Source organism: Pseudomonas sp. LBUM1668 (genome assembly GCF_059695715.1).
The window spans coordinates 3,725,588-3,951,721 of the sequence record NZ_CP166787.1; the positions used below are offsets into that span (position 1 = coordinate 3,725,588).

A 226,134-nucleotide genomic window follows, 5' to 3' on the forward strand; every position below is an offset into this window, starting at 1 on the left:
TCGCTTTTATGAAGAACAAGGCCTGCTAAGCCCCGAGCGTCGCGGCCAGGAACGCATCTATTCGCCCCGCGACAAAGTCAGCCTGAAGCTGATCCTGCGCGGCAAGCGCATCGGTTTCTCGCTGGCCGAATGCCGCGAACTGATCGAACTCTACGACCCGTCCAGCGGTAACACCAAACAACTCAACAGCATGCTGGCGAAAATCAGCGAGCGCCGGGAACAGCTGGAGCAGCAGTTGCTGGATATCGAACAGATGAAGCTGGAACTCGATACCGCCGAAGAACGCTGCGTGCAGGCGCTGGAGCAGACGCTCAAGAGCCAGCAAGTCACGCAATAATCAGCCATCACTCATTTCCTGTGGGAGCGGGCTTGCCCGCGATTAGGCCGGAACATCCAGCATTAATGTTGACTGACCCGACGCCATCGCGGGCAAGCCCGCTCCCACAGGGTTCTCCACGAACTCAAAATGTAAGCAGGTCAACGCCATGTCCCTCCCCTCCCAAGTACGCCTGATCGAAGTCGGCCCGCGCGATGGCCTGCAGAACGAAGCCCAGCCCATCAGCGTGGCTGACAAGGTGCACCTGGTCGACGCCTTAAGCGCCGCGGGTCTTGGCTATATAGAAGTCGGCAGTTTCGTCTCACCGAAATGGGTGCCGCAGATGGCCGGGTCCGCCGAGGTGTTCGCGCAGATCCAGCGCAAACCCGGCGTGACCTACGGTGCACTGGCGCCGAACCTGCGTGGTTTTGAAGACGCGGTCGCGGCTGGGGTCAAGGAGGTCGCGGTGTTCGCCGCTGCATCCGAAGCGTTCTCGCAGCGCAACATCAACTGTTCGATCAGTGAAAGCCTGGCGCGGTTTACGCCGATCATGGAGGCGGCGAAACAGCATGGCGTTACCGTGCGCGGTTACGTTTCCTGTGTGCTCGGTTGCCCTTACGAGGGCACGGTCGCGCCGGAGCAAGTGGCCATGGTTGCGCGCGAGTTGTACGCGATGGGCTGTTATGAAGTGTCGCTCGGCGACACCATCGGCACCGGCACCGCAGGCGCGACTCGTCGCCTGTTTGAAGTGGTTTCGGCGCAGGTGCCAAGAGAAAAACTCGCCGGACACTTCCACGACACCTATGGCCAGGCAATGGCCAACATCTACGCCAGTCTGCTCGAAGGCATCGCGGTGTTCGACAGCTCTATCGCCGGCCTCGGCGGGTGCCCGTACGCCAAAGGTGCAAGCGGTAACGTCGCCACCGAAGACGTGGTTTACCTGCTCAACGGTCTGGGGATCGACAGCGGAATCGACTTGGACGCCTTGATTGCCGCGGGCCAGCAAATCAGCGCGGTGCTCGGTCGCCCAAGCGGCTCGCGCGTGGCCAAGGCCCGTAACGCACAGTGAGGTCAACGGTGTTACCGCTGCGTGCAGAATGTGGGCGCAAGCGAGTAACACGGAAACAAATTGTCTGGCTTTGGCCGGGCAGCAAAACCGGAAAAAACATCAAGCTGTTGATTTATAAGGGTTTTTAAAAGTTGGCACGCGTTCTGCTATCTCTATGGCATAACAAGAATAAAAAGCAGCAAACCAATAAAAATAAGACGTAACGACTCTGACATAACAAAAACAACACGGCAGAGACGCAGCTAACAGATTTTTTTGGAGAAGGTGTGCTTTTCAGGGTGCTCTCAGGAGTGACCCGCAACCGGGCAGAGAACAATAAAACTACCTTCAGGTAGCTCCCGAATCGGTTGGATCGTTTAACGAGAAAGCAGATCAGCGCTCAAAAAAATACGTTTGCTCTTGACCCCGGATGGGGGTCGCCAAAAACAGCGGTAAAGGGCCACGGTTGCCAAAAACAACAACAGACCGACCCTCAATAATAAAAAAGAGCACGCGACGACAAAATTAAAGGGGAGCCTCGGCTCCCCTTTGTGCTTTCTGCGATTCCCGAATACCCCCCAATCCCTGTGGGAGCTGGCTTGCCAGCGATTGCGGTAGATCATTCAACGTTGATGCTGGCTGACCTGACGCCATCGCTGGCAAGCCAGCTCCCACAGTGATTGTGGTTAGGGCTCAATTGTTTTCAGCTCCTCGATACTGATCTCACGCATCCTGAACTTCTGGATCTTGCCGGTCACCGTCATCGGAAACTCTTCTACAAACTTGAAATGCCGCGGCGTCTTGAAGTGCGCGATGCGCTCCTTGCACCAGGTTTGCAGCTCCAGTTCGGAAGCATTGTGGCCGGGATGAAATTTGATCCAGGCAACGATCTCCTCACCGTACCGAGAACACGGAATGCCGATCACCTGCACGTCCGCCACGGCCGGATGGGTGAAGAAGAACTCCTCCAGCTCACGCGGATAAACATTCTCGCCACCGCGAATGATCATGTCCTTGTTACGTCCGGCGATGTTCACGTAGCCATCGCCATTCATGCTCGCCAGATCGCCGGTGTGCATCCAGCCGGCCTCATCGATGGCCTCGGCGGTGGCCTGCGGATTGCTCCAGTAGCCGAGCATCACACTGTAACCACGGGTGCAAAGTTCGCCGATGGTGCCGCGCGGCACCAGGTTGCCGGCCTCGTCGATGATCTTGCTTTCAAGTTGCGGTTGGGTGCGGCCGACCGTGGTTACACGCAGTTCCAGTTCATCCGTCGGCCCGGTCTGTAGCGAAACGGGGCTGGTTTCGGTCATGCCGTAGGCGATCTGCACTTCACTCATGTGCATCTCGCTGATGACCCGGCGCATGACTTCAATCGGGCAGGTGGCGCCGGCCATGATGCCGGTGCGCAGGCTAGAGAGATCGAATTCGCCGCGCTGCGGCTGATCGAGCATGGCGATGAACATCGTTGGCACGCCGTAGAGCCCGGTGGCTTTTTCCTCGGCGACGGTTTGCAGAGTCAACAACGGATCGAACGCGTCGCTGGGGTAAATCATCGTGCTGCCGTGAGTGATACAACCGAGATTGCCCATGACCATGCCGAAGCAGTGATACAGCGGCACCGGGATCACCAGTCGGTCACGCGGCGTCAGGCCGATGCTTTCTCCGACCATGTAACCGTTATTGAGAATGTTGTAGTGACTGAGGGTCGCGCCCTTGGGGAAACCGGTGGTACCGGAGGTGTACTGGATGTTGACGGGTTGATCGAAGTGCAGGCTGTCGCTGCGCTCATGCAGTTGTTGCGCGGCGATGCTCGCGGCCATATCGGCCAGTTGCGACCACGGCAGGAAACCCGACGGCGGTTGTGCGTCGAGGCTGATCACGCCGCGCAGGTCCGGCAAACGCTCGCTTTGCAATTGGCCGATGGATTGCTCCGCCAGTTCCGGCAGCAGTCCCTGCAACATGTCGTGATAGTTGGAGGTCTTGAATGCTCCGGCACAGACCAGCCAGTTGCAGCCCGACTGCTTGAGGACATATTCAAGTTCGGAGCTGCGGTAGGCCGGGTTGATGTTGACCAGGATCACCCCGATCTTCGCGGTGGCGAATTGGGTGATGCACCACTGCGCGCAATTCGGCGCCCAGATGCCGAGTCGATCACCTGACTGCAATCCCAACGCCAGCAAGGCTCTGGCATGCAGATCCACCGCGTCCGCGAGCTGTCGCCAGGAGTAGCGCAGCTGCTGATGGCGCACCACCAACGCCTCGCCGTCCGGGTATTGCGCGACGGTCTGGTCGAACTTCTGCCCGATGGTCATCGCCAGCAAGGCTTTGTCTTGGGATCCGCGGGTGTAACTGCGCTGCGGATTTGCACTGGGTTGATCCATGACGACCCCTATTGTCTTTATTAGTGGGTTTGCCGGATTGCACTTTTTGTGGGAGCCAACTGTGGCGAGGGGATTTATCCCCGTTGGGTGGCGAAGCCGCCCCTGCATACCTCCAGACAAATCAGATTTACAGATTTCACGACTGCTTCGCAGCCGAACGGGGATAAATCCCCTCGCCACAAAAGCTCGCTCCCACATGGGGCAGTCCGTTTTCAATCTTGAACGGCCTCTACTCTCGCCTAAGTTGACGTTAACGTAAAGTGTGATTGACAGCCACTCATCGCAGGCTTACGTTAACGTCAAGGTGAGAGCTGAACCGCCGCCCTCCCCACCCTACAAAAAAGCCAAAAGGTGACCCATGAGCTACCCATCCCTGAACTTCGCCCTCGGTGAAACCATCGACATGCTGCGCGATCAGGTTCAGTCCTTCGTCGCTAAAGAGATCGCCCCACGCGCGGCGCAAATCGACAGCGATAACCTGTTCCCCGCCGACATGTGGGGCAAATTCGGTGACATGGGCCTGCTCGGTATCACCGTGCCGGAAGAGTACGGCGGCGCTGGCCTTGGGTATCTGGCGCACGTCGTGGCGATGGAAGAAATAAGCCGTGGCTCGGCCTCGGTGGCGTTGTCCTACGGCGCGCACTCCAATCTCTGCGTCAACCAGATCAACCGCAACGGCAACCACGAACAGAAAACCAAATACCTGCCGAAGCTGATCAGCGGCGAGCACGTCGGCGCGCTGGCGATGAGCGAGCCGAACGCCGGTTCTGACGTGGTTTCAATGAAACTTCGCGCCGACAAACGTGGCGACCGCTACGTCCTCAACGGCAGCAAAACCTGGATCACCAACGGCCCCGACGCCAACACCTATGTGATCTACGCCAAGACCGATCTGGAAAAAGGCGCCCACGGCATCACTGCATTTATTGTCGAGCGCGACTGGAAAGGCTTCAGCCGCAGCAACAAGTTCGACAAGCTCGGCATGCGCGGCTCCAACACTTGCGAGCTGTTCTTCGATGACGTCGAAGTGCCGGAAGAGAACATCCTCGGCGTGCTTAACGGCGGCGTGAAAGTGCTGATGAGCGGCCTCGATTACGAACGCGTCGTGCTGTCCGGCGGCCCGACCGGGATCATGCAGTCGTGCATGGATCTGATCGTCCCGTACATCCACGACCGCAAGCAGTTCGGCCAGAGCATCGGCGAGTTTCAGCTGATCCAGGGCAAAGTCGCCGACATGTACACCCAACTCAACGCCAGCCGCGCCTACCTCTACGCGGTGGCCCAGGCCTGCGAGCGCGGTGAAACCACGCGCAAGGACGCTGCCGGCGTAATCCTTTACACAGCCGAACGTGCCACGCAGATGGCCCTCGACGCGATCCAGATTCTCGGCGGTAACGGTTACATCAACGAATTCCCCGCCGGTCGTCTGCTGCGTGACGCCAAGCTGTACGAAATCGGTGCCGGCACCAGTGAGATCCGTCGCATGTTGATCGGTCGTGAACTGTTCAACGAAACGAAATGAATTTCGTCAGCGGCAAGCTGCGAGCGTCAAGCGGCAAGAGACATGCGCTCTCGCCTCAACTTGCAGCTCGTAGCTTGAAACTTGAAGCTGCTACGGAGTAGCCCATGATTCTGCACACTCAGCTCAATCCTCGTTCAGCGGAATTCGCCGCCAACAGCGCAGCGATGCTCAAACAGGTCGACGCCCTGCACACCCTGCTCGCGCAAGTCGCACAGGGTGGCGGCGCGAAAGCACAGGAACGCCACACCTCGCGAGGCAAACTGCTGCCGCGTGAACGCATCAACCGCCTGCTCGATCCGGGCTCGCCGTTTCTGGAAATCAGCCAGTTGGCCGCCCACGCTGTCTATGGCGAAGACGTTCCGGCTGCAGGCGTGATCGCCGGGATCGGCCGGGTTGAAGGCGTCGAATGCATGATCGTCGCCAACGATGCGACGGTGAAAGGCGGCTCGTACTATCCGCTGACCGTGAAGAAACACCTGCGCGCGCAAACCATCGCCCAGCAAAACCGCTTGCCGTGCATTTATCTGGTGGATTCGGGTGGTGCCAATCTGCCGCGTCAGGACGAAGTGTTCCCGGATCGCGAACACTTCGGGCGGATCTTCTTTAACCAGGCCAACATGAGCGCGATGGGCATTCCACAGATCGCCGTGGTCATGGGTTCGTGCACCGCGGGCGGCGCTTATGTACCGGCGATGGCCGATGAAGCGATCATGGTGCGCAACCAGGCAACGATTTTCCTCGCCGGCCCGCCGCTGGTGAAAGCCGCGACCGGGGAAGTGGTCAGCGCCGAGGATCTCGGCGGCGCCGATGTGCACTGCAAGATTTCCGGGGTGGCCGACCATTACGCCGAAAGCGACGAACACGCCCTCGCCCTTGCCCGCCGCAGCGTCGCCAACCTTAACTGGCGCAAGCTCGGCGAAGTGCAACAACGCGCGCCGATTGCCCCGCTCTACGCAAGCGACGAGTTGTACGGTGTGGTCTCGGCCGATGCCAAGCAGCCGTTCGATGTCCGCGAAGTGATTGCGCGACTGGTCGATGGCTCGGTGTTCGATGAATTCAAAGCACTGTTCGGCACTACGCTGGTGTGCGGTTTCGCCCATCTGCACGGCTACCCGATCGCCATCCTCGCCAACAACGGCATCCTCTTCGCCGAAGCTGCGCAGAAAGGCGCGCACTTCATCGAACTGGCTTGCCAGCGCGGTATTCCACTGCTGTTTCTGCAAAACATCACCGGCTTCATGGTCGGCCAGAAATACGAGTCCGGCGGTATCGCCAAGCACGGAGCAAAACTGGTGACCGCAGTGGCGTGCGCCAAGGTGCCGAAATTTACCGTGATCATCGGCGGCAGCTTTGGCGCGGGTAACTATGGCATGTGCGGTCGCGCCTACGATCCGCGCTTCCTGTGGATGTGGCCGAACGCGCGCATTGGCGTGATGGGCGCCGAACAAGCGGCGGGCGTGCTGGTACAGGTCAAGCGTGAACAGGCCGAACGCAGCGGCCAGGCGTTCAGCGCCGAGCAGGAAGCCGAGATAAAGCAGCCGATTCTCGACCAGTACGAAGAACAGGGTCACCCCTACTATTCCAGCGCACGGCTGTGGGACGACGGCGTCATCGATCCGGCGCAGACCCGCGATGTATTGGCCCTGGCCTTGTCCGCGTCGTTGAACGCGCCTATCGAACCGAGCCGCTTCGGCGTGTTCCGGATGTGATCGGGAGAATCTCATGAGCGATTTCAACACCCTCGAACTGCACAGCGATCCACGCGGTTTTGCGACTCTTTGGCTCAACCGTGCAGAGAAGAACAACGCCTTCAACGCCGAAATGATCCGCGAGCTGATCCTCGCCCTCGACAAGGTTGCCAGCGACGCCAGCCTGCGTTTCCTGCTGGTGCGCGGGCGCGGCAAGCACTTTAGCGCCGGCGCCGATCTGGCGTGGATGCAGCAATCGGCCGAACTCGATTATCACACCAACCTCGACGACGCTCGGGAACTGGCGGAGTTGATGTACAACCTGGCCAAACTGAGAATTCCTACCCTGGCCGTGGTGCAAGGCGCGGCGTTCGGTGGCGCGCTGGGTCTGATCAGTTGCTGTGACATGGCGATTGGTGCCGATGATGCGCAGTTCTGCCTGTCGGAAGTGCGTATCGGCCTGGCGCCAGCGGTGATCAGTCCGTTTGTGGTGCAGGCCATTGGCGAGCGCGCAGCACGCCGCTATGCCCTGACCGCCGAGCGTTTTGGTGGACAACGTGCGCGGGAAATCGGCTTGTTGTCCGAGAGCTATCCCAACGCAGAGCTTGAGCAACAGGTCGAGCAATGGATCGATAATCTGCTGCTCAACAGCCCTGCTGCCATGCGCGCCAGCAAGGATCTGTTGCGTGAAGTCGGCAACGGTGCGCTGACTCCAGCCCTGCGCCGCTACACCGAAAACGCCATCGCCCGCATCCGCGTCAGCCCTGAAGGCCAGGAAGGCTTGCGCGCCTTTTTGCAAAAACGTCCGCCGAACTGGCAAGCCGCAACCACCACCAAGGAGCCGCGTTGATGAGCGCACCTGTTCTCACCACCCTGCTGGTGGCCAATCGTGGCGAAATCGCTTGCCGGGTCATGCGCACCGCCAAGGCCCTGGGCCTGACCACCGTCGCGGTGCACAGCGCCACCGACCGTGATGCGCGACACAGCCGTGAAGCAGATATCCGCGTAGATCTGGGCGGCAGCAAAGCGGCCGACAGTTATCTGCAAATCGACAAACTGATCGCAGCGGCCAAGGCCAGCGGCGCACAGGCGATTCATCCGGGTTATGGTTTTCTTTCCGAGAACGCCGGATTCGCTCGCGCCGTCGAAGCCGCCGGTTTGATCTTCCTCGGGCCGCCCGCCTCGGCCATCGACGCCATGGGCAGCAAATCCGCCGCCAAAGCGCTGATGGAAACGGCTGGCGTGCCGCTGGTGCCGGGTTATCACGGCGAAGCGCAAGACCTCGACACCTTCCGCGATGCCTGCGAACGCATCGGTTATCCGGTGCTGCTCAAAGCCACTGCTGGCGGTGGCGGCAAAGGCATGAAAGTCGTCGAGGAGGTCAGCCAACTGGCCGAAGCCCTCGCCTCCGCTCAACGTGAAGCGCAATCGTCGTTCGGCGATTCGCGGATGCTGGTGGAGAAATACCTGCTCAAGCCACGTCATGTGGAAATCCAGGTATTTGCCGATCAGCACGGCAACTGCCTTTACCTCAATGAACGTGATTGCTCGATCCAGCGCCGCCATCAGAAAGTCGTCGAAGAGGCGCCGGCACCGGGCCTTACGCCAGAGCTGCGCCGCGCGATGGGTGAAGCCGCTGTGCGTTCGGCGCAGGCGATCGGCTACGTTGGCGCGGGCACCGTGGAATTCCTGCTCGATGCTCGCGGCGAATTCTTCTTTATGGAGATGAACACACGGCTGCAGGTTGAGCACCCTGTGACCGAGGCCATTACCGGCCTGGATCTGGTGGCGTGGCAGATCCGCGTTGCGCGTGGTGAAGCGTTGCCGATCACTCAGGAGCAAGTGCCGCTCAATGGCCATGCCATTGAAGTTCGGTTATATGCCGAAGATCCGTCGAATGACTTCCTGCCGGCTGCCGGGAGTCTGGCGTTGTATCGCGAATCCGCTGACGGCCCAGGGCGGCGGGTGGACAGCGGCGTCACGGAGGGTGACGAGATTTCGCCGTTCTACGACCCGATGCTCGGCAAGCTCATTGCCTGGGGCGAGGATCGTGAGCAGGCGCGCCTACGGCTGTTGAGCATGCTCGATGAGTTTGCGATTGGCGGGTTGAAAACCAATATCAATTTTCTCCGGCGGATCATCGCTCACCCCGCGTTCGCGGCGGCGGAACTGGATACCGGGTTTATTCCGCGTTATCAGGAGCAACTGCTGCCGGCTCCGGCCGAGTTGAGTGATGCGTTCTGGAATGTGGCGGCGCAGGCGTTTGCACAGAGCCTGCCGAGCATTGCGCGGGCTGATGACCCGAGTTCGCCGTGGGCTCGCAATAGCGGTTTGCGCGCGGGTCTGCCGCCGGAAATCACCCTGCACTTGAGTTGCGAGGGTCAGGATCGCGCGTTGACGTTGAGTACAGGTAGCAACGCGAAACTGATGGGTGAAGCGCTGATTGTCGAGCACGACGGCGTGCGTCGTGACTTACGCGCTATCCGTCAGGGCGATTCGCTGTATCTGCAGTGGGAAGGCGAGTTGCGGCGTGTCGAGTCGTACGACCCGATCAGCGCTGTCGAAGCCAGCCACAGTCATCAAGGCGGACTGACTGCGCCAATGAACGGCAGCATCGTCCGGGTTCTGGTCGAAGCAGGTCAATCGGTCGAGGCGGGTGCGCAACTGGTGGTGCTGGAAGCCATGAAAATGGAACACAGCATCCGCGCACCACACGCCGGCGTGATCAAGGCGCTGTATTGCCAGGAAGGCGAAATGGTTGGCGAAGGCAGCGCTTTGGTTGAATTGGAAGCTGTATGAAATGAAGATCGATCCTACGCTTGGCGAGGATCGATCTGATTAGAATCGCGCCGTTGCCTGAACCACTACGCCGATAATTCGACACTCATCGGTAAACAGTGCTTTCGGCCATGTCGGATTGAGCGGTACCAGGTAGCGCTGGCCGCCCTCTTCGTCGAGTTTGCGAAAAATCGCCTCATCGCTTTCCGGCCGCTGGGCGATCACCAGTTTGCCAGGCACTGCCTCCACTTCCGGATCCACCAGAATCAGCATGCCTTCAGCAATGCTTGTGCCACTGGGTGCGGTCATCGAATCACCCGTCACCTTCAGCCAGAACGCAGCACCTCGGGCGTGATAATCCGTCAGTTCGAAGCGTTGTTTGTCTGTCGGCACATACGTGGGCTGCCCGCTTTCGCGCACTTCGCACGGTGCTCGCCAGTCGCTGACCGGGTAACGGAAGTACGGGTTGTACTTCTGCGCCAACGGCATCTCATCATCCGGCGCCTCTTGCGGCTCGCGGATCAGCAGCACCACTTCCAGATAATCCATGCCCAGCGCTTGCAGCACGCGATTCATTTCAGTGATGCCCGGTTCCCTACGTTTGTTCAGCCAATGACCGATCCCTCCCTGGGACATACCGACGCGCTCTCCGAGCACTGTTTGAGTGATTTTGAGTTCACTCATCTTGGCCTTGACCAACTCAATCCATTTATCCATGTGCAGCACCTTACGCGGACGCCTTCAGCGCGGCAAAACACAAATTGTAGTATTTAATTATTAGTGACAACTACATTTCGTACTATTCTGAAAGCACGGATTTTCAATTGAACAAGGAGCGGTCGTCATCATGAATATCAGCAGCAAAGACTTGCCCGATCTGCAAATGGACACCACGTTCACCTCGCCACAAGGCAACGCCGCGGCACAACGAGCACTGGACTATTACTTGAAACCAGCTGTGTCAGAGCCCGAGGTCGATGAGCGTTTCTTCGATGTGAGGCGCCATCTCAGCGGCGAAGAAGCCCTGGTCCACGCCTCGGATCTGCTGCGATGCGCGGCAGCCACCGCGTTCAAGGCAGCAGAAAACCTGCAGGGCGCGAGCCGTGACCTGGCATTTTCGGTGGTGCACATGGTGGATATGGCGCGGGCGATGGTCGACCACTCGCTCGATGGCGAAGAAACCTGAGGGCGAGAAAGGAAAGAATTTTCCAATCGCGCAGATGAAAACATTTGACTTGCAAATGATAATGATTATTATTGCATGCAGCTGGTCGCGAGATCAGTCGATGGACCAGAGACCTTAGGTCGGTCTTCTGGCCTATCTCCTCATCAGGCTAATCACGGTTTTTGACCCGGCTTTTTGCCGGGTCTTTTTTTGCCCGTTTTTCGGGCTTATGGCTTCAGGCTAATGAAGTCTTTGGATGCTGCAAATTCGATGGCGCGGATAATATCAAAAGAATATCGATTGGCAAGACAAGCCCGGCTGCATTGGGGAAAACTAACAGCAGATAGCACTTGAGAATCAATCGCATACACTCTAAGCTGCATCCGCGTCATGGAGGACGCCCCCGCCTCCACCCCACAATTCCCCTCGGTTTCACGCCTGTCTTGTGTGTAAAGTAACGGCCATAAAAATCATATTCAGGAACCGATTATGACCGTGGCCAAATCTTCGTTCGACATCAGCGCCAACTTCGACAGCGGCAATATCCAAGTCATCGATATCAGTAATCCGCTCAACCCGGTTCTGGCCATCCGCCCGGACACCCGCAGCGCGCATTTCCAGTGGTTTCACTTCAAGGCCAGCGGCTTGCATGTCGGCCAGGAGCACTGGTTTCGCCTGAACAACGCCAGCCAATCCACTTACAGCAAAGGCTGGCCAGGCTATCAGGCAGTGGCCTCCTACGATCACGTCAACTGGTTCCGTGTGCCGACGATATTCGAAGGCGACTGCCTGCGCTTCTCCCTTGAAGCCACCCAGACCCACGCCTGGTTCGCCTACTTCGAACCCTACAGCCGTGGCCGTCACGACTGGCTGATCGAGCAGGCCCTGACCAAAGCCGGCACCGAACTGCTGGCTACCGGCAAGAGCGTCGAAGGCCGCGACATTCAATTGCTGCGCAAAGGCACAGGTGCCGAAGGCCAGCGCAAAGTCTGGATCATCGCCCAGCAACACCCGGGCGAACACATGGCCGAATGGTTCATGGAAGGCGTGATCGAGCGCCTGGAAAGACACGATGATCCGGTCATGAAAAAATTGCTCGCCAGCGCCGATCTTTATCTGGTTCCAAACATGAACCCGGACGGCGCTTTCCATGGTCACCTGCGCACCAATGCCATGGGCCAGGACTTGAACCGCGCCTGGCAGAACGCCACTCAGGAGGTCAGCCCTGAAGTGCTTTTCGTGCAGCAGCAAATGGAAAAATACGGTGTCGATCTGTTTCTCGACGCCCATGGCGATGAAACCATCCCGCACGTATTTACCGCCGGTTGTGAAGGCAATCCGGGCTACACACCGCGCATCGAGAAGCTCGAAGAGCACTTCCGCAGCCACTTGAAGCACACCACCAAAGACTTCCAGACCAAGTACGGCTACACCCGCGACGAACCGGGCCAAGCCAACATGACCCTGGCGTGCAACAGCGTCGGCCAGAAGTACGATTGCCTGTCGCTGACCCTGGAAATGCCGTTCAAGGATCACGACGACCATCCAGATCCACACACCGGCTGGTCGGGCAAACGCTCCAGGCAATTGGGCAAAGACGTGCTGACCACTATTGCCGACATGGTCGACACCCTGCGTTGATCCCCCGCTCCCGGTAATCCGCAAAAGATCGCAGCCTGTCTGCGATCTTTTGTTTTGTGCCATACACAGCCTTGCTCGATCAGGTTGCAAAACGAAACCAGATTACCTACTGTGGATTCTGGTTTTAATTTGCAACCTAAAAGGGAATCCGGGCATGAAACCTCATTCACTCAACAACAGCGTGGTGCTGCTCTTTGCCGTTGCCTGTGGTCTGGCCGTGGGCAATGTGTATTACGCGCAACCGCTGCTCGACGCCATGGCCGAAGCCTTCGCCATGTCGCCGGCAACCATAGGCATCGTGATTACCCTGACTCAGGTCGGTTACGGCGTAGGTCTGATACTACTAGTGCCGCTTGGCGATTTGCTCAACCGACGACGATTGATCGTCGCGCAGACGCTATTGTCGGCCGCAGCGTTGTTGATGATCGCAGTGGCACCCAGCAACCTGTGGCTGTTGATCGGCATGACCTTGACCGGCCTGCTCGCCGTGGTGACGCAAGTGTTAGTGGCTTATGCTGCGACGCTGGCGATCCCGGCACAGCGCGGGCGTGTGGTTGGCGTGGTCACCAGCGGCATCGTGGTCGGCATATTGCTGGCGCGTACGGTCGCAGGCGCAATGGCCGATCTGGCTGGGTGGCGGGCAATTTATCTGCTGTCGGCGGGGCTGACGTTGTTGATGGCTTTGCTGCTGTTTCGTGTGCTGCCCAAAGATGAAAACCCACAACCGACGACAACCTATAGCGCCTTGATCATCTCGGTATTCAGTCTGTTCAGAGAAGAGCCGGTACTGCGTCAGCGCGCAATGCTGGCCCTGCTTACCTTCGCCAGCGCCATGGTGCTGTGGACGCCGATGGTGCTGCCGCTAGCCGCCCCGCCGCTGTCGCTTTCCCACAGCGAAATCGGATTGTTCGGACTCGCCGGGGCCGCAGGCGCGCTGGCCGCCGCCCGTGCCGGGCATTTGGCTGATCGCGGTCTTGGCCAGTGGGTCAGCGGTTTATCGCTGTTGTTGATGCTCGGCTCGTGGCTGCCGATCGCCCTCACTCAATCCTCGCTGTGGGCGTTGCTGCTCGGTGTGATCACCCTGGATCTGGGCTTGCAAGCCGTGCACGTCACCAGCCAAAGCATGATTTACAGCGTGCGCCCGGAAGCACAAAGCCGCCTCACCGCCGGTTACATGTTGTTCTATTCGATCGGCAGCGCACTGGGCTCAATCGGCTCGACCGCCATGTATGCGTGGGCCGGATGGATCGGTGTGTGCTGGCTGGGCGCGGGCATCAATGCCATTGCGCTGGCGTACTGGTACCTGACTTTGAGAAGTGGCGCATCTTCACAATGCGCCACTCAGACCGGCTAACGACGATCACGCCCGCGCAACATGCTGTCGAGCACCTCGTCGCGGCGCACCCAGCCATGGAACAGCGCCGCCGCCAGGTGCAGCAGCACCGTCAGAAACAACAGATACGCAAGATACCCATGGGCCTTGCGCAGCAGCGAAAACAACTGCGCATCGGCCGGCACAATTGCCGGTAACTGCAGCGAGCTGCTGAGCATCACCGGCTCGCCCGACGCACTGATCATCGCCCAACCCAGCAAAGGCAACACCAGCATCAGCGCATACAGCAATACATGCGAAGCCTTGGCCGCCATCACCTGCCAATCCGGCAAGTCGGCCGGCAGCGGTGGTTGCCGGGTGGAAAATCGCACCAGCAGACGCACGATCACCAGCGCCAGAATTGCAATACCCAATGGCTTGTGCAGATGGATCAGCCATTCATGGCGCTCGGAAACCGAAGTGACCATGCCGGCGCCAATAAACAGCATGGCGATAATCATCAGCGCCATCAGCCAATGCAGCAGCCGCGCCAGCAGCGCGAAATGGGTCGGTTGAGCGCTCATGGGCGAGCCTCCTGTTTGGCGGCGGGCAACTGGCTGACTTCGCTGGTGCGTCGCAGGTAGGAATCGGCGTAACCAGCGGAGCGAGCCGCGAGCAACGGATCGTCGGAACCTTGAATGCCGGCCGGCAGCACCAACGGATCGTAGTTGATGTCACGGCACTCACCGCTCAGTTGCGGTTGGGTTCGCTCCAGCACCAAGGTGCCGGCGTTCAAAACCTTGCGCCCCTCGGGCCAGGTTTTGCTGGCGTCGTTCACCGGGTCATCGGCATTGGCCAAGGTAATGTTCAACTGAAAACGCAAAGGCGCGGAGGCCAAACGTCGCACCAGGTCTTTCTCCAGAAAATCCCCACCCTCAGGCGCGGTGGCACCCGCAGCGTCCTGCGCCAGGGGTTTCATGCTCCAGCGCACAGCCTGTTTTTTGCCGCTGGCGTCCACCAGATAGAACGCGTTAACACTGTTATAGGTTTCAGTGGCGTAACTGGCGGACGGCTTGGCGGTCTTCACCCAAGTCAGAAACGGCACGGCTTCCGGGTGCGCTGCAAAAAATGCGGGCACCTTGGTCGGATCCGGTTTGCCGGTGGCCGGATCCGGCGACTGCGCCTGCTGCAACTGATAGAACGCCTCAGGCGTGCCAACCGGGAACACCGGCATGCTGTTCATCCCGGTGCGCCATTGCTGACCATTGGCCTGAGTGAATCGCAGCGCCAGGCTGCGGATCGGCACGCTGCTGTCCGGTGCATAAGGATTGCCCGCCGGCAGCGCAAATCGCCCGACCACTGGCGTACGCGGGTCGTTGAACACCTGCGCGGTGGAAAACACTCGCGCCTCGCCACTGCTCTCGAAATGCCCGATCACGCACACGCCTTTGGCGTGATTACGGCGAAATCCGGGATGCACGCCGTTGTTCTTTTCCAGCAAATCGACCAGCGCTTTGGGCGTCAGACGTTGTGGGTCAAAGGTGCCATGAACGTAGGCAAACGCCCCGGCCACGGCGGCGACTACCACGGCAATGGCGCCAAGGCGGAATATCAGGCTCGCGGCACTCAATGGCGGGCGCTGCGGCCCGCCGGGTGGTGCAGCGTTGGGAGAGCTGCGATCTACCATGAAAGACTCCAGGGCCATCGGCCATAGGGAAAGGTGCTATGAGACGTACGCCTCGTAGGATTATTCCCTTTGAACTGTAGTTTCTTTCAGGTCACTGCGTTTGCTGATGCGTTGAGCACGTTAAATCTGCTCAAAACGTGGTTTGCGCTTCTCCAAAAATGCCTGGATGCCTTCCGCATCATTGTCCAGGCCTCGCAGGGAATCGTGGAGTTCACCCATCATTTGGTGACTCAAGGCATTGCGGGCTCGTGGGCGATTGAGCCGGCTCAGCACAAGTCGTCCGAGTCTTTCGATCGATATGTTCATGTTCGTTGCCTTCCCTGGATTAAGTAACACTAAGAAAAATATCGACGCGGTGTCAGGAATCCCAGATAGCGCCGTAGGCAGGGATACCCCTGGCCTCCATTTCCTCGACCACGCGTTCCGTCAATGTCTGATTGGATATGCAAATCACTGCCTCCGCGCCGAACGACTGCAGCGCGCAATACGCCAACTTCACCAGGTCGGGTTTGCCTGAAACATCGGTGTCCCAGATCAATGCATCGGGCTGCGCCGCGAGAATTTCGTCCACCAGTGCATCGCCATAAGTGGCTCTGGGACTTCGGGTCGACCAGATCAAGCGTATGGGTATTTGTTTGGCCAACAAGTGCGGCAACACCGGGCCAATCCCGCTGCCGGTGGCGATATACACCACTGCTTTGAACAACGTTTCAATGTGCGCCACCCCTGCGGTGGTAATGCCTTTGACCCAGACGTGGGTCGGCGCCTGCTCAATGAAGTCGCCCGTCCAGTCACCCGCCCGGGAAATGATCAGTCGGAAACCTTCCTCCCCCGGAGTAGGAATATTGGCGAACGAATGCCATTCCCACAGTGGGTTGCGACTGATAGCGGTGGCTGAGCCGGCAAACGGTGTGTCGTGATCGAACTGGACTATCACCGCGTGTGAGGAAAGTGGCACCACACTGACAGGGACTTGGCGCAACCGCAGCCACGGCAAGGTAATGCTGAATGTCACCAGCAACAGCATCCAGAACGAGGCAGATTGCGAGAGGACATCCGTTAGCGCAGCCGTAGGATGTTGATCCCTGACAAACACCAGTGTCATCGCCCAGAACATCGCGAGAGCGGCCCAACCGGCGAAGCGGTGGGTGCGTTCGAACGCATTGTGAAAACGCGCGCGAATGATCGGTAGCGCCATGATCGCCACCAGTAAAAGCAGCCCGAGCAAGCCACCGCTCAGCCCGATCAAGGTCAACGAAACGCCGCCCGGCCCTTCGAATTGCAGCCAGATCATCGAGCCGAACAACAGCGCAAACCACACAATGGCTGCCATCGCGCCACCACTGTGCAGACCACCAAAATGGTAGACCTTGGCCAATGACCGGCGAATCGCCAGCGGCCAGGACGTCGGCGCCCGGGTCGCCAGCCAGAACAAGCCATTGATGACGTACTGCTGACGAATCAGTATCGCCATCGACAAGTTCGCGACGACCAACCCAGACAGAGTTTGCAAAGCGACGCCTGAAGTCGTCCACCACTGCCCGGTTTTCAAACCGTAAACCAACGCGGCAATGTTGCCGGCGAACACCAGCAACACCAGACGGTTGTAATGCGAGAACATCGGCAGCGTTCCCAAACGCCGCCACAATGCGCGCCGGGCCGGTAACACGAACGTCGAATCCGTGCCGTTCATGCCTGCACCTGCTGCTCGGCGCGAGCGTGTTGTGCCTGATGCGCCACGGCCCACTCAAGCAACAAACGCTTGTCGACCTTGCCTCGGGAGGTCAGCGGAATTTGATCCACAGCAAGAATCAACGATGGCACGCAATAATAAGCCAAGCGCTCTTCGCAACGTTTGCGCGCAACTTCAACGTCTGTGACGGCGGGATAGACGAAGGCCACCAGATGGCGACTGTCGAGCTTGAGGGTAACTGCTCGCTCACAGTTCGGCACGGACTCCAGTGCCGCTGACACCGAGTCAAGTTCCACCCGAAAACCCCTGACCTTGACCTGATCATCGACACGCCCCAGGTGTTCGAGCTCACCGTCCGCCGTCCAGCGTCCCAGGTCCCGAGTGCGGAACATCAAACGTCCCTGCCCCAGAAACGGATCGGGCCGATAGCGTTCGTTGGTCAGTTGCGGATTTCCCAGATAACCGGCGGTCACGCAGTCACCGCCCGCCCACATCTCACCCTGCTCGCCCGGAGCGCAGAGCTGTCCGGCGTCGTCGAGTACATAAACGGTGTTGTTGGGCGTTGGCTTGCCGATCGTCAACGCACCCGCGCCGCGATAGTGCTGCATGGTATTGACGATGGTGGTCTCGGTCGGCCCACAGGCATTATAAAAAGTGCAAAACGCCGCCCAGCGATCTGCCAGCGGTTGTGGGCAGGGCTCGCCAGCCAGAGCAACCACTTTTACCTGTCTGCAACGAGCAGGATCGAGCGTAGCGAGAATCGACGGCGTCGCAATCAGCACGTCACAGCGCTCGGCGGTTTGCGCGATGTCTTTGCCCCGGATCAACAGCGTCGCTCCGTTGGCCAGACAACCCAGTACTTCCCAGGCCGCCATATCAAAAGCGATGTTGAGGATCTGGCCAACCTTCAGGCCCGGTCGCATACCCAGATTGCCGGGCTCGGTCAGCAAAATATTGCACACATTACGTTGCGTCACGCGAACGCCATTGGGCAGTCCGGTGGTGCCCGAGGTGAACAGGATAAAGCACAGTGAGTCCGGCGATGACGTCGCGCCACACCTATTCAAGTCGTCGCTGGCAACGCTCGCCACCTGAATGAATTCATCCAGGTGGATGCACTGTTGATCCGTTGTCAGAGGAATCGCCCGCGCCAGTTCGGACAGTGTCAGTACGACCCGAACCTGAGCGACGGCCATGATATGACTCAGCTGCGCAGCGGGGGTGATGCCGATGTGCTGAGGAATATAGGCCGCCCCGGTTTTCAGCACGGCCAGCATGCCCACCAGCATCGGGATCGAACGCTCGACAAACAGCGCCACATGATCGCCCGGGCCCACACCCTGCTTGAGCAATGTCGTGGCGAGTCGATTGGCCTGGCGGTTCAACTCGCCGTAAGTGATGGACTGGCTTTGATATTCGGCCGCGATTGCTTCAGGCCGGCTGGCTGCTTGAAGTTCGATTGCACGATGGATCAATGTAGCGTGAGGCTTGACGCTCGGACCGCAGCCGAAGTGTTGCCATGGGTTGGGCTCAACAAACGGATTCGGCTTCGCGTTCGATGTCGACCGGTTATTCATCGCAAATGCTTGCATGGGACTTCCCTTTCCTTTTCTCAACGATTTATTTTTCACGTACGGCTCCGCACCCGTGGGTTGCGCCGGTAGCCGAACGTGATTGGCAAATGGGTTGAGCAGGGAAAGTGGAATCCATTACACGGCTTACAAATCGCAGCGAACTATCCTACGAAGAAGGGATAAAAATTTTCAAACCGGTGGATGGAATAACCATCCTTGAGGGACGTCTTTCTTCTCAACATCGCCTTTCGGCAAAGAGCAGCCCCTCGCCATGAACGAGCTAGACGAACAACTGCGTGAACTGATCCCCCGGTTACGGCGCTTTGCCGTGTCGTTGACGCGCAACAGCAGCAGCGCCGACGATCTGGTGCAGGCTTGCCTTGAGCGGGCCCTGTCGAGTTGGGGCGGCAAGCGCGCTGACGGGGATCTGCGTGCCTGGCTGTTTTCGATCCTCTACCGGCAGTTTCTCGATGCCCATCGCCGCTCCCGCCGTTATGCGCGGATGCTCGAGTTTTTCACCGGTCGCGACGATGCCGAACCGTCGACCGAGCGCACCGTGATCGCCCAATCGACCCTGCAAGCGTTCGACCGACTGCCCAGCGAACAGCGCGCGCTGCTGCTGATGGTCTCGGTTGAGGGCCTTTCCTATAAAGAGGTCGCCGAGATTCTCGACGCCCCGATCGGCACCGTGATGTCACGCCTGTCCCGCGCCCGCCAGGCTTTGCGCCAACTCAGCGACGGCGAAATCATCAGTCCTTCTTTGCGGATACTCAAATGATCAGCATGCCTCCCAGCGAGCGCGACCTGCACGCCTACGTCGACCACCAACTCAGCGACGCCGACCGGCGCTTGCTGGAAACCTGGCTCGGCAACCATCCAGACCAGGCCGCTCAGGTGCGCGCCTGGCAACAGGACGCCCAGCAACTGCGTGCGGCACTGAGCGGCGCCTTGCAGCAACCGGCCAATCCAGCGCTTGATCCGACGATGATTCGTCAGCGCCGCCAGCGTCAGTCACGCCGCCATCTGGCCAGCGCAGCGGTGTTGCTGATCGCGGTGAGCGTCGGTGGTTTCAGCGGTTGGCAGGCACGGGAAATGACCTTGGTGCGCGCCTCCGTGTTACCCATGACCGACGCCTTGCAAGCGTATCGGTTGATTGCCCAGCAAGGCATGCTGCCCGCGGATTACAAGGTCGAGGGTGCTGGCGACATGCAGCGCTGGCTCGACCGCTATTTCACTCGGGTCGGTCGCTTGCCAGATTTGGCGGCGGCGGGGTTTGAACCGGTCAGCGGACGCTTGCTGAGTACCGATGAAGGGCCGGCGGCGATGGTGATGTATGAGGATGCGAGTGGGCACAAGGTCAGTTTTTATGTGCGACCGCCTGGGCCAAAAAACACCTTCTTGCCCAGGGGCAGTCGCAGTGATGGGGATTTGCAGGCGGACTACTGGTCAGGCGGTGGTTACAACTATGCGATGGTCAGTCCGGTCGATACACCGGCCGCGCCACTGCTCAAGCAATCGCTGCAATTCTGAAAATCAACGCGGATTCCAATCTGGAATCAGCCTGCCGGCGATTGGGTGCGCCGCTTATTATCAGGTTGTACACGCCGCACAATTGTTCACTGACCGCCCACTCTCGAGCGGCTGTGCTGGAAGGCTCGTTCCGCGACTGGTTAAACTATGCCGCCGCGCCGGCTCGACGAAATACGGAGTGACCGCCAGTGCCCGCCCAACCACCGAAACGATCGCGACTGACCCAGCGCTGGCCGGTGCTGCGCCGTTTGTTCGGCAAAGGCAGGCCCGCCAACGCCGGCCATGACGCCAACGCCCGGTTGATCCGCGATTACTTCCGGGACAAGGCCAACGGCCAGGGTTACACCCTCAGCCACAGTCAGCTGCGCGTGATCGACTGCATGGCGCAGCAGGCCAGTCTGCTGTTCGGCGCAACAGCGCAAACCCCACCGAGTCTGTATCTGTACGGCAGCGTGGGGCGCGGCAAGAGTTGGCTGCTGGACGGCTTTTTTCAGGCACTGCCCATTGCGCAGAAACGTCGCCTGCACTTCCATGAATTCTTTGCGCAACTGCATCAGGGCATGTTCGACCATCGCCATCAGGACGATGCCCTCGCCACCACGCTCGATGCACTGCTGCTGGACTGTCGGGTAGTGTGTTTCGACGAGTTTCATGTGCATGACATTGGCGACGCGATGCTCATCACCCGACTGTTCAAGGCGCTGTTCAAACGGCGGATTCTGCTGTTGGTGACCTCCAACTATCCGCCCGAAGGCTTGCTGCCCAATCCGCTGTACCACGCCCGGTTCAAACCAGTGATCGAGCTGATCAACTCGCGCATGCAGGTCATGGAAGTCGGCGGCCCTCACGACTACCGCAGTCAGATGCGCAGCCATGCGCATCAGGTGTTCACTCAGGGCCTCTACGTGTGGCCAGCCACGCCCGCTCAGCGTGAGGCGCTGAACCTGCCGACAGAGGATGCGCCAGCCATTTCATTAACCGTTGGCTCAAGGGCGTTTCGCGCACGTTTTTGCGAGGACCGCCGCGTCGGCTTCACCTTCGCTGACCTGTGTGAACAGCCGACGGCCGTCATGGACTATCTGCAATTGTGCCGCCGCTTCGACCACTGGATCATCGACGGACTGCCGGAACTGGACGAATGCTCGATTGCCGCGCAGCAGCGGTTCATCAACTTGATCGACGTGCTCTACGACCAGGACAAACACCTGACGTTGCTCGGTCGATTGCCTCTGGGCGAAAGCCTGGCGGGTCAGGTTACCGATCTGGCCCGGACCCGCAGCCGGTTGGGGCAGTTGCAGGAAGAACACAGCACGGACAGCTCCCACAGGGACTGAGTTTACTGAGCGCCCCCTGTAGGAGCTGCCGCAGGCTGCGATCTCTTGATCTGTTTATTAACAACCAAAATCAAAAGCTCACAGCCTTCGGCAGCTCCTACAGTTGAAATGTGCGAACGCCCGGAGCGAAGGTACCCGAGCCACAGCGAGGGCCGAACGTCAGGGCGCAACCCCAAGAGGCCATTACCGCAGCACCGGATATGTACCCAATCAGCAAAAACACCATCAACAGAGCGGACGCCTTCGCGAGCAAGCTCGCTCCCACAATTGAACGGAGCAAACCTGCAAAACACTCGTCGGCTGAAAAATAGCTATCGCCAGCAGGCTGGCTCCCACAGGGTTTTGTAGCGTTTTCAAGATCCGAGAAAATTTCAAACAACAGCTTTGCCGCTATCATGTCGCCCATTCCCAGCGACCCCCTTATTGCGAATTCCCATATGCACACCCTTGCTCAATTGCGCGCCGGCGAATTGTCGGGCATCACGCGGCTGGACCTGTCCTGCGGCCTGACCGAGTTCCCGGCAGAAATCTTCGATCTGGCCGACACCCTGGAAGTCCTCAATCTCAGCGGCAACGCCTTGAGCTGCCTGCCGGATGACCTGCATCGCCTGACTCGATTGCGCGTGCTGTTCTGCTCCGACAACCAGTTCACCGCACTGCCCGCCTGCCTTGGCCAATGCGCGGCGCTGACGATGATCGGCTTCAAGGCCAACCGCATCGCCGACGTACCTGGCGCTGCCCTGCCACCGCTGCTGCGCTGGCTGATCCTGACGGACAACTGCATCGAAACACTGCCGAGCGAACTGGGTGAACGTCCACACCTGCAAAAACTCATGCTGGCGGGCAATCGCCTGCAATCGTTGCCGTCTTCGCTGAGTCATTGCCACCGGCTGGAACTGCTGCGCATCGCCGCCAACCAGTTGACCGAGTTGCCACACTGGCTACTGACGTTGCCGAGCCTGACGTGGCTGGCCTACGCCGGCAATCCGCTGGAAACCGAAGCCGACGCCGCGGCTCTTGAAGCGACACCGCAGATCGACTGGTCGGCGCTGCGTCTGGAGCAACAACTGGGCGAAGGCGCCTCCGGGGTGATTTCCCGGGCGATCTGGCAACGCGCCGATGGTGCGGTGACGCCGGTTGCGGTGAAGTTGTACAAAGGCGAAATGACCAGCGATGGCTCACCGCTGCACGAAATGAACGCCTGCATCACGGCTGGGCTGCACCAGAATCTGATTCGAATTGAAGGTCGCATCCACGGCCATCCCGACGGCCAGCAAGGTTTGGTCATGCAACTGATCGATCCGAGCTTTGCCAACCTGGCTGGATTGCCGAGCCTGGCGTCCTGCTCGCGGGATGTCTACGCCGAGGATTGCCGCTTCAGCGCACAGGTTGCACTGCGCATTGCCATGGGCGTTGCGTCGGCGGCTGAGCATCTGCATCAGCAAGGCATCACCCATGGCGATCTCTATGGACACAACATTCTGTTGAACGATCAGGGTGACTGTTTACTCGGGGATTTCGGCGCAGCGTCGTTTCATGCCACCACCGACAGCATGGAAACGCGCGCGCTGCAGCGCATTGAAGTACGGGCGTTCGGGGTCTTGCTGGGGGAATTGCTGGCGCGGATCGACTCGGGACTGAGTGATGAGCGACGTCAGGTGCTTGAAGCGCTGGAGCGGCGATGCTGTCAGCCCGATGTGCTTGGGCGGCCGGGGTTCAGTGAAGTGATTGAGGTATTGCAAAAGCCGTGACCGCGGCGCGATCAATCGCGGGCAAGCCCGCTCCCACAGGGTTTGCGGCGATCACGGAATTAGTGCACGACGCCATACCTGTGGGAGCGGGCTTGCCCGCGATGGCGGCTCTACTGAATAAACAGATCAGCCAGCCAGACCGACGAACATATCCTGCACGTCATCATGGTTGTCGAGGCCTTCGAGGAACGCTTCAACCTCAGCCATCTGCTCATCGCTCAAACCGCTGACCGGGTTTTTCGGCTGGTAGCCAAGCTTGGCCGACAGCACGGTGAAGCCTTGTTCCGGCAGGGCTTTCTGCACCGCGTCGAGGTCGGTCGGATCGGTGATGAACAGGGTCGCGCCCTCTTCACCCGGCTCGAAATCCTGGGCACCGGCTTCGATGGCGGCCATTTCCGGATCGGCGTCCGGAGTGTCTGCCGATGCTTCGATCATGCCGACGTGGTTGAAGTCCCAGGCCACCGAACCGGAAGCGCCCAATTGGCCCTTGCGGAATGCCACGCGGATTTCCGCCACGGTGCGGTTGATGTTGTCGGTGACGCACTCGACAATCAACGGCACCTGGTGCGGGGCGAAACCTTCGTAGGTCACGCGGTGGTATTGCACGGTTTCGCCCAGCAGGCCCGCGCCTTTCTTGATTGCGCGGTCGAGGGTTTCTTTCGGCATCGAGGCTTTCTTGGCCTGTTCGACCACCAGACGCAGGTGCGCGTTGGTCGCGGTATCGGCACCGTTGCGCGCAGCAATGGTGATTTCTTTCACCAGTTTGCCGAAGATCTTGCCCTTGGCATTGGATGCCGCTTCTTTGTGTTTAACCTTCCACTGTGCGCCCATTACTCACTCTCTTGATCTGTGGCGCCGAGACATCTATTGGCCGACGCGTGGCGCCAAGTTTATACGGCCTAAAGTCGGCAATCGACCAAAAAAAATCCAATGTGGAATCGACATCTTCACCAGAGCTTGTAGGGCGATTCTGAAAACACCCTTTGACATGACCATTCCGCGCCACGGTTTCGTACCCTCTGAGGCCCGTATTGCCTGACAGAGCCTGTTCGAATGCTCAATGACAAGGAAAGTCCGTTTACCCTCACCCTGACCGACAGTGGGTTATGCCTGCCGGTGGTGCGTTTCAATGGCGAGGAAGCGCTCAACCAACCCTACCGTTTCGACATCGAACTGATCGGCCTGGCCCCCGCCGTGACGCCGGGCACGCTGGTGCAGCAACCGGTATTTCTGCGTCTGGACGACCATCACGGCATTCACGGCATGATCGACAGTGCCAGCTGCGAACATCGCGGGGCGCACCGCATCGGCTATCGACTGATCGTGGTGCCGGCGCTGCAACGGATGGCGCAGCCGTGTAAACGGAGGGTGTTCGTGCAACTGAGCGTGCCGCAGATTCTTGAACAGTTGCTCGCTGAAAACGCCCTGCCGGCCGACAGCTTCCGAATTGAAATGACCGTGGGTCAGTATCCGGCGCGGCCGTTCTGCGTGCAGTTCGAGGAAAGCGATCTGGCGCTGCTGCACAGGCTTTGCGAAGAAGAAGGCATTCACTATCACTTCGAGCACAGCACGGAGGGGCACGTTGTCGTGTTCGCCGATGACAGCCTGAGTCTGCCGCAAGAACCGGCATTGGTGCCGTTTATGGAGGATGAGCAAGCGTCCTCGCCCTGTGTCCGTTCGCTGTACCAGCACCACCACGCCGCGCCCATCCCCACTCTGCACGCCGTGCGCAATCGAGGGCTCCAGACGGCCGATGGGGATGCGGCCAATCAGCCCCCGTCAAAACCGTCGCTGCCGGTGCCTTCGCCGCAGCAACGCCACAGTGAACAACGCAGTCGTCGCCATCTTGAACGACAACGTTGCCAACATCGTTCAATCAATGGCCGCAGTGACTGCGTCGGTTTGCTCAGCGGGCACTTGTTGCAAGTGACGGAACATCCCATCAGCCAGTTCAACGAACAATGGCGGATCACTACCCTGCGCCATCACGGGCAACACCCGTCGATTCTCGACCCGGCACCGACGGTGCACCGTTACTACAACGATTTCACTGCCCAACCGTGGTCAACCGACTTTCGCCCGCCACTGCAGCAACCGCGCCCGAGCATTGCGGGCTATCACCTGGCGCAAGTGCTGGGAACACCGGGGCAAGCTGCGCGGCTCGACGCGCAAGGGCGGATTGCCGTCAGGCTGTGGCCATCACAATCGCAATCGCCACCAGTCGCCGACACCGACGCCATCTGGCTACCCATCGCCATGACCCGGGCCAACGGCCGAATCGCACCTTATGATTTGCCCAGCGTCGGCAGTGAAGTGTGGGTGAGTTTTCTCGACAGCGATCCAGACCGGCCGATCCTGTGCCTGGGCACCACCCGCAACCCCACACCCCGCGAAACACCGTCCGCGACTGACAGCAGTCTGTTGCTCGACTGGTTGCTGAATCGCGCCAGCCCATGACTTCAGCCATGCCTATACCTTGTAACTGCAGCCCATGATTTGACCCTGTGAGATCCCTTGTGGTGAGGGGATTTATCCCCGTTGGGCTGCGAAGCGGCCCCAGTCCAGACAGCCTACGTTTGACTGACGCACCGCATCGAATGGCTTTGGGGCTGCTTCGCAGCCCAACGGGGATAAATCCCCTCGCCACAAAATCAGTCACCGACCATTGGATCTGATTAACTCAGCCCTTGTCAGCCTTGCCCGCCGCCGCGGCGAATTTCGCCAGGCGTACGTCCAGATGCCGGGGCCGGTGGCCATGGTCTTCGGCGCGCTCCTTGCGGCGGATGGCGTTACGCACCATCAACGATCCCAGGTAGCGGATTGGCTCCGGCGGAAAATACCCCAGCGGCCCGTTGACCAGCGGCGAGCGCGTCCATGGGTTATCCAGCCCCTGCACCAGCGACGCAAGTATCTGCCCGCCCATGTGACACGGGCCGACGCCGCTGCCGGAATAACCGAAACCGTAAAACACATTGCCGCTGCTGCTCATCTGACCGAAGAACGGCAAACCGGTGACCGAGCGATCTGACGGGCCGTTCCAGGTCGCGTCGACTTTCACGTCAGCAAACGCCGGGAAAAAATCGTCAAGGCTGCGCTTGAGCAGGCCCGCGTAGGGCGACGGCTGATCGAACACCGGCAACATCCGCCCGCCAAAGGCGAAGGTGTTACCACCCTTGCCGAGCATGATCCGGCCGTCCGGGGTGTTGTGGTAGTAGTGCACGAAAATCCGCGAATCGAGCACGGTGACGCCGCTGGTCAAGCCGATTTCCTGCAACAGATCCGGACGCGGTTCGGTGATCAGCATGTCGCTGGAAACAATCGCCACACTGCGTTCGAATTGCGGGAAGGCGCGGGCCATCCACGCGTTCATCGCCAACACCACGCGGTCTGCCTGCACATTGCTGTTGGCCGTGCGAATGCGTGCTGGACGGCCCTCCTCCAAACCGGTCATTGCCGTGTTTTCGTGAATTTTCACGCCCAACTCCAGTGCTACACGGCGCAACCCGCGCACCAGTTTGCCGGGTTGCACACTGGCTGCTGCCGGAGAAAACCAGCCCTCCAGATGCTTGCTGGAACCGGCCATGCGCTGCACATCAGCCACCGGACGCTGAGTGAACGAGTTGATCCCGTTGCGCTCAAGCGCAGCGATTACCGCGTCAGTCGAACCGACCTGCGCACGGTTGGTCGCGGTATAGAGCGTGCCATCGAGCCGGTAGTCGGCATTGACGCCGTACTGCTCGCAGAACTCGCCGATCGCATGAATGCTGCGTTCGGATTCCTTGACCAGACGCACCGCTTCCTCGACGCCGAACAGGCGTTCCAGGGTGAAGTATTTGGCCGACCACGACAGCGCACACCCGCCGTTACGCCCACTGGCGCCAGCGCCGCAGATGTCGGCTTCGATCAGCAGCACATCGAGTTCGGGGTTTTGTTGCTTGAGCATGATCGCCGTCCACAACCCGGTGTAACCACCGCCGACGATGCACACGTCGGTGCGCACCTCGCCCTGCAGCGGCGGGCAGGTTTCGGAGGTGTCGGCCTGCAGGGCCTGCTCCAGCCAGAACGGTCTCATGGGGTTTCTCCAGTCAGTTGGCCACGGCACAGCCTGCCGCGAACACCGCAGCAGGCCGCGAGGCAAAGGGTTTTCAGTTACGTAGAGGTTTGATCGTCAAGGGGCAGTTGGGGATGGACGCGCGCGGTTCCATGAACCCGACCGGACGGCTGTTCCAGTGCGGAATCAACACCAGCGCCGAAAACAGTGCGCAACCGGCGAAGACGATGAACACTGTCACCGTGTCGAAGTAGCCCGGCAGCAAGCCGCCAAGCACGGCGCCGACCGAGCCGCAGCCGTTGACGAATCCGGCAGCGGTGGCCCCGGCCTTGGCCTTGCCGAAATCGATGGCGGCCGCGCCGCTGATCATCGAGTCGGGTCCGTACAGGGTCAGGCCCATGACAAACAGCAATGCGACCACGATCAAAACACTGCCCGTTTGCAAGGCAGCCATGAACAACGCCAGCGTCACGGTCAGCGCCAGCAGACTGATCACACAGGCTGGCATGCGCCGAGCGCCGAACAATTTGTCCGAAGCCAGCCCGATCAGGATCGGCCCGAGCAACCCGGCCAGTTCGAACGAGGTGGGGATGATCGCAGCACCGACCTTGCCGACGCTGGGCATCTGTTCAAAGACGATCACCGGGCCCCACAGCAGGATCGCGTAACGCGCCGGTTTCAACATGAAATACGCCAGGCCCAATACCAGCACCGTGCGATTACGCAGAATTTCCTTCAACGGCTCCCAAACGCTGAGCTTGCTGTTGGCTTCGGTCTCTTCGGCGCTTAACACAGGCTCCGGTTCCACCGCCGGCAGGCCGACATCTTCCGGTTTGTCGCGCTGGAAGATAAAGAACAACACCGCCACCACCGCCACCACTGCGGCACTGGAAAAAAACGCCGCGTGCCAACTGCCGATCAGCGTGTAGGCCCACCAACCGGCGAACGGTGACGCCACCAGCCCACCAAATGCGTAGCAGGAACTCCACAAGCCGAGCACTCGCCCGCGCTGCTTGGACGGGAAGAAACTGCCGAGGTTTTTACACAAACCCGACCATCCCGTGGACTGCGCCAACCCTTGAATCAACATGCAAGTGGCGAAGATTGGCAGCGTGGCGAAACTGCCCATCACCAGCGCCGCCGCCGCAGAAATCAGCAAGCCTCCGAACACCACAACCCTTGGGCCGAAGCGGTCAGCGAGCATGCCCCAGGTGAATTGGCCGATGGCGTAGGCGGCCAGATAGATGGCATCGAGGTTGGCCATGGTCATTTTGTCGAGCATGAAATTCGGGTCTTCGCCGATGCCCAGTTTGGCCACCGAAAACGCTTTGCGAGTGAAATAGAAAGCGGCGTACGCAAGCCAGGTAATCGCAAAAATCTGCATGCGCCAACGCGCAATGGTGCCGATGTGCTTGTTCATTGTGGTTCTGACCTCAGGGTGTGAGTGTGCCGGCAGAATCGTTAAGTAAACGCCTGTGTTTTTTATTGTTGAGCACTGCGATATCACCCCATCCCTTATGGCGATACCGGTCAGATGAGTCCTGCTGTTGCACGCACAGGCTCATGGCCAGCGCCGCTGTTCCATCGAGCAGTCGGCGCTGGCGTGAGCCGATCAAAGCAATTACTGTTTAATAAATAAAATCGATTTATCGTATTTCACACATAAGCTCAGCTTTTAACTGGAGCCGCCATGTCAATTTCCCACGCCCAACTCAAAGCGTTCCACGCCGTGGCCGTGCATGGAAGCTTCACCAAAGCCGCTCAGCGCCTTTTCCTCACGCAACCGGCGATTTCCGACCAGGTGCGCAAACTCGAAGAACGCTTTGGGGTTTTGCTGTTTCATCGCAATAAACGCTCGGTACGCCTGACCGATCTGGGCGAGCGCTTGCTGGCGATCACCCAGCGCCTGTTTGTGATTGAAGCGGAAGCGCAGGAGTTATTGCAGGAATCCCAGGCCTTGCAGACCGGCAGCCTGATTCTGGCGGTGGATGCGCCGGTGCATGTGCTGCCGCAGATCGCGCGGTTCTGCGAGCGCTTTCCAGGCATCAACGTGAAAATCGAGACCGGTAACACCGATGAATCGTTGTTTCGCCTGTTCAACTATCAGGCCGATCTGGCGCTGCTGGGGCGTGATGTCAGCGATGAGCGCTTGCTGTGCGTACCGCTGCGCAACGATCCGATGGTGGCGTTTGTTTCGCGCAATCACCCGTGGGCGGAGCGCGAGTCGATCTGCCTGGCGGACCTGGATGACACGCCGCTGGTATTGCGCGAACACGGTTCGGTGACCCGGCAGACGCTGGAGGAGGAAATGGCCCGGGCGGGGTTTCGCATTCGCCCGGCGATTCAGGTCGAAGGCCGGGAAGCGGCGCGCGAGGCGGTGGTGGTGGGGATTGGTGTGGGGGTGGTCTCGGCGGCTGAATTCGGTGCCGACTCAAGGGTTTGCGCGTTGCCGATCACTGACTGCACCCGACGCTTGACCGAGACCTTGGTGTGCTTGCGCGAACAGAGTTCGCGGCGGGTGGTGGCGACCTTTCTGGATATGGTTCGCGAAAGCCTGGTGTAACCAGTGCTGGCCCCATCGCTGGCAAGCCAGCTCCCACAGGGGTTTCAGCCGTTAACAAATTGTGTGTACACCAGAGAATCCTGTGGGAGCTGGCTTGCCAGCGATGAGGGCGCCACGGTTTATCAGGCCGGCGCCAATCCAAAAAACGCCTGAATCAAACGCAACTCCCGCCGCCGCTCCATGCAACCGATCATGTGCCGATTGACCAACCCCTCCCCGACAATCGGAATTGCCACCACCCGTGGGTCGTGGCTGACTTCCACCGATGACACCACGCCAACGCCCAACTGCGCGGCGACCGCCTCGGTCACCGCCTCACGACTGTCCAGCTCCAGCAACACGCGCGGATTAATCGACGCCTGCGTGCAGGCCAGATCAAATGTGCGCCGGGTAATCGAACTCGGCTCGCGCAGCACCATGATCACCTGATCAAGTTCCTTGAGTTTCACCTCGGCGGCACGCGCAGCCCACGGATGCCCCTCTGGCACCAACGCGCAAATCCGCGATTCGCTCAGTGCTTGCAGATGCAGTCCCTTGCGCGGTTCGACTTCGGTCAGCACCGCGACGTCGGCGTGTTCCGACAATAACGCCGCCAGGGTTTCCTGAGCGTTGCCTAGACGCAGATTCACGGTGATCCCCGGATAGCGCGCACGCAAACTTGCGAGCATCGGCATCACCATGTGCGGGCCGTCCGCCGCCACTTCCAGCCGCCCGGTCAGCAACTGGCGGTTGGCCTCCAGCATGGTTTGCGCTTCTTCCGCCAAACCGAACATTGCGCGGGTGATCGCCGCCAGTTTGGTGCCCTCCTCGGTCAGTTCCACCCGTCGCGCAGTGCGTCGCAACAAAGTGATCTGGTAGTGCTCCTCCAGCGCTTTGATGTGCCCGGTCACTGCCGGCTGGCTGATGAATAACCGTGCGGCGGCTCGGGTAAAGCTGCCCTCGCGCGCCACGGCATCGAAAGCGCGCAGCTGAAACAGGTTCATGAATAACTCTCACTGATGGCTGGCATAACAACAAACAATTTGATTGATGCAACGGCAAATTGCAACTTAGGCCCCGTAGCTTCATCCCACAGCGCTATCCGAGGACACACGAATGAGTACCGCCGAACCCATCCTGCTCACTCCCGGCCCGTTGACCACTTCGGCCCGTACCCGCCAGGCGATGATGGTCGACTGGGGGTCATGGGATGACCGCTTCAATCAACTGACCGCCAGTCTCTGCGAGCAATTACTGGCGATTCTCAACGGCGCCGCGACCCACCACTGCGTGCCATTGCAAGGCAGCGGCACCTTCGCGGTCGAAGCGGCGATCGGCACGCTGGTGCCACGCGACGGCAAAATACTGGTGCTGATAAACGGCGCCTACGGCAAGCGCCTGGCAAAAATCTGCGAAGTGCTCGGCCGCTCGTTCAGCACTTTCGAAACCGCTGAAGACGAACCGACCACCGCCGACGACGTCGACCGTCTGCTGCGCGCCGACAGCGACATCACTCACGTCGCGCTGATCCACTGCGAAACCAGCACCGGCATTCTTAATCCGCTGGCGGAAATCGCTCACGTCGTCGAGCAACACGGCAAGCGCCTGATCATCGACGCCATGAGCTCCTTCGGCGCGCTGCCGGTGGATGCACAGCAAGTGCCGTTCGACGCGCTGATCGCCGCGTCCGGCAAATGCCTGGAAGGCGTGCCGGGGATGGGTTTTGTCTTCGCACGCAAAGAGTCATTGGCAGCAGCCGCCGGCAATTCGCACTCGCTGGCGATGGACCTGTTCGACCAGCACGCCTACATGATGAAGACCGGGCAATGGCGCTTCACCCCGCCGACCCACGTGGTCGCGGCGCTGCACGAAGCCCTGCTGCAATACAACGAAGAAGGTGGCCTGCCGGCGCGGCATGCGCGCTACGCCGCCAACTGCCAGGCGCTGATGGATGAGATGGGCAAACTCGGTTTGCGCAGCTTTCTGCCAGCAGCGATTCAGGCGCCGATCATCGCGACGTTCCACGCGCCGAATGACCCGCGTTATCAGTTCAAGGACTTCTACGAACGGGTCAAGGCCAAGGGCTACATCCTCTATCCCGGCAAACTGACTCAGGTCGAAACCTTCCGCGTCGGCTGCATCGGTCATGTCAGCCCGGACCAAATGCGCGAAGCGGTCGCAGCGGTGGGCGAAGTGCTGCGCGAGATGGAAGTCCTCGAAATCTGAACCCGCCACGAATCCCCTGTAGGAGCGAGCCTGCTCGCGATGAGGCCCTGCCAGCCAACGCAGATGCTGAATGAATAACCACCATCGCGAGCAGGCTCACTCCTACATTTTGAATTGCATTGCCAACATAGGATTTTCAACATCATGAATTACGCAAACCCAACCAAGCTGCAAGCCGCCATCCTCGACTGGGCCGGCACCGTGGTCGACTTCGGTTCCTTCGCCCCGACGCAGATCTTCGTCGAAGCCTTCGCCGAATTCGACGTTCAGGTTTCCATCGAAGAAGCTCGCGGCCCGATGGGCATGGGCAAGTGGGATCACATCCGCACCCTGTGCGATCAGCCGCAGGTGGCCGAGCGTTACCGCAAAGCGTTCGGCCGCACGCCGACCGACGATGACGTTACCGCCATCTACGAGCGCTTCATGCCGCTGCAAATCGAGAAAATCGCTGAACACTCGGCGCTGATTCCCGGTGCGCTGGACACCATCGCCAACCTGCGCCAGCAAGGCATCAAGATCGGTTCCTGCTCCGGCTACCCGAAACAGGTGATGGATAAAGTCGTCGAACTGGCCGCCACCAACGGCTACATCGCCGACCACGTGGTCGCCACCGACGAAGTGCCGAACGGCCGCCCTTGGCCAGCACAGGCATTGGCCAACGTCATCGCACTGGGCATCGACGACGTCGGCGCCTGCGTGAAGATCGACGATACCGTGCCGGGCATCCTTGAAGGTCGCCGGGCCGGCATGTGGACCGTGGCGCTGATCTGCTCGGGCAACGCGCTGGGCCTGGACTACGAGGGTTACCGTGCCTTGGCCAGCGATGAACTGGCCAGCGAACGCGAGCGCATCCACGCCCTGTTCGCAGGATCGCGCCCACACTACATGATCGACACCATCAGCGATCTACCGGAAGTTATTGCCGACATCAACAAGCGTCTGGCCAACGGTGAAATGCCGCAATCCTGCTAACTTTCAATAAAAAAACACCGCCGACTGGAAAGCCAGTAGGCGGTGTTTCTGTTTTTACTGATTGAGAGATGGACAAATATTCGCCCACACAAGTTAGACAACCGCAAACTTATCCGGCAATAAGATTACCTTGCGCATCGTAGGCGAGGCCGTCTGGATATCGGGTACTGCCGTCAGGAAGTTGCTCCGTTCCATCTTCCCAAACTATGCGCCCATCAGGGTATTGGATCGTATTATCCGACCAGATAATCCGGCCATCGGGAAACTCGACACGACCGTCCTGATGATGAATAACGCCATCCGGGCCCTTGAGAGAGTTTTTACCCGCATCGATCAGACTGCCATCCGGAAGGGACGCAGAGCCATCAGTATTGAGGATTCCGCCCAGACTGATAATAAGTGTCGCCAGAGCAACCGGATCAATATTGAAGTTGATGGTCGGCCACGGCATGGGTGGCCTTTTCGTTGCAACAGGTCGGCCAGTACCGTTGGGAGTTTTAGGTTTGGGTGGCGAAACGGGCCTGGCTGGTAAAACGGGCTTGACCGGTGGTTTAACTGGCAAAACAGACTTAACCGGTTTTACGATGGGTTTGACGGGAGGCTTGACTGGTAAAACAGACTTGATGGGGGGCTTAACCGGCAATACAGGTTTGGACGACACTGGTCTGACGACTGGTTTTGGCTTGAGAACAGGTCGTTTGCCCATAGCCTTTTTAACAACATAAGCATTTTTATTTTTATTAGAGAACATAAATAATCCAATTAAAAAATTAAACAACATTAATACCCCCAAGCCACTAGTTGCAGCCGAGGACTTACCCACACACTAAACAGCACAACACAACCCGGCAACCCAAAGTCAAATACAGAATATAAACAACAAGCCGTTACACCAATATTAATTATTCAAAGCCACACTACAAAAACAATTAACACCCCTTTAATACAGTCACTCCACGCAACGTCATTGAATACTTACAGGTCGCGCCAACGCATTAAAAAAACTTCGACCATTCAGAGCAAAAACACGCCATCGGGTTTACAGTTAACGCATGCCGTCGTCCAAGAACGGCACGTCTTAACCCTGATCTGTGAGGAAACACCGGATGCCGTGGACAAGTTCCGAATCTCGCTACAGCACCGTGTCGGTCGTGCTGCATTGGCTGATGCTGGTGTTGTTGATATTGGTGTACGCCAGCATGGAATTGCGCGGCTTCTTCCCCAAAGGCAGCGGCGGACGCACGCTCATTCGTGAAGTGCATTACATGCTCGGTCTGACCGTGTTCGTGCTGGTGTGGTTTCGACTACTGGCCCGAAGCGTCGGCGCGGCACCGAAAATCTTCCCGGCCTCGCCCCAGTGGCAAACGCTGTTGGCGCGGCTGATGCACTGGGCGCTGTACCTGTTCATGATCAGCATGCCGATTCTCGGCTGGTTGATCACCAGTGCCGAGGGGCATCAGGTGATGTTCTATGGCTTCGATCTGCCGCTGTTGGTGGGTGAAGACAAAGCCTTCGCCAAGCAGGTGGAGTATTGGCACGTGCTGATCAGCACCGTCGGTTACTGGCTCATCGGGCTGCATGCGCTGGCGGGGCTTTATCACCACTATGTGGTGAAGGACAACACGCTGTTGCGGATGATGCCCAAGCGCGGGTGATCCCGTCTCAGGCACTGCAAGAACCCTGTGGCGAGGGGATTTATCCCCGTTGGGCTGCGAAGCAGACCCAAAACCTCAAGACGCGCTGAATCAGGTTTAACTCAGTTGCAGATATGGGGGGCTGCTTCGCAGCCCATCGGGGATAAATCCCCTCGCCACAAATAAGTCCCTTGGTCCCAGTAGATCTCCATTCCACATTAAATCCCCTGGCCACAGTAGATATCCATTCCGCACTTAATCTCCTGGCCACAGAAAAACTCCTTGGCCTCAGGTAGATCCCCTGCCACAAAAGCTCAGCTCCCTACAGAATGAGTGTTGAACCCCCGCCGCCCTTGCAATCCGCCTGTATGCACGAAAATCAAGCGCGTGCCGGCGGCGAATTTACCCGCCTCGACCTGCTGCTTGAGCGCCAGCAAGGCCTTGCCGGTGTACAGCGGCTCCAACGGTACGCCGCAGTCCAGCTCGGTCTGTGCAATGAACGCCAGCAATGCCGAATCAACCTTGGCAAAGCCGCCGCGACTGGCATCGATCAGCTCATAGTCAGCCCAGCCGGATCCCTGCAGGATCGACTCCACTTGCGCCGCCACGCCGTGATCCTCAGGCACCGCCAACGCGCCGTAAAGCGGATGTGCCCCCGCCTCGGCGAGTACCAGCCCGGCCAAGGTCGTCCCGGTCCCGCAGGCCAGCCACCAACCGTGATAATCGCGCCAACCCAAACGGCTCAATTGCGCATCGACCTGCGTTTTGATCGCGGCACAACCCAGCGCCCCGACTAATCCGCCACCGCCCTCCGGCACCGCATACAAATTTGGATACTGCGCTCGCCACGGCTCCCAGAACCCCGGTTCATGTCGCGCCCTATAACCGCCGTAACCCAGCCAATGCAGGTGCATGCCGTACGCTTGCAGATCGACGACGGTTGGCGTTTCCTGCGGATGACCGCGCAGCAGCCCGACCGTTTGAAACCCCAGACGCTTCCCCGCCGCCGCCAGCGCATGCAAATGATTGGAGTGCGCGCCGCCGAGACTGATGATGCCTTCGGCACCGTTGCGATCGGCGGCTTTCAGATGTTCAACGAGTTTGAACCACTTGTTGCCGCTGATCAGCGGGTCGATTTGATCGAGGCGTAAAATGGCGACCTCGACGCAGGCAGCGGTGAGCCAGTCGAGTTGCAGGAGTTCAAGAGGAGCTTGCGCAGGCAAAAACATAAGCACCGCATGACCTGAAAAAGATCACAGTCTACCAGCCACCGAAATCCCTGTAGGAGCTGCCGCAGGCTGCGATCTTTTGATCTTGTTCTTGAAAAACGAAGATCAAAAGATCGCAGCCTGCGGCAGCTCCTACAGGGGGTTTGTTCGTGTTCGTAACCGCAATCAGTTGATCAGAGTTCCGGTTGCGCGGCCATGATCAGGCGGAAACCAGATCACCCTGCACGTTGTAGCGCAGACCGTCCGAATACTTGATCGCCCCGTCTGCCAGTTGCTCGGTACCATCAGCCCAGACAATACGTCCATCGGGATATTCGACGGTGTTATCCGGCCAGACGATGCGCCCATCCGGATGCCCCACCCTGCCGTCGACGTACTGAACAATGCCGTCCGGGCGCATCACCGCGGTCTGCTGCGCATTGACCAGACTGTTATCGATCAGCCAGACGGAGCCATCGGGATAGGTGTGGGAGGTAAAGTTTTCAAGCAGTTTCTTCAGCGCCAACGGGTCATCGTTGATGTTCAGCGGTGGCCAGTCTTTGGTTGCCCATGTACCCGGTGGACACACTATGAGTCCTGGCAATACCGGGCCATTGCCGCTCCCACCGGGAACTTTGATAAGCGGCTTGGGTGGCCGCGGTGAAATGACTCGGGCCTTGGGCTCACCCCTGACCGGAGGCTTGGTCCGTATCCCTGTAGCATTCGGGGCGGAAGGCTTGGCCCGAACCCCGGGAACATTCGGGGCGGGAACAGGTGACTTGGCCATGACCTTGCGAACGACGTTGACGTTTTTGAGCGTATGGATAGCCATTTATAAATCCTTTTATTCAGGCATGTAATTGATTGGGCCACTGAGCATTGATAGACCTCCAGTACTCACGGCACACCCACCATAGCCATCGGCCCCATACCGCTCAATTGTTTAGCCAATACAGAATATGAACAATATCTGCTTACCATTCTGCTGATTCAGATCGCGGACAATCTGCTAGCGAATGGGACTTATCGACTTTTCATACATACCTGCCAGGCAAAAAAATCCCCTGTAGGAGCTGCCGCAGGCTGCGATCTTTTGATCTTGAAAAACGAAGATCAAAAGATCGCAGCCTGCGGCAGCTCCTACAGGGGTTATCCGTTACCGGTGGCCGTTGATCAGAGTTCAGCTGCCAGACGCGATCCCTGATTTATCGCACGCTTGGCATCCAGCTCCGCCGCCACATCAGCACCGCCGATCAGGTGCACGTTCTGCCCGGCCGCCACCAGGCCATCGTGCAGCTCACGCAGAGGGTCCTGCCCCGCGCAGATCACGATGTTGTCCACCGCCAGCAACTGCGGCTCGCCGGTTTCGCCGATGCGGATGTGCAGGCCTTCGTCGTCGATGCTCAGGTATTCAACACTGTTGAGCATTTGCACCTGCTTGTTCTTCAGCCCGGTACGGTGAATCCAGCCAGTGGTTTTGCCCAAACCGTCGCCAACCTTGGTTTTCTTGCGCTGCAACAGGAACACTTCGCGAGCCGGCGCGTGCGGCGCAGGTTTGATCCCGGCCACGCCGCCACGCGCTTCGAGGTGGGCGTCGATGCCCCACTCCTTCCAGAACGCCGCGCGATCCTGACTGGTGGCAATGCCTTCGTGAACGAGGAATTCCGAGACGTCGAAACCGATGCCCCCCGCACCAATCACCGCCACGCGTTTGCCGACCGGTTTGCGCTCGAGAATGACGTCGAGATAGCTCAGCACCTTGGCATTTTCAACGCCCGGAATCGCCGGAGTGCGCGGCGCAATACCCGTGGCGAGGATGATTTCGTCGTATCCGCCATCAACCAGTTTCGCGACGTCGACGCGAGTGTTCAGGCACACCTCAACGTTAGTCGTTTGCAGCTTGCGCTTGAAGTAGCGCAGGGTCTCGAAAAACTCTTCTTTGCCCGGCACACGCTTGGCGATGTTGAACTGGCCACCAATTTCGCTGGCGGAATCGAACAACGTTACCTGATGGCCACGCTCGGCAGCGACGGTTGCGGCGGACAACCCGGCAGGGCCGGCACCGACCACGGCGATTTTCTTGATCTGTTGCACCGGCAGATAGTTGAGCTCGGTTTCGTGGCAGGCACGCGGGTTGACCAGGCAACTGGTGAGTTTGCCGCCGAAGGTGTGGTCGAGGCAGGCCTGGTTGCAGCCGATGCAGGTGTTGATCTCGTCAGCGCGACCTTCGGCAGCCTTGTTGACGAAGTCCGGATCGGCAAGAAACGGCCGCGCCATCGAGACCATGTCGGCATCGCCTTCGGCGAGAATCTGCTCGGCGATTTCCGGGGTGTTGATGCGGTTGGTGGTGATCAGCGGAATGCTCACCGAGCCGCGCAGCTTGGCCGTAACCTTGCTGAATGCCGCACGCGGCACCTTGGTGGCGATGGTCGGAATACGCGCTTCGTGCCAGCCGATGCCGGTGTTGATGATGGTCGCACCGGCCTGCTCGATGGCTTTGGCGAGGATGACGATCTCGTCCCAGGTGCTGCCGCCTTCGACCAGATCAAGCATCGACAGACGGAAGATGATGATGAAGTTCGGGCCGACCGCCTCTCGTACGCGGCGTACGATTTCCACTGGCAGACGCATACGGTTTTCGTAGCTGCCGCCCCAACGGTCGGTGCGATGGTTAGTGTGCGCGGCGAGGAACTGGTTAATGAAATAACCTTCCGAACCCATGATTTCCACGCCGTCGTACTCGGCGGTTTGCGCCAGCACCGAACAGGTGACGAAATCGCTGATCTGCTTCTCGATGCCTTCCTCGTCCAGCTCTTTTGGCTTGAACGGGTTGATCGGCGCCTGAATCGCGCTCGGCGCGACCTGTTTAGGGCTGTAGGCATAGCGACCGGCGTGGAGGATCTGCATGCAGATCTTGCCACCCGCCTCGTGCACCGCGCGGGTCACGATGCGGTGTTTGAGCGCTTCTTCCTCGGTAGTCAGTTTGGCCGCACCGGAATACACACCGCCCTCGTCGTTCGGGCCGATCCCGCCAGTCACCATCAGGCCGACACCGCCACGGGCGCGTTCGGCAAAGTACGCGGCCATGCGCTCAAAGCCACCCGGTTTTTCTTCAAGGCCGGTGTGCATCGAGCCCATCAGGGTGCGGTTGCGCAGCGTGGTGAATCCCAGGTCCAGCGGGGCCAACAGGTGCGGGTAATGAGCGGTGGTCATCGGTAACTCCACAACGAGCAATCACGGAAAAAGTGCGGGAGCTCTGCGTCCCCCGTCATTCTTGTTCGACAGACTAAGAGTCGCATCGCTGTCACTCAATGACCGTAACTGACAAGTTAATGATCTAAATGCGCAGCGCCCCTTGGCAAGCCAGACCATGCGCCCTACCCTAGTCGCCATACCCTGTACCCGGTCGTTGTTGGTTTTCATGCGCAAACTTTTGTACCTGTTTTTTTCCATGGCCCTCGTTGCCGTCCTTACCACCTACGCCATGTGGGCGGCAGACCGGCCGGCGGGGCATTACCTGTCGGACCTGCGCATCAAACTGGCGGTCGATCAGGGCACGCCCGCCGACCGAGGCAATCTGCTGGGCATCCAGCCGGAACTGTTCCCCACCGACTACCAAAGCCCCGCGCGCCTGCGCCGCAAACTCGCGGCGTACTTGCAGCAAGCGCAGGATCAAGGCTTGTTGAATGACAAGACCGTGGTGGTGTTGCCGGAACATGTCGGCACCTGGTTGATGATCAGCGGCGAAAAAGACGAGCTCTATCAAGCCCCCACCCTCGCCGAGGCGATGAATTGGCTGGCGGCGAGCAATCCGTTGTTGTTCGCCCGTGCCTGGCTCAGCGCCAAGGGCAAAGACCGTCTCGACGATGCCCACCTGCGCATGAAATCGCGCAGCATGGCCAAGGATTACCAGGCACTGTTCGGCGGTTTGGCCAAGGAGTTCCACGTGACGCTGGTGGCCGGCTCAATCGTTTTGCCCGAGCCGAGCATCCGTGACGGCCAGCTCAAACCCGGCAGCGGTGCGCTGTACAACAGCAGCGTGGTCTTCGGTCGCGACGGTGCACCGCTCGGACAGCCGCAGCGGCAGCTGCACCCGGTGTTCAGCCAGCGTGATGTCATCCAGGCCAATGAAAAAATCATCAACGTTGTCGACACACCGGCCGGGCGTCTGGGCGTACTGATCGGCAGCGACAGTTGGTATCCGGATAACTACCGCAAACTCGACGAGCAAAATGCCCAGCTGGTCGCCGTGCCGGCGCAGGTATTCGGTCATGGTGCATGGAATCAGCCGTGGCGTGGCTATAAGAGTTCGAGTACACCCGGCTCAGTCAGTCTCAAGCCGGGTGAAGTCAGCGAAGGCCAGGCCTGGCATCGCCTGACCTTGACCGCGCAACCGCCCAGCAGCCATGCAGTCGCCGGCATGAGTGTGTTTCTGCGCGGGCAGTTCTGGGATAAATCAGGCGCAGGCCAAAGCTTCCTCAACAGCAACGGCCAGCAGTTTGCCGACGGTGACGCCCGTGGCGCACGTATGCTGAATATCTGGTTGTAAGCGATGAAGCCGCTGCCGATGCGCCTTGGGGATCTGTCGGTAGGTTTCGTCCATAGCCTCGCCGATGCGGTGCGCAGTCACGGCGCCGACCCACAGCCGTTGCTCGAACAATACGCACTGGATGCGGCTAGATTGGCCGAGGCCGGGGCACGACTGTCGATTCCGCGCTACATGCGCTTGGGGCATGGCGCGATTCAATTGACCGGGGACCCGGCGCTCGGCCTGCGCATGGGTCAGCTCAGTCGTTTGAGCCAGGCGGGATTGGCTGGCGTCACCGCATCGCAGGCGCCTACCGTACGTGAGGCCGCCCGTTGCCTGATCCGTTTCGAACCGTTGTACGGTTCCAATTACCGCGGTCAGTCGAGCTTCCACGAGGACGCGAACGGTGCATGGCTGCGCTTCTATTCGATCAGCCCGTACAACGCCTATAACCGTTTCGTGGTGGATTCGATCATCGCCGGCTGGCTGTATCAGCTATCCAGTGTCAGCCGCGAACCGCTGCGGGCTGAACGCATTGAAATCGAATTCGACGCACCCGACTATCGCGACGCTTACGCTGCATTGGGTGATTGCCCGATCCAGTTCGGCGCCGAGCGCAACCAGTTGCGCCTGAACCTGGCCAGCCTCGCCCTGCGCAACCCCGAGCATTGCCCGAGCACTTGGCGGCATCTGCTGCAACTGTGTGAAAGAGAGCTGGAGCAACTGACCCGCACACGCAGCCTGCGCGAGCGCATCACGCAACTGCTTGGGCCGTTATTGAATGGTGGCCGGGAACCCGACCTGGAAGAAGTGGCGGCACGCCTGAAGCTGCCGACCTGGACTTTGCGGCGCAAACTGACCGAGGAAGGCACGCAGTTTCGCGCAATCCTCAATGACACTCGCCGTGATTTGGCAATGACCTACATCCGCGATACGGAACTGGCGTTCGGCGAAATCGCTTACCTGCTCGGCTTTGCCTCAGCCGAAGCATTCCAGCGAGCGTTCAAACGCTGGAGCGGCCAGACGCCCGGCGAATTCCGCCGCAGTCATCGCAAAACAGCCTGAGACGTTAAAGCTCGGTGGCGTCTTCCGCAGGCTCCGGCGAATCCAGTTCGTAGGCCTGGTATTCGAGCAGTTCTTCCTGATAGTCATCCATCGCGTAATCCCCCTGCTGCTCTGTTGAATGGGCCTGAGCAAATGCCCAGTGCCTCGAGCATAACGTGCGCGTGTGAAGGAAAAGTGAAGCTTCGCCTTCATGAATAAAACGTAGCAGGCGGTCAGGAATTTATCGCGGAATTTTGTCTGGGGGAATGTAACGAGATGTTCCTCTGTGGGAATGCCGGAGGCTACGATCGTTGATCACTTTTAAGATCAAAAGATCGCGGCCTTCGGCAGCTCCTACAGGGGGCCGAACAGCGGCGTGGGTTATTGGCCGGATGCTGGCATTGCCGGAATCGGCTCGGACGGCGGCGGAATGTCCGTCGGATTGGCCGGTGGCGTGATGGTTTCGGTAGCCGGCGCAGGTTCTGCACTCGGCGTCGGAGCAATCGGGGTCGACTCCGCTGGCGGCGCTACGGGCTCGGAACTGACCGGTGCCGGTTCAGCGGGCGCAGGCGCGGTCACGGCCGGCTCAGGTGCTGGAACAGCCGCTGGAGCGGGCTCTGCGGCTGGTGTCAGGCTCGCGGGGGCCGCTTTCGGTTCAGGCACGCCCAGATCGGTCTTCGGCTTCTCCTCGATATGTGCAGCTTTCTTGGTTTCTGCCGGCAGAAACTGTTCGACCAGAGTAAAGAAGCGCTCATAGAACTTCTGCGCCGTCACCGTCTCGCTTGCGACCTTGACCATCGAATCGTCTGACGAGCCAATCGGCATCGAAACCGAGCCCAACACGCCGACACCAAGACTGGCCGAGTTGTTGGTCTTCTTCAGCGCATAACGATCCTGCAAGGCATTGGCGAACATCGTCGCGTGATGGCCAGCACTGCCGTCATCGGCGCAGACCACATTGAAGCTGATCTCCATGTGCGTATCGCCGGTTTGCTGAAAACTCTTGTGGCCACTGATCAGTTTCGAGTCGCTGCTGGTAATGATGTAGCCCTGGCTCAACAACGCACGACGCGCCGCTTCGCAACTGACGACGTCAGTCACCGGGTAATTACGCGAAAACGTACCGGAGTCATCGAAATTCTCGTGCTCATACATCGGCTTGTCTTTCGCACAGCCGGCAACAACGGTCAACAACAGCGCCAACCCGACAACACGCAGGGGAGTGGAAATCAACATTAAACATCCTGAGGGAAAACAGTCCGGGGCGTATTGTGCAACAGAACGCGCCCCCGCGGCGTATGGATTAGTGTCTTAAAACAGTTACAAGCCTATCGACCGCAGATTGCGGAAAAAGGTCGCGTCGATAATTCGGTGAGCAAAACCCAGCAAATGCATCGCCTGCCAACCCGCCATCGCTGGCAAGCCAGCTCCCACAAGGACCATGAGCCTTCAGTTAGAAATTGGTCTCTGTCAGGCTTGCTCCCACAGTTTTAAAGTGTGCACCACCAACGCGGCAAAGCCGCCCCACTCAACACAATGAGCGTTAGCTCGAGTGCAGCTCTTGAGCTTGATCTGGAAGCCCGTCGGCAGGCTGAGCAGAGGGATTCATCCGGGGAGAACATCGAAAGGAGGTGCAGCGAAGCAAACCGGAATCGATGCCCCGGATGAACCCGGAGCGAAGGTACCCCGAGCCCCAGCGAGCGGGCCGAACGTCAGGGCACAGACCTTTTGGTTACTTTTGGGGCGTTTGCCAAAAGTGACCCGCCGTAAGGGCGGAACCCTAATCCGCCACCCCAAAAAAAACGGATATTCACCCAACACCCAAGAGCATGGTCGGCCCAAAGGCCGCCAAGACCAAAAAGCGAACACCAAAAAAAAGCCCCGGCTGATCAGGCCGGGGCTTCTTGTACTACAGCTCAACCCACCATCAGAACTTCTTGATGTCAGCCTGGCTTTCCAACTGCTTGCGATACGCCGCAAAGTCCTGCTGACCTTCACGCGAAGCAAGGAAGCGACGGTACTGAACCTTCTCTTCCTCAGTCGGCGCTGCCGCTTCGTTCACGCCATTGAGGCGCACGATCATCAAACTGCCGTCCGGCAACGTCACACTGGTGAATGTCGGCTTGTCCTTGGCAGCCGGTTTCGGCATGCGGAACAGTGCTTGCAGCACCGCCGGTTCAACACCTTCCTGACCACGGGTGGCCGCTTCGGTGGTTTTCCAGCTCTGACCGTCAACCGCTTTGTCCAGAGGAGCCTTGCCATCGCGCAGATCAGCAATCAGCTTCTCGGCCTTGGTCTTGGCTGCAGCGCTGGCATGCTCTTTGGTCAACTGAGCGCGGATGGCCGCATTCACGCTTTCCAGAGGCAGTTGCGCAGGCTTCAAGTGTTCCTTGGCACGCAGCACGATCACAGTGTCCGGATCCAGTTCGATGGCGGTGCTGTTGGCACTCTCATCGAGCACTTCGGTACTGAATGCAGCAGTGACCACGGCACGGTTTGCCGCAATCCCTTCGCCACCTTCACGGCCGAATGGCTTGGAGGTGTGAACGGTCAGCTTCAGATCTGCTGCTGGCTGAGCCAGGTCAGAAGCTTCAAACGCGGAGTCTTCCAGTTGCTTGGTCGCCTCGACGAAACGCTGCTCGACTTGCGCCGCTTTCAAATCGCGGGTCAGCTTGTCTTTCAGGCTGGCCAGGGACGGCACTTCAGGTGCTTCAACACCCAGCAGCTTGATCAGGTGGAAACCGAAGTCGGTGCGAACCGGCTCGGAAACCTGATCTTTAGCCAGCGAGTACAGCGTTTTTTCGAAGGCTGGGTCATAGACGCCAGGACCCGCATAACCGAGGTCACCGCCATTGTTGGCCGAACCCGGATCCTGCGAGAACTCTTTGGCCAGCGCTTCGAATTTCTCGCCTTTGTCCAGACGCGCCTGGACTTCTTCGATTTTGGCTTTGGCTTGAGCTTCGGTGGTCTTGTCGTTCACTTCGATCAGGATGTGAGCCGCGCGACGCTGCTCCGACAGGTTGGCAATCTCTTTCTGATACGCCGCCTGCAGGTCTTCATCCTTGACAGTGACCTGATCGAAGAACGAGGCCTTCTTCAGCTCCAGGTAATCGATGACCACTTGATCCGGGGTCATGAACTCCTTGACGTGTTCGTCGTAGTAAGCCTTGACCTCATCATCGGTCAGCTTGACTGCAGCCGGATCGGCCTTGACGTTCAGGGTTGCGAAGTCACGGGTCTGTTTTTCCAGACGGGCGAAAGCCAGCACTTCGGCATCGGTCACAAAACCGCTGCCCGCCACACCGGCGCGCAGTTGGCCGATCAGCATTTCCTGAGCCAGCATCTGGCGGAACTGCATACGGCTGTAACCCAGTTGACGGATCACCTGGTCGAAACGCTCGGAGCTGAACTTGCCGTCAACCTGAAATTCAGGCGTCAGCAGGATCACCTGATCCAGGGCACCTTCGGAAAAAGCAAATTTCGCTTCGTCCGCACCTTGCAGCAGCAGCTTGCGGTCGATCAGACCCTTGAGAGCCGATTCGCGCAGCATTTTCTCATCGAGCAACGAAGCGTCGAAATCCTTGCCCAGCTGTTGCATCAGCTGACGGCGTTGCATGTCAACAGCCTGGCTGAGCTCGTTCTGGCTGATGTCTTCACCGTTGACCGTGGCTGCATTCTGGCTGTTGGTCGTAGCCTGGAAAATGGCCTCGATACCCGTGAACGCCATCAATACAACGATGATCCCGATAATAGTCTTGGCAATCCAGCCTTGTGAATTGTCCCTGATATTCTGCAGCATGCGTCCCCCAGAAACGGTTGAATTTCAATATTTAGGCAACCGTGGAGCGTGGGTAAAATCCGGATAGAAGAAAGGCGCATCCGAGGATGCGCCTTCTCGTAACTGGCGGAGCGGACAGGGCTCGAACCCTCGATCCCGGCGTTACAGGCGGCTGTTTCAGCGACCTGCTCTACCGCTCCGCTGCCAAGTCAGGCTTGACCCCGACCCGGATGGGTAAAAACTTGAAAACTTAGTTAACCGCTTCTTTCAGTGCTTTACCGGCTTTGAAACCTGGTTTTTTAGCAGCAGCGATTTGCAGCGTCTTGCCGGTCTGTGGGTTACGACCAACGCGAGCTGGACGATCAGTCACGGAGAAAGTACCGAAACCAACCAGAACAACGGAGTCGCCAGCCTTGAGAGCGCCAGTGACGGATTCGATTACAGCGTCCAGCGCACGGCCAGCAGCAGCTTTCGGGATATCAGCGGATGCAGCGATAGCATCAATCAGTTCCGACTTGTTCACTCTAAGTCCCCTTATATCTATTTTGAGATGATTCTAAGTTTTTTTGGTGAAAGCAAAAACGAGTGCTGAATGGCCTACAAACACTTAAGAGCCGCTTTATAACAAGGGCTCTAAAAAGCTGTCAAGGAAGCCACCCAGTCAAAAACGATTAATGCGTGCTAATTCTTTCCTTAGAGTCAGACTCACGTTTTTCATCCTTGGCAACTATCTCCGGAGCCACATCCGGCAAGGGCTCCGGCGCGTATTGCAGCGCAATTTGCAGGACCTCGTCAATCCATTTAACGGGTTTAATCTGCAGATCCTGCTTGATATTGTCAGGAATCTCCTTCAGATCGCGCACGTTCTCTTCCGGAATAATCACAATCTTGATTCCGCCGCGGTGTGCCGCCAGCAGTTTTTCCTTCAGACCGCCGATTGCCAGTACCTGACCACGCAATGTGATTTCACCAGTCATGGCGACATCAGCGCGCACCGGAATGCCGGTCAGTGCAGACACCAATGCCGTGCACATGCCCACACCAGCGCTAGGGCCATCCTTCGGGGTCGCCCCTTCCGGCATGTGAATGTGCGTATCGCGCTTCTCGTGGAAGTCCAGAGGAATACCCAGGCTCTTGGCACGACTGCGCACAACGGTCAGGGCAGCAGTGATCGATTCGACCATTACATCGCCCAGCGAACCCGTCTTGATCAATTGACCTTTGCCCGGCACGACAGCGGCTTCGATGGTCAGCAATTCACCACCAACCTGAGTCCAGGCAAGGCCGGTGACTTGACCAATCTGATCCTGTTGCTCGGCCAGACCATAGCGGAATTTACGCACGCCGAGGAAGTGCTCCAGCAGCTCAGCTGTCACTTTCACCGAGAAGCGTTTTTCCATCGCATGCTCTTTCACCGCCTTGCGGCAGACCTTGGCGATCTGACGTTCAAGGCCACGCACACCGGCTTCACGGGTGTAGTAACGAATGATGTCGCGGATTGCTTCGGCGTCGAACTCCAGTTCGCCTTTCTTCAGACCGTTAGCGGTGATCTGCTTAGGCGACAGGTATTTGACCGCGATGTTGATCTTCTCGTCTTCGGTGTAGCCCGGCAGACGGATGACTTCCATCCGGTCAAGCAGCGCCGGCGGGATGTTCATCGAGTTCGAGGTGCACAGGAACATCACGTCCGAGAGGTCGTAATCGACTTCCAGATAGTGATCGTTGAAGTTGTGGTTTTGCTCAGGATCGAGCACTTCCAGCAACGCCGACGCCGGATCGCCACGCATGTCGCTGCCCATTTTGTCGATTTCATCGAGCAGGAACAGCGGGTTACGGACGCCCACTTTTGTCATCTTTTGAATCAATCTTCCCGGCATCGAACCGATGTAAGTCCGGCGGTGACCGCGAATTTCGGCTTCATCACGCACGCCACCCAAGGCCATGCGCACGAATTTGCGGTTGGTGGCGTGAGCAATCGACTCCGCCAGCGAAGTTTTACCCACGCCCGGAGGACCGACCAGGCACAACACCGGGCCACGGATTTTCTTCACGCGTTTTTGCACGGCGAGGTATTCAAGGATACGTTCCTTGACCTCTTCGAGGCCGTAGTGATCGGCATCGAGGATATCTTCTGCGCGAGCCAGGTCCAGACGCACCTTGCTCTGCGCCTTCCACGGCACCTGCACCAGCCAGTCGATGTACGAGCGCACCACGGTGGCCTCAGCGGACATCGGCGACATTTGCTTGAGCTTGTTCAGCTCGGCAGTGGCTTTGGCCAACGCGTCCTTCGGCAGGCCTGCAGCGTCGATACGCTTTTTCAGGTCTTCGATTTCGTTGTGGCCTTCATCGCTGTCACCAAGTTCTTTCTGAATGGCCTTCATCTGCTCGTTCAGGTAGTACTCGCGCTGACTGCGCTCCATCTGCTTTTTAACGCGACCACGAATGCGTTTTTCAACTTGCAGCAGATCAATCTCGGCGTCCAGCAACGCAAGAACGTGCTCGACCCGCGCCGACAAATCGACGATTTCGAGAATTTCCTGCTTCTGCTCGATCTTCAGCGCCATATGTGCAGCCATGGTGTCGACCAGGCGACCCGGCTCATCGATGCTGTTGAGCGAAGACAGGACTTCAGCAGGGACTTTTTTGCCCAGCTGTACATATTGTTCGAACTGCGACAGCAGCGTGCGCACGAACACTTCGGATTCGCGCTCGACAGCTTCGACTTCTTCGATCAGCGAGACTTCGGCACGGCAGTGCCCGTCGACTTCACTGAAGCGTTCAACGGTACCGCGCTGCTCACCTTCGACCAGCACCTTGACGGTGCCGTCAGGCAGCTTGAGCAGTTGCAGAACGGTAGCGATGGTACCTACGCGATAGAGAGCGTCTTCACCGGGATCATCATCAGCCGGGTTTCTCTGGGCCAGCAACAGAATCTGCTTGTCGCCCGTCATCGCAGCTTCGAGGGCTTCGATGGATTTCTCGCGCCCCACGAACAGCGGGATAACCATGTGCGGATAAACCACGACATCACGCAATGGCAGGAGAGGCAATTCGATGGTTGTCTTCATGATTTCGCCTCTACGGCGGCCATATGGCCGTAATCAGATGGAATTAAGCTTGAAACCAAGATGGGGGCTGCCTTGAAAAAAAACAAGCGCAAAGCGGATGTAAAAAACGACATAAAAAAAAAGAGGCCCGAAGGCCCCTCCTTTATTCCGGCAGAGAGGACGCTTATGCGTCCGGCGCTGCCTTGGCAGTCGGCTCACTGTTCTCATAGATATACAGTGGCTTGGACTTGCCTTCGATCACACTTTCATCGATCACGACTTTGCTCACCTCGGACTGCGAGGGGATTTCATACATCGTGTCGAGCAGCACACCTTCGAGAATCGAACGCAGGCCACGGGCACCGGTTTTACGCTCCAGGGCACGCTTAGCGACCGATTTCAGTGCGTCGGCACGGAATTCCAGATCGACGCCTTCCATCTCGAACAGCTTGGCATACTGTTTGGTCAGGGCATTTTTCGGCTCGGTGAGGATCTGCATCAGCGCAGCCTCATCCAGCTCGTCCAGCGTCGCGAGGACCGGCAGACGACCGACGAACTCCGGGATCAGACCGAACTTGACCAGATCGTCAGGCTCGACTTCACGCAGGGATTCACCGACTTTCTTGCCTTCTTCCTTGCTGCGCACTTCTGCGTTGAAACCGATGCCACCCTTGGTGGAGCGGTTCTGGATGACCTTCTCGAGACCCGAGAACGCACCACCGCAGATGAACAGGATGTTACGGGTGTCGACCTGCAGGAATTCCTGCTGCGGATGCTTGCGGCCACCTTGCGGCGGTACGGAAGCGACCGTGCCTTCGATCAACTTGAGCAAGGCCTGCTGCACGCCTTCACCGGAAACGTCCCGGGTGATCGACGGGTTGTCGGACTTGCGGGAAATCTTGTCGATTTCGTCGATATAGACAATACCCATCTGGGCTTTCTCTACGTCGTAATCGCACTTCTGCAGCAGTTTCTGAATGATGTTCTCGACGTCTTCCCCCACGTAACCGGCCTCGGTGAGGGTGGTGGCGTCGGCGATGGTGAACGGAACGTTCAGCAAGCGGGCCAGTGTTTCGGCCAGCAGGGTTTTACCGGAGCCTGTCGGGCCGATCAGCAGGATGTTGCTCTTGCCGAGTTCGACGTCGTCAGCCTTTTTGTCACGCTGGTTAAGGCGCTTGTAGTGGTTGTACACCGCTACGGCCAGAACCTTTTTTGCACGCTCCTGACCAATGACGTACTGGTCAAGGATGCCGCTGATTTCTTTAGGCGAAGGCAATTTATGCGCGCTGCTTTCGGCCTGGGCTTCCTGCACCTCCTCACGGATGATGTCATTGCACAGGTCGACGCACTCGTCGCAGATAAAGACCGAGGGGCCGGCAATCAATTTGCGCACTTCATGCTGGCTTTTGCCACAGAAGGAGCAATAGAGCAGCTTGCCGTTGTCCTCGCCGTTGCGGGTGTCAGTCATTCGTTCGATCCAAATCCGATAGGCTTGCAACACAAGATGAAGGCTATTGCGGGCTTTTTCAAGCCCGCCGCTGATCAGACCAGCCGACCAAGCCTATTTTGAGCTGCTTATTTTTACGCTGGGCGCTGGTTGATCACTTCGTCGATCAAGCCATATGCCTTCGCAGCTTCTGCACTCATGAAGTTATCGCGGTTGGTATCGCGCTCGATTTCTTCCAGAGTGTGACCGCTGTGCTTGGCCATCAACGTGTTCAGACGTTCGCGAATGAAGAGGATTTCCTTGGCATGGATTTCGATATCCGATGCCTGGCCCTGGAAACCGCCCAGTGGCTGGTGAATCATCACACGCGAGTTCGGCAGGCAGAAACGCTTGCCTGGAGCACCTGCGGTCAGCAGGAACGCGCCCATGCTGCAGGCCTGGCCGATGCAAGTGGTCGATACGTTGGGTTTGATGAACTGCATGGTGTCGTAGATCGACATGCCCGCTGTCACCGAACCGCCCGGGGAGTTGATATAGAGATGGATGTCCTTGTCCGGGTTTTCCGCTTCAAGGAACAGCAGTTGCGCGCAAATCAGGTTGGCCATGTAGTCCTCTACCGGACCAACCAGAAAGATCACTCGCTCCTTGAGCAGGCGCGAGTAGATGTCATAGGCGCGTTCGCCACGAGCAGATTGCTCGACAACCATCGGAACCAGGCCACCTGCGGCCTGGATATCAGAGTTCTGCTGAATATACGAATTACGGAACATGCTCTGCAGTCACTCCCAAATAGTTATGTCTTGAATACGCATAAGCCAGCTCGAGAGCTGGCTTATGTGAGCACTTCTTAACGCAAAAACAATCAGTCGGCTGTTGGAGCTTCTACCGGCTTGACCGCTTCTTCGTAAGAGACCGATTTGTCGGTCACGCTAGCTTTCTGCAGAACAGTATCCACAACTTGCTCTTCCAGCACAACCGAACGAACTTCGTTCAGTTGCTGGTCGTTCTTGTAGTACCAGGACACAACCTGCTCAGGCTCTTGGTAGGCCGAAGCCATTTCCTGAATCATTTCACGTACGCGGGCTTCGTCAGGCTTGAGGTCGAACTGCTTGACCACTTCAGCCACGATCAGACCCAGCACGACGCGGCGCTTGGCTTGCTCTTCGAACAGCTCGGCCGGCAGTTGGTCAGGCTTGATGTTGCCACCGAACTGCTGAACAGCCTGCACGCGCAGACGGTCAACTTCGTTGGACAGCAGAGCCTTTGGCACTTCGATCGGGTTGGTGGCCAGCAGACCGTCCATTACCTGATTCTTGACCTTGGATTTGATCGCCTGACGCAGTTCACGCTCCATGTTCTTGCGAACTTCGGTGCGGAAACCGTCGATGCCGCTTTCCTTGATACCGAATTGAGCGAAGAATTCTTCGTTCAGCTCAGGCAGCTTTGGCTCGGAAACAGTGTTTACAGTAACGGTGAACTCGGCGGTTTTGCCGGCCAGGTCCAGGTTCTGATAGTCCTCAGGGAAGGTCAGGTTCAGAACGCGCTCTTCGCCCGCTTTAGCACCAACCAGGCCATCTTCGAAGCCCGGGATCATGCGGCCGGAACCCAGTACCAGCTGAGTGCCCTTGGCGGAACCGCCAGCAAACACTTCGCCGTCAACCTTGCCAACGAAATCGATGTTCAGCTGGTCTTCGTTCTGGGCAGCACGATCGGCCACTTCAAAACGGGTGTTCTGCTTGCGCAGGATGTCGAGCATTTTGTCCAGGTCAGCGTCAGCCACGTCAGCGCTCAGGCGCTCGACAGTGATGCCTTCGAAACCGGCAACGGTGAACTCAGGGAACACTTCGAATACGGCAACGTATTCCAGATCCTTGCCAGCTTCAAGCGACTTAGGCTCGATTGCAGGCGAACCAGCCGGGTTCAGCTTCTGCTCAACCACAGCTTCGTAGAAGGAGGATTGGATGACGTCACCAACAGCTTCCTGACGAGCATCAGCACCGAAACGGCGCTTGATTTCGCTCATTGGCACTTTGCCTGGACGGAAGCCAGCAATCTTGGCCTTTTGGGCAGTCTGCTGCAGACGCTTGTTGACCTGGCTCTCAATACGCTCAGCCGGCACGGTGACGCTCATGCGGCGCTCAAGAGCAGTAGTATTTTCAACAGAAACTTGCATGGATATTCCTCGTTGCACAGACGTTAGCCGGCCGTTTCCGACCCCAGAATCAAGGGCATGCATTCTAGTGGGTCAAACTCAAGAAGTCACCCTACTGAAAACGGGTAAAAAAACAGCAGGCAATTTATAGGAGCCGATGCACGGATGCGTCGCGCCCCCGAGGCGAATACAACCAATCACGCCAGGGCTCTGCGCCGACCTCTTCTATATATAGAAGCGGTGAACAATCATTCCCTGACGGCCGACCTTGCAAGCAAGCTCGACGAGCAACACAGAATCATCGAGCAATATAAATTCGACGAAGCGCCCTGCCCTTGCGACTCGAAACCGGCAATCGCCGACTTTTCAAATCGCTAAAACAAAAAAGGCGCCAGACTGTTAAATCTGGCGCCTTTCGAAATATGGGGTGGACGATGGGGATCGAACCCACGACAACGGGAGTCACAATCCCGTGCTCTACCAACTGAGCTACGCCCACCATATTGCGTAACAAAAAAGCCAAACAACTTCTTTGTTGAACCTCACCAGCCCAAAGGCATGAATGAAGCTTTAATTGGTGCGGATGAAGAGACTCGAACTCTTACGCCTTGCGGCGCTGGAACCTAAATCCAGTGTGTCTACCAATTCCACCACATCCGCGGATGAAGCTTTTGAAACAAAAACGCCAGACCGTTAAATCTGGCGCTTTTCGAAATATGGGGTGGACGATGGGGATCGAACCCACGACAACGGGAGTCACAATCCCGTGCTCTACCAACTGAGCTACGCCCACCATATCGCGTTACTTGTGCCAAAGCTGCCTAATGGCGCACCCGGCAGGACTCGAACCTGCGACCATCCGCTTAGAAGGCGGATGCTCTATCCAGCTGAGCTACGGGCGCCTTATTAATCTGTACTCTTAAAGGACTACAAACTAAGTGCTTTCCAGTGCCACGGAACGTTGATCCCGCTTTACCTTCTTAACCAGTGCTAGGCTGTGCCCGACAAGTGCGACGAATAGTATAGAGCGCTCCAAAGGTCGTCAAATCCTTTTTGAAAAAAATTCATTTAATTAAAGGAGTTAGGGGAATTTGCTGACCAAGCGCCTTTGCCCTCACCGCCCGACATGCGAGAATGCGTTCTCATTTTTTCCCCTCTCGATGGTTAATCACGCGCAATGACTGCACAACTAATCGACGGCAAATCGATCGCCGCCAGCCTGCGCCAGCAGATCGCCAAACGAGTTGCCGAGCGTCGCCAGCAAGGCCTGCGCACTCCCGGCCTCGCGGTGATCCTGGTCGGCAGCGATCCTGCCTCTCAGGTTTATGTCTCGCACAAGCGTAAAGACTGTGAAGAGGTCGGCTTCCTCTCGCAAGCCTACGACCTGCCCTCTGACACCACTCAGCAAGCGCTGACCGATCTGGTCGACCGTCTTAACGACGATCCGGCCATCGACGGCATTCTGCTTCAGCTGCCGCTGCCCGAGCATCTGGACGCTTCCAAACTGCTGGAGCGTATCCGCCCGGACAAAGACGTAGACGGTTTCCACCCTTATAACGTCGGTCGTCTGGCACAGCGCATCCCGCTGCTGCGCCCATGCACGCCAAAAGGCATCATTACCTTGCTGGAAAGCACCGGTGCTGATCTTTATGGCATGGATGCGGTGGTTGTCGGCGCCTCCAATATTGTGGGTCGCCCGATGGCGATGGAACTGCTGCTGGCCGGTTGCACCGTGACCGTGACACACCGCTTCACCAAGGATCTGGCCGGCCATGTTGGCCGTGCCGATCTGGTGGTCGTGGCGGCCGGCAAGCCGGGCCTGGTCAAGGGCGAGTGGATCAAGGAAGGCGCGATCGTGATCGACGTCGGCATCAACCGTCAGGACGACGGCAAACTGGTCGGTGACGTTGTCTACGAAACCGCCCTGCCCCGCGCCGGCTGGATCACTCCAGTGCCGGGTGGCGTCGGCCCGATGACTCGCGCCTGCCTGCTGGAAAACACCCTCTACGCGGCAGAAACCCTGCACGCGTAAGTCGGTTTTTTCGCAGTATTCAAACCCCGCCTCGTGCGGGGTTTTTCATGCGTGAGAAAAAACACTAACCGTTCGCCGGAAACCCCTCTTTTTACAGGTCTTTTCACGAGATTTTCAGGTCATCCAAACAACCATCGACAGATCTTCAGCCATACTCCTAGAATGCGACGCTTTGAAGAAATAACCCGTTACAAACTAACGGAATATCCAACTTTTATGAGTTCGCCCGCGTGAAAATTCGTCTTTCGATTCTGAGCCTGTTTTTTGCATTTACAGGCACATTCATCACGCCAACGATCAACGCTGCGGAAACCACCGCTGCCCCACGTGACGCTTCGACACTGAAGATCGCTTCCGGCAGCGCACTGCTCATGGATATGCAGACCAACAAGGTCATCTACTCCAGCAATCCTGACGTGATCGTGCCGATCGCTTCCGTCAGTAAGCTGATGACTGGACTGGTAGTGGTTGAAGCCCGACAGAACATGGACGAATGGATCAATGTCGATATCAGCAGCACGCCGGAAATGCGCGGCGTGTTCTCCCGAGTCAAACTGAAGAGTGAACTGCCGCGCCGCGAGATGCTGCTGATTGCCCTGATGTCTTCGGAAAACCGCGCTGCTGCAAGCCTGGCGCATCATTACCCGGGTGGTTACGCAGCGTTTATCGCGGCGATGAATGCCAAGGCAAAAGCACTGGGCATGACCAGCACTCACTTTGTCGAGCCGACCGGTCTGTCGCCGCGCAACGTATCCACCGCGCGTGACTTGAGCAAATTGCTGATAGCGGCGCACAAGCAACCGCTGCTTGTTCAGTTGACCACCACCAAGGAAAAAACCGTAGCGTTCCGCAAACCCAACTACACCCTGGGTTTTCGTAACACCGACCATTTGGTGAACAAGGACAACTGGAACATCAAGATTACCAAGACCGGCTTCACCAATCAGGCCGGGCATTGTCTGGTGCTGGTGACAAGCATGGGCAATCGCCAGGTGGCGCTGGTGATTCTTGATGCATTCGGCAAATACACGCATTTTGCCGATGCCAGCCGCATCCGCAGCTGGGTCGAGACGGGCAAGAGCGCCAGCGTTCCAGCGGTGGCTCAACAATACAAGGCCGATAAAAACCTCAAGAGCCGCCAGAGTGGCGTGGTCGAAGCCTCCAAGTAAAATGTATAAAAACAAAAAGCCCCGAATCTTCGGGGCTTTTTTCATCTGGGCGCGTCAGTCGTTAGGCAGCGGCATCTTGTCATCGTCAGGAATGCCATCTCCCCTGCTCGGATCCGGTGCCAGCCCAGGCGCCACCAAGGGCCGGGCCATTGGATCGCGCATCGGACTGTCCGGATCGAGCACCGGATCAACGCCCTCCTCAGGCGTCGTCGGCACGCTGTCGGGCTTTTGGTCATCGAAGCTTGAATCGGTACTCATACGCACCTCACATCAAGGTTTCAGATCGGCTAAGGGATCGTAGGGTTTGGCCGGTTTCTTTTCTTCTTCACCGGGCTCCACATCCAGCGGTGCCTTGGCGGGACCTACAGGATCAACTTGTGGATCGGCGACATCCGGCGAATCCGGATCAAACCCCAGGTCATCGCCTGAGGAATGCTCGGAAGAATGCGGGCCTTGCGGGGATCGAGAATCTGTCATGTCGCCTCCTTGTTCACCCGTGAACAACGGGTTGTCATCTTCAGAGGCCTGCCGGGCGCAGTCGTGCCCGGCAGATGACGAACGGAGACTCAGTGCGCGACCAGAGCCTTACGCGCTTGCGCCGCTTCGGGTTCCTGACCGGCCTGGGACAACTCGTCGGCAGCCTTGAGCCAGCGCTGGCGATCCACGTCCGCAGGAATCTGCGCGGGTTTCTGGATCAGGATCGCCCAGCCGCCTGACTTCTCGAAAGCAGCCTCAAAGGCGCTGAAGCTCATCAACTCGCGACGGTTCATGCCCGCGCGCAGCAGCACCTTCTGTTTATTGCGGTCGTAGCCGGAAAGGATGGCGTAACGCGGCTCAGCCCAGAATGCCGAACCTTCGCTGAACCGCACCATTACCGGAAAACCTGCAGCAACCTGAGTCAACAAAGCGGGCAAGCTCTTGTCCAGCGGATAGACAACCATGCCGTATTCCCGGGCCAGATTCTGGATGTTCTGTTGCAGCTTGTCCTCGGCACCCGGCAGGTGCAGCGGTTTTTCCAACAACCCCGGCGTGATCACGATGCCTTGCTGCGACAACAGACTGGCCAACACCTGCGGGCCGCTTTGATTGGCCTCGCCCCGATAGAAGGTGCCGCTAAGCTCGACCCGCTCCGGCAGTCGCTTGACCTGCGGCGCGACACTGCCCGCGCACCCGACCATCACGGCCGCGCATCCGGCCACCAGCAGCGCCGCACGAATTCGAGAAAATACCTGCACCTTTGTCACTCTCTGTTCAGACGCCGGTCGTCGTGTTCCGGCAAGGTCAAGGATCATAGGACGCCGCAAGGCTGCGGTATAGCCTTAAAGCGCAGACACGTCGATTGCATAGAGCGAACTGATTGGTCATCACCGACCTTTGGTCAATAGCTTGAAACACCCCAGTGACTAGACTGTCACTGAGACAGAGCGAACTGAAAAAGTGGGCGCCCGATGCAGGGCAAAGAGGAGGCACTGATGAGCCTGACCATGACCATCGTAATGTTGATTGCCGGCTGGCTGGCTGTGGCCACCGCCATGCTTTGGGGAGTGCTGCGAATTGCGCGGCGTCATCATCATCCTGTCCAAACCACGCTGGTGGAAAAGGCAGAAGAGCAACGCGTACGCCACGCGACAGTGCATTAAAAGCTAAAAGCCCCCTCACCCTAGCCCTCTCCCTGGGGGAGAGAGCTAGGGTGAGGGGCCTGCTCGAATAGACACCACAAGTCTTCAGTCGAAAAAAAACCGCCTGAACTCTCAGAGTTCAAGCGGCCTTTTGTCTTTCAGCTATTACGCCTGCACAGCCAGCTTCTTCTGCCTGGCACGACGCGACAACATGTTCAGCACTTCAATCCCGGCCGAGAACGCCATGGCCGCATACACATAACCTTTCGGTACATGGGCGCCGAAGCCTTCGGCGATCAGCGTCATGCCGATCATGATCAGGAAGCCCAGAGCCAGCATCACCACCGTCGGGTTGTCGTTGATGAACTTGGCCAGTGGATCAGCCGCCAGCAACATCACCAGCACCGACACAACAACCGCGATGATCATGATCGGCAAGTGCTCGGTCATGCCGACCGCAGTGATGATGCTGTCGATCGAGAACACCATATCGAGCAACAGGATCTGGCCGATCGCGGCAGCGAAGCCCAGCGTGACAGTCGAGGTGGCCGACTTCGGGTCTTCCGGCGCCGGGTCCATGCTGTGATGGATCTCGGTTGTGGCTTTCCAGACCAGGAACAGACCACCGGCAATCAGGATCATGTCCTTCCAGGAGAAGGCCTGGCCAAGGATTTCAATCACAGGCTCAGTCAACTGCACGATGAACGCGATGGTGCTCAACAGCGCCAGACGCAGAATCAACGCCATACCGATACCAATACGCCGCGCTTTCTGGCGATGCTGCTCAGGCAACTTGTTGGTCAGAATCGAAATGAAGATCAGGTTATCGATGCCGAGCACGATTTCCATCACGACCAGTGTGGCCAAGGCAACCCAGGCGGTGGGGCTGGCGGCGAGTTCTAACAGATATTCCATGGGTCAGTCCTGACTCTGTGTAAGACGATTTAGATGGTCTTGGAGGAAGATTCGGAAGTTTCCGAGTCTTTTTCCGATGGTTCTTTTTTCTCGATCAGCCCGCCAGTGGCGTCGCTGAGTGCTTGCTCGGCAGCTTTGTGGGTGTCGTCGATGGCTTGCTTGGCGCTTTCGGCCGCTTTGCCCATCAACTGCTGAGCGCTTTTCTCGGCCTGATCGCAGCCGGTCAAAACCAGTAAAGACGTAAACATCAAAACAGGGAATGTGTATTTCATGAGGCTTCCTTCGAATAAACAGTCAGGGTCACAGACCGACCCTCAATGGCTGGGCATTCTAGGGAGCCAAACACTTCAGGAAAATTCGTATTTTTAGCGGCTATACTTCGGTTTTTACGAACCCAAACATCACTAATGCAGGAGCTGCCGAAGGCTGCGATCTTTTGATCTTGTTTTTACACAGCAACATCAAAAGATCGCAGCCTTCGGCAGCTCCTACAGGGGAAGCGAGTCGATGCTCAATTACCGTCAACTGCATTATTTCTGGGTGGTCGCCAAGACCGGCAGCATCGTGCGTGCCTGCGAGCAGCTGAACCTGACGCCACAAACCATCAGCGGGCAGATTTCGCTGCTCGAGCAAACGTATGGCATTGAATTGTTCAGACGGGTTGGCCGGCAACTGGAGCTCACCGAAGCCGGACGTCAGGCCCTGCCTTTCGCCGAGCAGATGTTTCAACTGGGCGGCGAACTAGAACTGATGCTGCGCGCCCAGCCCAATGAGCAGCAGATCCTGTTCCGCGTGGGCGTCGCCGATGTGGTGCCCAAGTCCATCGTCTATCGCCTGATCGCGCCGACCATGGAGCTGAACGAACCGCTGCGCATTACCTGCCGCGAAGACAAACTCGAGCGATTGCTGGCGGATCTGGCGATCCAGCGCCTGGATCTGGTGATTTCCGACAGCCCGATGCCGTCGCACCTCGACATCAAGGGCTACAGCCAGAAACTCGGTGAATGCGGGATCAGTTTCTTCGCGACCGCCGAACTGGCTGCGCGTTACGGTCAGGATTTTCCGCGCAGTCTGCACGGCGCACCGCTGTTGATTCCCGGACCGGAAACCGTGGTGCGCAGTCGATTGCAGCGCTGGTTTGCCGAGCAGCAGATCCAGCCGCAAATCGTCGGCGAGTTCGATGACAGTGCCTTGATGCAGGCATTCGGCCAATCCGGCAGCGGGATTTTTATCGGCCCCAGCGTGATTGCCGAGGAAGTGAAGCGCCAGTACGGCGTTCAGTTGATCGGCCAGACCGACGCGGTGACCGAGTCGTTCTATGCCATATCCGTGGAGCGCAAGGTCAAGCACCCCGGCATCGTTGCGATTACCGAAGGTGCCCGACGCGAGCTGTTTACCGCGTTATGAAGCCTCGGCGCAGACGTCGCGCGGCTTGAGCGTCATGAGCACCATGGCGAGGAACACCGACAGCAGAATGAACCCTGCGGCAGCAAACCCGAGGAAGCCCAGGCCCGCGCTGTCGATGACCCGGCCGCCAACCATCGCACCCAGACCGATCCCCAGGTTGGCCCCGGCGATGTTCAGCGATGCTGCGAAGGCCGGCGCTTCCGGCGCGGCTTTCATCAGGCGCACATGGCTGACCAGGAACAATGCCGCCTGGGTCACGCCCCAGATCCCCATGGCCACCGTCAAACCCAGCGGCGAATGAATGTTCGGCACCAGCGACACCATGCCGGCAATCATGAACGCGCAGAACAACACCGACGCCCCCAACGGATGGCGGTCCACTGCACGACCACCCAACGAGTTGCCGATCAAGCCGACCGCGCCGAAGCCCATCAGGCACCAGCCGACCACTGTGCCGTTGAAACCGGCGAGGCGCTCAAGGATGTCGGCCAGATAGGTGTAAACGGTGAACATGCCGCTGAACACCAGAATCGACAGCACGACGTGGCCGATCATCAGCGGGCTGCGCAAGATCTTGAACTGCGAGCTGAAGCTGACCTGATGCTGGTGCAGATCGGTTTTCGGCAGATACACAAACAGCAGCAATGCCTTGGCAAAGGCGATCACCGCCAGAATGCCAAACGCGCTGCGCCAGCCGAACGCATCGGATATCAAGGTGCCGACCGGAATGCCGAACACCGTGGCGCAGACAATGCCGAAGCCGATCTTGGCGATGGCGCGACCGGCAAAGTCCGGGCCGACGATGTCCACCGCCGTTTCACTGGCCAGCGCCCAGAACACCGGCAGCCCCAGCGCCGGAATCAAACGGGCAATTGCCATCACCCAGATGTTCGGCGCAAATGCCGCCACCGTATTGGCCAGACCAAACATGATCAGGATGCTGATAAACAGCTTGCGCCGTTCGAAACGAGCGAAATACGCGGTCAAGAATGGGCCGAACATCGCCACGGTAAAAGCGAATAGAGTCACCAGCAGACCGGCCTGCGGGATGGTGACTTCGAGGTCTCGGGCAATCGCCGGCAGCAGGCCGACGATAACGAATTCCGTGGTCAGCACCGTGAATCCGGCGGCGGACAACAGAAGGATGGGCAACAGCATGGGAAACTCCAACGAAACGACGACACCAGCGATGACCGGAAGGCCCGCTGGCAGAACTTGAAAATGAGGATGCGCAATCTTAACAGAGTGTGCCCGGGCTGACTTGCACAAACCTGTCTATCTTGCTGACAGATCGGGTGGCAGATCGTCACATGCCTGAAGGATAAGGCCTACGCTGTGATAAAGTCCGCGCCCTGAAAAACGTACACCTGTTCAGCGGCCTGTTTAAGGACGTTGAATTTGCGTCAACACTTTCGCTGCGTGGTGATGGTCTGCCCTGGTTTTGCCACCGCCTCACGCAACCTTGTACCCAATAAAAAAACAGAGATGCCGTCATGACCGCTTCATCCCCTTCTCTAATGCAACGCTTGAAAAACCTGAGCCTGGTCACGCAGATCGTGATCGGCCTGATTGCCGGTATCGCCTTGGCGATGTTCGCGCCGGAAGCGGCGAAGTCGACGGCCTTTATCGGCAAGGTTTTCGTTTCGGCATTGAAAGCCGTGGCGCCGATTCTGGTGTTCGTGCTGGTCATGGCGTCGATCGCCAACCACAAGCACGGCCAGGAAACCCACATCCGTCCGATTCTGTTCCTTTACCTGCTGGGCACGTTCGCAGCGGCGGTGGTTGCAGTGGTCGCGAGCATGGCGTTCCCGTCGAATCTGGTACTGGCCACCGAGAACGTTGCGGTAACGGCGCCGGGCGGTATCGGTGAAGTACTGCAAAGCCTGCTGCTGAGCGTGGTGGATAACCCGGTCAGCGCGCTGATGAACGCCAACTTCATCGGCATTCTGGCCTGGGCGATCGGCATGGGCATCGCGATTCGTCATGCCGGCGATACTACCCGCGAAGTGCTGGGTGATCTGTCCAACGGCGTCACCGTTATCGTGCGCGTGGTGATTCGCTTCGCCCCGCTGGGGATCTTCGGGCTGGTGGCATCGACGCTGGCAACGTCCGGTTTCGGCGCGCTGCTCGGATATGCGCACCTGCTGGCGGTGCTGCTGGGCTGCATGCTGTTCGTGGCGCTGGTGATGAATCCGCTGATCGTGTTCTGGAAACTGCGTCGCAACCCGTATCCGCTGACCCTCAAGTGCCTGCGCGAAAGCGGCATCACTGCATTCTTCACTCGCAGTTCGGCGGCGAACATTCCGGTCAACCTGGAGTTGAGCAAGCGTCTGGGCCTGCACGAAGACACGTACTCGGTATCGATCCCACTGGGTGCGACGATCAACATGGCCGGCGCGGCGATTACCATCACCGTGCTGACTTTGGCCGCGGTGCACACGCTGGGCATCGCCGTGGATATTCCGACGGCGATCCTGCTCAGTGTCGTCGCCGCGATCTGCGCCTGCGGCGCCTCGGGTGTGGCCGGTGGCTCGCTGTTGCTGATCCCGCTGGCGTGCAGCCTGTTCGGTATTCCAAGCGAGATCGCCATGCAGGTGGTTGCAGTCGGTTTCATTATTGGCGTGCTGCAGGATTCCGCCGAGACCGCGCTGAACTCCTCCACCGACGTGCTGTTTACCGCAGCGGCGTGCCTGGGTGAGGAAGAGAAAGCTCGACGCACCGCGTAACCCCTGTAGGAGTGAGCCTGCTCGCGATTGCGGTGTGTCCTCCAAAGATAATGTGGCTGACACGACCCTATCGCGAGCAGGCTCACTCCTACAAAAAGCATTAAAAAGCCCGCCAAGGCGCAAACCTTGGCGGGCTTTTTTGTTGCCGAGTGTTTTAGAACGCGCCCATGTAATCGCGTTTGCCCACTTCAACACCGTTATGACGCAGCAAGGCGTAAGTGGTGGTGACGTGGAAGAAGAATTGCGGCAGACCGTAGGTCAGCAGGTAAGACTGGCCACTGAAGCGCTTCTCTTTCGGCGTGCCCGGACGGGTGACGATTTCGATACCTTCCTTGCCATCGATCTGCTCAGGCTTGATCTCGCCGATGAAGGCCAGCACCTTGGCGATCAAGGCTTGCAGTTCGGCGAAGGTGGTTTCGCTATCGTCGTATTTCGGGATTTCGACTTCAGCCAGACGCGCCGAAACACCTTTGGCGAAGTCCACGGCAATCTGCACCTGACGGGTCAGCGGGAACATGTCCGGGAACAGGCGCGCTTGCAGGAAGGCGTTCGGGTCGATGTTTTTCTCGGTGGCGTGGGCTTCAGCCTTTTTCAGGACATCGCTCAGGGCGTTGAGCATTTGTTGAAAAACCGGGACGGATGCGGCGTACAGGGAAATGGTCATGGCAGTCTCATGTAGTGGCTGGGTGGAACATGGGGGCGATTATAGCCATGCTTGATGACCACACGGCTTGCCTTTTGTTTGGCAAGGATTACGCTAGGCGCCTTCGACTGCTGAGGGAACGCGCGATGACCACCGAACCAGAATCCACCTTCGACGAACCACGGCTTAACGCCACGGAAATCCGTATCCTCGGTTCGTTGATCGAGAAACAGGCGACCAGCCCGGAAACCTACCCGTTGACCCTCAACGCACTGGTCACCGCCTGCAATCAGAAAACCAGCCGTGAACCGGTGATGAACCTGACCCAGGGCCAGGTTGGCCAGAGCCTGCGCGCCCTCGAAGGTCGCGGTTTTGCCAAGCTGGTCATGGGCAGTCGTGCCGACCGCTGGGAGCACAAGGTCGACAAGGCGCTGGAACTGGTGCCGGCGCAAGTGATTCTGACGGGGCTGCTGTTTCTGCGCGGCCCGCAAACCATCAACGAACTGCTGACCCGCAGCGGGCGCATGCATGATTTCGAAGATGCCGAGCAGGTGCTGCATCAACTGGAGCGCCTGATTGCTCGCGGGCTGGCGGTATTGATTCCACGTCAGTCCGGGCAGCGCGAAGATCGTTACACCCATGCGCTGGGTGATCCGGCAGATATCGAGGTCATTCTGGCGGCGCGACACAATCCTCAGGAACGCGGCGCGGGTGGCGGTGTTTCGGTGGAGCGGATCGAAGAGCTGGAGGCGCGGATTGCGGCGCTGGAGGAGCGCCTGGCGCGCCTCGAGTAAATACCACCGAACCGTTGTAGGAGTGAGCCTGCTCGCGATAGCGATTTGTCCGGAAAACAGCTTTCGAATGTGCCACCGCTATCGCGAGCAGGCTCACTCCTACAAGGATCTATGCACTACTCGCCATCCCAGTAATCCACCCCATCCGCCTGGCGCGCCACGGCGACAAAGCCTGACGCATTGCCTTCAGCATCCACCGCAAAGTTGTCCATCACCGCATATTTGTTCGAATCCGGGTATTCGCAAATATCCGGCTGCTGCTGGGTGCTGACTGCCAGATAACGCAGTTCGCCCGCGCTGGTATTGATGATCTGGTGCGCCATCTCCGGGCCGCCCGCTGGGCAGGCAATCACATCACCTTCCCGGATCGGGAATCGCTCGGCGCCAAGACGCACCTCGCCCTCCCCGGCCACCACGTAGAACATTTCCTCATTGACCCGATGGCTGTGAAACGGGCTGCCGCGCATGCCCGGTGGCAGTGCATACAGGCGATAGCCGAGTTTCTGTGCACCGAGTTGCAGGCCTATCCGCGCTGAGCGTTGCTGGTAACGTGCGGCGGTTTCGCCTTCAGGGGAAAGGGCTTCGGGCAGCGGTTCGAGTTCGACCTGATGCAGATTGAGAATGCGCGGGGGCATGCTGACCTCGGTTTTTGTGGGTGGTGGGCAAGTCTGTGCTTGCTGGCCAAGCAGTATAGGCAACCCGATACACCGCAGTGACTTCATCGCTGGCAAGCCAGCTCCCACAGGGATCTCCGGTAAACACAATACCTGCGTATCACCAAGACCCAATGTGGGAGCTGGCTTGCCAGCGATGGGGCCAGCTCACTCACCGCATGACTTTCAGCTACGCGCAAACTCCACCGCCGCCTGAAACTGCTCTTCAGTCGGCCGGACGCCCGTATAAAGCACAAACTGCTCCAGCGCCTGGATCGCAATCACCTCCAGCCCGGTAATCACTCGTTTGCCTTCAGCCCGTCCGCGCACGATCAGCGGCGTTTCCGATGGAATCGCCACCACATCAAACACAGTCTCCGCCGCTTTGATCACCTCAGGCTCAAACGCCAGCTGCCCTGCTTCCGGGCCACCGTCCATCCCGACCGGAGTGACGTTGATCAGCATCTGCGGCCGTTCATCACCCAGCTCTGCCTGCCAGCGATAACCCAGCGAGTCCGCGAGTGCACGCCCGGCGCGTTCGTTACGGGCGACGATCAAGCCGTTTTTGTAACCACCATCGCGCAGGGCACTGGCCACAGCCTTGGCCATGCCGCCGCTGCCGCGCAGGGCGAAGGTCGATGCCTTGAGCACCGCGTGGGTTTCCAGCAATTGTGCGATGGCGATGTAGTCAGTGTTGTAAGCCTTGAGATGGCCATTGGTGTTGACGATGGTATTGATCGACTGAATCGCCGCTGCCGACGCATCCAGTTCATCGACCAGCGCAATACTGGCCTCCTTGAACGGCATCGACACACCGCAGCCGCGAATGCTCAGCGCACGAATCCCGCTGACCGCGCCGGTCAGATCCTTGCTGGCGAAGGCTTTGTAATAGAAATTCAGGCCCAACTGCTCATATAAGTGGTTATGAAAACGCAGACCGAAATTACCAGGCCGTGCGGACAGGGACATGCACAACTGGGTGTCTTTGTTCGGGTTCATCTGCATGAAACTTCTCCTTCAAACGCACTTTCGGATGGACGGGATTAGCCAGCCCATCGGGTTCTGTTCGATCATATTGGCGGGTCTGTACGCGATGGCGTTACCGCTGAGCGCCCGGTAAAGAAAACGGTACAGACCTTACACAAAATTTACCCGGCGGCTGTGCTGAATTTCAAAAAAACGCTGTCTTAGAAGTATCCCCGCGACGACTGCGGGCCTGGTTCAGGCCCTGCCGCCGGGTCGAAGAACCGAGGAATTATCATGATTCGTAAACTCCCCATTATGGCCCTGTTGATTGGCGCACTCGCGGTCACAGGACAGGCAGATGCCGGTGGTGGCCATGGCTGGCAAGGCCCTGCGGTGTTTGGCGCGATCGTCGGCTCGGCCATCATCGGCTCGGCGCTGATCAATCAGGATCGGCCGGTGTATGTCCAGCAACAGCCGGTTTACGTTCAGCCCCAACCGGTTTACGTGCAACAGCCGCCCCCACCGGTTTATTACCAACCGGCCCCGGTGTATGTGCAGCAACCGGTGTATATCCAACAGGCGCCCGTCTATTACGGCCCGCCTCGCGGTTATTACGGTCGGCCACAGGGTTATTACGACCGGCCACACGGTTACTACGGTGGCCCACGCTGGTAACCGAAATACAGAGCCCCGCTTTAATAGCGGGGCTTTTTTGTGACCGTCGGTCGGCCAGCGTCTGAAAAAATCTCGCCAAGGTCGCTGTGAGGACAGTTTCAACAGCTAAAGTCGGCATGATGGATTTGACCGTTGGGGTTAAAACATACAACGGTCATTTAATTGTCATGACGGAACCGCAAGCTGAATCTGTCCGTAAACAACAGGTTGATAACAACAAGGACGACTCCATGCCAACACAAAATCCGCACCGCATCGTCGGCTTGTGCACCTCCAGCAAGGTGTACAGCGCGCTGACCGAGCTCAAGCACCTGGAAGGCCACCGCTGCGCCAAGTTTCTTTCGCTGCTGGCCGAGAACCTTGTGCACAAAGGCCTGCTCAATGAGCGCGAAGTGATGCACATGCTTGATCAAGTGGTCGATTGAAACAGCCCTCACTGTTATCAATGACCACTATCGAAAGCGTTGATTGTCCCTGAGAACGCCGAGTCCCTAAGGTAGCGCCATCGATTGATGGAGGTCCTTGTCATGGCTCAGGTTCAAATCATGTCCGTTGTTGGCAGCGCCGTTCCCGCCTCACTCAGAGAGCTGGGATTGCTCGCCTGTTGGTATCTGATGCGTGACGGCGAGCCGATCAGCGGCCCGCTCACGTCCTTGCCGGCAGCGCAGGCACTGTCGCAACAGGTCGCCGGCGCGCGGTTTCATGTTTAAGGCAACTGCACCTTGGGTTTGGTTTCGATAAACAGCGCCCAGCTGGACATGAACAGCGCGGCAATCAAAGGTCCGATCACAAACCCGTTCAAGCCGAACACTGCCAGGCCACCGAGGGTCGAGATCAGAATCATGTAGTCGGGCATCCGCGTGTCCTTGCCCACCAGAATCGGCCGCAGCACGTTATCCACCAGACCGATCACAAAGATGCCGAACAACCCCAGCACGACGCCCTGCCAGATCATCCCGCTGAGCAGGAAGTAGAGCGCCACCGGCGCCCAGACAATCCCCGCCCCCACCGCTGGCAACAGCGACAGAAACGCCATCAATACCGCCCACAGCAACGCGCTGGGGATATCGAGAAACCAGAAAATCGCCCCGCCCAAAGCCCCTTGAGTGATCGCGACCACCAGGTTGCCCTTGACCGTCGCCCGCACCACGCGGTTGAACTTCAGCTGCAATCGACGCTTGTGGCTCTCCTCCAGCGGCACGGCGGTACGCACCTTGCGCGCCAGTTCGGCGCCGTCGCGCAAAAAGAAGAACAACAGATAGAGCATGATGAAAAAACTCACCACGAATTCGAATGTGCCCTGACCAAAACTGAAGGCCTGACTCGCCAGCACCTGGCTGCCCTGCATCGCCGACTTGACGATTTTCTCGCGCAACCCATTCAGCTCACCCATGCCGAAACGGTCCAGCAGGTTCTGGAAATACGGCGGCAAGCTCTGTTTGAACTGCGCCAGATACGCCGCGATGTCCAGCTCGCCGCTTTCGATATTCTTGTAGACCGACGCGCCTTCCTGCACCAGCAATAAGCTGATGATGATCACCGGCAGAATCGCGATCACCAGACAGATGCTCAACGTGCACAGCGACGTCAGGTTGCGCTCCCAGCCGAATTTCATCTGCAATTTGCGCTGCATCGGTGCGAACAGAATGCCGAGGATCACCGCCCAGAACACCGCGCCATAGAACGGCAACAGAATCCAGATGAAGGCCACCGTCACCAGTAACAGCAACACCGTCAGCGATTTGAATTGAATACTTTTTTGGTTCATGTCCAGTCCATGTCAGTCAGGCGCCATGCACGCCAGCCCAACTTAGTCAGCCGCCGCCCGCGCGAGTGCCATCTTTATTCAAGGAGCATAGATCCAGATCAATAAGCCCAGCGGACAACCGCACTACCCTGCCGCGCTTTTGCGAGCGCTGCCGCCATGACTCCCACCTCCACTCCCGCCGCCCCCGAACTGCTCGCCCCCGCCGGCACCCTGAAAAACATGCGTTACGCCTTCGCCTATGGTGCCGATGCGGTCTATGCCGGCCAGCCGCGCTACAGCCTGCGGGTGCGCAACAATGAATTCGATCACGCCAATCTGGCACTGGGTATTCGTGAAGCTCAGGCGCAGGGCAAGCGCTTCTACGTGGTCGTCAACATCGCGCCGCACAACGCCAAGTTGAAAACGTTTCTCAAGGACCTGGCGCCGGTCATCGAGATGGCGCCGGACGCACTGATCATGTCCGACCCGGGGCTGATCATGCTGGTGCGCCGGCATTTCCCGCAGATGCCGATCCACCTTTCCGTGCAGGCCAACACGGTGAATTGGGCGAGCGTCGAGTTCTGGCAGCAACAGGGTTTGAGCCGGATCATCCTGTCCCGCGAACTGTCGCTGGAAGAAATCGGCGAAATCCGCGAGCAGGTGCCGGGCATGGAGCTGGAGGTGTTCGTTCACGGCGCGCTGTGCATGGCTTATTCCGGACGTTGCCTGCTCTCCGGTTACATGAACAAACGTGATGCCAATCAGGGCACCTGCACCAACGCCTGCCGCTGGAAATACTCGGCGCAGGAGGCCACCGAGAATCAGCTTGGCGAGATCGTCCAGACCTTCCAGCCCGAGCCAACCCTGGGCCTCGGCGCGCCGACCGATCAGGTGTTTCTGCTGCAGGAAGCCAATCGCCCTGACGAATTGATGCCCGCCTTCGAGGATGAGCACGGCACCTACATCATGAACGCCAAGGACCTGCGCGCGGTACAGCACGTCGAGCGCCTGACCCGCATGGGCGTGCATTCACTGAAGATCGAGGGCCGGACCAAATCGCACTTTTACTGCGCGCGCACCACACAGGTGTATCGCCGGGCGATTGATGATGCGGTGGCCGGGCGCGAGTTCGATCGCAGCCTGATGAACGATCTGGAGTCACTGGCCCAGCGCGGCTACACCGAGGGTTTCCTGCGTCGTCATGTACACGACGAGTATCAGAATTATCTGCATGGCAGCTCGGTGTCGGAGCGTCAGCAGTTTGTCGGAGAGCTGACCGGTGAACGGCGTGACGGGTTGGCCGAGGTCAAGGTGAAGAATCGGTTTGCGCTGGGTGATCATCTGGAATTGATGACGCCCGGCGGCAACTTTCATTTCGATCTGCATGAATTGAAGAATCTGAAGGGTGAAGCGATCGAAGTGGCGCCTGGTGATGGGCATACGGTGTATGTGCCGATTCCGGACGGGGTGGATTTGCGCTTTGGGTTGTTGATGCGCGACCTCAAGCCAAACTAACCAGCTCCATCATCCACACGAACCCGTGTAGGAGCTGCCGAAGGCTGCGATCTTTTGACTTGGATTTAAAAAAGCAAAATCAAAAGATCGCAGCCTTCGGCAGCTCCTACAGGGTGATGTGTTCGGAGCATAAAGGACGGCTGGGTCAGGTGAATTCTTCACGCAACATCGCCACAAACGCCTCGCGCGCCGGGTGCACCCCGGCGTTTTCATGCCAATAAAACAGATTGTCGATGGCCGTCAGTTCGGGGAACTCATAGCCCACACACCCCGCGCCTTTGGCGTATTGCTCGAACACCCCTTTGGGCACCAAAGCCACGCCCGCTCCCGCACTGACGCACCCGACAATGGCCCCGTAACTGGCCAGGCTGACAATCGGCAACGCCTGCCCCTGACGCAATAACCAATGCTCCAGCGCCGCCCGATACGGACAGCCTTGCGGCCACATGAACACGGTTTTGTCCTGCAGATCATCGATGCCGCGCACCGGCCCGAACGACGTCGAGGCAATCAGCAGCAACTCTTCGCGATACATCGGTGTGCGTTTCAGATGCGAGCGCTCAACATCCACCGCGACAATCGCGCCGTCGAGGCGATGGCTCAGCGTGTCGTCGAGCAACTGGCCCCAGGAGCCGGTGGTGAGTTCCAGCGCGACCTGCGGAAAACGCTTGTGAAACTTTGCCAGCAGCCGTGGCAAACGCCCGGTGGCCGACGATTCGATGGCGCCGATGCGCAACGGCCCGGATGGCTCGGCCGAAGGATCAACTGCGCGTTTGGCCTCCGCCGTCAGCGCCAGAATTTTCTGCGCATAGGCAAGAAACGTCTGCCCTGCCGGGCTGATCCGCAACCCACGCCCCTCACGCAGAAACAGTGCAACGCCCAACTCCGCCTCCAGCGCCTTGATCCGCGCGGTGATGTTCGACGGCACGCAGAACAGTTTTTCCGCCGCCCGGGCGATGCTGCCCTCCTCGGCCACGGTCTTGAACATACGGATTTGTGCCAGCTCCATATTCATCACTCTGAGTGAACATTCAGCGCAGTATAAGTCAGTTGTGGCGAATGATTGGACCCCCGGATACTTGGCGCATCATGCCTACTGGTGCTCGATCATGCCGCCCCCTTCTTCGCTGAAAATCTTACTGGCCATGGCGTTTGTCGTCGGCTGCTGGGCGTATTCGCCAACCGGAATCCACATCGGCCTGCAGGCCTACGATCCCGGGCATCTGGCGTTACTGCGGTTTCTGTTGGCATCGTTGTTCATGGCGGTGATTGCCGCGTTCAAAGGTATTCAGCTTCCCCGCGCGAGGGATGTACCGCTGCTGTTCGCCTTGGGTTTCTTTGCGGTCAGCCTGCACCACGTCGCGCTGAACATCGGCCAGCAAAGCGTCAGCGCCGGGGCGTCGAGCGTGCTGGCGCAATCGAGTCCGCTGTTCAGCACGCTGCTGGCGCGTTTTGTGTTCAAGGATCAGGTCAGTGTCTGGCGTTGGGGCTGCGTGTTGCTGGGTTTGGTCGGCGTGGCGATTGTGGTCAGCGGTGATCGTGGAGTGGGCGAGATCGACGCGCATGGCTTGCTGATCTTGCTGGCGGCGGTTTCCTGGAGCATTTATTTCGCCCTGCAAAAGCATCACGCCCGGCGCTATGACGGCTTGAGTCTGACGTGCTACGCGGTGTGGTCGGGGACGTTGCTGTTGCTGATTTACCTGCCAGGGTTGAGCGACGCGGTGATGAAAGCGCCGCTGCGGGTGCAATGGGCGGTGTTGGCGCTGGGGGTGTTTCCCAGTGCCCTGGCCTATCTGGCGTGGGGGTTTGTGCTCAGGCATGTGGATTTGAGTCGGGCGACCATGACCCTGTACCTGATTCCGCCGACGGCGATGGGGATTGCGTCGGTGGGGCTGGGCGAACGGCCGACCCTGTTGATGCTGGTGGGCTCGGCGGTGGTGTTGGTGAGTGTGCTGGCGTTGAATCTGGAGCGGCGGTTTTGGGTGGGGCGGACTGCTGGGGTTTGATCGTTGATATCTACTGATGCTGCCGCCGCCATCGCTGGCAAGCCAGCTCCCACATTGAATGCATTCTCCGGGGAGATCCTTTGTGGCTGCCGCCGCCATCGCTGGCAAGCCAGCTCCCACAGGTTATGCGGGTGTGCAGCAGAACCTTTGTACAATCCCGAACCCTGTGGGAGCTGGCTTGCCAGCGATGGGGCAAGCACAGACATCACATCAATCAGAGCCAGATCCACTCAGCGCCGATCATCCGACAACGGCGTCGGCTCATCCGCCGGCGGCATGTCTTCATCTGCTGGCGGATCCTTCCAGTCTTCCGGCCGATCGGCGTCACTCAACGGATCGCGCCCCGGAGTCATCCCTGGCGGTGCATCGTGATCGCCCAGTGACGGCTCATCGGTGCCGGGCACCGGAAGGGTTGGGTCGGTGGGAAGAACTCCCCCCTGAAACAGCAAGTCGTTAGCCATGACGCACCTCACCAAGGAGGTCCGGAAAACCCGGGCCGTGCAATTTGGAAGCGGCCCCGTGAGCGACGTGCCATCGAACAGACCAACGGCGCTCAACCCTGTGCGAGGAACCGGTCGCGACTGTTGGTCAGATGCAGCCACATGGCTGCCCGCGCTGCATCCGGATCCTGGCGCTTGATCGCATTCAGAATCGCCTCGTGCTCCAGATTGGCCAGTTGCCCCAGCTTGCTCAAGTCCGCCGCCCCGCGCTCGACTGCATTGACGCGCGCGCGCGGAATCATCGCATTGCCCAAGTGCTGCATGATCTCGCTGAAGCAGACGTTGCCGGTGGCCTCGGCGATCAGCAGATGAAAGCGCCGGTCGGCCTCGACGCAACTGTCGTTGTTGGCCAACAGACGTTGATAGTCATCCAGCGCTTGGCGCATCTGCAGCACTTGCTGCTCGCTACGGCGTTGCGCTGCCAAAGCGGCGGCTTGCGTCTCCAGGCCCATGCGCAATTCAAGGATGCTGCGCACCCCGAGCGCGGTGTCGACGTTCAGCCGCAACCCCTGCTCCGGCGCCCGCTCGATCACGAACGTGCCGATGCCATGCCGCGTCTCGACCAGCCCCGACGCCTGCAATTTGGAAATCGCCTCGCGCACCACCGTGCGGCTGACCCCGTGCTCCTGAACGATGGAATTCTCCGACGGCAATTTGTCGCCGGGCGACATCTGCCCGAGCAGGATGCTCTGGGTGAGCTTCTCCACCAGGTCATGGGCCAGGTTGTGCGCACGTTTGCGCGCGGGGGCGTCGAGGTCTTCTTGCATGGTTGGTTCCGGTGAACGGGGCTTGCGGATCGTAGCACTGCGGGGATGGGTGACAAGGTTGATTTTACTCCTCCGACCTCCACCAACTTGTATGACAACACTCGATATAGGTGAAAAATCCAGTTCGCGACTCAGCACTTTCTCAGAAAAAAAACGCTACGAATCTCAAAAATACATGTCCGCAGAACAAACAAAACCCAACAAACACGGACACCTCAACCGAAAAAAGTATAAAAAACCTGCATCACCAAAGAATTTAGTCAGTCCTTCCCACTTGTAGGACAAAAAAACCTAGTTGTATGATGTCTATCAACAACGCAGCACCCAGCCCTACCCCGCATAAAAATAATCAGTGGGAGAAAACCTAGTGAAAACCTCCGTCTCCGGGATGAACGAGGGCGTTGATGCAACGCTGGCGTCCGCCATCTCGAAAGTGAAACGCCACGTCCTGCCGCTCTTCGTGATCATGTTCATCGTCAATTACATTGACCGGGTGAACATCGGTTTCGTCCGTACCCACATGGAACATGACCTGGGCATTGGCGCCGCCGCTTACGGCTTCGGCGCCGGTCTGTTCTTCATCGGTTATGCCCTGTTCGAAGTCCCCTCCAATATGCTCTTGCAGAAAGTCGGCGCGCGCATCTGGCTGACCCGAATCATGTTCACCTGGGGCGTGGTAGCTACCTGCATGGCGTTCATCCAGAACGAAACCCACTTCTACATTCTGCGTTTCCTGCTTGGCGTCGCCGAAGCCGGGTTCTTTCCCGGGGTGATCTACTACTTCACCCGCTGGCTGCCCGGCGCCGAACGCGGCAAGGCCATTGCGATCTTCCTCAGCGGCTCAGCTATTGCGTCCCTGATCTCCGGCCCGCTGTCCGGCCTGCTCCTGCAAATCAACGGGCTGGGCATGCACGGCTGGCAATGGATGTACTTTATTGAAGGGATGTTTTCGGTGTGCCTGTGCGTGTTCGTCTGGTTCTGGCTCGACGCCAAACCTCACGATGCGAAATGGCTGAGCCGCGCCGAACAGGACGCACTCGTCACGGCCATCGACGACGAACAGAAGGCCCGCGAAGCCGCCACACCGATCCGGCCATCAATGGGCAAACTGCTCAAGGATCGGCAGATCCTCCTGTTCTGCCTGATCTACTTTTTCATCCAGTTGACGATCTACGCCGCGACCTTCTGGCTGCCGAGCATCATCAAGAAAATGGGCGACCTCAGCGACGTGCAGGTCGGGTTGTTCAACTCGATTCCGTGGTTGCTGTCGATTGTCGGCATGTACGCCTTCGCCTCCCTGTCCACCAAATGGAAACACCAGCAGGCATGGGTCGCCACCGCCCTGTTGATCGCTGCAGCGGGGATGTTCATGTCCACCACTGGCGGGCCGATCTTCGCCTTCGTCGCGATCTGCTTTGCGGCGCTGGGTTTCAAGTCGGCTTCGTCGCTGTTCTGGCCGATACCGCAGGCGTATCTGGATGCGCGAATTGCCGCCGCCGTGATCGCGCTGATCAACTCGGTGGGCAACCTTGGCGGTTTCGTTGCGCCGACCACTTTCGGTCTGCTCGAAGAACACACCGGCTCGATTCAGGGTGGCCTCTACGGCTTGGCCGCTACCTCGATCATTGCCGCGATCATCGTCTTCTTCGCCCGCACCAAGCCGAAGCCGGCTGCGGATATTGCTATAGCTGAAACTGCGCCGAAACACGCCTGATTCTGAAAGATACGAAAAGGATAAAAACAATGAACGCACACGACACCGCCAAAGCCCCGATCATCACTGACATGCAGGTCATTCCGGTGGCCGGACACGACGGCATGCTGCTTAATCTGAGCGGCGCCCACGGGCCATTTTTCACCCGCAACATCGTCATTCTCAAGGACAACGCCGGCCACACCGGTGTCGGTGAAGTACCCGGTGGCGAGCGCATTCGCCAGACGCTGGAAGACGCTCGCAGCCTGGTCATCGGCAGCCCGATCGGCACGTATCAAAAGATGCTCAATCAAGTCCGCCAAACCTTTGCCGACCGCGATGCCGGCGGCCGCGGCCTGCAAACCTTCGACCTGCGCATCACTATTCACGCGGTCACCGGCCTCGAAGCCGCGCTGCTCGACTTGCTCGGTCAACACCTCGACGTGCCGGTCGCGGCGCTGCTCGGCGAAGGCCAGCAACGCGATGAAGTGAAGATGCTTGGCTACCTGTTTTACGTCGGCGATCAGCGCGAAACCGACCTCGCCTACCGCAGCGAACCGGACGCCGACAACGACTGGTTCCGCGTGCGTCACGAGAAGGCCATGACCGCCGAAGCCGTGGTGCGCCTCGCCGAAGCGGCCCACGCGAAATACGGCTTCAAGGATTTCAAGCTCAAGGGCGGCGTGCTCAGTGGCGACGCGGAAATCGAAGCGGTCACGGCGCTGGCCGAACGCTTCCCGCAGGCGCGCATCACCCTCGACCCGAACGGCGCCTGGTCACTCAAGGAAGCGATTCGTTTGTGCCGCGACCAGCATCAGGTTCTGGCGTATGCGGAAGATCCGTGCGGTGCGGAAAACGGTTATTCGGGCCGCGAAGTCATGGCTGAGTTTCGCCGCGCCACCGGCCTGAAAACCGCCACCAACATGATCGCCACCGACTGGCGCGAAATGGGGCATGCGATCCAGTTGCAATCGGTGGACATCCCGCTGGCCGACCCGCACTTCTGGACCATGCAGGGTTCCGTGCGCGTGGCGCAGATGTGCCATGAGTGGGGGCTGACCTGGGGCTCGCATTCCAACAACCACTTCGATATTTCGTTGGCCATGTTCACCCACGTTGCGGCGGCGGCACCGGGTGAAATCACCGCCATCGACACCCACTGGATCTGGCAGGACGGCCAGCGCCTGACCAAGGCACCGCTGCAAATCGTCGACGGTTGCGTGCAGGTGCCGAAGACCTCGGGGCTGGGTGTGGAGCTGGATATGGATCAAGTCGCCAAGGCTCACGAACTGTACAAAGGCATGGGCCTGGGCGCACGGGATGACAGCGTGGCGATGCAGTTTCTGATTCCGGGCTGGAAGTTCGATAACAAGCGGCCGTGTCTGGTGCGCTGATTTCCGAAAACAACACTGATCCCCTGTAGGAGCTGCCGAAGGCTGCGATCTTTTGATCTTGTCTTTTAAGATCAAAAGATCGCAGCCTTCGGCAGCTCCTACAGGAGGTTGTGCCAGCTTCAGAGCTGTAGCAACCAGTTTTTAAACGCATTCATCGCCGTCGTCTCCGGCCGCGACTGCAACCGCGTCAGCCAGTAACTCCCGGTCGTGATCTCGACCGCGAACGGCTGGCGAATCGCATCCGCCGCCAGTTGCCGGGCAAACATCAGCGGCGGGGCCAGCGCCACGCCACTGCCCTGTAACGCCGCTTCCATCATCGCCAGCGACGAGTCGAACATGATGCTTTGCGGTGGCGCTGCCTGTGTCGCCAGACCCGCCGCCTGAAACCACGCCGGCCATTCATCGGTGCGATAGGACCGCAGCAACGTCTGCTGCAACAGATCGCCCGGCGTGTGCAATTGCCGGGCGATCTCCGGCACGCACAGCACTGATAGCGGCGCATCGAGCACGCGCATCGCCTCGATACCGTGCCAGGCCCCGGCACCAAAACGGATCGCGTAATCCAGCCCTTCGGCGGCAACGTCCACGCGATTGTTGTTTGTCGACAGCCGTAAATCTATGAGCGGATGTTTCGTCCGGAAGTCCGCAAGCCTCGGCAACAGCCAACCCACGGCGAACGTGCCAACCGCGCCGACGGTCAACATCTCGCGATACTGTCCACCGGCAAGGCGTTCGAGGATCTGCGCGATGTGGTCAAACGAAGTGCTCAACACCGGCAGCAACGTTTCGCCTTCACTGGTCAGCATCAGCCCGCGGGGCAGGCGTTTGAACAGTGTTACGTTGAGCTGCGCTTCGAGGCTTTTGACCTGATGACTGACCGCTGCCTGGGTCACGCACAGCTCCACGGCAGCTCGAGTGAAACTCAAGTGACGCGCCGACGCTTCGAAAGCGCGCAGTGCGTTGAGCGGCAATTGTGGTCGAATCATGCCCTGTCCCAAATTTTTCTAATGGCTAGTCCGAGATTTCGTCGTTTGTCGATTCACGTCGGACTGCCTAAATTGTCGGCGCTGATCAGCCGTCCATTACAAAAATCGCCCGCAGTATAGCGGGACACCATCATCAACACTCATGGAGAGTGGTTCATATATGTCATCCATCAACCCGACCAAAGCCTTTTCCTACGGTGCATTTAGCCTGATCTTTGGTGCCGCCACTTGCCTGGGCGCTCCGCAAACCGATGAGCAACTGCAAGCGCTGGTCAAGGCCGCCGTCACGCCGGTGATGCAGCAACAGAACATTTCTGGCCTGGCCGTTGCACTGACCATCAACGGCCAGCCGCATTACTTTAACTACGGCGTCGCCAACAAGGACTCCGGGCAGAAGATCAGCGAAAACACCCTGTTCGAAATCGGCTCGGTGAGCAAAACCTTCACCGCCACACTGGCCGGTTACGCGCAGGCCTCGGGCCAACTGGACCTGTCGACCAAGGCCAGCACGCTCTGGCCGGAGTTAAAAGGCAGCGCCTTCGACAACATCAGCGTGCTGCAACTGGGCACCTACAGCGCGGGCGGTTTGCCGTTGCAATTTCCCGCTGACGCGGATTCGGCGGACAAGATGCTCGGCTATTACCTGCAGTGGAAACCCGCGTATCCGCCGGGCAGCCATCGCCTGTATTCCAACCCCAGCCTCGGTTTGTTCGGCTATCTGACGGCCAAAAGCCTCGGCCAACCCTTTGCTCAGGCGATGACTGAAACCCTGTTGCCGAAACTGGGCCTCAAGCACACCTTCATTGAAGTGCCCGCCTCCGAAGCGAAGCTCTACGCGCAGGGGTACGACAAGAATGACAAACCGGTTCGCGTCAGCCCCGGCGCACTGGACGCCGAAGCCTACGGCATCAAGACCAGTGCGGCGGATCTGCTGCGTTACGTCGAGGCCAACCTCAAGCCTGCGAACCTTGAACAGCCGCTGCAAAAAGCCATCGCCGCGACCCACACCGGTTACTACACCGTCGGCGATATGACTCAGGGTCTGGGATGGGAGCGCTACTCCTACCCGATCAGCCTGGACAAGCTGCAAGCCGGCAACTCGACGCCGATGGCGATGGAGCCGCACACGGTCAAATGGCTGAACCCGCCACAGCCTGAACCGGCCAATGTGCTTTACAACAAAACCGGCGCAACCGGCGGTTTCGGTGCGTACGTGGCGTTCGTGCCATCGAAGGATATTGGCATCGTGATTCTGGCGAATAAGAATTATCCGAATGCGGAACGGGTGAAGATTGCGCATGAGATTTTTGGTGGGTTGACCGATTAAAGATCAAAAGATCGCAGCCTTCGGCAGCTCCTACATTGACCGAGTGAAAACCCGATCCTGTAGGCGCTGCCGCAGGCTGCGATCTTTTTTCGTGAAGAGACTGTCTGTGGTCAGGGAATGATCTGTGGCGAGGGGATTTATCCCCGTTGGGCTGCGAAGCGGCCCCAGTCCAGACAGCCAAGGTTTGTCTGAAACAGACAAATCCCCCAAACTCCGGCATGCCCTCTCAACACAGCTAAATCCCTGACCACAGGGTTTTAAACGGGCAAAAAAATGGGCGACTTGCAAAGGTCGCCCATTTTTTGGATTCAGATCCCGCCATCAATCATTCGGCATTTCTGGCGGCTTGGTCGGTTTGGCGGGTTTGCTCGGCTTGGCGCCTTTCGCACCTTTGGCCGGTTCAGGTTCGGCAGCGGCAGGGGTCTGGGCTGCTGCGGCGGCAGCCGCTTCTTTCTCGGCCATGGGCATGGCGTCGATGGTGTCGAAGATTTTCTTCAGGTCGACGGCCTTCGCGTCATCCCCCGAGGCGGTGAGTTTGGTCTCGCCGTCCTTGCCCACCAGGAACACTTTCGGATAAGCCCCGGCGCCCAGTTTCAGCGAGCGCAGAAGAGCCATGGTGTCTTGCTGGCCCATGTCCTTGCCGTCGAGCTGACCCGACATATTGAGGATGGTGTAAACCTTGATGTTGCGATCGGCGACGCCTTTTTTGTTGGCGGGGTCCTCCAGCGACTTTTTCAGGCTTACCCACACCGGGTCGACAGTGCTTTGCGCGATCACGATCAGCGGTCGGGCGCGGCCTCTGTCCCCGGCAATCGGCGAATCGTTGTCAGCGGCGAACAGGGGGCCGGCAACTGCCAGCAAGAGTGTCAGGGTCAGTGACCTGATGAGCATGCGCATCTCCTTTTGATATCCACGCTCTAATGATTGCGCATCACGGCGATTGTTCCGGGGTATCCGGCAAATATCTGTCGCCCTGCCAGAAGCTTAGGTCAGGCCCGACATTGCGCAACTGCACAAACGCGATTGCCACGCCAATTTGATTACCGTTCAAGAGCGCATTAGGGTGGCTGTTCTGCTCACGAAATGGAGGTCACCGCGTGCACATTGATTACCTGTGCGATCACCCTGAATTGATCGAAGAACTGGCCGAACTCAACTTCAAGGAGTGGGGTAGCTTTCGTCCCGGCGACACCCTTGCTGCCCGCACCGAACGCATGCGTGCGGCGTGCGGCAAAGGTGCGATCCCCAGTGTCGTGGTTGCGATTGAAGACGGCAGGTTGCTGGGCGGCGCACTGCTGATCGACAGTGACATGAAAGTCCGCCCCGAACTCACGCCCTGGCTGGCCGGGGTTTATGTGAAGGCTGAAGAACGTGGCCGCGGGATTGCTTCGCAACTGGTCAAGCGCATTGTTGAAGAGGCTGAGGCGTTGGGCGTGCCGGAACTTTACCTGTACACCGACGCAGCACAGTCGCTGTATGCGCGGCTGGGTTGGGAGGTGGTCGAGGAGATGGTTTACGAAAATTTGCCGGTGACCGTCATGAAATACACCCTGCGGTAGCCGACGTAACAGATCTCTGTGGTGAGGCGCATTTATTTGTAGCTGATGGGATTATCTGTGGCTAAGGGCATGCGTCTGTGGATGAGGAGATTTATCTGTGGCGAGGGGATTTATCTGTGGCGAGGGGATTTATCCCCGATGGCGCGCGAAGCGCCCCCATTCAGGCAGCCAATTTTCCCTGACACACCGATTCAAATGGCCTTGGGGCCGCTTCGCAGCCCATCGGGGATAAATCCCCTCGCCACAGATAAATCCCCTCGCCACAGGAAATTCCATCACCACAGTTACAGCCAGGAAATTGGGTTTGTACTAAAAAGCCAGTTTATAGCCGATCAACACCAGCATCGTCGCCAGGCATGGTCGCAGCACTTCGTCGGAGATGCGGCCGGTCAGGTGGCTGCCGAGCCAGATGCCTGGCAACGAACCGATCAGCAAGAAGCCCAGCACGCTCCAGTCCATGTTGCCCATGCTCGCGTGGCCGAGGCCGGCGACGAGGGTCAGCGGTACGGCGTGGGCGATTTCGGTGCCGACCAGGCGACGGGTCGGCAGCAGCGGATAGAGGATGAACAGCGCCACGGTGCCGAGGGCGCCGGCGCCGATTGAAGTCAGCGCGACCATGGTGCCAAGGATCAGGCCGGTGATCACCGTCATCACGTTCAGCCGCGAACCGCTCGGGTTGTAGTTGCCGCCAGCGCGTTTGTGGGCGAATTCCAGCAAGCGTTTCTTGAAGAAGATCGCCAACGCCGTGGCAAACAACACAAAGCCCAAGGCTTGTTTGATGATGGCGTTCATCGCGTCTGGCGCGGTGTGCAGCGTGCTGAGAAACCACAAGGTCATGACCACCGCCGGCACGCTGCCGAGGGTCAGCCAACCGGTGATGGCCCAGTCGATGTTCTTGTTCCTCTTGTGAACGATGACGCCACTGGATTTGGTAATGGCCGCGTACAGCAGGTCGGTGCCGACCGCCGTTGCGGGGTTAATGCCGAACCACAGCAGGATCGGCGTCATCAACGAACCACCGCCGACACCGGTCATACCGACAATAAAACCCACCACCAGCCCGGCAATCACCAGGCCGAAATTTGCCAATTCCATTAAGACGTCCAGAAAAACGACAGGAAAAATCTGGCCCGCAGCATAGCGATTTTTCTTATAACCACATATATCGATGCGGTCTATCGTTATGCCCAATCACCACTTCCCCCTGTAGGGGCTGCCGAGGGCTGCGATCCTTTGGAGGTCGCGTTTTCTGGTTTTGGGGGATTTTGGTTGCGCTTTTTTTGTGTCTTGGCGGCCTGTGGGCCGACCAGGTCGTTGGGGGGTTCTGTGTGAATATCCGTTTTTTTGGGTGATGGCTGAGTAGGGTTCCGCCCTTACGGCGGGTCACCTTTTCCAAACGCCGAAAAGGTAACCCAAAAGGCTTTGCCCTGACGTCCGGCCCGCTCGCTAAAGCTCGGGGTTCCTTCGCTCCGGAATCCATCCGGGGCATCGATTCCGGTTTGCTTCGCTGCACCTCCTTTCGATGTCCTCCCCGGATGAATCCCTCCACTCAGCCTTCCGACGGGCTCTGAGATCAAGAGCTGCACTCGAGCTAACGCTCATTGTGTTGAGTGGTGGAAGAGCGATGCGGTCGGCTTTGGTTTTGGGTTGGGTGCGCCCCTCATCGGAACGCCGCCCGCCCAGCCCTCTCCCGAGGGAGAGGGAGCCGACTTTCTTGATTATCGAAATTTGAGTTCGACTCGGTATTTCACGACGGTGTACTTCTCCCAAACACCTCAATCAGTCCCCTCTCCCTCTGGGAGAGGGCTAGGGTGAGGGGCTCTTGATCTGGCTTTTGATCTTCTGCCCCTTCGGCAGGCCGAGCGAAGGTGTTCATCCGGGGGTTAGGCGCGCAGCGCCGTGCGGCGAAGCCGCATTCATCGAGAGGAGGTGCAGCGAAGCAAACCGTAGGCGATGCCCCCGGATGGACACCGTAGCGAGGGAACACTGAGCCTAGGCGAAGTGCCGTACGCCGGGGCAAAGCCTTTTGGGTTACCTTTTCGGCGTTTGGAAAAGGTGACTCGCCGTAAGGGCGAAACCGCCAGCGGCAACACCCGCAGCAACGGATATACCCCCAATCCCAATCCCAATCCCAATCCCAATCCGCCGTTCAGGTGCTCCACGACGAACGCAACAAGAAAGATCAAAAGATCGCAGCCTTCGGCAGCTCCTACAGAGGGGATCAGTGTTGGCGTCGTCCGGGTTTGAAGCTGTGTGTGCTGTTGATCCACACGGTTACCAGCGCAATCAGCGACAGAATCAGCAGCGCCCACGGAAACGACATCGCCCCCGCTCGATCCAGCAACAAACCACCAAACAGCCCGCCCCCGGCAATCGCCACGTTCCAGGAAGTAGTCAGCATTGCCTGCACCACATCGACATGATCGCCGGCAGAATCCGCCGCGGCCGTCAGCAACAACGTCGCCGAACCACCGAAGGACAAACCCCACACCGCCATGCAGCCGTAGATCAGCCATGGCGACGGATTCGCCAGTGCCAACACCAGCGCCGTCACGGCAAACACTGCGAGGCTGATCAGGGTCAGCCAACGCAACCAGCGATCCACCAGCAAGCCGATAATCCAGATCCCCACCAGCGAACACACGCCAAACACTAGCAGCACCAGATCGACACGCTCGGCGAGTCCGGCCTGCATCAAAAACGGTGAAACATAGGTGTAGAGAATGTTGTGCCCGAGCATCCACGTCAGCACCACCAACAACACCGGGCGCACACCCGGCAGGCGCAGGGACTGCATCAATGGCAGACGCTCGGCACTGGCCTGCCCCGGACGATCCGGCACCGCCACGACGATCCACGCCGCCAGCACCAGCGCCAGTGCCGACATTATTCCGAACGAGGCGCGCCAACCGATCAGATTGCCCAACCACGTTCCCGCCGGTGTGCCCAACGACAGCGCCACCGGCGTGCCGAGCATGGCAATCGCCAGCGCTCGCCCCTGCTGATGCACTGGCACAATTCCGCGGGCGTAACCGGCCATGATCCCCCACGACAGCCCCGCCGCCATCCCGGCGAGAAAGCGCGAGGCCAGGGTCAGGCCGTAATGGCTGGAAAACGTGGTGATGGTGTTGAACAGCAGAAACCCGCCAACCGTCATCAGCAGCACCCGGCGCCGTGGCCAGCCACGGGTGGCCACGGTCAGCGGAATCGCCGCGACAATCGAACCCAGCGCATACAGCGTTACCAGTTGCCCGGCGAGCACTTCGCTGACGTTCAGCCCGGCACTGATTTGCGGCAGCAACCCGGCGGGCAGGGTTTCAGTGAGGATGGCGATGAAACCGGTCATGGCGAAGGCCAGCAACGCGGCATAGGGCAGTTTGTCGGCGCGGGTGGCGTGGTCGACACGGCTGAAATCGGCGCTTGCGGGGTCGGTCATGACGAGTGCAGCTCCATTTGGATCGAAATTAGCGACTGATTGTATACAAGTTATCCAACCACCATTCAACCCGATACAACTGACATCCCCCTGTAGGAGCTGCCGAAGGCTGCGATCTTTTGATCTTGATCTAAAAAACCAAAATCAAAAGATCGCAGCCTGCGGCAGCTCCTACATTTATTGCGCCAGCAGCGTATCCACAGATTTATTGCACCGGGAGGAAGTTGAGGAACAGCAGACTCTGCGCGTAATTCAGTCCGATCCGCCGGTAGCGCTCATCAAGCATTTGCGTCAGCAGATCCAGGCGCGCAACGATTTTGCCGAACTCCACGGCAAAACTGAGGTTGCTGCCCTCCTCCGAGATTTCATTGGAAAACAACAGCGGCTGGCCTTCCTTGTTCTGGCGTTGCGACAGAATCCACGTGGCTTTTTCGATGTTGCGCGCCGCGTTATGCACGAACGTCGGGTTGATCGCGTCCGTCATGTAGAACTCGGTTCGATTGCCATGGGCCGTCACCAGCATGCTGCCGATGGCATAAATGAACGCACCGACGCGGTCACCACGAAACTCCGGGCTCATCGCATAGCTGAGCGCCGCAAGGTCCTTTCTGCCACCCAGCACCGGCAATGGTTGTTGCTGCTCGATAGCCAGTCGTACCTGCTTGACGGCGGCGTGAATGTTGAGGAAACCCGACTTGCGCAACTCGTCCGGGTTGCGCAGGTACAGCTTGCCCATCAACCGATAAAGACTGCCGAGGTTGTCGCGCATCGCCAGCGTGGCCATACGGTCGACGCTGGTTTGCAGAAATTCCTGCGGCTGCCCTTCCCGGATCTGGTTGATGAAACCGTTACCGTCCTGATGGCTGCAACCGCTGAACAGCAGTGACGACAAACACACCAGCAACAGGCACGGGCGACGGACAAATCGGGGGATCAGCTTGAACACTCTCGGCATGAATTCTCGAACAGGCACATTCCTGTGCGGCGGGAGTCACCGCATCCTGGCCATGGATAGAGCCGCCGATTGCGGAAAAGTGCAGTGCTGGCGGTATTTCCCGACCTTCGGCGCGAACCATCAATCTATTTAGTCCGACTTTATTTTTGCAATAAACGTTTAATCCGCTATAAATTCTCACTCGAATACTAAATAGCATGACTATTACTCAACCTCTGTAGGAGCTGCCGAAGGCTGCGATCTTTTGACCTTAAAAAACAAAGCCAAAAGATCGCAGCCTTCGGCAGCTCCTACAGGGGGGGTTACTGAAAACAACAACAAAAAGGAAGGTCAACCATGCTTCAATCCCGTCACCTGCTCTCCGGCCTCGGACTGTCCCTGATGATCGCCACTCTCTCTGCCAACGCCGCCGGCCTGAGCGCCGAACACAAGGCCTTCGGCAAAACCAACGACGGCACGCCCGTCGAGCAATACATCCTGCGCAACAGCCATGGCATGCAAGCCACGGTCATCACGTACGGCGCAACCCTGCAATCGCTGCAAGTGGCGGACAAGCACGGCAAGTTCGACGACGTCGTGCTCGGCTTCGACGATGTGCAGGGCTATCAGAAAGGCACCGCGTACTTCGGCGCGACCATTGGCCGCTTCGGCAATCGTCTGGCAGAAGGCGCTTTCGAACTCGACGGCAAACGCTATCAAGTGCCGCAGAATGACAAGTCCAACGCCTTGCACGGCGGCACTCAGGGCTTCGATAAAAAGGTCTGGAAAGCCCAGGAAACCAAGGACAAGGATTCAGTCGGCGTGACCCTGACCTATCTGTCGGTGGACGGTGAAATGGGGTTCCCCGGCAACCTCACCACCGAGGTGACTTATCGCCTCACCGACAACAACGAATTGCGCATCGACTACAAGGCCAGCACCGATAAGCCGACGGTGCTGAACCTGACCAACCACAGCTACTTCAACCTCGCCGGTGCCGGTAATGGCGACATCCTCAAGCAGGTCGCGACCTTGCATGCCAGCCATTACACGCCGGTCACCGGCAAACTGATCCCGACCGGAGAGCTGGCGCCAGTGGCCGGCACACCGATGGATTTCAGCAAACCGACCGCCATCGGCACGCACATCAAGGCTGATCATCCGCAGTTGAAATTCGCCGAGCCGAAACAGGGTGGTTTCGATTTCAACTGGGCGCTGGATGCCAAGGGTGATGCGAGCAAACTGGCCGTCGAAGTCAGCGACCCGCAGTCCGGCCGGCATCTACAGCTGTTCACCAGCGAACCGGGCGTGCAGTTCTACACCAGCAACTTCCTCGACGGCACGGTCAAGGGCAAGGCTGGCAAGGTCTACCCGCACTGGGGCGCGTTTACCCTCGAGACCCAGCACTATCCTGACTCACCGAATCAGCCGAACTTCCCCAGCACACGACTGGATCCGGGGCAGGCTTATGCGCATAGCGTGGTGTTGAAGTTTTCTGCGAAGTAACAGCTGAAGATCAACAGATCGCAGCCTGCGGCAGCTCCTACAGTTTTTTGGGTACACCGTTTGAACGGCGGTGAATCTACCCCCCTGTAGGAGCTGCCGCAGGCTGCGATCTTTTGCTTTTTGAAGCTCATGGAACCCCTGCGCTATCCTGCTGCCCACTAAGGTATCGACCGTTTCAGATAGGAGGTTTGAATGCGTACCCTTGAATTGGCTGGCGTGCAGGTTCCGGTGATTGGCCAGGGCACCTGGCGCATGGGGGAAGACCGTTCCGCCCACAAGCGCGAAGTCGCCGCACTGCGCAGCGGCATCGAACTGGGCATGACCCTGATCGACAGCGCCGAAATGTACGCCGAGGGCGGCGCCGAAAGTGTTGTCGGCGAAGCCATCGCCGGTCTGCGTGATCAGGTGTTTCTGGTCAGCAAGGTCTACCCGCACAACGCCAGCCGCAAAGGCATCCCGCAAGCTTGCGAACGCAGTCTGCGTCGGCTGGATACCGATTACATCGACCTCTATCTGCTGCATTGGCGCGGCCAGTATCCGCTGGATGAAACCGTCGAGGCTTTCGAACGCCTGCGCGAAGAGGGCAAGATCGGTCGCTGGGGTGTGTCGAATTTCGACGTCGATGATGTCGAAGAACTGGCGTCTCCCGCCTGCGCGACCAATCAGGTGCTCTACAACCTTGAAGAGCGTGGCGTCGAATTCGATCTGCTGCCGTGGTGCCAGCAACAACGCATGCCGCTGATGGCCTACTGTCCGATTGGCCAGGGCGGCGCGATGCTGGCCAACCCGGCACTGAAACAAATTGCCGCTCGTCACGGCGTCACCCCGGCACAGGTTTCGCTGGCGTGGATTCTGCGTCAGGATGGTGTCATTGCGATTCCCAAGGCTGTGCGGCCGGAACACGTGCAACTCAATGCACAAGCCGCGCAGCTGCAACTGGAGGCCGGGGATCTGGCGGCGCTGGACCAGGCGTTTCAAGCGCCACAACGCAAGCAGCGGCTGGCCATGGTCTGAGCTGACGACTGGCCGAGGTTCCGTATGAGAAGCACTGATCATAACGACCCGTTTGACCTGCAACGATTCGTCCAGGCTCAGGACCCGGTATTAGACCGGGTCCAGCGCGAACTCGAAGAAGGTCGCAAACGCAGCCACTGGATGTGGTTTGTCTTCCCACAGTTCGCAGGTCTTGGCGGCAGTGAAATGTCCCGACGCTTCGCCATCGGGTCAGCCGCAGAAACCCAGGCCTACCTCGATCACCCATTGCTCGGCGCGCGGCTGCGCACCTGCACGCAGCTTGTGCTGAATACCAATCAGCGTTTGATTGCAGAGATTTTTGGTCATCCCGATGACTTGAAATTTCACTCCTCGATGACGCTGTTCAGCCAGTTCGCCGCTGGCGACAGCCTGTTCAATCAGGCCCTCGAGCGCTACTTCCACGGCATCCTCGACGAATGGACGCTGCAACTGCTGGACTCAAAAGAGGCCCAGTTGCCCCCCGATCAGGGTTGAGAAATCATCGTCGACGAATGGCAGGATGGCGTCCGCCACCGGTTGCAGCTGCCGGGTGATGTAGTGGTCGTAATCAATGGTGGAGCGACGCACTTCCAGCGGTTCCGGGCCGGCCAAAGTGATGACATAGCTGATCCAGCCGCCATTCTGGTATTGCCGTGGACGGCCGTGCTGCGTGTTGTATTCGTCGGCCAGCCGCGCGGCGCGCACATGGGGCGGCACGTTGCGTTCGTAATCGTCGAGGGTGCGGCGCAGGCGCTTGCGATAGACCAGCCGATCATCGAATTCCCCGGCCAGGGTTTTGCGCACGTAATCGCGCACGTAATCCTGATACGGCTTGCGCTGGAAGATTCGTTCATACAATTCCTGCTGGAATTGTCGGGCCAGCAGCGACCAATCGGTACGCACGGTTTCCAGGCCTTTGTAGACCATCTCATCTGTGCCGTCAGCGCGAGTTACCAGACCGGCATAGCGTTTTTTGCTGCCCTCCTCTGCGCCGCGAATGGTCGGCATCAGGAAGCGTTTGTAGTGAATTTCGTACTGCAATTCGAGGGCACTTTCCAGCCCGTATTCTTCGCGCACATGCTCGCGCCACCAGTCATTGACGTGCTTGACCAGCGCGTTACCGATCGCCGCCGCCTCCTCCTGACCGTGGGCGCGACGCAGCCAGACAAAGGTCGAGTCGGTGTCGCCGTAGATCACCGCATGGCCCTGTTCTTCGATCAGCTTGCGCGTGCGCAGCATGATTTCGTGTCCGCGCAGGGTGATCGACGACGCCAGCCGCGTATCGAAGAAGCGGCAACCGCTTGAACCGAGCACGCCGTAGAAGGCGTTCATGATGATTTTCAAGGCTTGCGACAGCGGCGCGTTGTGCTCGCGTTTGGCGGTCTCGCGGCCCTCGGCGACTCGCGACACAATCGACGGCAGGCAATGCCGCGTGCGCGAGAACCGTGCGCCCCGAAAACCCGGCACCGAGTCCGCATCGTCCGGGTGCTGCAAGCCTTCGATCAGCCCCACCGGATCAATCAGGAATGTGCGGATGATCGACGGATAAAGACTCTTGTAGTCGAGGACCAGCACCGATTCATAGAGCCCCGGTTGCGAGTCCATGACAAACCCGCCGGGGCTGGCCTGCGGCGGATTGGTACCGAGGTTCGGCGCGACGAAACCCTGACGGTGCATCAGCGGCATATACAGGTGCGTGAACGCCGCCACCGAGCCGCCGCTGCGATCCGCCGGCAGGCCGGTGACGCTGGCGCGCTCAAGCAAAAATGTCAGCAATTCAGTCTTGGCGAAGATCCGCGTGACCAGTTCGCAGTCCTTCAGGTTGTACTTGGCCAGCGCCGGTTTGTCCTCGGCGAACATGCGGTTGATCTCGTCCATGCGCTGATACGGATTGTCGATGGCCTTGCCTTCACCGAGCAGGGTCTGGGCGACGTTTTCCAGGCTGAACGAGGGAAAGCTCCACGTCGCCGAGCGCAAGGATTCGATGCCATCGATGATCAACCGCCCCGCCGCCGAGGCGAAGTAATGATTGCGGCTGCCGTGCTCACGCCACTGCATCTCTTCACCGCCACGACCGATTTTCAGCGGCACACCGAGGCGCCGCGCGTGTTCGTGGAGGATGCGCAGATCGAATTGCACAACGTTCCAGCCGATGATCGCGTCAGGGTCGTGCAGCGCGAACCAGTCGTTGAGCTTCTTCAGGATGACCGTGCGTGAATCGCAATATTCAAGGTCGAAGTCGACGATGCTGTCATCGCCATTCGCCATGCCGAGCATATAGACCTGACGCTGGCCGCAGCCTTCCAGAGCGATGGAATACAACTCGCCGGTTTCGGTGGTCTCGATGTCCAGCGAGACCAGCCGCAGCTTCGGTCGGTACTTGGGGTCGGGTTTCAGTTGCGCGTTGAGCAATATGCCGTTGGCATCGGCTGTACCGCTGAACAATACCGGGGCGGTGATGAAACGCTCCATCAGGTAGCGCTCGGGCGGGCGCACATCTGCCTCGAAGACGTCGACGCCGGCGCGGGTGAGCGCGGTTTCCAGGCGCATCAACTGGCCGTGTTGCTGGCAATACAGGCCCAGCACCGGACGATGTTCGAAATCCAGCAGGGCCAATGGTCGCAGTTCGACGTTTTTTTCGTCGTGCAGCAGGCGTTCGGCCGCTTCACGCTGCTCGGCAGGAATAAACGCCACCGACGGCTGATGCGGCAAACGCACACGGCGCGGCCCGGCGTCGGTCGCCAGCCAGAACTCGACTTCGGTGCCGGCGGGGGTATCGCGCCAATGCCGGGTCAAGACGAAGCCCTGCTGTAAATCCACCACTGCGACCTCAGGAATTGAAACAGAGGGGCATTCTACGCGGCATTCGACCATTGGGTGGCGCGCAAAACATGGTCGGCAAAGGTGCGGCACCTGTCAGAGTTGACAGGTTACACACCTTGCCAGAGTTGCTAGATTTGCCTTTGCCTCCATGCGATGCATTGCGTCGAAGGAAATGAGAAATGGATCTCTCCGTTCATCGCCGAACCCCGTCAGTCAGCGTGAACGACGGCCGGGGTCTTCCTGTTCGTCAGATCGCCTATTGGCGAAACGTGCCAGGGGCGGCCGTACAGTCGTTGATCACCCGGACACGTCACGACGACGCAGGCAGAGCGATAGAGCATTGGGATCCACGACTGTTCGCAACAGCGCCAAAAGCCAATTTGATGACCATTCATGACATGGCAGGCCAAGCGCTGCTGCTGGACAGCGTCGATTCTGGCTGGCGGCTGAGTTTGCATGGTTTGGCAGGGGAAGTTGTCCGGCGTTGGGATGCCCGCGGGAATCGGTGGAGCAACCGCTTCGACAATCGTTTGCGCTTGCTGGGCATCAAAGTGAACGACGGGGCTGAACTGGAGGCCTTGACCTTTGGTTTGGCCGATGCAGATGCCGGAAAGAACCTGCGTGACCAATTACTGCGAAAGGTCGATGCCTCGGGTTCACTGGACTACGGTTCGTTCAGCCTCAACGCCTTGCCTCTGGAAGAAACCCGCACGCTGTTCGATGCCGGTGCCTACACCACGCGTTGGCGCTACGGGGCCAACGGCGCAGCACTGAGCCAGACGGATGCACGTGGCCATCAGCAATTCTCACGCTATGACATCGGCGGGCAACTCCAGCAGGTTACTCTCAAGATCAGCGGCGACGATGCTGTAAAAGACATCCTCAAACACGCCCGATACAACGCCGAAGGCGAGAAAATCGAACAAACCCTGGGCAACGGCGTGGTGTGCAATTGGGAATACGATGGCGCCAACGGTCGCTTGAATGGCATCAAGGCAGGTCTGCCCGGCGAGGCGTTGCGGCAAAATCTCGAATACAAATACGACAAGGTCGGCAACGTCGTCAGTCTTCTGGATCACACTGTTGACCCGGCGTTCTTTGCCAATCAGTTGATCGATGGCAAGCGCGACTACAGCTATGACTCGCTCTATCGCCTGATCCGCGCCACCGGACATGACGCCCTGCCCCCGACCGGCATGCCTGGCCGTCCATTACCGAGCGATCCCAAAAACCGCCTCAATTACACCCAGACCTACGAATACGACGCCGCTGATAACCTGGTCAAACTGATTCACGCCCGGGCAATCGGTGGCTACACCCAGCGCATGTTCATTGACCCGAACAGCAATCGCGGCGTGCGCTGGAAAGAAGGTGACTCACCGCCCGATTTCGCCACGAAATTCGACGCTCATGGCAACCTGCAGGCCTTGCAACCCGGCCAGGGTTTGCAATGGAATGTCCTGGATGAACTGGCATCGGTCACGTTGATCGAACGCGAATCCGCGCTGCCCGACAAGGAAACCTATCGCTACAGCGGCGGCGCCCGAGTCTTCAAACACCACGAGACTCAAGGCTCAACCAAGACGCATTTTTGTCAGGTGCGCTACCTGCCGGGCATCGAGATCCGCACTCGCGAAACGGGTGAAGAGTTGCACGTCATTACGTTGCCGACGATGATCGGCAATGTCCGCTGCCTGCATTGGCTCAGTGGCCGCCCGGGCGAAATCGTCAACGATCAACTGCGTTATTGCCTTGAAGACAGTCAGAGTTCCAGCCTGATCGAGCTCGACCAGAACGCACGCCTGATCAGTCATGAACATTATTACCCGTTCGGCGGCACCGCCTCACTGGTAGCGCACTCGGAACTGGAAGTCAGCTACAAGACCATTCGTTACTCGGGCAAGGAACTGGATGACACAGGGCTCTATTATTACGGACGACGCTATTACGCACCGTGGTCGCAACGCTGGATCAGCGCCGATCCGGCGGGGGCAGTGGATGGCTGGAATTTGTATGTGATGGTGGGGAATAACCCGATGAGTTTTGTCGACATCGAGGGACTTGTGCGCGACAAACCCGGTGACAAAACTTACGAGACGGTGGCTGGGCGAACGACCACGATCCTCCGCACGCCTGATACGAGCGACCAGTACCAGTTTCACGCTGAGGCAAGAGACAAGATTCTTGTCGCTCATGCTGGAGCTGCACTTCACTCATCCGAGCCCGAAGGGGAAGTGGTTGCACTAACGACGGATTTTTTCAATATCCCCCGAGAGAGGGGAACATCACGGTCTGGCAAAACTTTCAATATCCCGCTTACCACTGCCGACCATGGTTTGAATGTCAGTAGACCCTACGACGCCCATCTTCATTCAGACAACCTGGTAGCCGGAGGCGTGCTCAAGGTTACGGACCCTGTTAAGTTTCTCGAGGAATTGGAGAAGCAATACATCCGACGATTGAATGATCCAGATTACCCCGTAATGCTGTGGGACGGAGACCGCCCCGTCCCCACAAGCCTGGCAGGTATGGAAAGGGAAGTACCACCTATTCACCCGATTATCCAACAAAAGATCAAATACCATATCTCGGCATCGGGTGGTTATTTGCCGCAGTCGGCCGGGTTGCCGGGTGCCCACGGTGAAGTCCAGGCAGGCAATTTCAAGCTTTATCTACAACATGAGTTAACAGGTTCAACCGACCCGCAACTCATCGAGTTGATGACTAATAAATTGCAGTACATGCACCGTGCGCAAGCCTTCCCCGCTTGTTACAACTGCCGCGGTATTCTGGTCGCAACTTACGACGACATCACAACGGCCTTTAACGTCCCGACACGCAGTACAAAAACGAACTCTTCGATTTGGCGAAAAGTCGAAGATGAAAAAGAAACACTGCCGGTAGATGCGTTCCTGAAAAGAGCTAGACCTTGAATGCCCGGACCGTATGCCTGTTCGCAAGATCAGGCCTACGGTCCTTTACCGAACACTCAGTGACATTTTCGTCAATGCCGCGAAAGTCAGCGATCTCAACAAATCCTGGCGCTCCTCCGCCAACTCGACAAGTTCGTGCTCGTATCCATGTTGCGCAACAGCACCCGCCAGATGCCGGTTCAACAACTCCTCTGACTTGGCGTTGTATATCCTCGCGTTTCGCTCGAATGCTGCTGCATGCTTGCCCTTCAGATACTTGCGCCAAAACCGCTGTTCGATCATTCGGTTGACCAACCCGTCCCCCGCCTCAAGCGACAACACCACTCCGAGGAAATGTTCGAACGCCTCAGTACGCAGACCTTGAGCCCACTCGACAATCCCTTCGAACGTCTCATCCAACAGTTGGTAGGCGGTATACGCAAGCATCAATTCACCCAGACCAGGTACAAACGGCGCGGCGACAAATGCCCCCACTTCCAGCACAGTCAGCGCGACTTTGAGGAAGCTGTCCCAGCGTGCCCAACGAGACTTGGCGTCCTCATCGCCGGTGGGTACTGCACGCGTTCGAGCGTCGGCGAACAACGTGTTCAACTGCTGCTGAAACTGATGAAACCAGAACTCACCTTTGATTCGCGCATAGCCGATCTGCAGATCAGGTTTCAGAACAGGCGCTGGGCGCCAGGCCGGCAGTTGCTGAAAAGGAACCGGTGCATGCCATTGCAGTTTTGATAGCCGATTGTTGAGCTGAAAAAAGAACTGACCTCGGTGCTGATGCGGCACGAACCGGCTGAAGAATCGCTGGTACTCAGGTGAGCGCAGCTGTCGTGTCAGCTCGACGACGAACTGGGTCGAAGACGCATACTGCTTGAGCGGATGCTCGGGATCATGGGGGACATAGGCAATGACCGGAACAGTCGTTGAACTGTGCTCAAGATCGGCGCAGACCAGCACAATCCCTGGCAACTCGACGCCCATCATCGTCAATGCATGGCAGTGGACTGCCCGCCCGTTCCAGATCAACCGTCGATCTCCCGCAGCCCACCTCTCTACCAAACGATGAGCGTCGTGATCAATATCGCCTTTGAGCAACGCCAGCCCATTGCACAGGCGCAGGGTGCTTTTCTCGTTAGCCTCGACCTTTATTTTCAGTACGGCGCTGGCAACGGGATTGGCCGGATCGAAAAAGTCTTCGAGATATCTCTGATAAGCAGCACCTGCGTCCAGCTCCCGGCACAACGCGGTAAAAGCCGCGACGGACATTCTGGCCTTGATCGGCACGACGTCGAATGCTCCGGAGGCCGAAGGTCGAGTAATAAAGTCGCTCGCCTGGTCGTAATATTCTGGTCGAGTCTCTTTCAATTCGAAATTGTGCAGACAGCACTCGAGCAGGGTCAGGGTGCGCACCTCGAAGCCACCCGTCATCCCGGTCGAACGGTATAGCCTTAGACACGTCGAGCTGACGTCTACGGTGATGTCATAGCGGTCTTTCAGCGCAGCGGTCAGTAACTCATGGGCAAACGCTTCGACTTCGGTCAGCCGCGCGAAAACCTTGTCCACCGCCTGCCGGGCAGTCCAACTCGCTGCAACGGCGTTTTTCATCTCATCGCGTTGCGCTGACGAGGCAGAGTGAAACCAAGGCTGGTCTGGCACTGCGGCCTGTTTTAACGCGCCTCTGTACTGTGCGGTAGCATTCAATAGCCAGTCTGGAACGTTCCCGGCAATGAAACTGAACGTGGGATTATCAGCCAGAGCATCGGGCAGTGAGGGCAATATATTTTTGTTGCTCAGATTCAAGCTGGGCATCGAGAGTTTTCATCCATGAAATTCAGATGCCCGAGTCTAGCGAAGCCTCAGAACCGCCATCGCGCACTTCTGTATCAAGACGTGCATAGGCAAAGAAGCGGCCATGTGTGGAAAAAAACAGCCAAATGACGTTTTTTGCGTGCTATCTGCCGCTTTGCCACCTTGCCCTGCGCGCCAGCGTCTACGATGCTTGCATTACAACGACAACACCTGAGTAACCGCCATGAAGACCGTCGCCCAACTGCTCAAGCTCAAAGATCAGAAAAACCAGGAAGTGCACCAGATCAAGCCTGATCACATGGTGCTCGAAGCGCTGATGAAGATGGCCGAGAAAAACGTCGGCGCCTTGCTGGTGGTGGAAGACGACACCGTGGTCGGCATCATCAGCGAACGCGATTACGCGCGCAAACTGGTGCTGCATGGCCGTTCGTCCGTGGGCACGCCGGTTCGCGACATCATGGTGGCGAACGTGATTACCGTCGACACCCACCAGACTGTCGACACCTGCCTGAGCATCATGTCGGACAAGCGCCTGCGCCACCTGCCGGTGGTGGAGAACGGCAAGCTGATTGGCTTGCTGTCGATTGGTGACTTGGTGAAAGAGGCGATTGCTGAGCAGGCCGAGCTGATCAAGCAACTGGAGCAGTACATCCGCGGGGAGTGATCACCCCGAAAACGCCACAATCCCCTGTAGAGATGAATCCTGCGGTGATGGGTCATGAGGATCATGTGGCGAGGGGATTTATCCCCGTTGGGTGGCGAAGCCGCCCAAAACCTGCAATCGCGGCTAGTCAGACACACCGCGCGGGATGGTCTCAGGACTGCTACGCAGCCCAACGGGGATAAATCCCCTCGCCACAGGGATCACATTCACAAGTGGATTTACGGTGTGTTCACACTGGCCAGTGCCGGGCAAACACCGGCGCCAGCACCGGATGTCGATCAATGCGCTGCAACCACGCATAAAACCCCGGCCGTGTCTGACGCAGATGCTCGCGGCTGCCCGCCCAGCGCGTCACCACCGCGGCCAGCACGTCCAGCGCACCCGGTGTTTCGTCGTCCAGGTACAGCTCGGCGGAAAACTGGTCGGCAAACACTTCCCAACTCCTGTGCAATCGCTCGCGAGCGCCGGCGATCAGGTTCTGCCGCGACGCTTCGTCGGGCATCACCAGCCAGCGCTCGGGGTAGTCGACGACGCCGATGGCCGCGTAGCAATTGCTGACGATGTAGACCAGACCGCGAATCGCCTGATCGCGCTCGTCCGCCTTGGCCGGCAGCAAACCCGATTTGGGAAATGTCAGGCCCAGATGAATCAGAATCGCCGCGCTCTCGGTGAGCACGCTGCCATCTGGCAATTGCAGGGTCGGGATCTGCTTCAGGGGATTGAGCTTCGCCAGGTCCTCGGCGGCTTCGGTGCTGGCTTCGATATCAATGAAGCGATAAGCGATCTGGCACAACTCCAGCGCCGCTTCGATGGCGGCTGCGCCTGAGTTGCGATGTCCGTAGAGCTGATACATATCCCCTCCTCAATCCCCGACAGGCATCTGATGTAGCACTATTTATAGCTGCTGTATGCGATTTGGCACGTTTTTCCCATGCACTCGCCACTTGCGAATTCAAACGTCGAAAGACAGCGCTGGCGGTGATTGAAAAATATTTTCCATGCACTGCATCCAAACCCCTCCGCCACGGGTAGTCCCTGTAACAGCCCTCCTCGGCTGTCAGCGGTTTACCCTTTTCGGAGAAAGACACTGATGAACACCACACAGCTGATCTGCTTCACCGGTTTGCTCGCCGTCACCACGACGACCTTCGCCCAGAGCAACTATCCGGACGCCATCAAAGTTCCGGAAGGCCACAAGATCGCGATGGAAACCACCGGGGTGGGCGAGATCACTTACGAATGCCGCGACAAGCCCAATGCTGCCGGACAGACCGAGTGGACCTTCGTCGGCCCGAAAGCGGTGCTCAATGATCGCAGCGGCAAGCAGGTCGGCACCTATTTCGGCCCGCCCGCCACCTGGCAGGCCAAGGACGGTTCGAAAGTCACCGGTACGCAATTGGCCGTGGCGCCGTCGACTCCGGGCAACCTGCCCTATCAACTGGTCAAGGCCAACCCTGCTGAAGGTGAAGGCGCAATGAGCGGTGTCAGCTACATCCAGCGCGTTGCGCTAAAGGGCGGCGTGGCACCGGGCACAGCCTGCACGACCGCGAACAAGGGCAAACAGGAAGTGGTGAAATATCAGGCGGATTACATTTTCTGGGCTGCGAACTGATTTTCCTGCCTACATAAATTCCCTGTGGGAACGAACTGTGGTGAGGGGCTTTATCCCCGACGGGGAGCGAAGCTTCCCCAAAACCGGAAAATGCGCAGTGTCAGATTCATCGCATCCAACGGTTTTACGACTGTCATGCAGCCGATCGGGGATAAATCCCCTCGCCACAGGGCTCACTCCTACAAAGGATTTATGCACTCTGGATGTTTGAGGAATGTCAGCTAGATTGCACAGCATGACCTTGCCCGAACCCGAATTCGATTATGAAGCCCGCCTCGCTGCCTGTGCCCGCGGCGAGCGTTCGGCCCTGCGCGATCTTTACGTGCAGGAAGGCCCGCGCCTGCTCGGTGTGGCCAAACGGCTGGTGCGCGACACGGCGCTGGCGGAGGACATTGTCCATGACGCATTTATCAAGATCTGGAACGGTGCGGCGGGGTTTGACGTTTCACGGGGTTCGGCGCGCGGCTGGATGTACAGCGTGACGCGGCATCTGGCGTTGAATCAACTGCGTGATCATCGGCGGGAAATGCCGTTCGACGAAGACCACGAAGTGCTCGACGAGACCTTCAACGCCCAGGACCACTCGGCGCGCATCCATCGCTGCCTGGAACAACTCGACCCACAGCGCCGGCGCTGCATTCTCCACGCTTACGTCGACGGCTATACCCACGCGCAGATTTCCACGCGCCTCGACACGCCGCTCGGCACGGTCAAGGCCTGGATCAAACGCAGCCTCAACGCCTTGCGGGAGTGCATGGGATGACCACTGAATCGGCGCAGGAACGCGATGAACTGGCGGGCGAATACGTGCTCGGCACACTCTCTGCCGAACAGCGGATCGAGGTGCAGAAACGTCTGCCACATGAGCCTGATCTGCGTGCGGCGGTGGATGCCTGGGAGCGGCGGTTGCTGGAGCTGACGGATTTCGCCTCGCCGCAACAACCGTCAGCGCTGCTGTGGCCGCGGATCAATCGCAGCATTGATCGACTCCCGCAACAAACACCCGCGACCTCATGGTGGAACCTGCTGCCGCTGTGGCGCGGCCTGAGCGCTGCCGGCTTGGCCGCCACATTGGTGTTGGGCTCAATGCTGCTGACCCAGACCACTGCGAAACCGAGTTATCTGGTGGTGCTGGTCGCGCCACAGGACAAGGCTCCGGGCTGGGTGATCCAGGCGAGCAATTCGCGGGAGATTCAGCTGATTCCACTGGGTGTGATGGAAGTGCCGGCGGATAAGGCGTTGGAGTTCTGGACCAAGGCTGACGGCTGGCAGGGCCCGGTATCGCTGGGGTTGGTCAAACCGGGGCAGGCGCTGTCGGTGCCGCTGGATAAATTGCCGCCGCTGGAAGCGAATCAGCTATTCGAGTTGACGCTGGAGGGTACTAACGGCTCGCCAATCGGCAAGCCGACCGGGCCGATTCAGGCGATTGGCCGGGCAGTCAAAGTCCTCTGAAACTGCCTTTGCAGGAGCTTCGGCAGGCTGCGATCTTTTGATTTTCCCCTTAAAAACAAGATCAAAAGATCGCAGCCTCGTTTCACTCGAATGCTCCTACAGGGGGCCAGTTCCCCAATCATCATTGCCGTCGATGTTCACAATCACGGCAATGAAGTTCTCATAAAAAATCTCCGGCGTAACATCTGCTCCATACCAACCAATAACACCCCTGGAGCACACCATCATGAAACGCCAAACTCTTCTCAGCATCGCTTTCTCGGTTTTCGCAGTTAACGCTTTTGCCGCTACCCCGATTCACACGATGATCGCGGCCGATGGCTCGGATCGTCTGTACCAGAACGCCGTTGCCGCTGATGGCTCGGATCGCCTGCAAGGCAACACCGTCGCCGCTGATGGCTCGGATCGCTTGCAAGGCAACACCATCGCAGCTGATGGCTCGGATCGTCTGCAAGGCAACACCGTCGCCGCTGATGGCTCGGATCGTCTGCAAGGCAACACCATCGCCGCTGATGGCTCGGATCGCCTGCAAGGCAACACCGTCGCCGCTGATGGTTCGGATCGTCTGCAAGGCAACACCATCGCCGCTGATGGCTCGGATCGTCTGCAAGGCAACACCATCGCCGCTGATGGTTCGGATCGCCTGCAAGGCAACACCGTTGCCGCTGATGGCTCGGATCGCCTGCAAGGCAACACCGTTGCCGCTGATGGCTCGGATCGCTTGCAAGGCAACACCATCGCAGCTGATGGTTCGGATCGTCTGCAAGGCAACACCATCGCCGCTGATGGTTCGGATCGCCTGCAAGGCAACACCATCGCCGAAGGTGGTGCGGATCGTCTGAACGAACTTCGCAACGCTTGAATGAATGGCGTTAATCGCAACAACCCAGAGAAACCCGGCTCCCGCAGCCGGGTTTTTTATGTCTGGTTCTTTTATGTCTGGGAAGTTATCCGGCCTTGGCCATGCAGCGTTTGTAGCGCTCATCCACGCGCTTGGCGAACCACGCGGTGGTCAGTTTGCGGGTGATTTTCGGGCTCTGCAGGACGATCCCCGGCAATACTGCACGCGGCAGAGACTTGCCCTCGGCTTTCTCGGCCAATGCAAAAACCTCTCGGTACAGCTTGGTCTCTTCGAACTCCAGGGTTTTGCCCTTCTCCAATTGATCGCGAATGGTCGGATTGCGCATGCCCAATGACTTGCCGAGAGTCCGCACCGCCAGTTCAGTGCCGCCGGGCATGATCGAGTCATAGCGGATCAGGTCACCATCCAGCGCCAGCGGGATACCCGATGCGCGGCTGACGGCATTCTGGAACGCCGCATTGCGACTGGCGTACCAACCAGCATTGAAGTCAGCGAAGCGATAGAGCGGCTCGCGGTAACTCACGGGGTAGCCGAGCAAATGCGCGATGCCGAAATACATGCCGCCGCGACGGCTGAACACTTCGCGGCGGATCGTGCCGTCCACCGGGTACGGATAGTCCTTGGCGTGCTGCTCGGCAAATTCGATGCTGACCTGCATCGGCCCGCCGGTGTGCACCGGGTTGAAGCCACCGAACAGCGTGCGGCCCATCGGCACCATGCCGATGAACTCATCAAAAATGGCACTCAATTCCTTTTCACTGCGCGCCGCCTTCAAGCGTTCGCTGTAGGTTTTGCCATTGGAGGAGCGTACCTGCAAAGCACCGCTGACCAGCAGGCTGGGGATGTGGACTTTGCCGGCACGACGGTCGATTTCGTCGCGAGCGATCTTGCCCAGGCCCGGCACTGTCGGATCGGCTTGAAAGGTTGATTCCTGCTCGGCAACGGCCAGCACCGAACACAGGTTTTGCGTGGTCGGGCTGATGTCCTGTGTGACAAATGCTACGTAAATATCAGTGGCCCAGCCTTGGCGGTCAGCGATTTTCGCCGGCATCAGGCGCACGATCTCAGCCTTCACTTCGGCCGCAGGACGCGGGGCGGGCTCGCCATTGCGCTGGCTGGCGCAACCGGCCAGCACCAGCATTGCCGCGAGGGTGATCAGTAATCGAGGGGTGTGCATGTTGCTCCATCCAGTCCGTTGAGGCGGGTTCACCATACGTTCAATGGTATGGCGCAGGCTAGGACTGCGATGATCCGGGCCTGTTCCCTGACTGAACACATTCCCCTGTAGGAGCTGCCGAAGGCTCGGGCCGCGTTCGGACGATCTTTTGATTTGGGTTTTTAGAAACAAGATCAAAAGATCGCAGCCTTCGGCAGCTCCTACAGGGGCGGTGCGGGGTGATGCAGCGATGATGACAAACTGATTGCAAAACGTTACTGAGAAAACCTATCATTCGCGCCTGGAGTCGCATTTGCGCAAGGAGTTCACGCGCCGCCTCACTTTTCTGACTGGCCGTGCGCCTCCAGGTATGAAACATGTCCGCTCCTGCCCGACTCCGCGTTCCTTTTCGTCCGACGCTTCTTGCCCTGCTCTGCTCCCTGACCGTTACCGCCCACGCCGCTGAAAAAGACGGCAAAGAGCTGGTGCTGGACAACGTCAATATCAACGCTCAAGCGCCAGCGCCAAACGCCCTGCCCCCGGTCTATTCCGGTGGTCAGGTCGCACGCGGAGGCCAGCTCGGCGTGTTGGGCAATCAAGACATGATGGACGTGCCGTTCAGCGCCGCGTCCTACACTGAACAACTGATTCAGGATCAGCAGGCCGAAAACGTCGCCGACGTGCTGCTCAACGATTCGTCAGTGCGCCAGGCTTCGGGGTTTTCCAACCAGTCGCAGGTGTTCATGATCCGTGGCCTGCCGCTGAACGGCGACGACATTTCCTATAACGGCCTGTATGGCGTGTTGCCGCGGCAGATCATTTCCACCGACGCCCTGGAGCGCGTGGAAGTGTTCAAGGGCCCGAACGCCTTTATCAACGGCGTGACCCCGACCGGCTCCGGAATCGGCGGCGGCGTCAACCTGCAGCCAAAACGCGCCGGCGATGTGCCGCTGCGCCGCTACACCACGGACATCAACAGCGAAGGTCGCATCGGTCATCACTTCGACATTGGCCAACGCTTCGGTGAAGACAACCGCTTCGGCGCGCGCATCAACCTGTCCCAGCGTGAGGGTGACACTGGCATCGATCACGAAAACCAGCGCTCGAAACTGTTCGCCATCGGCCTCGACTATCGCGGCGATGCGCTGCGGGTTTCCGGCGATTTCGCCTATCAGAAGGAGCGCGTCAACGGTGGCCGCAGTTCGGTCAACCTCGGCACCGCCACGCACATCCCGGACGCGCCATCGGCCGACACCAACTACGCGCCGAAATGGGGCTACACCGATATTGAAGACACCTTCGGCATGCTCCGCGCCGAGTACGATCTCAACGACAACTGGACCGCCTACGCTGCCGGCGGCGCCAAGCACACCCGTGAAGTCGGGCGCTACAACTCGACGACGCTGGTGGGCAACACTGGCGCATCGTTCACCACCGGCTCTTTCGTTCCTCACGATGAAGACAACACCAGCGTCATGGCTGGCCTTAACGGCAAATTCAACACCGGCCCGGTCAGCCACAAGCTCAACTTCGGCCTGACCGGCATCTGGGCCGAACAGCGCAGCGCCTACGATTTTGACCTGACCCAATACGCCAACAACATCTACCACCCGGTGCAAACGCCAGCGCCGGTCGGTAACTTCTCCGGCGGCGACCTGAATGATCCGGGCATCGTCGGCAAAACCTTCAACCGCAGCCTGGCAATTTCCGACACCCTCGGCTTCTTCGATGATCGCCTGCTGGTGACTGCCGGCCTGCGTCGCCAGCAACTCGTAGTGCAAGGTTACGGATACGCCAGTTACGGCAGCGGCCCGCGTTCGTCGAGCTACGACGAATCGATCACCACGCCGGTCTATGGCATCGTGTTCAAACCGTGGGACCACGTGTCGTTCTACGCCAACCACATCGAAGGCCTCGCCGCAGGCCCGACCTCGCCGACCAGCGCCGGCGGATTCCGCGTGACCAACGGCAACGAAGTCTATGCACCGGCGCGCTCCAAGCAGACCGAGGCCGGAGTGAAGATCGACATGGGCACCTACGGCGCGAGCCTGGGGGTTTATCGCATCGAGCAGCCGAGCGACGGTTACTGTGAAATCGACAGCGCCACCACGTGCACCTACGTGCGTGAAGGCGAGCAGGTCAACAAAGGCGTGGAAATGAACGTGTTCGGTGAGCCGATCCAAGGCCTGCGCCTGATCAGCGGCCTGACCCTGATGGACACCGAACTGAAGAACACCCTCAACGGCGCCAATGACGGCAACCGTGCTATCGGTGTGCCGACCTTCCAGTTCAACGCCGGCGCCGATTGGGACGTACCCGGCCTGCAAGGCGTAGCGCTGAACGCGCGGATGTTGCGCACCGGCGGCCAATACGCCGACGCGGCCAATAACCTCAGCCTGCCGACCTGGAACCGCTTTGACGCAGGCGCGCGTTATGCCTTCAAGGTGTCGGAGAAAGACGTGACGGTGCGCCTGGGTGTGGAGAACCTGGCCAACAAGAAGTATTGGGAATCGGCGCAGGGCGGTTACCTGACTCAGGGTGAGCCGCGGGTGGCGAAGTTGTCGGGCACGATTGATTTCTAAGGCCTGAAAAGGCCCCGCAACTTCAACGCTGCGGGGCCTTTTTCCGTCTGGCCGACAAACTGGCCACCCTCTCCTTCTGATCCATACTTGCTCCACAGCAAAAGGAGCACACACCCATGAACCGCAGCGACGTCCTGATCATCGGCGCCGGCCCCACCGGGCTGGTGCTGGCCCTGTGGCTGAGCAAACTGGGCGTGCAGGTGCGCATCATCGACAAGACCGCCGCCCCTGGCACCACTTCCCGGGCGCTGGCGGTGCAGGCGCGAACGCTGGAGCTGTATCGGCAACTGGATCTGGCCGAGACCATCGTGCGCAACGGTCATCAGGTCGCGGCGGCAAACTTCTGGGTCAATGGCAAACCGGTTGCGCAGTTGCCGCTGAACCGTATCGGCGAAGGTCTGACGCCCTACTCGTTCGTCGAAATATTCCCGCAGGACCAACATGAACAGCTGTTGATCGAGCGTCTCGAAGACTACGGCGTCAGCGTCGAGCGCAACACCACACTGGAGTATTTCGAGGAGACTGGCGATGGCGTAACGGTCCATTTACGTCTGCCCGATGGCGAGCAGGAAATCTGCCAAGCCTGCTATCTGGCAGGTGCAGACGGGGCGCGATCGGTGGTGCGCAAAAACCTCGACGCCGGTTTCCCCGGTGGCACTTATCAGCAGATTTTCTATGTGGCGGATGTCCAAGCCAGCGGCCCGGCGCTCAACGGCGAGTTGCATCTGGATCTGGACGAAGCGGACTTTCTCGCAGTGTTTCCACTGGCCGGCGAAGGCCGCGCGCGATTGATCGGCACGGTGCGCGACGAACGTGCGGAGCGCGCCGAAACTCTGGAGTTTTCTGATGTCAGCAGCCGCGCCATCGAACACCTGAAAGTGCACATCGAGGACGTCCACTGGTTTTCCACCTACCGCGTGCACCACCGCGTGGCTGAGCATTTTCGCGGCGGGCGGGCGTTTCTGCTCGGCGACGCGGCCCATGTGCACAGCCCGGCGGGCGGTCAGGGCATGAACACCGGCATCGGCGATGCGATCAATCTGGCGTGGAAACTCGCTGCAGTCCTCAGCGGCGGTGCCGAGGCCAAACTGCTCGACAGCTATGAAACCGAACGCATCGCCTTCGCCCGGCGGCTCGTCTCAACCACTGACAAAGTGTTCAGCTTCGTCACGGCCGAGGGACGCATGGCCGATCTGTTGCGCACGCGGCTGGCACCGTTTCTGATTCCGAAAATGGCGTCGTTCGAGGCGAGTCGCGAATTCCTCTTTCGCACCGTTTCCCAAGTCACCCTCAACTATCGTGGCATGCCGCTGAGTCAAGGCACGGCCGGTCATGTCCACGGCGGCGATCGCTTGCCGTGGGCGCATGACGGTGAGGGAGATAATTACGAACCGCTGCGCCAGCCGTGCTGGCAGGTGCATGTGTATGGCGACACCAGCGACGAAATGCTCGTCTGGTGCCTTGAGCATCACTTGCCACTGCACGTGTTCGACTGGCGACCGGCGTTTGAAACGGCAGGATTGGCGCGCAACGGCTTTTACCTGTTGCGCCCGGACACATACGTGGCGATTGCCGATAGCAGCGCCGACCCAAAGGTGATCGAACGCTACTTCCGCGACCAAGGGATCCGGCCATTTTTCGCCTGCCCCTGACCCACGAACACCACAGAAACCTGTGGGAGCTGGCTTGCCAGCGATGAGGTCAGCACAGCCAAAATCAACCTCGACTGAACCACCGCTATCGCTGGCAAGCCAGCTCCCACAAGGTTTTGCCGTGTTGCTTAGATCCCGGCCAGCGCCAGATCCATCGCAAAGTACGTGAAGATCAGATCCGCCCCCGCACGCTTGATCGCGCCCAGGCTCTCGCGCACCACGCGATCCTCATCAATCGCTCCGGCCTGCGCGCCGAATTTGATCATCGCGTACTCGCCGCTGACCTGATACGCCGCCAGCGGCAGGTTCGAGGCTTCGCGGATGTCGCGGATGATGTCGAGGTACGCGCCGGCTGGTTTGACCATCAGCGCATCCGCGCCTTCCTGCTCGTCGAGCAACGATTCGCGCAGAGCTTCGCGGCGGTTCATCGGGTTCATCTGATAGCTTTTGCGGTCGCCCTTCAACGCGCTGCCACCAGCCTCGCGGAACGGGCCGTACAGCGCCGAGGCGAATTTTGTCGAATACGCCATGATCGGAATCTGCGTGAACCCGGCCGCATCCAGTGCCTGGCGAATCGCCCGCACCTGACCGTCCATCGCCGCCGACGGCGCAATCACATCCGCACCCGCACGGGCAGCAGCAACGGCCTGTTTGCCGAGGTTGATCAGGGTCTGATCGTTGTCGACTTCATGGTTGTGCATCACGCCGCAGTGGCCGTGATCGGTGTATTCGCAGAAACAGGTGTCGGACATCACGATCATTTCCGGCACGGCGTCCTTGGCGATGCGCGACATGCGCGAAACCAGGCCCTCTTCGCGCCAGGTGTCGCTGCCGTTGCTGTCCAGATGATGGGACACACCGAAGGTCATTACCGACTTGATGCCAGCGCGGGCATAGCGCTCGATTTCGCTGGCCAGTTTGCGCTCGGGAATACGCATCACACCGGGCATGCTTTTGATCGGCACGAAATCATCGATCTCTTCCTCGACGAAAATCGGCAGCACCAGATCATTCAGGCTGAACTCGGTTTCCTGGAACAGACTGCGCAGGCTCGCATTGCGGCGCAGACGGCGGGGACGTGCTTCGGGGAACTGACTGGACATGGGGCTTTCCTGAAAACGGAAGATGAGACGAAAGTCGTAGGGGGCGAAGCTTATGCCTTGCGGGGGCTGGCGTACAAACCTGGATCAATCAAGACAGCATTACTGCAGATGCAACAATAACCTCACTCCCCTGTAGGAGCTGCCGAAGGCTCGGGCCGCGTTCGGACGATCTTTTGACTTTGATTCTAAAAAACAAGATCAAAAGATCGCAGCCTTCGGCAGCTCCTACAGGGGATTTGCATTGGTCAGGAAGGGATCGTTAAACCACGGATTACCGCAGGCCGTGCCAGAAAGCGCTCCAGCACCCGGGTGACATTCGGGAAGTTGCTGATGCCCACCAAGTCACCGGCCTCATAAAACCCGATCAAATTGCGCACCCATGGAAATGTCGCGATATCGGCAATGGTGTAACGCTCGCCCATGATCCAGTCGCGACCTTCCAGCCGACCGTCGAGCACCTTGAGCAGGCGTTTGCTTTCATCGACGTAACGATCACGCGGACGCTTGTCCTCGTAATCCTTGCCAGCGAATTTGTTGAAAAAACCAAGCTGACCGAACATCGGGCCGATACCGCCCATCTGGAACATCAACCACTGCAGGGTTTCGTAACGCAAGGTGCCTTCCTGCGCGAGCAACTGACCGCTCTTGTCGGCGAGGTAAATCAGGATCGCGCCGGACTCGAACAACGGCAGCGGCTGATCTTCGGGGCCGTGGGGATCAAGAATTGCCGGGATCTTGTTGTTCGGGTTTAGCGATAGGAACTCCGGGGACAACTGATCATTGGTATCGAAACCCACGCGATGCGGCTCGTACGGCAGACCGATCTCTTCGAGCATGATCGAAACCTTGACGCCGTTGGGTGTCGGCAAGGAATAGAGCTGAATCCAGTCAGGGTACTGCGCCGGCCATTTATGGGTGATCGGGAACGCGGACAGATCGGTCATGGGAAGCATCCAGTCACAAATTAAAGCCCGATCATAATGTAGGCGCTGCCGAAGGCTGCGATCTTTTGATCTTGAGCGTTTCAACAGGATCAAAAGATCGCAGCCTTCGGCAGCTCCTACAGAACCGTAACATTCAGTGATTAATCTCTGCCGCATGCCCTGGGTGCTTGCCATTAGAGTGCCGCGCACGCTTGTGATCGAACCAAAAGGGCCTCGGGCACTCTGAGCTATGCCCTTGTTGCAGAGGAAACGCTTCATGACATGGAAAACACCCGGTGCTGGGAGCCTGCGGTGTAAAGGTTTGTCAGCCTTAACCGAACACGCTGAAGAATTTTTATTTCATGACGAATCTGATGAGTTTCGCCAAACGCTTCAAACATCGCGCCTATGTGGCCCTGCCCTCCCTGTTGGCGGTCAGCGCGTTGTTCCTGTCGCTGGAATCCAGCGAGAGTCGTGCGCAACCGGCGGACGGCACCCAGACCCTGGTGTTCCTGCGCCATGCGGAGAAGCCCGAGGGTGGTCTCGGCCAGCTCAATTGCCAGGGTTTGAACCGCGCCATCGACCTGTCGACGCTGCTGCCGGAGAAATTCGGCAAGGCCGACTACGTGTTCGCCGCCAACCCGACGCGCAATGTCGAGGAAGGCGAGCTCGACAACTCCTACAGCTACATTCGCCCGCTGATGACCATCAGCCCCGCCGCCATCAAGCTGGGCCTGCCGGTGAATATCGAGTTTTCGGCCAATGACACCAGCGATCTGGCGCGCGAACTGCTGGATGACAAGTATCACAACTCCACCATCTACACCGCGTGGTCCCACGGCTATCTGCCGGAACTGATCAACAAGGTGGCCGGTAATGCCGTCGGCGAAAAACAGTCCATCACCGAGGACTGGGCGGGCAGCGACTTCGATTCGCTGTACGTGCTGACCCTGACGTGGCACAACGGCAAGGCCAGTTTGCAGAGCCACAGCTACAAGCAAGGGCTGGATAACGGCAAGGCCACCTGCCCGACTTGAGTTTCGGGTGCCTATTCGGCCCTCATCGCTGGCAAGCCAGCTCCCACAGGGTTTGAATGCACAATGAATGCTGTGGAAGGCTGGATTATGGCTAGGACACTTGCCTGACTTGAGTCTTCTACTGTCAGTGATGGCCTCATCACTGGCAAGCCAGGCTCCCACAGGGTTTGAATGCACAATGAATGCTGTGGAAGGCTGGATGATGGCTGGGACACTTGCCTGACTTGAGTCTTCTACTGTCAGTGATGGCCTCATCACTGGCAAGCCAGGCTCCCACAGGTTTTGAATGCTGCGCATATTTGCGGTGACCACACAACACTGTGGGAGCTGGCTTGCCAGCGATTAGGCCGGCAAACACGCCATCAAACTTTCTGCTTCACCCGCTCGCGCAGATACTCGATAACCGCCCCCTGCTCCCCGGCAAACTCGATCCGCCCGCCCTTCTTCTCGCGCTGAAACACATACATCGGGTCGTAATATTCACGCAGCAACCCCTCGATCCAGCCGCGATGCAAATCCACCGCGCCACGGTGGGCCTGCTCTGCCAGCGCCGCTTCCATCAAATCGAACAGCCGCCGATGGCGCTCGCCACCCAGGCGTTTCTGAACGTTGTTCAGGCTCTCCAGCAGCCGCTCTGCGAACAGCGCAAAACCTTCCTCGCCATGCACCGATGCAAACTCGGCAGACAGATCGACCACGTAATCACGCAGAATCCGCTCCACGCGATCTTCAAAACTGTCTTCCAGCCAGACCATCGGGTACTGCTGCATGCCCTGATACATCGCCAGCGGCAAGGCGCAACTGCCGACCACCCGACTCTCGTCCTCCAGCACAAACTGTTCGATACCGGCATTACGCTTCTTGAGAATGTCGATGGCCAAACGGTTCTCGAAATCGATGTTCGACGGCTGCCCGGTGGCGCGTTTACCGAAACTGGAACCCCGGTGATTGGCGTGTCCTTCCAGATCCAGCCCGTTGCGCAATTGCACCAGCACTTCGGTCTTGCCGGTGCCGGTCATCCCGCCCAGCAGTACGAAATCACACTGCGCGATGGCTTGTTCAGTGGTGTCGATAAGGAAGCTGCGCATCGCCTTGTAACCGCCGCCGACGCGCGGATAGTCAATGCCGGCTTCGTCACGCAGCCATTGTTGGGTGATCTGCGAACGCAGCCCGCCACGGAAGCAATAGAGGTAACCGTCGGGATGGGCCCGGGCGAAGTCCGCCCAGGCCTGAATACGCTCGGCCTTCACCGCACCGGACACCATTTGATGACCCAACTCAATGGCGGCCTGCTGGCCGTGCTGCTTGTAGCAGGTGCCGATTTTCTGCCGCTCGATGTCATTCATCAGCGGCAGATTGATCACGCCAGGGAACGCACCTTTGTGAAACTCGACCGGCGCGCGGGCGTCCATCAGCGGCCGATCGTTGAGGAAAATATCGCGGTAATCGGTGCAGTCGCGGAGCATCAAATCACCTCGACTGCGTTCGTCTGTCGCTCGACCAGTTCACCAATTGGCGCCAGATTCAGGCCCAATTCGGCGGCGACGGCGAGGAACTCGTCATTGCCTTCAGGCGTTACCGCGATCAACAGACCGCCGCTGGTTTGCGGGTCGCAGAGCACACGTTTGTGCAGTTCCTGCACACGGCCAACCTTGCTCGAATAACTGTCGAAGTTGCGCAACGTGCCGCCGGGAACACAGCCCTGCTCAAGGTAATACTCGACGCTGTCCAGACGCGGCACACGGTCGTAGGCAATGCGCGCCGTGAGCTGGCTGCCGTCGGCCATTTCCACCAGATGCCCGAGCAGACCGAAACCGGTGACGTCGGTCATCGCCGTAACGCCAGCGAGTTTGCCGAAACGGCTGCCGGGCTTGTTCAGCGTGCACATCCAGTCGCGAGCGACGCCGACGTCGGCAGGACGTAACTTGCCTTTCTTTTCGGCCGTGGTGAGGATGCCGATGCCCAGCGGTTTGGTCAGGTACAGCAGGCAACCGGCGGTGGCGGTGTCGTTGCGCTTCATGTGGCGTTTTTCCACCAGACCGGTCACCGCGAGGCCGAAAATCGGTTCTGGCGCATCAATCGAATGCCCGCCCGCCAACGCAATGCCGGCGGCGTCGCACACCGCACGGCCGCCACGGATCACTTCCCGCGCCACTTCCGGCGCCAGCACATTCACCGGCCAGCCGAGAATCGCAATCGCCATCAACGGATCACCGCCCATGGCATAGATGTCGCTAATCGCGTTGGTCGCGGCAATGCGCCCGAAGTCGAACGGATCATCGACGATCGGCATGAAGAAGTCCGTGGTCGACACCACACCGCGCTCGGCATCGATCTCGTACACCGCCGCGTCATCACGCGAGGCGTTGCCGACCCACAGTTTCGGGTCAAGGTTCTGCGCGCCGCTGCCGGCCAGAATCACCTCCAGCACCTGCGGGGAAATCTTGCAGCCGCAACCGGCGCCGTGGCTGTATTGGGTGAGGCGAATCGGCTCGCTCATGGCAAAGGGTCTCTGGCAGGGAATGGGGCGCATTCTAGCAGAGCGCGGGGTGGCTGATTTTTGTGGTGAATGACAGGGCCCCAATCGCCAGCAGGCTGGCTCCCACAATTGAACTCTGTCTGCCACAAATCCTGTATCCACAGCAGGTGAACTGTGGGCCCAACAATCCTTACTGACACATGGAGCAGATCAAAAGATCGCAGCCTGCGGCAGCTCCTACACATGCATTCGCGTTTCCCTGTAGGAGTTGCCGCAGGCTGCGATCTTTTGACCCTGCAAAAAAACCGCCCTTTCGGGCGGTTAAAAGTGCTTCGACCCTAAATCAGAAGCCAAGGCTGAAGCTGACGGTCATCGCATGGTCGTTGTTGTCGTTCGACAGTTGCCCCGAATAACCAATGCCCAGTTTGCCGGTCGGGCTGATCTGGAAGTCCACCCCCGCTTCGACAATCGCGCTGTCCTTGGCAATCGGTACGCCTTGGGTGCTGAACGAGGCGCCGCCGTCGATGAAGCTCAGATCCGCGTCGGGTTTGGTGTCGCCGAACGCATGTCGCCATCCGATGGCAGCGCGCGGGGTGAATTGCCCGCCGTTGGCCAGGGTGATGACTTTGCCGGCGCGCAGGCCGAGGGTCGAGAAGGTGATGTCCTGATCGGCATCAGCCTTCAGGCGTCCCACGCCGCCTTTTTCCTTGGCCTTGTCGGTGTCGTAGTTGACGTAGGCCAGACCGGCGAACGGCTCCAGAGCAATGCCGGCGGCTTCCATTGTGTAACCGACTTCACCGAACACCTGAGCGCTGCGGGCGTCGTAATTGGCCTCCAGACGGTCGTTGTAGGTGCCGACGCTGACGTCGCGTTTGGTCTCGATGTCGTGCCAGCTGTATGCCGCGCCGAGGCGCACTGCCAAAGCATCGAACTGCGAGTTGAGATATGCAGCCAGGTGATAGCTTTCGACCGTGGCATCCGAGCGACGATCATGCGCATCAAGGTCGCTGCGGGTGTAACCGGCGGCCATGCCCACGCGCCACTGGTCATCGAGTTGCTTGTCGGTGCCGAGCATGAAGCCGCTGAGGTTGCGGTCGAGGCTGGCGCTGTTGCTGTCGCCATCCGACTCACCCCACGCGCCGAGTGCGCGGGCCCAACCGACCATTTCGCCATGGCAACCGTTGCTGCTCAGTTGGTTGTCACTTGGCGCCAGGGCTCGGCGCGGATCATCCGGCGCACTGCACGAAGGCTGGCGCATGCGGTCGTTGACGGCTTCGCGCACGTAACGTGAATCCTCGAGGATCGCACTGGCGGTGCTGGCATGAATCTCCCCGGACAGATTGTCGAAGGCATTACGCGCACCCGCGACACTGAGGTTGACGATCTCGTTCTGCAACGCAGCGCCGGCCGCACCGTTGCGCGACAACGCCGAAGCGGTGTTGCGCTGGTTACCCGTGGCGGCGACGTCGGCGAACGAGTTGCCGTTGCGGCTGACCACCAGGTTTACCGCGTTGGCGTCGTACACCAGGGCCGAATCGAGGAACGCGTATTGCGGTAGATCCGCAGCGCTGAAGGTACCGATCACCCCGCCGCCCGCCGTGATCAGCGAATACGTGGTGTTGCCGGTGAACGGCGCCAGAGCGTTGACTTGTAACCCGCCACCCAGCGTCGCAGTGCCGCCGACAGCCAAAGGCGTCGCGGTCGGCGAGCTGACTGTCAGGGCGAGCACGCCGTTGGCAGCATTGGTCAGGTTGCCGGCAACACTCAAAGTGCCCGCCTCGGCTCCGGATTGCACCAGACCATTGTTGACCAGCGAACCGACGCTGCCGTTACCGCTGAGCGCGGCGCCGTTGGCGACAGTGACTTGCCCGCCGAACGAGGCCCGCGCAGCGCGGCTGCCGACTTGCAGCACGCCTTGATCGACTGCCACGGTGCCGCTGAACGGGTTGTCACCGGTCAACAGCAAGGTGCCGGTGCCCCGTTTGGCCATGTCGCCGAGGCCACTGAGCACACCATTGAACCGACCGTCGGTATTCTGCTGGAACACCAACGAAGCGTTGTTGAGAATGTTGCCTTGCAGACTGGTGCTATTACCGACCAGCGTACCGCCGCTGACTGTGGTGCCCCCGCTGTAAGTGTTAGCGCCGCTCAATACCAAGGTGCCGGAATCGAGCTTCTCGATACCGCCCGTGCCCACCAGCGGCACGGAGATTTCCGTACTCGCCCCGGCATTCACCCGCACCGGTGCGAGGCTGCCGTCCGCACCATTGACCGGAGTCAGTGTGCCGCCAGCGTCAGGCACCAGGCTGTAACCGCCCGAGAGGAATTGCAGGCCGGTGAAGTTCTGATTGCCCTGCACCGTGACAGTGCCAGCCTGCCCGCCGAACACGGCGAATTGGCCGTTGGCACCGAGTGCCTGAGTACCGCTCGGATCAGTCCAGTTGGTACCCGGCCCCCACACACCACTGCCGCCACCGATGCTGCCATCAGGATTGGTGGTGCCGCCGTTCCAGAACTGCACTTCACCCGGCGAGCCTTGCACCAGCAAATTGATCTGATTGGCAATGGCGGTTTGCAGCGTCAGGTTGGCCGCCGATACCGGCAGGCTGCCGTAGACCAGACCGTTGTCGGTCAGGCTGCCGCCGTAGCTGAACAGCTGATAGACCCCGGTGCCGAAACCGCCGGCGTTGTTGATATTCAGCGTGCCGTCGAGGGTCAGGTTGCCGGCAACATTGACCACGGTGGTCGAGCTGGCGGCAGAGCCGAGGCTGAAGTCCAGATCAGTCCCCGAAGACAGCGCCAACGCACCGACCGACATCGGTGTCGCCGTGCCGCCACCGGCCAGCGTCGCGCCGTCGGCCAGTTGCAACGAACCGCCCAACTGACCGCCACCGCCAATCTGCGCGCCGCTGGCGACGTTGACGTTGGCGCTGTTGAGCACACCGTTGACGGTCAAGGTGCCGGCCTGGACTGAGGTGCTGCCAGTGAAGCTGTTGTTGCCGGTCAGCAGCAATTCGCCGCTGCCGGTTTTGTTCAGCGTGCCGGTACCGGTGAGGTTGCCGGTGTAGCTGCCGTCGGCGTTTTGCTCGAAAGTCAGCGCCGCGTTGTTGACGATTGCACCTTGCAGGCTGCTGGTGTCGCCAAGGGTGCTGCCGCCGTTCAGCGTGGTGCCACCGCTGTAGGTGTTGGCGCCGCTGAGCACGAGTTCGCCCGTACCGTTTTTCACCAGACTGCCGGTACCCGTTACCGCGCCGATCAGCGTGGTGTTCTGATTGCCGGCCAGCGTCAGCTCGGCGCCAAGGTTGATGGCGTTGGCCAGTTGCAGCGCCGAGGTGCTGTCCAGAGTGCCGTTGCCAGTAACGTTGAGCGCACCGCTACTGATCGCGCTGTTGTTGCCGAGGATCAGCGACCCGCCGGCGAGCTGAGTGCCACCGCCGTAGGTATTGCTGCCGTTGAGGGTCAGGCTCGATGCGCCAGTCTTGATCAGACTGCCGCTGCCGCTGACGACTCCACCCAAGGTCAAGGCGTTGGAGCCGGCGACGTTCAATCCTCCATTGAGCACCACATCATTGCCGAGGCTGACAGCGGCGTTGCTGTCCAGCGCAGTGCCATCCGCTGCAGTCAACACGCCAGTGCCGAGCGCCGCGTTATTACCGACCACGATCGTGCCACCATTGAGCGCGGTGCCGCCGGTGTAGCCGTTGGCAGCGTTGAGCACCAGTGTGCCGGTGTCGTATTTGCCGAGGGTGCCTGCGCCGTTGAGCGCTACACCGACGGTTGCCGTGGCGTTCGGATCGACGCGCACCGAGGCGTTGCCGAGCGAACCGTTGACCAGATTGAGCGATCCCGCTGTGCCGTTTTGCAGGCTGTAGCCATCGGTGACGAACTGCATGCCAGTGATGGTTTGCGCGCCGTTGACCGTAACCGTGCCCGCCGCGCCCTGGAACACGGCGAAGTTGCTGGTCCAGCCCTGATTGGTAGTGCCGTTGACGTCGGTCCAGTTGGTGGTGCCGGTGCCCCAGGTACCGCTGCCACCGTCGACCGTGCCGTTGGCGATCAGTTGATTACCGTCCCAGAACTGCACGGTGGCGGCGGGCGCGGTGACCAGCAGGTTGAGCTGGTTGGCCACCGCGGTTTGCAGAGTCAGATCGCCCGGGATGACGCTGCCCGGCACGGTGCCGATGAGCATGCCGTTGTCGGTCAGGCCACCGGTGTAGTTGATCAGGCGATATACACCGCTGCCGAAGCCGCCGATGTCGCTGACGTTGAGGGTACCGTCGAGGGTCAGGTTGCCGCCGACGTTGACCAGCGCGTTACCGCCACCAGACACCGGGGTGCCGAGACCAACATCGAAGTTGGAATTGCCGTTGAACACCAGGGAATCCACCGACAAGGTGCTGCCGGTGACGCCCGCCAGATGTCCGCCATCGGCCACGGTTACCGCACTGGTCAGCGTGCCGCTGCCGCCGAGTGTGCCACCGTTGTTGACCAGCACATTGGCGCTGGCCAGCGAACCGTTGACCTGCAAGGTGCCGGCGTTGACGTTGGTGTCGCCCGTGAGGGTGTTGTTGCCGGTCAGGGTCAATGTACCGCTGCCCAGCTTGGTCAACCCCCCCGGATCGATGCCGTCCATGAGGACGCCAGCGAATGTGCTGCTCTGGTTGTTGCCTCCGATGCTCAGGGTGTCAAAGTCACCGATGCCAACCGTACCGTCACCGGTCAGGCTGCCGATGCTGGTCGAATCGCCGATGTTGAGCGTGGTACCGACGGCAAGATTGACGGCAGCGTTATCACCCAGCGCGGTGCTGCCGACAGTGTTCAGGCTGCCGGCCAGTACATCGATCAGGCCGTTGAAGGTGTTGTTGCCACTGAGCGTCAATACCGCCAGACCGTTCTTGGTCAACGTGCCAGCGCCGGCGATCACACCGCCCAGCGTCAGGCCGCTGTTACCAGTGAAGCTCAAATTGGCATTGACGTTGATGTTGTTGGCCAGCACCAGCGGTGCGGCGTTGTCGAGGGTCGATGCACCTGCAACGGTCAGCGCGCCGGAACCCAGCGAGGAGCCAGTGCCGATGGTCAGCGTGCCGGCGTTCAGCGTAGTGCCGCCGCTGTAGGTATTGACGCCGTTAAGCGTCAGATTCGACGCGCCGTCCTTGATCAGTCCGCCAGCGCCGCTGACCACACCCGCGAGGGTCAGGTTATTACTGCCGGTGTTGCTCAGGTTGGCGTTGAGCACGATGTTGTTGCCCAGGCTCAGCGCACTGTTGCTGTCCAGCGCCGAGGCGCCGGCCACGGTGAGGTTGCCCAGCCCCAGCGCCGAGTTGCTGCCCGCGGTCAGGGTGCCGGCGCTCAGGTTGATGCCGCCGAGGAAGTTGTTATTGCCGCTCAGGGTCAGGTTGGCCGCGCCGTTTTTAGTCAGGCTACCAGCGCCGTTGATCGTGCCGGCAAGCGTCAGATCCGCCGTGCCGCCAACGCCGAGGTTACCCGCCAGGTTGACCGCGTTATTCACCGCCACCGCCGTGCTCGCATCCAGCGTGGTGCCGCCCGCCGCGTTCAGCGTGCCTGAACCCAGTGCCGAGTTCGACGCCAGAATCAGTCCGCCGGCATTCAGCGCCACCGGCCCGAGGAAGGCATTGTTGCCGCCAAGCGTCAGGTTGGCCGCGCCGGTTTTGATCAGGCCGCCAGTACCGCCGATCACGCCGTTGAGCGTCAGCGCATTGCTGCCGACTACGGTGAGGTTGCCATTAAGGGTCGCAGCGTTGCCGAGAGTCACCGCAGCGTTGCTGTCCAGTTGCGTGCCGGCGTTGGCGGTCAGTGTGCCGCTGCCCAGCGCGGTGTTGCTGCCAACGACGATCTTGCCGCCGTCGAGTTGCGTGCCGCCGCTGTAGGTGTTGGCGCCGTTGAGCACCAGGGTGCCGGTATCGAGTTTGTTGAGGATGCCGCTGCCATCGATATTGGCGCCGATGGTCGCGGTCACGCCCGGATCAACCCGCAACGCTGCGGTGCCGCCGGTGCCGTTGACGGCGGTCAGTTGCCCCGCCGTGCCATTCACTACGTTGTAGCCATCGGTGAGGAACTGCATGCCGGTGAACGCTTGCGTGCCGTTGACCGTCACCGTACCCGCCGTGCCCTGGAATACCGCGAAGTCGCCCGCCCACGGTTGATTCACCAGACCGTTGGCATCGGTCCAGTTGGTACCAACCGCATTCCAGGTACCGCTGCCGCCATCGACGACGCCGTTGGCAATGGTCTGGCTGCCATCCCAATAACGGATGTTCACGTTCGGTGCCGACACTTGAATGTTGATCTGATTGGCCACACCGGTTTGCACGATCAAGTCGCCGAGGCCGTAGCCGACCGGCACACCTGCGACATCCAGCCCCAGATCGGTCAGGGCACCGGTGTAGTTGAACAGGCGATACACGCCAACGCCGAAACCGCCGGCGTCGGTGACGTTGAGATTGCCGTCGAGGGTGAGGTTGCCGCCGACATTCATCAACGACGCGGTCGACGGTGTCCCCAGTGCCACATCAACATTGCTGCCGGCCGCGAGGGTCAGCGCACCGGCGGACAGTTGATTGCCCGACGACAACGCCAGATGGCCGCCGCTGTTGACGTTCACCGCACCGAGCGCCGAACCGGTACCGGTCAGGGTACCGCCGGTATTGACGTTAATCAGCGCGCTGGCCAGCGAACCGCTGAGGTTCACGATGCCGCTGTTGATCGCGGTATCGCCGGTGATGCCGTTGATCCCGGTGAGGTTCAACGTGCCGGTGCCGACTTTGACCAGGCCGCCGCTGCCGCTGAGGTCGCCGTCGAACGTGCTGGTGACGTTGCCACTGCCGACGGTCAGCGTGTTGCTGCCGGTGAGCTGCACACTGCCGCTACCGGTCAGCGCGCCGAGGCTGGCGTCGCTGCCCAGATTCAGCCCGGCGCCGGCGCTGATGTTGACGCCGGAGGTGTTGCCCAGCGCGTTGGTGTTGAGGGTGGTGACGCTGCCGGACACAATATTCAGCGCTCCGGTAAAGGTGTTGTTGCCGGCCAGGGTCAGGTCTGACAGACCGTTTTTGGTCAGACTGCCGGCGCCGTCGATAACGCCGTTGAGGCTCAAGTCGTTGTTGCCCGCGACGGTCAGCCCGGCGTTCAACGTGATCGCATTGCCGATCCCGAAGGAAGCGCTGTTATCCAGGGTTGCAGCGCCACCGACGATCAACCCACCGCTGCCCAAACCGTTGGCATTGCCCAGCGTCAGGGTGCCGGCATTGAGCGCGGTGCCGCCGCTGAAGGTGTTGTTGCCGTTGAGCGTCAGGTTGGCCGCGCCGTCCTTGATCAACTGGCCGGTGCCGCTAGTGATACCGCCAAGGGTCAGGTTCTGCGTACCGCCGACGGTCAGCGCCGCATTGAGCGCGACAGCGTTGTTGAGACTGACCAGCGGCGAATTGCTGTCCAATGTCGCCGCGCCCGCAACCGTCAGTGCGCCGGAACCCAGTGCCGAGCTGTTGCCGACGGTCAGCGTACCGGCGTTCAGGGTGGTGCCGCCGATGAAGTTGTTGGCCGCGTTGAGAATCAGATTGGCCGGGCCGTCTTTCACCAGGCTGCCAGCGCCGCTGACCAGACCGGTCAGGGTCAGATTCGCCGTGCCGCCGACGTTCAAGGCACCGGCCAATGCCACCGCGTTGTTCAGGCTGACGGCGGTGTTGGCGTCCAGCGTGGTGCCTGCCGCCGCGTTCAATGTGCCAGAGCCCAGCGCGGTGTTGCTGCCGACGATCAGTTTGCCGGTGTTCAGGGCGGTGTTGCCAAAATAGGTGTTGGCGCCGTTGAGGGTCAGGTCGGCGGCGCCGTTCTTGACCAGCCCACCGATACCGGCGACCACGCCGTCGAGGGTCAGCGCATTGGTGCCGCCCAGGGTCAGCGTGCCGCCGAGGTTGAGGTTGTTGGCGAGGGTCGCCGCAGCGTTGGCATCCAGTGTTGTGCCGTTCGCCGCGTTCACGCTGCCCGTGCCCAATGCGGTGCTGGAACCGACGATCAGCGAACCGGCGTTCAGCGCCGTGGTACCGGTGTAGGTGTTGGCGCCGTTGAGGGTCAGGCTCGACGCGCCCGTCTTGATCAAACCGTTGGCGCCACTGATCACGCCGTCGAGGGTGAGCGCGTTGGCGCCGCCGGCGGTGAGGTTGGCGTTGAGGGTAATCGCGTTGTTCAGGGTCAGCGCCGAGCTGCTGTTGAGGGTGCCCGCCCCGGCCACGGTCAGTGCGCCAGTGCCGAGTGCTGCGCCATTGCCGACAGTCAGACTGCCGGCGTTCAACGTGGTACCGCCAGTGAACGTGTTGGCGCCGCTCAGGGTCAGGTTGGCCGCGCCATTCTTGAGCAACTGACCGGCGCCGTTGATCACGCCGGAAAGGGTCAGGCCGCTGCTGCCGCCGATGGTCAGGGCACTGCTGTTGAGGTTGACGTTATTGCTCAGGTTGACGGCGGTGTTGCTGTCCAGTGCTGAAACATCGATGACGTTCAGCGCACCGCTGCCCAACGCAGTAGCATTGCCCACGGTGAGGGTGCCGGCGGCCAGCGTGGTATCGCCGAGATAGGTGTTGGCGCCGTTGAGAATCAGGTTAGTGAAGCCGCGTTTGGTCAGCCCGCCACTGCCACTGATAACGCCGCCGAGGGTCAGGTCAGCGCTGCCACGGACTTCCAGATCGCCACCCAGGGAAACGGCGTTGGTCAATGCAACCGCGCTGCTGGCATCAAGCTTGGTGCCCGCCGCGGTCGTCAAGGCACCCGCACCCAGCGCAGTGTTGGAGCCGACAATCAGCGTGCCAGCATTGAGCGCAGTGCCGCCGGAGAACGTATTGTTGCCGCTGAGGGTCAGGTCGGCGGTACCGTTCTTGATCAGGTTGCCGGCACCACTGATCACGCCGCTCAGACCCAACGCCTGCGTGCCGCCGATGGTCAGATCCGCCGCCAGCGCGACGGCGTTGGCGAGGGTCACGGCAGCGGTCGCATCCAGCGTGGTGCCGGCCGCCGCATTCAGTGCGCCCGTGCCGAGCGCGGTGTTGCTGCCGACAAACAGACTGCCGGCGTTGAGCAAGGTGGTGCCGGCGTTGGTGTTGTTGCCGGTCAGCGTCAGGCTGGCGGTGCCGCTTTTGGTGATGGCGCCGGTGCCAGAGAGGATACCGCCGAGAGTCAGGGCATTGCTTCCCAGCACGTTGAGCGCGCCGGTCATTGCGATGTTGTTGGCTAGGCTGACGTTGGCGGTGCTGTCGAGACTGGTGCCGGCAGCAGTGGTGAGCGCTCCGCTGCCCAGCGAATTGTTGTTGGTCACCAGCAAACTGCCGGCACTCAGGGTAGTGGTGCCGGTGTAACCGCTGTTGGCGCCGCTGAGGGTCAGGCTGCCGGTGCCGGTTTTGGTCAGCCCGCTTGCGCCGCTGATCAGGCCGCCAAGGGTCAGCGCTCCCGTGCCGCCAGCCGTCAATGTGCCGCCGAGGTTGATGGCGTTGTTCAGGCTGATCGTGCCGGGGGCGCTCACGGTAGTTGCGCCGGTCACATTGAGGGTGCCGGTACTAAAGGCCTGATTGTTGCTGACCTGTACCGTGCCACCGTTGAGCGCGGTGTTGCCCAGATAGGTATTGGCCGCGCTGAGGTTCAACTGGCCGGCACCGACCTTGGTCAGGCCACCGCTGCCGGAAATCACCCCGCTCAGGGTTGTTGCATTGGTGCCTTGCACTGTCACGCCGCCGGCGCCCAACGAGATCAGATTGCTGACGTTCAACCCGGCGTTGCTCGCCTGCAAAATCCCGCCGTTGGAGGTGATCACCCCGCTGCCAAACGTGGCGTTGTTGTTGAACTGGGCGACGCCGCCATTGAGCGTAGTCGCGCCACTGACCAATGGTCCCTGCAAGGTCCAGGTGCCGCTGTTGATGGTCAGGTTGTTGAAGTTTATGTAGGTGGCGCTCGACGCCGTGCCGACCCCGGTGGTGCCGCCGCCGACGCCGATCGGGTTCTGCAGGATCAGACTGTTGGTACCGCCTGCGCCGCCATCGACGGTGCCGGTCGGGGCGAAGGTCAGGTTGATGCCGATCAGGCCACCGAGCCCCACCGAAACCTGAATACCGTCACCGACCTGCACCGAAGAACCGGTAATCGCCGTGAACGTGTTGGTGCTGCTTGCGCCCATCGACACGCCGCCGGTAATCGCGCCGGCGTTGGTAAACGTATTGCCCGCCGCCGATGTTTCGAACGCGATCCGGCCGTTGATGACGCCGGTGCTGCTGTTGGTCATGTTGACTTGCGAGCCACCGTAGACCCCCACCACCGGGGTATCGGCCAGGGTGATGCCCCCAATTGATAATCCCGTGGAGGTGATGGTGCCGTTGTTGGTGATGCTGGTGGTACCGGCCGCCGCGTTGTTAACCGCAATGCCCAGGCCGTCGATGCTGGTCAGGTTGAGCCCGAGCAACATGCCGGTGCCGCGAATGATGCCGCTGGCGTTGTTGAGCACGCTGACCGTACTCGTCGCGCCGGTCCCGATGAATGCACCGCCACTCAATACCGAGACCAGACCCAGTAATGCCGGATCAAGTGTGCCGGAGTTGTTGAGGGTGATGTTCACCCCGGTCAGGTCCATCACGTGGCCGCCCAGGGTCGCGTTCATCTGCGCGCCACTGTTGACGTTGACCGTGAGGCCGCTGGTAGCGCTGTTGAAGTTGTTAAGAAACAGCGGCAGGCTCGGCACGCCGGTACAGGTCACCGTAGAACCTGCGGTGGAACAGGTGGCCAACGCCGGCGTGCTCACTGCGCCGAACAACAGTCCGGCGACGCTCAAGTGCACAGCAAGGGAAAGAGGGGAAAAACGCGAAACGAGGGCGACACCGGACCTTACTTGCACAGGCTACTCCTTGTCGTGGCCAATTCTTCCTTGAAAGCGTGCAAAGTCGGGCTTATTCCGCACGCGAATCAAGACTGCGACGGTCATCACAAAACCGTTGATTGCTGACAACGCTAGTAGAGCCGCGCAGATGGGAGCGGATTAAATGGTGTTAATACTTTAATACTAGGCCCTCTAAATCAGGGCTTTCAGCCTGTGAACACGGAGAACTGGCAGTAACACATACCTCTGTAGGAGCTGCGGCACGCTGCGATCTTTTGATGTTGCTTGTGAACATCAAGATCAAGAGATCGCAGCGTGCCGCAGCTCCTACAGGGCCGCAGGAAGAAAACTGGTACGCCTTGTGCAAACGTTTGCGAACCGTCAATCACGGCATTTTCGCCACACATCCGCCAGGCCCAAAGAATTCGGGCCTTGATCCGCAAAAAAAGGACTTTGCATGCACGTCGCTTCCCTTTTTCGCGCGCCCCTAGCGCGCACGTTTGCTGTTTCCTTGCTACTGACTGGCGTTACCGGAGTTCTCAGTCAAAGCGCATTTGCGCAACCGGCTCTGCCCGACGACTCCGCCCCGGGCGAAACCCTCAGCCCTGAAGCCAGCCCGCCGAAAAAAGGCGCTTACCTGTCGGACTGGTACAACCAGGACCTGACCCTGATCGGCAGCAAAGACATCAGCTTCGGCCCGCAACCGGCCGACGACATCTACCTGGAATATGAATACTTCGGGCGCAAGGGCCCGTTCGAGCTATACGGCTATATCGACGTGCCGAAGATCTTCAACATCGGCAACAGCCACGACAAAGGCGTATGGGACCACGGCTCGCCGGTGTTCATGGAGCACGAACCGCGGATCTCCATCGACTACCTCGCCGGCCGCAGCCTGGCTATCGGCCCGTTCAAGGAATGGTATGTTGCCTTCGACTGGATCTACGACCACGGCAGCCGCAAAGAAAATCGTGCCAACACCCTCTACAGCGGTTTCGGCACCGACATCGACACCCATTCGCGGGTCAACCTGTCGGCCAACCTGTACGGGCGTTACCAGTGGGAAAACTACGGCGCGAGCAACGAATATTCCTGGGACGGCTACCGCGCGCAGCTCAAGTACATCATCCCCATCGACAAATTCAGCAACGGTGCCTCGCTGACCTACATCGGCTTCACCAACTTCGATTTCGGCTCCGACATCCACAAGGACAACCCGGCACGCACCGCCAACGCGACGGTGGCGACCAACGTGTTGCTCTACTCCTTCACCCATCTGCGCTTCACCCTGGTCGGGCGTTATTTCCACAACGGCGGCAACTGGGAGGACGGCAGCGAGCTGAATTTCGGCGACGGTAATTTCCGCGCGCGTTCGAATGGTTGGGGGTATTACGCGGGGATCGGGTATCAGTTCTGACCGGTAAGTGATCACTGGATCGCAGCCATCGGTAGCTCCCGTCAGATCGGGGTAGATACCGTCGGACAATCCGAGTGAATTTTCCCGGTGCGCCGCGATCCTTCTATTACCACAGGGAGGAATACGGGCTTTATGAACAACGCAAAACTTTATGTCATCGACTACACCCTTCACGGCACGCCCAAGTCCTTCATTATCCGCTCGGACAAGATGGACAACGCCGAGGCTTGGCATTGGGCGAGTTGCGACGCCGGCGTAGGCCGGATCCCGCGTTTCGGTCGGGAAAAGGTGCAGAAGACCAGTAAACCGATGGCGGAAAAATTCGGCGTGGAAAACGTCGTTTGGCGACCGACCAGCTAAGCTGCGCACAGTGATCGACATCATTCGGGGGAAAGCACAATGACCCACCTCCTGAGCCCGGCACATCTGGATTACGGCCTGGACAGCTTGTTCGGGCGTATCACCAAAAGTGTCGACTGCCCGGTAGGACTTGAACCCGTCGAAGATGATCCGTTTCGCTTCGCGCTGAGGGTGCCGGCACCGTTACCTGAAGATCTTGATCAGGCGAAAACCGTCGTGGTCAGGGTTGGCGGTCGATTGCTACAAGGTACGGTGCGCCATACCGAGCGGCTGGAAGATGACAGCCTGAAACTGGAAGTGGAGCCTGATTAGGCTCCACTTTTTTATGGGTACGTTTACTTGGGATGCGCGCACTGGCAGCCCTTGCTTGAACATTCCTCGCCCCCCTTGTGGTGGTGGGCGCAGGCCTCGCAGCAGTAGTGCTTGCCGTGCACAGCGTACGCATGCTCGCCGTCTTTGATGGTGCATTTACATCCGGGACAATCGCATTTTCTATCAGGCATGGGACAGACTCCTTGGGTGGTGGTTGTCTGAGGCTTGAATGCAAGCCGTAAACAACAGTGTAGGAGCTGCGGAAGGCTGCGATCTTTTGATTTTGTTTGTGTTTGGATTTTGGTTTTTGGGAGTTGTGAGCATATCCGTTGCTACGGGTGTTGCGGCTGGCGGTTTCGCTCTTACAGCGAGTCCCTTTTTCAAACGCCAAAAGGAACCAAAAGGCTTTGCCCCCGGCGTACGGCACTTCGCTGAGGCTCAGTGTTCCCTCGCTACGGTGTCCATCCGGGGGCATCGCCTACGGTTTGCTTCGCTGCACCTCCTCTCGATGTATGCGGCTTCGCCGCACGGCGCTGCGCGCCTAACCCCCGGATGAACACCTTCGCTCGGCCTGCCGATGGGTGCTAAGAGCAAGAGCAACATCAAGAGCCAGATCAAGAGCCCCTCACCCTAGCCCTCTCCCGGAGGGAGAGGGGACTGACCGCGTTGTTTGGGAGAGATATATCGACGTGAGATACCGAGTCGAACACGGATTTTGAAAAGCCCAAAAATCGGCCCCCTCTCCCTCTCCCTCTCCCTCTCCCTCTCCTCGGGAGAGGGCTTGGATGAAGGGCGAACCCACCACAAAACCAAAGCCAACCGCATCGCTCTCTCACCACTCAACACAATGAGCGTTAGCTCGAGTGCAGCTCTTGATCTCGAAGGCCCGTCGGGAGGCTGAGTGCAGGGATTCATCCGGGGGGAACATCGAAAGGAGGTGCAGCGAAGCAAACCGAAATCGATGCCCCGGATGAACCCGGAGCGAAGGAACCCGAGCCACAGCGAGGGCCGTACGTCAGGGCAAAGCCTTTTTGGTTACTTTTTCGGCGTCTGGAAAAAGTGACCCGCCGTAAGGGCGGAACCCTAAGCAGCCATCACCGCAGCAACGGATATGTACTCAGTCAGTAAATCAATCAACCCCACGAACACTACTGCGATACATAAAAACCAAAGCCAACCCCAAACAACCCATCGCCAAAACCCGACTGGAAGAAAGCTCAATCGCCGGATTCCCCAACCAGCCAAAATTATCAATCAACATCCCCATCCCAAGCTGCCCGACAATGACAGCCACAGTCGCCACAGCCGTCCCCACCACAGGCACCGCGCCCACCATCACCATCATATAAACCACCCCAAACAGCGCCCCCATCAACTGCCACTTGGGCACATCCAGCAGACTCACCGCCTGCGCCGGCTCAAAAAACAAAATCAACAACCCCGTCACCACCGCGCCCACCACAAACGTCAGCAAACTGCTGCGCAATACACCAACGGTTTCACCCAAACGCCCATTGATCGCCGCCTGCACACTCAACACCGCGCCGGCCAATACCACCACTGCCAACAAAATAATCAGACTCATCACTCACCCCCGCGCAATCAAAACCAGTGCCACCACAATCAACCCCAACGCCAGCCAACGCTCAGCGTTAACCTTCTTGCGCGTCGCCCCGAACCAGCCGAAATGATCGATCAAGACACTCTTGCCGACCTGCCCGGACAGAATCGCGATCATCGTCATCGCAATACCGATATGCGGCGTCGCCAACGTCAGAACCACCACATACATCGGCCCCAGAAACCCACCGATCAACTGCCAGCGCGGCAGATCGGTCAGCGCAGGGCCCTTTTGCGGGCCGGCGAACAACAGCAGCAAAAACAGAATCGCCGAGCCGACGCCAAAGATGCTCAAGGTCGCCCACAAATGCCCGACCTGCACCCCCAACGGCCCGAGCAAGCCCGCCTCCACTGATAAACCCATGCCCGCCAGAATCACCAGCGGCAGCAACAACAATCGCAACAACGGCTTGGCCACTGGCGCGCTAACACTTACCTCATCCAACGTTTGCATAACCAAAACCTGTGCAAGTAAACGATGGCGCGGATTATCGGCTGGCTTCGCTGTGCGATAAATGGGAGCATCCGGACAACACTTTTGCGCAACTCGCACAGCAGGATGACCCATGCACGGGCTCAATGAATTCGGTTTCAAGGCACTCAGACTGTTTGTCGCAGTGCTCGACCACGGCAGCTTCTCCGAAGTCGCCCGCCGCGAGGGCGTGGCGCCCTCCTCCATCTCGCGGCAGATCCAGTTGATGGAACAAGCGCTGAACCAGCAATTGCTCTATCGCCACACTCGCGCAGTCACGCCGACCGAAGCCGGGCGCATGCTCGGTCACCATGCGCGCCTGGTATTGGTGCAACTGGAAGAAGCCGAACAAGCCTTGCAGGAACAGCAAAGCGAACCCACCGGCCTTGTGCGGATCAATGCCCCGGTGGTGTTTGGTCAACGGCATCTGACGCCGTGGCTCGGTCAGTTGTGCGCCCGTTACCCCAAGCTGCAACTGGACATCCAGCAAACCGACCATTACGTCGACCCGTTGCAGGAAGGTGCAGACCTGTTGTTTCGCATCGGCCCGCTACACGATTCGAGCATGCAGGCGCGGATAATTGCGCCACACCGCTTTCAGGTCGCCGCCAGCCCGGCGTATCTGAAACGTCACGGCACGCCGCAGCATCCCGACGAACTCGCGCGACATCAGTGTCTGGCCTACAAAGGCGCGACTGGCCAGCAGCGTTGGTTTTTCCGTCAGGATCAAGGCGACTGGACGCCCTATTCGGTGAGGGGGCCGATCACCGGCAACCACGCCGACACCCTCACCCAGGCTGCCGAACAGGGGCTGGGGTTGGTGATGTTTCCGTCATGGCTGATTGGCGAAGCGGTGCGCGAAGGCACGCTGGTGCCGGTGCTGGGCGAATATCAGGTGTCGAACAGTCTGGAACCGCAGCAGATCGCGGTGCTGTGGCCAGGGAGCCGGCGGTTGTCGGTGAAGGTACGGACGGTGATTGATTTCTTTGTCGAATGTTTTGGCGAAGTGCCTTACTGGGACAGGCCTTGAGGACTACACCATCCCTGTAGGAGCTGCCGCAGGCTGCGATCTTTTGATCTTCTGAAAAGCAAAATCAAAAGATCGCAGCCTTCGGCAGCTCCTACAGGGGTTTGTGTACGGCTCCTAGATTCGGAACTGCCCAACCAGTTTGCCCAGTCGCTGGCCGAGATCCGCCAGACTGCGCGAAGTCTGCGCCCCCAGCTGCGTTTCATCCGCCACGCTATCCACCGCCACCGCAATCTGATGCACGCTGCGGTTGATCTCTTCGGCCACCGCCGTCTGCTCCTCGGCAGCGCTGGCAATTTGCGCGTTCATCGAGTTGATGGTCGCAATCAATTCTGCCATCGCATCCAGCGAAGCCCCGGCCTGATTGGCTTGCGCCGATGTACCGTCACCCGCCTCGCTGGAGCGGCGCATCGCCTCGACCGCCGATTGCGTGCCCGCCTGCAAGCGATCAATCATCGCCTGAATTTCCTGGGTGCTGATCTGCGTACGACTGGCCAGCGCACGTACCTCATCCGCCACCACTGCAAACCCACGCCCGGCCTCACCGGCGCGCGCCGCTTCAATTGCCGCGTTCAGTGCCAGCAGGTTGGTTTGCTCGGCAATCGAACGGATCACCCCGAGCACGCCGACAATCGAACTGACGTCCTGTTGCAGGCTATCGAGCGATACCCCGCTGCTGCGGATGTCATCGACCAGCGCATGAATCTGTTTGATGCTGCCCGCGACCACGCGTTTGGCGCTCTGGCCTTCTTCGTCGGTTTGCTGGGCGGCGACGGCGGCGTTCTGCGCGCTCTTGGCGACTTCCTGGGCGGCGGCGGACATTTCGTTGATCGCCGTGGCGACCTGATCGGTCTCGTGGCGCTGACGCTCCATCGCCTGATCCGAACGCTGGGCCTGATCGGAGACCTGCGTCACCAACCCGGTCAGTTGCGTGGTCATCTCGGTGATCTGCCGCACCAGGCCATGAATCTTGTCGACGAAGCGATTGAACGAGCCGGCCAGTTCACCCAGTTCGTCCTGGCTGGTGATGTTCAGGCGGCGTGTCAGGTCACCCTCGCCTGCTGCGATGTCATCGAGGTTGGCTTTCATCTGGGTCAGCGGACGCAAAATGGTATTGGCCAGCAGCATCCCCACCGCCGCAATAACGAGCAGCACCACCACCGCCACGCCGACGATGCTCAGCACCACGCCTTGCATGCGTTCCTGCACCTGCGTTTCGACCAACGCCACTTGCGCTTCGATGCCGTCGAGGTTGACCGAGGTACCGACCGCCATGTCCCACTTCGCGAGGTATTCGGTGTAGCCGAGTTTCGGCACCAGCACCTTCGCGTTGCCCGGCAGCGGCGAGCTGTATTGCAGGTAATGCGTGCCGTCCTTCGCCACTTTCACCAGGCCGAGGTTGACGTAGACGCCATTCGGATCGCGGTTGTCCTTGAAGCTTTTGCCCACGCCTTCGGGATCGTTGGCCTTGAACAGGCGCACGGTTTCGGAGTCGTAGCCGAAGAAGTAGCCGTCCTTGCCGTAGCGAATCCCCGAAAGCAGTTTGATCGCCTGCGCGCGCGCCGCTTCATCGCCGGGGGCGGCAGCGTCGTACAGCGGTTTGATCGTGGTCATGGCCACGGCGACGTAACTTTGCAGAGTGGCTTTGGCGTCGCCGAGCAGGCGCTCGCGGGTCTGTTCGACCTCTTCGCGCGCCTGTTCCTGAAGAATGAACAGCGTGGTCAGGCTGATGACCAGCGCAAAGAGCAATACCGGGAGGACGGCGAGGGAGAGGACTTTAGCCTTGAGGCTCAGGCGCATTGGGGGTGCTCACTCTTTTGGTTTTATTGGCGTGGTTAAAGGCTTTAACGGCACGCCAGGTCAAAAGTTGAGTCAGCAGACACCTCATCACCCTGTGGGAGCGGGCTTGCCCGCGATAGCGGTGTGTCTGCCACATAATTGTTGAATGTGTCGACGCCATCGCGGGCAAGCCCGCTCCCACAGGGTTCAGCGGTTACAACACCATCGCGGCCACCCAGCCGAACGCCAGCAAAGGCAGGTTGTAGTGCAGGAAAGTTGGCACCACGGTGTCCCAGATATGGTGATGCTGACCGTCGATGTTCAGGCCGGAGGTCGGGCCCAGGGTCGAGTCCGAGGCCGGCGAACCGGCATCGCCCAGCGCACCGGCAGTGCCGACAATGCAGACGATGGCCAACGGGCTGAAACCCAGTTGCACGCACAGCGGGACGAAAATCGCCGCCAGAATCGGCACCGTGGAAAACGACGAACCGATGCCCATGGTCACCAGCAATCCGACCAGCAACATCAACAGCACGCCCACGCCCTTGCTGTGATTGATCAACGACGCCGACGACTCGACCAGGGTCTGTATCTGCCCAGTGGCCTTCATCACCTCGGCGAAGCCTGAGGCGGCGATCATGATGAAGCCGATCATCGCCATCATCTTCATGCCTTCGGTGAACAGATCATCGGTGTCGCGCCATTTGACGATGCCCGACACCGAGAAGATCAGGAAGCCCACCAGCGCCCCGATAATCATAGAGTCGAGCAGCAACTGCACGATGAACGCGGCGGCAATCGCCACGCCGGCAATCATCAGGCTCAGCGGGTTGTACTGCACCGCCACTTGCTCGACCTGCTCGATCTTCGCCAGATCGTAGACGCGCCGCTTGCGGTAGCTGATGAAGGCCATCGCCAGACCGAACACCATGCCCAGCGCCGGGATGCCCATGGCATGGGTGACGTTGATGCCAATGATGTCGACGCCGCTGCGGGCGACGTTGGCCAGCAGAATTTCATTGAGGAAGATGTTGCCGAAACCCACCGGCAGAAACATGTACGGCGTGATCAGACCGAAAGTCATGACGCAGGCGATCAAGCGGCGGTCGAGTTGCAGCTTGGTCAGTACATAAAGAAGCGGCGGTACCAGCAACGGAATGAACGCAATGTGGATCGGCAGAATGTTCTGCGAGGCAATCGCCACCACCCACAACAGGCCGATCAGCAGCCATTTGACGTTGCCGCCACCGGTTGCATGTTGGCGGTCGACCATTGCCAGGGCCTTGTCGGCCAGCGCATGGGCCAGGCCCGACTTGGCAATCGCCACGGCGAAAGCGCCGAGCAATGCGTAGGACAACGCCACCGTCGCCCCGCCGCCCAAGCCGCTGTTGAACGCCTTGAGCGTGGCATCGATGCCCAGACCACCGGTCAGGCCGCCAACCAGCGCGCCGACGATCAAAGCGATCACCACGTGCACGCGGGACAGGCTGAGAATCAGCATGATGCCAACCGCCGCTATGACTGCATTCATTTCACTACCTCAAAAAACACTGCGGTGGAAAACCGACCGCCGGACAGGATGAGTCCGCCATAGGTCAACCGGCGGATTGCAAAGAGGGTCTTATTAGAAGGGCGCGCACTGTGCCGCAGAGTGGCGGTGGTGTCAAAGTCGCCGCCTCCCGTGAGTGATAAATATCCCCCGTGGCGAGGGGATTCATCCCCGATCGGCTGCGCAGCAGTCGTCGTTTTTGATCTTTCGACTTATCTGGTGCATCGAAGTGAATGGTATTGGGGCTGCTTCGACGCCCATCGGGGATGAATCCCCTCGCCACAGGGGGATCGTCGCCGATGCAGGCATCGTTGAAGTGCGGCAATCCGCCATATTGTGTTTGCGGGATAAAGAAAGCCGTTTTACGGCCGCTACAGTGCAAAGTCTCAGATACTTATCGAAATAAGGACGTCTCCATGTCGCTCAGACAACTTTCCATCCAATGGAAAATCACCCTGCTCGCCGGGCTTTGCCTGGCCGGTATCGTGACCCTGTTGGTGGGTCTTTCGCTGTATCGCATGGAGCACAGCTCCGCAATGGTGAAAGCCTCCAGCATGGAGATGCTCACCGAATCGGCCCAGGCGCGCATCGAATCCCAGGGCGAGGTGCAAGCCGCCGGCATTCGCCAGCAGTTCATGGACGCCTATCAATACGGCCATGGTTTCTCGCGTCAGGTTTTGTTCCTGCGCGAGCAGGCCGAAAAGCGCTTCCTCGATGCCTTCGACCTGCGCGAAGACATGACCCGTCAGGTCAAGTCCGCGCTGCAGGCCAACCCGGACTTGCTTGGCCTGTCGCTGGTGTTTGAAGCCAACGCGCTGGACGGCAAGGATGAACTGTTTGCCGGCCAGGCCGAGCTGGGCAGTAACGACAAGGGCCGCTTCGCCCTGTACTGGTCGCAGCCGACCCCGGGCAAAATCACCTCGATGGCCCTGCCGGAAAGTGACATGGCCGATACCAGCACCGGCCCCAGTGGTCAGGCTGCCAACGCCTGGTTCACCTGCCCGCGCACCACGCTCAAACCCTGCGTGATCGAACCGTACTTCTATGTGATCGATGGCCACAACGTGCTGATGACCAGCATCGTTTTCCCGCTGATGGTCAACGGTAAAGTCATCGCTTCGCTGTCGGTCGACATCAACCTCAACAGCCTGCAAGCGATCAGCCAGAGCGCCAGCAAAAAGCTCTATGACGGCCAGACCGCCGTGAGCATCATCAGCCCTGTCGGCCTGCTTGCCGGCTACAGCCCGGATGCCAGCAAACTCAGCCAGCGTCTGGACGCCGTGGATAAAACCAGCGGCGCCGAACTGCTGCGCCAACTGGCTTCCACTACCAACGTCAGCAGCCTGCACAGCAACGGCCAGTTGAAAGTGCTGTCGCCGTTCCAGCCGATTCCCGGCGGACCGTCGTGGGCGGTGTTGCTGGATGTTCCTGAAAAAGTGCTGGTGGAACGCGCCGAAGCGCTCAAGCAGCAACTCGATGCGAGCAACAACACCGGCACGCTGATCGAGTTGGGCCTCGGCGTTCTGGCGGCGTTGATTGGCCTGCTACTGGTGTGGTTGATGGCGCGCAGCGTGACCCGACCGATCCTTGGCGTGGCGCACATGCTCGAAGACATCGCCAGCGGCGAAGGCGATCTGACCCGGCGCCTGGCGTACGACAAGCAGGATGAACTCGGTCAACTGGCCGGTTGGTTCAACAAGTTCCTCGACAAGTTGCAGCCGATCATCGCCGAAGTGAAACGTTCGGTGCAGGACGCGCGCAACACCGCCGACCAGTCCTCGGCCATCGCCACGCAGACCAGCGCCGGCATGGAACAGCAATACCGTCAGGTCGATCAGGTCGCGACCGCGTCCCACGAAATGAGCGCCACCGCGCAGGACGTGGCTCGCAGTGCCGCTCAGGCGGCCGAAGCGGCCAAGGATGCTGATCGTGCCACGCGTCAGGGCCTGACCGTGATCGACCGCACCACTGCCAGCATCGACACCCTCGCCGCCGACATGAGCGCGGCAATGGTGCAAGTCGAAGGCCTGGCCGCCAACAGCGAGAAAATCGGCGCGGTGCTGGAAACCATCCGCGCCATCGCCGAGCAAACCAACCTGCTGGCCCTCAACGCAGCGATCGAAGCGGCTCGTGCCGGTGAAGCCGGACGCGGTTTTGCCGTCGTCGCCGACGAAGTCCGCAACCTCGCCCGCCGCACGCAGGAGTCGGTGGAAGAAACCCGTCAGGTCATCGAACAGTTGCAGAGCGGCACGCAGGATGTGGTCGGCTCGATGAGCAACAGCCATCGTCAGGCGCAGGGCAGTGTCGAGCAAGTTGGCCAAGCGGTGACGGCGCTGCGTCAGATTGGTGATGCGGTGACGGTGATCAGCGACATGAACCTGCAGATTGCCAGTGCCGCTGAAGAGCAGAGCGCGGTGGCAGAAGAGATCAACAACAACGTGGCGACGATCCGCGATGTGACTGAATCGCTGTCGGGTCAGGCGAACGAGTCGGCGCGGGTGAGCCAGTCGCTGAACAGCCTGGCGAATCAGCAGCAGAGTTTGATGGATCAGTTTCGCGTCTGATTCGAAGAACCTGTGGCGGCTTGCTTGTTCGAGCTACAGCGGTTCACCCAGAAACGCACTCCCCCTGTAGGAGCTGCCGAAGGCTGCGATCTTTTGATCTTGATCTCTTAAAAACAAGATCAAAAGATCGCAGCCTTCGGCAGCTCCTACAGGGTTTGTGCAAGGGTTCAGGTTATCGCCGAGGCAGCTGAATCTCCACCTTCAACCCTCCCCACTCGCTCTCGCCCAACACCAACGTCCCGCCCCACGTATCGACGATATCGCGCACAATCCCCAGTCCCAGGCCATGGCCGTCAGTCTGCTCATCAAGCCGTGTCCCGCGACTGAACACCTGAGCGCGTTGTTCGGCAGGAATCCCCGGGCCATCATCCTCAATGCTCAAGGCAAACCCGTCAGCGCTCTCGACCACGCTCAAACGCACTTCGGCATCCGCCCATTTGCAGGCGTTATCCAGCAGGTTGCCCAGCAGCTCCAGCAAGTCCTCACGATCCCACGGCAATTGCAGCCCCGGCGGCGCCAAGTAGCTCAACGCCAGATGCTCGCCGTGGATCATGTTCAGCGTCGCCAGCAATCCCGGCAGTTCGGCATCGCAATCAAACAGCGCACCCGGCAACGCATCACCGGACAGTCGCGCGCGATTGAGTTCACGATTGAGCCGTTGCTGCACCTGTTCCAGTTGTTCCTTGAGGATCTTGCGCAGCTCGGGATGACCATCGAGTTTTTCGCTCGACGCCAGGCTCAGCAGCACCGCAAGCGGCGTTTTCAGCGCGTGGCCGAGATTGCCCAGCGCATTGCGCGAACGCTTGAGGCTGTCTTCGGTGTGCGCGAGCAAATGGTTGATCTGCGCCACCAGTGGTTCCAGCTCCACCGGCACCTGATCGTCCAGTTGCGAGCGCTGGCCCTGCTGCAACTGAGCGATTTGCTCACGCGCCTTTTCCAACGGACGCAGCGCGCGACGTACGGTGAGGCGTTGCAACAACAGAATCAGCAGCAAACCGGCCAGACCGAGACCGAGTCCGATCTGGCGCATGCGTTGGAAGCTGTCGTTCACCGGCGTGTAATCCTGCGCGACGCTGATGGAGATCGACTGGCCCAATCGGCGATAGTCCGAACGCAGCACCAGCAATTTCTGGCCGTCCGGGCCCAATTGCAGATTACTGTGCAGCCCCGGATGCTCGAGCAGCGGCAGGTCCTGATCCCACAACGAGCGCGAGCGCCAGTGGCTGTCGGCAAAATCGATGCGGAAATAATGCCCGGAGAACGGCCGTTGATAGGCTGGCGACAGGTGACGCTCATCCAGCTGCAAGCCCTGCGGGCCGCGCACCAGCGCCACCAAAAGGCTCTCGCTGTCGTTGCGCAATCCGGCTTCGAGGTAGCGTTGCAAGCCCATTTCGAACAACCACAGGCTGGTTTGCGCCAGCACCAGACCCACCACCACCATCACGCTGATCAAACCCAGGCTCAAGCGGCGCTGGATCGACCTCATGAAGCTTGCCCGCCGAACAGGTAACCCTGACCGCGACGGGTTTCGATGACGCTTTTGCCCAATTTGCGGCGCAGGTGATTGACGTGGACTTCGAGGACGTTGGAGTCACGCTCGGTCTCGCCGTCATAGAGGTGTTCGGCGAGGTGGCTTTTGGAAAGAATCTGCTCAGGGTGCAGCATGAAATAGCGCAGCAGACGGAATTCTGCGGCGGTCAGCTGGATATCGGCACCGTCGCGCGTCACGCACTGACGGCCCTCGTCCAGATGCAGGCCGGCAGCCTTGAGCGTGGTTTGATTGGCCTGGCCCTTGGAGCGGCGCAACAGCGACTGCACCCGCAGGTGCAGCTCTTCCGGGTGGAACGGTTTGGTCAGGTAATCGTCAGCGCCGGCCTTGAGGCCCTCGATGCGTTCAGCCCAGGAGTCGCGCGCGGTGAGGATCAACACCGGGATCGCCAACCCGCCCGCGCGCCACTGCGCCAGCACCTCAAGCCCCGGCACACCGGGCAAGCCGAGGTCGAGGATGATCAGGTCATAGGGCTCGCTGCTGCCCTGATACACCGCATCGCGGCCGTCCGCCAGCCAATCCACCGCGTAACCTTGACGTTGCAGACCGGCGATCAACTCGTCGGCCAGCGGTACGTGGTCTTCCACCAGAAGCAAGCGCATCGATCAATCTTCCTTGTCTTTCACGAGTTCACCGGTATCGGCCTTCAGGTGCAGCTCGCGCGCGACACCCTCGGCCGTCAGCAACTCGACTTCATAAATGTAGACGTCGTGTTTCTCTTCCAGCTCGACTTCCAGCAATTTTGCCCCGGGATAGCGATCCATGGCCTGCTGCAACACTTGCTCCAGCGGCAGGATCACCCCGCGCTGACGCAGCTTCAGTGCCTCGTCCTGATCGAGGTCGCGAGCCATCGCCGACGAACAGGAAATCACAAGCGCCAACGCAGCAAGGCTGGTGGCGCGAACATTAACCTTCATTACGTATCCTGATGATCCTTGAGAACCTGCCCACTGACCGCGTCTAATTCCAGATCCCAGTTCAGCCCCTGTGGATCACGCAGTTCGACCTGGTAGATGTACTTGCCGTACTCCTCTTCCAGCTCGGTTTCGGTGATGGTCGAACCCGGGTGTTTGGCCAGTGCCGTGGCATTGAGCTTCTCGAAGGAGACGATAGTACCAGCGTCGCGCAACCGCAGGGCTTCATCAGGGCCCAAATCGCGGGCATGGGCGAGGCTGGCGGTCAGGCCGAGGATCGAGACGAGGGACAGGGCAGTCAGGGTTTTCATGGGTATCTCCGTATTTTTATGTGTTGCCTACTGCCGGCACCTTAACGGGATGAACTTAACTGAAACTGAATGGCCATCATTGTGCCCACCAAACTCGTTTCCCCTGTAGGAGCTGCCGCAGGCTGCGATTTTTTGATCCTGCTTTTTTAAAGTCAAAAGATCGCAGCCTTCGGCAGCTCCTACAGGGATCGCAACATGTGTTTATAATTCTTCGCTTGCTAACGATCGAGACCGGTATGACTGCCATCCACATCAAGTTCCCCGCCCTCACCCTCAAGGCTGGCCCCCGGGCCATGGCGCGGATTCGTGCGCAAGGCCTGAACGCTGCCGACGTCGGCACCCTGCCCGGCGCGGCCGGTGGGCCGAAGGCGCTGGGGATTCAGGGGCTGGATCTGGCGTTGTTCGGTGAGTGGCTGCCGAGCGCGCCGCGCGAGCGTTCGCTGATCGGGGCTTCGGTCGGTTCCTGGCGCTTCGCCAGCGCCTGTCTGCCGGACGCCGCCGAAGGCATCCGTCGCCTCGGCCAGCTCTACGCCGAGCAGAATTTCAACAAAGGCGTGACCATGGCCGAGATCAGCCAGAGTTCACAGCGCATGCTCAATGACCTGCTCGACGGCCGCGATGCGAGCATCCTCAACAACGCCGATTACCGCTTGAACATCATGGTGGTGAAGAGTCAGGGGCGTCTGGCCGATGATCATCGTGGTCGACTGGGGCTGGCGCTGGGCTCAGTAATTGCCGATAACCTGCGAGGCCGCGCACGGCTGTCGCGGCACTTCGAACGGTTGATCATCCACGATCCGCGCCTGGCGCCGCCGGTCAATGCGTTGAACGACTTTCCGTCACGCTTCGTCGCGCTCAATGCCGGCAATCTGCGTCAGGCGCTGCTGGCCTCGGGTTCGATACCGATGGTCATGGAAGGCGTGCGTGATTTGCCGGGTGCCGGTGCCGGAACGTTTCGCGACGGAGGGCTGCTCGACTATCACCTCGACCTGCCCTACAGCGGCGACGGTATCGTGCTCTATCCGCACTTCACCGACCGGGTGATTCCGGGCTGGTTCGACAAGACGTTGCCGTGGCGTCGTGCTTCGGTGGAGCGCTTGCAGGACGTGCTGTTGCTCGCGCCTTCGAAGGAATACCTGGCGCGCCTGCCCTACGGCAAACTGCCCGACCGCAACGACTTCAAGCGCTTCATGGGCGATGCACCGAGCCGGCAAAAATACTGGCACGCGGCGATGGACGAGAGCCGCCGACTGGGCGACGAGTTTCTCGAACTGGCTGCCAATGGTCGCCTCGCCGAGCGCTTGCTGACCCTTTAGTCAGCACGGCCAAACACAAGCTGGTAAACTCGCCGCCTGCCCGAATCGCTGCGGCGAACGCCATCTGAACAGAGCTGAAAACACCGTGGAAATCTTCAAGGATTCCACGGTAGCCTCCCGCCAAAAACCCCTCCGTTTCACCAATCACCCCAAAACCCCGGCATCAAGCAACATTCGAGTATCACCGCGTACCAAGCGATACCTTCCCAGTGACGCCGAGTTAGTACATCATCCAGTACATTGAGAATTGAAAGCAGAGGATGTACTAGTGGCAATCTCGGATACTGCGGCCAGGCAGGCCAAGCCGAAGGACAAGGCATACACCCTTCCAGACTCGCTCGGACTTTCCCTCTATGTAGCAACCAGCGGCATCAAGAGCTGGCATTTTCGTTTTACTTGGCTTGGAAAGCAGGCGCGGATTTCGTTCGGGACTTACCCGGACACAGGCCTAAAAGAAGCGCGAGCGCGTCGAGACGCGGCGCGAGAGGATATTGCGATCGGGATTGATCCCCGCAATTCGAGGAGGGAGAAGAAGGCAGAACTGATTGAGGCCGGCGGGCGAACCTTTCGTCGCGCGTACGACGAGTGGCTGGCATTCAGGAAGGGAAACATATCAACCGGAACTTACCGGATAATCAGCAATATGATGGAACTTGATGTGCTGCCGGTGTTTGGCGCGAGGCAGATCGACTCTATCACGCGATCCGATGTCATCAGTTTGATCCGTAAAATTGAGCGACGTGGCTCGGTGGCCACGGCAGTGAAGGTCCGCCAGCGCACTGGGCAGGTGTTCAGCTACGCCATTGCAATCGGCATGATCGACATCAACCCTACGGCCGAGATGCACGCTGTTACTGAAAAAATGGGCCAGCACAAACCTCACCCCTTCCTCCCCTTCAGCGAAATGCCGAAGACTTTGGCGGCGGTTCAGGCGTCGTCCTCCGGTCATCAGCTGCGAGCAGCGTTCATGCTGATGATCTATACCGCTTCCCGACCAGGTGAAGTGCGGCGCGCCGAGTGGTCAGAGATCAATCTCGACACAGCTGTCTGGACCACGCCGGCCGCGAAGATGAAAATGCGCCGAGACCACTCCGTCCCGCTCTCGACCCAGGCGGTCGAAGTGCTGAGGAGCATGCTCCCGATAACTGGTCACCTGCGTTACGTCTTCGTCAATAGAAGCGACTCCACACTACCGATCGGAACCAACTACGCCAACAACGTTATGGACAACTGCGGGCTGACCGGAAAGCAGTCGCCGCACGGATTCCGCCACCTATTCTCTACGGAAATGAACGGGAGAGGCTACAACCGCGACTGGATCGAGAGACAGCTCGCGCATGCTGACAGCAGCTTCATTCGTGACGTTTACAACCATGCGTCATATTTGGAGCAACGCCGAGCAATGATGCAGGAGTGGGCTGATCTGGTTGCCCCAAAATAGCTTCCGGCTACAGCTCGTCGCCTCACACTCGCCCGCATGCTTCGCCTCGATTACTGTATATGCAAACAGTATTCAGCAAGGCATTCCCGTGGATCCCCTCTATATAGAAGACACCGACGACTGGCTCGGAACCCCTGAGCCTCTCGAAACCTGCCGTCACCAGCTCAGGATGTACGAAAACGAATTCGAGGCGCTCACCCTTCAATTGGCGCGAGCTCTCGATAACGTGCAGGGATTGGTGCAGGAAAACGACCAGCTCAAGGCTGAATTGAAGAAAGCCCAATCCGACGTTACCCGGCTCCACTGCCAAACAAGTGAGCAAGCTGGCCAGCTCAGTAGATTTGCCAACATCGCCCATCAGGCCGACGTCTTGTTTCAAGAAAATCAACGCCTGCTCAGGGAACGGCGCGATAGCGAGGAAGAATGATCGCGCTTACGGTACGTCCTTGAAGAAGATGTGGTTCCCGAGCCTCAAGGTCTGCTTGGCCTTCGCCGTCCACGCCGGCGCCTTGATGCTGGTGGCGTAGTAGTGCGTGGCGCCGCCGGTTGGATCTGGAACCTTGCCGTCGATCGCCTGGTCAGCAGCGATCCGACATTGCGCCAGCTCGCGGAACGGGATCTGTTTCACGCCGATCAGGAACTGATAGTTCGGGTCGGTCTTGTTCCAGCAACTGAACTGGTATGGCTTCTGGCAGACGCCGGCGTAGCCTTCGCCCCACCACGACTTTTCCTTCCCGTCGAACACGCGGTTGCGGATAGCACAGGCCACAGCAATCTGGCCGGCCGGGCCTTCGCCGCGCGCCTCACCCCACAACGTGCGCGCGAGGATGTCGCGGTCTCTTTCACTTACTGTCATCACTTTTCTCCAGGCAAAAAAAATCCCGCTCGCTGGCGGGTTGTGTGTTGTACCGGTGGTTCTATTGAGGGGTTGACTTCAGCTCCTCAATTTCGGCCTTCAGAGTTTTGATAGCCGATACCAGGTAGGGAATCAGCCCAGTGTAATTTACGCGCCAGATGTCCTCTTCAATATCTGGCTTGGCCGGAGTAACCAGCAACGGCGTGATCTCGTAAAGCTCCTGAGCGATTACCCCCACTTCATGGTGTGGGTAATCAGTGGAGTCAAGGAAGTCACGACGGTCAAACTCGACCGGGCGGATTTGCAGGATTCGATCAAGGCCATCGAGAATTTCAACGTCGTTTGTCTTCAGGCGACGGTCTGAACCTTGGCTAACGGTGCCTGGAACATTGAGGTTTCCGGCGTAGGTGTAGGTCATGGTGGGGCCGGTCGCGGTGTTATTTAGATTCACAGAGCGCCAACTGAAGCCACCCGTGCCACCACCTTGGTTGCAAACCCAATCACCCGATCCGACCAACCCACCCGCGCCGGTATTCCAAAGCTGATAAAGCCCCTGACCTTGCGCCACATTGGTTGTGCCGCTTGTGCGAACGTAGGCAGTCGCTAATAGACCAGTGATATCGTTGTTATTGCCCTTGAGCGCTCTACCGGTTATTTGCGCCTGAAGCTTCCCGAGTGCTGAAAGAACATTATCACCCGCAACGATTACGGCTGCGCTGGCTGTGCTCAATCCATCCAACAAGGACGCTAGCACTCTGGAACCGGCAAAATATTTGTTCGTCGCCCCCTCTGGAACCACGTCTGTATTCAAGGTGTTCGAGCCCGTACCTCCTTTGATTACCGGCAGGATGTCGTAATTACCAGTGGTGCCGAGCGCTGCCATCTTCGGGCCGTAGGTGTTGACCCAATTCCGCACCTGGTCGGACAGATCTTTGGGATATCCCTGCACCGGCATGATGGAATAGAAGCCGCCGGCCACTGTCGGGCCTTCGTAGTTCGGAGAGATCGACAGGGCTGTATTGCTCGCGATGTTGGTCACTTCGTACCAGCGGCCGTCTGGTCCGCGAAATCCGTCCCCGACCCGACTGTTAGCAATGAATGCAGTGCCTGTACCGATCACCGCGTTGGTATTTTGGGTGACAGCGACCGTTCCCGTTTTATACCAGGACATTGTGTATCTCCAGAAATGAAAGGTTCAGGCCAGCAATTTGGCGCAGAGAAATGGGCGGTGGCCTTGGTCGGTCCACGCAGTCGTAGCGAGGCTGTACATCACGATTCGACCGTTTGCGTAGTCGACGCCGAGAGCGCATCCCCCACCCGAAGCATTGTTGTGGCAGTTCATTGCGAAGGGGTTTAAAGATACGTACTCGCCAACCCCAAGGGCTTTGTTGATCGTCCAGATATAGCGACGTCCAACTGTGAGGATCTCATCACCGAGGTACGTCCAGTTCCCGCCGGCAAATGTCACAACCACCGCGGGCGCTCCGCTGTCGTAAACGAGCGATCCAGCACCGTCCCACAGCCTCATACCGTACGCAGCTGTGCCCATAGACGCCCATGCAGCCACGAAGTACTGACCGCTTAGGGTTTCATTGACTCGCGAGGCATTCATCGCAAAACCAGTCCAGTTACCCGGACCACCGGTAAACCAGACCGAAATTGGAACTTGAATCGCTCCGCCCTGATCAGGCCGAATGAAAACCATGGGCGGATCTTGACTGGTAACCGCCCGAGCAAATGTGCCCGATGCGCTTGCCACACCTGAATAGGTGCCCTTGGTGAGCACACAAAGCCTGGGTGCCTCCGAATCGATCTGGACAAATGAATTGTCATTGATGCTTTGGAATCCAAAGGTCATGTCGAATACCTGATCGCGTACCCTTTGGCGACGATCCTTGATTGAATCGTGGAAGCGCTTGAGGAAGGGTTTTTAGGTCTTACAACAACCTGATTCACCGAGGTCGTGACATACGGGTAGGACTTTTGATTCCCGCTGCCGTCGGTCTCCGATGATTGCACGTCCTGCGCTCTCGTCGGGATGATCATGAACACGCAATTGGCAGGGTTGAAGCCGGGTATCGCAATTGTGTAGCTGGGCACAGTTCCGCTGAAGTCAATCACGCCCTGCCAGATCACTTGATAGGTGAAGCTGTTGGTGTCCATGGCGAGCTGACCGCTCTCGTTGAAGACACGAAGGCCAAATAGAGCCATTGATTACCCCAGATAGCCGAGACGAACACGCAGCACGTTGTTGGCGTCGTAGACCGAAACGTTCAGCGAGTTGATCACCAGACGCCCCTGCCCTGGAACGATGCCGTTTATTTCGAGTGTGCCGTCTTTGTTCAGGATCCAGCCTTGCTGGCCGGCGATGTAGTTGGAAGAGCTGATGTAATTTCCGATCTTCGCGTTGGTGATTGATCCGTCCATGATGAAGGCCGAGTTCATGAAAACCTGCCCGCCCTGAACTGCAAACGGCACCGCAATGGCACCGCCGGCAATGGTGTTGACGATGGCGAAACGGTCAGCGCTCACAAGGAACTGGCTTTGCAGCCCGGCGCCAGTGTTCTCGATGCCGAGGCCGATACCCGCGGCGACGTACTGCCCATTCGCCGTGACCTGCATTTTTACCGACCACATCGTGTTCAGCTTGCCGGCGGTGTCCGCATAAGCAGTCGAGGTCTGTTGAATCGCCGCAGTGTTCTGCTGGATAGCTGAGCCGTTCTGCTGAATGTCAGATCCTTGCTGTGCAACCGACACATTGAGCTGTTCGATCTTCGTCGAGGTCGCCGAGTCGTTCGTGGCCACCACCTGTTCAAGCTCGGTGATGTTGGCAGCGTTCTCGCCGATTTTTGCGTCAAAGGTCGTTAAGAGCTGCGCCGTCACTTCGTACTCGGAGGCCCGAACTTTCGACTCCGAAGCGATTGCAGCCGTGCTGGCCCAGCCCTTCATGGCGTCCGCGAGATCTCCAGCCCCATCATCTTCCCGAGAGGAGGCGCGAAGGGCTTCGAAGGCTGTGGCTTGAGCAGTAACAACACCGTCGAGATCTGTAATCTCGGCAGTATTGGTTGCCACCTGCTGGGCAAGGCCATTGGCTGTTTCCACCGTCTGCCCGACGTCGAGCCAGTAGAGCGGGTTCGGCGGCGGGGTTTGGATAGGTACCGGGCCAGTGGCTTGATAGATCCGCTTGCCCTGCACCACCAGGTCGTACTCGACGTAGGGTTCTTCCGGGTCGTAGCCCTTCAGCCCATCCAGTGCGTCGATCTGGGCCTGCAAACCTGGAATCTTCTCGATTTCTGCCAGCAGATCCTCACCTAGCTCTGTCTCCGTGATTTTCCCGGCAAGTGCCGCGAGGTAGGCTGAAACATCATTTGAGGTCTGTGCCGGAACATAAAGAAAAGAACTCTTCCCGTAGGCGTTCGACGAGCGGACGAAATAGTAGTAGTTCGTCCAGAAGCCCAGTCCCGTGTGAGTGAAGGACAGCCCCTGCCCCAGATACTCGGCATCAGCAGAGGTGGCTGTCGGTGACGTGCTAAAGAAGTACTCGTAGGTGCCTCCGTTCAGCCCGTTTTGCGAGTTGCTCGGAATCAGCACGATGCTGTCGATAGAAGACTGCACCACGCAGCTTTCCGGGATGGGTGGGCCATTGATGCTGACGGTGATCGTCACCTCACCCGATCGCGCCATGGGCCCTACGGCGGCCACGCTCATCGTGTAGTTGCCTGACGGCAAGCCATTGATTGCACACTCTGTCGAGGTCGACGGCACGTTGTGCGATTGAATCGCTGTCGTACCCTGGCGCACGATAACGATGTATTCCTTCACGATGCCGCTAGGCGGCAGCCAGGACAGGACACCCTGAATTACCTCGGCGGTGGTGTCCTGAGTCCACGTCAGCGCGCTTGGAGAACCAAGACCGCCCGATGGCAAATTGATAAACCCGATCGGGTTATATGGCTGACCCACTGCATCATCGAAGATCGCTGGCTCGTATTGCTTGACCTGAACGGTGCAGCCTTCGCGGTCGCCCATTGACCAATCAGAGACGATAAACTCGCCGAGGATGTTCAGCGAAGGCAGGTTGACACGCACAACTCGGCCAGGCCGGCAGTTGTAGCCCGCAAAGTTCATAGGAATGCTGATGGCACCACCAGCACGGCGCCGGCGCAGCTCCATGTTCGCCAGCCGCTGGGCCTGATATGGGTCAGTGACATAGGAGTAGGTCAGCGTTTCCGCCGCCTCGCCGCCGTCTTCAACAATCCATTCGGCAACGCTCACTTCCGGGTAATCAGTCTCTGTCCACGACTGTGATGGGTCGATGAACGTGCCGCGAACCGTGTTGATCGCCGAGTCATTAGTGGGTTCAGTGCTGCCGGTGACGGTGCCGATCACCATGTCTTCAGTGATTTCGAAGTCGTACGGCCCGTAATAGGCGCCGGCCTGGAACATCCAGCGACCACCAACTCGGATCAGGTGGCCACCAGCAGCGGCTTCGAGCTTCTGCAGGACGCCGGTTCGCTGCTCGTCTGCACCGATCACGCAACCGCTCCGGTAGCGCTGGCTGGTAGAGCCGTCCGCATTGGTGACGGCCTCGTCGCACACGTTCGCAGCACTCGCGAAAGTTTCGAAAACGATTTCATCGTCAGGAACCCCGCAGCGGGCACGGAGGTACCACAGCAGATGCAGCGCAGTGTTTGCGCTGTAGCCCGCCGTGTTGCTCCGGGGATCGTAAATGTCCTTGCGGCCGCGCACGACAAAGCGAGTGTCCGGAATGCCGGACGGGAATTTTTCGGCGCTGTAAAAAAGAGAGATGCGTACAAAGGACAAACCACGACCGATCTGAGAGTCCTTCCAGTCAGGGCAGTTGGCCTTGAGGAATGCGTTTACCTGAGTCGGATCGACGACGAGCTCGTAGGTGGCGAAAGGACCGAACGAACCAATTTCCTCTTCGCCAAGGTAGATGTTTTCGAGGGCATCGATCGCCCCTTCGCAAAGCACGTACACCAGGTGCAGCCATTCGCCCTCCCCTTGATCGCCAGCCTGCTCCTGCGCCCACACCAGCACGCCACCAGTGGAAACGCGTCCAAGGATGTAGCGCACCGGCGCCTTCGAGGAGCGCACGGTCTGGGCGGACGGCTCGTTGTCGCGCAGTGGCGACTTGGTGTTGAGCTTTTCCTGCTGTTCAGCGGCGTAAAAGGCAAGCGCTGCGCCAGCCACAGCACCCCAGGGGCCGCCCTGAGCAAAACCAACCACCGCGCCGATGACGACTGAAGCGAGTTTCTTAACGCCGCCGCTCATTCAATTCTCCACGCGGCCAATGGCTCGCACTCAACCCGAGCCGCACCGTCATCGGTTGCAGCCCAGTAATCCCCAGCCCAGAAAACGGCCATGCTTCGGCCGCCGGGTGCGTCGTACAGCACGACGTCGCCGCGCTGGATGAAACCCAGCGGCACCCGGGCGAAGTGGACATCCCACGCCGCCTCAAGGCTGCCGTGCTGTTTCTTCAACTGCCGCTTGGCGCCGGTCTCCGTCGTGTACTTGCCGCGGTAGTTCTCCGCCGGATCGACACCACACACCGAGGCCGTGCAGTCGGCAGCGAACAGGCAGCAGTCAAATTCGCCCCATGAAAAAGGCCGCTCTTGGGCGGCCTTGATCGTTTCGTTCAGACGGGTTGTCCAGTCTCGGTAGCGCATTGGCTAGCTTCCATAGGTGAATGTCGGTGCGTCCTTCTTCGAGCCCCAGTAAATGGGCCACTCGGACATTTGGGCGATGGCGTAGAAGAATCGGTCGCCCTGATGGCGCGCGCGGTGGTTTTCGTCGGTGAATCGTTCGGTGCCGGTACGGCTCCACTCGGCCATGCGATCGATGACCGGGACAGTGATGCTGTTGCCGTCCTCGCCATTGCCGGCAAAGGAGAACTTCGCCGCGTCCATCCGGCCGGAGAACAGAATGTCCGCCGCGTAGTTGCCGGCCTCGTCGAACACCACGAATATGACTTTTGCCATTCGCCCGCGACAGCCCCGGACGTTTGTCTCGGAAAGGATGTATGCATCCAGACCGCTGAGCGTCAGCTCGACGGACATTGGCGACCCGGAGTTGTCGCTCTCCTGCGACTGGCTGACCTGGCCGAAATTGCCGACCCCTAGGTAGGTGATGCCATCGACCACCAGATCACCGGTACCGGTGTGCGCGAAGACCATGCCGTCGACGAAGTCGAGCTGCACGGCATAAACCGGCATGAATCGGCCGGTCGCGATGATGTTCACCACGCTCTGGCTGAATGGGAATGCTGATGGCATCAGAACGCCTCCCTGAATTGGTAGCTGCCGTTTGCGATCACCGGCTTTATGGACATGGCCCAGGTGTCGGTGGGCATACGCATTTCGGAATAAGGGTCGAGGTACTCGACGGCGGTACCGGCCGTGAGCGTCCTGCGGATCCGCTTGTTGACTGACACCGTCACCCTGCCCTGCGCGTTCGCCGATACCGCATCGGTAACCTCGAACATTTCGCCCGCGATGGTGATGTAGTCGCCGGCAGCGAACACAGCGGCGTTCGCCGGTGCGCCACCGATGACCATCGTTCGCGCCTGCGCGTTTCCAGTGACCACTGAGAGCGCGCCGACGCTGTTGGTGCGCCGGCGCGTGAACGCCGGCAAGTTGAAGGTGCCCATCATTCCGTCAAGCTTCCCGAGGAATGAGGACAACTGTCGCTCCTGCTCTCTGGTCAGCAATCCGAAGGTCAAGGTGCACTGCCAATAGGCGCCCGGGTAGCCGACGATCTGCTGGGCATTCGAGAGCGTTGAGGTGAACGCCCTGCTGTTGTTGACGATGCCCCACGTCATTTCTGACGGGCGCAACGAAGCCGGCCACGTAAGAGCCATGCAGTACTCCTTAAATTGCTTAGCGCCTCGCGATCAGCTGGCGGATGGTTCCGTTCATTTTCAGGTCGCGCACGACCAGCTCGTAGCCGCCCTTGGCGCCCTGCATTGCCGCCTCTCGCACCATGTTGACGGTGGCGTCATCCGGAATGCCCTGGAAGCTGAAGCTCTGATGGATGACCGGAGCAGCGGACGACCCCGATGAGATCGGAACGACATTTGAGGTAGATCCCGCAGCGGTAGCGCCGACGTAGCCGCCATCCGCGTACCCTTTGGCGTTCGCGTTCATGCGCTCGAGGAACTCCCGAGCGCCTGGTTGGCTCACCGCTTCCTTTCGGACAACGAACTCGCCGCCGTGCACAACGCCCTTCGGCTCGAACTTGCCGCCGTCGCCGGTATAGCCGCCGTCAGAGAAACCGAACTTCGAGCTGTATCCGGCTGCAGATGCTCCGAGAGTGGAGGACGTCGCGCCGGCGGATCCGGCGGCGAGGCCGTTGCCAGCCGAGGCGCCAGCGGTCAGTCCGCTGAAGATCGTGCCGAAGATACCCACCGCCGCCTGGCGCACTTGAATGCGGATCAAGTCGGCGATGATGCCGTCGGCTAGATCCTTGAACGATAACTTGCCAGTCTTCACGAACTGGATGATGCCGTCTTCCATGTTGCTGAAGGCATTGGTGAACAGGTTGCGGGTCTGTCCGGCGACGTCCCGAGCCTGCTCCGAATAGGTTTGAAATGCCGAGGAGGCACCGAGAGACCAGTCCGATTGGGCCTTGTCCACATCCGTGTAGTACTGCTGCTGCATGGCGAGACGGGTTTGCAGAGCTGAACGCAAAGCTTCGGTCTGCTGGTTGTACAGATCGGTCTTGCCGGCGGATCTGTCGCTCTTGTTGTAGTCGTAGGTCAGCCGATCCATCTGTGACTGGTACGACTGCTGGATGCTCAGCTGCTCTTTCAACCGCTGACGCTGCTGATCGCCCATGCCAAGGCCTGCCAAATCGTTGTCCAAACCGGTCTGGGCAGTCTTCAGCTGCGATTGCAGGTTTTCCTGAAACGCTGCGAGCTTTTGTCGCTGCTCGGCAGCAGTGGCCAACAGCTCAGTCTGCTTTTCCAGTGAAGCGTTTTGCTTCTGTTGCGCCAGATTGAGGTCCGCCATGGCTAGGATCTGCTTCTGTGCAGCAGTGAGCGTTTTTTTATCTTTGAGGTCGGCAATCTGCTGTTCCAGCTCGAGCAGCTTTTTGGCTTCGGTGCCGAGTGATTTTGTGCCGTCGGCTTGGCTGCCGATGAGCGCGTTTTGCTGCTGTAGAACTGCGTAGCGCTGCCTTGCCTCGTCGAGCATCCGCTGACCAGCATCCTCACTCACTGCCTTCGGCTTCGGCTGGCTTTTGTCGAAACGCGCTTGAATGGCAGCGACCTCCTTGTCGATTTCAGCCTGAGATTTTCCCGCCTCTAGGCCAACCTTTCTCGCCTCGGCGATGTCCAGAGCGAGCTTTTTCTGCTCCGACATGTTCTTGTTGGTGATGGAGAACCATTTCTCATCGGCCGAAATTGTTGTCCTTCGCTCCTGAAGCTCATGAGATGCCGCTTCCGTGCGCTGAACCTGCGCATCAACCGCTTTTTGGGCGAGCTCTACCTGCTTCTCCAGCCCGGTGATCAAGGCCTTGTCGCCAATTTCCCGCGCGCTTTCCAACTGACTCTGAAGGTGCTGCAACTTGAACAGCTCTGGGCTAGCGGAAAGACCGGTTTTCAGTTCGTTCCATGCAGAGGAAACGCTGGTCTTGACGTCATCCCAAGCTTTTGCCAGGCCCCTCGTTGACTCAACCATTTCCCTGTTTCGGGCGCCCATCTCGTCAGCGACCGCGCCGGCCAATACCTTGATGGCCTCCATTCGGTTGCCCTGCTGTTCCAGCGATCGTATCTGTTCGTAAACTGCTTGAGTGATCACGCCATATTTGTCGCTGTACTCCGCAGCGAGATCGGTGACGCTTCCTTTTGTTCGCGACAGCTGATCAGCAATTTCGCCGGCGTTCTTGCCGGTGGCTACGGAAAGCTCCGTCGAAGCTCTGGCGACCTCCGTAAACGCATCACCCACCAATCGGCCGCTGCCGGCCAGCGCCAGCACGGCCTGGGTAGCCTCAGTGAAATTTCGACCCTTTGCGAGGCTGTTAGAGAGAGCAATCAGATCATCCGCCGTTCGCCCGGCCGCGTCCCCGGTGATGACAAGAGCCTTTCGGTACTGCTCGGCCTGTTCGTAGCCTTTGTAGGCAGCGAGAGCAAAAGCTGCGATAGCCGCGCCCGCAATCGTAAATGGATTGATCAAGCCGGCAACATAACCGCCCAACGCCTTTGCGGCAGGGCCGATGCCGCCGAACATATCTTTGAGTTGACCGCCTTGTTGCAGCAGGACGGTAAGCGGAGCCTGACCCGCTTGCAATGAGACCGCAATATCGGTGAATTGCGCCGGCACACCGCGCAATGCCGCAGCAGTCGCTTTTGCGGTCATCCCGGTCTTTCCAAGATCGCCATTTAGGTTGCTGAGCGCGGCACGCTGGGCCGTAATTGCAGTCGACTGATCTCGAATAATGCTGGAAAACTCTTTATACCCTGCATCCCCGATATCTCCTCGCTTGAAGGCTGCAGCGAGTTCCGCCTGACTCCTGGCAAGCTCCTGCTGTTTCTTCCGCAAAGGATCGAGCCTACCTAAAAGCTGTTCAACTTCTTCCCGATAGTAACCGTAAGACTTTCGCGCACCATCCGCGCTTTTGCCAGACTCACTGAGCCCCGCGCCAACTTTAGCCATTGACCGCTGAGTTGGAATCCCCAAGGACTCCAGCTCTTCAAGCGCCTTGCGGGTGTCAGCAGCCTTTTGCTCAGCGTCTCTGCTATCGATTTCCAAGACCAGCCGTGAGGTCTGAGCCATACGTTTCTCCGGGCGAAAAAAAGCCCGCTCAATGGCGGGCTCAAATAATCTGAAATGTAATCAGCTGTAGTCTCCGCTGATTTTGTCGCGGAACATCACAGTGGTCGAATACCCAAGCCGTTGCTCAATAACGTCAGCAGCTTTTTCGGCTTCAGACTTGCTTTCGAATGCACCGGCGCCGACGCCGCCAACCTTGAGCATTTCGACAACCGGGAATCCAGCCTCCGCGATTGCGTCGGAGACCTTTATCCGCTCTTCCTCGCCGGCGCAGATTACCCTCGCAACCCAGCCGAATCGCAGCGATGGCGCTGCTTGAGGGGATGCTTTACCAACATCGCCACCGCAGTGCTTGCATTTAACCGCGGCATTTTTGATGTTCTCTGCGCAGAGTGGGCAAGGCCTAGTATCGAATGTTGACTCAGGAACCGCTTGGGTTCTGCGGCCGAAGATCACCATCAACAAGCCGGCAATCAGAATGACCCCACCGATCAAGGTGTAGTTCTGCCGGTCGGCCATCAATCCCAAGTTGTTAACACGGCCAAGTCCGGACGGAACAGAAACATCCATTGTTGTCGCGGCAATCATGACGATGATCCCAGCCGCAACGATCAAAAAACCAAATCCCCTCATAAGCGCTCTCCCTGAGTAATGGCAGCAATTTACCACCATCCGAGGGAAGCACCAAAACCCCGCAGGTGCGGGGTCGTGGCTCAGTTGAGATCAAGCAACAATTGCATAACCACCGGGAGAGCAGCCATTTGCTCGGTAGATGCTGTAAATTTCCGACCTCCGAGCATCAAGCGCGGCGAACGAGCTTCGCCCCTCGTTGATCTGATCGAACACCCTCATCAGCACGCGCGAATCGAGAGTGCGCGCCGAAGCCAGAATCGCCTCGCGATCATCCATGAGGCAGAAGTGCCGACTCATCAGCAGGTAAATGTGGGCGACTTCCTGATTGCTGAAGAACAAGCCTTCGGTATCGGGACGACCGATCCACTCGCCTTCCAGGGCGTAGGCTGCAACGAAGTTACACGCGTCGGCCAGGCACTCAGCCGGAATCAGCGCAGTGCGGTGCACATTGAAGCGCGAGCGCAAACGACTCTTCATGGTCTGCTTGAAACTGCGCTGAAGCGAATGAGGGACTGGTGAGGCCTTCTGATCAATCACGCGATCTAGGACATTTTCGCCACTGGTGCCGATGACGGCTCCGACGAGATCACCCATGGTTCCGTGGTGATCGACGTAATGTCCGTGCTTGCGGATTGCAGGAAGAACCTCTGACGTGATCCATTTTTTAAAGCGGCGTGCATCATCTTTCCGGCTGGTCAGGATCAGAGAATAGAGTCCCGACTCATTGACGACGTTGAGTTCCTGCATGTTGCGGGAGCCCTTCATACTGTGAAGGGCTTTCTCGTCGTCATCCAGACGGCTCAATGCACGCGTCGTATTCACAATACTCAGCGAATTGCAGACATCGGCTGCGACAAACCATGGCTGGTCATCAATCAGCAAAGTGCGCACCTCTTTCTTGTCAAACCTGAACGGGATGACATTAGATACCGCTGTGCTATCATTCGACATGACGATTTCTTCTCCGAAGTTGATCTCGTTTTCCGAAGCCCTGACGACTCTCACCTCGTCGGGGCTTCTTCGTTTTAGGCTAGCGCCTGCTTGCTCTGCAATTCTCGCCACTTCAAACCCTCCTCTATGAGAAGGCCAAGCTCAGCGTTCAGGCTTCGCCGGTTTTTCTTTGCCTCATCTTCTGCTTGACCCTTTACTGATAATTCCAGGCTAAGCGGATATCGCGATTTCCCAGTCTGCTTCATAAAAACCTCCTTACTCATCACTTGCCATCATTAGGCATCATTAGCGATGTACCGTCAACATCATTTGCCATCATTCTCTTGCGCGAAATATATTTCCCGAACATCATGCTTCCTATACGAATCCATGGAATTACCATGCACCACCCAAAAGGTTTCCCTTCTAGGCTCGTACGCCTGCGAGCAGATGCAGGAATGACGCAACGAGACCTGGCCCAAGCGAGCGGCCTGAGCGTCCCACAGATTGGCCGGTATGAAATGGGCACCTCAAAACCTCGCATGACCGCGCTGGTTAAGCTGGCTAAAGCACTCAATCGAGATGTGTCAGAGCTTGCGGATGCTGACGACCAACCTGAAATTACTGAGGTGAGCTTGGTTTCGGAAGATGATTCATCTATTCCGATTGCCTTGCCAAAGGAATCGTACGAGCGGCTACAAGAGCAGGCGGACGAATACGGCGTCTCTCTCGAAGTAATGCTCAGCGCCGTGGTGATTTGGCACCATTGGCTCCGCAGTGATCCTACAGCCACTTTCGAGGACGCTATAAAACAGTCAATTGAGGGTTTCGAAAATTGGCCGCACTAAAACTCGCCTGTACGAATCCCCAGTAACGCGCCGCCGCTCACCGATAGTAGCCTCTTGCCTTCACGCAACGGATAACCCCAGTCCTTTGCCTGCAAGCCCAAGGACTGGGGTTGCGCCAATCTCGGCGCGTTTATGACCTGGAGGTCAATGTGGCAGAAACAACAGATCAAGAAATCGCTCAGCTATCGAACCTGATTTTGGGCCTAGCCGAATGCGTTGCGAGAACAGATCCAGATATCGCAAAGGTTTTCATTGGCAGAGCCGTTTTGGCGTCACGCCAGCAGGGAGCCGGTGACGGTATTGCTTTACAGGTCTACCAGAAGGTTTTCCCAAAGCAGGATCTTCCAATTGAAGTCTCAAACGACATCATGGACACAATTGTAAATAAGCCTAAGCCTTAAGCTGTTCGCGTTTGATGGCGCCGCTCTCTACGAATCTTTCGGCGAGTATTAAGGCGCCATCACCGCACAGCACCCACTCAGGCTTGCCGCTTGAGTCGCGGGTAACGCTTTTGATTTCCGGGCCGATATCGGCTGCGTCTTTCTTGTTCAAGTCCTTGTCTCCCGCGGGAATCCCGCGCAGTAGTTAATCTTCATCCCCAGCCAGGCACACCGCATCCAGCGCAAACATCACATCGTCGATCTCATCGCGCGGCAGTGGCGACGGGTGCGATTCCAGCCAGTCGGAGATCTCCCGCGCCGACAGGGGCAATGGGAACGCCCCCGCCATCCCAGCGATGTACCGCCTGCCGCGAGAAACGTTCCGGTAAAGGTTGAGCAGGTAGGCAGTGAGCGGGTCATTCTCGGGCTCGCCGGGGATCGCCATCTTTAGGCGCGAGTAGATCGCCCTACGCTTTTCGCTTTCCCCGCCCCACTCTTGCTCCCACTCGAAGCGGGCAAGGGCTTTCCCACCGACTCAGCTCGCTCTTCTGCGGCATCGTTGGCGGCCAGCGCGCCTTCGCGCAGCACGAAGATGAAGAACTCGATGTTGTTTTCCAGCAGTTCAGCAGCTACGGGGGGGCTGTACTTGATCGGGTTGCCGTCGGCGTCCAGCACGCCTTCCCAGTCCTTCACGATGAAATGGCTGAGCAGCATCGCGTGGTTCTGGTGCTCGGTCATTTCGCCGGCGACCACGCCCACTTGGCCTTCTTCAAACCGCGCGTCGTTGCGCTGGATCCGGCGGCGCATGCGCTCAAGGGCGACTTGATATTCAGGGTTGTCGATGCTGGCCAGCAGGATCTTGGTGTCGTCGTCGAACTTCGCCCAGCGCTCACCGGCGATCGCCGGCTTCTTCTTGCCCAGTTGCAGAGCCATTTCAATTCCTCAACGCCACGCCAATAAAATAGCTCCCCCGGCCGGCGTTTGAACCGAGGGAGCCAAAGGGTTTACGGGGTTGGATCAGCCGCTTCGCGGGTGATGGTCGGGCTGAGCTTGGCGACGGTGTAGTTGAGCGTGACCTCGATCAGGTCGCGCTTACCACCATTCGGCAGTTCACCGTCCACTTCCACTGCTGGGAAGTTGAACGTGTATTTGTTGCCCAGCGAGTCGGTGATCGGGAACACAACTGCGATCGGCGTCCGGGTGAAGGTGTTCTTCCAGATCTCCCAGGCGCGCTTCGACCAGGCCAACGTGATGCTGCCGGTGACCGCCGCTTCGGTGGCGATGTGCGCACCGGGGCCGAGACGATCGGAGCCGAGGCAGCGCTGAGTCTGAAGGCTGTTGTCCAGATTCACGGTCATGGCCGAGACGCAGGCCACGCCTTCCAGCGACTGCCCGTTCACCAAAATCGTGCCGACGTTGTTGTTCGACAGGAACGGCGTAGTGGTCGGCGCATTCGGCGAAACGACAATTGGGGTGTCGCCATCGGTGTAGTCCAGGCACGCCATGTTGAACGTGGCGGTTACCTTGCCTTCCGACGGAATGTCGAGCGCGAAGGTCGAGACGTGCGCGCCCTTGAACACACCATATACGCCGACGTCGTTGTAGCCTTTAGCGATCGAAAACGTGTGTCGGGTATCGCCCACGCGCAGAACGTCAGCCGTCCAGACGCCGTAGAAGGCAGCTTCGAGCAGTTGGTCGAACGAGCCGAACGAGAACTCAGCCGTCAGATCGCCGCCGATATCGATGCTGGTGGCCACAGAGCCTTGGCTCAGGCGGGTGTCGGTGATTTCGTCGCTGACTTCGGTGTTGACGGTCGGGGTCAGTGCGTTGCCGGTGAGGCGCAGCGTGTCCCAGGTACCGGTGGGAGTAACGCCGGGCGTCACCTCCGCAATGATGTGGCTTACAACTTTTGCGCCGCTCGACATGGTAAGTCTCCAGATTGCGGTCGTAAAAAAACCGCCATGTGGCGGCCTGCGATGTGCGAGCGGTTTGCGCTCAGCTGGTCTTTCCGAGATCCTTGAGAGTTGCCAGATACCCGAGAGTCACGCCCTGCATCACAGCTTCTTTGATCAGGTCCACTGCCGATATCTTGGCCTTCAGTTCCTCGCCGAGCTTCGTGTCGAGAATCTTGTCCGCCAGAAAGTCCGTGACTGCATCGGCGCCTTTTTCGCGAGCCGCCTCAAACCCGTTCGGCTCCTTGATGGCGAACTGATTGGCGCTGACCAGAAACTGCGAGGCAATACCCAGTCCAATACCGGCAGCCACATACTGGCCATCCACCAATTTGAGTTTGACCGTCCACTCAGGGGCCAGCTTTGCCGCCTGAACGCTGGATTTATCGACGTGATCCTGCCGGATGTAAGTCACGCCATCGACAACAACGAAAGGCTTGGGAAGGTTGCATTGCATGGCGCCGATGCGAGTGGCTGTCACCTCGTCTGCCTGGCATCGAGCGCTAGATTCATGGGTAACGTTCGCCCGGGTAATCTCGTCCAGAGGCGCCACCGGCTTCTCTTTGTCGAGACTGATCAAGCACGGGTCGCCAGATGAGTTGAACTCAAAGCTCCCATTCTTGTGGAGCTTCCAGCCCGATACGCCCGGCTTGAAGTTGTGACTTTGCATATTTCCTCTCAGCCGGCGCGAAACCGGATGTTGACGTTGATTTGGTAGAAGCCCTCGAACTCGCCGGCCACCACTTGACTGGCTTCCATGCACTCAAGGTCGCCGGACATCCAGTAGGCGAAGTGCGCTTCAAGCGCGTCGGCCAGTTCGTTAATGGCCTTGGTGCCAGTGCGCGCTCGCGCGAAGCACTGAATGCTGATCTGCCCAGGCTTGCGGGTGTACGGTCGGTCGGCCATGCCAGCCATGAAGGCCGTGGCGTACTGGATGTTGAGTCGACACCAAAGGCCAGTGTCGGGCGGTTTGAATACACCGGAAGTATCGAGAAACTCCGCGGGGTATTTGTTGTTTGGATACAGAATGCGTTTCTGATCGATCCCGCCAAACACAGCCATCCGACCAACCAGAGTCTCGCGAATCTGCTCAAACGTCATTTATAGGCCTCGCTCACGCCGATGAATGCCAAGTCATATACCCCGCCTGGCGCCTGAGTCGAATGTCCAAGCTCAAGCATCTCGCCGTATGGGCTGTTGGTTTGGATGTAGATCACGGGGAACTTGCCCGATGCCCTAATGAGCATGCTGCCCTTGCTGATCGTTTCTCGGCCGGACGGGTCGATGTTGTCGTTCACTGTCATGTCGGGCGCGCCGATTGATACCAGGTGACTTCCTCGGAACGTGCCGCCGATGTAGCCCTTCCCCGCTGCCTGCGCTTTGACGAAGTAGTTCTCTTCGCGCTCGCGCTTGGTCAGCTTCTTGAAGGCACGGCCGCCGGTGCGCGCCGCGTTGCGGGCGTCGACGTTAGCGTCATACGCATCAGCCAGCGCCACATTCTTCGTGCGCAGCGCAACGTTGGACTGCCAGAGATCAGGGTTGCCGACAGGCGAGCGGTTCACCACCTCCGTTAGCATGGCGGTCGCGATGACGCGCGCCATCTGGGTGATGTCCTCTCCAGCCTGATCGGCAAAGTCCGTGAGGCTATGGCTCCACCCCGCCTTGTTCGTCATCAGACTTTCCTCAGCTGAATCTCGTAATGGGCGCCGGCCGGGTCAGTCTGGACGTTGATCACGTCGAAATCGTTGATCTTGTGCCCGACCTGCGGGGTACCGGTGGTTTCGTTGGTAAGGCAGATCAGCAACTGATCGGTTGCCTTGATCTGGACGCCATCGACCATCTGCACCTTATAGCTGTCGAACACGCCGCGCCCGGCGTAGGCGATAACTACCGGATCACCGCCGGTTTCTGTAACTGGATCCCAGTTCTCAGCAGGCAGCGTCACGCCGCCGCTGAATGGCTTAACCGCATCGGCCAGGTCAGTGTCGAAGGCCTCAGCCAGATCCGCCTGGATCTCTTCACGTAGGCCCATGGGTCACCTGTATACGTTGAAGCTGAAGCCGCTGGCACGCCACTGCGCGAGAAGCCCCAGCGCGAACTGGACGCCGTCGGGCAGCGCGGTGGATTTGGTAGTGTCGATCGAGGCGAACGTCTTACTGGTAGTCACCGATCCTGCCTTTACCGTCTTGGCCTCCAGCGATCCCTCGGTATGCTGCTGGTACAACTTACCCTCAGAGGCGACGACCGCTAGCTCGGCGGCGGCCTGTTTCACATCATCGGGAATCGCGTCCATGTCGATGCCGACCAGGTTGAGCGAGGTCATGTAGGCATTCGCCTGCAACACCGCCCGGGCCTTTTTGTCATCTGGAGCCCACGAAGCCCCGAGGATGGCGTCAACGTCCGCCACGGTGATGTAGGTAGCCATCAGGCCTCCGCTTGAATGAGTGGGGCCGAAGCCCCGGGTGTTACTGGTTGGCCTTCAGCAGAGCAAGCAGCTCAGGCTTCGAGTCGTTGACCTTGTAGGTCACGCCCTTGGCGTCGAGCTGTTCCTTGATCTGCACGACGGTCAGCTCGTCGAGAACTGAGCCGTTGTTCTGCGGTGCAGGAGTCAGCCGTGCGACGTCTGCGCGGAGCAATTCAACTTCACCCAGCAGTTCATCACGCTTGCTCTTCAGCGAGGCGATGCCTTCGTGAATAGAGGTCAAGGCATCGAACAGGCGAATCGGCAGTTCGCCGGCGCCAGGATGTTCCAGCGGAGCAAGACCTTCGGCCGCTTCGATCAGCAGCACGATGCTGTCGCGCTCGACACTCAACTTGTCGATCAGCTCCTGCAGCGCTGCGCCATCAACACCGCCTTGGCCGTCGATCAGCGGCACAGGCACCGGAGCAGCCTGTCGCAGTGTTACTTCAGGCACATCGACAGCTTCACCCTCGCGGTCTTCAGTGACGTTCGCATCAACGATGCGTAAGCCGTGCTTTTTGGCCAACTCCTTTACGTTTTCCCGGTACTGGTGAAATGGCCCGGGCAGATACCAGATTTTGTTGCTCATGATCATGTCCTCGCGGAACCGGGCACGAAGCTCGGCTCAGCAGTCAGGGTTACTTGGAGGCGTCACCGATCAGAGCAACACCGGCGGTGTGCTTGATGCTGGTGGCGGTCTTGTCCCAGTTGGTGCCGGTCGCCAGCTCGGCGTCGGTCGGAGACTTGCCACCGGCGGTGGTATCCCAGGTGTAACCCTTCAAGCCCAGACCGAAGGTGTAATCGGTCTGAAGCGTGGTCTCGATGCGCTCCTTGCCGTTGGTGGTCTGGACGTTGCTGATGATGTCGCGGCCGTCATGCACCATCGCTGCACCCTGCACCAGGGACAGAACGATTTCCTTGTTCGGCGTACCGGTCTGCATCAGTGCCGGGGCGTCGGTGACAACCGAGATCTTGCCGAGAATGTCCACAACGCGGACGTTGCCCGCCTGGAACAGTTGCTCGCTGTTGGTTAGCGCCTGGCCGACGAGCTTGTGATAGGTGGTGCCCTGCATGATCTGGGTGACCAGAGACTGACTCGCATCGCCGAACTTCGCGTGGGCGTTGTTCAGTGCGGCCTGGCTGATACCGGCAGTTGCAGACACATCGTTCACGGCGGCTGCTTGAGCGGTAATCGCCGCAACCAGCGCGGCGATCGCGGTGTTCAACTGATCCTTCAGCAGAATCTCGGCGAACGCGCGCGATGCGACTTCAATGCCCTGCGCGGTTGGTCGCTCCAGCCAAGTCATCTGCGATGGCTCGTAGCGGATCGGGCCGAAGCCGCCGGCCACTTTTACCGAGGAGTTCTTCAACTCGGTCAGGTCGGTGATCGGTGCGGCACCATTGGCGGCGTAGCGATCGACGCGGCGCTGAGCGGCAGCCAGGGTCTGGAAGAACGACTCCTGGAGAAAGTCGCCAGTGAAACCGTCAGGCGACAGCAGAATTGCGCCGCGGCTGGCAGCGTTGAACGCCACCAGCATCTGATCCAGCGTCTCGATGGTCGCCGGCATTACGTATTCGTTGAAGACCTGCATTTGCGACAGGGACATGAGTGATTTTCCTTATTTCTGAGGGAGGTCTGGGAACCGGCTCGCGATTGCGGCCTGTCGTTCCTCTTTGGTGCCGCCGATGTTTCCTTTTGCGGCCCCGCCGCCTTTCCCAGCACCGCCGGCCCCGCCGCCCGATGCCTTGCTGCCAGCGATCAGCGGACCAAAGGCCGGATCGTTGGTGAATTCTGCTTTCAGCTCGTCCAGCGTTGCCGCCGAGAGCTTGCCGGCAGCGTCCAGCACGACGACGGTTGGTTTGCCGTCGCGCTGCTCAACGCTGAGCCGGCGTTCGATGTGGGGAAGCAATGCCTTGGAGCTACCCGGAATGGCCAGAGTGGTCGCGATCTCGGTAGCAGTACGGCCCACGGTCAGATCCCGGATCTGGCCTTGCAGTGTGCTATTCGTGCTTTCGAGTTGGCCGGTCAGCTCAGCTTCGCGGCGTGCGTACTTCTCAGACCAGGACTTTTCGAGCTCTTCGACGTTGCCGGACTTGCGCAGCGCCTCTTCGCGATCCAGTCGCGCCTGATCCTCAGCGGCTTTACGCTTTTCGGCTTCTGCCTTCTTCTCGTCCAGGAGCTCTTGGACTTTGGATTTCAGACCGGAAACATCTTCCGGCTGTGGCAGCCCTTCAATGCCGAGGACGAACTTGCCGTCCTTCTCGACGTACAGGGCCTGAATGGATTCGTCGACGCCTTCGAGGCTGTCCAGTTGGAATTTCAAGGTCATTGCTGTCTCCCAGAGACGTAGTGCAGGCCCTGCCTGCGGGCATAAAAAAACCGCCTTGACGGCGGTTTATAGGGTGGTCATCTGCTTATAGAAACTTATTCAAATATGCAGCTACGAAAGCGGCTTTTGTCGCGGTTCTAGTTGCGCCCTTCATGATGTAAGCATCATGGGCATCATGAACTTGACTCCATATCAGCTTGTAGTAGTCCTGTTTCTCTGGCTCTACGTACTCGATCATGAGCAGGTAACTCTTAATACAGTCGTAAAATTTTCCAGCGATTTTGTCGATAAGGTCTTTATCCGCAGGCCACTGAAGGTTCTCTTTTATGTAAGGAAGCGTCCAAGCGTAGTCCACAAGGTCGGCCTTCCATTGCAGGATCAATCGTTGACGCTCCTGCACTCGCCAAGCATTCATCGCAATACATGCAACCAAAAAAGTGAGAAGGGCAGATACTCCCGCCACCCAATCCCCCAAGCTCCCCCAATCAGGCACGAATTTGACTGTCGATTGGGGGTTCATGTTTATCCCAGCGGTGAGTCCGAGCAACCCAGAAATCACACATGCTGCAAAACAAAAAAACAGATACAGCCACTTCATTGTTTCATCCTGAAATGCGAAAGGATGGCAATTTATCATTTCTCCAAGCCTGCCCGCACAAACGCTAGCGGCTCAAGCTCCCTCAGCTGCTGCAAGGTCAACGTCTTTCCGTTGTCATCAATGAACTTGTCTAGCCTCAACTCGCCCTTGCTGAACAACGCATACCGGTTTGAGCCAAGAACGTCGCGCTGAAACGCCGCCGGTTGCCGCGCCAGCCATTCCTGATAGCTGGTTTTGCTCGATACCAGCGCCACCCCGTCAGGCCCGATTGAGGGCCGAGTCGAACCCTTGATCTCCCGGGCAAACTCTTCCTTCAGAACCGGTATGAGCGCCGTACGGCAACCCCAGTGGTACGGCGGCTTTGGCCCGTCTAGCGGGATCACTGTCTGATCGACGCTCATGCAGAACAACGTTGTCTTCGAGTCCAGGGACGCCACCCTACGCATTCCTGCGAGGATGTCGTCGTTCGCCTTCAGCGTCTCCACTCGCGCCGTGCTGGCGATGTGGTTGGTCATGGTGCGAACCAGTGCGCCGGCCTGATCCTGCTGCAACTGGTGAATGCTCGTCAGCCGCCGGCTGATTTGCTGGCTGGTCTCGCCCAGGCTCGAACCGATTTGAATTTCGCCGATGATCTCAGCGGCCTTCTTGGTTCCGAACTGGTCGAGCGCACCGCTGATGCTGATGCGCTGGATGCCCTTGCGTGCTTCGAGCTGCAGCGGGTCGGCCAAGGCCGCGGCGGAGATCATTTCGGCCGATGGCACATTTAGCTGAACCACCGCACGGACCACCTTGCCCAGCATCGTCGCGTTGAACTGCGCCTCGTAAGTCGCAAACTCGCCGAGATCCAGCTGGGCGCGTCCTTTGAGGTCGTCGTAGATGCCCCGCAAGTCGCCCTGAAGCGTTTCGATCTGAGTGTTGTACCGACGCGTACCGTAAGCGCTCAGGCCGTCCGATACGCGCTGCTTGGCCGTCTTGATGGCTTTGCTGATGAACGACGCCACACGCTTCAGGTTACCGCCAGCATACCGCTGGACGTAAATCTGGTGCCGCGTGGCGGCATCCTCAAGAAAGCCTTCATTGCTCATCGTTCCCGCCTACCGGTGGCGCACTGGCCAGCTCTTCGTCGATCTTCTCGTCGGTGCGATCAGCTTCAAGCACGCCACCCTGACGCAGGTTCACCCGGACATCCGACTTCGCAATGAAGCCCTGCTGCCACAGTTGCACCTGAGCGACGATGTCCTGCGCAGTCATCGTCTCGTCGAAGAACGACTGGTTGAGCCAGAACACGGTGCCCTTCTCGTCCGGCGCATCCATCATGAAGCGCTCCGCGTCAAGAATGGCTCGCTTCAGGGCCTCGGATACGTTGCCGGCGATTGTGCCCAGCACGCTGTTGTCCGAGCTGTATCGGATTCGAACAGCCTCTGCCGTCTCGGCGCCGCTGCCCTTCTGGACTACGCGGGCGCCGATCATGAGCATCTGCTCTTCCTTGTCCTTCATCAGGGTTCGGGCGAGCTGGGTTTCGGTGGCCTGCAGCATGACTGCGGATCCGGACTTCCCGAGGTTGTGGCCCCGGCGCGAGCCAATGTGCATACCGTTCGGGTTCAGCTTCGCGAACTCGTCGGCTTCGATGCTGGTGGTGATGAACAGCGTCGGCTGGCTACTGATGAAGCCACTCTCCTCCACCGTGGCACTGTTGCCGTAGTGAAGGATGTTGACGTCGGCCAGGTCTTCCAGCGGAGACTTGTCGATACTGGCGTCGTTGTTCTGGGCGCCGTAGAAGCTGAACGGGATGTGATCGAATCGCTGCCCAGATTTGTCGGTAGGCTGCGTCTCCTCGACGCTTGCTTCGCCTTCCTTGTAGACGCGCTGTACGTATTTCCCATCGACCAGCAACAGGACTCGGTTCTGCGTATACGTCTCGCGGGACAGATCGGTAGCGTTGAACTCGGAAACGCACTCCCGCAGGTTCACGTACACCAGGCGCTTTACGCCGTCGATCACCTGCTCATCCCAGTCGATAATCGACAGGGCATCGTAGTGGTGGATCAGGGCGCGCTTGGTAGCAAGATCGGCCATCGAGCTGACACCGCTTTCAGTGGCAACGGTCGGGAAATCGACAAGAAAGCCGCCTCGTCCGCTGTCCAGGCATTCGCCAACCGATTCCTTCGACAACTGCTCAAGGCTGGTGCCGTCGCCGCTGGCGTTCTCCTTCAGGTATCCCACCCCAGTCGGCAGCGACAGCTCGGCAGTCTTGCGAAACACCGCCCCCATCAGGCCGGTGCGCGTGCGACCGGTGATGTTGAGAAACATCGCCCGCTTCTTGTACTGCTTGTACCGAGCCAGGTTCTCCGGTGATTTGTTTTCCGGGTCTGGCATCGGCAGGTATTCGTCGTGCTTGCGCACCTCTCGCGCACCGGCTACGCAGCGTTTCACCAACTGCCAGCCAGGCAGGGCTTGTGCGTACTCTGCCCGGGGAGTGCTGAAATTCGCCATGGATGGCCTCAGAAGCTGAATGTGACAGGAATGTGGGTCATCGGCTTGATGATCGGGTAGTCGTGGTGGATGAAGTAGCCGCCTGCGTCGTTCGCGTGGTCGACGCCTGACTTCTTGTCTGGCTCTCCATTCGGCGCCCATACCTGCTGTTCCAGGCCATCGGCATAAGTCGGGCAGCGCAGCGGGTTGACCAGGTAGCGCCGTTCGCCATTGGCGTTGCAGAACATCGCATTCATGGCGTTGATGCGGTCTTTTACCGGCGGGTTTGCATCCGGCGCGATGACGCTGAATCCCGCTTGGCGCAGGATGGCAATGTCTGTCTCGCTGGCATTTACCGACTTGCGGGAGCCACCCGAGGCATCCGGATAGATCCGAATCTCGCAGGTTTTTTCGTAGTCCTTGCCGCTGTAGCGCCAGTAGCGCTCCTTGATGCGCCGGATCATGTCCGGGGTGTCAAAGCCATCGATCAGCTCGTCGACCGCCCGAGGCTTCCCATCTGCGCGTTTGACATGCGTGATCGCCGCCATCTTGCCGACGTTGAAGTCCATGCCGATGAACAGCGGCTCGCCTGGCTCCACCGCATCGAAGCAGCCATTCATCTTCCGGTCGTACGCGTGGTAGATCGACCCGGCATTCAGGTTGACGAACTGCCCGTTGAGGTAGGCCAGGATCAGCTGCGGCGGGTAAGACTCCATCAAGGATGGGATGTAATCGGGCGGCAGGTTCAACTCGTTGTCGAACGTGCTGGCCTGCACCAGGCCGTACATGCCTTGCAGCGAAGGCTTCTCGCGCAGTTGCTTCACGAACTGCTGGTAGACGAACTTGAACCCTTCAGGGGTCGTGGTCACGTCTACGCCGTTCTTCAGCCCCTGTTCGTTGTAGCGCATACGGGCAATGATCTTGCGCCAGGCGTGCTCAGCCTTGAGCGCGGGTAAGACGTCCAGCTCATCCACCAGCGCGTGGCCAATCTTGAAGCCTACGATTGTCTGGGGTTTTTCCATCGAGCGGCAGATGGTCGTGCTGCGGTACTGGCCACCGCTGTAGAACTCGACTTCCTTGTCGCTTTCCTTCGTCTTGACCTTCAGGCCCCAGTCGAAAGCCACTTCCTCAATCGTCGGGAAGAAGATGTCGCGGATCTGCGGATAGGTAGGAGCGAAGTACCCCGAGTTGATACGAGGCCATTCCCATACGTGCTTGCAGATGCCTGCGCAGCCTACCCACGTTTTCCCCGAGCCAAACCCAGCGACAAAGCCGCGAAACTTGTTCTCCATCTGGAGGAATTTTGCCTGCGGGACGTTAAGCGTCGGCATCAAGCTTCCTCGCGTCCACCACGTCTACCTGCACTCGGGTGGGCGGGAGGTTGTCGTGAGGGTTTTCGTTTTTGGTTTGGCGATTGACATAGACATCGCCGACTTCCTTCGCTGCCTGCTCCAGCAACTGGGCAGTCAGCGCCATGTTCTTCATGTTCTCGGCCTTCTCGGCCATGCGCCCCAAGGTGCGAAGTCGATACGCTCGGTTGGCGATCGGGATCTCTGCCGTCTCTTCGCGGAACCTCTTGCGGGTGTCGTTGAACAGCGTCTGCCACTTCACGTGCAGGTTGCGTCCAACGTACTTGGTTGGGTCGTATGCCTCGCACTGTTGGCGGGTGACTTCGAGCCCGAATCTTTCTTTGACGGACACCACCACTTGCGATGGCGTGTCAAAGCAGGCGAGAGCCTGTACAACAAAGGCTTTCACCTCGTCTCTGAGTGCGGCCATAAGTGGGCATCCGTCAAAGTACTGTCAAAGTCAGGCCGACTTGAGCAGACAGGTTCCGCAGGCCCTCGATATGTTCAATTTCCCCACCTCAGCAGGATTGTTTGCAGCGTCCACCAGCTCTTGCACTTGAGGGCTCGCCCCATACCGACGCACTACACCGACGAACTCTTCAACGTCGTGTCCGCGCATCTCAAGCTTGGGCAATCCTTCCTGGGTGAACTTGGGTGCGCCGTACTGATCGGTCGCTTGGGCGATGTGGTACAGCTCATGTTCGACCAGTGCGCAGAAGTCAGCGTCGGAACAGTCGGCGCAGTAATCGGCAGCCAGCGTGATGATGTAGGCCGGCACGTCGCCGAACCAATCCAGCATCTGCTGCTCCATCCGAGCCTTCTGCCAACCACCGGCGCGGAACGCTACCTGTTCGGCTTGACCGACTACCGTGCGCCCCTTCTTCGTGAAGGCCGCAGACGCCCACATGACTCGCACGTCCGCATCGATCAGATGGGCATGGTCTTCGTTGTGGATGCTGCCAGTGTCGGCGAGGATTTCGGTTTGGAGCCACTCCCACACCTCAGGCGCAGGGAGCAGGCGAATACCGAAGCTGGATAGCTCTGACAGGTCGAGCAGTGACTCCGGAGGCATCGGCCTGTTCATGACTCACCTTGAGCTTGAAATGACGGCTGGCTGCCGGTATTGATGGCCACCAACCCAATAGAAGGAACTCAATATGGATATCGCGTACATCGTTCAGCGGAAGCCACAGGTCAGAGCTATCGTGCAAGGGAAGCGGCAAGGTCACCCAGTTGATCCGCTGCCCCTGCCTGCATACTGCTTCAAAGCGGTAGACACCAGGACGGGGGATTACCTTGGCGAATTCGATACCGAAGCCGATGCTCAAGCCCTATGCGATCAGCTAAATGCTCAACTGCCACAAAATCAGATTCTGTGAGAAGTGTTGCGACACGATTTGCACTCTCGCGAAACGTGTCGCGACCTACTTGCTCTGGCTGCGCTTGATCTGCGCGTCCACCTGGTCCGCGCAGGTGTCGAGCAGGTTGATGGCTTGATTCTTCAGTTCCCACAGCTGGCCGTTGTCGGCGAGGTCTTCATCGGCCACTCGCTCACATGGCACCAGCTCAGGGGGCTCGACTCTTACCGCCGCTGTCTTTGTTACCACTGCCGGCTTTCCCGCGCAGGCCGTCAGGCAGAGGCTGAGCAGCCCAATCACGAACAGGCTTGCTGTTGCGTTTGAGTTCTTCAAAGTTCTTCTCCGCCTTTCTGGCTTTGGCCTGACTGGCCTGCAACCGCTTGTTCAAGTCTTTCTGGTAATCGGCGTTGCGCTGGGCTTCGGCGCGCAGGGTGGTGATCGTGGCCTGGCTTTCGAGGTTGGCGTCGACCGCCTTCTTTTTCTCGCTGGCTTCGAATGCCACCTCCCCGCGAAGGGCGATGACGCGCGACTGCTGAATCCCAACGAGGAGCAGGCCGACCAAGGCGATGATGATTGCAGCAGCAAAGGCCTTCATGCGGCATCCGCCTTGCGACCGAGGAAGCGGGTCACCAGCTCGCGGATGGCTGTCACGCCGAGGAACCCAATAGTCCCTCCAGCAGCAACCGACAGACTGGGCGGCCAGGCCATCCACTCGATCACGCTGGACGCAACAAGGCTCAGCGATCCACAGATCAGCGATTCGAAAAGGATCCGACGCTTACTGGTTTCCTTCGCGTCGTACATCACGCGAAGCAACGATACGGTGATGGCCATGATTGCGCCCTGCCAGAGCGGATTGCTCAACGCCAGCCAGATCTTGGCCCAGGTGTCTGGCTTATCAGGCATGGTAGGCATCCGAGTTGCCTCCCCCATGGGGAGATTAGATTGATCGGTCTATGCAGATATTTGCAGGGAAGCCGAATTAAGAATTTCCGCTTTCGAACACGAAGAGAAATAAACATAAGTGTTTACACTGAACACTTATGTATATAAACTGACTCCATCAACACACAAAGGAGGGTTGATGAAGTACAGCGAGTTCAGAAGATGGTTGGAGGCCCGAGGGGTCGAGTTTTCGAAGTCAGCAAAAGGCAGCCACTTCAAGATTCGCTACAAGGACCGACAAACGATCTTTCCAAGCCACGGATCGAAAGAAATAGGTGAAGGGCTTCGGAAAGAGATAATCAAACAACTAGGCCTCAAATGAGGCCCCAACTCATCTGCTCGCGACAAGTCAGCTCTAAACAGAGGAAATTTATGTACAACTACAAAATCGTCGCTCACGAAGAGTCCGATCATTTCTGGTCGACATGCCCAGACATCCCAGAAGCTCATAGCGCAGGGGATACGCTGGAGGAGCTGCTGGAAAATGCTGCCGAGGGGCTTACCTTGGCGCTCTCGATTTACGTGGATCAAAAGCGTGAAATTCCTCACGCGTCCGGACAAGGCGATCACCACGTACGGCTTTCGGCCGTCACGCTGGCAAAAATCATCCTCTGGAATCAGTTGATCCACACCGGAAAATCAAAAGCAGACCTGGCTGCGATGCTGGGTATATCTCCTACCGCAGCCGCTCGGCTTGTTGATTTCGAGCACACGTCGAAGATGGAAAGCTTGGAGGACGCTCTCGATCAGTTCGGCCTTCGACTGCAGATCGTAAAGGAGCATGCATTTGCCGCGGGCACCGGGCGACCTCCGAGAGGTTTGGCTCCGAGGCCCTGAATAGGTGCGCTCGTCTTTCCGAGCTGTCTGCCAAAGGCCTTCTCAACGTCGACGCCCATTTGCATCGATCTCGCTGATCCAGTCTCGCGCCACCCTGCAGCATTGTTAGGTCAGGGCGGGCGGGCTGCCGGTGTTGATTCCGTACGTCGCACTTTCCGGCTTATCGACGTCCAGGCTTTCCCGAAGGACTGTCCTGGCTACAGGTAAATTCAAGAGCAGGCATCAGAGAAACGTTTCGGCGCGAGCTACACTTCACAACAAAGTCAATTGAGGTGACATATGCGACCGACACCGAACTCAGTGTGCAGAACCTGCAGGCGCCCTAGCTCGGGATTCTCGAACGATAACTGCTTGGCAGATATTGGAGGGGGCAAGCGTTGCGGCGCCGCCCTTCACACCATTGGCCCTGATGATCTTCATCCATGCACAAGATGTTCAGGATCGGGCCGCGAGGGGCGTCTCATTTGTCCTGCATGTGCGGGATTCGGAGAAGAGTACCGGCCTTAAATGAAAAAACCCGGCGCGGTGGCCGGGTTTCGTTTGTCACTCCTCGATACGCGCAGGAATGACAGGATGGGATTAATTTCGCTCATTCGCTCACTGATGTCAACAGGCAATCACGCAGCTTGTTCAATCAACAAACCTTCGCCTCCGAGAATGTCGGCGGCGTGTGCCAGAGCCTCATTGACCAGGTCGTCGGCAGCCTTTCCGATATCCTGACGCCACCGGCGGCGAGTCGACTCCGGAGTGCCGTCGTTGTCCCAGGTGTTCATGTCGTAAAAGCTGTCCTTGAGCACGATCATGTCGGCCGATCGGGAACCGTCACGCTTGACCTTCGCCCGACCGGCCGCCAACGCAGCCTTCACCACGGCCTCACGGCGCCATTCAGGCGCATCGATTGGGATCTCGACTGACACGGACGTCGCCACCTTCGGCCGCGCTCCTTTCAACTGCGGGATAGCCCATGCGGTGCTGGCCTTGAACAGAAACAGCTTCGGCGCCGGCGTGTTGATCTGGGTTTGCAGTGCAGCAATGGCTTGCACCTTGCGCCCCTTGTGCGTGCTGTACTTCGCCACCAGCGCATCCCAGTGCTTTTGCTCAAGCGCGCTGTGCAGCCGGGCAGATACCCAGCAGTCCACCTGAGTGCGGTCGATGGTGTCAGCACCGCGGGAGCGGACCAATGTCGCCAGATCGCCGCCCTCCTCCTCATCGGCAGAGTTGTAAAGCTTCTGCCACGCCTGCTTACTGGTGTTGTCGATGGCCTCGGCCGCGAGAGCGGAGACAACTGCGTTTAGAACGCTTGGATAGATCATGCTGTAACCCCCGGCTTACGAAATGCGAGCGTGAGAATGAAGAACGTGGCCATAAAGCTCGACACCGCCAGGATCGTGTGACCGGTTGAGATGACCGCGTAGAGACTGAAGGCCGAACTGGGAATGCTGATCCAAATCCGAGATCGGATTTCCGCGGCAGCCTCATCCTTGACGGCACCGCAAACCAAGGCCAGCCAGGCGAGCCCACTCATCACGCACATCACGTAAAAAGCGAATTGGTGAAGCGATTCGCCCCCGAAAAGCAAACCGCAACTGAGTGCGACACTGATTACTGTGGAGATAATTTTCTTGATCATGCTGCAGCCCTCTTCAGTTCGCGGGTCTTGGCTCGATATTCGGCCTTGATGGTTTTGATTTCTTCGACGGTGTGCTTGCGGGGCTCATGAGGCCCTTCAAGCCATGCCACGCTTTCGGCGCCGATGCGCAGCACCAATCGGATGCGGTACTCGACCGCGTTGCCGGACAGGTTGCGATTGCACTTCACGCACTGGCGGTGGATGTTCAGCGGCTCGAAGCGCAGCTCAGGACAGGCACCGACGGATCGGTAGTGGCCAGCGTCCCAGCGACTGCCCGTCATTAGGTCGTTGTCGTTCGGCATCGAGTCGCAGCTGATGCATGGCAGGTGCGCGTCACGTAGGCGGACGTACTCGTTGATCGCAGCCTGGGCTTCGCGGAGGTGGTCAGCTCTGGTCTTCAGTTTCTCCTTGCGAACCCTGATCTCGCGGCGACCAATCTGGGCCAACGCCTTGCCGGCCTTCGCCTGATTGACTTCCTTGATGGCCAGACCGCACTTGTAGCCACATACAGCCTGCCCGAGTCGCTGCGGGACGAATGAGTCCCCGCACGCTGGGTTTTTGCACTTCTTCGGCTTGGGCGCCTTCGATTCCTTGATGGCTACGCGCATGGCTCGGCCTCCTTGGCTTTCTGCTGCTCTGGGGTGAAGTCGCCGCTCAGCGGCATCAACTGCGACGGCTTATAAAATCCATAACCCTCCCCTTCTCCACGCCCGGCGACCCAGCCGTCGTAGGGGGCGATCCAGATATTCCCACCCGGTTCCTCTGCCTTTTGGTCCTCACGCAAAAAGACAATCAGTTCAACTTGGGACATAGCAGGAAACCGGTATTTGGTTGCTAGGGTCAGCGCCAGGTCGCCCGGCTTAAAGTTATTGGTCATAGCGGCCGTCCCAGTGATCAGTTGCGCTCCACTTCACGTCATGCTCGGCGCCGAAGGCATGCATCAGCTCGAACAGATCGCTGAACCACTTCTGCGATTGCTTGCGAGTCGATACGGCCATCACCACGAATCCACCGTCGAGGCCAGGTTCCGCGCGCTGCTTCTCCAGCGAGGCACTGAAAAGGCACTTCCAGTCTTCACTTGTCAGCTTCTTGCCGTGCCAGATCACTTGCTCGGATACGTCCTTGAGCATTGCCCACATCTTTCGGTTGCAGACGTCCGGGCGCTTCTCGTCGCGGATCACCACAACCTTCGGTTTGCTCAGGTCGATGGTGTGCAGGACGCCGGCCAACCGGTTGACGTCGCGCTGGTCGCGGAGCGTGTATTCGGGGTTCATGGCGTCACCTTCAAGCGCAGCGCCTCGTTCTCTTCCTGAAGCTGGCCAGCGCCGCGCTGCAATGCCTCCACCTGTCCGCGCAGCGCTGCGTTTTCCGCGATGACGTGGCTGAACTGGGTGGCGATGTGTTCTTCCAGCGATACCTGGTCACGCTGCCAGTCGATTTCGTCGTGGTAGTAACCGAAGCGCTCGCAGAGGCTGCGATGGAAGTTTTTTAAACCAGATCTGAGCTGATCACGCTCCCCTTCCAAAAGATTTGCTCGGCCAGTAGCAAGGCCGGCAGATTTGCTCTCGGAGGTGATTACCTCATCGGCTTTGGCACAGACCGATGCAAGTCGCTCATTATCGGAAACCAGAGCAGCAATCGTTTCAATTGAGCAAACATCAAAAAGCGCATCAACCGCGTCTCTGAACTCGCGCGGGCCGGCACATTTTTCAGCGAGGCATGCGTCGAGTAGCTGTTTCAGTTCGGTGTAGTCGGTCATGTCCTTTGCTCCGTGTTCTTCCTGCCAAACTTGGCCAGCAGCTGCGCCCGCGCCGCGGCGCCGGTGGTTGGGACGCCCTGAGTGGCTAGCAATCGGGCTTGGCGTTGGCCGGCAAATTCCTCAGCCAGTTCCAGTTCGCTCTTCTGGCTGTCGTGCCCAATGCCCGCGGCGATCTTCCCGTCCAGCGGTTGGTTGGTCTGGGCGCGGTGCAGGATCACTTCGTAGTTGCGGTCGAATCTGGCGCGCAGGCCCTTGTCTTCCTGCTTTGCTGCGCGCAGGTCGAATAGGCCCGTCGCTTCCGACGCGAGCTTCACCGCTTCATGGCTGTAGGTGCCCATCAGCGCTTCGAGCCAGGCATCGGCCGGCGCAGGCATGCCGAAATCTTCCGGGCTCGGCACGCACATAGCGATGAACTCACCAACGCTCGGCGCGAAAGGCTTCTTGAGCTTGCGGCACTTCTGGATACCGAACTCAATCTGCAACAGAGTACGAATGCCGGCTTCAGCAAACTCCTTGATCCATTCGGCCTTGGCGGCGTCCAGCGCTTCAGTGGACGGCCACGCCTGACGCCACGCCGGAAAGATCCCGCGCAGGCGGCGGAACAGGTCGTTCACCACTTCTGCGGTCTGCGGAGTCACCTGGAGCGGCTGAGCGTGAACGGCTGGCGGAAGGTTGCCCATGGTCGCCATCAGTTGGTTGGCTGGCTTCATGGGCTCACCACAAGCCCTTCGGCCCAGGCGTTGCTGTCGAAGTCAGGCTCGGCAGATGGGCGACGATCAGGGAAGCGGTGCACATTGCTTGCAGTGGCCGTGTCGCGCTTCACCCACTTCACCAGCAGGCTGACCCAAGACGCCTCTGTCTCGATGCGGCCGGATGCCGAGTAATGGCAGACGAACGCAGCGGTAGCTTCATTGGTGAACGTGTCGACAGGGATTGCCATGCGAAAGGCGTAGGCCTTCAAGGTCTTGTGATCAGGTTTCCAGTCGAGGGTCATTTCCCGTGGCGACTTTGGGTCAACTGGCTCCGGATCAACTGGTGCAAATTCTGCACTGGTTGGATCAGTCGAATTTTCACCGCTCGCGTGTAGAGAGTTGTGTTGATCTTCTCCTATTCCCTTCCCTTCCCTTCCGGGGTCTACCGGTCGACGATCAGTCGACGACTCCTCGGCGAATTGTTGGCGAATGTTCTCCGACTGGTCGTCGAATTCAGACGGAGGGCCGGGGTATTTGAAGTTCTTTTTTTCGATCTTCTGGTGCTTCCAGCCGCGGACATGGAAGTAGTTTTTCCCGGTCACCCAGTAGCTCTGGATCAGCTCGGCGCCTTCCAGCTCACCTAGGAGATTGCTCACCTCTTCGGTGGTGATGTCGTCACCGGGGAACACCAAGGCCTTGATGGTTCGCGGCGCCAGCGGGTGGTTGCCGCCGTCATCGCAGAAATTCCACAGGCCAATGAATAGCAGCCGAGCCATCGGGCGGCAGGACATGACCTGCTCGCTCGACCAGAACTCGGGCTTGACGGTACGGATACGAGCCATCATGGACGTCCTTTGCCGATAAGCACGGCAAGCTCAAGGAAGCGATCGACGTACCAGTGAGGTTGCGTCTCGCGCGGGCATTGAGGGCTGGTGAGGTTCTTGCCGTACTTGAGGCCCTTTTCAGTCACGGACCAGAAGTCGACCATCTCGTGTTTGGAGTTCTTGCGCTGGAGCTGCTTGAGGAAGCCGTGGTCGGCCAGCGCACGATTGAAAGCAGCCGGCGCGCAACGGATGCCGCTGTCCTTCAGCAGCGCTGTAGCTGACTTCGTCGGCATCGAAGATCCGCCAGCTGCATCAGGCGCAGCATCGACGGCATACCCGGGCAGGAACTTGGCATCAAGTCCGTTGTTGGCGGCGATCTGGGCGAGCATCATCATCTTGCTGGACGCTGCCGGTTTGAGCAGGCGATCGAAACATTCGAGGATTGCCAGCTCGCCGACGATCTTCGAGTTGTTCGGCGCAGGCACGGAGTATTGGCCAGTCTTGCGAATGCTCGGCAGCACCTGGCCAACTACCCACTCTTCGAATTGCTCGGCGGCCGGCAGCTTCGACTTCATCACCAGTCGATAGAGGTCGCGCTCGGGGATAATCTGCACTGCACGGACCTGACCTCCCATTTCGGTATGGCAGGTGCTCACGGCCTTGCAGTGGGTGTTGATGGCTTTCGATGTGTTGGCATAACCGAGGGCGTCTGCAACATCCTTGGCAATGAACAGTGGCTCACCGTTTCCATCGTCGATCACACGAACCAGTAGTCCGTGGAAGCTGAGCTGAGTTGGAGTACGCGACACGTTTTCACCGTTGCCAAATTGTGTCGCGACACTGGCCGGGGTATTGATCGTTTGGATTGATTGGTGCATGATCCGCTCCAGTTGTTACTGCTGTTGAAAAAGCCACCCTCGTCCGGTGGTTTTTTTATGCCTGTTGAAAAGTGGGCCCTTCTTCAGGCCCTGTGTGAGGGCCTCACCTATCCGGTAGAGGGCCTCTTAAGTCCCACCAGCGTCAGGACTGGTGCTTTGTGCCTGCCAACGAAGACCGTTGCTCCCGAGGTGATCGCCTCGAGAAGAATCTCGTTTACCGCCTCTTCAAACGTCCACCCTCTTGCCTCCATGAGTTGGTGAACTTTGGCGCGGGTCTCTGGCGGCACGTTTTCTTCTGTGAACTGCATTCGTGCCCTCCTGAGGGCCTCTAGCCCGCGATATTCTTGAGGTCCTTAAGGTCCTCGGGCATGAGTGCTTCGATTGCGCCATTGACTGCTGCCCACTCCAACATCTCGAACAGGTAGGTCGCGTACTCCCGACGACTTTTGTCGGCGGCACGCTGCAGCTGTCGGTCGAGCAATGGATACAGACGGATCTTCCTGGCGATGTCTCGGCGCTGGTTGAGGGGGTCTTTGAAGCCCATACGGGGATTGCTCCTTGGTGATTGAAATTGGTTATGCGGCGGATTTCTGGGACGGGAACGGACGCTGCTCTTGTGCCGACAAACTGCCGTCGTCTTCGAGGGTCACGTACACATCACGGCCTACGCGGATCGCCTTGCTGAGGGCGCCCTGCGTACAGCCGAGCAGCTGCGCGGCCTTTGTATGGCCGTGTTCTTTGGCAAATTCGGTGAGTGGGATTCGGCGCATTGCGGCGTCCTCTGCGTAGATTTCGCCACAAGTATGACCGCCGGTATTGTTAACAGTCAATACCGGCGATATTGGTTAAGTAAATACCGTGGGTAATAACATCACTCCATGAAAAAAGACTCCCGACGGCTACCGCTATCAGACTGGCAGCTGCAAGACAGCGCCCGACTGAAATCTCTCTTCCAAGCAAAACGCGGGGAGCTGAAGCTAACTCAAGAAAAACTCGCAGCCGAACTCGGTGATGGCGTTACCCAAGGCGCCGTGAGCCATTTCATGAATGGGCGCACCGCGCTCAGCGTCAACGCTGCGGTGGTTTTTGCGAAAGCGCTGCAGGTCCCTGTGTCGGATATAAGTCCAACACTTGCCGCTCAGATCGAGAAGATGGCAGCTTCGCTTCCGGATATGCGCCCTACTCATCGAGAGACAGACGACATTCGCGTACCGGCGAGGAGCTTCGATCTCCGAAATGAGCCGGCCTACACAGGCGTATTGCAGCTCACCGCACGCGGTTCGACCGGTGAAGGCGACGACAACCCTCACGTAGAGATTCGTGGCGTCATGGCGTTCAAGTCGTCTTGGCTGCGCGCGAACAACCTGAACCAGCGACACCTGGACGTCATTTACGCGAACGGTCACAGCATGGAGCCCACCATCAACGATGGCGACGTGCTGCTGGTGGATGAGTCAAAGATCGAACCGAAAGACGGTCAGATCTTCGCCATGCAAAGTGCCACCAAAGGCACGATCGTGAAGCGCCTGGTGAAATCAGACATCGATGGCTGGATCATCCGTAGCGACAACTCGGATAAGGCGCGCTACGGCGACGAGATTTTGCGAGACGGCGAGATAAACGAAGTACGGATCATCGGTCGCGTCGTATGGCGCGGCGGGATGTTGTAGGAATTAACAGAACTCATTGCACATGGAGAATAGCGTGGCCGACACCGAAAAATTTATGGATATGGGAAACGTTCATGAAATGGATTATTGGTGTGAGCCAAGGGAGTTGTTTGCATTCCTCGACATAATCTCTCCTGCCAAAGGCTCCAGATTTCCTTGCCCCGTCTGCTCGAGTACAAAATGGGGATGCTCTACGGTTGATGCTCCCGACCAAGAAGGAATCGTCAGAACAGTCGTTGCACCCTGCCAAATGCCCTTGAAGCTGCACCAGAACAAAACTGTTTCTATGCAAGGCAAGGAACTCCCCAACTACCATTACGCATTAGTGTGTTTGACCTGCACCAACACTTTGTTTTTCAACGCGGCGATGGTTCAAGCAAAGATCAAACTGATTCAGGGATCGAGTGATGGCGAGTGAGCGCCTGTTCCATGACTACCATTTACCAGGGGGCATCAATATCACCCCTAACCCATCTGATCCGAGAACACCGCTGATCGACCAAGCAGATCTCGTAGGTCCTCCAGATGCGGTCTTCAAGCGATTGGATTTTGAGCGAATTCTTCAGCAGTACAGAGATATTCCGACAACGTCTGGCTGGTTTTCCCACCTACCCAGCTACCAGAAGTCTGCTGAAGATCGCTACGCTACATTACTGCTCCATGCAGGCGAAGCAGTGCAAGCAAACGACTTCATCTACGGAGAGTCGAAACAATCTGATGCTTTGGCGGCAGATGACAACCATCAAAAGGCTGCCCATACTGAAGCCATGAATGACATTACACGTGAAGAGCTCAGCGCTAATCTCTCTGCCATTGAAGAGCGGATGGATAAGCGTGTCGAGCGAATGGAACAGGACTCTGCTAGGCGTTCTGACGACCTACGTCGCGAAATGCGACTCCGCGAAAGGTCCGCACGGAGGGAATCGATAGCGACCAAAGAAGCATTAAAAGCGCATATCGAGTCCAACGATAAGGCTGTTGCGTCGACACTTGCGGCTCTTGAGCGGACTGAAAAGGAGTTTGGCTCGGTGAAGCAAGCCAATAAAGAACAGCGCTATTGGATGGCCGGTATCGGTGTGGCAATCGTGCTAGGAATCATGGGCGCAAACGCTACTATTTTCGGGGGCGGAAAAACCTTCTTTGATGGCGGTGCGAACTCTGTGACTAACCAGCAACAGGTCGAAAAGCTTATCCAAGAAGCTAAATCACAGTCAGATGCCAACAGCGCTCTACTGAAACAGATGCAAGCTCAACAAAAAAGCCTTGCGGCACCAACTCAGGCGCCTCCACCCGCCCCTCCCAAGTGATACGCCCGGCCTAGCGCCGGGCTTTTTGTTTCTGCCCTCCCCGATCTGAACCGCAGCCCGCCACTGAGCGGGCTTTTTCATGCCTTTTACAAAATACATGACCGGCGGTATTGACCACATACAATACCGGAGGTATTGTTCACCCATCGCAGCGACACACAGCCACTGCGAAGGGCCTCAAGAGACCCGCCGCTCTTTCACAATTTGGAATCTTCGCGGATCGATCCCCGGAAACGGGCATAGCGCGAAACACAAACTTCGATCTCCATGCAGGCTCTGGAACCTGCCGGACTCCCCATATGGGAGTACGCCAAACCATGCAAGCCAGCCGGCGAATAACACCGAACATGAAATGTGTGACGCCGGCCAGGTGGGGAAACCGCGGCGACGAGCATGGGATGGAAATCGAACCCGGGCAATTTTTGCCCTAGTTCAAAACAGATTTCACTGGCTGGCCTTGGCGACAGGGCCAGACGGGAAATCAACCAGGTGCAGAGCGATGTGCCACGAGACTAAGCGATGCAGCACCTGCAAGGTGGATAAAAGCCTTGCTGAGTTCCACCGAAATAAGGCGCGAAAAGGCGGTGTCGCCTCCGAGTGCAAATCATGCTGGAGACAGGGAAGGACAGATCTAGGAAGACAGCAGAAGGTCGAGCGGAAAGAAAGGCTTGAGTCATTCAGAGAGCTTGAATATCGGCTCTGCCGGGTTTGCAGCGCGCAGAAATCCAAGACCGAATTTCTTACCCTGGCTGGAAATGAGCGCGACCATAGAAGCACCTGCAATACCTGCATGAATTCAAAGCGCAGGCCTAGATCGACCAAGACAAAATCTCGACTTCGAGCGGGCCTATCCTCCTCGTATGTTCGCGGCCTTCTATCTAGAGGGGCTGCTAGTGCAGCAGATATCCCGGAATCGTTGGTGGCAGTTAAAGCCCTTCAAATCCAGATAATTCGATTGGCAAAGGACATAGAAAATGAAAAACGCTGAAGCACTGCGGAAAAATCTGGCCGATGTTTTTCGCCAACTACAAGCCGGTGAAATCAACGCCAAAGACGCCTCCGAGTTGGCAAACCTAGGCGGAAAGATGATCAACAGTGCCAAGGTTCAGGTTGAGTATTACGCGCTTCGCAAAGAGGCGCCGAAAATTGCTTGGCTTGAGCAGGACGCCGAATAGAACAACCAGCGCCACGACAGCCCTGTCGTTAACTGCCCGATCCTCTCTATGAGAGCGCATCGGAGGTGACCTTCAGTCCCGAAAGGGTCTAAGGGCGTCGAGCTGAAAGGTCATGCCCTGCGAGCCGAAAGGCTGACACATGCGGCGGGGTTCCGAGCCCTTAAATGGGAGTTCATAGGAAAGGCGGACCTGGCCTCAGCACTGAAGATCACCTCCGATGCGGACGAAACTGCGGCCTATAACCGCCCACCTGCATCAAATCCCAGAATCGGTTGTTATCGAGCGCTGGCGAACTGAACACGGCCGTGGAACTCGGCGCCGGAGACGTGACCGGCAAGCAGATGCGGCGTTGAAAGCTGGGTTGAACGCTTCGGCGGCCCTAGAGAAACGCAGGTTAATACGGCGCCAGATAATGCTGGCTGCCCCTCCGAGCGGTCGTCCCGAAAGGGTCCGCTCTCGCCGGATTCGCGCCCGGCCATCTGCACCCATTCAATAGGTGGCCACTGCCTGCCCAGTGAGCGAGCGATAGGAGCTACCGCCATGAAGTAGATCAACGATTAACCCGCGTGGCGCAGCAAGCCTGAAGGCTGCGCCTAACACTCATTACAGGCAGCGGACAGTAGGTCGTCGATGTCACCGCGCATCGGCCGGGTTTCCGGCAGGCCACCCCATCGCACGAAGACAACTTGATGCTGTAAACCCAGGCCGTCGCCAGTAGCGGGCCTGGAACACTATTGATGTTACGGGGCCGGAGAGGCTTTAAGCTCGTCGTAATACGACTGGTAAATCTCATCTGATCTGCGGCAGCGCTCAACGTATTCCTGCGGCGTCATGCCAAGCCTGGCTGTCTCGGTACTGAGAAATCGCTCAAGAAACTCGTCGCCTTTCGGCATCTTTGTTGACTGCTGAAATGTGGCCATCTGCGTGATCATTACGCACCCTCCGGAGAACTTCGCGGTGATGAGCAACGCCAAAGCGCTGTCGCCACCATCCTCAGCAGCCAATGTGAACACTCCAGAGGTAAGCAGCGGAACGCAAAGAGCGATGCGAGAGAGTAAGGCCATTGAAATCACCAATTTCCTGTAACGCGAAAAGTGAGTGTAGCGGCAGTATTTCCAGCCGCGTTCCTACACCTCCGACACCACCCGAATGCACTCCCCTCCGCGCCCAACGGCAACCAGCGGAGCGGATGAGTGCATCCGAGTTTTGTTGGATCAACACCCGCCACCACGGAGGCGATCATGGCAACCAGCTATGCAGACAGTGCGCAGGCCCGAGAGTGGGACAGGCGCTATGACGATTGGGGGCGCCCGAAAGCGCCGAAGGTCGAAGACTTCCACGACTATGAAGCTGCTGAGCAGAAGCGCACGCACCGCCAAGCGCTGATGGCAGCTCAGGAGATAGTCGACCGCAAAGCGCGGGCCAAGCGAATCACGGCTGCACTGGTCGCTTACGGTGAATTCTGGGGGTTGAAATGAGCGCTCAGCAGGTCCCAGTGCCCCCCGGCCATACCGGTGCAGGCAATCACGATCTGGCCGTTGGGATGCTCGAAGGCTACATCAAAAGCATGTCCGACCCGGATTGCAGTGCAGTGGCCGTCCGGTCCTCAGCTAACACCGCTCTGATGATTTTCCGCGCGCTAAGCATTATCAGCGCGACAGAGGACGCTGATTACAGCGAACGACTGAACCATGCATACGAATTCCGAAAAGGGAGAGCCGCATGACAACGCCACCGGTAAAAACGCTGGCCGATGAACAGCTCGACGACATAGAGCGCCGCATCGCCATCCTCGGCTTCGGTCTCCCGTTCAACGAGGTGATAGGCCGCAAGCGCGAGGATCTGGTCGACAACCTCCCGCAGCGCCTGTCGGTGACCATGAAAGGCGGACGTATCGCTGTGAGGGTTCGACCATGAAGCTTGCCTACTGGATCCTAGCCTCCGTCCTCGTTGCCGGGATGGCCGCTTACACGACGGCACGCGATTCGTCTGGTGTCTGCGAAGTGCCGCACTCAACCACCTACCGGGTTTTCCGGTGACCGGCCTTCAGCGAGCGCGCCGGCTGCTGATTCGGCGCGGCTCATTCTCCGCCATCGGCGTTTACACCCTCTTGATGCTACTCAGCGCCCTCGCCGAACGCATCACGCAGTAGGCCCCCATGAATACATCACCCCGCTTGGCCGCCAAGTTCGACTGGATGACGGTCGGCGCATTCTCGCCCGAGCAGTTCAACGGCGAGCAGCGCAAAGAGTACGAAGACGAAGCCCGCCGCATTGAACAGCAGTGGGACAACCAACCGAACTGAGGAAACTCGCGATGTTCAAGAAAGCCGAACGCAAGCAGGCCAAGCTACGGCTGGCACTTGCCGGGCCATCTGGATCAGGAAAAACCTACTCCGCTCTTCTGCTCGCGCAGGGGATTGGCGGGCGAATCGCGGTGATCGACACCGAACATGGCAGCGCATCGCTGTACGCGGACATCGCAGACTTCGACACGGTCGAACTGCATGCGCCCTACTCGCCCGAGCGCTACGTCGAAGCCATCATCGCCGCCGAGCAAGCCGGTTACAACGTCCTGATCATCGACAGCTACTCCCATGAGTGGACCGGCTCCGGCGGATGCCTTGAGGCGAACGAGAAGCTTGCCCACCAGAAATTCAAAGGCAACACCTGGGCGGCGTGGAACGAGACGACGCCGCGCCACCGACGGCTGACCGACAAGATCCTGACCAGTTCGCTGCACATCATCTGCACCATGCGGAGCAAGACGGAAACGGTCCAGGGTGAAGGGAAAAAGATCCTCAAGCTGGGCATGAAGTCCGAGCAGCGCGACGGCACCGATTACGAGTTCACCGTGGTTCTGGACCTGACCCACGACGGTCATACCGCCATGGCAAGCAAGGATCGGACGAAGCTTTTCGAAGAACCTGAGCTGATCACTGCTGAGACAGGCCGGCGGTTGCTGGCCTGGCTGAACTCTGGTGTGAGCCCTGAAGAGCGCGCCAAGGAGCTGCTGGTGGATGCCCTGGCTGATATCGCCTCAGCCAAGGACATGGCTTCTTTGCAATCGGCATTCAATGCGGCCAAGGCGATTGCAGTCGGCTTCGATGATCTCGTTCAACAGGTCGTGACCGCCAAAGACAAGCGCAAAAACGAACTCTCCCCACAAAGGCAATCAGCATGACCGCATACATCTTCGACAGCGAAACAACCGGCTTGAACGAACCGCACCTGGTAGAGGCTGCGTGGCTGAAACTCAACAACTTGAGCAGTCTCGCTGTAACGGACTCGTTCCTGCACCGCTACAAGCCGGGCAAGCCGATTGAGTTGAGCGCGCTCGCCACCAGCCACATCCTCGACGAGGAATTAGCAGATTGCCCACCACACACCGATTTTGCTTTGCCGGGAGACGTCGTTTATCTGATCGGACATAACGTCGACTACGACTGGCGCGTGATCGGGGAGCCAGATGTGAAACGCATCTGCACCCAGGCCCTGAGCTCGAAGCTGTGGCCAAGCGCAGGCAGTCACACGCAGTCGGCAATGATCTACCTGCACTACCGCGCCGAAGCGACCGGCCTACTCCGCAACGCCCACGCAGCGCTCGACGACGTGAAGAACTGCCGCCTGCTGCTGGTGAAGATTCTCGATCAGCTCGCGGCTGAGCTCGGCCGACCGGTCAATGACTGGGAAGAGCTGTGGCAGATTTCCGAGGACGCCCGCATCCCTACTATCATCGGCTTCGGTAAACACAAAGGCACCGCCTTCGCTGACTTGCCGAGCGACTATCGGCGCTGGCTGTTGAATCAGCCGGACCTCGACCCATTCGTTCGTAAAGCGCTTTCGCGCTGATGGTGAATCATGATCAGTAACCACCTCAACGAGGTCGAGCGCCGGCGCCAAGACGCAAACGAGCTTTCCGCTCAGATTGCCCAGTACCTGGCCGCCGGCGGTAAGATCCATGAGCCGGAACCGGCGCCGATCAAGTTCACCAGCACCTCCGAGCGGAAGCATCCGCCAAGCTTTCAGCGAGCGAGGGTGAAGGACGAAACGACCGCTCGCGTTGCGCGAATCCGAGAAATGGCAAAGACGCTGACCCGGAACGAGATCTGCGAGCGGGAAGCAATAGCGCTGGCCACGCTGAAGGCGATCGCCTGCAAGCACGCCATCAAGTTCCAGGTTCGGCAGAAGATCGGCACCGCGCCAAACAAAGCGCCGCCAGATGTGGAAGCGCGATTGGTCGCTCAGATAAATGAATGCATCGCCGGCGGCATGAGCCGGAGCCAGTGCTGCAAGGCTCTGGCGATCAGTTACAACATGCTCGACCGGATCACCCGGGACAACGAGATCGACTTCCCAAAGCTGAAGCCTGCATTTCGATGAAACGAAGGCCCCAACAACGCAAACGACAGACCTGGCTGGACTTGTCGGCCAGCGGAATTGAAGAGGTAGGCCATGGCCGAAGTACAGGAGCCAACGAAGGAAGCGATCAAGCAAAAGAAAAAGCGCGAGAAGTCTGCAGCAAAAGACGCTGCTTTGGGCGTAGAGAAGTTTACGGTTGAAGTGGCCGGCGTGTTCAAGCCTGACCTCAAGAGGGTCATGGCAGCGCACGGCATCAACAATCAGCAGGACATTCACCAGCGGCTGCTGAAGAACCTGATCAGCGCGGACTTCGAAACGCAGGATTGGATGCTGAGGAATGTCACGACACCTTATGAGCCAAGCGAAAAGGTGTCGCGAGCATTTTACGAGAAGAGCATGGCCGAACTGGCGGCCGACCCCGGCGATGAGATCATCAAGCCGGGTAGTTACCGATGAGATAATTCAGTCTCGAAAGCCGCGTAACCTTACTGGGCCTTTGTGCTGATTAATAACTTTGGCTAACTCTTGAATCTTTTTCTTACGATCGCTGTATACCTCTTCAACGAGCAGATTCATAACCTCAAAAGCATCTTGAGCATCGGCGTGAGTAATCATCGACTTTGAATGACTACCATCATTTCCAAGCCAACGTATTGCATCCAGCAATGTACGTTCCGTCGAGTCTTCAGGTAACAACTTGATTCGATTCCCGAAGCTAATAAATTCTCCAGCTGTGGGTTCAGTGACACCCAGCGATGTGAGGACATCCTCGGCGGCAATTCGCAGCGTATTACACGACGCTGTCGGATGCGCATAAAAAAGCGCCGATGCAGCGTCAATATTTTCCTTTACTTCCTTTGGAGTCGCGGCAGGAAAATCGATGAACTTCAGTGGAGGGAAGAAATATTTAGGTCGATATTTCGCTACCCAGTAGCGTGACCAGTTTTCGTGCTCATCAACGTCATATTCTTCATCGAGGTAACCATCCCCGCTTACAAGTACGGTTTCCTGACAGCGACTGCACTCCAAGATCAGGCTGAAGACATACTCATCGTACTCAGGCTCCCAAGCATCAGTACCGCTATTTCTCTTAGTAACTCCATTGTTTTCGGAAACAAAGGTTTTCACTGACAGGTGTGACTGACCACATGATGGGCACGGATAATTGGGCACCTCTTCCTGTGTAAACTCTTTAACAAATACTTCTGCCTTCAAAGCCTTCTCCTTGATCCGGCTCCATGCCGGGCCGAACACAAATACCCCACTTCAACGAACTCTGCTAGCAGGCTCTGCGCTGGATAAGCCGGCCAGGTCTCGCCACCGCGCCAGTTCGGCGATCAGCTTAAGCCCATGGCGAACTTCAACCTCAAGCCTTTCATCAGGAAGGCTGAGCAGCCGCACAACCTCATCGCCGATCAGGCGCACCGCTTCCACATCGGTTTTCGTGCTCATCGCAATCACCGTCAGGTTTTGCTGAGTGCAAATCATCAACCCAATTCACGAATCACGCCAGCCGGCGAGGCAATCGGCTGTCTGGAGCAACTATGAATCCCTACCTGATCACCGGCCCGGCCCAGATCGGCATCAGCGGTGGCCGCACCAGCGGGCACATGGTCTACAAGATCCTCGAAGCACACGGCGGCACCCTCTCGTCTGATGTTCACCTTTTCTTCCAGAACACCGGCAAGGAGCGCGAGGAAACGCTGGTCTTCATCGATCAGATCGCCAAGCGCTGGAACGTGAACATCGTCTGGATGGAGTGGTGCCGCGTGTATGGCCAGCCCGATGACGCCCCGTGGTACAAGCTGGTGGACTTCGAAACGGCCAGCCGCAACGGCGAACCATTCACCATGATGCTCGAGTATTACGCCGCATACCGGAAGGCAGAGAAGAATCTGCCGCCGGTGCTGCCGAACTTCTCAAACAACATGTGCACCGCGTATCTGAAGGTGAAGATCGGCGAGAAGCACATGCGCGCCCTGGGCTACACCGAGTGGGACTGCGTCGTGGGGATCCGGTACGACGAGCCGAAACGCTACCACCGAATGATGGCCGCCAATGATCGCGGGGGCACCCGCTGGGACAATGTCTGCCCGTCCTACACCGCTGGTTTCACCAAGGAGGATGTCGGTGCGTTCTGGGCTGAGCAGCCGTTCGACCTCGGCATGGATTCAGACTTCGGAAACTGCGACCTGTGCTGGAAGAAGAACGAAGGCAAGCTGCTCAAGACCATCATGGATGATCCGTCGCGGGTTATCTGGTGGTCAGGCACCGAAGAGCGGTTCGGCCAGGTATTCCGACAGGATCGCGCCGATTACAAAACGATGGGCTGGTCTGCCGAGCAACGATCCCGGCAGACCGACTTCGATTTTGACTATCTCGCGGAAGATATTGACTGTTTCTGTGGGGACTAGCCTTTACTGAATGGCTACTCGTTTACAAATAGCATTATAGGAATCAGTGAAATAGCTTCGGTTGCTCAGCGACGGCTGCTGAAGCCTGTAATCAGCCGGGCGCAATGCCTTATCAATAGTAAATGTATCGAGGAATGCATCCGATTTCGCTATTAAAATTTCTGGTTGGCTGTAACCCTCGAATTGGCTGCCAGTGATGTCAATGAGTTCGCCATCAAGACTAAGCCAAATATGAGTCAACCACTCACGATTACGACCGCCGTAGGTCCCCGAAACCCGAGCCGCACCTGGAAAGCCATTATCGGTCAAGTAGGCAGCAAGAAGCATTGAAGAGTCGTCGCACGCCCCACGCGGAAAGTCCTCGTCGATGCATATGCCAAACCAGAACCCTTCAGACGCCAGCGACTGAATAGCAGATCGAAACTCAAAAACAAGATCACCCAACGACTTTTGCACACCGGTCCCCTCTCTCAAAGATTAGCGAATTTATCGTAAGGGAATCCCCATGCCCACAGAAAACCGTATCGACTGTCCAGCCCTGCACAAGCGCAGCAAAAGCTACCCGTTCGGCGAGCGCGTGCCGCGCACGGTGAGGATGTTCACGACCGTCGTGGCTGATCCAATGCCGGGAATTGCGTCAGCGCTCCTGCAGGGTGATGGCCCGATCTGCCCTGAAGGTCAAATCTTTCCCGTATGGACCAACAGCCACGGCGCGGTGGCGGCTGTTCTGCCAGATGACAGGCGCCTTGGCCTTCGCCCGGCAGAGTTCGAGGTCGACACCTGGCACGACCTCTCGCCGGCGCCAGCAGCGTCAGGGGTAACGCTTCAAGCCGACCGAGCCAACCGCCTGTACCTAGCCGGGCCGATGACGGGCATCGAGGACTTCAACTACCCCGCCTTCAATTCCATGGCTGACCGGTTGCGAACTGCGGGCTACGAAGTCGAGAACCCGGCCGACCACGGCACCGTCGAGGGCGCGGTATGGGCGGACTATATGGCCTATGACCTGACTCGGCTTGGCCTGTGCGGAATGATCGCGCTGCTGCCGGGTTGGGATTTGTCGCAGGGTGCCAGGCTTGAAGTGATGATCGCCGAACACCTCGGCATGCGCGTCGTGAACGCCCATGATCTGGTATCGACTATGAATCGGAAGTAACAGGCCAAGGTCCTACATGAACAGGTTTTCCATTGTTTAGTCGGCCGCCTACTGGCACAAAAGGAAGCTCCACTTTCCATTTTATTTTTGAAAGCAGCTCGTAATAAAACGGTTCGGCTAGTTTTCCATGGACAGCATGGCAGCACACGTAAGCAACGACATCCGCAAGCTGGAGAAGCTCAAGGAACGGCCCACCAATGTTCGACTCTATTTTATATACCTCGTTGGGAGCTGCTCCTATCTCCGAAAAACCGCCAGTTAGATAATGGGCCTGCTGCTTGGCGCCGCCCCAAAAATCGACTTTTGAGTTATCAGGAGATGTATATATTTCGCACTGTGCTGCAATCGGCCCTTCTGACCCATCAGGGTTAATAGCGAAGCATATATTTGCAAGTAAACCGAGTACACCCTTTGGGTCATAACGAGTATTAAGCATGAAATTAGGCATACCAGGATCGTTAGACCCTACTTCTATCCCGCGATCAAAGTATTCTTTAACATCTTCCGAGGCATGAGAATATCTAACCAAAACCTTATATTTATTTAAAATAGTAATAATGTTTCGAAAAATACTTTCAACATCAACCCTATTTAAGTGACTTAGCCCAAGCTTTTCCCTCTGCTGACCGCTGGTTAAATTCCGACAGTGTAGATCCACGCCCTTCGGAAATCCAAAGCGTTTCTTTACAAGCGACATCTCTCTAAGTATTGATTTTAATTTGGTTCGTTTAAAGAAAACGTAAGCGTATACAAGTTGACCCTTATATTGGCTGTCGTCACCAAATGCCATATATGGGGCACTAGTCGAGCTTCCGGTTACTACAGTAATTGTTTCCATTAGCTTGTTCCCCTTCCGTAGGCGGGCGATTTCGCTAACCCACACTACTCCAGCAATGTCCTTTAGGCCATCTACTGGAATTCCTCCCTTCAAAGTCAGCCGCTATAGCGGCAAGGACGAAGTCATGCCCAAACATAAGCCAGAGCTGGCCCCCCTCTTCAACGTGTTCGGCCTCAGCTCCAACCATGAACTGTCGACACTGCTGGCCAACATCGAAAACACCAAGCGCTTCTCCGATCTTCTGCACGATGTTGAGCTCGAGTTCTTCATGGTGCCGGGCGAACCGTCAGGCGATCCAGAAGACGAAGGTATGCCGGTTGATGCGGACTGCCTGGTCAATCGCTGGGGATCGAAGCCGGCCGATTACCTTGAACAGTTCAGGGTGGCGCTGCCGATTGCTGCGGCGAACTCGATTCCAGACTACGAAGCTCCGGCAACCGGCGAGAAATGGTCACTCACCGGTGAGAACGGTTCGTGGGATTACGATAGCCTCGATGAGTTGCTGAAGGATAACTACGGTCACGACAGCGACGGCGACGGACACCCGGCGAGTTTCAGTCTCGGGCTGTACGAAGGCGGCACGGTCTATCGCGGTACCGAGTGCAAAGATGACCCGGCTACGTTCCTGCCAGACCAAAGTGAATTGCTCGATCACATGAGTGAGCGTGCCTACGACAGCGATGCCGGCGAGTGGGCCGACAACTATCCGACGCTCGACGACGTAGCAAAGGTGGAGTTGGAGCGCGCAATGCGGCCTCTGATGGCCTGGGCGCGTAAGCACTGCCAGCCTGAGTTCTTCACGATCAAGGATATCGCTCCGCATATCGTTACCACCGAGGATGTCAGTCGGAGCAAGAAGCCATGATGCTCAAAGCAGCAGCCATAAGCGCCTACCTCTGGGGCTTGATCTTCCTCTCTGTTGCAGCGGTGACCTCATGAGCGACCATTCAAAACTCAAAGAGCTGGCTGAAGGCTGCCGCGACGAGGTCATCCGTTCGGACGGCTGGGCGGGCATGATCGAGGATGCCGGCTTGTTGCACCGTGACGAGCAGTTTCTCAAGGAGTGTACGCCCGAGGCGGTGCTGGCCCTGATCGCCGAGAACGAAGCGCTGCGCCAAGACCGCGACGGCCTACTCGAAGCAGGAGCGCACCTACTATGATCCTCGCCACCCTGTTCATGCTCCAGCACATCTACCGAGGGCCGTGGCGATGAACCATCAACCCAAAGGTGGCATGTGCGCCACCTGTGACCACGCCCACCGCAATTGCAGCCATCTTCCCTTCAGCACCATGCCGCCGCTTTCGAACGACGGCCAGACCGTAATAGTCCGCTGCACTGACTTCCAGCGCCGCGCTCAGCAGTAACCCCTCCCCCAACTCAACAGCCTGCCGGTGTAAGGCGGGCGAGGTATTCGTATGTCCGCACTGAACCGCTTCCACGAAACTGCGAGCGATGCGTTGGAGAAGATCAGCGCCAGCCTTCCTGAAGGCGCAAAGCTCTGCCTGACCATCTACACCCCCGAAAAACCAGAACTCGACATCGTTCTGCAGGACAAAGGACTCGACCTGAACGAGGTGGTTTCCACCCTGCGCCGGCGTGGCCTGAGCATCGACGGCGACAACGCCTACAAGCGCGACCTGCTGGACGCAGTGGTCGGAGCGCTGGCTCTGGGTGCTCAGAACAACAACCCGCCACCGGCTGGACACTGGGGCCAGCGATTCTGGGATCTCGGCCGGGAGGAACGCGGGCTGCACGAAGAGCTGGTCGCGGCACTAAAGCTCAACCGCGAGAACCTGCGCGCCTGCCAAGCGACCATCCACCTGTGCGGCGGCTTCGACCCTGCCTATGTGAACGATGCCCAGGCTGCCATGAAGGTCGCCGACGCAGTTCTGGCCAAGCTCGGCGCATAACCCATCACCACCTTCTGCCGCCACGCGCGGCATGGAGCATCACCATGGCAGTAGCAGAAAAAATTGATCGCTTCCTGCGCCTCGACGAGGTGCTTCACACTACCGGCCTCGGTCGTAATACGGTTTATCGCCGGATCAGGGAAGGCACATTCCCAAAACAGGTTAGAATAGGCCCCAACTCAGTTGCCTGGCGTCAGTCTGCGATCTCGCAGTGGATGCTCGATTTGAACCCCAGCAACGACCATTCAGTACATTGATCAGTACACCAGAGACTGACAACCTACCAGAACCCTCTGAAATCAAGCCCTACAGGTCATACCGTGGAAATCTTCAAGGAATTTACATTCGAATCCGCCCACCGCCTGCCGCACGTCCCGGACGGCCACAAGTGCGGGCGTCTGCATGGCCACTCGTTCAAAGTGGCGCTTCACCTCAGCGGTGACCTCGATCCGCACACCGGCTGGATCCGCGACTTCTCCGAGATCAAGGCGATTTTCAAGCCTCTGTACGAGCGTCTGGATCACAACTACCTGAACGATATTCCCGGTCTGGAAAACCCGACCAGCGAAGTGTTGGCCAAATTCATCTGGAATGAAATGAAGCCACTGCTGCCGGAGCTCAGCGCGATCCGCATTCATGAAACGTGCACCAGCGGTTGCATCTATCGCGGCGAATGATCCAACACAGATCCCCCTGTAGGAGCTGCCGCAGGCTGCGATCTTTTGACTTTGATTGTTAGAACCAAGATCAAAAGATCGCAGCCTTCGGCAGCTCCTACAGGGGATTTGTGTTTATTCAGGGAAATAGAGAACAGCCGCCCCGGCTGTTTTTTTACGCCTATGCTTCTTGGCTCAAACCCGCCAAGAGGACAGGCCCATGACGGACTGGCTGCTCGATCAGGTCTTTGATTTCCATGGCCGACAGGTACGTCATGCCGTGCGCGGCGACGGCCCGCCGCTGGTGTTTGTGCATGGCACGCCCTTCTCTTCCTACGTGTGGCACCGCATTGCGCCGCATTTTTTCGCCACGCACCGGGTGCACTATTTCGATTTGCTCGGCTACGGGCGCTCCGAGCAACCTGATGCGGATGTGTCCCTCGGCATACAAAACCAACTCCTCGCGCAATTGCTTGAGCACTGGAATATCCAACGTCCCGACATGGTCGCCCATGACTTCGGCGGCGCCACCGCGTTGCGCACGCATCTGCTCGATGGCAAGGACTACCGCAGCCTGACGCTGATCGATCCGGTGGCGCTGGCGCCCTGGGGTTCGCCGTTTGTGCAGCATGTACGCCTGCATGAAGCAGCCTTCAGCGGACTGCCCGATTACATTCAGCGCGCCATCGTGCCGACCTATATTCGCGGGGCGATTCACCGCGAGATTCCCGATGATGAATTGGCGCCCTACGTGCAGCCCTGGCTCGGCGATCCGGGCCAAGCGGCGTTCTATCGGCAGATCGCGCAGATGGATGAGCGCTATACCCGTGAAGCTGAAAGTTTGTACTCGGCGATCCGTTGCCCGGTGCAGATTCTCTGGGGTGAAGAGGATCAGTGGATCCCGATAGAACGTGGGCTCGCGTTACACAACATGATCCCCGGCTCACAATTCCACCCAATCGCCAACGCCGGCCACCTCGTCCAGGAAGACGCCCCTGAAGCCATTATCGCCGCCCTGCTGCGATTTCTCTGAGCCCAGTAATTCCCCTGTAGGAGCTGCCGAAGGCTCGGGCCGCGTTCGGACGATCTTTTGCCCTTGATCCCCAAAAACAAGATCAAAAGATCGCAGCCTTCGGCAGCTCCTACATAGGGCTTCGGTTTCGTCAGGTGCACTGCTTTCGAGCCGAAAATTCCTGACTCGTCTATACATAACCGCGCCAACCGCGATTGGCACGACCACTGCAACCCTCCCCGCGTCTTCCTCTTTCAGCAAGGACCGCCCCATGACGCAAAACGATTCCGGCAACGATTACCCCCTCAGCGAAGTCCCCCTGCATGCGCGCAAAGGCCTGGCCTCCACGGCGATGGTGTTGCTGGGTTTTACCTTCTTCACCGCGACCATGTTTGCCGGCGGCAAGCTCGGTGTGGCGTTCGGTTTCGCCGAATTGATGGCGGTGATCATCGTCGGCAATCTGCTGCTCGGTTTGTATGCGGCAGGCCTGGGTTACATCGCTTTCAAAAGCGGCCTCAACTCGGTATTGATGGGGCGCTTCTGCTTTGGTGAAGTCGGCAGCAAGCTCAGCGACCTGATCCTCGGTTTCACCCAGATCGGCTGGTACGCCTGGGGCACGGCGACGGCGGCGGTGGTGATCGGCAAGTATTTCAACCTCGATGAGGCCACGGTCCTCGGGTTGATGGTGCTGTTCGGTCTGATGTTCTGCGCCACTGCCTACGTCGGTTATCGCGGGCTGGAGATTCTGTCGTACATCGCTGTGCCGGCAATGATGTTGCTGCTGATACTGTCGATGTGGGTGGCGACGGTGAAAGTCGGCGGTTTCGAGGGATTGCTGAGCGTTGTGCCCAGTGGTTCGCTGGACTGGTCGACCGCCATCACCCTGGTGTTCGGCACCTTCGTCAGCGGCGCGACGCAGGCGACCAATTGGACGCGCTTCTCGCGTTCGGCAAAAGTTGCAGTACTGGCGAGCCTGATCGGGTTCTTCATCGGCAACGGCCTGATGGTGCTGATCGGTGCCTACGGCGCCATCGTCTATCAGCAACCGGACGTGGTTGAAGTGTTGCTGTTGCAAGGTTTCGCCATGGCCGCGATGGCGATGTTGCTGCTGAACATCTGGAGCACCCAGGACAACACCATCTACAACTTCGCCGTCGCCGGTTGCAACCTGCTGCGCACCGGGCGGCGCAAGACCGTGACGTTGGCTGGCGCGGTGATCGGTACCCTGCTCGCCCTGCTGGGCATGTACGACATGCTGGTGCCGTACCTGATCCTGCTCGGCACGGTGATCCCACCGATTGGCGGCGTGATCATGGCCGACTTCTTCTACCGCTGGCGCGGGCGCTATCCGCGTCTGGCCGACGCACGGCTGCCGGCCTTCAACTGGCCGGGCCTCGGGGCCTACGGGGTCGGTACCGTCGCGGCGTTCAGCTCGCCATGGGTCGCGCCGCTGGTAGGGATCGCTGCTGCCGCGCTAACGTATGTCATCTTCACCGCAATACTCGGCGCCCGCAGCGCCAGCGCGCCACTTCAAGACTTATAAGAAGGATTTGCCTGATGCACATCATCAACGCCCGACTGCGCAACCAGGAAGGTTTGCACGAATTGCACCTTGAAGACGGGCTGATACGCAGCATCGCCCGCCAGACCGAAGCCCCGACCCTGGGCCCCGAAGACCTTGACGCCGGCGGCAATCTGGTAGTGCCGCCCTTCGTCGAGCCACACATACACCTCGACGCGACCCTCACCGCTGGCGAGCCGCGCTGGAACATGAGCGGCACGCTGTTCGAAGGCATCGAATGCTGGGGCGAACGCAAGGTCACCATCACCGAAGAAGACACCAAGATCCGCGCAAAAAAAACCATTCAGACGCTAGCGGCTCACGGCATCCAGCATGTGCGCACCCACGTCGACGTCACCGACCCGCAGCTCACCGCACTCAAAGCCATGCTCGAAGTGCGCGAAGAAAGTCGACACCTGATCGACCTGCAAATCGTCGCGTTTCCGCAGGAAGGCATCGAGTCGTTCCGCAATGGTCGAGAGCTGATGGAAGAAGCCATCCGCATGGGCGCGGACGTGGTCGGCGGGATCCCGCATTTCGAGTACACCCGCGATCAAGGTGTGAGTTCGGTGAAGTTCCTGATGGACCTGGCCGAGCGCACCGGATGCTTGGTCGACGTACACTGCGACGAAACCGATGACCCGCATTCACGCTTCCTCGAAGTGCTCGCCGAAGAAGCCCGCAGCCGTGACATGGGGTCGCTAGTCACCGCCAGCCACACCACGGCGATGGGCTCTTACGACAACGCCTACTGCGCAAAACTGTTCCGTCTGCTCGGCCATTCCGGGATCAGTTTTGTCTCGTGCCCGACCGAGAGCATTCACCTGCAAGGGCGATTCGACAACTTCCCGAAACGCCGTGGCGTGACCCGCGTGAATGAGCTGCTCGAAGCCGGAATGAACGTATGTTTCGGCCAGGATTCGATCGTCGACCCGTGGTATCCGCTGGGCAACGGCAACATCCTGCGCGTGCTTGAAGCCGGGCTGCACATCTGCCACATGCTCGGTTACCGCAACCTGCAAAGTGCGCTGGATCTGGTGACGGACAACAGCGCCAAAGCGATGAATCTGGGCGAGCGTTATGGCCTGGAACAGGGGCGACCGGCAAACCTGCTGATCCTCTCGGCGGACAGCGATTACGAAGTCATCCGCAGTCAGGGCTTGCCGCTGTATTCGATTCGCGGCGGTGAGGTGTTGATGAAGCGGCAGATGCCGGTGGTGGAGTTCAGCAGCAATCTGAGCTGACAACGCTCCCTGTAGGAGCTGCCGCAGGCTGCGATCTTTTGAGGTTGATTGTAAAAAACAAGATCAAAAGATCGCAGCCTTCGGCAGCTCCTACAGGGGTTTGCGCTGAACACGCCAATGTGGGGTTCTGGCTTGCCAGCGATGGCAATTTCGGATTCAGCGTATCAATCGCGCCGTACCAAACAATCTGACGCCGACCAATTCCCCGTGCTCTTCTTCAAGCAAAATCGGCGCCGTGCCACCGGGCATCACCACGTGAACTTGCCCAGCAGCGACCCAACCAACTCGCCACGCCGCGCAGGCCACCGCACTGGCGCTGGTACCCGAGGAAGCGGTCGGCCCTTCGCCGCGTTCGAACACCCGGGCGACGATCCGCTGCCCGGACTCGCGCACCGCCCATTGCAGGTTTACACCCGCCGGGCACGGAACTCCCGCGCCGGTCGGCATGGCGTAGGCGATTCGGGTCAAGCCTTCGCTCAGCGGTGATTCGCGCATTTGCTCGTTACTCGGCAATGCGCCAGCGTCTGTCAGCAACGTCACACAATGCGGATTGCCGATGCGCACGAACTGGCTGTGGTGCCACGCCGGATCGAGTTGCGCCAAGGGCTGCACATGGCTTACGGCACGCCCATAGAACTCGCCGCTTCCAACGTTGAGCGCTCCGACCGCACCCGCGCCGAATCCGGGTTGGCCGAGATCGAGCCAGAAACCTTTCACACCTTCGACTTCCGCCGGTTTTACCGAAGTCTCCAGCGCATCACCCTTGTCGTGATGGACGCTTAATAGCGCCCCTTGTTCCGGCATCAACCCTTGTTCGGTCAGGGCTTGCGAGAATATCGTCAAGCCATTGCCACTGCGCTCGGCGAGAGTGCCGTCGGTGTTGACGATCAGTACGTCAAACGGCGGCGAGTTCTGGAACGGGCCGATCAGCAAGCCGTCGCTGCGGTGGGATTTACTGTTCGGCGGGCGCTGACCTTCGGGCCAGTCACAGCACAGCGCGATGGCCGCCTCACTCCATGCCTTGCGCGATGACGCACAATCGGTCGCATTCGCTGGCAAATCAATCCCCGCTTCACGCAATACTTCAGGCGCGACCACCCCGTAGATATTGCCCCGCGCATCGTAGAACTGCGTCATCACCTGTCCTTGTATTCCCGTTATCGAGAATCTCACTCTAAACCACGATCTCCTGTAGGAGCATTCGAGTGAAACGAGGCTGCGATCTTTTGATTCTGATCTTCAAAATCAAGATCAGAAGATCGCAGCGTGCCGCAGCTCCTACATGGGTACGGTGCTGGGTCGAACAAATCGCGATGTGTGGTGTTCGGCACAGGTTAGGATGTCGACTAAACGGCTCCGAGTACCTGTGATCGAACCTCGACGCTCAATCACTGTCCCTCGGGGACGCGATGTATTTTTGCCAAGGATCGATATGACCAGCCTCAACCCCCAAGACACGTTCGTCCCCGGACGCTTGCAACAGATGTCCACGCGCATCGCTTTTTTCATCGCCGGCCTCGGTATTGCCGCGTGGGCGCCACTGGTGCCTTACGCCAAGGCCCGCGCCGGGCTCAATGAGGGCACGCTGGGATTGTTGCTGTTGTGCCTCGGGGTCGGTTCGATTCTGGCGATGCCATTGGCGGGGATTCTCGCGACGCGGTTCGGTTGCCGACGCGTGGCCACCGGCGGCACGTTGCTGATCTGCGCGGCGTTGCCGTTGCTGGCGACTGTGTCGTCGGTTCCGGCGCTGATCGCCACGCTGTTCATGTTCGGCGCCGGGCTGGGCACGGTGGATTCGACGGTGAACCTGCAAGCGGTGATCGTCGAGCGCGCCAGCGGCAAGAACATGATGTCGGGTTTTCACGGCTTGTTCAGCCTCGGCGGTATTGTCGGCGCGGCGGGCGTCAGCGCCCTGCTCGGCCTCGGTCTGTCGCCGCTGGGTGCGATGCTGGTAGTGGTTGCGGTGCTGATCGGCGCATTGTTCAAATGCGTCCCGCACATGTTGCCGTATGGCAGCGAAAGCTCGGGCCCTGCATTCGCGGTGCCTCACGGCATCGTGCTGTTTATCGGCGGGATGTGCTTCATCGTGTTCCTCACCGAAGGCGCGGCGCTGGACTGGAGTGCGGTGTTCCTCGCTCAGGAACGCGGGATCGACACGGCGTATGCGGGTTTGGGTTACGCGGCATTTGCCCTGACCATGACCGCCGGCCGCTTGATGGGCGACCGGATTGTGCGCAGTGTCGGGGCGACGCGGATCATTCTGTTTGGTGGTTTGTTGGCGGCGGCAGGCTTGTTCCTGGCGACGTTCGCGCCAAGCTGGCAACTCGCTCTGGTCGGTTATGCGCTGGTCGGTGCCGGTTGTTCGAACATTGTGCCGGTGCTGTACACGGCGGTGGGCAAGCAGACGGTGATGCCGGAAAGCATTGCGGTGCCGGCGATCACTACGTTGGGTTATGCGGGGATTCTGGCGGGGCCGGCGGTGATTGGGTTTGTCGCGCATGCCAGCAGTTTGAGTTTTGCGTTTGGGTTGATGGCGGTGTTGTTGGTGGCGGTGGCGATTGGTGGGAAGGTGTTGAAGGTCTGAACCGAGTGCACCTGCCAGATCCCGAACTGTGTGGGGGTTGCTGAAGGCTGCGGTCTTTTGATTTTGTTTTTTGGGGGTTGTGGGGTTTGGGGGCATATCCGTTGCTGCGGGTGCTGCCGCTGGCGGTTTCGCCCTTACGGCGAGTCACCTTTTCCAAACGCCGAAAAGGTAACCCAAAAGGCTTTGCCCCGGCGTACGGCACTTCGCTTAGGCTCAGTGTTCCCTCGCTACGGTGTCCATCCGGGGGCAGTCGCCTGCGGTTTGCTTCGCTGCACCTCCTCTCGATGTATGCGGCTACGCCGCACGGCGCTGCGCGCCTAACCCCCGGATGAACACCTTCGCTCGGCCTGCCGAAGGGGCAGAAGATCAAAAACCCAAGCCAAAGCCAAAGCCAAAGCCAAAGCCAAAGCCAAGCAGATCAAAAGATCGCAGCCTTCGGCAGCTCCTACAGGTGAGTTGATTACATCTGCCTGAGATTGGTCGGCTGTCAGGCCGCCTTCGCGAGCAGGCTCGCTCCCACAATGGGATCGAGTACACCCGCCAGAGCCTGGTCGGCTGGCTGGCCGCTATCGCTGGCAAGCCAGCTCCCACAATTTTGATTTGCGAACACCCCATGCGGCGAAGTCCGCCCCACTCAACACAATGAGCGTTAGCTCGAGTGCAGCTCTTGATCTTGATCTGGAAGCCCGTCGGCAGGCTGAGTGGAGGGATTGATCCGGGGGTGGGAGCGCAGCGACCGTTTGGCGCAGCCAAACACATCGAGAGGAGGTGCAGCGCAGCAAACCGGAGGCGATGCCCCCGGATCAATTCCGCAGCGAAGGAACCCGAGCCACAGCGAGGGCCGAACGTCAGGGCAAAGCCTTTTTGGTTACTTTTTCGGCGTCTGGAAAAAGTGACCCGCCGTAAGGGCGGAACCCTAAGTAGCCATCACCGCAGCAACGGATATTCACCCAATCAACCAATCAATCAAAACCCCAAACTAGCCTGCACAAAAAACGTCCGCGGCGCCCCCACATACATCCCCGAATTGTTATCACTGGAACGCGTGAAATACTGCTTGTCAAAGACGTTCTTCACCCCGGCGCCCAGCTTCAGATTCGACACCTGCGGCCCGAAGTCATAACCACCGCGCACGTTCCAAGTCACATAACCCGGAATATCACCGTACTGCCCATCCGCCGTGCCGTCAGTGATGTAGTTACCGTTAAAACTACCATCGGCATTCACACCAGTACCCGGCGAACGCTGTTTCGACTGGGCAAAACCGTCGAGATTGTAGGTCCAGCGATTAACCTCATAGCGCAAACCAACCGTCGCCACCTGACGCGAATAGAACGGCAGATCACGCCCCTTGAACCCCGGAATCTCACCTTCATAGGTCGCACGGGTATACGTAAAACCGGCATTCGCGGTCAGACCATCAAGGCGCGGGTCCAATGCCGCCATGTCGTAGTGCACCGACGCTTCAATGCCCTGGTGCTTGGTCGCACCGAGGTTGGTCCAGCCCACGTCGTTGCTGATGTATTGCAGTTCGTCGTCGAAGTCGATGTAGAACAGCGTCACTTCCCCGCCCCACACGTCATCGTTGTAACGCGTGCCGATCTCGTAGGTCTTGGCCTTTTCCGGTTGCAGACCGTTGGCGGTGCTATCGCCCGAGCCGCCCTGCCCCAGCTGGAAATATTGCAGGCTGCCGAACGAGGTTTCGTAGTTGGCAAACAGCTTCCACGCATCTGACAGGTGATACATCACGCTCAACGCTGGCAGCGGTTCATTGCTTTCGATGCTGCGGTTTTTCTCTGGCACCGGTCTGCCGGCCGTGTCGAGCACGGCGCGATCATGCCAATCCGTGCTGATGTGCTCGAAGCGAATGCCCGGCGTGATGGTCCAGTTGCCGACGTCGATTTTGTTGTCGATGTAAACCGAGTTGGCCTCGGTGCCGCCGGTACGATCCTGGAACACGTGGCCGTCTGAAGTCGGCGTGACGACAGGCTGGTTGTTGACCAGCGCCAGTCGGCTCGACTGCTCGTGCATCGCCTCTTTCAGATAGCGATAACCGACGCTGACTTCCTGGGTGGTCGGGCCGACGTCGAACACGCGCGACACACGCGGCTCGATGCCCAAGGTGTAATAAGAGCGCGGATACGAGCTGAGGGTTTTCTGGTCGCGAGCGGCGATGGTGCTGCCACGGAAACTGTCGGTGTAGTAGGTCAGCACTTCAGCCTGGGTGCGCTCGTCGATCTGGCGAATCCACTTGAACGACACGTCCTTGCGCCGACCGCTGAAGCTGTCGTAATCACGCACCGACTCATACGGATTGTCGTCGTACTGCTTCTGCGTAAGGCCGCCGGGCATGTCGGCGCTGGCGTCGTAGTAATGGAAATTGAGACTGAAATCGTCCTGATCGGTCGGCGCCCAGTGCGTCTTCAAGATCACGTCATCAATGTCGTTGCCGTTGTTGCGCTCGCGGTAGCCGTGGCCGTTGACGCCCGAGTACAACAGCGCCACGCCCATGCCGTTGTCGGCGGTGCCGCCGAGGAACGCCGTGTCGATGTGCTTCCAGCCACCGTACTGAGTGGTTTCCAGCGTGGTGCCGATCTCGCCAGTGGTTTTTTCCGGGATCGCGCGAGTGACGAAGTTGATTACGCCGCCGACGTTTTGCGGCCCGTAACGCACTGAACCGGCACCGCGTACCACGTCGATGCTGTCGAGGTTGCCCGAGGAGATCGGCGCCATCGACAGTTGTGGTTGACCGTACGGCGCGAACGCTGCCGGTATGCCGTCGATCAGCACGGTGGAGCGTGGCGACAGACGCGACGTCAGACCGCGCACGCCAACGTTCAAGGCAATGTCGCTGCCGCCGGTACCGTTGGAGTCCTGCACCTGCACGCCGGGCACGCGTTTGAGCACGTCGCTGACGTTCATTGCGCCCTGCTCGACCATCGCTTCGCGGCGAATCACCGTGCGCGCGCCGGGGTGGTTTTGCACCACGGCCGCATTCGCATCGCCGAGCCAGTCGCCGACCACTTTGATGTCGGTCACGCCCAGTTCCAGCGGGCCGTTGGTGGCGGCAGAAGTCGCGGCGGGTGACAGCGTCACCGAGCCTTCGTTGATCTGATAATCCAGACCGCTGCCCTGCAGCAATTGGCGCAGCGCCTGTTCTGGCGAGAGATCACCGTCGACTGCCGGGGCTTGTTTGCCGGCGACCAGGTCCGGGCTGAAAAACACTTGCAGCGAGGTTTGCTGGCCCAGCTCACTCAAGGCCTGACCCAGCGGCTGCGCGCGAATATGAATAGCTTCAGCCGCGAATGCCAAAGGCACGGCAGCGTTGACCGCCAGCGCGAGGGCCAGCGGCAACCAAGGGGATTTTTTGTTATTGGCAATGGTGGTTTTCACGTCGAACGTAGTCCTGTGGATCGCAAGAGTGTGCGGCTGTTAATGCAAACCAGTTGCAGTTGAACAGGAAGACGATGAACTCGAAAAAAACCTGAATGTTATTTTGAAATTATTTCCTGACTGCCATCCGCGAGGGTGCGAATGGCCACCGGCAGAATGTTCGGCAAGGCCTTGAGCAAGGCGTCGGTGTTGTCGGATTTGAACACGCTGGTGAGGCGTAGATTGGCCACGCCGGGGTTGCTGACGGTCAGCGGCTTCTCGCGATAACGCGACACTTCGGCGGCCACTTCGCTGAGGCGGGCGTTGTTGAACACCAGTTTGCCGCCGCGCCACGCCGTCAGCTCCGCCGGGTTGACGGCGTAGGCTGCCGCCACTTTACCTTGCGCATCGACGTGGGTGCCGAGGCCGGCGGTCAGGTTGATAAATTCATTGTCCGGCGCATCGTGTCCCTGCACCTTCACCGTGCCCTGCTCCACCGCCACGCGTGTCTGCGTCACATCGCGGCGCACATCGAAGCGCGTACCGGTGACCGTGACCTTGCCGCTGCCGGCCTCGACTACGAACGGTCGCGAGGCGTCGTGCTCGACGCTGAACATCGCCTCGCCTTCACTCAACTCGATGAGCCGGCGATCCTTTTCATAATGCACCTGCAAGCGACTGCGGCTGTTGAGGTCGATCACCGAGCCGTCCGGCAATGCCACATGCTTGCGCTCACCGAGCACGGTAGAAAACTCGGCGCTGTAGCTTCCGGGGTGATTGAGGCCGCTGAACAGTCCCAATCCAAGCGCCACCGCCAGCACACTGGCTGCCACCGCATAACGCAGCAGCGGACGTCGCTCACGGCGCGCCGGTGGGGTTTCAGCGAGGGCTTTGAGGCGTGGCGCCGGCAGCAGGTCAGCCGCCGTCCACAGCCCTTGCAGCAGTTGAAATTCATCGCGGTGTTGCGGATGTTGATTCAGCCAGGCGTCGAAGCGCTGCTGCTCGTCGGCACTCACGGCCGGCTCCTGCAAACGCACAAACCAGCGAGCCGCGTCATCGCGCACCGTCGTTTGCCCGCACGCGCAATCACGAGTATCCATCATGGAATGTCCTGTTTGGCCGGGGATGAAAAGTTGCTGCTCATGACTGCAACCCGTCCAGTCGATCACGCAGATGCCGCAGGGTGCGGATCATATACTTTTCGACCATGTTCTTGGACAGCCCCAGGCGTTCTGCGATTTCCGCCTGGGTCAGGCCTTCGATCTTCTGCCAGACAAAAATCTTCCGGCAATTGACCGGCAGCTCCGCGAGCGCTCGTTCGATGGAGTCAGCCAACTGGATCGCATGCATGTAATGCTCCGGGTCGCCGGATGACGACGCACTGTGATCGATCGCCTCCGACTCCATGGCGCCGCGCCGATCCTCCCGCCGATAGCCATCGACCGCGATATTGCGCGCGGTCTGGTGCAAATACGCCCGGGGTTGCTGCACCTCTGCCGAATCGGACTCAAGCACCCGCACAAAGGTGTCGTGCGCCAGATCCTCGGCCTGCGCGCGATTGCGCAGGCGGCGAGTCCAGGTGCCGATCAACTCTTCGTAATGCTCGAAAAAGCCGGGTCTGCGGGGACGCATGGGGGTATGGATGTTGTGCTGAGGAAAGGGGCGTGAATAGTAATGGTTACTATTAAGACCGGCAAATCATTCCGATCATAAGCAAATTCCCCTGTAGGAGCTGCGGCACGCTGCGATCTTTTGATCCTGGTTTTCCAAGAGCAAAAGATCGCAGCCTGCGGCAGCTCCTACACGGGAGTGTCGGGATCAGCCTTTTTCGTCGATTCCGGCCTGCAGGGTTTGGATATCGAGATGCCCGCTCAAGGTGACCGGGCCGACTTTGAGGTTGCCGTTTTCAAGGGAAACCTTTGGAGCGTTTTCCTCTGTTTTTTGTGGCAGATCGAGGCCAGCCTTGATGCCGTAATCGTGGTTGTTCAGATCGGTGCTGCTGACCTTCGAACCACCCAGCCCCACCGTGCCTTCACTCGCCGAAATCCGAGCGCCGGTCAGTTGTGTCGCGCCGCCCACATTCAGGTTTACACCTTGACTGGCGCTGATGCCGGACACCTGCGCGACGCTGTCCTTGTGCGCGTATTCACCTTGGGCTTTCAGCGTTGGCTTGTAGTCGGTGCCGGCGGGTTTTTCCTTGTCGTTCGGTGGGTTCTTCTTGGCGGTCAGGCCCAGATCCACGTCAACCTTGGCGCTTGTCTTCGAGTCTTGACGACTGGCAACCGACAAATCACCTGCGACATTCCCGCTGACAGTCTTCGCATCGATTCGCGCGCCAGCCAACTCTGCATCACCTGCGCTGTTCAACACCACGCTGTCAGCCTTGATCTGGCTGTTCTGCTGCGTGGTGCCCTGCAGGTAATCCACGCCAACCTTGGCCCCGGCATTGAAACCGTGGTCGCTGCTGGCCTGCTCATCGGCGGCTGTCGGTTTCTTGCTGCTCAGGTTGCCGCCGGCATTCAATGCGACGTTCCAGTTGTTACGGCTTTCAGTGGACTGTGCCGACTCCTGAACATAGCCGCCCTTCTGTGCATCGACGTTGACGTTTGGTGCACTGATTTGCGTGCCTTGCAGATGAACAGCGTCACCGCTCAGGGTGATCCCGCTCTGGCTGTTGAGTTGGCCACCGGTCAGCGTTTGTGAGTTTTCATTGACCCGACCGATGTTGAAATTGCCACTGAGATTGCCGCCCTGATCGCGGCTCTTCTCGCTGCTGGTTTTGCTGCCGCCGCCCTTCAAACCGCCGCCTAGATTGCTGCCGGTGGCAGTGTGAGTGTTGGTCGCCGCTTGCAGATCGAGTTTGCCGTCAGCATGCAGATCGATAGCGCCAGCGCTGTCGATCGTCGTGCCTTGCTGGACCTGATTGCCGCCGCTGCTCAGTTGTACGGGGCCGTTGCCGGTGATGCTTGCGACGTGGGCCTGAGTGTCAGTGGTCTGCTTGGTGCTGTGATCGAGCTGGAAACCGGCGCCGAGATCGACGTTGGTGCCGTCGGTGCCCGGCAAGGTGCCAACCGTCAGCGAGCCATTGCCGCGCAGACTGGCGTCACTGCTGTTCTGGCGATCGTTGGCCTGATTCAGCGCAAGATCGCCGCCGGTTTTGACGCTGACGCCGCCCTGCCCGCCCTCGAAACGGCTGCCTTCGAACTGTGCGTCGCCACCGACCTTGATGTTCACACCCTGGCCGCCGGCATAAGCGCCGACCACCGCCGTGGAACTGTCCTTGCTCGACTGGCTGCTGCCACCCGCGCCGCTACCGGCGACATTCACGTCTTCGCCGGTTTTGGTGTAGACCCGCACGTCGACTTTGGCATCCACCGATCTGTCGGTGCTGGTGTGGGTATTGCTCGCGGCATCGGCGACCAGTTTGTCGGCGCTGATGTTCACTTTACCGGCGCTGGCGTTGTACTGCGTGCCTTGGTCGTGCAGGGTTCCAGCGACGTTCATGTCGACAGTGCCGCCGTCAAAACGACTGACCACAGCATTGCTGCCTTGCTCGGTTTTTTCGCCGCTGCCGTGACCGACCGCGACGTCGATACCGACGTTCGGCTGACCGAGATTGGCCAGTGCATCCTTGTCCGGCACCTTGGCGTTCAGCACATCTTTAACCGCACCAGCGATAGGCCGGGCGATGTCTTTGTACTCGACGTTGGCGCCGATGTCCGCCGACCAGTTGCTCTGGTTGTGAGTGCTGCTTTCGGTGTTGCTGGCCGCGCGGTTATCGACTTCGTTGGCCGCGATGTTCAGACCGTTGCCAGCCTTCACTTGCGCGCCTTCGGTGGCGAGCTTGTCGGCGTTGATCGTCAGGCCGCCGCTGCTCTGCACGCTGGTGGTTTGCGCAGTGGTTTTGCTGCCGGTGTCTTGCGAGGTGCTGTGGGCGAAATCGATGCCACTGCCGGCGCGGTCGAGGCCGCCGGTGTAATAGAAACCGCCGCCAGTGCTGGACGTGTCGGTGGTGGTTTTGTGGCTGTCCTGCTCGGCCAGCAACGACACGTTTTTACCGCTCAACGTCGTGTCGCCAGCGGTGGATTTAACGTCCGCGCCCTTGAGGGTCACGTCACCGCCCGCCTTCACTTGTACGCTGCCGCCGCTGAGGCTGGAACCTTGCTGCGTGACGTCGTTGCGGGTCACGGTTTGTTGTTTGTCTTCGTAATGAATCCCGGCGCGATATTGCTCCGGTGTTTGCTCTTTGGCGTAGGCGCCGAAGCCACGGGTTTCAGTCGTGGTGCTGCTGTCGTGGCTGTTCTGCGCAGAATGCACGTTTACATCCCCCGCCGCGTCCGCCGTCAGCGCGCCGCCCGCCTTGACGGTCGAGCCGGCCACTTCGATGTCCTTGGCGCTTTTGAGCTTGAGATTGCTGTCGGACACCAGTTCGCTACGCACCGTGGTGCTGTCCTTGGCGTTCTGGCGCGACTCGTCTTTGCTGATGCCGAAGAACTTGCTGTCCTTGTCATGATTGTTGCTGTGCGAGGTGTCCTGCACGCCGTCGACGATCAGCGAACCCTTGTCGCTGATCACGCTCGCGTCGGTGCCGCCACGGACCTGGCTGCCGCTGATACGGACGTCGTCAGCCTTGACGATCAATTTGCCCGCCGCATTGACCTTGCTGCCCTGATGCTGGGTCTGGCCCTTGTCGGCATCACCGGTTTTGCCAAAGAAACCACCGCCAACCAGATCGCCGGAATAGCGATTGTCGTTGCTGCGATCGGTGCGTGTGGCCGTGGTGATTTCCACTTGTTTGCCGGCCAGTTGCAGGTCGCCCGAGCTGTTCAACTCGGCGCCTTCGGAACGCAACAGCGCTGCGGTTTGCAGGGCGATGTTGCCAGCCTTCAACTGGCTGCTGACACTGCGCTGCTCTTCGCTGCTGGTGTTCCAGTTGGCCTTCCACAGGTGTTTGCGATGGTTGCCCTGATCGGTCTGGGTGTGGCTTTCGGTGGCGGCGGTCAGACGCAGATCACCGCCACTTTGCACGCTGAGATTGTTCGCCGCTTCGACTTTTGCTGCATGCAGTTGAGTGTCTTTGCCGGAGGACAATGTCGCGTCGCGGCTGGCAATGATCTGGCTGCCGTGCTGACGCGACTCGCTGTCGGTTTGGCTACGGTCGTAGGTTTCCCACGTGATGCCGATGGTGCTGTTACTCCAGTTTTCGCGTTTTTCCTGGAGCTTGCGGCTTTCGACCGTGCTCAGGGTCAGGTTGCGCTTGGCATCGACGCTAACGTCACGGCCACTGACATCGGTGGCGGCCAATGTCAGGTCCTTGCCGCTGTGCAGACCGACATCGCCCTGGCTGCTGCGGATGCCGGCGCGCGTCACCTCGAGACTGTTCGCCACGGCATCGCCGCTGACGCTGAGGTCGCCGGCAGAACGAATCTGCACGCCATCGCGCCCGGCCACTTGTACTGCGCCCACTCGCACACCAGCGCCTTCGGCGGTGCTGACGATATTGATGCGTCCGGCTTGCATCGCCCCGAACAGGCTGGCGTCGATGCGTTGATCGGTGGTGTTGCCTGCCGGGTCCACAGCCTTCACCTGGCCGCTGGCGTAATCGACCTGATTGCGGCCGACGGTGAGGTTCAATTGGTCGCGGGCATTGAGCGCGCCCTGGCTGTCGATACGCGGGGCGATCAGGTTGATCGAGCCCTCGCCGTTACGCAGGCCACCGCTCTGAATCTGCAACTGGCCGCTGGCGTCACGGGTGCTCAGGGCTTGCAGTTTGCCGTCGTTCAACTCCGGGAGACCGACCACCAGATTGGCGTTCGGCGTGTTGATGAAACTGCCGCCATTCACCGAAATGCCGTTGGGGTTGGCCAGCACATAATCGGCGGCGCGACCGAAGATTTCTTGTGCGCCGTTGATGGCCGACGGGTTGCGGCTGATCACTTCGTTGAGGATCACGCTCGCCGCTTGCCCTTGCAGTTGCGGGTTGGCTGCCAGTTGCCCGGCGAGTTGCGATTGCCCGGCCTGCAAGGCGTTGTTCAGCACCAGACCCTGGCGGTCGACGTTGTAGTCGAGGAACTGGTTGTGCGACAGGCCCGAGCCGTTGGGCGCGACGATATTGACGATGGGCACACCGCCCTGAGTCTGCAATTGCGCCGTGCCGCCCGGTCCGGGAGCGACGACTACACCACCGGCCAAAGCGCTCGGCAGGTGCACGGCGAAGAACAGGCTGGCGATCGCCCAGCGCAATTTGCCCCGTGGGGAAAGATGAAATGCAAAGGTATGTGCTGGCATAAAAACGTCTCCATGTAAGTACGGCATCACGTCGCGCGTTTTGGTGTTGGCCGTGGCTGTCGCGCTCAGATCCGACGGCTGTTTGTTCACTGCATTATTGGTGTGAGTCATATCTGCACCCCGACCCGCATCAGCCAGGTTTCGGGCTCATGTTGCAGACCGTTTGGGGTGTTGAGGGCGCGCTGGTAATCGACGTCCACTTGCAGGTTCTTCCAGCCCATATTCAGGCCGACACTGGCGCCGCTCAGGCGTTGACCCTGGGCGCCGTGGTCGGCCTTGATCCAGCCGTGGTCGAGGCCGACACGCGGGGTGATCTGCACCGGCCATTCGCTGCGCAGCGGCAGGCGCAAGGTGTTGCGCCAGATCGCACCGCTGGCACCGGAGGCACTGCTGACGCGATAACCGCGCACCGCCGAATCGTCGGTACCCAACAGTTGCTCGATGGCCGGCAGCGGATCAGGGCTGTACTGCAAATTCAGTTGGCTCTGCCATTGCCAGGCTTGCGCACCGAACTGGCCATTGCGCCATTGACTGAGGCCGGCGCGATACTTGCGAAACTGGGCCTTCGGCAGGTTGTTGATCGCCTGTCGGGAATCGTCATCGGCACCGAACCAGCGCAGACCTTGTGCATAGTTGACGTCGAGATTCCACACCGCGCGGTCGAGCCAGAACAGATTGAGCCCGGCTTCGGCCACGGTCAGGGTCGGGCTCTGGATGCCCAGACGGACGTGTTGCAGGTAGCTGTCGACGTCCTTGTGCGCCAGTTGCAGGTTGGCGCTGAGCTGGCGGCTCTGGTCGCGCCACAACACGCGGTCGGCGCGCAGGCTGACTTGGTCAGTGATGCCGGTGCTGTGAAAGGTCGTGCTCGGCAATTTGAACGGCGCGCGATATTCGGCGTGGCTGGCGAACACGCTGTAGGTCCAGTAGCCGTAGGGGATCGCGTAATACAGGCTGGCGTTGCGGCTGTAGCGGTCGCCCTGATTCAACGTGTCACTGGCGCTGAGGCTCAACAGGTCGTTGAGTTCCAGCGGGCTGTCGAGGCTCAGGCTGAGCGTGTCGCGGTCGCGCCCGGTGCTGGCGCTACCGAGGTTGTCGATCCCCGCATTCAAGGCCCAGCGCGAGTGCCCGGTGGTGCGCGAACGCAGGATGATCCGTGAGGCGCCGGGCTGGCTGCCGGGGGCGATATCGGCGGTGAGGTCAACCGAACGCAAGCGGTTCAACTGATCCAGCCCCTGCTCCAGATCGCGCAGGTTCAACGGCCCGCCGAGCATGCCCGGGAAGGCACCACCGAGGGAAACCGGCAGGCTTTGATCGGCCAGTTCGATGGACTCGATGTAGCCTTCGTCGATCCGGATATCCAGCGATTGCCCCGCTGCCGGAGCACTCACCAGGTAGGGACGGCTGGCGATGTAGCCCTTTTCGACGTAAATCGCGGTGATGGTCGCCAGCAGATGATTGATCTGGCCGACGCCCATGCATGGCGCGAGCAGCGGCTTGATGCGGGCATTGAGTTTGTCGCTGTCGATCAGCGTGACGCCGCCGATGCGCGTGCCGCTTAACGGCCAGCAGCGCTCATCGGGCGTAACGGTTTGGGGAATCGCCGGGGTGACCGGCGCCGGGCCGAACGCGCCGCGCTCCAGCTGACGTTTTCTCTGCTCAAGTTGCAGCTGTTGCAAGTCGCGCTGTTGCTGTTGCTGCTGGCGCAGCACTTCCTGGCCAGGCGCGACAGGTTCGGCCGCTTCAAGCGAGGAAGTACTTACGCTCAACACTACGACCGACCACAGCGGCCAACGTGTGACATGACGAGGAAAAACAGCGCGAATAGAATACGGCACGCAACTTCCTTGCGATCATTGAATGGCGTAATGCCACATCATCAATAATCGTGATAGTCGGAGCCCTCCTACACAAATGCAAGACGCTTCCTACAGCGCTTACACTTCTTAAACAATTGCTTTTGTTGCTCTTATTGTCAGCAGCAATGCCACGGCACTGCACACTATCAGGGTTTCCCCGAGGGCCTGAGACCACCCGGCGAGCATCATGCCCGCGCCAATCAGCAGGTAATAAATCAGCCCCAATAACGCTCCGGCAGTGCCGAGACGATCCGAATAATCAACCAGCGCCATGCCGAGAATATTGGGAATGGCCATGCCGAACGCCAGCACGATCAGCAACATCGGCAGCACAAACGCGCCACTGTCCTGCAGCCACCAGACGCCAACGCCACCGAGCAAACCGGTGATGGCGGCGAGCCGGATCAACTGCATCGCGGCAAACCCTGCCTGCAATAAACGCTTGTTGGCCCATGCGCCAAAACCTGAGCCCAGCGCGAGGATCACGCCGCTGTAGCCGAACCATGTTGCGTCCAGGTTCAGGCGCTGAAAAATGAACGGGCCAAGGCTGTAATAACTGAACAGCGCCACATTGAACGCAGCAATCCATAACGCCGAGCGCCAGATGCCCAAGTCGCGCAACATGCGTGCGAGGGTTTCCCACAGATCGACATGGGGTGTTTGCTCAGGACGGGTTTCCGGCAAGGCGTAGCAACTCCAGAGCCACAGCGTCGCGGCCAGCAAAACCAGCGCGCCCAGCACCCCGCGATAACCGAATGCTTCGACCAGGCTGGCACCGCTGAACAAACCGATCGCCGGACTTGCCGCCAACGCGATGCCCACCAGGGAAAAAACCTGCGCCAGTTCTGCCCCTTTGAAACGGTCGCGCAGCAAAGTCTGCGTGACCACCGAGCCCACCGCCGCACCAAATGCTGCCACCCCCTGCGCCAGCAATAGACCGTTGAAACTGCTGACTCGCAAGGCGATAACCATGGCGACCGCGTAGATCGCCAATCCCATAAGCATGACCGGACGCCGGCCGATGCGATCACACAATCGCCCCCACACCACCACGCCCACGGCAAAGGCCAGGAAGTAAACCGACAAGGTCTGCGCTGCCGCCTCAGGACTGACTTTAAACACCCGACCGATATCCCCCAGCGCCGGGCTGTAAAGGGTCTGCGCAATCTGCGGAAACATCAGCAACGCAATCGCCAGCGGCAACAGATTTTTGTTGTTCATTGTTTATGACTCCTCAAGTAAACCGCCGAGGAGTTTAAGAACTGCTGATTGGCGTATTATCCGAATCCTGCCAATTTATCGCGCAAATCGGACAACCCATGGCTTGGATTGATGCCCACACACTCTTTGATGCGGACTGTTACTCGGCGCCGGTGATCGGCATCGCAGCAATACTGGGTGATCACGATTCCGGCCAACATCAGCACCTGCACGGGCAACTGCTCTACACCCGACAGGGCTGCACGCGCATCACCCTCGCGCAGCAATTGTGTCTGCTGCCACCGTCGCGAGCGGCGTGGATTCCGGCGGGTGTGAGCCATCGGGCACAGATGCAGCAAAGCGTTGATTACCGCTCCATTTACCTGGTCCCTGAATTGTGCCGCGAGCTGCCGCAACAAGTTTGCGTCATCGAGGTCAGCCCTCTGCTGCGCGCCGTGCTGGAGCCCATGGCTACGGCGGATTTCGACACTGATTGGCAACAAGGCAAATTCGCCCATTTACTGGGTTTGTGCCTGAGCGAAATTGTCGAGGCGGCGCAACAACCGATGTTGTTGCCCTTGCCACGGGACAAGCGTTTGCTGCCACTGCTCGCAACCCCGGAACGATTGCCGCCGGAACTGCAAGTGCTGGAACGCCAGATCGGCGCCAGCAGCCGCACCATCGGCCGAATCTTCCAGCGCGAAACCGGCATGAGTTATCAGCAGTGGCGCCAGCAATGGCGGTTGATGCGCGCCATGGAGTTGCTCGCCACCGGACGCAGCCTCAGTTATTGCAGCTTCGAATTGGGCTTCGCCAGTGACAGCGCGTTCATCGCGTTCTTCAAAGCCATGACCGGCAGCACACCCGGTCAGTGGCTCAAATAAGCATCTGACGACAGACGCACTCTTCCAGGGGATGGTGGAGTGGTTTCAGGCCTGAGGAGTTTTACGGAAGCCTACCGCCAAGCGGTTCCAGCTGTTGATGGTATTGATCGCAACGCTCAGATCGACCATTTCCTTCGGCGAAAACTGCGCGGCAACGACGTCGTAGTCTTCGTCCGGCGCGTGCGTCAGGCTCAGTTGGGTCAGCGATTCGGTCCACAGCAGCGCGGCGCGTTCACGGTCGCTGAAGAATGGCGCTTCACGCCATGCGGTCACCGCGAACAGGCGCCGCGGAGTTTCGCCACCCTTGATTGCATCGGCGGTATGCATGTCGATACAGAAGGCGCAGCCGTTGATCTGCGAGGCGCGCAGCTTGACCAGTTCGATCAGGTTTTTTTCCAGCGGCAGCTTTGAGACGGCTGTTTCCAGGGCGAGCATCGCTTTCAGGGCGTCCGGGGAAGCAGTGTAAAAATCGATACGAGGTTGCATGGTAGTTTTCCGGGGCAAGTGAATGTGTGACTACGTTAGTCCCGGTGCAGCGCTCGGCAAATAGCCAATATTCCTGAAGATCAGTAGGCCACTCCATCGACCGCTCGTCACTCGGGCGGCACCAAGCGTTGGGCGCATCAGACCAATATCAGGTAAATCCCCTTTTTGGAGACGTACCATGATGACGCGCAAACTTACCTCGTTACTGCTCGCTGGCCTGCTGGCCACGGCATCGGCTGCCAGCTTCGCTGCCAACGACGGCGCCGATGCAACAGGCACCAAATCGGGCTCCACCAGCGGCTCGACCATGCCACCGGACAACACACCGGGCGCGCCATCGGGCGGTAACGGCTCCGACGGCACCGGCACCAACGGCGGCGCCAGCGGATCGGGCTCGGGCGCCGGCGGTGGCACCGGTTCGGCGGGTGGTGGTACCGGCGGTGCGGGCGGTGGCACGGGTGGCTGAACGAACAAGAGCCATCCGTGGTGAAAATCCTCCCACGTGCTCTCTAGGCATTCACACAATCTGTGCTGATTGAAAATTCCTGTGGGAGCTGGCTTGCCAGCGATGGCGTCACTACCGTCAGCTCTTCTCAAGCTGACAGACCGCTATCGCTGGCAAGCCAGCTCCCACAGTTTTGTTGTGGTGGTCTTTGGTTCAGCGGTCGTAGCGCATCAGCTCACCTATGCCGTCATCCGTCGACAGCACCGCCGCCCGATTGCGTCCGGCATTTTTGGCCTGATACAACGCCGCATCCGCGCGCTGGATAAACAATTCAATGCTGTCATTGCCGCTGGGGATAAACGAGTAGCAACCCAGACTGACCGTCAGATAACCGGTGGGTGAACCACTGTGGGTGATGCGCTTGTCGATCACACCGCGCCGAATCTGCCCGGCAATCGCCAATGCGCCATTGATGTCTGTGTCGGGCAATAAAACCGCGAACTCCTCGCCTCCGTAGCGCACGACCAGATCGGACTTGCGCTGGCAGCAGGTCTTCAGCGCCTGGGCCACTTGCGTCAGGCAATGATCCCCCGCCACGTGCCCATAAGCGTCGTTGTAACGCTTGAAGAAATCGATATCGAGCATGATCAGGCTGACCGGACTGGCCTGCCGCGCGCCACGGGCAAACTCAATCTCCAGAGATCGCTCGAACAGGCGCCGATTGGCCAGCCCGGTGAGGCTGTCGTGAGTGGCGATCTGTTCCAGCGCCCGTTGCGCCTTGCGCAGGTTTTTCTCGATCCGCTCGCCGTCGCGCACTTGATGGATAAACACCCAGCCGAACAAACCGACACCCAGGATCACCAGCGCTACAATCACGCTCGACTGAAACGCGCGGTCATACCAACCCTTGAGAATCGTGTCCCGCGAAGTCGCGGCCGACACCACCAGTGGATAAGCCGACAGCTGCCGGTAGCCGTACAAACGGGTGACACCATCGACCACCGATTTGAACATCGCCGTTCCGGCAGCGGCATTGGGCAACAGCGATTGATAAATTTCGCCTTTGGCCAGTGACGTGCCAATCAGAGATTCATCGTACGGCCGGCGGGCGAGCAAAGTGCCGTCAGTCAGGCCGATAAACATGATCCCGTTATCATCGAGGCTGAAGCTTTTAAAGAACTGCTCGAAGTACGACATTTTGATCCCGGCCAGCAACACACCCTGAAAGTTGCCGGCACGATCGTTGACGCGTTTGGAGATCGGGATGATCCATTCGCCGTTCTCGCGGCTGCGAATCGCCGGGCCGATGTGCGCTACCTCCGAGACGTTCTGCTGATGAAACTTGAAATATTCGCGGTCAGCCACGCCGTTGCCACGGGGCAGATCAGGGAATGAGGTAACGACCCACTGTCCGTGGTCGTCGAACAGAAACATACCGTGCAACTGCTCCAGCTGCTGCACGCGTCGGGAGAGCGTTTTCTGCAATCGCGGCCTTAGCGCCGTACCGTAACCGTCGTCCTGAATCCAGTCGACCAGACTGGTCAGCACCAGGTCCGCCGCCAGAAACGTATCCTCTGCCTGCTGCGCCATCGCCCGGGTCAGGTTGCTCGAGGCCATTTGCGCCACCGTCAGATCCTGGCGCCGCGACTGCTCAAGTTGCAGGTACAGCAAACCAAACAGGCACAAACTCACCGCAACGATAAACAGCACCGCCGCTTTGCGCAGCGGCAGACGCTTTAGCGTGCCGGGAGCCTGATGCGGATCGTGAATGGGGATTGGCAAAAGCATGTCCTGGGCAGGTACGACAGGGGCGTTAGCCCGAAACCCTTATGAATTGTGAGCGTAGCCCACCGGGGTGCAAGGGGCAAACGCCCCGCACCCGCCCCGTTGTATCGGCGTAATGCGCGATTGGATGACAGCCGTGGGTCGAATTATTTTTGCGGCGACTATTGCAGGTAGGGTTGGTGAAGTTTTTGCGCGGGGTGTCGGGGATGGATATGGAGAGATTCGTCTGACAGACCGAAACCTCCTGTGGTGAGGGGATTTATCCCCGATGGGCCGCGAAGAGGCCCCCAGAAATGGGACTGCTGCGCAGTCCATCGGGGATAAATCCCCTCGCCACAGGTTCAGTGCTCAGTGCTTATTGCAGGTAGGGTTGGTGGAGTTTTTGCGCGGGGTGTCGGGGATGGATATGGAGAGATTCGTCTGACCAGACCGAAACCTCCTGTGGTGAGGGGATTTATCCCCGATGGGCCGCGAAGAGGCCCCCAGAAATGGGACTGCTGCGCAGTCCATCGGGGATAAATCCCCTCGCCACAGGTTCAGTGCTCAGTGCTTATTGCAGGTAGGGTTGGTGGAGTTTTTGCGCGGGGTGTCGAGCATGGATATGGAGAGATTCGTCTGAGTAAACCGAAACCTCCTGTGGTGAGGGGATTTATCCCCGATGGGTCGCGAAGAGGCCCCCAGAAATGGGACTGCTGCGCAGTCCATCGGGGATAAATCCCCTCGCCACAGGTTCAGTGCTCAGTGCTCAGTGCTCAGTGCTCAGTGCTCAAACCAGATCACATCACCGCGCCGGGGGCACCCGAATATCCCCCGCCCGGCACTGAGTTTTCACACCCTTGCCACACGCGCCAAACTGCAGATCCTTGCCCATGCACACACGCACTTCCGACAACTCCGGACCACTGCAAATCACCGCGATGCCGTCGGCCGGAATCCCCGGATTGGCCTTGCGAAACAAATCGGAAATTTCCTGCGCCTCGAAGTAATAAGACGTGCTGAACGGTTGCAATTCCTGCGGAATTTTCACCGTGCCAACCGCTTTATCCGCCGCATCCAGATACCCCATCGCACCGAGGCCGCTGCAAGTGCCGTGCTTGGACCATTCGTGATCGAGCAGTTTTTTGGTTGGGAACAGCGTCATGCCCTTGCTGCTTTCCGCGGCCGACAGTGTGGTCAGCGGCGGACAGGATTGCGGCCAGCCGCCCTTGGCGTACTGCGGCCACAAGCCGTGTAGGACAAAGCCATAACCCTTGCCGGAACACTGCACGTCGTCCTTGTGCGTCAAACAGAAGGTCGGCGACCAGGACAGCGTCAGCAGGTAATAATCGAACACTCCCGCTACCGACTCCGCTTGCGCCTTGCTCGACTGCGATTGGCGCGCCGAACTCAGGCCGATGCTACCGGCCGTCAGCGCAATCACTGCCAAAATTGTAAACAGCTTTTTCATGTACCCGCTCCTTGGGACGCCTGCGTCCGTGGTTTTCGATCCTGACCAGACTGGTCAGCGCAGATTTCGACACGCTTGTGTTGCAAGCGCATGACGCACGGCAACGTTGTACCCCGTTGAAAGGTCTACGATTAATAAGCAGACACCACAAACAGGGAACCGAAATGAGTAAAGCAGACGAACTCGCCGCGAAGCTCAAGCAAACCCGGCACAGCCACGCGGACGACATCACCTGCGCCGAACTGGAGATCGATTGCTGGCCCGCTCAGGTGTACGACCTGTACCACCGCATCGAAACCTGGCTGCAACCGGTGACCGAAGTCGGACTGAAAATTCGGCGCAATCCTACGCACATCTGCGAAACCTCTCCGGATGGCGAATCCCACGATTACGCCATCGATCAATTGGTGATCGAAGCAAATCATCAAAGCCTGACCTTTGATCCCATCGCACGATTTACCGAAGACGGCGCGGGGCGCGTGCAAATTACCCTGCCGGACAGAAACACCTACCTGCTGCGCACCGTCGATGAACATCACGAAAGCCACTGGTGGATGCAAACCGTGGAAACCGGGCAGGAACTGGATGCCATCGCGCTGACGGAAAACAATCTGTTGTCGGTGGTTCAGGAAGGATTGGGGCTGTAGGCGCACTCTGCCGATAGGGATCAGCGCCCAGAACGTGGTTAACTTCTGGCTCCGATCCCTTTGAAGCCCGACAGCCATGATAAAAACCAAAATCTTGCTCGGTACCTTACTGGCCCTGCCCCTGACCTTCAGCGCTCAGGCAGCGGAACAACCGTCGCACCTGGACACCATCCAGCAACAAGGCCAACTGCGCGTCTGCACCACCGGCGACTACAAGCCTTACACCTTCAAACGCACCGACGGCGATTTCGAGGGCATCGACATCACCATGGCACGCTCGCTGGCCGACAGCCTCGGGGTCAAGGTCGAGTGGGTGCAGACCACCTGGAAAACCCTGATGCCGGACATGCAGGCCGGCAAATGCGACATCGGCATGGGCGGCATCTCGGTGACGCTGGAGCGGCAGAAAAAGGCCTTTTTCAGCAACACCCTCGACGTCGACGGCAAGATCCCGCTGGTGCGCTGCGCCGATCAATCCAAATACCAAACTGTCGAGCAGATCAACCAGCCCAACGTGCGCCTGGTCGAACCGGCCGGCGGCACCAACGAAGCCTTCGTCCATGCCTTCCTGCCCAAGGCGCAACTGGCCCTGCACGACAACGTGACCATCTTCCAGCAACTGCTCGACAACAAGGCCGACGTGATGATCACCGACGCCTCGGAAGCGCTGTATCAGCAGAAGTTGAAACCGGGGTTGTGCGCGGTGAATCCGCAGCAATTCATGCAGTACGGGGAAAAGGCCTACCTGCTGCCGCGCGATGACATCAGCTGGAAGTTGTACGTTGATCAGTGGCTGCACCTGAGCAAAGTGACCGGCAAATATCAGAAAGTACTGAGCGAATGGATCGCCGTGCCGCAATAAGTATCCAGACCTGATACTGCCCCTGTGGCGAGGGAATTGCTCTCTCGTCCTCATGCAACCGGACACCACAACATGCAACTTCCCTGATCAACAGCGCCAGTTCAGAATCGCTCACCCGCCAGACAAGGACATCCCCATGCAATTCCTCCCCCTCACCGACGCCAACCCCGCCGTCCAGGCCCACGTCCGCACCCTGCGCAACCAGGAAGACGTGCGCAAATTCATGTACACCTCCCACGAAATCACCGAACAGGAGCATGCCGACTGGCTGACCTCTTTGCAGGGCAATCCACGGCAACAAGTGTTTGTGGTGATCAAGGATGAGCAAGCGGTCGGGGTTGTTTCGTTGAATGCGATTAACGTTTTGCACAAGACAGCGGATTGGGCGTTTTATCTGGACGTCGGGTTGCAGGGTAAGGGCTTGGGCAGCGTGGTCGAGTTCTGGATGCTTGATTACGCGTTTGATGTGGCGGGGTTGGAGAAGCTGAATTGCGAAGTGCTGGCGATGAATGCGGCGGTGGTGAAGATGCATCAGAAGTTTGGGTTTGAGGTTGAGGGTGTTCGGCGGCAGAACGTGGTGAAGGATGGGACCCGGGTTGATGTGGTTTTGTTGGGGATTACCAAAGAAGAATGGCAAAACAAGCGCCCAGCACTCGCTCCTGTTATCGAACGTATCAGCGCCGCTTGACGCCGGGAGATCTGCGCTTGAGACGTGAACCAAGTCCAGCCGAGCTATACAAAATCCGGGACGCATTATCCTGGATCTTCGTCGACACCGCAGTGGACTTCCCCTACATCGCCCGCCAAGTCGAAGGCTACGACCCGGAACAGATCAAGGACATCCTGTACTCGGAAGTCGCCGTCGTCTGCGCCTGGAACCTGGCAGGTCCACTGCCGCCGATCTGGACAGGATTCGACGCCGATGAGTTAAACCGCGATATCGAGGAAATGCTGGCGGCGAAGAAAAACAGCTGGCTGCGGCGCCAGCGCCACAGGCTGCACACGGCTTGGTTACGCTTTAACTACGGCGACGCCTGGAAAGAGCTCTCAGCTCATCTCAAACAACCAAACTGATCCCGTCCGCGGCAACGGTAACCCGTCGCCACAGAGGGACACGATTTACGCCTTCACCTCAACGTTATCCAACGCCTGATTCACCGCCAACTCCCCCAACATCACCACCTGCGCAATCCCCAGCGCGGTTTTGCGGTGCGAGGGATCCAGCGTCGCGGCGAAGTTATTGAGCATTTCGGAGGCGGAACTCAGCGTCTCGCTGGCATTGGCCAACAGGGATTCCGAGTCGTACTTTGGATTGGCGAAGTACATGCGTTCGGGCTCGTTGGCGCTGGCCATGATCTGGCTGGCGGGTAGCAGATAGTGATCGAGCGCGCGCTCGGCGGCTTCGTGGAGTTTTTTGGAGCTGGGGGATTCGTAGGGGGATGCCGGATCGGTTTCTGGCGGGTTGGGTGTTGGGTTGAACATGGTGTAACTCCTGACGGATAAACGAAAAGGAGCCATCACTCTCGCTACCAAACGAAGGGTGGAGGCCATACGCAGGTTGGTAGACCGGTCGTCAGGAACCCCGGCGCATCCGAAGACGCCCCGCGCATGACCACCATAAAACGAAGACGAGAAACGCCCTCGCAAGACAGTAGTCTTGTGCTTCTGACGGAGACGGGCTACCAAACCCGATCACTGTTTTCAGTAACCCAGGAACGATAGAACCCGCGAGCTAGAGGCACAAGCCGGCGGATTCTGTCTTAGGTGTAGGGGGTGGCGCAAGGAGTTGTAGGTCTTGGACTGCACCAGCTCGATTCACTTAAACAAGCACAGGCGTTGCTGTTTAAATTCACGAAAAATGACGAGTGCATTGTCGCCAGTCACTGACCAAAGCAAGTCTGATACAGTCGGCAGCGGTTAATTCGATGACAGGGAGTCAAACATGGCAAAGCCAGCCGCGCGTATCACATTGAAAACCCAGCCCCTCATGTACGACCAGAATTCAAAGTCGTTGACGACGTTTTCGCGATGAAAACGACCAACGCTAATTTGAATCGCACAATGACTGCAAAAGATCGATATGACATCTACTGGGCATTGTCCGATACGTTCGTCGACAATGAGGTGGACTACGAATATATCGCCCGACAGACCGAAGATTACGACCCGCTAGAAATAAAACGGATGCTCTACGAGGAAGTCGCACCTGTCTGCTACACGAATCTTGAGACCGTGATTCCTACCATCTGGTCTGCATTTAACCGAGAGCAATTAAACTCTGACATAGCGCAAATGTTGGAAGCCCGAGCAAGTAGTCGCTTTCGACGTCAGAGAGACAAACTGTTAATCCGCTGGCTTGAGTTCCGATACAAATACATTTGGAGAGAGATCTCCGCTCACTATCGAAAGTGAATTCTTTTAGGAACGATCTGGTACAGACCACGATACTCAGCCGACGAGCGTCGGCGTGTCATCACCAAGCATGGCCACATCGATCAAAGTGCGTGAGGCTCTGCCCACCCCATTCCTGATAAACTCCCCCACCTTCGCCCCTCTGATCCAGATTCCCCCAATGCCTCTACAACCCGCTCCACTCTCCCGCCGCTTCTCCGTCGCCCCGATGATGGATTGGACTGACCGCCATTGCCGTTTCTTCCTACGCCTCCTATCGAAGAACGCCCTGCTCTACACCGAGATGGTCACCACCGGTGCGCTGCTTAATGGCGATCACGAACGCTTCCTCCGTCACAACGAAGCCGAGCACCCTCTCGCCTTGCAGTTGGGCGGTAGCGTGCCACTCGATCTGGCCGCCTGCGCCCGCATGGCCCAGGAGCACGGTTACGACGAGGTGAACCTCAACGTCGGCTGCCCGAGTGATCGCGTGCAGAACAACATGATCGGTGCGTGCCTGATGGGTCACCCTCAACTGGTGGCGAATTGTGTGAAGGCGATGCGTGATGCGGTGTCGATTCCGGTGACGGTGAAGCATCGGATCGGGATTAATGGGCGGGACAGTTACGAGGAGCTGTGTGATTTCGTGGGGACGGTGCGGGATGCCGGGTGTACGAGTTTTACCGTGCATGCGCGGATTGCGATTCTGGAGGGGTTGTCGCCGAAGGAGAATCGCGACATTCCGCCACTGCGCTATGACGTTGCTGCGCGGTTGAAGGCGGATTTTCCCGAGTTGGAGTTTGTGTTGAACGGCGGGATCAAGACGATGGAGGCCTGCCATGAGCATTTGCAGACCTTTGACGGTGTGATGCTGGGGCGTGAGGCTTATCACAATCCGTATCTGCTGGCGGAGGTGGATCAGCAGTTGTTCGGCAGTTCGGCGCCAGTGATCAGCCGCGCGGAAGCGCTGGCGCAGTTGCGACCTTATATAGCCGAGCATTTGCTGGCCGGTGGGTCAATGCATCACATCACGCGGCATGTGTTGGGCTTGGGCACCGGATTCCCGGGGGCGCGCAAGTTTCGGCAGTTGTTGTCGGTGGATATCCACAAGGCCAAGGATCCGTTGGCGTTGCTGGATCAGGCCGCGGAGTTGTTGGCGGGTCGTTGATCGACGCGTTGAATGTGCGGGCAACGAATGAGCGTTGCCCGGAGTGTTGTTGTACTGACAGGATGTCTTTTGTTTATGCCCGCGTTTATTTTTTCTCGCTTGAAGCGTTACTCCCTGCTCGCCCTGTTTAGCTTCACCTCGAATGTTTATGCACATTGCGACGGTTTTTGTATGGGGAGCACCGATACGCCGTGGGAGGCCACGCAGTTTTCCGGTTTTTCCATCCTTGTGCTGTTTCTCACACCTTTTTCTGCGACGAATAACACGACCGAAAACTTCAAACGTGTTTACTCCGCCGAGGAGCAGGAAGACGCGCGTTATTACCTCGCCAGCGACGGCATGCTGCAAGCCGCGTATTTCACCTCGGCATTGCAGCGTTTTCGTCGGGACTCCCCTGACAGCGAGTTAAACGACCTCGCCGTCGCCGCGCTGATCAGCAGCCAGTAATCAGCTCGCCGCAGCCGCCGTCCAGTTCACCCAGCCAAACATCCACGTGGCCAGAATCAACAAGCCAAACGCGATTCGATACCAGGCGAACGCGGCATAGCTGTGGTTGGCGATGAACTTGAGCAAACCGCGCACGGCGATCATGGCGAAGATGAATGCGGTGACGAAACCCAAGGCGAAGACCGGCAGATCGCTCTGCTGGAACAGGTCGCGGTATTTGTAGCCTGAGTACACCGCAGCGCCGACCATGGTTGGCATGGCCAGAAAGAAGGAGAACTCTGTGGCTGCTTTGCGCGACAGGCCGAACAGCAGGCCACCGATGATGGTAGATCCGGAACGCGATGTGCCGGGAATCATCGCCAGACACTGTACGAAACCTACCTTAAGCGCGTCAGACCAGCGCATGTCATCGACATGCTCGACGCGAATCACGTGGCTGCGCTGTTCGGCCCACAACATCACGATACCGCCGACAACCAAAGCGACGGCGACTGTGATCGGGTTAAACAGGTAGTGATGAATGATGTCAGCGAAAAGCACACCCAGAACCACGGCCGGCAGAAAGGCGATCAACAGGTTGAGGGTGAAACGCTGAGCGTTGCGCTCGGTCGGCAGGCCTTTGACGATTTCGAAGATCTTCGGCCGGAATTCCCAGACGACGGCAAGAATGGCACCCAGTTGAATAATGATGTTGAACGCCATGGCGCGTTCGCCACCGAACTCCAATAAGTCGGCAACGATAATCTGGTGACCAGTACTAGAGATCGGCAAGAACTCGGTGAGGCCTTCTACTGCACCCAAAATCAACACCTGGAAAAAGGTCCAGAAATCCATTAATCCTCCGTCAGAGCGCTCTTGGTGAGCGACTGGTCGATAACACTCAGGGATTGAGTATCTGAAATAATACAAAGATCAAAAGATCGCAGCCTTCGGCAGCGCCTACATTTGGAAAGCATTCACCTGTAGGAGCTGCCGAAGGCTGCGATCTTTTGCTCTTGTTAGCCAAGGAGATTACGTCTTATCAAAAGACACACTCAAGCCATGTTAATAAACGTCCGTGTACGAACTAATGTGAAATTATTTAGGCACTTAGTAGGAAAAATTTCATTGCGTCAATAAAATGTGATCTACCTCACATTATCAGCGGGTGGCCATACAGTGGCCAATGGACATAAACAAAGATGTCGCCATGAGTTCAAAATAGTGGCACAATTTCATATTGCCACCACTAACTCACTAGTTCACGATCCCGAGAAAATCAACTAAAAGCTTGAAAAGCTTATTTATTGTTAGAAAACTCGGGAGCCACGTCTAAAAACGACGTAAATGTTACCAATTGTCAGTCACAGATGAGAACCGGTGCTTTAACATCCCGATGTCAGCACCTAATTTCGAGTCAATGCATGATGCTCTCAGGGAACTTGGCGACTAGAAGTCCGCGCCCGACAATCGACGTACCAGGTGTACTCACTCTGGGTCGAACCCGTGGCGTGGCGGAACATTTTAGTGCGCTACTCACAAAGCTTGTGCGAACCGATATGGCGCTTGAAGCCAACTCGTACACTGATGCCTATATGCAGAATGAAGATTCTGCCTTGTATCGAGCAATCTTCATTGTCATCGACAGCCCACAGGCACTCGAAGACAATCTTGCGCTGGTCGAAAACCTGCGCAACGACAACTTGAAACCGCTCATTTGTGCAGTAATCACAGGTCGCGGCGCTTTCAACAAGATCAAATACTTCCTTGCCGGTGCCGACTTCTGTATCAAACTCAATACCCTCTCCGATGACGGCGCCGAGTCGCTGGGAGAGTTCTTCAGCAGTGAAGAATGGCAAAGAGACATCAATCTGACTCTTGATCCGACTCGGATCTGTCTGCTGAGCACTAACAAAAGGCTGGACATCTCGTTTGCCGAGATGAAAATCCTTGAAGCGTTTGCGCAAAGCAATAATCACATTCTCAGCCATGATGAAATCGCCAACATCATGGGGCTCAATCCCAATTTCTACGATCCTCGTGCGCTGGAGAAGTCCATCAGTCGCTTGCGTGGAAAAATCAAGGACGTGTATGGTACAAACGCGATTCAGAGCATCCGCGGCTATGGCTATCGCCTGATGCGGGGCCTGATATCGACTGCCTGAGTCTCGGGCAGCCATCCCTTTTGCATACTCACGAAGGATCGTCTGATGCAACGATATATCTCTTGTTTCACTTCACGCCAACCTATAAAAAAGCGATCGAATGAGCGCAACAATATAACAATAAACTCAACAACATAGCAGCAGAACGAGTGGAACTTATCGAGGGCCAATTTCGGGCCCAGACCCTGCCTGTCGATTACTTCCAAGGAAGTCATTGCTCGCCTGCCGATTTACCTTTTAACCAATTTTGGTGCGCAGTTAAGGAGAGAGACATGGAAACTAGTACAACCCTCCCCAGAAAATATTTTGTTGTCGTGACCAACAGTACAGCGTCGCAACGTGAACTCGAGAACATCCTGTCCAGCGAGCGCTTCAATTCACTGGGCACGTCTCAGGCACAAATGTTTATTGAAGGTGCTACTTCGCCCTCTTCCGCTCCCATGTTGATGGAGTTCACTTACCCAAGCGGCACCCGAAAGCACGTTGCCCGCACGATTGAACATGACACCCAGCGTATATTGGCGACACTCGAATCCGAGTGGCGGGCAGCACAATCAAGCAATCCCTTTCGCAGCGCCCCGGCCATAACCGGCGAATCCGGCAAACTGTCTGCTGGTGTAGAAGACGTCACGCCGTGTACCGAAACCTGGCATCTGGATAATGATCAAGGCGCATTGGTCAAAAACGATGTCGAGATCAGTCTTACCGGGCTGGAAACTGCACTGGTTAGAAAAATGCTCAATCACGAAGAGCGGGTTGTCAGTCGAGATGACTTGATCCTGAGCATCGGCCGAGAGCCGGAGCAGTATCGCGGACTGGAAATGTGCCTGAGTCGTCTGCAAGACAAATTCAAAAGCGCCAGCCAAGGTGAGCGACTGTTCCGTGCCGTAAGAAATCGCGGTTATTGCCTCATCCAGGACATCGTCGCGTAAACACAGGCGATATCTGCGAACACACAAACAGATAACAGTGCGATTACAAAAACAACAAGAGCACTCTGTTTGGTTCCATATCCCTGATTAAAAAAATCCCTGCCTCCACCGTCTAACAGTAACAAATACAACAACCACTATTCACCCCCTCCTCTGCGACCTTTTCTAACAACCGACTATTTAATTATTAAAAAGTTGGCATTGTGCCATCTTGTTAGAACTCGTCAGACACCATTCCCGACAATAAATTAGTCTATTGACTGACGACAGTTCGGCCTATCGACGTTGTTACTTTCAGAACACTCAATAGAACAAAAACAATAAATCTGACTAACAACTCGGCTTTCAACTGTTGAAACCTGAATGGACGTCTTTTGGGGATATCGTATGGATCTTTCTCTTAGTATCAATCGAAGCACGGGCCTCAAGGGACTTACCTTCTGGGGACAATGGGCGCTGGCGCAGGGCTTTATCGTAGCGCTGCTGTTTGTATTGGCGGAACAGCACACGGGCACGGTCGCGTTCTACTACCGGATGTGTGCAACGCTGGCGGTACTGGCATCAGTGCCGGCTTACACGTTCAGTGGCGTTTATCGTAAACGGGATAATTATCTGACGGGGCTGGGACGCTTGTTCATGGGCTGGTCCATGACCATGGCGGCGTTGGCTTTTATCGCGTTTGTGTGCAAGGCCGATGAGTTGTTTTCCCGACAGGTGATCCTCAGTTGGGCGGTGTACGGCTTCCTTGGCCAGGCATTGTTGTACGCGCCGTTACATGCGTTTTCGAAGTTCTACCAGCGTTCGCGTAAAAGCGAGCACAAGACCCTGATCGTCGGCACAGGTGAGCTGGCGCTGGGGCTGGCGAAGAAGCTGAGCCAAATTGAAAACCTGCCGCTGGTAGGGTTGATCAGTAACGGCGTGGTGCCTTCGCTTACGTCGGATGCACCTCGCGTGGTCGGCGCCCAGGAAGATCTGCTGGCGTTGATCGAAGCCCACGATATCCGCCGTTTGTACATCACCCTGCCGCTGTCGGAAGCGGCGAAAATCGAAGCCATGTATGTCGACTTGCTCGGCGCCAACGTGGATGTGGTCTGGGTGCCGGATCTGAACAGCCTGACGCTGCTCAATCATTCGGTGAAAGTCGTGGACGGCCTGCCGGCGATCTACCTGAACGAGAGCCCGCTGACCAGCCGCCCGACCGCTGCACTGAGCAAAAGCCTGATGGAGAAAAGCGTCGCGCTGCTGGCGATCATCATGTTGAGTCCGGTGCTGGCGATCATTGCCTTGGCCGTGAAGATCAACTCGCCGGGCCCGGTGTTCTTCAAGCAGGATCGCCACGGCTGGAATGGCAAGGTGATCAAGGTCTGGAAGTTCCGCTCAATGAGCGTGCACGATGACAAAGAGGTCAAACAGGCCAGCCGCAACGACTCGCGCATCACCGCTGTCGGACGCTTCATCCGCCGCACTTCGCTGGATGAATTGCCGCAATTGTTCAACGTGCTGCAAGGGCACATGGCGCTGGTCGGCCCACGTCCACATGCGGTTGCGCACAACAATTTCTACTCGGGGAAAATCCTCGCTTACATGGCGCGTCATCGGATTAAACCGGGTATTACCGGGCTGGCCCAAATCAGCGGCTGCCGGGGTGAGACCGATACCATCGACAAGATGCAGCGACGTGTCGAGATTGACCTGCAGTACATCAATAGCTGGTCGCTGTGGCTGGACCTGAAGATCCTGGTGAAGACACCATTTACGTTGTTGTCGAAGGATATTTACTGAAGGTTGGCGTTACGCAATGCATGACCGCAGGGGGACGAAAGTCCCCTTTTTTGTGCCTGGGATTTTGGAGTCAGCCAACATTGCCGTTGAATGTGCCGCCGCCATCGCTGGCAAGCCAGCTCCCACAAAATCTCGGTGTGCCTGAGGTTTCGTGGTCGGGCACAGAACCCATGTAGGAGTGAGCCTGCTCGCGATAGCGGTGGGTCAGGCGACTGATATCGGCTGGTCTGACGCTATCGCGAGCAGGCTCACTCCTACAGGGGAAATATGGCGGGACGGGATTTGGTGGGTGACATATGACCCTGTAGGAGCTGTCGAGTGAAACGAGGCTGCGATCTTTTGATCGTAAAGATCAGGATCAAAAGATCGCAGCGTTCCGCAGCTCCTAAAGGGGATTTGTGGTGGATCCGAATCTGGGGCTGCGGCGAATGACCCTGTGGGGATGGCTTGCCAGCGATTGCGGTAGGTCAGTCAACATCAGTGCTGAATGTGCCGCCGCCATCGCTGGCAAGCCAGCTCCCACAAAATCTCGGTGTGCCTGAGGTTTCGTGGTCGGGCACAGAACCCATGTAGGAGTGAGCCTGCTCGCGATGGCGGTGGGTCAGGCGACTGATGTCGGCTGATCTGACGCTATCGCGAGCAGGCTCACTCCTACAGGGGAAATAGGGTGGACGGGATTTGGTGGGTGACATATGACCCCGTAGGAGCTGTCGAGTGAAACGAGGCTGCGATCTTTTGATCGTAAAGATCAGGATCAAAAGATCGCAGCGTTCCGCAGCTCCTACAGGGATTTGTGGTGGATCCGAGTTTGGGGCCGCGGCGAATGACCCTGTGGGGATGGATTGCCAGATTGCGGTAGGTCAGTCAGTCAACATCAGTGCTGAATGTGCCGCCGCCATCGCTGGCAAGCTCCCACAAAAAAGCCCCCCCCACCGCCCTCGCTTCTAACCACTCAACACAATGAGCGTTAGCTCGAGTGCAGCTCTTGATCCAAAAGGCCCGTCGGGAGGCTGAGTGCAGGGATTCATCCGGGGAGGACATCGAAAGGAGGTGCAGCGAAGCAAACCGGAATCGATGCCCCGGATGGATTCCGGAGCGAAGGAACCCCGAGCTTTAGCGAGCGGGCCGGACGTCAGGGCAAAGCCTTTTGGGTTACCTTTTCGGCGTTTGGAAAAGGTGACCCGCCGTAAGGGCGGAACCCTGAGAAGCCGTTACCGCAGCAACGGATATGTACCCCAACCAACAAAAACATCATCAACCAAGCGGACGCCTTCGCTAGCAGGCTGGCTCCCACAGTTTGAACTCAGTGTATTCAGACAAAAACTGGTCGGCTGGCAAGCCAGCCACACAGATTGAGTCCTCGCAAGACCAGTCATTACTCAGTGATCTTCTCAAAGTTGCGATAGAACATATCGTCATCGCGGCTATCGGTCATCGAGTGCAGTTGATAACCGCGATTGAGCCGCGCGCCGCCGTCTCGGGTCAGCGGTGCCCAGACCAGGTTGGCGCGGCGCATGGTCGACATGCTCATCATTTCGTCGAACGGAATCGACAGATAGAGGCCTTTGTCGAAGCTACCTTCACCGTACTCGGCGCTGCTGGCCGTGGTAATGGTCGCCCAGCCTCCGAAGCGTACGCCATTGGAAAACTCGCGAGAGATGTCCAGCGTGCCGCCCCAGTCACCGGCCAGGTAACGGCCAACGCTGACAGCCGCCAGCATGTCGTAAGGCAAGTCGGTATAACCGGTGACATGCCCGGTCACCACCGAGTAATCGCGCAGGCCAAAACCCTGGTCGTATTCACGCTGGCGCACGTAGTTGAGGTCCGCGCCCACCGACCAGCGCTCGCCAGTCGGGCGGAACAGCACCTCGCCCCCTACCCCGGCAAACATCGACTCCAGATAACCGCCATAAACCATGCCATACAGGTCCTTATCCAACTGCTCGGCATGGCTCACCTGGAACATCGGCATGGTCACTTCGGACTCGGTCAGGTACTGACGCATATCCGTGCGCACACGCGGCAAACCGCTGGGTGCGTCGTAGGTGAATTTGTCGAAGTTGTTGATCAGGTTGGCGCTGAGCAAACCGTTCCACCAGGTGTTGCGGTTGAAGCGGTACTCGGCGTCCGCGTCGGCACTGATTTGATAGAGAAAACCATCGGGGCCGCCGACGTTTTGCTTGAAGCCCAGACCCACGCCGTAACTGAAGTGCTGCGGCGCTTCGCTGTAGAGGGTTTTCTCGTTGTGCGGCATCGCCGGATTGATTTCGGTGGTGCGGTGCAACGACAGCAGCGGCTCCTCGTTGTTGATCACCTCGCGGAAGGTGTCGCGGGGCACGCTGGTTTCTTCCAGCGGCAGGTCGTAACGCTTGTTGACCACGGTGAACCAGTTGATGTCGTCGTTGACGCTGTTGTCGAGAATCCGGCTCGCCCGCCCGACCGCTTTGGACGAATGAAAATAACGCTGCTGCTCGCCATACACGATCAGCTCGGAATCGCGCTGGGTGATGCGCTCGACCTTGTAGCCGGCGTTTTGCTGCAAACGTTGCGAGACGTTCGCCCAATCGACCTGCTCCATCGACGTGGTCGGCATCTTCGCCGGCAGCGGTTCCGGGGTTGGGTCGTAGGTCTTGGCCGGCGCCTTGCGGCTGACGAAATTGGTGTGAAACGTCACGCCGAACATCGCCGTGTTGCCGCGCTCCCACGCCGCACTGATGTCGACCGAATCGGCGACCTTGAACACCGCGCCGAAGTTGATCGGCGAGTCCTGCTCGATCACGTTGTCCTTCGGCTCGTGCTTGTAGTCGTTGCCTTCGTATTCGAGTTTCAGGCTCAGGCGATCCCATGGCGTCTGGTAGCTCACACCGCCGAAAAACGAAGGCTTGCCGCGAAAGTACGAACCTGAGTTGACGTCACCGGTACCTTCGAGCGCAGGCCTTGTATCGAAGCGATCGCTGACATAGCCCAACGGGTTGTCGATGTCGCCGCGATTGCCCAGGTAACCCCAGGCAATGCCGGCGCTGAAATCGAAATTGTCGTAGCGCTTGTTGGCGACGAAATATTCACTGGAGAACAAACCGGTACCGCCGATATCTCGGAAGCCCAGCGCCACATCGGGCAGCCAATGGCTTTCCTGCCACAGCCGGACTTTGGCGTCGACCGCCTTATCCTTATAGCTCTGGCTGCCGCTGAGGGCCTCGGAGCCGTACGGCCGGTTGGTGATCGCGGTGTAGCGAAACGAGCCTTCGAGCCAATCCAGAGGCTGCAACGAAACGCTGTAACGGCTGTAAGGCTCGGTACGGTTGGCGTTGACGCTCAACTCGCCGGCCGGGGCCATGCGCGCCGTCGGCGTCTGCAACAGGCCCGTGCCACCGAAGTCACTTTGAGTAATACGCGGCTCGGCATGAGCCAGACCAACGGGCAATAACAACACAGCTGCAAAACGAAAATTCAACGAACCACCTCAGCCAATTGCGTGGCAATCAATTCGGCCAACTGCTGATTCAGTTCAGGAAGAGGCGGATCAAGATCATCATTTTTGACCGGCACCAGAATCTTGCTGCCGGCGACGGGAATGTGCCCGCTCTCGCGATTCCAGTGAGCGATACCGACGCGCCGCGTAACGCCGTTGGGCTGGATCAGCCACAGGTAATCGGCCTCGGCATCGCTCAGGATCGAGCAGCCTTGCAGGTATTCGCGGGCCTCCTGCAACGGCTGATACGGCAAGTGGCACGGCTCGGCGACAGCACCGAGCACTTCAACTTCGTCGACGCGCTTGGGGTAGATCAGGCGATCGCCATCGTCCAGACGAATGTTGCGCGCGAAGCCGACTTCGATCGCGACCGGATCAAGATCGGCAATCTGCCGGCCAGTCACCGGCATCTGCCGGACTTGCTCGGTCAGCCGCTGCGCCAGCGCCCCACGGCTCGGCATGTCAAAGAGCAACGCCATGCGCTGCAAGACATCCAGATCGAACAGCACGCCAGCCTTGAGCCGCGCCTGCTCCTCCAGCAACGACTGGCGCAGCAACACGCCCGCCAACCAATAACCTTCAGCATTGGGCACGGCTTCGCTGATCACATCGAACAAGCGCCCGCCCGCCGGCAATTCAATCGGCCCGGGATTGGCGACATCCCCCGTCACCGTGACAGCGGCCTGGCTCACACCGGCAATCAACATCAGGCACGCTGAAAAAAAGCCCAGACGCTTCACGGCAGATGCCTGCGATCAGGTGTCAGTTGCACGATTCTGACGCGCAGTTGCGAGGTCAGTTGCTGCTCACTCTTGAAGATGAAACCGTCACGCGGATCAACCCAATAACGATTGGTCGCACTCAGGCCGATGGCCGGGGCGTCAACCTGCTCATCGACACGTAGCACGGTGTATTCCTTGTCAAGAATGTCGAGGGTTTCCGTCGAGCGGCGGGTGAAACGACTGTTGACGATCACCCCGACTTCCTGGCCCTTGTAGAGGTCGATCCAGCGCCGAGAGGTAAAGCCATCGGCGACTTGATGCAGGCCTGATTTGAACGGCGAGTCATCCGCCAGACGCGTGCCGTCGAGATCGCCCTCAAGGCCCAGACCAATGCTGCGCACGGCGAGACCATCGCGCAGCAGCAGCACTTGCTTGCCGGAGGCGACCCAGAACTGCAGGTCTTCACGCTCGCGCACCAACGCCAGTACCCCGGAGCCGGACGGCGTGGTCAACTTGAGTTGCGGGTAGCTGACCTCGGCCACCTGAGCCGGCGTCACGTCCACTTCGTCAGGGCCGATCACCGCCGATTTCAGGTTGTTCAGGGACGCGCTCATCAGCGGGTTACAGCCACACAACAACAGGGCCGCCATCAGGCAGACACCCACTTTCAACGTGTTCACAGTCGGCGGCCTTATTTGCTGTTGTTACTGTATTCGCTCCAGTTCTTCGCAGCGGAAGCCCCGGTCCCGACAATCGACGCCGACGGCACCAACTGGCTGATGAAGCGGTTCCAGCGCGTCACGTTCGCAGGCCCGACATACACGACGTCCTGCGGCTGCACTTGAAAGTGCGTGGCCAGCGCCATGGCGGTCGGCGACTCGGCGTTCAACTGGTAGATTTTCGCCGGCTCGACGTCGAGATTCTCCACGCCGCGAATGACGTAAACCGCGTTGCCGTTGGAGGTGGTCTGGCTCAAGCCGCCGACCGAACCGAGCACATCGGAGAGGTTCATCGTCGCCGTCTTGAAGCTCAGTGCGCGCGGCTGGTTGACTTCACCCATGACGTAAATTCGCTTGTTGTCGTTGTACGGCAGGTACAACTGATCGCCGCCCTTGAGGTACACGCCTTGCAACTCGGAATCCTGTTGATTGAGCGAGTCGAGATTGAGCGGATACATCCGCCCGTTACGCGTCAGCAGCAGGCCGGACAAATCCGCGTTGTTGGTATCGATGCCGGCCGAACCCAGCGCTTCGACCACGCTCAGCGGGTTGGTCGAAATCGCTTGCGGGCCGGCTTTTGCTACAGCGCCGGTGACCACCACTTTCTGGCTGGCGAAACGCAACACGGCGACGTCCACCTGCGGCTCGGCGATGAACGCCGACAGCCGTTGTTCGATGTCTGCGCGCAGTTGCTGGATGGTCCGGCCGGCGGCCTGGACTTCCTTGATGAACGGGTAATACAGCGTGCCATCCGAACGCACCAGACGGCCGTTGGCATCGATCTGTTGCTGCGCACCTGACGGCGCTGTCAGCTCGGGGTGATCCCATACCGTGATGTACAGGACATCGTTATTGCCGATGCGGTACTCGGCCGGGGTCGTCAACAACTCCGGCGGCAGCGACGTGCGCTTTTGCGTGGCGCGGGTTGTAGAGATCAGCTTGGGCGTGATCGGAATCAGCTCGACCCGGCTACTTTCACTGGCACCCTGGCGGGTGATGTCGCTGGTGCTCAGGTATTGGCCCGGGGAAAACATGCAACCTTGTAAAGCGAGACTTGCCAACATT

General features: G+C 58.8%; 217 protein-coding genes, 4 tRNA genes and 2 pseudogenes (2 of these 223 only partly in view). 96 read left to right on the plus strand and 127 right to left on the minus strand.

Features of this window, described 5'->3' with window-relative positions; genetic code table 11:
* Both ACA061_RS16695 and ACA061_RS16700 read left to right on the plus strand, forming a co-directional pair.
* On the plus strand, positions 1–337 hold the 3' portion of the coding sequence (locus ACA061_RS16695) for a MerR family transcriptional regulator (protein WP_150592331.1). It extends 65 nt beyond the left edge of the window; the window shows 337 of its 402 coding nt (coding positions 66–402); its start codon lies off the left edge, out of view; it ends in the stop codon at positions 335–337.
* Positions 338–485: 148 nt separating this feature from the next.
* The gene (locus tag ACA061_RS16700; RefSeq protein WP_497299652.1) at positions 486–1,385 is read left to right on the plus strand and encodes a hydroxymethylglutaryl-CoA lyase; all 900 of its coding nucleotides are present in this window, start codon (positions 486–488) and stop codon (positions 1,383–1,385) included.
* Between the two features lie 665 nt (positions 1,386–2,050).
* Here the strand turns inward: ACA061_RS16700 and ACA061_RS16705 are convergent.
* A complete protein-coding gene (locus tag ACA061_RS16705; protein WP_497299653.1) occupies positions 2,051–3,748 on the minus strand; it encodes an AMP-binding protein in 1,698 nt (565 codons plus the stop codon).
* A 358-nt stretch (positions 3,749–4,106) separates the two neighbouring features.
* Between ACA061_RS16705 and ACA061_RS16710 the strand changes: the two genes are divergently transcribed.
* The 4 genes from ACA061_RS16710 (at position 4,107) to ACA061_RS16725 (ending at position 9,757) form a co-directional block, all read left to right on the plus strand.
* Positions 4,107–5,270, plus strand: coding sequence for an isovaleryl-CoA dehydrogenase (locus ACA061_RS16710; protein WP_042559915.1), 1,164 nt, complete (start codon positions 4,107–4,109; stop codon positions 5,268–5,270).
* 104 nt (positions 5,271–5,374) lie between these two features.
* Positions 5,375–6,979, plus strand: a complete 1,605-nt coding sequence (locus ACA061_RS16715) for a carboxyl transferase domain-containing protein (protein ID WP_497299654.1) — start codon at positions 5,375–5,377, stop codon at positions 6,977–6,979.
* Positions 6,980–6,992: 13 nt separating this feature from the next.
* On the plus strand, positions 6,993–7,808 hold the full coding sequence (locus ACA061_RS16720; protein ID WP_497299655.1) for a gamma-carboxygeranoyl-CoA hydratase: 816 nt from the start codon (positions 6,993–6,995) through the stop codon (positions 7,806–7,808).
* The gene (locus ACA061_RS16725) at positions 7,808–9,757 is read left to right on the plus strand and encodes an acetyl/propionyl/methylcrotonyl-CoA carboxylase subunit alpha (protein ID WP_497299656.1); all 1,950 of its coding nucleotides are present in this window, start codon (positions 7,808–7,810) and stop codon (positions 9,755–9,757) included. The genes ACA061_RS16720 and ACA061_RS16725 overlap by 1 nt, the downstream gene beginning before the upstream one ends.
* Before the next feature lie 39 nt (positions 9,758–9,796).
* Here ACA061_RS16725 and ACA061_RS16730 read toward each other — a convergent pair whose 3' ends face one another.
* Positions 9,797–10,453 (minus strand): LexA family protein, encoded by a 657-nt coding sequence (locus ACA061_RS16730; protein WP_497299657.1) that lies wholly within the window; start codon positions 10,451–10,453, stop codon positions 9,797–9,799.
* Between the two features lie 130 nt (positions 10,454–10,583).
* Here ACA061_RS16730 and ACA061_RS16735 point away from each other — a divergent pair, with 130 nt between their 5' ends.
* The 3 genes from ACA061_RS16735 to ACA061_RS16745 all read left to right on the plus strand — a co-directional run bounded on the left by ACA061_RS16735 (position 10,584) and on the right by ACA061_RS16745 (position 13,896).
* Positions 10,584–10,922: a DUF6124 family protein gene (locus ACA061_RS16735; RefSeq protein WP_042559920.1), complete on the plus strand. Its 339-nt coding sequence runs from the start codon at positions 10,584–10,586 to the stop codon at positions 10,920–10,922.
* Positions 10,923–11,390: 468 nt separating this feature from the next.
* Complete coding sequence (locus ACA061_RS16740; RefSeq protein ID WP_497299658.1) at positions 11,391–12,542, plus strand: M14 family metallopeptidase; 1,152 nt, start codon at positions 11,391–11,393, stop codon at positions 12,540–12,542.
* Positions 12,543–12,696: 154 nt separating this feature from the next.
* The gene (locus ACA061_RS16745) at positions 12,697–13,896 is read left to right on the plus strand and encodes an MFS transporter (RefSeq protein ID WP_497299659.1); all 1,200 of its coding nucleotides are present in this window, start codon (positions 12,697–12,699) and stop codon (positions 13,894–13,896) included.
* On the opposite strand, the gene ACA061_RS16750 is transcribed toward ACA061_RS16745, so the two are convergent.
* The 5 genes from ACA061_RS16750 to ACA061_RS16770 form a co-directional block, all read right to left on the minus strand.
* Entirely contained in the window at positions 13,893–14,438 is a 546-nt protein-coding gene (locus tag ACA061_RS16750; RefSeq protein WP_150618345.1) for a cytochrome b, read from the minus strand. The genes ACA061_RS16745 and ACA061_RS16750 overlap by 4 nt on opposite strands.
* Entirely contained in the window at positions 14,435–15,541 is a 1,107-nt protein-coding gene (locus tag ACA061_RS16755; RefSeq protein WP_497299660.1) for a catalase family peroxidase, read from the minus strand. The genes ACA061_RS16750 and ACA061_RS16755 overlap by 4 nt, the downstream gene beginning before the upstream one ends.
* Positions 15,542–15,661: 120 nt before the next feature.
* A complete protein-coding gene (locus ACA061_RS16760; protein WP_497299661.1) occupies positions 15,662–15,847 on the minus strand; it encodes a hypothetical protein in 186 nt (61 codons plus the stop codon).
* Between the two features lie 52 nt (positions 15,848–15,899).
* On the minus strand, positions 15,900–17,234 hold the full coding sequence (locus tag ACA061_RS16765) for an FNR domain-containing protein (RefSeq protein ID WP_497299662.1): 1,335 nt from the start codon (positions 17,232–17,234) through the stop codon (positions 15,900–15,902).
* Positions 17,231–18,811, minus strand: a complete 1,581-nt coding sequence (locus tag ACA061_RS16770; protein ID WP_497301954.1) for an amino acid adenylation domain-containing protein — start codon at positions 18,809–18,811, stop codon at positions 17,231–17,233. Before ACA061_RS16770 ends, ACA061_RS16765 begins: the two co-directional genes overlap by 4 nt.
* A 268-nt stretch (positions 18,812–19,079) precedes the next feature.
* Here ACA061_RS16770 and ACA061_RS16775 point away from each other — a divergent pair, with 268 nt between their 5' ends.
* From ACA061_RS16775 to ACA061_RS16790, 4 genes are all read left to right on the plus strand, one after another.
* Positions 19,080–19,586: a sigma-70 family RNA polymerase sigma factor gene (locus ACA061_RS16775; RefSeq protein WP_150618340.1), complete on the plus strand. Its 507-nt coding sequence runs from the start codon at positions 19,080–19,082 to the stop codon at positions 19,584–19,586.
* Positions 19,583–20,338 (plus strand): anti-sigma factor family protein, encoded by a 756-nt coding sequence (locus ACA061_RS16780; protein ID WP_497299663.1) that lies wholly within the window; start codon positions 19,583–19,585, stop codon positions 20,336–20,338. Before ACA061_RS16775 ends, ACA061_RS16780 begins: the two co-directional genes overlap by 4 nt.
* Before the next feature lie 188 nt (positions 20,339–20,526).
* Positions 20,527–21,672, plus strand: a complete 1,146-nt coding sequence (zapE, locus tag ACA061_RS16785; protein WP_497299664.1) for a cell division protein ZapE — start codon at positions 20,527–20,529, stop codon at positions 21,670–21,672.
* 437 nt (positions 21,673–22,109) lie between these two features.
* Positions 22,110–23,423 (plus strand): leucine-rich repeat-containing protein kinase family protein, encoded by a 1,314-nt coding sequence (locus tag ACA061_RS16790; RefSeq protein WP_497299665.1) that lies wholly within the window; start codon positions 22,110–22,112, stop codon positions 23,421–23,423.
* A gap of 126 nt (positions 23,424–23,549) precedes the next feature.
* On the opposite strand, the gene ACA061_RS16795 is transcribed toward ACA061_RS16790, so the two are convergent.
* On the minus strand, positions 23,550–24,254 hold the full coding sequence (locus ACA061_RS16795) for a YebC/PmpR family DNA-binding transcriptional regulator (protein ID WP_042559931.1): 705 nt from the start codon (positions 24,252–24,254) through the stop codon (positions 23,550–23,552).
* 222 nt (positions 24,255–24,476) lie between these two features.
* Between ACA061_RS16795 and ACA061_RS16800 the strand changes: the two genes are divergently transcribed.
* A complete protein-coding gene (locus ACA061_RS16800) occupies positions 24,477–25,880 on the plus strand; it encodes a type VI secretion system Vgr family protein (RefSeq protein ID WP_497299666.1) in 1,404 nt (467 codons plus the stop codon).
* A 223-nt stretch (positions 25,881–26,103) separates the two neighbouring features.
* On the opposite strand, the gene ACA061_RS16805 is transcribed toward ACA061_RS16800, so the two are convergent.
* Positions 26,104–27,495 carry an FAD-dependent oxidoreductase gene (locus ACA061_RS16805; protein WP_210699723.1) on the minus strand — a complete coding sequence of 464 codons (1,392 nt, stop codon included), beginning with the start codon at positions 27,493–27,495 and terminating at the stop codon, positions 26,104–26,106.
* Between the two features lie 73 nt (positions 27,496–27,568).
* Positions 27,569–28,894 carry an MFS transporter gene (locus ACA061_RS16810; protein WP_210699722.1) on the minus strand — a complete coding sequence of 442 codons (1,326 nt, stop codon included), beginning with the start codon at positions 28,892–28,894 and terminating at the stop codon, positions 27,569–27,571.
* Positions 28,895–29,164: 270 nt separating this feature from the next.
* Here ACA061_RS16810 and ACA061_RS16815 point away from each other — a divergent pair, with 270 nt between their 5' ends.
* Positions 29,165–30,037 carry a LysR family transcriptional regulator gene (locus ACA061_RS16815; RefSeq protein ID WP_115147298.1) on the plus strand — a complete coding sequence of 291 codons (873 nt, stop codon included), beginning with the start codon at positions 29,165–29,167 and terminating at the stop codon, positions 30,035–30,037.
* 122 nt (positions 30,038–30,159) lie between these two features.
* Here the strand turns inward: ACA061_RS16815 and ACA061_RS16820 are convergent, their stop codons facing one another.
* Entirely contained in the window at positions 30,160–31,020 is an 861-nt protein-coding gene (locus ACA061_RS16820) for a LysR substrate-binding domain-containing protein (RefSeq protein WP_210699721.1), read from the minus strand.
* Between the two features lie 112 nt (positions 31,021–31,132).
* Between ACA061_RS16820 and ACA061_RS16825 the strand changes: the two genes are divergently transcribed.
* Together ACA061_RS16825 and phnX are read left to right on the plus strand one after the other, a co-directional pair.
* On the plus strand, positions 31,133–32,242 hold the full coding sequence (locus ACA061_RS16825) for a 2-aminoethylphosphonate--pyruvate transaminase (protein WP_497299668.1): 1,110 nt from the start codon (positions 31,133–31,135) through the stop codon (positions 32,240–32,242).
* A 144-nt stretch (positions 32,243–32,386) separates the two neighbouring features.
* Complete coding sequence (gene phnX, locus ACA061_RS16830) at positions 32,387–33,214, plus strand: phosphonoacetaldehyde hydrolase (protein WP_497299669.1); 828 nt, start codon at positions 32,387–32,389, stop codon at positions 33,212–33,214.
* Positions 33,215–33,323: 109 nt separating this feature from the next.
* On the opposite strand, the gene ACA061_RS16835 is transcribed toward phnX, so the two are convergent.
* The gene (locus ACA061_RS16835; protein WP_497299670.1) at positions 33,324–33,995 is read right to left on the minus strand and encodes a hypothetical protein; all 672 of its coding nucleotides are present in this window, start codon (positions 33,993–33,995) and stop codon (positions 33,324–33,326) included.
* Positions 33,996–34,320: 325 nt separating this feature from the next.
* Here ACA061_RS16835 and ACA061_RS16840 point away from each other — a divergent pair, with 325 nt between their 5' ends.
* Positions 34,321–34,869, plus strand: coding sequence for a cytochrome b (locus tag ACA061_RS16840; protein WP_150605476.1), 549 nt, complete (start codon positions 34,321–34,323; stop codon positions 34,867–34,869).
* Positions 34,870–35,162: 293 nt separating this feature from the next.
* Here ACA061_RS16840 and ACA061_RS16845 read toward each other — a convergent pair whose 3' ends face one another.
* The 3 genes from ACA061_RS16845 to ACA061_RS16855 all read right to left on the minus strand — a co-directional run bounded on the left by ACA061_RS16845 (position 35,163) and on the right by ACA061_RS16855 (position 39,269).
* Positions 35,163–36,077, minus strand: coding sequence for a 1-aminocyclopropane-1-carboxylate deaminase/D-cysteine desulfhydrase (locus tag ACA061_RS16845; RefSeq protein ID WP_210699719.1), 915 nt, complete (start codon positions 36,075–36,077; stop codon positions 35,163–35,165).
* Between the two features lie 199 nt (positions 36,078–36,276).
* Complete coding sequence (locus ACA061_RS16850; RefSeq protein WP_150618326.1) at positions 36,277–36,645, minus strand: hypothetical protein; 369 nt, start codon at positions 36,643–36,645, stop codon at positions 36,277–36,279.
* Between the two features lie 584 nt (positions 36,646–37,229).
* On the minus strand, positions 37,230–39,269 hold the full coding sequence (locus ACA061_RS16855) for an oxidoreductase (RefSeq protein ID WP_210553104.1): 2,040 nt from the start codon (positions 39,267–39,269) through the stop codon (positions 37,230–37,232).
* A 208-nt stretch (positions 39,270–39,477) separates the two neighbouring features.
* Between ACA061_RS16855 and ACA061_RS16860 the strand changes: the two genes are divergently transcribed.
* Both ACA061_RS16860 and ACA061_RS16865 read left to right on the plus strand, forming a co-directional pair.
* Positions 39,478–40,605 carry a carbon-nitrogen hydrolase family protein gene (locus ACA061_RS16860; RefSeq protein ID WP_210553105.1) on the plus strand — a complete coding sequence of 376 codons (1,128 nt, stop codon included), beginning with the start codon at positions 39,478–39,480 and terminating at the stop codon, positions 40,603–40,605.
* 3 nt (positions 40,606–40,608) lie between these two features.
* On the plus strand, positions 40,609–41,649 hold the full coding sequence (locus ACA061_RS16865; RefSeq protein WP_210553106.1) for an AraC family transcriptional regulator: 1,041 nt from the start codon (positions 40,609–40,611) through the stop codon (positions 41,647–41,649).
* A gap of 360 nt (positions 41,650–42,009) precedes the next feature.
* Here ACA061_RS16865 and ACA061_RS16870 read toward each other — a convergent pair whose 3' ends face one another.
* The 7 genes from ACA061_RS16870 to tig all read right to left on the minus strand — a co-directional run bounded on the left by ACA061_RS16870 (position 42,010) and on the right by tig (position 52,073).
* Positions 42,010–42,864: a DUF2242 domain-containing protein gene (locus ACA061_RS16870; RefSeq protein WP_210553107.1), complete on the minus strand. Its 855-nt coding sequence runs from the start codon at positions 42,862–42,864 to the stop codon at positions 42,010–42,012.
* Between the two features lie 691 nt (positions 42,865–43,555).
* Positions 43,556–45,427, minus strand: a complete 1,872-nt coding sequence (locus ACA061_RS16875) for a SurA N-terminal domain-containing protein (protein WP_210699715.1) — start codon at positions 45,425–45,427, stop codon at positions 43,556–43,558.
* A gap of 229 nt (positions 45,428–45,656) precedes the next feature.
* Complete coding sequence (locus tag ACA061_RS16880; RefSeq protein WP_008077714.1) at positions 45,657–45,929, minus strand: HU family DNA-binding protein; 273 nt, start codon at positions 45,927–45,929, stop codon at positions 45,657–45,659.
* 148 nt (positions 45,930–46,077) lie between these two features.
* Positions 46,078–48,474 (minus strand): endopeptidase La, encoded by a 2,397-nt coding sequence (gene lon / locus ACA061_RS16885; RefSeq protein WP_150592364.1) that lies wholly within the window; start codon positions 48,472–48,474, stop codon positions 46,078–46,080.
* Positions 48,475–48,637: 163 nt separating this feature from the next.
* On the minus strand, positions 48,638–49,921 hold the full coding sequence (clpX, locus tag ACA061_RS16890) for an ATP-dependent Clp protease ATP-binding subunit ClpX (protein ID WP_042559947.1): 1,284 nt from the start codon (positions 49,919–49,921) through the stop codon (positions 48,638–48,640).
* Positions 49,922–50,034: 113 nt separating this feature from the next.
* Complete coding sequence (clpP, locus tag ACA061_RS16895) at positions 50,035–50,670, minus strand: ATP-dependent Clp endopeptidase proteolytic subunit ClpP (protein ID WP_042559948.1); 636 nt, start codon at positions 50,668–50,670, stop codon at positions 50,035–50,037.
* A 92-nt stretch (positions 50,671–50,762) separates the two neighbouring features.
* Entirely contained in the window at positions 50,763–52,073 is a 1,311-nt protein-coding gene (gene tig, locus ACA061_RS16900; protein ID WP_042559949.1) for a trigger factor, read from the minus strand.
* 144 nt (positions 52,074–52,217) lie between these two features.
* Between tig and ACA061_RS16905 the strand changes: the two genes are divergently transcribed.
* A complete protein-coding gene (locus ACA061_RS16905; RefSeq protein WP_210699714.1) occupies positions 52,218–52,430 on the plus strand; it encodes a hypothetical protein in 213 nt (70 codons plus the stop codon).
* Positions 52,431–52,475: 45 nt separating this feature from the next.
* Here the strand turns inward: ACA061_RS16905 and ACA061_RS16910 are convergent.
* From ACA061_RS16910 to ACA061_RS16925, 4 genes are all read right to left on the minus strand, one after another.
* A tRNA-His gene (locus tag ACA061_RS16910) sits at positions 52,476–52,551 on the minus strand.
* A 76-nt stretch (positions 52,552–52,627) separates the two neighbouring features.
* Positions 52,628–52,712, minus strand: a tRNA-Leu gene (locus tag ACA061_RS16915).
* A 57-nt stretch (positions 52,713–52,769) separates the two neighbouring features.
* Positions 52,770–52,845 (minus strand) — tRNA-His (locus ACA061_RS16920).
* A gap of 32 nt (positions 52,846–52,877) precedes the next feature.
* A tRNA-Arg gene (locus ACA061_RS16925) sits at positions 52,878–52,954 on the minus strand.
* A 275-nt stretch (positions 52,955–53,229) separates the two neighbouring features.
* Here ACA061_RS16925 and folD point away from each other — a divergent pair.
* Entirely contained in the window at positions 53,230–54,084 is an 855-nt protein-coding gene (gene folD / locus ACA061_RS16930) for a bifunctional methylenetetrahydrofolate dehydrogenase/methenyltetrahydrofolate cyclohydrolase FolD (RefSeq protein ID WP_150605370.1), read from the plus strand.
* A 230-nt stretch (positions 54,085–54,314) separates the two neighbouring features.
* A complete protein-coding gene (gene pbpG, locus ACA061_RS16935; RefSeq protein ID WP_210553109.1) occupies positions 54,315–55,253 on the plus strand; it encodes a D-alanyl-D-alanine endopeptidase in 939 nt (312 codons plus the stop codon).
* A 54-nt stretch (positions 55,254–55,307) separates the two neighbouring features.
* Here the strand turns inward: pbpG and ACA061_RS16940 are convergent, their stop codons facing one another.
* The 3 genes from ACA061_RS16940 to ACA061_RS16950 form a co-directional block, all read right to left on the minus strand.
* Positions 55,308–55,511, minus strand: coding sequence for a hypothetical protein (locus ACA061_RS16940; RefSeq protein ID WP_150605372.1), 204 nt, complete (start codon positions 55,509–55,511; stop codon positions 55,308–55,310).
* Between the two features lie 12 nt (positions 55,512–55,523).
* Complete coding sequence (locus ACA061_RS16945) at positions 55,524–55,730, minus strand: DUF6021 family protein (protein WP_150605373.1); 207 nt, start codon at positions 55,728–55,730, stop codon at positions 55,524–55,526.
* Positions 55,731–55,819: 89 nt separating this feature from the next.
* Positions 55,820–56,545: a C39 family peptidase gene (locus tag ACA061_RS16950; protein WP_150618318.1), complete on the minus strand. Its 726-nt coding sequence runs from the start codon at positions 56,543–56,545 to the stop codon at positions 55,820–55,822.
* 180 nt (positions 56,546–56,725) lie between these two features.
* On the opposite strand from ACA061_RS16950, the gene ACA061_RS16955 reads away from it, so the two are divergent.
* Positions 56,726–56,893, plus strand: a complete 168-nt coding sequence (locus ACA061_RS16955; RefSeq protein WP_210699713.1) for a hypothetical protein — start codon at positions 56,726–56,728, stop codon at positions 56,891–56,893.
* Between the two features lie 144 nt (positions 56,894–57,037).
* On the opposite strand, the gene ACA061_RS16960 is transcribed toward ACA061_RS16955, so the two are convergent.
* Entirely contained in the window at positions 57,038–57,787 is a 750-nt protein-coding gene (locus ACA061_RS16960; protein ID WP_150605375.1) for a TerC family protein, read from the minus strand.
* Positions 57,788–57,816: 29 nt separating this feature from the next.
* Positions 57,817–58,059, minus strand: a complete 243-nt coding sequence (locus ACA061_RS16965) for a hypothetical protein (protein WP_150605376.1) — start codon at positions 58,057–58,059, stop codon at positions 57,817–57,819.
* 235 nt (positions 58,060–58,294) lie between these two features.
* Here ACA061_RS16965 and nhaR point away from each other — a divergent pair, with 235 nt between their 5' ends.
* Positions 58,295–59,194 (plus strand): transcriptional activator NhaR, encoded by a 900-nt coding sequence (gene nhaR, locus ACA061_RS16970; protein WP_150605377.1) that lies wholly within the window; start codon positions 58,295–58,297, stop codon positions 59,192–59,194.
* Here nhaR and ACA061_RS16975 read toward each other — a convergent pair.
* The gene (locus ACA061_RS16975) at positions 59,189–60,352 is read right to left on the minus strand and encodes an MFS transporter (protein ID WP_150605378.1); all 1,164 of its coding nucleotides are present in this window, start codon (positions 60,350–60,352) and stop codon (positions 59,189–59,191) included. The two genes, nhaR and ACA061_RS16975, sit on opposite strands and share 6 nt — an antisense overlap.
* 335 nt (positions 60,353–60,687) lie before the next feature.
* Between ACA061_RS16975 and sstT the strand changes: the two genes are divergently transcribed.
* Complete coding sequence (gene sstT, locus ACA061_RS16980) at positions 60,688–61,920, plus strand: serine/threonine transporter SstT (protein ID WP_497299672.1); 1,233 nt, start codon at positions 60,688–60,690, stop codon at positions 61,918–61,920.
* Between the two features lie 154 nt (positions 61,921–62,074).
* Here the strand turns inward: sstT and ACA061_RS16985 are convergent, their stop codons facing one another.
* On the minus strand, positions 62,075–62,584 hold the full coding sequence (locus ACA061_RS16985; protein WP_150605380.1) for a DUF1993 domain-containing protein: 510 nt from the start codon (positions 62,582–62,584) through the stop codon (positions 62,075–62,077).
* A gap of 125 nt (positions 62,585–62,709) precedes the next feature.
* Between ACA061_RS16985 and ACA061_RS16990 the strand changes: the two genes are divergently transcribed.
* On the plus strand, positions 62,710–63,357 hold the full coding sequence (locus ACA061_RS16990) for a YceH family protein (RefSeq protein WP_497299673.1): 648 nt from the start codon (positions 62,710–62,712) through the stop codon (positions 63,355–63,357).
* 116 nt (positions 63,358–63,473) lie between these two features.
* Here the strand turns inward: ACA061_RS16990 and ACA061_RS16995 are convergent, their stop codons facing one another.
* Both ACA061_RS16995 and ACA061_RS17000 read right to left on the minus strand, forming a co-directional pair.
* Complete coding sequence (locus ACA061_RS16995; protein WP_150605382.1) at positions 63,474–63,992, minus strand: cupin domain-containing protein; 519 nt, start codon at positions 63,990–63,992, stop codon at positions 63,474–63,476.
* A 204-nt stretch (positions 63,993–64,196) separates the two neighbouring features.
* Positions 64,197–65,015, minus strand: coding sequence for a shikimate 5-dehydrogenase (locus ACA061_RS17000; protein WP_497299674.1), 819 nt, complete (start codon positions 65,013–65,015; stop codon positions 64,197–64,199).
* Positions 65,016–65,270: 255 nt separating this feature from the next.
* Here ACA061_RS17000 and ACA061_RS17005 point away from each other — a divergent pair, with 255 nt between their 5' ends.
* From ACA061_RS17005 to ACA061_RS17015, 3 genes are all read left to right on the plus strand, one after another.
* Positions 65,271–65,651: a hypothetical protein gene (locus ACA061_RS17005; protein WP_497299675.1), complete on the plus strand. Its 381-nt coding sequence runs from the start codon at positions 65,271–65,273 to the stop codon at positions 65,649–65,651.
* 230 nt (positions 65,652–65,881) lie between these two features.
* Complete coding sequence (locus ACA061_RS17010; RefSeq protein WP_016984641.1) at positions 65,882–66,076, plus strand: hypothetical protein; 195 nt, start codon at positions 65,882–65,884, stop codon at positions 66,074–66,076.
* Between the two features lie 102 nt (positions 66,077–66,178).
* Positions 66,179–66,361, plus strand: coding sequence for a hypothetical protein (locus ACA061_RS17015; protein ID WP_150618313.1), 183 nt, complete (start codon positions 66,179–66,181; stop codon positions 66,359–66,361).
* Here ACA061_RS17015 and ACA061_RS17020 read toward each other — a convergent pair.
* Positions 66,358–67,419, minus strand: coding sequence for an AI-2E family transporter (locus tag ACA061_RS17020; protein ID WP_150605386.1), 1,062 nt, complete (start codon positions 67,417–67,419; stop codon positions 66,358–66,360). The two genes, ACA061_RS17015 and ACA061_RS17020, sit on opposite strands and share 4 nt — an antisense overlap.
* 156 nt (positions 67,420–67,575) lie before the next feature.
* Here ACA061_RS17020 and trhP point away from each other — a divergent pair, with 156 nt between their 5' ends.
* Positions 67,576–68,913: a prephenate-dependent tRNA uridine(34) hydroxylase TrhP gene (gene trhP / locus ACA061_RS17025; RefSeq protein ID WP_497299676.1), complete on the plus strand. Its 1,338-nt coding sequence runs from the start codon at positions 67,576–67,578 to the stop codon at positions 68,911–68,913.
* A gap of 145 nt (positions 68,914–69,058) precedes the next feature.
* On the opposite strand, the gene ACA061_RS17030 is transcribed toward trhP, so the two are convergent.
* Positions 69,059–69,922, minus strand: a complete 864-nt coding sequence (locus tag ACA061_RS17030; RefSeq protein ID WP_210553115.1) for a LysR family transcriptional regulator — start codon at positions 69,920–69,922, stop codon at positions 69,059–69,061.
* A gap of 100 nt (positions 69,923–70,022) precedes the next feature.
* Between ACA061_RS17030 and ACA061_RS17035 the strand changes: the two genes are divergently transcribed.
* The gene (locus ACA061_RS17035) at positions 70,023–70,919 is read left to right on the plus strand and encodes a DMT family transporter (protein WP_497299677.1); all 897 of its coding nucleotides are present in this window, start codon (positions 70,023–70,025) and stop codon (positions 70,917–70,919) included.
* Positions 70,920–71,149: 230 nt separating this feature from the next.
* On the opposite strand, the gene ACA061_RS17040 is transcribed toward ACA061_RS17035, so the two are convergent.
* Both ACA061_RS17040 and ACA061_RS17045 read right to left on the minus strand, forming a co-directional pair.
* Positions 71,150–71,380: a hypothetical protein gene (locus ACA061_RS17040; protein WP_150605390.1), complete on the minus strand. Its 231-nt coding sequence runs from the start codon at positions 71,378–71,380 to the stop codon at positions 71,150–71,152.
* Positions 71,381–71,472: 92 nt separating this feature from the next.
* Positions 71,473–72,186: a FadR/GntR family transcriptional regulator gene (locus tag ACA061_RS17045; protein WP_150605391.1), complete on the minus strand. Its 714-nt coding sequence runs from the start codon at positions 72,184–72,186 to the stop codon at positions 71,473–71,475.
* A 367-nt stretch (positions 72,187–72,553) separates the two neighbouring features.
* Here ACA061_RS17045 and ACA061_RS17050 point away from each other — a divergent pair, with 367 nt between their 5' ends.
* Together ACA061_RS17050 and gudD are read left to right on the plus strand one after the other, a co-directional pair.
* A complete protein-coding gene (locus ACA061_RS17050; protein WP_150605392.1) occupies positions 72,554–73,900 on the plus strand; it encodes an MFS transporter in 1,347 nt (448 codons plus the stop codon).
* Positions 73,901–73,929: 29 nt separating this feature from the next.
* Positions 73,930–75,273: a glucarate dehydratase gene (gene gudD / locus ACA061_RS17055; RefSeq protein ID WP_497299678.1), complete on the plus strand. Its 1,344-nt coding sequence runs from the start codon at positions 73,930–73,932 to the stop codon at positions 75,271–75,273.
* Between the two features lie 119 nt (positions 75,274–75,392).
* Here the strand turns inward: gudD and ACA061_RS17060 are convergent, their stop codons facing one another.
* Positions 75,393–76,259, minus strand: coding sequence for a LysR family transcriptional regulator (locus ACA061_RS17060; RefSeq protein WP_210699703.1), 867 nt, complete (start codon positions 76,257–76,259; stop codon positions 75,393–75,395).
* A 160-nt stretch (positions 76,260–76,419) separates the two neighbouring features.
* On the opposite strand from ACA061_RS17060, the gene ampC reads away from it, so the two are divergent.
* Entirely contained in the window at positions 76,420–77,586 is a 1,167-nt protein-coding gene (gene ampC / locus ACA061_RS17065) for a class C beta-lactamase (protein ID WP_497299679.1), read from the plus strand.
* Positions 77,587–77,907: 321 nt separating this feature from the next.
* Here ampC and ACA061_RS17070 read toward each other — a convergent pair whose 3' ends face one another.
* Entirely contained in the window at positions 77,908–78,477 is a 570-nt protein-coding gene (locus tag ACA061_RS17070) for a DUF4174 domain-containing protein (protein ID WP_497299680.1), read from the minus strand.
* 206 nt (positions 78,478–78,683) lie between these two features.
* On the opposite strand from ACA061_RS17070, the gene ACA061_RS17075 reads away from it, so the two are divergent.
* On the plus strand, positions 78,684–79,145 hold the full coding sequence (locus ACA061_RS17075; protein WP_150618304.1) for a GNAT family N-acetyltransferase: 462 nt from the start codon (positions 78,684–78,686) through the stop codon (positions 79,143–79,145).
* A gap of 309 nt (positions 79,146–79,454) precedes the next feature.
* On the opposite strand, the gene ACA061_RS17080 is transcribed toward ACA061_RS17075, so the two are convergent.
* From ACA061_RS17080 to ACA061_RS17090, 3 genes are all read right to left on the minus strand, one after another.
* Positions 79,455–80,240 (minus strand): sulfite exporter TauE/SafE family protein, encoded by a 786-nt coding sequence (locus tag ACA061_RS17080; protein WP_497299681.1) that lies wholly within the window; start codon positions 80,238–80,240, stop codon positions 79,455–79,457.
* 1,126 nt (positions 80,241–81,366) lie between these two features.
* Entirely contained in the window at positions 81,367–82,581 is a 1,215-nt protein-coding gene (locus ACA061_RS17085) for an MFS transporter (RefSeq protein ID WP_497299682.1), read from the minus strand.
* A gap of 205 nt (positions 82,582–82,786) precedes the next feature.
* Complete coding sequence (locus ACA061_RS17090; RefSeq protein WP_497299683.1) at positions 82,787–83,536, minus strand: hypothetical protein; 750 nt, start codon at positions 83,534–83,536, stop codon at positions 82,787–82,789.
* A gap of 336 nt (positions 83,537–83,872) precedes the next feature.
* Here ACA061_RS17090 and ACA061_RS17095 point away from each other — a divergent pair, with 336 nt between their 5' ends.
* From ACA061_RS17095 to ACA061_RS17105, 3 genes are all read left to right on the plus strand, one after another.
* Positions 83,873–85,021, plus strand: coding sequence for an aldose epimerase family protein (locus ACA061_RS17095; protein WP_150605399.1), 1,149 nt, complete (start codon positions 83,873–83,875; stop codon positions 85,019–85,021).
* Between the two features lie 192 nt (positions 85,022–85,213).
* Positions 85,214–86,035 (plus strand): aldo/keto reductase, encoded by an 822-nt coding sequence (locus ACA061_RS17100; RefSeq protein WP_210699698.1) that lies wholly within the window; start codon positions 85,214–85,216, stop codon positions 86,033–86,035.
* A 24-nt stretch (positions 86,036–86,059) separates the two neighbouring features.
* Positions 86,060–86,530 (plus strand): DUF1810 domain-containing protein, encoded by a 471-nt coding sequence (locus ACA061_RS17105; protein ID WP_497299684.1) that lies wholly within the window; start codon positions 86,060–86,062, stop codon positions 86,528–86,530.
* Here ACA061_RS17105 and ACA061_RS17110 read toward each other — a convergent pair.
* Positions 86,495–88,855: a DNA polymerase II gene (locus tag ACA061_RS17110; RefSeq protein WP_497299685.1), complete on the minus strand. Its 2,361-nt coding sequence runs from the start codon at positions 88,853–88,855 to the stop codon at positions 86,495–86,497. The genes ACA061_RS17105 and ACA061_RS17110 overlap by 36 nt on opposite strands.
* 182 nt (positions 88,856–89,037) lie before the next feature.
* Between ACA061_RS17110 and ACA061_RS17115 the strand changes: the two genes are divergently transcribed.
* Complete coding sequence (locus ACA061_RS17115; protein ID WP_497299686.1) at positions 89,038–91,791, plus strand: RHS repeat-associated core domain-containing protein; 2,754 nt, start codon at positions 89,038–89,040, stop codon at positions 91,789–91,791.
* A gap of 45 nt (positions 91,792–91,836) precedes the next feature.
* On the opposite strand, the gene ACA061_RS17120 is transcribed toward ACA061_RS17115, so the two are convergent.
* Positions 91,837–93,594, minus strand: a complete 1,758-nt coding sequence (locus tag ACA061_RS17120) for a dermonecrotic toxin domain-containing protein (protein ID WP_497299687.1) — start codon at positions 93,592–93,594, stop codon at positions 91,837–91,839.
* Positions 93,595–93,817: 223 nt separating this feature from the next.
* Between ACA061_RS17120 and ACA061_RS17125 the strand changes: the two genes are divergently transcribed.
* Positions 93,818–94,258, plus strand: coding sequence for a CBS domain-containing protein (locus ACA061_RS17125; RefSeq protein WP_210553125.1), 441 nt, complete (start codon positions 93,818–93,820; stop codon positions 94,256–94,258).
* A gap of 229 nt (positions 94,259–94,487) precedes the next feature.
* Here ACA061_RS17125 and ACA061_RS17130 read toward each other — a convergent pair whose 3' ends face one another.
* Positions 94,488–95,111 carry a glutathione S-transferase gene (locus ACA061_RS17130; protein WP_210553126.1) on the minus strand — a complete coding sequence of 208 codons (624 nt, stop codon included), beginning with the start codon at positions 95,109–95,111 and terminating at the stop codon, positions 94,488–94,490.
* A 237-nt stretch (positions 95,112–95,348) separates the two neighbouring features.
* Between ACA061_RS17130 and ACA061_RS17135 the strand changes: the two genes are divergently transcribed.
* The 4 genes from ACA061_RS17135 (at position 95,349) to ACA061_RS17150 (ending at position 98,184) form a co-directional block, all read left to right on the plus strand.
* Positions 95,349–95,870, plus strand: coding sequence for a DUF3455 domain-containing protein (locus tag ACA061_RS17135; RefSeq protein WP_150605405.1), 522 nt, complete (start codon positions 95,349–95,351; stop codon positions 95,868–95,870).
* 235 nt (positions 95,871–96,105) lie between these two features.
* Positions 96,106–96,633, plus strand: coding sequence for a sigma-70 family RNA polymerase sigma factor (locus ACA061_RS17140; RefSeq protein WP_210699691.1), 528 nt, complete (start codon positions 96,106–96,108; stop codon positions 96,631–96,633).
* Positions 96,630–97,322 (plus strand): anti-sigma factor, encoded by a 693-nt coding sequence (locus tag ACA061_RS17145; RefSeq protein WP_210553127.1) that lies wholly within the window; start codon positions 96,630–96,632, stop codon positions 97,320–97,322. The genes ACA061_RS17140 and ACA061_RS17145 overlap by 4 nt, the downstream gene beginning before the upstream one ends.
* A gap of 226 nt (positions 97,323–97,548) precedes the next feature.
* On the plus strand, positions 97,549–98,184 hold the full coding sequence (locus tag ACA061_RS17150) for a phage infection protein (protein WP_497299688.1): 636 nt from the start codon (positions 97,549–97,551) through the stop codon (positions 98,182–98,184).
* A gap of 85 nt (positions 98,185–98,269) precedes the next feature.
* On the opposite strand, the gene ACA061_RS17155 is transcribed toward ACA061_RS17150, so the two are convergent.
* Complete coding sequence (locus ACA061_RS17155; protein ID WP_497299689.1) at positions 98,270–99,361, minus strand: DUF1615 domain-containing protein; 1,092 nt, start codon at positions 99,359–99,361, stop codon at positions 98,270–98,272.
* Positions 99,362–99,717: 356 nt separating this feature from the next.
* On the opposite strand from ACA061_RS17155, the gene ACA061_RS17160 reads away from it, so the two are divergent.
* Both ACA061_RS17160 and ACA061_RS17165 read left to right on the plus strand, forming a co-directional pair.
* Entirely contained in the window at positions 99,718–101,922 is a 2,205-nt protein-coding gene (locus ACA061_RS17160) for a TonB-dependent receptor (protein WP_497299690.1), read from the plus strand.
* Between the two features lie 116 nt (positions 101,923–102,038).
* Positions 102,039–103,574 carry an FAD-dependent oxidoreductase gene (locus ACA061_RS17165; RefSeq protein ID WP_497299691.1) on the plus strand — a complete coding sequence of 512 codons (1,536 nt, stop codon included), beginning with the start codon at positions 102,039–102,041 and terminating at the stop codon, positions 103,572–103,574.
* 128 nt (positions 103,575–103,702) lie between these two features.
* Here the strand turns inward: ACA061_RS17165 and hemB are convergent, their stop codons facing one another.
* Both hemB and ACA061_RS17175 read right to left on the minus strand, forming a co-directional pair.
* On the minus strand, positions 103,703–104,677 hold the full coding sequence (hemB, locus tag ACA061_RS17170) for a porphobilinogen synthase (protein ID WP_047300672.1): 975 nt from the start codon (positions 104,675–104,677) through the stop codon (positions 103,703–103,705).
* A 245-nt stretch (positions 104,678–104,922) separates the two neighbouring features.
* On the minus strand, positions 104,923–105,621 hold the full coding sequence (locus ACA061_RS17175; RefSeq protein ID WP_210553131.1) for a glutathione binding-like protein: 699 nt from the start codon (positions 105,619–105,621) through the stop codon (positions 104,923–104,925).
* A 341-nt stretch (positions 105,622–105,962) separates the two neighbouring features.
* Here ACA061_RS17175 and ACA061_RS17180 point away from each other — a divergent pair, with 341 nt between their 5' ends.
* On the plus strand, positions 105,963–106,637 hold the full coding sequence (locus ACA061_RS17180) for a histidine phosphatase family protein (protein ID WP_150605307.1): 675 nt from the start codon (positions 105,963–105,965) through the stop codon (positions 106,635–106,637).
* 362 nt (positions 106,638–106,999) lie between these two features.
* On the opposite strand, the gene mnmH is transcribed toward ACA061_RS17180, so the two are convergent.
* From mnmH to ACA061_RS17195, 3 genes are all read right to left on the minus strand, one after another.
* Positions 107,000–108,103, minus strand: a complete 1,104-nt coding sequence (gene mnmH, locus ACA061_RS17185) for a tRNA 2-selenouridine(34) synthase MnmH (protein ID WP_497299692.1) — start codon at positions 108,101–108,103, stop codon at positions 107,000–107,002.
* Positions 108,103–109,137: a selenide, water dikinase SelD gene (gene selD / locus ACA061_RS17190; protein ID WP_150605309.1), complete on the minus strand. Its 1,035-nt coding sequence runs from the start codon at positions 109,135–109,137 to the stop codon at positions 108,103–108,105. Before selD ends, mnmH begins: the two co-directional genes overlap by 1 nt.
* A 322-nt stretch (positions 109,138–109,459) precedes the next feature.
* Complete coding sequence (locus ACA061_RS17195; RefSeq protein ID WP_497299693.1) at positions 109,460–119,995, minus strand: autotransporter-associated beta strand repeat-containing protein; 10,536 nt, start codon at positions 119,993–119,995, stop codon at positions 109,460–109,462.
* Between the two features lie 439 nt (positions 119,996–120,434).
* On the opposite strand from ACA061_RS17195, the gene ACA061_RS17200 reads away from it, so the two are divergent.
* From ACA061_RS17200 to ACA061_RS17210, 3 genes are all read left to right on the plus strand, one after another.
* A complete protein-coding gene (locus ACA061_RS17200) occupies positions 120,435–121,394 on the plus strand; it encodes a nucleoside-specific channel-forming protein Tsx (protein WP_497299694.1) in 960 nt (319 codons plus the stop codon).
* A 132-nt stretch (positions 121,395–121,526) separates the two neighbouring features.
* Positions 121,527–121,754 (plus strand): DUF6555 family protein, encoded by a 228-nt coding sequence (locus tag ACA061_RS17205; RefSeq protein WP_034154602.1) that lies wholly within the window; start codon positions 121,527–121,529, stop codon positions 121,752–121,754.
* A gap of 39 nt (positions 121,755–121,793) precedes the next feature.
* Complete coding sequence (locus ACA061_RS17210) at positions 121,794–122,066, plus strand: hypothetical protein (RefSeq protein WP_497299695.1); 273 nt, start codon at positions 121,794–121,796, stop codon at positions 122,064–122,066.
* Positions 122,067–122,089: 23 nt separating this feature from the next.
* On the opposite strand, the gene ACA061_RS17215 is transcribed toward ACA061_RS17210, so the two are convergent.
* The 3 genes from ACA061_RS17215 to ACA061_RS17225 form a co-directional block, all read right to left on the minus strand.
* Positions 122,090–122,257 carry a metallothionein gene (locus ACA061_RS17215; RefSeq protein ID WP_080896040.1) on the minus strand — a complete coding sequence of 56 codons (168 nt, stop codon included), beginning with the start codon at positions 122,255–122,257 and terminating at the stop codon, positions 122,090–122,092.
* Positions 122,258–123,195: 938 nt separating this feature from the next.
* Positions 123,196–123,651, minus strand: coding sequence for a DMT family transporter (locus ACA061_RS17220; protein WP_150605317.1), 456 nt, complete (start codon positions 123,649–123,651; stop codon positions 123,196–123,198).
* Positions 123,652–123,654: 3 nt separating this feature from the next.
* The gene (locus ACA061_RS17225) at positions 123,655–124,140 is read right to left on the minus strand and encodes a DMT family transporter (protein WP_042560081.1); all 486 of its coding nucleotides are present in this window, start codon (positions 124,138–124,140) and stop codon (positions 123,655–123,657) included.
* A gap of 112 nt (positions 124,141–124,252) precedes the next feature.
* On the opposite strand from ACA061_RS17225, the gene ACA061_RS17230 reads away from it, so the two are divergent.
* Positions 124,253–125,188 carry a LysR family transcriptional regulator gene (locus tag ACA061_RS17230; protein WP_497299696.1) on the plus strand — a complete coding sequence of 312 codons (936 nt, stop codon included), beginning with the start codon at positions 124,253–124,255 and terminating at the stop codon, positions 125,186–125,188.
* 114 nt (positions 125,189–125,302) lie between these two features.
* Here the strand turns inward: ACA061_RS17230 and ctpM are convergent, their stop codons facing one another.
* Positions 125,303–126,985 carry a methyl-accepting chemotaxis protein CtpM gene (gene ctpM / locus ACA061_RS17235; RefSeq protein WP_210553135.1) on the minus strand — a complete coding sequence of 561 codons (1,683 nt, stop codon included), beginning with the start codon at positions 126,983–126,985 and terminating at the stop codon, positions 125,303–125,305.
* Between the two features lie 193 nt (positions 126,986–127,178).
* Positions 127,179–128,495: a Na+/H+ antiporter family protein gene (locus ACA061_RS17240; RefSeq protein ID WP_497299697.1), complete on the minus strand. Its 1,317-nt coding sequence runs from the start codon at positions 128,493–128,495 to the stop codon at positions 127,179–127,181.
* 755 nt (positions 128,496–129,250) lie between these two features.
* Here ACA061_RS17240 and ACA061_RS17245 point away from each other — a divergent pair.
* Positions 129,251–130,219 (plus strand): annotated as a pseudogene (locus tag ACA061_RS17245) (PDC sensor domain-containing protein); the annotation flags it as partial.
* A gap of 264 nt (positions 130,220–130,483) precedes the next feature.
* Positions 130,484–131,077, plus strand: a pseudogene (locus ACA061_RS17250) (methyl-accepting chemotaxis protein); the annotation flags it as partial.
* Between the two features lie 172 nt (positions 131,078–131,249).
* Here the strand turns inward: ACA061_RS17250 and ACA061_RS17255 are convergent.
* The 4 genes from ACA061_RS17255 to ACA061_RS17270 are packed head-to-tail and all read right to left on the minus strand — an operon-like array spanning position 131,250 to position 133,851.
* A complete protein-coding gene (locus ACA061_RS17255; protein ID WP_497299698.1) occupies positions 131,250–132,563 on the minus strand; it encodes a sensor histidine kinase in 1,314 nt (437 codons plus the stop codon).
* Positions 132,560–133,228, minus strand: coding sequence for a response regulator transcription factor (locus tag ACA061_RS17260; RefSeq protein WP_042560088.1), 669 nt, complete (start codon positions 133,226–133,228; stop codon positions 132,560–132,562). The genes ACA061_RS17255 and ACA061_RS17260 overlap by 4 nt, the downstream gene beginning before the upstream one ends.
* Before the next feature lie 3 nt (positions 133,229–133,231).
* Positions 133,232–133,543 carry a PepSY domain-containing protein gene (locus ACA061_RS17265; RefSeq protein WP_150605323.1) on the minus strand — a complete coding sequence of 104 codons (312 nt, stop codon included), beginning with the start codon at positions 133,541–133,543 and terminating at the stop codon, positions 133,232–133,234.
* Entirely contained in the window at positions 133,543–133,851 is a 309-nt protein-coding gene (locus ACA061_RS17270) for a PepSY domain-containing protein (protein WP_150605324.1), read from the minus strand. The genes ACA061_RS17265 and ACA061_RS17270 overlap by 1 nt, the downstream gene beginning before the upstream one ends.
* 236 nt (positions 133,852–134,087) lie before the next feature.
* Here ACA061_RS17270 and ACA061_RS17275 point away from each other — a divergent pair, with 236 nt between their 5' ends.
* From ACA061_RS17275 to ACA061_RS17285, 3 genes are all read left to right on the plus strand, one after another.
* On the plus strand, positions 134,088–135,167 hold the full coding sequence (locus ACA061_RS17275) for a patatin-like phospholipase family protein (RefSeq protein WP_150605325.1): 1,080 nt from the start codon (positions 134,088–134,090) through the stop codon (positions 135,165–135,167).
* Between the two features lie 268 nt (positions 135,168–135,435).
* Positions 135,436–136,608 (plus strand): tyrosine-type recombinase/integrase, encoded by a 1,173-nt coding sequence (locus tag ACA061_RS17280; RefSeq protein WP_497299699.1) that lies wholly within the window; start codon positions 135,436–135,438, stop codon positions 136,606–136,608.
* Between the two features lie 88 nt (positions 136,609–136,696).
* Positions 136,697–137,035 (plus strand): hypothetical protein, encoded by a 339-nt coding sequence (locus ACA061_RS17285; RefSeq protein WP_497299700.1) that lies wholly within the window; start codon positions 136,697–136,699, stop codon positions 137,033–137,035.
* A 6-nt stretch (positions 137,036–137,041) separates the two neighbouring features.
* On the opposite strand, the gene ACA061_RS17290 is transcribed toward ACA061_RS17285, so the two are convergent.
* From ACA061_RS17290 to ACA061_RS17340, 11 genes are all read right to left on the minus strand, one after another.
* Entirely contained in the window at positions 137,042–137,464 is a 423-nt protein-coding gene (locus tag ACA061_RS17290) for a cell wall hydrolase (RefSeq protein ID WP_497299701.1), read from the minus strand.
* A 61-nt stretch (positions 137,465–137,525) separates the two neighbouring features.
* Positions 137,526–138,635, minus strand: a complete 1,110-nt coding sequence (locus tag ACA061_RS17295) for a tail fiber domain-containing protein (protein WP_497299702.1) — start codon at positions 138,633–138,635, stop codon at positions 137,526–137,528.
* 24 nt (positions 138,636–138,659) lie between these two features.
* A complete protein-coding gene (locus tag ACA061_RS17300) occupies positions 138,660–139,322 on the minus strand; it encodes a hypothetical protein (protein ID WP_210555664.1) in 663 nt (220 codons plus the stop codon).
* Entirely contained in the window at positions 139,319–139,675 is a 357-nt protein-coding gene (locus ACA061_RS17305; protein WP_210555663.1) for a hypothetical protein, read from the minus strand. The genes ACA061_RS17300 and ACA061_RS17305 overlap by 4 nt, the downstream gene beginning before the upstream one ends.
* 3 nt (positions 139,676–139,678) lie before the next feature.
* On the minus strand, positions 139,679–142,759 hold the full coding sequence (locus ACA061_RS17310) for a phage tail tip fiber protein (protein WP_497299703.1): 3,081 nt from the start codon (positions 142,757–142,759) through the stop codon (positions 139,679–139,681).
* Positions 142,756–143,154: a DUF6950 family protein gene (locus tag ACA061_RS17315; RefSeq protein ID WP_042559958.1), complete on the minus strand. Its 399-nt coding sequence runs from the start codon at positions 143,152–143,154 to the stop codon at positions 142,756–142,758. The genes ACA061_RS17310 and ACA061_RS17315 overlap by 4 nt, the downstream gene beginning before the upstream one ends.
* 3 nt (positions 143,155–143,157) lie before the next feature.
* Positions 143,158–143,760 carry a hypothetical protein gene (locus tag ACA061_RS17320; RefSeq protein WP_042559959.1) on the minus strand — a complete coding sequence of 201 codons (603 nt, stop codon included), beginning with the start codon at positions 143,758–143,760 and terminating at the stop codon, positions 143,158–143,160.
* A complete protein-coding gene (locus tag ACA061_RS17325) occupies positions 143,760–144,344 on the minus strand; it encodes a hypothetical protein (protein WP_497299704.1) in 585 nt (194 codons plus the stop codon). The genes ACA061_RS17320 and ACA061_RS17325 overlap by 1 nt, the downstream gene beginning before the upstream one ends.
* Before the next feature lie 19 nt (positions 144,345–144,363).
* Positions 144,364–147,258, minus strand: a complete 2,895-nt coding sequence (locus ACA061_RS17330) for a phage tail tape measure protein (RefSeq protein ID WP_497299705.1) — start codon at positions 147,256–147,258, stop codon at positions 144,364–144,366.
* A 60-nt stretch (positions 147,259–147,318) separates the two neighbouring features.
* Entirely contained in the window at positions 147,319–147,888 is a 570-nt protein-coding gene (locus ACA061_RS17335; RefSeq protein WP_497299706.1) for a hypothetical protein, read from the minus strand.
* Positions 147,889–147,978: 90 nt separating this feature from the next.
* A complete protein-coding gene (locus tag ACA061_RS17340; RefSeq protein ID WP_497299707.1) occupies positions 147,979–148,950 on the minus strand; it encodes a BRO-N domain-containing protein in 972 nt (323 codons plus the stop codon).
* A 269-nt stretch (positions 148,951–149,219) separates the two neighbouring features.
* Here ACA061_RS17340 and ACA061_RS17345 point away from each other — a divergent pair, with 269 nt between their 5' ends.
* Together ACA061_RS17345 and ACA061_RS17350 are read left to right on the plus strand one after the other, a co-directional pair.
* Positions 149,220–149,666, plus strand: coding sequence for a helix-turn-helix domain-containing protein (locus ACA061_RS17345; protein ID WP_463542726.1), 447 nt, complete (start codon positions 149,220–149,222; stop codon positions 149,664–149,666).
* A gap of 149 nt (positions 149,667–149,815) precedes the next feature.
* On the plus strand, positions 149,816–150,067 hold the full coding sequence (locus ACA061_RS17350; RefSeq protein WP_497299708.1) for a hypothetical protein: 252 nt from the start codon (positions 149,816–149,818) through the stop codon (positions 150,065–150,067).
* Here the strand turns inward: ACA061_RS17350 and ACA061_RS17355 are convergent.
* The 18 genes from ACA061_RS17355 to ACA061_RS17440 form a co-directional block, all read right to left on the minus strand.
* Positions 150,057–150,218, minus strand: coding sequence for a hypothetical protein (locus ACA061_RS17355; protein WP_497299709.1), 162 nt, complete (start codon positions 150,216–150,218; stop codon positions 150,057–150,059). The two genes, ACA061_RS17350 and ACA061_RS17355, sit on opposite strands and share 11 nt — an antisense overlap.
* A gap of 33 nt (positions 150,219–150,251) precedes the next feature.
* Positions 150,252–150,491: a hypothetical protein gene (locus ACA061_RS17360; protein WP_497299710.1), complete on the minus strand. Its 240-nt coding sequence runs from the start codon at positions 150,489–150,491 to the stop codon at positions 150,252–150,254.
* A 2-nt stretch (positions 150,492–150,493) separates the two neighbouring features.
* On the minus strand, positions 150,494–150,979 hold the full coding sequence (locus ACA061_RS17365) for a phage-derived protein YdaY family protein (RefSeq protein ID WP_497299711.1): 486 nt from the start codon (positions 150,977–150,979) through the stop codon (positions 150,494–150,496).
* A gap of 71 nt (positions 150,980–151,050) precedes the next feature.
* Positions 151,051–151,971, minus strand: coding sequence for a phage tail tube protein (locus ACA061_RS17370; RefSeq protein WP_064361194.1), 921 nt, complete (start codon positions 151,969–151,971; stop codon positions 151,051–151,053).
* 70 nt (positions 151,972–152,041) lie between these two features.
* Complete coding sequence (locus tag ACA061_RS17375; RefSeq protein ID WP_497299712.1) at positions 152,042–152,668, minus strand: phage tail tip fiber protein; 627 nt, start codon at positions 152,666–152,668, stop codon at positions 152,042–152,044.
* An 8-nt stretch (positions 152,669–152,676) separates the two neighbouring features.
* Positions 152,677–153,099 carry a hypothetical protein gene (locus ACA061_RS17380; RefSeq protein ID WP_497299713.1) on the minus strand — a complete coding sequence of 141 codons (423 nt, stop codon included), beginning with the start codon at positions 153,097–153,099 and terminating at the stop codon, positions 152,677–152,679.
* On the minus strand, positions 153,096–153,671 hold the full coding sequence (locus ACA061_RS17385; protein ID WP_497299714.1) for an HK97 gp10 family phage protein: 576 nt from the start codon (positions 153,669–153,671) through the stop codon (positions 153,096–153,098). Before ACA061_RS17385 ends, ACA061_RS17380 begins: the two co-directional genes overlap by 4 nt.
* Positions 153,671–154,030 (minus strand): hypothetical protein, encoded by a 360-nt coding sequence (locus tag ACA061_RS17390; protein WP_497299715.1) that lies wholly within the window; start codon positions 154,028–154,030, stop codon positions 153,671–153,673. Before ACA061_RS17390 ends, ACA061_RS17385 begins: the two co-directional genes overlap by 1 nt.
* Positions 154,031–154,033: 3 nt before the next feature.
* Complete coding sequence (locus tag ACA061_RS17395; protein ID WP_497299716.1) at positions 154,034–154,423, minus strand: DnaT-like ssDNA-binding protein; 390 nt, start codon at positions 154,421–154,423, stop codon at positions 154,034–154,036.
* A 40-nt stretch (positions 154,424–154,463) separates the two neighbouring features.
* Positions 154,464–155,048 carry a hypothetical protein gene (locus ACA061_RS17400; protein ID WP_497299717.1) on the minus strand — a complete coding sequence of 195 codons (585 nt, stop codon included), beginning with the start codon at positions 155,046–155,048 and terminating at the stop codon, positions 154,464–154,466.
* Positions 155,049–155,097: 49 nt separating this feature from the next.
* Positions 155,098–156,066 (minus strand): major capsid protein, encoded by a 969-nt coding sequence (locus ACA061_RS17405; protein WP_047297589.1) that lies wholly within the window; start codon positions 156,064–156,066, stop codon positions 155,098–155,100.
* 12 nt (positions 156,067–156,078) lie between these two features.
* Complete coding sequence (locus tag ACA061_RS17410) at positions 156,079–156,789, minus strand: hypothetical protein (protein ID WP_150602398.1); 711 nt, start codon at positions 156,787–156,789, stop codon at positions 156,079–156,081.
* An 85-nt stretch (positions 156,790–156,874) separates the two neighbouring features.
* The gene (locus tag ACA061_RS17415; protein ID WP_497299718.1) at positions 156,875–157,387 is read right to left on the minus strand and encodes a hypothetical protein; all 513 of its coding nucleotides are present in this window, start codon (positions 157,385–157,387) and stop codon (positions 156,875–156,877) included.
* 35 nt (positions 157,388–157,422) lie between these two features.
* Entirely contained in the window at positions 157,423–158,472 is a 1,050-nt protein-coding gene (locus ACA061_RS17420; protein WP_497299719.1) for a putative phage head morphogenesis protein, read from the minus strand.
* Positions 158,462–159,880: a DUF4055 domain-containing protein gene (locus tag ACA061_RS17425; protein ID WP_497299720.1), complete on the minus strand. Its 1,419-nt coding sequence runs from the start codon at positions 159,878–159,880 to the stop codon at positions 158,462–158,464. Before ACA061_RS17425 ends, ACA061_RS17420 begins: the two co-directional genes overlap by 11 nt.
* An 8-nt stretch (positions 159,881–159,888) precedes the next feature.
* Positions 159,889–161,190, minus strand: coding sequence for a terminase large subunit domain-containing protein (locus tag ACA061_RS17430; RefSeq protein WP_497299721.1), 1,302 nt, complete (start codon positions 161,188–161,190; stop codon positions 159,889–159,891).
* Positions 161,177–161,638 (minus strand): DUF2280 domain-containing protein, encoded by a 462-nt coding sequence (locus ACA061_RS17435; protein ID WP_497299722.1) that lies wholly within the window; start codon positions 161,636–161,638, stop codon positions 161,177–161,179. The genes ACA061_RS17430 and ACA061_RS17435 overlap by 14 nt, the downstream gene beginning before the upstream one ends.
* A gap of 30 nt (positions 161,639–161,668) precedes the next feature.
* Positions 161,669–162,292, minus strand: a complete 624-nt coding sequence (locus tag ACA061_RS17440; RefSeq protein ID WP_497299723.1) for a putative metallopeptidase — start codon at positions 162,290–162,292, stop codon at positions 161,669–161,671.
* A 73-nt stretch (positions 162,293–162,365) separates the two neighbouring features.
* Here ACA061_RS17440 and ACA061_RS17445 point away from each other — a divergent pair, with 73 nt between their 5' ends.
* Positions 162,366–162,587, plus strand: coding sequence for a hypothetical protein (locus ACA061_RS17445; protein WP_497299724.1), 222 nt, complete (start codon positions 162,366–162,368; stop codon positions 162,585–162,587).
* Between the two features lie 45 nt (positions 162,588–162,632).
* On the opposite strand, the gene ACA061_RS17450 is transcribed toward ACA061_RS17445, so the two are convergent.
* From ACA061_RS17450 to ACA061_RS17460, 3 genes are read right to left on the minus strand one after another with little or no spacing between them, the layout of a single operon-like run.
* Entirely contained in the window at positions 162,633–162,815 is a 183-nt protein-coding gene (locus ACA061_RS17450; RefSeq protein ID WP_047297581.1) for a hypothetical protein, read from the minus strand.
* Complete coding sequence (locus tag ACA061_RS17455) at positions 162,775–163,161, minus strand: hypothetical protein (RefSeq protein ID WP_497299725.1); 387 nt, start codon at positions 163,159–163,161, stop codon at positions 162,775–162,777. Before ACA061_RS17455 ends, ACA061_RS17450 begins: the two co-directional genes overlap by 41 nt.
* Positions 163,158–163,481, minus strand: a complete 324-nt coding sequence (locus ACA061_RS17460) for a phage holin, lambda family (protein ID WP_497299726.1) — start codon at positions 163,479–163,481, stop codon at positions 163,158–163,160. Before ACA061_RS17460 ends, ACA061_RS17455 begins: the two co-directional genes overlap by 4 nt.
* Positions 163,482–163,650: 169 nt before the next feature.
* On the opposite strand from ACA061_RS17460, the gene ACA061_RS17465 reads away from it, so the two are divergent.
* Together ACA061_RS17465 and ACA061_RS17470 are read left to right on the plus strand one after the other, a co-directional pair.
* Positions 163,651–163,833 (plus strand): type II toxin-antitoxin system HicA family toxin, encoded by a 183-nt coding sequence (locus ACA061_RS17465; RefSeq protein WP_083352061.1) that lies wholly within the window; start codon positions 163,651–163,653, stop codon positions 163,831–163,833.
* Between the two features lie 50 nt (positions 163,834–163,883).
* Positions 163,884–164,348: a type II toxin-antitoxin system HicB family antitoxin gene (locus ACA061_RS17470; RefSeq protein WP_497299727.1), complete on the plus strand. Its 465-nt coding sequence runs from the start codon at positions 163,884–163,886 to the stop codon at positions 164,346–164,348.
* A 617-nt stretch (positions 164,349–164,965) separates the two neighbouring features.
* On the opposite strand, the gene ACA061_RS17475 is transcribed toward ACA061_RS17470, so the two are convergent.
* From ACA061_RS17475 to ACA061_RS17530, 12 genes are all read right to left on the minus strand, one after another.
* Positions 164,966–165,661 (minus strand): hypothetical protein, encoded by a 696-nt coding sequence (locus ACA061_RS17475; protein WP_497299728.1) that lies wholly within the window; start codon positions 165,659–165,661, stop codon positions 164,966–164,968.
* Positions 165,658–165,978, minus strand: coding sequence for a hypothetical protein (locus ACA061_RS17480; RefSeq protein WP_497299729.1), 321 nt, complete (start codon positions 165,976–165,978; stop codon positions 165,658–165,660). The genes ACA061_RS17475 and ACA061_RS17480 overlap by 4 nt, the downstream gene beginning before the upstream one ends.
* Positions 165,975–166,586, minus strand: a complete 612-nt coding sequence (locus ACA061_RS17485; RefSeq protein WP_497299730.1) for a recombination protein NinG — start codon at positions 166,584–166,586, stop codon at positions 165,975–165,977. Before ACA061_RS17485 ends, ACA061_RS17480 begins: the two co-directional genes overlap by 4 nt.
* Complete coding sequence (locus ACA061_RS17490) at positions 166,577–166,855, minus strand: hypothetical protein (RefSeq protein WP_047304388.1); 279 nt, start codon at positions 166,853–166,855, stop codon at positions 166,577–166,579. The genes ACA061_RS17485 and ACA061_RS17490 overlap by 10 nt, the downstream gene beginning before the upstream one ends.
* Positions 166,845–167,252 carry a recombination protein NinB gene (locus tag ACA061_RS17495; RefSeq protein WP_497299731.1) on the minus strand — a complete coding sequence of 136 codons (408 nt, stop codon included), beginning with the start codon at positions 167,250–167,252 and terminating at the stop codon, positions 166,845–166,847. Before ACA061_RS17495 ends, ACA061_RS17490 begins: the two co-directional genes overlap by 11 nt.
* On the minus strand, positions 167,249–167,737 hold the full coding sequence (locus ACA061_RS17500) for a hypothetical protein (RefSeq protein ID WP_497299732.1): 489 nt from the start codon (positions 167,735–167,737) through the stop codon (positions 167,249–167,251). Before ACA061_RS17500 ends, ACA061_RS17495 begins: the two co-directional genes overlap by 4 nt.
* Complete coding sequence (locus ACA061_RS17505; RefSeq protein ID WP_497299733.1) at positions 167,734–168,447, minus strand: replication protein P; 714 nt, start codon at positions 168,445–168,447, stop codon at positions 167,734–167,736. The genes ACA061_RS17500 and ACA061_RS17505 overlap by 4 nt, the downstream gene beginning before the upstream one ends.
* Complete coding sequence (locus ACA061_RS17510) at positions 168,444–169,271, minus strand: DnaT-like ssDNA-binding domain-containing protein (RefSeq protein ID WP_497299734.1); 828 nt, start codon at positions 169,269–169,271, stop codon at positions 168,444–168,446. Before ACA061_RS17510 ends, ACA061_RS17505 begins: the two co-directional genes overlap by 4 nt.
* Positions 169,271–170,131: a BRO-N domain-containing protein gene (locus ACA061_RS17515; RefSeq protein ID WP_497299735.1), complete on the minus strand. Its 861-nt coding sequence runs from the start codon at positions 170,129–170,131 to the stop codon at positions 169,271–169,273. Before ACA061_RS17515 ends, ACA061_RS17510 begins: the two co-directional genes overlap by 1 nt.
* A gap of 107 nt (positions 170,132–170,238) precedes the next feature.
* The gene (locus ACA061_RS17520; protein ID WP_083352050.1) at positions 170,239–170,439 is read right to left on the minus strand and encodes a hypothetical protein; all 201 of its coding nucleotides are present in this window, start codon (positions 170,437–170,439) and stop codon (positions 170,239–170,241) included.
* 20 nt (positions 170,440–170,459) lie between these two features.
* Entirely contained in the window at positions 170,460–170,675 is a 216-nt protein-coding gene (locus ACA061_RS17525; RefSeq protein WP_064588254.1) for a hypothetical protein, read from the minus strand.
* 31 nt (positions 170,676–170,706) lie between these two features.
* Positions 170,707–170,901, minus strand: coding sequence for a Cro/CI family transcriptional regulator (locus tag ACA061_RS17530; RefSeq protein WP_028236757.1), 195 nt, complete (start codon positions 170,899–170,901; stop codon positions 170,707–170,709).
* Between the two features lie 108 nt (positions 170,902–171,009).
* Here ACA061_RS17530 and ACA061_RS17535 point away from each other — a divergent pair, with 108 nt between their 5' ends.
* The 4 genes from ACA061_RS17535 to ACA061_RS17550 all read left to right on the plus strand — a co-directional run bounded on the left by ACA061_RS17535 (position 171,010) and on the right by ACA061_RS17550 (position 174,283).
* Positions 171,010–171,801 carry a LexA family transcriptional regulator gene (locus ACA061_RS17535; protein WP_497299736.1) on the plus strand — a complete coding sequence of 264 codons (792 nt, stop codon included), beginning with the start codon at positions 171,010–171,012 and terminating at the stop codon, positions 171,799–171,801.
* A 34-nt stretch (positions 171,802–171,835) separates the two neighbouring features.
* The gene (locus tag ACA061_RS17540; RefSeq protein ID WP_497299737.1) at positions 171,836–172,219 is read left to right on the plus strand and encodes a hypothetical protein; all 384 of its coding nucleotides are present in this window, start codon (positions 171,836–171,838) and stop codon (positions 172,217–172,219) included.
* A complete protein-coding gene (locus tag ACA061_RS17545; protein ID WP_497299738.1) occupies positions 172,209–173,108 on the plus strand; it encodes a hypothetical protein in 900 nt (299 codons plus the stop codon). Before ACA061_RS17540 ends, ACA061_RS17545 begins: the two co-directional genes overlap by 11 nt.
* 974 nt (positions 173,109–174,082) lie before the next feature.
* Positions 174,083–174,283 (plus strand): hypothetical protein, encoded by a 201-nt coding sequence (locus ACA061_RS17550; protein ID WP_221729462.1) that lies wholly within the window; start codon positions 174,083–174,085, stop codon positions 174,281–174,283.
* Between the two features lie 740 nt (positions 174,284–175,023).
* Here the strand turns inward: ACA061_RS17550 and ACA061_RS17555 are convergent.
* Positions 175,024–175,347 (minus strand): hypothetical protein, encoded by a 324-nt coding sequence (locus tag ACA061_RS17555; RefSeq protein WP_497299739.1) that lies wholly within the window; start codon positions 175,345–175,347, stop codon positions 175,024–175,026.
* A 177-nt stretch (positions 175,348–175,524) separates the two neighbouring features.
* On the opposite strand from ACA061_RS17555, the gene ACA061_RS17560 reads away from it, so the two are divergent.
* The 7 genes from ACA061_RS17560 to ACA061_RS17590 all read left to right on the plus strand — a co-directional run bounded on the left by ACA061_RS17560 (position 175,525) and on the right by ACA061_RS17590 (position 179,100).
* Positions 175,525–175,761: a hypothetical protein gene (locus ACA061_RS17560; RefSeq protein ID WP_150601480.1), complete on the plus strand. Its 237-nt coding sequence runs from the start codon at positions 175,525–175,527 to the stop codon at positions 175,759–175,761.
* 244 nt (positions 175,762–176,005) lie between these two features.
* Entirely contained in the window at positions 176,006–176,200 is a 195-nt protein-coding gene (locus tag ACA061_RS17565; protein ID WP_497299740.1) for a hypothetical protein, read from the plus strand.
* A 241-nt stretch (positions 176,201–176,441) separates the two neighbouring features.
* Positions 176,442–176,588 (plus strand): hypothetical protein, encoded by a 147-nt coding sequence (locus tag ACA061_RS17570; protein WP_497299741.1) that lies wholly within the window; start codon positions 176,442–176,444, stop codon positions 176,586–176,588.
* A gap of 11 nt (positions 176,589–176,599) precedes the next feature.
* Entirely contained in the window at positions 176,600–177,466 is an 867-nt protein-coding gene (locus tag ACA061_RS17575; protein WP_497299742.1) for an ATP-binding protein, read from the plus strand.
* Positions 177,463–178,134: a 3'-5' exonuclease gene (locus ACA061_RS17580; RefSeq protein WP_212809046.1), complete on the plus strand. Its 672-nt coding sequence runs from the start codon at positions 177,463–177,465 to the stop codon at positions 178,132–178,134. The genes ACA061_RS17575 and ACA061_RS17580 overlap by 4 nt, the downstream gene beginning before the upstream one ends.
* A 9-nt stretch (positions 178,135–178,143) precedes the next feature.
* Complete coding sequence (locus ACA061_RS17585) at positions 178,144–178,665, plus strand: hypothetical protein (protein WP_497299743.1); 522 nt, start codon at positions 178,144–178,146, stop codon at positions 178,663–178,665.
* 72 nt (positions 178,666–178,737) lie between these two features.
* Positions 178,738–179,100: a hypothetical protein gene (locus tag ACA061_RS17590; protein ID WP_497299744.1), complete on the plus strand. Its 363-nt coding sequence runs from the start codon at positions 178,738–178,740 to the stop codon at positions 179,098–179,100.
* Positions 179,101–179,106: 6 nt separating this feature from the next.
* On the opposite strand, the gene ACA061_RS17595 is transcribed toward ACA061_RS17590, so the two are convergent.
* Complete coding sequence (locus ACA061_RS17595; protein WP_497299745.1) at positions 179,107–179,859, minus strand: DUF8608 domain-containing protein; 753 nt, start codon at positions 179,857–179,859, stop codon at positions 179,107–179,109.
* Positions 179,860–179,910: 51 nt separating this feature from the next.
* A complete protein-coding gene (locus ACA061_RS17600) occupies positions 179,911–180,096 on the minus strand; it encodes a hypothetical protein (protein WP_497299746.1) in 186 nt (61 codons plus the stop codon).
* A 92-nt stretch (positions 180,097–180,188) separates the two neighbouring features.
* Between ACA061_RS17600 and ACA061_RS17605 the strand changes: the two genes are divergently transcribed.
* Complete coding sequence (locus ACA061_RS17605; protein ID WP_497299747.1) at positions 180,189–181,058, plus strand: adenine nucleotide alpha hydrolase family protein; 870 nt, start codon at positions 180,189–180,191, stop codon at positions 181,056–181,058.
* Positions 181,059–181,061: 3 nt separating this feature from the next.
* On the opposite strand, the gene ACA061_RS17610 is transcribed toward ACA061_RS17605, so the two are convergent.
* On the minus strand, positions 181,062–181,514 hold the full coding sequence (locus tag ACA061_RS17610; RefSeq protein WP_497299748.1) for a hypothetical protein: 453 nt from the start codon (positions 181,512–181,514) through the stop codon (positions 181,062–181,064).
* A gap of 49 nt (positions 181,515–181,563) precedes the next feature.
* Between ACA061_RS17610 and ACA061_RS17615 the strand changes: the two genes are divergently transcribed.
* Positions 181,564–182,214 carry a DUF4406 domain-containing protein gene (locus ACA061_RS17615; protein WP_497299749.1) on the plus strand — a complete coding sequence of 217 codons (651 nt, stop codon included), beginning with the start codon at positions 181,564–181,566 and terminating at the stop codon, positions 182,212–182,214.
* On the opposite strand, the gene ACA061_RS17620 is transcribed toward ACA061_RS17615, so the two are convergent.
* Positions 182,198–183,052: a hypothetical protein gene (locus ACA061_RS17620; RefSeq protein WP_497299750.1), complete on the minus strand. Its 855-nt coding sequence runs from the start codon at positions 183,050–183,052 to the stop codon at positions 182,198–182,200. The genes ACA061_RS17615 and ACA061_RS17620 overlap by 17 nt on opposite strands.
* A 124-nt stretch (positions 183,053–183,176) precedes the next feature.
* On the opposite strand from ACA061_RS17620, the gene ACA061_RS17625 reads away from it, so the two are divergent.
* The 8 genes from ACA061_RS17625 (at position 183,177) to codA (ending at position 189,436) form a co-directional block, all read left to right on the plus strand.
* A complete protein-coding gene (locus ACA061_RS17625) occupies positions 183,177–183,917 on the plus strand; it encodes a hypothetical protein (RefSeq protein ID WP_497299751.1) in 741 nt (246 codons plus the stop codon).
* Between the two features lie 70 nt (positions 183,918–183,987).
* Positions 183,988–184,212, plus strand: a complete 225-nt coding sequence (locus ACA061_RS17630) for a hypothetical protein (protein WP_497299752.1) — start codon at positions 183,988–183,990, stop codon at positions 184,210–184,212.
* A gap of 256 nt (positions 184,213–184,468) precedes the next feature.
* Entirely contained in the window at positions 184,469–184,963 is a 495-nt protein-coding gene (locus tag ACA061_RS17635) for a hypothetical protein (protein ID WP_497299753.1), read from the plus strand.
* A 44-nt stretch (positions 184,964–185,007) separates the two neighbouring features.
* Positions 185,008–185,220 (plus strand): helix-turn-helix transcriptional regulator, encoded by a 213-nt coding sequence (locus ACA061_RS17640; protein WP_497299754.1) that lies wholly within the window; start codon positions 185,008–185,010, stop codon positions 185,218–185,220.
* A gap of 63 nt (positions 185,221–185,283) precedes the next feature.
* Positions 185,284–185,640: a 6-carboxytetrahydropterin synthase QueD gene (queD, locus tag ACA061_RS17645; protein ID WP_007915588.1), complete on the plus strand. Its 357-nt coding sequence runs from the start codon at positions 185,284–185,286 to the stop codon at positions 185,638–185,640.
* Between the two features lie 199 nt (positions 185,641–185,839).
* Entirely contained in the window at positions 185,840–186,652 is an 813-nt protein-coding gene (locus ACA061_RS17650; protein ID WP_210553139.1) for an alpha/beta fold hydrolase, read from the plus strand.
* A 250-nt stretch (positions 186,653–186,902) separates the two neighbouring features.
* Positions 186,903–188,174, plus strand: a complete 1,272-nt coding sequence (codB, locus tag ACA061_RS17655) for a cytosine permease (protein ID WP_150605327.1) — start codon at positions 186,903–186,905, stop codon at positions 188,172–188,174.
* 14 nt (positions 188,175–188,188) lie between these two features.
* Positions 188,189–189,436 carry a cytosine deaminase gene (codA, locus tag ACA061_RS17660; protein ID WP_210553141.1) on the plus strand — a complete coding sequence of 416 codons (1,248 nt, stop codon included), beginning with the start codon at positions 188,189–188,191 and terminating at the stop codon, positions 189,434–189,436.
* A 156-nt stretch (positions 189,437–189,592) separates the two neighbouring features.
* On the opposite strand, the gene ACA061_RS17665 is transcribed toward codA, so the two are convergent.
* On the minus strand, positions 189,593–190,573 hold the full coding sequence (locus ACA061_RS17665; RefSeq protein ID WP_497299755.1) for a diaminopimelate epimerase: 981 nt from the start codon (positions 190,571–190,573) through the stop codon (positions 189,593–189,595).
* Between the two features lie 295 nt (positions 190,574–190,868).
* Between ACA061_RS17665 and ACA061_RS17670 the strand changes: the two genes are divergently transcribed.
* A complete protein-coding gene (locus tag ACA061_RS17670; protein ID WP_150605330.1) occupies positions 190,869–192,020 on the plus strand; it encodes an MFS transporter in 1,152 nt (383 codons plus the stop codon).
* Positions 192,021–192,986: 966 nt separating this feature from the next.
* On the opposite strand, the gene ACA061_RS17675 is transcribed toward ACA061_RS17670, so the two are convergent.
* The 6 genes from ACA061_RS17675 to ACA061_RS17700 all read right to left on the minus strand — a co-directional run bounded on the left by ACA061_RS17675 (position 192,987) and on the right by ACA061_RS17700 (position 204,757).
* Complete coding sequence (locus ACA061_RS17675) at positions 192,987–195,413, minus strand: TonB-dependent siderophore receptor (RefSeq protein WP_497299756.1); 2,427 nt, start codon at positions 195,411–195,413, stop codon at positions 192,987–192,989.
* Positions 195,414–195,511: 98 nt separating this feature from the next.
* Positions 195,512–196,495, minus strand: a complete 984-nt coding sequence (locus tag ACA061_RS17680) for a FecR family protein (protein ID WP_210699677.1) — start codon at positions 196,493–196,495, stop codon at positions 195,512–195,514.
* A gap of 37 nt (positions 196,496–196,532) precedes the next feature.
* Entirely contained in the window at positions 196,533–197,024 is a 492-nt protein-coding gene (locus ACA061_RS17685) for a sigma-70 family RNA polymerase sigma factor (RefSeq protein WP_047300659.1), read from the minus strand.
* A 186-nt stretch (positions 197,025–197,210) separates the two neighbouring features.
* Positions 197,211–201,680, minus strand: a complete 4,470-nt coding sequence (locus tag ACA061_RS17690; RefSeq protein ID WP_497299757.1) for a hemagglutinin repeat-containing protein — start codon at positions 201,678–201,680, stop codon at positions 197,211–197,213.
* 107 nt (positions 201,681–201,787) lie between these two features.
* Entirely contained in the window at positions 201,788–203,515 is a 1,728-nt protein-coding gene (locus ACA061_RS17695) for a ShlB/FhaC/HecB family hemolysin secretion/activation protein (protein WP_497299758.1), read from the minus strand.
* A 108-nt stretch (positions 203,516–203,623) separates the two neighbouring features.
* Entirely contained in the window at positions 203,624–204,757 is a 1,134-nt protein-coding gene (locus ACA061_RS17700) for an MFS transporter (protein WP_497299759.1), read from the minus strand.
* A gap of 98 nt (positions 204,758–204,855) precedes the next feature.
* Between ACA061_RS17700 and ACA061_RS17705 the strand changes: the two genes are divergently transcribed.
* Positions 204,856–205,620, plus strand: a complete 765-nt coding sequence (locus ACA061_RS17705; protein WP_497299760.1) for an AraC family transcriptional regulator — start codon at positions 204,856–204,858, stop codon at positions 205,618–205,620.
* Positions 205,621–205,665: 45 nt separating this feature from the next.
* On the opposite strand, the gene ACA061_RS17710 is transcribed toward ACA061_RS17705, so the two are convergent.
* A complete protein-coding gene (locus ACA061_RS17710) occupies positions 205,666–206,106 on the minus strand; it encodes a carboxymuconolactone decarboxylase family protein (RefSeq protein WP_210699672.1) in 441 nt (146 codons plus the stop codon).
* A gap of 178 nt (positions 206,107–206,284) precedes the next feature.
* Between ACA061_RS17710 and ACA061_RS17715 the strand changes: the two genes are divergently transcribed.
* Positions 206,285–206,572 (plus strand): hypothetical protein, encoded by a 288-nt coding sequence (locus ACA061_RS17715; protein ID WP_150617603.1) that lies wholly within the window; start codon positions 206,285–206,287, stop codon positions 206,570–206,572.
* A 192-nt stretch (positions 206,573–206,764) separates the two neighbouring features.
* On the opposite strand, the gene ACA061_RS17720 is transcribed toward ACA061_RS17715, so the two are convergent.
* Together ACA061_RS17720 and ACA061_RS17725 are read right to left on the minus strand one after the other, a co-directional pair.
* A complete protein-coding gene (locus ACA061_RS17720; RefSeq protein ID WP_497299761.1) occupies positions 206,765–208,333 on the minus strand; it encodes a sensor domain-containing diguanylate cyclase in 1,569 nt (522 codons plus the stop codon).
* Between the two features lie 784 nt (positions 208,334–209,117).
* Complete coding sequence (locus tag ACA061_RS17725) at positions 209,118–209,783, minus strand: ribonuclease T2 (RefSeq protein ID WP_150604453.1); 666 nt, start codon at positions 209,781–209,783, stop codon at positions 209,118–209,120.
* A 164-nt stretch (positions 209,784–209,947) separates the two neighbouring features.
* Here ACA061_RS17725 and ACA061_RS17730 point away from each other — a divergent pair, with 164 nt between their 5' ends.
* From ACA061_RS17730 to ACA061_RS17745, 4 genes are all read left to right on the plus strand, one after another.
* A complete protein-coding gene (locus ACA061_RS17730; RefSeq protein ID WP_497299762.1) occupies positions 209,948–210,430 on the plus strand; it encodes a hypothetical protein in 483 nt (160 codons plus the stop codon).
* A 76-nt stretch (positions 210,431–210,506) separates the two neighbouring features.
* Entirely contained in the window at positions 210,507–211,292 is a 786-nt protein-coding gene (locus ACA061_RS17735; protein WP_210699670.1) for a transporter substrate-binding domain-containing protein, read from the plus strand.
* Positions 211,293–211,428: 136 nt separating this feature from the next.
* Complete coding sequence (gene pseH / locus ACA061_RS17740) at positions 211,429–211,980, plus strand: UDP-4-amino-4,6-dideoxy-N-acetyl-beta-L-altrosamine N-acetyltransferase (protein ID WP_497299763.1); 552 nt, start codon at positions 211,429–211,431, stop codon at positions 211,978–211,980.
* Between the two features lie 17 nt (positions 211,981–211,997).
* Positions 211,998–212,366 carry a DUF7079 family protein gene (locus ACA061_RS17745; protein WP_497299764.1) on the plus strand — a complete coding sequence of 123 codons (369 nt, stop codon included), beginning with the start codon at positions 211,998–212,000 and terminating at the stop codon, positions 212,364–212,366.
* 45 nt (positions 212,367–212,411) lie between these two features.
* Here the strand turns inward: ACA061_RS17745 and ACA061_RS17750 are convergent, their stop codons facing one another.
* Positions 212,412–212,774 carry a DUF6124 family protein gene (locus ACA061_RS17750; protein WP_497299765.1) on the minus strand — a complete coding sequence of 121 codons (363 nt, stop codon included), beginning with the start codon at positions 212,772–212,774 and terminating at the stop codon, positions 212,412–212,414.
* 579 nt (positions 212,775–213,353) lie between these two features.
* Here ACA061_RS17750 and ACA061_RS17755 point away from each other — a divergent pair.
* From ACA061_RS17755 to ACA061_RS17765, 3 genes are all read left to right on the plus strand, one after another.
* Positions 213,354–213,704, plus strand: a complete 351-nt coding sequence (locus tag ACA061_RS17755) for a DUF7079 family protein (RefSeq protein WP_497301955.1) — start codon at positions 213,354–213,356, stop codon at positions 213,702–213,704.
* A gap of 160 nt (positions 213,705–213,864) precedes the next feature.
* Positions 213,865–214,851, plus strand: a complete 987-nt coding sequence (gene dusA, locus ACA061_RS17760; RefSeq protein ID WP_497299766.1) for a tRNA dihydrouridine(20/20a) synthase DusA — start codon at positions 213,865–213,867, stop codon at positions 214,849–214,851.
* 75 nt (positions 214,852–214,926) lie between these two features.
* A complete protein-coding gene (locus tag ACA061_RS17765; protein ID WP_497299767.1) occupies positions 214,927–215,298 on the plus strand; it encodes a DUF2388 domain-containing protein in 372 nt (123 codons plus the stop codon).
* On the opposite strand, the gene ACA061_RS17770 is transcribed toward ACA061_RS17765, so the two are convergent.
* On the minus strand, positions 215,299–216,132 hold the full coding sequence (locus tag ACA061_RS17770; protein WP_150604469.1) for an undecaprenyl-diphosphate phosphatase: 834 nt from the start codon (positions 216,130–216,132) through the stop codon (positions 215,299–215,301). It abuts the gene before it with no gap.
* Between the two features lie 569 nt (positions 216,133–216,701).
* On the opposite strand from ACA061_RS17770, the gene ACA061_RS17775 reads away from it, so the two are divergent.
* From ACA061_RS17775 to ACA061_RS17785, 3 genes are all read left to right on the plus strand, one after another.
* Positions 216,702–217,442 (plus strand): winged helix-turn-helix domain-containing protein, encoded by a 741-nt coding sequence (locus tag ACA061_RS17775; protein ID WP_150617589.1) that lies wholly within the window; start codon positions 216,702–216,704, stop codon positions 217,440–217,442.
* 272 nt (positions 217,443–217,714) lie between these two features.
* On the plus strand, positions 217,715–218,374 hold the full coding sequence (locus ACA061_RS17780) for a winged helix-turn-helix domain-containing protein (RefSeq protein ID WP_210700156.1): 660 nt from the start codon (positions 217,715–217,717) through the stop codon (positions 218,372–218,374).
* Between the two features lie 387 nt (positions 218,375–218,761).
* Complete coding sequence (locus tag ACA061_RS17785) at positions 218,762–220,156, plus strand: undecaprenyl-phosphate glucose phosphotransferase (RefSeq protein WP_497299768.1); 1,395 nt, start codon at positions 218,762–218,764, stop codon at positions 220,154–220,156.
* 1,375 nt (positions 220,157–221,531) lie between these two features.
* Here ACA061_RS17785 and ACA061_RS17790 read toward each other — a convergent pair.
* The 4 genes in view from ACA061_RS17790 to ACA061_RS17805 are tightly spaced (at most 29 nt apart) and all read right to left on the minus strand, a layout consistent with a single transcriptional unit that may run on beyond the window.
* On the minus strand, positions 221,532–223,610 hold the full coding sequence (locus ACA061_RS17790) for a YjbH domain-containing protein (protein ID WP_497299769.1): 2,079 nt from the start codon (positions 223,608–223,610) through the stop codon (positions 221,532–221,534).
* Positions 223,607–224,335, minus strand: a complete 729-nt coding sequence (locus ACA061_RS17795) for a capsule biosynthesis GfcC family protein (protein ID WP_150604523.1) — start codon at positions 224,333–224,335, stop codon at positions 223,607–223,609. The genes ACA061_RS17790 and ACA061_RS17795 overlap by 4 nt, the downstream gene beginning before the upstream one ends.
* Before the next feature lie 29 nt (positions 224,336–224,364).
* On the minus strand, positions 224,365–225,030 hold the full coding sequence (locus ACA061_RS17800) for a YjbF family lipoprotein (RefSeq protein ID WP_497299770.1): 666 nt from the start codon (positions 225,028–225,030) through the stop codon (positions 224,365–224,367).
* A gap of 11 nt (positions 225,031–225,041) precedes the next feature.
* On the minus strand, positions 225,042–226,134 hold the 3' portion of the coding sequence (locus ACA061_RS17805; protein ID WP_210699617.1) for a polysaccharide biosynthesis/export family protein. 23 nt of this gene lie beyond the right edge of the window; 1,093 of the gene's 1,116 nt are visible here — the last part of the coding sequence; the start codon falls outside the window, past its right edge; the stop codon is at positions 225,042–225,044.

What these genes read in the sequence shown, in the direction of transcription:
- ACA061_RS16700 (WP_497299652.1), top strand. Translation starts at nt 486, where the DNA reads ATGTCCCTCCCCTCCCAAGTACGCCTGATCGAAGTCGGCCCGCGCGAT.
- ACA061_RS16705 (WP_497299653.1), bottom strand. Translation starts at nt 3,748, where the DNA reads ATGGATCAACCCAGTGCAAATCCGCAGCGCAGTTACACCCGCGGATCC.
- ACA061_RS16710 (WP_042559915.1), top strand. Translation starts at nt 4,107, where the DNA reads ATGAGCTACCCATCCCTGAACTTCGCCCTCGGTGAAACCATCGACATG.
- ACA061_RS16715 (WP_497299654.1), top strand. Translation starts at nt 5,375, where the DNA reads ATGATTCTGCACACTCAGCTCAATCCTCGTTCAGCGGAATTCGCCGCC.
- ACA061_RS16720 (WP_497299655.1), top strand. Translation starts at nt 6,993, where the DNA reads ATGAGCGATTTCAACACCCTCGAACTGCACAGCGATCCACGCGGTTTT.
- ACA061_RS16725 (WP_497299656.1), top strand. Translation starts at nt 7,808, where the DNA reads ATGAGCGCACCTGTTCTCACCACCCTGCTGGTGGCCAATCGTGGCGAA.
- ACA061_RS16730 (WP_497299657.1), bottom strand. Translation starts at nt 10,453, where the DNA reads ATGGATAAATGGATTGAGTTGGTCAAGGCCAAGATGAGTGAACTCAAA.
- ACA061_RS16735 (WP_042559920.1), top strand. Translation starts at nt 10,584, where the DNA reads ATGAATATCAGCAGCAAAGACTTGCCCGATCTGCAAATGGACACCACG.
- ACA061_RS16740 (WP_497299658.1), top strand. Translation starts at nt 11,391, where the DNA reads ATGACCGTGGCCAAATCTTCGTTCGACATCAGCGCCAACTTCGACAGC.
- ACA061_RS16745 (WP_497299659.1), top strand. Translation starts at nt 12,697, where the DNA reads ATGAAACCTCATTCACTCAACAACAGCGTGGTGCTGCTCTTTGCCGTT.
- ACA061_RS16750 (WP_150618345.1), bottom strand. Translation starts at nt 14,438, where the DNA reads ATGAGCGCTCAACCGACCCATTTCGCGCTGCTGGCGCGGCTGCTGCAT.
- ACA061_RS16755 (WP_497299660.1), bottom strand. Translation starts at nt 15,541, where the DNA reads ATGGTAGATCGCAGCTCTCCCAACGCTGCACCACCCGGCGGGCCGCAG.
- ACA061_RS16760 (WP_497299661.1), bottom strand. Translation starts at nt 15,847, where the DNA reads ATGAACATATCGATCGAAAGACTCGGACGACTTGTGCTGAGCCGGCTC.
- ACA061_RS16765 (WP_497299662.1), bottom strand. Translation starts at nt 17,234, where the DNA reads ATGAACGGCACGGATTCGACGTTCGTGTTACCGGCCCGGCGCGCATTG.
- ACA061_RS16770 (WP_497301954.1), bottom strand. Translation starts at nt 18,811, where the DNA reads ATGAATAACCGGTCGACATCGAACGCGAAGCCGAATCCGTTTGTTGAG.
- ACA061_RS16775 (WP_150618340.1), top strand. Translation starts at nt 19,080, where the DNA reads ATGAACGAGCTAGACGAACAACTGCGTGAACTGATCCCCCGGTTACGG.
- ACA061_RS16780 (WP_497299663.1), top strand. Translation starts at nt 19,583, where the DNA reads ATGATCAGCATGCCTCCCAGCGAGCGCGACCTGCACGCCTACGTCGAC.
- ACA061_RS16790 (WP_497299665.1), top strand. Translation starts at nt 22,110, where the DNA reads ATGCACACCCTTGCTCAATTGCGCGCCGGCGAATTGTCGGGCATCACG.
- ACA061_RS16795 (WP_042559931.1), bottom strand. Translation starts at nt 24,254, where the DNA reads ATGGGCGCACAGTGGAAGGTTAAACACAAAGAAGCGGCATCCAATGCC.
- ACA061_RS16800 (WP_497299666.1), top strand. Translation starts at nt 24,477, where the DNA reads ATGCTCAATGACAAGGAAAGTCCGTTTACCCTCACCCTGACCGACAGT.
- ACA061_RS16805 (WP_210699723.1), bottom strand. Translation starts at nt 27,495, where the DNA reads ATGAGACCGTTCTGGCTGGAGCAGGCCCTGCAGGCCGACACCTCCGAA.
- ACA061_RS16810 (WP_210699722.1), bottom strand. Translation starts at nt 28,894, where the DNA reads ATGAACAAGCACATCGGCACCATTGCGCGTTGGCGCATGCAGATTTTT.
- ACA061_RS16815 (WP_115147298.1), top strand. Translation starts at nt 29,165, where the DNA reads ATGTCAATTTCCCACGCCCAACTCAAAGCGTTCCACGCCGTGGCCGTG.
- ACA061_RS16820 (WP_210699721.1), bottom strand. Translation starts at nt 31,020, where the DNA reads ATGAACCTGTTTCAGCTGCGCGCTTTCGATGCCGTGGCGCGCGAGGGC.
- ACA061_RS16825 (WP_497299668.1), top strand. Translation starts at nt 31,133, where the DNA reads ATGAGTACCGCCGAACCCATCCTGCTCACTCCCGGCCCGTTGACCACT.
- phnX (WP_497299669.1), top strand. Translation starts at nt 32,387, where the DNA reads ATGAATTACGCAAACCCAACCAAGCTGCAAGCCGCCATCCTCGACTGG.
- ACA061_RS16835 (WP_497299670.1), bottom strand. Translation starts at nt 33,995, where the DNA reads ATGTTGTTTAATTTTTTAATTGGATTATTTATGTTCTCTAATAAAAAT.
- ACA061_RS16840 (WP_150605476.1), top strand. Translation starts at nt 34,321, where the DNA reads ATGCCGTGGACAAGTTCCGAATCTCGCTACAGCACCGTGTCGGTCGTG.
- ACA061_RS16845 (WP_210699719.1), bottom strand. Translation starts at nt 36,077, where the DNA reads ATGTTTTTGCCTGCGCAAGCTCCTCTTGAACTCCTGCAACTCGACTGG.
- ACA061_RS16855 (WP_210553104.1), bottom strand. Translation starts at nt 39,269, where the DNA reads ATGACCACCGCTCATTACCCGCACCTGTTGGCCCCGCTGGACCTGGGA.
- ACA061_RS16860 (WP_210553105.1), top strand. Translation starts at nt 39,478, where the DNA reads ATGCGCAAACTTTTGTACCTGTTTTTTTCCATGGCCCTCGTTGCCGTC.
- ACA061_RS16865 (WP_210553106.1), top strand. Translation starts at nt 40,609, where the DNA reads ATGAAGCCGCTGCCGATGCGCCTTGGGGATCTGTCGGTAGGTTTCGTC.
- ACA061_RS16870 (WP_210553107.1), bottom strand. Translation starts at nt 42,864, where the DNA reads ATGTTGATTTCCACTCCCCTGCGTGTTGTCGGGTTGGCGCTGTTGTTG.
- ACA061_RS16875 (WP_210699715.1), bottom strand. Translation starts at nt 45,427, where the DNA reads ATGCTGCAGAATATCAGGGACAATTCACAAGGCTGGATTGCCAAGACT.
- lon (WP_150592364.1), bottom strand. Translation starts at nt 48,474, where the DNA reads ATGAAGACAACCATCGAATTGCCTCTCCTGCCATTGCGTGATGTCGTG.
- clpX (WP_042559947.1), bottom strand. Translation starts at nt 49,921, where the DNA reads ATGACTGACACCCGCAACGGCGAGGACAACGGCAAGCTGCTCTATTGC.
- clpP (WP_042559948.1), bottom strand. Translation starts at nt 50,670, where the DNA reads ATGTTCCGTAATTCGTATATTCAGCAGAACTCTGATATCCAGGCCGCA.
- tig (WP_042559949.1), bottom strand. Translation starts at nt 52,073, where the DNA reads ATGCAAGTTTCTGTTGAAAATACTACTGCTCTTGAGCGCCGCATGAGC.
- ACA061_RS16905 (WP_210699714.1), top strand. Translation starts at nt 52,218, where the DNA reads ATGCGTCGCGCCCCCGAGGCGAATACAACCAATCACGCCAGGGCTCTG.
- folD (WP_150605370.1), top strand. Translation starts at nt 53,230, where the DNA reads ATGACTGCACAACTAATCGACGGCAAATCGATCGCCGCCAGCCTGCGC.
- ACA061_RS16940 (WP_150605372.1), bottom strand. Translation starts at nt 55,511, where the DNA reads ATGAGTACCGATTCAAGCTTCGATGACCAAAAGCCCGACAGCGTGCCG.
- ACA061_RS16945 (WP_150605373.1), bottom strand. Translation starts at nt 55,730, where the DNA reads ATGACAGATTCTCGATCCCCGCAAGGCCCGCATTCTTCCGAGCATTCC.
- ACA061_RS16950 (WP_150618318.1), bottom strand. Translation starts at nt 56,545, where the DNA reads ATGATCCTTGACCTTGCCGGAACACGACGACCGGCGTCTGAACAGAGA.
- ACA061_RS16955 (WP_210699713.1), top strand. Translation starts at nt 56,726, where the DNA reads ATGAGCCTGACCATGACCATCGTAATGTTGATTGCCGGCTGGCTGGCT.
- ACA061_RS16960 (WP_150605375.1), bottom strand. Translation starts at nt 57,787, where the DNA reads ATGGAATATCTGTTAGAACTCGCCGCCAGCCCCACCGCCTGGGTTGCC.
- ACA061_RS16965 (WP_150605376.1), bottom strand. Translation starts at nt 58,059, where the DNA reads ATGAAATACACATTCCCTGTTTTGATGTTTACGTCTTTACTGGTTTTG.
- nhaR (WP_150605377.1), top strand. Translation starts at nt 58,295, where the DNA reads ATGCTCAATTACCGTCAACTGCATTATTTCTGGGTGGTCGCCAAGACC.
- ACA061_RS16975 (WP_150605378.1), bottom strand. Translation starts at nt 60,352, where the DNA reads ATGCTGTTGCCCATCCTTCTGTTGTCCGCCGCCGGATTCACGGTGCTG.
- sstT (WP_497299672.1), top strand. Translation starts at nt 60,688, where the DNA reads ATGACCGCTTCATCCCCTTCTCTAATGCAACGCTTGAAAAACCTGAGC.
- ACA061_RS16985 (WP_150605380.1), bottom strand. Translation starts at nt 62,584, where the DNA reads ATGACCATTTCCCTGTACGCCGCATCCGTCCCGGTTTTTCAACAAATG.
- ACA061_RS16990 (WP_497299673.1), top strand. Translation starts at nt 62,710, where the DNA reads ATGACCACCGAACCAGAATCCACCTTCGACGAACCACGGCTTAACGCC.
- ACA061_RS16995 (WP_150605382.1), bottom strand. Translation starts at nt 63,992, where the DNA reads ATGCCCCCGCGCATTCTCAATCTGCATCAGGTCGAACTCGAACCGCTG.
- ACA061_RS17000 (WP_497299674.1), bottom strand. Translation starts at nt 65,015, where the DNA reads ATGCAGATGAACCCGAACAAAGACACCCAGTTGTGCATGTCCCTGTCC.
- ACA061_RS17005 (WP_497299675.1), top strand. Translation starts at nt 65,271, where the DNA reads ATGATTCGTAAACTCCCCATTATGGCCCTGTTGATTGGCGCACTCGCG.
- ACA061_RS17010 (WP_016984641.1), top strand. Translation starts at nt 65,882, where the DNA reads ATGCCAACACAAAATCCGCACCGCATCGTCGGCTTGTGCACCTCCAGC.
- ACA061_RS17015 (WP_150618313.1), top strand. Translation starts at nt 66,179, where the DNA reads ATGGCTCAGGTTCAAATCATGTCCGTTGTTGGCAGCGCCGTTCCCGCC.
- ACA061_RS17020 (WP_150605386.1), bottom strand. Translation starts at nt 67,419, where the DNA reads ATGAACCAAAAAAGTATTCAATTCAAATCGCTGACGGTGTTGCTGTTA.
- trhP (WP_497299676.1), top strand. Translation starts at nt 67,576, where the DNA reads ATGACTCCCACCTCCACTCCCGCCGCCCCCGAACTGCTCGCCCCCGCC.
- ACA061_RS17030 (WP_210553115.1), bottom strand. Translation starts at nt 69,922, where the DNA reads ATGGAGCTGGCACAAATCCGTATGTTCAAGACCGTGGCCGAGGAGGGC.
- ACA061_RS17035 (WP_497299677.1), top strand. Translation starts at nt 70,023, where the DNA reads ATGCCGCCCCCTTCTTCGCTGAAAATCTTACTGGCCATGGCGTTTGTC.
- ACA061_RS17040 (WP_150605390.1), bottom strand. Translation starts at nt 71,380, where the DNA reads ATGGCTAACGACTTGCTGTTTCAGGGGGGAGTTCTTCCCACCGACCCA.
- ACA061_RS17045 (WP_150605391.1), bottom strand. Translation starts at nt 72,186, where the DNA reads ATGCAAGAAGACCTCGACGCCCCCGCGCGCAAACGTGCGCACAACCTG.
- gudD (WP_497299678.1), top strand. Translation starts at nt 73,930, where the DNA reads ATGAACGCACACGACACCGCCAAAGCCCCGATCATCACTGACATGCAG.
- ACA061_RS17060 (WP_210699703.1), bottom strand. Translation starts at nt 76,259, where the DNA reads ATGATTCGACCACAATTGCCGCTCAACGCACTGCGCGCTTTCGAAGCG.
- ampC (WP_497299679.1), top strand. Translation starts at nt 76,420, where the DNA reads ATGTCATCCATCAACCCGACCAAAGCCTTTTCCTACGGTGCATTTAGC.
- ACA061_RS17070 (WP_497299680.1), bottom strand. Translation starts at nt 78,477, where the DNA reads ATGCTCATCAGGTCACTGACCCTGACACTCTTGCTGGCAGTTGCCGGC.
- ACA061_RS17080 (WP_497299681.1), bottom strand. Translation starts at nt 80,240, where the DNA reads ATGGAATTGGCAAATTTCGGCCTGGTGATTGCCGGGCTGGTGGTGGGT.
- ACA061_RS17085 (WP_497299682.1), bottom strand. Translation starts at nt 82,581, where the DNA reads ATGACCGACCCCGCAAGCGCCGATTTCAGCCGTGTCGACCACGCCACC.
- ACA061_RS17090 (WP_497299683.1), bottom strand. Translation starts at nt 83,536, where the DNA reads ATGCCGAGAGTGTTCAAGCTGATCCCCCGATTTGTCCGTCGCCCGTGC.
- ACA061_RS17095 (WP_150605399.1), top strand. Translation starts at nt 83,873, where the DNA reads ATGCTTCAATCCCGTCACCTGCTCTCCGGCCTCGGACTGTCCCTGATG.
- ACA061_RS17100 (WP_210699698.1), top strand. Translation starts at nt 85,214, where the DNA reads ATGCGTACCCTTGAATTGGCTGGCGTGCAGGTTCCGGTGATTGGCCAG.
- ACA061_RS17105 (WP_497299684.1), top strand. Translation starts at nt 86,060, where the DNA reads ATGAGAAGCACTGATCATAACGACCCGTTTGACCTGCAACGATTCGTC.
- ACA061_RS17115 (WP_497299686.1), top strand. Translation starts at nt 89,038, where the DNA reads ATGGATCTCTCCGTTCATCGCCGAACCCCGTCAGTCAGCGTGAACGAC.
- ACA061_RS17120 (WP_497299687.1), bottom strand. Translation starts at nt 93,594, where the DNA reads ATGCCCAGCTTGAATCTGAGCAACAAAAATATATTGCCCTCACTGCCC.
- ACA061_RS17125 (WP_210553125.1), top strand. Translation starts at nt 93,818, where the DNA reads ATGAAGACCGTCGCCCAACTGCTCAAGCTCAAAGATCAGAAAAACCAG.
- ACA061_RS17130 (WP_210553126.1), bottom strand. Translation starts at nt 95,111, where the DNA reads ATGTATCAGCTCTACGGACATCGCAACTCAGGCGCAGCCGCCATCGAA.
- ACA061_RS17135 (WP_150605405.1), top strand. Translation starts at nt 95,349, where the DNA reads ATGAACACCACACAGCTGATCTGCTTCACCGGTTTGCTCGCCGTCACC.
- ACA061_RS17140 (WP_210699691.1), top strand. Translation starts at nt 96,106, where the DNA reads ATGACCTTGCCCGAACCCGAATTCGATTATGAAGCCCGCCTCGCTGCC.
- ACA061_RS17145 (WP_210553127.1), top strand. Translation starts at nt 96,630, where the DNA reads ATGACCACTGAATCGGCGCAGGAACGCGATGAACTGGCGGGCGAATAC.
- ACA061_RS17150 (WP_497299688.1), top strand. Translation starts at nt 97,549, where the DNA reads ATGAAACGCCAAACTCTTCTCAGCATCGCTTTCTCGGTTTTCGCAGTT.
- ACA061_RS17155 (WP_497299689.1), bottom strand. Translation starts at nt 99,361, where the DNA reads ATGCACACCCCTCGATTACTGATCACCCTCGCGGCAATGCTGGTGCTG.
- ACA061_RS17160 (WP_497299690.1), top strand. Translation starts at nt 99,718, where the DNA reads ATGTCCGCTCCTGCCCGACTCCGCGTTCCTTTTCGTCCGACGCTTCTT.
- ACA061_RS17165 (WP_497299691.1), top strand. Translation starts at nt 102,039, where the DNA reads ATGAACCGCAGCGACGTCCTGATCATCGGCGCCGGCCCCACCGGGCTG.
- hemB (WP_047300672.1), bottom strand. Translation starts at nt 104,677, where the DNA reads ATGTCCAGTCAGTTCCCCGAAGCACGTCCCCGCCGTCTGCGCCGCAAT.
- ACA061_RS17175 (WP_210553131.1), bottom strand. Translation starts at nt 105,621, where the DNA reads ATGACCGATCTGTCCGCGTTCCCGATCACCCATAAATGGCCGGCGCAG.
- ACA061_RS17180 (WP_150605307.1), top strand. Translation starts at nt 105,963, where the DNA reads ATGACGAATCTGATGAGTTTCGCCAAACGCTTCAAACATCGCGCCTAT.
- mnmH (WP_497299692.1), bottom strand. Translation starts at nt 108,103, where the DNA reads ATGCTCCGCGACTGCACCGATTACCGCGATATTTTCCTCAACGATCGG.
- selD (WP_150605309.1), bottom strand. Translation starts at nt 109,137, where the DNA reads ATGAGCGAGCCGATTCGCCTCACCCAATACAGCCACGGCGCCGGTTGC.
- ACA061_RS17200 (WP_497299694.1), top strand. Translation starts at nt 120,435, where the DNA reads ATGCACGTCGCTTCCCTTTTTCGCGCGCCCCTAGCGCGCACGTTTGCT.
- ACA061_RS17205 (WP_034154602.1), top strand. Translation starts at nt 121,527, where the DNA reads ATGAACAACGCAAAACTTTATGTCATCGACTACACCCTTCACGGCACG.
- ACA061_RS17210 (WP_497299695.1), top strand. Translation starts at nt 121,794, where the DNA reads ATGACCCACCTCCTGAGCCCGGCACATCTGGATTACGGCCTGGACAGC.
- ACA061_RS17215 (WP_080896040.1), bottom strand. Translation starts at nt 122,257, where the DNA reads ATGCCTGATAGAAAATGCGATTGTCCCGGATGTAAATGCACCATCAAA.
- ACA061_RS17220 (WP_150605317.1), bottom strand. Translation starts at nt 123,651, where the DNA reads ATGAGTCTGATTATTTTGTTGGCAGTGGTGGTATTGGCCGGCGCGGTG.
- ACA061_RS17225 (WP_042560081.1), bottom strand. Translation starts at nt 124,140, where the DNA reads ATGCAAACGTTGGATGAGGTAAGTGTTAGCGCGCCAGTGGCCAAGCCG.
- ACA061_RS17230 (WP_497299696.1), top strand. Translation starts at nt 124,253, where the DNA reads ATGCACGGGCTCAATGAATTCGGTTTCAAGGCACTCAGACTGTTTGTC.
- ctpM (WP_210553135.1), bottom strand. Translation starts at nt 126,985, where the DNA reads ATGCGCCTGAGCCTCAAGGCTAAAGTCCTCTCCCTCGCCGTCCTCCCG.
- ACA061_RS17240 (WP_497299697.1), bottom strand. Translation starts at nt 128,495, where the DNA reads ATGAATGCAGTCATAGCGGCGGTTGGCATCATGCTGATTCTCAGCCTG.
- ACA061_RS17255 (WP_497299698.1), bottom strand. Translation starts at nt 132,563, where the DNA reads ATGAGGTCGATCCAGCGCCGCTTGAGCCTGGGTTTGATCAGCGTGATG.
- ACA061_RS17260 (WP_042560088.1), bottom strand. Translation starts at nt 133,228, where the DNA reads ATGCGCTTGCTTCTGGTGGAAGACCACGTACCGCTGGCCGACGAGTTG.
- ACA061_RS17265 (WP_150605323.1), bottom strand. Translation starts at nt 133,543, where the DNA reads ATGAAGGTTAATGTTCGCGCCACCAGCCTTGCTGCGTTGGCGCTTGTG.
- ACA061_RS17270 (WP_150605324.1), bottom strand. Translation starts at nt 133,851, where the DNA reads ATGAAAACCCTGACTGCCCTGTCCCTCGTCTCGATCCTCGGCCTGACC.
- ACA061_RS17275 (WP_150605325.1), top strand. Translation starts at nt 134,088, where the DNA reads ATGACTGCCATCCACATCAAGTTCCCCGCCCTCACCCTCAAGGCTGGC.
- ACA061_RS17290 (WP_497299701.1), bottom strand. Translation starts at nt 137,464, where the DNA reads ATGACAGTAAGTGAAAGAGACCGCGACATCCTCGCGCGCACGTTGTGG.
- ACA061_RS17295 (WP_497299702.1), bottom strand. Translation starts at nt 138,635, where the DNA reads ATGTCCTGGTATAAAACGGGAACGGTCGCTGTCACCCAAAATACCAAC.
- ACA061_RS17300 (WP_210555664.1), bottom strand. Translation starts at nt 139,322, where the DNA reads ATGACCTTTGGATTCCAAAGCATCAATGACAATTCATTTGTCCAGATC.
- ACA061_RS17305 (WP_210555663.1), bottom strand. Translation starts at nt 139,675, where the DNA reads ATGGCTCTATTTGGCCTTCGTGTCTTCAACGAGAGCGGTCAGCTCGCC.
- ACA061_RS17310 (WP_497299703.1), bottom strand. Translation starts at nt 142,759, where the DNA reads ATGAGCGGCGGCGTTAAGAAACTCGCTTCAGTCGTCATCGGCGCGGTG.
- ACA061_RS17315 (WP_042559958.1), bottom strand. Translation starts at nt 143,154, where the DNA reads ATGCGCTACCGAGACTGGACAACCCGTCTGAACGAAACGATCAAGGCC.
- ACA061_RS17320 (WP_042559959.1), bottom strand. Translation starts at nt 143,760, where the DNA reads ATGCCATCAGCATTCCCATTCAGCCAGAGCGTGGTGAACATCATCGCG.
- ACA061_RS17325 (WP_497299704.1), bottom strand. Translation starts at nt 144,344, where the DNA reads ATGGCTCTTACGTGGCCGGCTTCGTTGCGCCCGTCAGAAATGACGTGG.
- ACA061_RS17330 (WP_497299705.1), bottom strand. Translation starts at nt 147,258, where the DNA reads ATGGCTCAGACCTCACGGCTGGTCTTGGAAATCGATAGCAGAGACGCT.
- ACA061_RS17335 (WP_497299706.1), bottom strand. Translation starts at nt 147,888, where the DNA reads ATGAGGGGATTTGGTTTTTTGATCGTTGCGGCTGGGATCATCGTCATG.
- ACA061_RS17345 (WP_463542726.1), top strand. Translation starts at nt 149,220, where the DNA reads ATGCACCACCCAAAAGGTTTCCCTTCTAGGCTCGTACGCCTGCGAGCA.
- ACA061_RS17360 (WP_497299710.1), bottom strand. Translation starts at nt 150,491, where the DNA reads ATGGCGATCCCCGGCGAGCCCGAGAATGACCCGCTCACTGCCTACCTG.
- ACA061_RS17365 (WP_497299711.1), bottom strand. Translation starts at nt 150,979, where the DNA reads ATGGCTCTGCAACTGGGCAAGAAGAAGCCGGCGATCGCCGGTGAGCGC.
- ACA061_RS17370 (WP_064361194.1), bottom strand. Translation starts at nt 151,971, where the DNA reads ATGTCGAGCGGCGCAAAAGTTGTAAGCCACATCATTGCGGAGGTGACG.
- ACA061_RS17375 (WP_497299712.1), bottom strand. Translation starts at nt 152,668, where the DNA reads ATGCAAAGTCACAACTTCAAGCCGGGCGTATCGGGCTGGAAGCTCCAC.
- ACA061_RS17380 (WP_497299713.1), bottom strand. Translation starts at nt 153,099, where the DNA reads ATGACGTTTGAGCAGATTCGCGAGACTCTGGTTGGTCGGATGGCTGTG.
- ACA061_RS17385 (WP_497299714.1), bottom strand. Translation starts at nt 153,671, where the DNA reads ATGACGAACAAGGCGGGGTGGAGCCATAGCCTCACGGACTTTGCCGAT.
- ACA061_RS17390 (WP_497299715.1), bottom strand. Translation starts at nt 154,030, where the DNA reads ATGGGCCTACGTGAAGAGATCCAGGCGGATCTGGCTGAGGCCTTCGAC.
- ACA061_RS17395 (WP_497299716.1), bottom strand. Translation starts at nt 154,423, where the DNA reads ATGGCTACCTACATCACCGTGGCGGACGTTGACGCCATCCTCGGGGCT.
- ACA061_RS17400 (WP_497299717.1), bottom strand. Translation starts at nt 155,048, where the DNA reads ATGAGCAACAAAATCTGGTATCTGCCCGGGCCATTTCACCAGTACCGG.
- ACA061_RS17405 (WP_047297589.1), bottom strand. Translation starts at nt 156,066, where the DNA reads ATGTCCCTGTCGCAAATGCAGGTCTTCAACGAATACGTAATGCCGGCG.
- ACA061_RS17410 (WP_150602398.1), bottom strand. Translation starts at nt 156,789, where the DNA reads ATGACCTTGAAATTCCAACTGGACAGCCTCGAAGGCGTCGACGAATCC.
- ACA061_RS17415 (WP_497299718.1), bottom strand. Translation starts at nt 157,387, where the DNA reads ATGAAGTGGCTGTATCTGTTTTTTTGTTTTGCAGCATGTGTGATTTCT.
- ACA061_RS17420 (WP_497299719.1), bottom strand. Translation starts at nt 158,472, where the DNA reads ATGAGCAATGAAGGCTTTCTTGAGGATGCCGCCACGCGGCACCAGATT.
- ACA061_RS17425 (WP_497299720.1), bottom strand. Translation starts at nt 159,880, where the DNA reads ATGGCGAATTTCAGCACTCCCCGGGCAGAGTACGCACAAGCCCTGCCT.
- ACA061_RS17430 (WP_497299721.1), bottom strand. Translation starts at nt 161,190, where the DNA reads ATGCCGACGCTTAACGTCCCGCAGGCAAAATTCCTCCAGATGGAGAAC.
- ACA061_RS17435 (WP_497299722.1), bottom strand. Translation starts at nt 161,638, where the DNA reads ATGGCCGCACTCAGAGACGAGGTGAAAGCCTTTGTTGTACAGGCTCTC.
- ACA061_RS17440 (WP_497299723.1), bottom strand. Translation starts at nt 162,292, where the DNA reads ATGAACAGGCCGATGCCTCCGGAGTCACTGCTCGACCTGTCAGAGCTA.
- ACA061_RS17445 (WP_497299724.1), top strand. Translation starts at nt 162,366, where the DNA reads ATGGATATCGCGTACATCGTTCAGCGGAAGCCACAGGTCAGAGCTATC.
- ACA061_RS17455 (WP_497299725.1), bottom strand. Translation starts at nt 163,161, where the DNA reads ATGAAGGCCTTTGCTGCTGCAATCATCATCGCCTTGGTCGGCCTGCTC.
- ACA061_RS17460 (WP_497299726.1), bottom strand. Translation starts at nt 163,481, where the DNA reads ATGCCTACCATGCCTGATAAGCCAGACACCTGGGCCAAGATCTGGCTG.
- ACA061_RS17465 (WP_083352061.1), top strand. Translation starts at nt 163,651, where the DNA reads ATGAAGTACAGCGAGTTCAGAAGATGGTTGGAGGCCCGAGGGGTCGAG.
- ACA061_RS17470 (WP_497299727.1), top strand. Translation starts at nt 163,884, where the DNA reads ATGTACAACTACAAAATCGTCGCTCACGAAGAGTCCGATCATTTCTGG.
- ACA061_RS17475 (WP_497299728.1), bottom strand. Translation starts at nt 165,661, where the DNA reads ATGATCTATCCAAGCGTTCTAAACGCAGTTGTCTCCGCTCTCGCGGCC.
- ACA061_RS17480 (WP_497299729.1), bottom strand. Translation starts at nt 165,978, where the DNA reads ATGATCAAGAAAATTATCTCCACAGTAATCAGTGTCGCACTCAGTTGC.
- ACA061_RS17485 (WP_497299730.1), bottom strand. Translation starts at nt 166,586, where the DNA reads ATGCGCGTAGCCATCAAGGAATCGAAGGCGCCCAAGCCGAAGAAGTGC.
- ACA061_RS17490 (WP_047304388.1), bottom strand. Translation starts at nt 166,855, where the DNA reads ATGACCAATAACTTTAAGCCGGGCGACCTGGCGCTGACCCTAGCAACC.
- ACA061_RS17495 (WP_497299731.1), bottom strand. Translation starts at nt 167,252, where the DNA reads ATGAACCCCGAATACACGCTCCGCGACCAGCGCGACGTCAACCGGTTG.
- ACA061_RS17500 (WP_497299732.1), bottom strand. Translation starts at nt 167,737, where the DNA reads ATGACCGACTACACCGAACTGAAACAGCTACTCGACGCATGCCTCGCT.
- ACA061_RS17505 (WP_497299733.1), bottom strand. Translation starts at nt 168,447, where the DNA reads ATGAAGCCAGCCAACCAACTGATGGCGACCATGGGCAACCTTCCGCCA.
- ACA061_RS17510 (WP_497299734.1), bottom strand. Translation starts at nt 169,271, where the DNA reads ATGGCTCGTATCCGTACCGTCAAGCCCGAGTTCTGGTCGAGCGAGCAG.
- ACA061_RS17515 (WP_497299735.1), bottom strand. Translation starts at nt 170,131, where the DNA reads ATGCACCAATCAATCCAAACGATCAATACCCCGGCCAGTGTCGCGACA.
- ACA061_RS17520 (WP_083352050.1), bottom strand. Translation starts at nt 170,439, where the DNA reads ATGCAGTTCACAGAAGAAAACGTGCCGCCAGAGACCCGCGCCAAAGTT.
- ACA061_RS17525 (WP_064588254.1), bottom strand. Translation starts at nt 170,675, where the DNA reads ATGGGCTTCAAAGACCCCCTCAACCAGCGCCGAGACATCGCCAGGAAG.
- ACA061_RS17530 (WP_028236757.1), bottom strand. Translation starts at nt 170,901, where the DNA reads ATGCGCCGAATCCCACTCACCGAATTTGCCAAAGAACACGGCCATACA.
- ACA061_RS17535 (WP_497299736.1), top strand. Translation starts at nt 171,010, where the DNA reads ATGAAAAAAGACTCCCGACGGCTACCGCTATCAGACTGGCAGCTGCAA.
- ACA061_RS17545 (WP_497299738.1), top strand. Translation starts at nt 172,209, where the DNA reads ATGGCGAGTGAGCGCCTGTTCCATGACTACCATTTACCAGGGGGCATC.
- ACA061_RS17550 (WP_221729462.1), top strand. Translation starts at nt 174,083, where the DNA reads ATGAAAAACGCTGAAGCACTGCGGAAAAATCTGGCCGATGTTTTTCGC.
- ACA061_RS17555 (WP_497299739.1), bottom strand. Translation starts at nt 175,347, where the DNA reads ATGGCCTTACTCTCTCGCATCGCTCTTTGCGTTCCGCTGCTTACCTCT.
- ACA061_RS17560 (WP_150601480.1), top strand. Translation starts at nt 175,525, where the DNA reads ATGGCAACCAGCTATGCAGACAGTGCGCAGGCCCGAGAGTGGGACAGG.
- ACA061_RS17565 (WP_497299740.1), top strand. Translation starts at nt 176,006, where the DNA reads ATGACAACGCCACCGGTAAAAACGCTGGCCGATGAACAGCTCGACGAC.
- ACA061_RS17570 (WP_497299741.1), top strand. Translation starts at nt 176,442, where the DNA reads ATGAATACATCACCCCGCTTGGCCGCCAAGTTCGACTGGATGACGGTC.
- ACA061_RS17575 (WP_497299742.1), top strand. Translation starts at nt 176,600, where the DNA reads ATGTTCAAGAAAGCCGAACGCAAGCAGGCCAAGCTACGGCTGGCACTT.
- ACA061_RS17580 (WP_212809046.1), top strand. Translation starts at nt 177,463, where the DNA reads ATGACCGCATACATCTTCGACAGCGAAACAACCGGCTTGAACGAACCG.
- ACA061_RS17585 (WP_497299743.1), top strand. Translation starts at nt 178,144, where the DNA reads ATGATCAGTAACCACCTCAACGAGGTCGAGCGCCGGCGCCAAGACGCA.
- ACA061_RS17590 (WP_497299744.1), top strand. Translation starts at nt 178,738, where the DNA reads ATGGCCGAAGTACAGGAGCCAACGAAGGAAGCGATCAAGCAAAAGAAA.
- ACA061_RS17600 (WP_497299746.1), bottom strand. Translation starts at nt 180,096, where the DNA reads ATGAGCACGAAAACCGATGTGGAAGCGGTGCGCCTGATCGGCGATGAG.
- ACA061_RS17605 (WP_497299747.1), top strand. Translation starts at nt 180,189, where the DNA reads ATGAATCCCTACCTGATCACCGGCCCGGCCCAGATCGGCATCAGCGGT.
- ACA061_RS17615 (WP_497299749.1), top strand. Translation starts at nt 181,564, where the DNA reads ATGCCCACAGAAAACCGTATCGACTGTCCAGCCCTGCACAAGCGCAGC.
- ACA061_RS17620 (WP_497299750.1), bottom strand. Translation starts at nt 183,052, where the DNA reads ATGGAAACAATTACTGTAGTAACCGGAAGCTCGACTAGTGCCCCATAT.
- ACA061_RS17625 (WP_497299751.1), top strand. Translation starts at nt 183,177, where the DNA reads ATGCCCAAACATAAGCCAGAGCTGGCCCCCCTCTTCAACGTGTTCGGC.
- ACA061_RS17630 (WP_497299752.1), top strand. Translation starts at nt 183,988, where the DNA reads ATGAGCGACCATTCAAAACTCAAAGAGCTGGCTGAAGGCTGCCGCGAC.
- ACA061_RS17635 (WP_497299753.1), top strand. Translation starts at nt 184,469, where the DNA reads ATGTCCGCACTGAACCGCTTCCACGAAACTGCGAGCGATGCGTTGGAG.
- ACA061_RS17640 (WP_497299754.1), top strand. Translation starts at nt 185,008, where the DNA reads ATGGCAGTAGCAGAAAAAATTGATCGCTTCCTGCGCCTCGACGAGGTG.
- ACA061_RS17650 (WP_210553139.1), top strand. Translation starts at nt 185,840, where the DNA reads ATGACGGACTGGCTGCTCGATCAGGTCTTTGATTTCCATGGCCGACAG.
- codB (WP_150605327.1), top strand. Translation starts at nt 186,903, where the DNA reads ATGACGCAAAACGATTCCGGCAACGATTACCCCCTCAGCGAAGTCCCC.
- codA (WP_210553141.1), top strand. Translation starts at nt 188,189, where the DNA reads ATGCACATCATCAACGCCCGACTGCGCAACCAGGAAGGTTTGCACGAA.
- ACA061_RS17665 (WP_497299755.1), bottom strand. Translation starts at nt 190,573, where the DNA reads ATGACGCAGTTCTACGATGCGCGGGGCAATATCTACGGGGTGGTCGCG.
- ACA061_RS17670 (WP_150605330.1), top strand. Translation starts at nt 190,869, where the DNA reads ATGACCAGCCTCAACCCCCAAGACACGTTCGTCCCCGGACGCTTGCAA.
- ACA061_RS17680 (WP_210699677.1), bottom strand. Translation starts at nt 196,495, where the DNA reads ATGATGGATACTCGTGATTGCGCGTGCGGGCAAACGACGGTGCGCGAT.
- ACA061_RS17685 (WP_047300659.1), bottom strand. Translation starts at nt 197,024, where the DNA reads ATGCGTCCCCGCAGACCCGGCTTTTTCGAGCATTACGAAGAGTTGATC.
- ACA061_RS17690 (WP_497299757.1), bottom strand. Translation starts at nt 201,680, where the DNA reads ATGCCAGCACATACCTTTGCATTTCATCTTTCCCCACGGGGCAAATTG.
- ACA061_RS17700 (WP_497299759.1), bottom strand. Translation starts at nt 204,757, where the DNA reads ATGAACAACAAAAATCTGTTGCCGCTGGCGATTGCGTTGCTGATGTTT.
- ACA061_RS17705 (WP_497299760.1), top strand. Translation starts at nt 204,856, where the DNA reads ATGGCTTGGATTGATGCCCACACACTCTTTGATGCGGACTGTTACTCG.
- ACA061_RS17710 (WP_210699672.1), bottom strand. Translation starts at nt 206,106, where the DNA reads ATGCAACCTCGTATCGATTTTTACACTGCTTCCCCGGACGCCCTGAAA.
- ACA061_RS17715 (WP_150617603.1), top strand. Translation starts at nt 206,285, where the DNA reads ATGATGACGCGCAAACTTACCTCGTTACTGCTCGCTGGCCTGCTGGCC.
- ACA061_RS17725 (WP_150604453.1), bottom strand. Translation starts at nt 209,783, where the DNA reads ATGAAAAAGCTGTTTACAATTTTGGCAGTGATTGCGCTGACGGCCGGT.
- ACA061_RS17730 (WP_497299762.1), top strand. Translation starts at nt 209,948, where the DNA reads ATGAGTAAAGCAGACGAACTCGCCGCGAAGCTCAAGCAAACCCGGCAC.
- ACA061_RS17735 (WP_210699670.1), top strand. Translation starts at nt 210,507, where the DNA reads ATGATAAAAACCAAAATCTTGCTCGGTACCTTACTGGCCCTGCCCCTG.
- pseH (WP_497299763.1), top strand. Translation starts at nt 211,429, where the DNA reads ATGCAATTCCTCCCCCTCACCGACGCCAACCCCGCCGTCCAGGCCCAC.
- ACA061_RS17750 (WP_497299765.1), bottom strand. Translation starts at nt 212,774, where the DNA reads ATGTTCAACCCAACACCCAACCCGCCAGAAACCGATCCGGCATCCCCC.
- ACA061_RS17755 (WP_497301955.1), top strand. Translation starts at nt 213,354, where the DNA reads ATGACTGCAAAAGATCGATATGACATCTACTGGGCATTGTCCGATACG.
- dusA (WP_497299766.1), top strand. Translation starts at nt 213,865, where the DNA reads ATGCCTCTACAACCCGCTCCACTCTCCCGCCGCTTCTCCGTCGCCCCG.
- ACA061_RS17765 (WP_497299767.1), top strand. Translation starts at nt 214,927, where the DNA reads ATGCCCGCGTTTATTTTTTCTCGCTTGAAGCGTTACTCCCTGCTCGCC.
- ACA061_RS17770 (WP_150604469.1), bottom strand. Translation starts at nt 216,132, where the DNA reads ATGGATTTCTGGACCTTTTTCCAGGTGTTGATTTTGGGTGCAGTAGAA.
- ACA061_RS17775 (WP_150617589.1), top strand. Translation starts at nt 216,702, where the DNA reads ATGATGCTCTCAGGGAACTTGGCGACTAGAAGTCCGCGCCCGACAATC.
- ACA061_RS17780 (WP_210700156.1), top strand. Translation starts at nt 217,715, where the DNA reads ATGGAAACTAGTACAACCCTCCCCAGAAAATATTTTGTTGTCGTGACC.
- ACA061_RS17785 (WP_497299768.1), top strand. Translation starts at nt 218,762, where the DNA reads ATGGATCTTTCTCTTAGTATCAATCGAAGCACGGGCCTCAAGGGACTT.
- ACA061_RS17795 (WP_150604523.1), bottom strand. Translation starts at nt 224,335, where the DNA reads ATGTTGATTGCCGGTGTGAGCCAGGCCGCTGTCACGGTGACGGGGGAT.